The organism is Myroides sp. WP-1, from assembly GCF_014145635.1.
Classification (GTDB): Bacteria; Bacteroidota; Bacteroidia; order Flavobacteriales; family Flavobacteriaceae; genus Flavobacterium.
Genome location: NZ_JACHTC010000003.1, coordinates 172,040 through 338,925 on the forward strand (window position 1 = coordinate 172,040; position 166,886 = coordinate 338,925).

The window sequence follows — 166,886 nt, forward strand, 5'->3', positions numbered from 1 at the left end:
AACACAATTGGGAATAACCGCTAATTTGATTCATTGGGATAAAGAGAACAAAGTAAATCTGCGTCATTTCTTAGCAGATTTTCAGACGAAAAACGTACAAGTACAAGCGGGGAATCTCTTTCAGTCGGGTGAGTTTTCCATACAAGGACGAGGGGTACAAACACAAGTAAAACTCAACGATTCACTCGCTATTCAGGCGGGTTATATTGACAAGACTTATCTCATTAGTGATCCTAATGATCGCTCGATGGGATACAATACTTGGGTTGGTTTTCAATCGCAAAAACACCGCTGGAAACAAGCGCAATTTTACTATGACGTCAATCATCGTTATGAGGAAAAGAAAGTTCTACAATACAATTCCTTTTCACTGTGGAACAAACCTACATTACAACTGGATGTTAACCAAGGAGGGTCGATTCTTCAGGCAAACGCAGAAAATCAATTAGGAATCTTCGTGGGGCTTAATGCCTATGCAACTTTAAACAACTATCAAATACAACACAACAGTTTTTACAGCAGTCCGTATTACGCAGGAGTACGTCAAGGTGTTTCTCAAGTTGCTACCACAATTAGAAGAACTATGGGGAAGCACAGCTTGGGATTGATTCAGCATTTTATTGATTATGCGCCCAAATATAACTATACCAATTCGGCAAATGCCAAGCAACAATCCAATGCTTTAGGAGTAAGTTATTCTTATCGCATGGCTACGAGTACCTTGCTCTTTAGCCCTCAATATGTGCAGGAAAAACGATTCAACTATCAATCAGCGGCCATGGAAAAACTTCAGGCGGTTCGTTTTCATACTGCTTTTCACCAAAGTAATTTTGCTCAAGGTTTTGGCTATAATGCGTCAATCGATCTAGGGAATTATATCACCCAAACAGAAATTCAGGAACGATTACATTATCGCCTAAATGCAGGTGCCAACTATAAGAATTTTGACATCGGGATTAGCTATCAATACAACTACAGCAATTTAAGTGAACTAATCAATGCTACTTATTACGATTGGCAAGTGATTCACACCTATACCAACCTCATGGTTATGGGAAATTATAGACAGCGATTTTTTAATAATCAGCTAGGAGTCGTTCTCAGTGGTTATTACAACAACACGTCTACAAGTGGAGATTTTTGGCAGTTCAATACACGTGTAGAATACAAACTCAAGAAAGATTTTGATGTTTATATTAGCAATTACAATAATTATGGTGGATTTTCCTCTGCCAATAAAACCAATTATGTTCAAGTAGGTTTAGTCAAGCAATTAACGCCTTACAAGGTATACGAAAAGTTACACCACCTAAAGGTTATGGTCTACTATCAAGACGAAAATCAACAATTGCTACCTGCGGCTAATCGCATAGTTACGATTAACAACAAAGCTTTTATTACTACTGCTGAAGGAATAATCGACTATAAAAAACTACCTACCAATACTTATACTATACAGGTACAAAATGACAAAAACTGGTTTGCTAATCCGATCAAGCTCTCTTTAGATACGGATTTAACTCAAGTTATTTACTTAACGCAAACCACAACCATTACAGGATCGATTTCTTATCAATACACAGAACATGCTGTAGCGATCAATAAAAACTTAGCAGGTCAACGCGTTGTAGCGCAAAACAGTTCAGGTGAAAGTTATACTACATATACTTCAGATGAGGGAAAATATACTTTTTATTTACCGAAAGGTACCTATGCGATTACCCTTTATCCTGATCAGCCTAATCAAGTAGTGGTAGTAGAGAATTCTGTTCAAATTAATACGACAATTGATTCTTATGCTACAGCTAACTTTATTCTACAAGTTAAATCACAAGACATTCAGGTGAAAAAATTTAAATCAATTCAGTTTTAGTTCTAGAGGGCGAAGATCTTTTATTTTTTGCTCCTCACAACGTACAATCTTTCTTTGTTAGCATACCCATAACGATTATAGTCTATACAAACAGTTTTGCCCCTATTCACTAGTTTAACTCTTTGCAGTTATAGCGAACACTTTTTTTAACGTGATCGACCACAATCCACGCATCATCAGCAATCACTTTAATGGTATAGGTAATGCGGATGTTTCCTCTACAAGGTTCTTCTTTCATAGTAATCAACTCTACGCCTCTACTTTGGTCTGCCTTAAATTCGTAGGTATCAACATTTACTTTGTCATTACTCACTACATTTTCTCGTCTCAAATACATTAAATCTAGAACCTGGTTGGGTTCTACTAAAGTTGGGTATTTAAACACATGAATATCTCTAGAATAATTAACCCTATAATAAGGTTGAGACGTTCCATTGTATTTCAAGTGCTGTCCCATTCCATCTCCCCGATTTACAAAAAAAGGCAAATAGCAATCCCTCCAAAGATAAACTTGGTACAAATAGCCGAATTCCGTTTTTTGTTTGGGATCTGTATATTCGACAATCACAAATTCCCTTCCTGTTGTAGCTCCTTCCCAAGGAGTGTTGTTAAACTTTTCTTTGTTCACAACACTGCTCACCTTTTTTTCACTAAAAGTAACAGGTGTACTATCTTGGACTATATAAGGTTGAGTAAAGGTTAATTTGCGCAAAACTTCATCAGCAGTATACTTAGACTTCACAAGAGATGGACTTAGTTGAGAACAAGCAGATAAAGCAGTCATTACAGCAAGTAAAAAGGGGATTCTTGGATTCATCGTTCTTATTTTTCAATACTTAATTATAAACGCCAATTTACAGGAAACAAGAAGGTTAGGAAAAAAAATTACCGAACATAATCAAATAAAAAAACCATATTACTAAACATTTCGTATAATTATTTGCTTATTTAATGGAATCATTTAATTACTAATGAAAAACATAAGTTTTGAGCTATTTCTGTTCTACTGTTCTTGAAAGACGTTGAAATAGGATCAAAAAAAAACAGTAGCAAACTGTGGTTTGCTACTGTTTTATCGTATTATTTTAAGCGAATACTTTTTTTGGAATACGCTTATCGTTACAAAAAGTCTTTATAATGGATTAAGATCATATCCATCTTGGGTTTTTTCAATAATAACCCATGCATCGTCAGCCACTACTTTGATTTTGTACGTAATCAAAATATTTCCTCTCAAGGATTCTTCCGTTCTAGAGATTAATTCAACCCCTCTACTTTGGTTGGGTCTGAATTCATAAGAAGTAACTGTCACCCAATCGCTATGATCCACCCACTCACTTTCTAAATACTGAAGTGTTAATATTTGGTTTGGTTCAACTAGAGATGGATTTTTAAAAATCTGTAAATCTGTAGAATAATGTACCCTGTAATACGGTTGTGAAGTACCGTTGTATTTCAAATTCAATCCCATACCATCCCCTCGATTAACAAAGAAAGGTAGGGTATGATCCTTCCAAAAATATACTTGATACAAATAGCCCCATTCCGTTTGTTGCTCAGGATCTGCATATTCCACCACAATAAACTCTTTACCTTCTGTAGCACCATACCAAGGTGTTTTTACATACTCAATGCCAGTAAAATCTTTTGTTGAGCCCTTTTCAACAAATGTAACAGGTGTGCGATCAGTAACCGTATAGGGTTGAGTAAATTCTAATTTTCGTATGATTTCATCCGCTAGATATTTTGATTTCACATATATACTATTCGGCTGAGAAAAAGAAGTGAAATGCATCAATGCAAGTAGAACTAATAGATATATTTTTTTCATAACTAATTTTTTTGAGGGTAATAAATAATAAAATTCGAAGGATCGTCAATTGGATGTCCATTTTGTATATAAAAATTCCCATCAGTTCCTTCCATTCCAACATAATCTAACACAATCATAGGTATATTGTGCCTGTCTGCAAAGGCAATATCAGCAGGAGACAAACCAATTTTTCTAGAAGCTTCGTCAATTACATACGTTAAGGGCGTATGTGTATGGAAAGCCGCGATTGGTATTGCTGTTAATGGAATTACGTTATTTTCATCAGAATTAGAGGACACACTTCCACTTCCTAAACTAACAGAGCCATTCGTACCTGCTCCACCTTGAACGTATTCACCGTATTTGACATTTCCGACATAGAACTTATCCGTTACTTCATCATAAAAAATATAGGCTCCTGCTTCTCTTCTTCCGTTCACTTCAGAGGCTGACTGTGTCACTTCTATAAATATTTCTTGTAAGGTAGCCACTATTAAGGAATCATTTAAAATTTTTTGCACATTTAAATACTGAGGTGAGTTTTGATCCACTTGATCCCCATTACTTAAATCAGAACCATTAGAAGAACTTCCTTCATTCGCATTGAAAAGTGTACTCATTGAAGGTAACATTTCCAGCCATAAGTCGCCAATCCCCGTTCCTCCTCCCGCTCCTGGAACCCCAATTAAAATTTCAGGTAATATTATAGGCGGACCGCCATCATAACAATTACCAAGTTCATCTTCTAAATAACAGTAGGCTGTTGATTGCTTGTAAACACCAGGCTCTCCTTTTTTTTGCTCTACAGAAGTATCATCCTTCGAACAGGACAGAAACAGTAGAATAGGAATAAAATAATAAAGTTTTTTCATTTAAATTAAGATTAAATGAACTTAATAATCTCAAATAAAATGCCAAAAAATCATAAAAAACAAAAAATAAATGAATATATACAAACAAAAACGTACATAATATAAATATTAATCAAAAACAAAAACAACTAACAAGGAAAAGAACGAGTTATTTCGTTTTCTTTTTCTTCTATATTCAAAACTCCAACGTTGAAATAGGATCAAAAAAAAACAGTAGCAAACCGTGGTTTGCTACTGTTTTGTCGTATTATTTTAAGCGAATACTTTTTAAAAAGAGACTTTGTTAATCTACATTATCATGTAAGAAAGAATTATTTGATCTCAATTTTGGATCGTTGTTTCCATCTACTCCGAATGAGATTCTAGACTTATTACTTTCGTCATTTACTTCGTCCAAATCAACACCTAAACGCTTGTAAGCAGGTTCTTTTTCTAGATCTGAATAATGCGCAGTTGAATTATTGAATTTGTAGTTAAAATCTTTCATTTTTCTTCTTCTCTCGGCTGCTCTACTTCTCAAAGTAAATTCCTCAATACTCATCTCTGTAGGATTCATCTCGTCATAATCTTCTGTAGATGCTTCTACTTCCACCTTATTTACAATTGGAGCTTCTTCTGAACGCACTGAAAATTTGAATTCTTCAGCGATTTCTTCTTTATGAGAAGTAACTGGTTTTGCTAAAGACAATTCTTCTTCTTTGTCCATGTAATCTTCTAAAGAAAAGCGAATGATTTCTTCTTTCTTTGTTGAAGATTGCGCCATAGCTTCTTTAGCGTGACTTACTACTTCTGCTGATTCTACTTCAATTTCTGCCCATTCTTCATTAAAATGGTGTACGATTGGAGCTGTATTTTCTTGTTTCTTCGGTGTAACAATAACAAACTCAGGATCAACTACATGAATATCACGAATATCTTTCTGTTTTACAGCAGTTGGATCATTATTCTGTGTTTGCTCACTCGTTCTTTCTTCTGTTTTTGGTGTTACGATTTCGAAAAACACATCCAAATTTGAAGCTTCTACTGATTTGCGTTCAAAAACGACTTCTTCTACTTCACCTGTTGGTTGTACGGGTGTTGTTGAATCTCCAAAATCATCATCATTATCACCTTCTTCATAATCATCTTCTAACGTAAATACTTTACGTGTTTCCACTTCGTAATTCACTTCTTCTTTTTCCACGGCCAATTCGCTAGTTTCTGGAGTTGAAACGCGTAAAGGTTGGTCTGGAGTAGTAAATCCATAAGAAGATACTGTAGAAGCTTGCGTTAAATCGCGAACAACTTTTTGTTCCTCTTCTAAGGTGTGAATGATAACTTTTGGTTCTGCTGAATTTACAATACTTTTTTGTTGCTCGTAGTTAAATCCCGTAGCAATAATGGTAACTGAAATTGCTTCTCCTAATGACTCATCTTCACCTACCCCCATAATAATGTTTGCATTATGTCCGGCTTCAGTTTGGATGTGGTCGTTAATTTCACCGATTTCATCAATTGTAATTTCATTGGTTCCCGAAACGATTAGCAATAATACGTTTTTAGCACCTGTAATTTTATTATCGTTAAGCAATGGAGAATCTAACGCATCAATAATTGCATCTTTCGCTCGATTGTCACCTGATGCTGTACCAGATCCCATAATAGCTGTACCGCTATCAGATAAAACTGTTTTAGCATCTTTCAAGTCAATATTCTGCGTATAATGGTGCGTAATAACTTCAGCGATACCACGGGCAGCAGTTGACAATACTTCATCTGCTTTGGAGAAGCCAGCCTTAAAGCCTAAGTTTCCATATACTTCACGTAATTTATTGTTGTTGATTACGATAAGAGAATCCACTTGTTTTCTCAAACGATCAACTCCTTTTAACGCTTGTTCTTGGCGTACTTTTCCTTCAAATTGGAAGGGAATTGTAACAATACCAACCGTTAATATATCTCTTTCTTTGGATAGTTGTGCGATAACAGGAGCAGCACCCGTTCCTGTTCCACCTCCCATACCAGCGGTGATAAACACCATTTTGGTATTGGTATCCAACATTTTCTCAATTTCTTCAATACTCTCTAAAGCAGATTGTTGTCCAACCTCTGGGTTTGCACCTGCACCAAGTCCTTCCGTTAGGTTAACCCCTAGCTGAATTTTATTGGGCACTGAACTATTTTCTAAGGCTTGTGAATCTGTATTACAAACGATGAAATCAACGCCTTTAATTCCCTGCTTAAACATGTGGTTGATCGCGTTACTTCCTCCGCCACCAACGCCTATTACCTTGATAACGTTTGATTGGTTTTTAGGCATATCAAACTTTATTCCTCCGAAATCTGTATTCTCCATATACGTATCGTTTTATTATTCTTGCTTTTCAATAAATTCTTTAATTTTTCTAAAAAAGTTCCCGATGAAACTACTTTCGAAGCGATCTGCCGTACTAGGTTGCGCTTCTTTTGGCTCTTCAATGGGTTGTGAACGCTGCACTTCAACTCGAGGTTGACTTACAGGTTCAACTGGCTCTTTTGGAGTGTTTACTTCGACTTCTCCTACAGGAGATCCGTAAACAGCTCTTCTTTCTTCTGGTTTGAATTCAACTTTTGTTTCTGCTTTTGTTTCCGTTGCTTTGAGCTCTTCTACAGAAACCGCTCCTTTTTTGCGGTGTTTTTCGCTCTCCATTACCAAACCAACTCCCGTTGCATATAATGGACTTGAAACTTCTAAGCTTGAATCTCCAGCTAAATGCTCATTTGGATATCCAATACGCGTATCGATTCCTGTGATATATTCGACTAATTGTTTAATATGTTTGAGTTCTGACCCTCCTCCTGTTAAAACAATTCCTGCGATTAATTTCTTCTGCGGATTTTCATATCCATAACTTTTAATTTCAGAAAAAACCAATTGCACAATCTCTTCAACACGTGCATTTATAATTTTAGAAAGATTTTTTAAAGAAATTTCTTTGGGTTCCTTTCCTCTTAATCCAGGGATAGAGACGATTTCATTGTCTTTATTTTCACCTGGCCAAGCAGAACCAAATTTTACTTTTAGAATCTCTGCTTGACGTTCAATAATAGAACATCCTTCTTTGATATCTTCCGTGATAACATTTCCTCCAAAAGGAACTACAGCCGTATGGCGAATAATTCCATCTTTAAAAATGGCTAAATCTGTTGTTCCCCCTCCTATATCAATTAAAGCAACACCGGCTTCTTTTTCTTCTTGACTCAATACTGCTTCTGCAGAAGCAAGAGGTTCTAAGGTAATTCCCGCTAGTTCTAGTCCGGCATCTTTGATACAACGTCCAGCGTTTTTAATCAAAGCAGCTTGTCCTACTACAACGTGAAATGTAGCCTCCAAACGACTTCCATACATACCTACCGGTTCTTTGATTCCCGGTTCTCCGTCAATTTTAAACTCTTGTGGTAAAACATGAATAATCTCCTCTCCTGGTAACATACTTAATTTCTGTACCTGATTGATCAATTGTTCAATATCTTTATCGCCAATTACCTCATCTGGGTTAGGGCGACTAATATAATCACTATGCTGAATACTTCGGATGTGTTGTCCTGCAATCCCTACAACTACATTTTTAATCTTGTAACCTGCCTGAGCTTCTGCATCAGCAACTGCATGTTGAATCGATTGAATGGTTTGCGTAATATTATTTACCACTCCTCTTTTCACACCTAAGCTTTTTGCCTTACCCAAACCTAAGATCTCCAGCTTACCGTATTCATTCTTTTTACCTATCATTGCAACAATCTTTGTTGTCCCAATGTCTAAACCAACAGCTATATTTTCTTTTTCCATACTCAATTTTATTTTGAACACACCACTTGTTGGGTAAATTTCAGATTGATCTTTTTATAACTATCTATTTCAATTTTTTCATCTATTGCATATTGTATAAACGCCTTGTAATTCATGAGTTTTCGTTCCATTTCATTAAAACCTCCAAACAGAATTTGAAAGGTATTCACTCGACTTTTCAAATAAATCACTTCGCCAGGCTGAATGCTAATTCCCGTAATTTCTTGCTTGAGAAATTCATCTGCATTAATCAGTTCCAACATTTGTTTCAAAGCTTCTTGCGATTCACTCTTAATGCTTCCTTCAACCAAAATTACGCGTTCTGCATAATTGTCTGACAACGGCATTTTAGCTCCATTCTCATCCAAATAATACGAATCGTTTTCGCCAACTACTCTGCCTATCGCTTTTTTTTGGTTGACTTCTACTTTTAAGATTCCATCAATTGTTACATACACTTCGGCGTCTTTAATCAATCTATTTTCCAATACACTTTTTTCAAGTATATTCAGATCAATTGTCGTTCGATCTTGAGCAGTAACTGTTCCGCTTTGGTGTTTTACAATATCGCTAACATCACTAGAAGTTACAAAATGTCGTTCTTCTCCTTTAAAGAGGATTTCTACCCCTTTCAAATTTCGATGTGTGCTCCTATCATTGCTAAAAGAATATAAAAACAAGGCGACTCCTAGCACCATCAAGATGCGCAAATCAGACCATTTTATTTTCTTCAACAATTTTTTCATTTTTTATTTTCCTTCTAAAGCTAGTTTAATATCCTGTACCATTTCTCCAATATCGCCTGCTCCAATAGTCAGAATAATTTCTGCATCTGACTTTGTTAGATGCTCGATTAAATCTTCTTTCGCTACTAGTTGCTTTTCTTTTGAAGTCAATTGCTCCAATAGTTTAGCAGAAGTAACCCCTTCAATCGGCAATTCGCGTGCGGGATAAATATCCAACAAAATCACATTGTCAAAAGTAGATAGCGCCGCTGCAAATTCATCCATAAAATCTCTTGTTCTACTGTACAAATGTGGTTGAAAAACAGCTACTATTTTTTTATCTCCATGCATTTCGTGTACGCCCTGACTTGCTGCTTTAATTTCTGTTGGATGATGCGCATAATCATCGATATAAATCAAATCGTCTCTTCTTATTTTATAAGAAAATCTACGACGTACACCGCGAAAACTCTTCAATCCTTCCACCAAAACTTGCGTATCCACTCCGTAATCACTTGCCATCGCAAAAGCCATTAACGCATTTGAAAGGTTGTGTCTGCCTGGTAATCCAAAGGAAACCTTGTGAATCGTTTCTTTCGGAGTTACTATATCAAACACATACCATCCTTGGACTACTTTTATATTTTCTGCGCGATAAAGACAGTTTGGTCCAAATCCCACTTGAATTCCTGCTAAGCTTACCGCTTCTGTAACAAATAATTTATTTGCATCAGGCAAACGATGAGCAAAATCGGTAAAAGCAACCAACATTTCCTCTGCTGTTCCAAATATATCCAAGTGATCTGCCTCGGTAGAGGTGATGCAAGCTACATTGGGAAACAAACGCAAAAAAGAACGATCAAATTCATCCGCTTCTACAACGGTTATGGTTTTACCACTTCCGATTAGATTGGTTTGGTAGTTTTCCACTACTCCTCCAACAAAAGCAGTAACATCAAGTCCTGCTTGAAACAACAAATGTCCAAGGATACTTGTCGTTGTCGTTTTACCATGTGTTCCTGCTACAGCAAAGCAGTAGGTATCTTTGGTAATAATTCCCAATACTTCAGAACGTTTTTTAATTTCAAATTGGTTTGATTTGAAATAATTCCACTCTGAATGTTCTTGAGGAACAGCCGGAGTAACAACAACCAATGTTGACGTTACTTCCTTGTAATTTGCGCGAATTAAATCCACATTATCTTCATAGTGAATCTCAATTCCCGCTGCTTCTAATTCTTGTGTCAATTGCGTTGATACTTTATCATATCCTGCAACTTCTTTTCCAATGAATTTAAAATAACGAGCTAAGGCACTCATTCCAATACCTCCTATTCCAATAAAATATACGCTCTTAATGCTATTTATATCCATTTTTCTACTTCTTCATTAATTCTACGATCTGATCTACTATATCTTTTGTTGCTTGGGGCAAAGCTAATTTTCTAAAATTTTGTCCCAGCTCCACTTGTCTTTCTCTATTTTCAAACAAGTCTTTGAATGTTGGAACAAACCTTTCATTCAACTCGCTTTCTTTAATCAAAAGTGCCGCATTTTGTTCCGTTATGCTTCTGGCATTCTTGGTTTGATGATCCTCTGCTACATTAGGAGATGGGATGAATATTACCGCCTTCCCTACTAATGCTAATTCCGATACAGAAGAAGCACCTGCACGAGAAATAATACTATCCGCTGCTGCATAGGCTAAATCCATGCGATCCACAAAGGCGCGAACCTTTACATCTGCTGATTCGTATTTTTTATATTCTTCATAGTAGAATTTCCCACATTGCCAGATCAATTGAATCCCCATATCTTTAAACAGAGGCAACTGTTCTTCAATTAATTGGTTTATTCTACGTGCACCCAAACTTCCACCTAGAACTAACAGCGTATTCTTTGTTGTGTCCAACTCAAAATAAGCGATTGCTTCCTCGCGTTTTGCTGCCACTTCGAGTAATCCCTGACGAACAGGGTTACCTGTTTTTATTATTTTAAATGCGGGAAAATAACGTTCTAATCCGTCATAAGCCACACAAATTTTATCTACTTCCTTTCCCAAAAGTTTATTGGTAATACCAGGAAATGAATTTTGCTCTTGTATTAAGGTTGGTATTCCTTTTCCTGCTGCAACTTTTACAACAGCGCCACTTGCAAATCCTCCTGTACCAATAACCACATCGGGTTTAAATGTTTTGACAATTTTTCTCGATTTCTTTAGGCTGCTTAAAAGCTTAAAGGGAAACATCAAATTATCTAAGGTTAATTTTCGCTGAATACCCGAAATCCACAATCCTTCGATTGGGTAACCTGCTGCGGGTACTCTTTGCATCTCCATCTTTCCTTCTGCTCCAACGAATAAAATATCAGCATTGGGAAATCTCACTTTTAACTCATCAGCAATTGCCAATGCAGGAAAGATATGTCCTCCTGTTCCACCACCACTTAATATAAACTTCGGTTTATGTTCCATTTGCTTTTATTCTTCTGTACTATTTTTTTCTAATCGTTCAAGGTGCAAATCGTGCAACATTTCCTGTTCCATTTGCTCTTCTTCTTTTCTCTTTTGTTCTTCTGCTTGTACTTCTGCTTCTTTTTTGGTCACGCTGAGAATTACGGCAATGGCAAAACACGTCATCCAAATGGCGGTTCCACCGCTACTCACTAGAGGTAAAGCCTGTCCTGTTGTTGGCAGGAGGGAAACGGCTACTCCCATATTAATTAGTGCTTGAAAGATGAGATAAAATCCCAAACCTGCGACTAATAGTTTTCCAAAGAGCGTGGGTGCTTTATGCACGGCAATGAGGAAGCGATAAAACAGCAAGAGGTAAATCCCCAAGATCGTCAATCCGCCAAATAGTCCCCATTCTTCAACAATGATGGCGAAGATAAAATCCGAAGAAGACTGAGGTAAAAAGTTCTTCAATACACTTTTACCAGGTCCTACTCCAAACAATCCTCCATTGGCAATGGCCATTTTTGCATTTTCAACTTGGTACAAATCTCGGGTTCCATCATCCGGACCTGTGAATCGATCTATACGACTAATCCACGTATCCACACGATTGGGAAATGCCCCAGGAAAAGCTTTAGCAACCAAGATAAACAAAAGCATACAACTAGCGCCTATTCCGATAATGGTCATCAAGTATTTGAACGGATACTTCCCGATAAACACCAAAACACAGACCATACAAAAGATCAAAGCCGCCGTTGAGAAGTTAGCTGGCAAAATCAATCCGATAATGACTAATACGGGTACCCATAATTGCCAAAAGGATTTTTTAAATGTAACTACCTCATCTTTAATACCCGTCAAATATTGCGCGACATACATCAGCAAAATTATTGCTGCAGTAGATGACGGCTGAAACTGACCTAATAAAGGGATTTTCAACCATCTACTAGCATTCGCTCCTCCAATTGTATTTCCTTTTAACAATGTATACAACAAAAGCAAGGCTATGATAGGCATTCCTATAATGGCGATTTTCCGAAAGAGCGCATAGTCTCTTTTGTGAAAATACCACATGATGCAAATTCCAATAAATAAATGAACGAAATGTCGAAACAAATAATCGGTTGTAGCCTTTCCTGTTCCGATGGTGTAAACTAGATTCGTACTTGCACTATACACAGGTAAAAAAGAAAGCATGGCCAATAAAATTGCTAATGCCCATATAATTTTATCCCCGTATAATAATGAAAGTAGTTTTTTCATCATCTACTTTAATTTATTTTATATTATAATTTCAATACTTCCTCTTTGAACTGTCGTCCTCTATCTTCATAGCTTGTAAACAAATCAAAACTTGCACAAGCTGGTGAAAGTAAAACGGTATCTCCTCCTTCGGCTAAAGCTTTGGCTTGAACTACAGCATCATGCATGGATTGCACTTCTACTAAATCGTCTACAACCTTTTCATATGCTGCCTTTATTTTTTGGTTATCTACTCCCAAACAAACAATTGCTTTGACTTTTTCGCGTACTAAAGGCATTAGTTCATCATAATCGTTTCCTTTGTCTACCCCTCCAACAATCCAAACGGTTGGTGTTTTCATGCTCTCTAAAGCAAAAAAAGTGGCGTTTACATTGGTTGCTTTTGAATCGTTGATGTATTGAACATTTTCTACTTTCAGTACTTTCTCTAAACGATGCTCAACTCCTTGAAAATCTGACAAACTTTCACGTATTACATTCTTTCTAATTCGCTTTAACTGCGCTATTGTTGTTGCTGCCATAACATTTTTTACGTTGTGCATCCCTTCTAGAGCTACTTCCTTAATAGGTAATACAAATTTTTCATCACTCATATTCACTATAATTTTATCGTCTTCCACATAGGCTCCTTTTTCTAACTTATGTTTGATAGAGAAAGGCAACTTCTGTGCTTTTACCTCATGCTCGCTTAACCATTTCTGAATTTCAACGTCGTCATAGTCGTAAATCAAATAGTCTTCTGCTGTTTGATTCATTGTAATTCTAAACTTTGAAGCGATATAATTCTCATACTTATAGTCATATCGATCTAAATGATCTGGACTAATATTGGTAATTACTGCAATATGGGGTCTGTAGGTTTCTATACCATCTAATTGAAAACTACTCAACTCCAAAACATAACACTTTGCAGGATCTACCTTTACTTGCTCCGCATAACTCTGACCAATATTTCCACCTAAGCCGACATGTAGTCCACCTTGTTTCAATATATGATAGGTTAACATCGTAGTTGTCGTTTTTCCGTTACTTCCCGTAATAGCTACCGACAACGCATCATTAAAAGGATAAGCAAACTCTATTTCTGAGATTACTTTAATTCCCTTTGCTACAATTTTTTTTACGATTGGTGCCTTATCTGGTATTCCAGGGCTTTTTACAACGATATCTGCATCTAATATTTTAGCTTCGGTATGTTGTTGTTCTTCCCAATCGATTTCGTTATCTATAAGAACTTTTTTATATTTTTCTTGGATACTTCCATAATCTGAAACGAAAGCGTCATATCCTTTTTCAATGGCTAATAGAGCTGTTCCAACTCCACTTTCTCCTCCACCTAAAATAACCACTTTCATATCCTATCTCAATTTTAGTGAAATCACACAGAACACACCTAAAAGAATAGCTATAATCCAAAAGCGGGTAACTATTTTACTTTCGTGATATCCTTTCTTTTGAAAGTGATGGTGCAAAGGAGACATTAAAAATATTCGCCTTCCTTCACCGTATTTATTCTTCGTGTATTTGAAATAGCTCACTTGTAACACCACTGATAATGTTTCAGCAAAAAACACGGCGCACAATACAGGAATTAATAATTCCTTACGTACAGCTATGGCTAATACTGCAATAATTCCCCCTATGGTTAAACTACCTGTATCTCCCATAAACACTTGTGCAGGAAAGGTATTATACCACAAGAAACCAATCAATGCCCCAATAAATGCAGAGACAAAGACCGTCATTTCACCTGAATTTGGGATATACATGATATCTAAATAATTGGCAAAAATCACGTTTCCTGATATAAAGGCAAAAATTCCCAATACAAAGGTGGATATCGCAGAAGTACCTGCGGCTAATCCGTCAATACCATCTGTTAAATTTGCACCATTTGATACTGCTGTTACAATAAAAATCACAATTGGAATAAAGATCAACCACGCATAATCTGTTGCTCCTTCACCCATCCAGCTGATTAACATACTGTAATCAAATTCGTTATTTTTAAAGAACGGAATCGTTGTTGCTGTTGACTTTACATCATATTGACTAACAGCAACCTCACTTAACATGTGTTTTGCAGGAACTTCGCGAACTGTTACAGCAGGACTGAAGTACAAGACTGAACCTACAATAAGTCCTAATCCAACTTGTCCAATAACCTTGAATCGCCCTTTTAATCCTTCTTTATCTTTTTTAAATACTTTAATATAATCATCTAGAAAACCAATAGCACCCATCCACACTGTTGTAAGAATAAGCAGTAGTACATAGATATTATCTAATCTAGCAAACAGTAATACAGGAATTAACGTTGCTACAATAATGATGACTCCTCCCATTGTAGGAGTACCTGATTTTTCTTTTTGTCCTTCTAAACCTAGTTCTCTAACTGTTTCTCCAATTTGCATTTTTCTCAAACGAGCAATAATGCGTTTTCCATAAATAATTGAGATCAACAACGAGAAGATCATCGCCATACCAGAACGGAACGTAATATACTGGAACACACCTGCTCCTGGTATTTTGAATAAACTTTCTAAGTATTGAAATACGTAATACAACATAACTATTTTCCTTTACTATAGTTCTAAAAACTCCTTTACAATTTCCAAATCACTAAAGTGACTTCTTACTCCTTTAATCTCTTGGTACGTTTCGTGTCCTTTTCCTGCGATTAATATAATATCGCCTGGTGAAGCTTGTTGACAAGCTAGTTTTATCGCTTGTTTTCGATCCTCCACCACAATGGTTTTCATTTTATTTTGCGGTTCTACACCAGCTTCAATATCTTCTAATATCGCGGCAGGTTCTTCGAATCGCGGATTATCTGACGTAAATATTACTCTATTGCTTAGGTCAGACGCTATTTTTCCCATTTCTGGGCGTTTTGTTTTATCTCTATTTCCTCCACATCCTACAACAGTGATTAACTGTTCGTTGTTTGTGCGGATACTGTTAATCGTGTCAATTACATTTGCTAATGCATCAGGTGTGTGTGCATAATCCACAATAGCTGTTACATTTTTAGACGATACAATATATTGAAAGCGACCTTCTACACTAGTTAGCTTACTTAAATGGATCAATGCTTCTTCTAGTGGCACTCCCAATTCTACAGTTGCACCCAATACTGCTAATAAATTATAAGCGTTAAATGCTCCTATTAACTGCACCCATAATTCTTGTTGGTTGATTTTCATCAACATACCCGAGAACTGACTTTCCAAGATTTGACCCTTGTAATCCGCCATATTTTTCAAAGCATAACTGCATACCTTAGCTGCAGTATTTTGAACCATAATGGGGCCATTTTTCTCATCGATATTGGTCAAAGCAAAACTTGCTTTCTTCAATTGATCAAAGAACGTTTTCTTCGCATCGCGATAAGCAGCAAAAGTCTTGTGGTAATCCAAGTGATCATGCGTCAAATTGGTAAAAATTCCACCAGCAAATTGCAAACCGAAAGTGCGATGTTGAACAATACCGTGCGAACTCACTTCCATGAAACAGAATTCACATCCTTCTTCTGCCATCTGATTCAAATACGCATTAATGGTAATTGAGTCTGGTGTAGTATGTGATGTTTCGTAAATTGTTTGTCCGATTCGGATATTTACTGTTGACAGTAAACCTACTTTATACCCTAGACTAGTAAACATGGAGTATAACAACGTAGCAATGGTTGTTTTTCCATTGGTACCTGTTACCCCTACTAATTTGAGTTTATGTGATGGATTATCGAAGAAATTAGCTGCTATAACAGCTAAAGCTTTGTTGCTATCTTCTACAACAACATAAACTACTCCTTCTACCAAAACACTCGGCATTACCTGACATACAATAGCCGTTGCTCCTTTGTCAATAGCTTGTTGAATATACGCATGCCCATCCACTACTTCACCAACAATGGCAATAAACAGAGTTTTTGGCTCAACTTGACGCGAGTCAAAAGCCAAATGGTCTATTGTTGCATCTGTTGATCCAACAATAGACTGTATCTCTACTTTGTATAATATGTCTTTTATCTTTTTCACGATAGTTCTAAAACTACTTTTTGATTTTTATTTATTTTTTGTCCCGCTAGTATTGACTGCGTTTTGACTTTTCCTACTCCTTTTACTTGAACTTTTAATCCCAAGTTTTCCAACAAAGGCAAAGCATCCATTACTTGCATTCCTCTGACCTCTGGCATGGTTAGCTCTCCTGCTTGATTTTGGATGGTGAATGACTGATAACTTGTAGCAATATTCACAGGAACCTCATTGGATTCTTTAATTTCTTTCGTTGTTGGCACATCTGTATAAATCTTCTGTGCAATTCGCTTGAATACAGGACCTGCCACATCCGCACCGTAATAACTCTTAGATCGATCTGGTTTGTGAATCACCACAATACAAGAGTATTTCGGGTTATCTGCAGGAAAATATCCCGCAAATGAGGACGAATAGTACATATCCGAGTCATATCCTTTTCCTTTTCCGTAATTCACCTGTGCAGTTCCCGTTTTTCCCGCCATAGAAAAATTGGGTGAATACAGCTTTTTACCTGTACCTTTTTTCACTGTGTTCGCCAAAATAGCTTGTACTTGGGCAATTACATCAGGTGACGCAATTTGCGGATTCAGAACAACCTTATCAAATTTCTGTATGGTTTGATCAAATTCTTTGATTTCCGAAACGAAATAAGGTTTCACCATTTCTCCATTATTCGCCACTGCATTATATAAGGTCAGTGTTTGCAAAGGTGTTACCGATAATCCATAACCAAAAGCCATCCAAGGTAACGCCAATCCACTCCATCCTTTCTGCCCTGGCTTGGGAATATAAGGTGTTGCTTCTCCTTTTATTTTTACGCCCAGTGGTTTATCCATCCACAGCGAGCTTAAATAGTCTGTAAACAGCTTCGGATCATTTTTAAAAGCTTCATCCACCGCTTGAGTAATCACCGTATTAGATGACAATTCAATTCCTCTTGCTAGTGAAATTTTTCCGTATCCTCCGTGTTTTGAGTCGCGAACTCTTGCATTATAAAAGCGAACAATTCCGTTATTGGTATCGAATACTCGAGCGGTATCGACCTGTTTTTTTTCAAGCAAAGCCAAAAGCGAAGCTATTTTAAAAGTCGAACCAGGTTCGTGTTTTTCACCTACGGCATAATTCACTGTTTCATAGTAAGCTCCTGTTTGCGGATCTCTACCTAGATTGGAAATTGCGCGAATAGCACCTGTTTTTGTTTCCATAACAATTACACATCCGTGATCTGCACTGTACTTATCTAAAGACTGCAACAAAGCGTGATGGGCAATATCTTGAATATAAACATCGATGGTAGAGATTACGTCTTTTCCATCTATAGGTTCAATTTCATTCTCATCATTAATGGGTTTCCATTGATTCTTGGCTAAACTTTGCATTTTTCGCTTGCCGTCATAACCACTGAGGTAGTCCGTAAAAGCGCCTTCAATTCCAACCCTTCCAAAAGTTCCATCCTCATTTTTGCGTTCATACCCAATGGTTCTTTTTGCAATTCTTCCAATTGGATGTTGACGCACAGTTTTTTGAGAAGAGATAAAACCTCCACCATTTCCACCTCTTTTAAAAAGAGGAAAATTCTTAATTCGCACATATTCCACATAGCTCAAATTTCGAGCAATTAAAATATAACGGCTTTTAGATGCTCTACCCTTTCTCAACATACTTTCATAGTGAGCGCTAGGTTTTTTAAACATCACTGCCAGCGAATCTGCTAAAGGTTTCACTTCCTTTTCAAAAACTTCTTGTTTGGGAGCAACCCCGTCAAAACGTATTTCAAAGACCGGTACTGATGTTGCTAATAAGCTTCCATCAGCAGAATAAACATTTCCTCTATTGGCTTCTATTATTTCTTCCTTTACTCTATTTTCACTTCGCGCTTTTTGTCGAAGTTCGCTTCCTTCTACTCCTTGAATTAATAGCAACCGATAAACAACTCCACCTGCTAGTAACAAGACTATCGCAGTGACGACATAAATATTGATGTAAATATTTTTGTTACCTAAGGCCATAGTTTACTCCAAGCTGTTTTATTTTCTTCTTCCTTCAATACCTTTATCTTTTGTGGCGGTATTTCGGAAGGATAAATTCCTTCTTCTTCTAATTTTCGCGTGATAGTTGACTCCATTTTCAGTTCCATAAGTTCTGATCGCGTTGCAACAAACTCAGCACGTAGCATTTTCACTTCATGTGTTAATTTTCCGATTTTGAACACCTTTGATTCATATCGTTGGGTATTACCAATCAAAATCATACCTAACACAATCACATATACAATAAACCCCCATGTTTTCGCTGAATTCTCGTTAACGAGAATCTTCGCTTTAATTATATCTACAGGACTTGCTATTGTTTTTTTCATTTTTTCTCTGCAATTCTCAACTTCGCTGATCGCGCTCGGTTATTTACTGCTATTTCTTCGTCCGTCGGAATAATTAGCTTTCCTAATTGCTTCAACGGTACTTCGAATCGTCCAAACATATCGCGCTCTGGTTCACCTTCAAACATTCCATTTTTCATAAAGCGCTTTACTAATCGATCTTCCAAAGAATGGTAGGAAATGATACTTAGTCTTCCTTCCGACTTCAACACCTCCATACTTTGTTCTAATAGTTCTTTAAGGACTTCAATTTCTTGATTCACCTCTATTCGAATGGCTTGATATACTTGTGCTAAAATTTTAGCGCTCTTGTGAGCCGGTAAAAATCGAGCCAAAACTTGTTTGAGTTGATCGGTATTTTTGATCTCCCCTTCTTGTCTTGCCTTTACAATCGTATTAGCCATTGCACCTGCATTCTTCAATTCTCCATATACACTGAGTACATATCTCAAATCTCTTTCCTCGTAATCATTTACTACGTGATAAGCAGATAGTTCGCCATTTTGATTCATCCTCATATCAAGCTCTCCATCAAAACGAGTAGAGAATCCGCGTTCAGCCACATCAAATTGATGGGAAGAAACACCTAAATCACCTAATATTCCATCTACTTCACGTACACCATAAAACCTTAAATAACGTTTTATGTACCTAAAATTTTGATTAATCAAGACAAATCTAGGATCGTCAATTGCATTCTTTACTGCATCATCATCTTGATCGAATGCAAATAATTTTCCATTTTCACCAAGGCGACTCAATATTTCACGTGAGTGCCCTCCACCTCCAAATGTCACATCTACATAAACACCATCAGGACGGATATTTAATCCATCCACACTTTCTGTCAACAGAACAGGTCTATGATATGCGTATAAATCTTTAGTCATCAAAACTTATATTACTCATTACTTCTTGTGCCAAAGCTCCAAAATCAAAATCATCTGGTTCTAACGTAGCTTCATACAGGTCTTTATCCCATATTTCAACAATATTAACTTTAGACGCCATTACAATTTCTTTTGAAATGTTGCCAAACTGCAAAAGATCCTTTGCTATTAGCAAACGACCTGCATCATCAATATCTACTATTTTTACCCCTGCCATAAAAGCACGGATAAACGTATCAACTTTTTTATCAAATGGATTTAGCTTATTGATTTTCAACATCATCTTCTCCCACTCAGCCATTGGCCACAGCTCCAAACACGTTTCAAATACCGATCTCTTCAGCACAAAACCATCAGCCATAGCAGGCAACTGCTTCTTCAAAGAAGCAGGCACCAATACCCTACCTTTGGTATCTACCTTACATTCATATGTACCGATAATTGACGTCAAAATTTATTTTTATGTATACTTAGCAAATGTAATTATTTTTTTACCACTTTTACCCACTTTTACCCACTTTGTTGATAAGTTTTCTAAATATACCGTATTTACTGACCTCAATAAGCGATTTTATCGATAAAATGATCGCATTTAGGGATCAAACTAATTGATTTGAACTCACTTATCCCTTCCGAACCTGCTTCAGTTTATCCCAACTACCTTGATTCATTTATATTGATAGTTTTAACTTAAATGACATTTTTTAACCAATTAATATCAAATCTAAGTAAGAAAAAAACAGAAACTCATTTAGCTAAAAAAAGTGAATTTTTTCACTTTTTTACAGCATTAAAAAAGCAAGTATTCTCTTATGAAAACCTCGCTTTTTTCGTTATTTTCCGTTTCTTATTTTCAATATCTTACAATACTGAGAACTTCTCTTCTGTTCTTTTTCAACCAAAAGTCAACTACTTTAAGAAATAGAATAGGTTATTTGACTTCCCTATAACAGCTACCTACAGGACTGCAAAAAGTGCTTATTGTTTTCTGCACTCAACAACAACTCTAATATCAACACCGCTAAATCATATTTTTTTTTCATCCTGTATCAATCTACCTCAAAAACACTTTTTAAAACTCTAGAAAACACACCTATACACCTGTGTTTCGGGGGATGACCTTTTCTTTTTTGTATCTACCTATATTTTATCCTTTTATTACAATAGATGTCTCTATTAAAAATGTATATTTGTAAGAATTTAAAAATCGCAAGTAAGAGCTAATGGAGCGAACTTTAAAAGAAGACGGTAAATTCCGATATGTGGAAGTTGGTGAAGGAACACCAATTATCATCTTACATGGATTAATGGGAGGACTTAGTAATTTCGATGGAGTTGCAAACTTCTTTCCTCAAAAAGGCTACAAAGTTGTTATCCCTGAATTGCCTTTATATACCAATAGCATTTTAAAAACGAATGTAAAAGCCTTTGCTAAGTTTGTAAAGGACTTTATTGAGCGCATTGGTTATAAGGATGTTATTATACTAGGGAATTCACTTGGTGGTCATATTGCTTTGTACTTTGCTAAAATGTATCCACAACATCTAAAAGCTATGGTTTTGACAGGAAGTTCAGGACTATACGAAAGCGCTATGGGTGACAGTTATCCAAAGCGTGGAGACTATGAATACATTCGCAAAAAAGCTGAAGATGTATTTTATGATCCCGCAGTAGCCACAAAGGAAATCGTAGACGATGTATTTGCAACCGTAAATGATCGAATGAAATTAATTAAGACTTTGACAATTGCCAAAAGTGCAATTCGACACAATATGTCAAAGGACTTACCTAAAATTAATGTTCCTACTTGTTTAATCTGGGGAAAAAATGACAAGGTAACTCCACCAGAAGTTGCTGTAGAATTTCACGAATTACTTCCAGACTCAGATCTATATTGGATTGATAAATGTGGTCATGCTGCCATGATGGAGCATCCAGATGAATTCAATGAACTATTGAATAAGTGGTTCAACGAACGCAACATATAAAACAATGAAAATAAATACAGCAGCATTTGTAATGAGTAACTCTGATGTAAGTAAGTGCCCAAACGAGCCCTTACCAGAGTATGCATTCATCGGAAGATCCAACGTTGGAAAGTCTTCCTTAATCAACATGCTTACCAACTCTAAATCTTTAGCCAAAACTTCCTCAAGACCTGGAAAGACACAGCTAATCAACCATTTTAAGATTAATTCTAATTGGTTTTTAGTTGACTTACCTGGGTATGGGTACGCTAAAGTTTCTAAAAAGACTAAAAGTGTTTTCCAAAAATTCATTACAGAATACTTTGAAAAACGCAGACAATTGGTTTCTGCTTTTGTTTTGATTGACATCAGACACGAGGCACAAAAGATCGATTTGGAATTCATGGAATATTTAGGAGAAGCGGGCATTCCGTTCGGCATTATCTTTACTAAAGCAGATAAAGTAGGAAAAACCAAAATCCACCAATTAGTAGCAGATTACCAAAAGCAACTGCTAAATGGTATTTGGGAAGAAATGCCTCCTTATTTTATTACCTCATCAGAAGATAAAACAGGACGTGATGAAGTTTTAGAATACATTGATTCGATCAATCAGGATATTTTTAAAAATCCATTACCGATATAAAACAAAAAAACTGCCAAGGCAGTTTTTTTTGTTTTTAAATATAATAATCGTTAACTGTTATAATCCCCGCTCGAATAGCATAGCGCGTAGCATCGTGTACACTATTGACTTCTAATTTTTTAAAAATATTCTTGCGATGGGTAATCACGGTATGAATACTTATATTTCGATCTGCAGCTATTTCTTTAGTCATTTTACCTGTTGCGATCTCCTTCAAAATTTCTCTTTCGGCATTGGTTAGTACCTGATCTACTTTAAAAGCGGTTGATTTATAAGAATTAAGCACCTCTTGTACACAGGCAGCAATATAGTTCTCTTTTTGACAAATCATCGTCAGCGCTTTTACAAGCTCTTGTATAGAATTGCTTTGCTGCACCATATTAAAGCCATTTACTGACTTCATATGCAGAATCTTCTTCAACCAAACTTCGGGTAACTCTTCCAGCCACATCACCCAAGTACTTCGTTCATACGCTGTTTTTAACTCATAAATCGCATCTACCTGCTGCAGTAATTGATAACTAGAAGGATTAAAAAAAACGTAACCTCCATTATTTTTCTTTAAAAATAATCGGATATCTTGAACTGTAGTCAAGTCGTACCAACTAATTTCTTCTTGACAAACTTGTTTTGCTACCGTTTGTATTCCCAAGCGAACCAATTCTTTTTCTTCTAAAATAGCAATGTGCAACATATCTTACCTTTATCTAACAAAATTAAGGAAATAATTTTAGGTATAAACAGGAAAAGGCTGTCCAATAGACAGCCTCTCCCCTCATTTCTGATCGAATAAAATAAACAACTAATTGAATTTACCCCCGCTTACAAATTCGGGTTTTCTCTTTCTTCTACGTTTGGTATCTGATACAAATAGTAAGGACTATTAGCTACAAACGGGCTTTTATCAGGAAAATTCAGTACATAATGACCATTTGCTGTCATTGTTTTTGTTTTTGTAACTTCATTTCCTTCCTCGTCTTTAACCACATAAGAATATTCTATCTTTTCGTGTTCGTATTTTTTTCGAACTACTGTTTTTTGATTTCTAACGATGTCTACTAAAGCAAATCCTTCACCGAATAATTCTTTTCTCCTTTCTAACCAAATAGCTTCTAACAAATCATTCCCTGTTACGTTATCCGCTAGAGCTGCATTTCTTGCGCGTTTTACATCATTTAGCTTGTTGATTGCATCTCCATTATTTAGGCGTGCTTTTGCTTCTGCGTTAATCAAGTAGATCTCGGCTGTACGCATCAATACAATATCTGCAATTTGACCTGCTTTAAATTTGAATTTACCATAACGCATCCAAACAACAGAAGTCTTCTCAATATCCGCACTAGGATCGGGCGCCCAGTTAATCATCGATTTACGGTAATCGCCTTCATCAAAAAGCTCCTTAAAATAAGGGTCTGCATTAAAACTATAGTAATAACTATCTTTCGATGTCACATCTAAAAAGTGAAACTGATACGAAGCATTGCTTTGGTCTGGTGTTTGGGGATGTCCCCAAATCCACTCGCGATTATTGACATCATTAAAGCCGGCCTTATATTCTGATTCGTTCATCAAATAATTAGCCTTTAACAACAATCGATCTGAATACTCTTTCGCTTTTTCCCAATTTCTCGCATATAGATTTGCACGAGACAACAAACCTAAAACAACATTTTGATCGATTTGAAATTTTTGACTTCTCGCATACCCCTCTGGAATCAACGCTAATGCTTCTTCCAAATCTTTAATTGCTTGATTGTATACTTCTGTTACCGTTGCTCTTTTTCCTGGTTGAGATTTAGCTGTTGTTGGCTCTAAGTAAATAGGAACACTTGGTGCATCTGGATTATTATCAATTGCAAAGGTGTAAGAAGATGCTAAATGCAGATACATATATCCTCTCAAGGCATACGCTTGTCCTTTTACAATTCTTCTTTCTCCTGCATCACCTTGTGCATCGTCAACATTAAACAAGATATTGTTCATGTTATTGATGGTTTTATAGGCCAAATTCCAACTTTGCGAGTTTGTTCCACCTTTACCATATAAAGCACTAAACTGATAATGGGTTCCAAAGCCGTACTTATTGGTTTGCAGAACTACGTCATTTCCCATTGCATCATTTGCGCGTAAAATAGCTCCAAAACCTGGGTTGGCAAATGTATTGAAGGTTTCCATTAATTGCCCCCAACTTCCATTTAAAACCTTTGCATTTCCAGCTACCGTTTTAAAAACTTCTTTTTTCTCTATTGCATCTGTCGGCGAGGTTTCTAATTCACAAGAAGCCAATCCCAGTGCAAAAAGTAAAAACAAAACTTTGGTATATTTGATATAATTTTTCATTAGCTTATAATTTTAGATTTAATCCCACTGAAATCGTTTTCATAGCAGGATAGCGATAGTACGTTGTACCGTCAAAATTTTGTTCTGGATCTAATCCCTGTTGTTTCGCCCAAGTAAATAAGTTCTCTCCTTGCAAATAAAGTGACGCTTGTCCGATATTCACTTTGTTTAACCACTCTTGTGGAAAATTATATGCCACTGTAAGTGTTTTTAATTTCAAGAACGAGCGATCAACCAAGAAACGACTTGAAGATTCTGTCCAACCATTCCCTTTTGCCGTAGTCAATCGCGCTACATCTGTATTCGGATTTTCCGGTGTCCAGCGATCTAGCATATCCACGCTCCATGCCGTTCCTCCTGGATCTTGTCTCAGTAAGCTTGTTTTATCACTATTGTAAATCTTACCTCCAATGTTGTAAGAGAAATTAGCGCTTAACTGCCAGTTTTTATAACTTAAATCTGTATTAAAACCACCCGAGAATTTAGGAAGCGAATTTCCTTTCTTCACTCTGTCTTTATCTTTTAAATCGCTGTAATTTTCAGTAATATATCGATTTCCTTGCTCATCTGTTCCATACCATCTTGGCTTTCCAGTTTCAGGATTTACTCCTGCCCATTCTTGCAAATAGAAATCATATAAAGAACCTCCTTTTACCCATTTTTTTGTTCCACTATACATTTCGTTAGAGGGAAGAGAAACAATTTTGTTTTTATATGTCGTAATATTCATTCCTAACTTCCATTTCCAATCTGCAGTGCGAATCGGATAGCCTTCTAAGGAAAGTTCTATTCCGTAATTTTTAATTTTCCCTACGTTTTCTAAGATGGAGGTAAATCCTAATGACGGAGCAATCGATTTACTAAATAACAAATCTTTAGAAGAACGCTCAAAATACTCTACCGTACCACTTAATCGGTTATCCAATACAGCAAAGTCAAATCCGACATTCAGGTTCATATTTGACTCCCAACTCAATTCTGGTGTTTCTAAACGAGAAGCTACTAATCCAGGGTTACCTAGATTGTTATAGATGTTATATAGCTCTTGATACGCGTAATATCCTACTTTATCATTTCCTTGTGCACCATAACTAGCACGGAATACCAACTCATTCAACCAGGTATCGCGATAGTGTTGCATGAAATCCTCATCAATAATTCTCCATGAAGCCCCTACAGACCAAAAACCTCCCCAGCGTTTTGCTTTAGCGAAACGAGAAGACCCATCTGCACGGTAAGAAGCTGATAAATAATATTTTTTATCATATGAATACTGTGCATTTCCAAAGAAACTCAACATTTTATATTCGTCTGCTTTTCCATAGAAATCGATGAGTCGAGAAGCGGCATCGGGTTGTTCATAGCCCAACATAGCTAATTGCCCTCTTTCTCCACCAAAATAATTTGATTTATACTGATAGTATTCTTGCCCTCCCATAAGAGCTAAACTATTTTTATCATCTAAATCTAGATCGTAATTTAGCACATTGTTATATGTCATGCTCACTGTACGCGTGTTTCGCATGCTAACGCCACCTCCAGTTGAGCTAGATGGCCCAATTTCTGGATTGGTTACATTGTGATTATATTGGCTGTTGTAATCAATATTCAAGGATGTTTTTAACTTCAAATTATCTAGAAACTTAATTTGAGCATATGTACGTACCGTTGCGATATCGAATTTGTTTTCTGCTTTGTCTAGTGGCAATGTTGCAACTAAATTATGGCGGGCATACGAACTTGCTCTATATGTTCCAAAGTCATAGATTCGATTTCCTGTTTCAGGATCTAATAAATACGCACCTGTAGTTAAATCGCGTTCGTAAATTGGGTAAAATGAAGGCATATTACGACCAAATCCGATAACATTTTCAATCGCACTATCATCTTGCTTAGGATAGTCTTGAATCGAATGAGAAGCAGAAGCATTTAATCCTAACTCCAACCAATCTTTCGCATCTACGACTAAATTTGTACGGAAGTTAAAGCGTTTAAATCCCGATTCTTTTACATATCCTTGGTTATTTAAAAATCCTCCTGAAACAAAGTATCTTGATTTTGCACCTCCACCTGATACGCGAACATTCAAATCGGTATAATTAGCAGATTGAGATAAAGCATCAGTCCAATTGTCATTCCAAAGTGGTTGTAAACCAGCTTGTACTTTCCCATCTGTACCTACGGGTTGAGGATTATTTAATCCATACGGATTAATGCCGACGAAGTTGATTAGATTATCCGTTGCATATTGACCTGCTTTAGCCCAATCAGCACCTGTATTATCCATGTATCCATTGCGCATAGACTCCCAATACAATTCCATGTATTGATTGGTTCCCAAAGTTTTATAGTCACTACGTGCTCTACTTGAGGTTCCGTATTTGGCAGATATTTCAATTTGAGGCTCTTGATCTTTTACCCCTCTTTTCGTTGTGATCATAATCACCCCATTCGCTGCTCTAGAACCATATAACGTAGCAGCTGTTGCATCCTTTAATACCGAAATAGATTCAATATCTGCCGGAGCAATAGCAGATAGACCACCTTCATAAGGCACTCCATCTACTACGTATAAGGGTTTACTGTCTGCATTGATGGAACCAATACCACGAATGCGGATTTCCGCTTCCGATCCTGGCTGTCCACTTGCTGCAAAAGATTGAACCCCTGCTACCGAACCTTCTAAAACTCTTGATACATTACTCACTTGAGACTGCCCAATTGCTTTAGCGCTAACTAATCCAACTGATCCTGTATAAGTTTTTTTATTTGCCGTACCATATGGCACTTGAATAATAACTTCTTCTAGATTCTCGGTCTGAGCTTCTAGGTAAATATTAAGTTCCGTTTGATTGGAAATTTTTACTTTTTGGGTGGTATATCCAATAAACGAAAAAGCGATGGTTTGATTTGGCTCTACTTTTATACTGTAGTTACCATCGAAATCTGTTGCGATTCCCTTACCTGTTTCTACTATAGTTACACTTACCCCTGGTAAACTTCCGCCTATATCAGAAACGGTACCTTTGAGTGTATACTCCTGTGCTTGTAACTGATAAACTCCAATCAGCACAAAAACAATTTGTAAAATTTTTTGCATAAATTGTTCCTTTGATTGCCAGAATCTTCTCGCAATACATTACTAATAAATGATAGAATTAAATTGAAAAGGATGTGCGAATACAACATCCGAAATAGCTAAAAGACGTGCTAGCTACAACACAAATTCACGCAGCACTTCATCAACATAGAAGAAGAATTTTCCTGTTGATTCCAATGAAGAAAAGAAGTTATTTTCGATAAAAAAACTAGAAACTGCATAGTACTACTTTTTACATTATTTCCTTTGCTTCTTCTTTATACAATGAAAAACAAAGGGTTTTTTATTTGTTTTTGATAAGGCAAAGATAGGGGTTGAAATAACAGAAGTAAATACCACGTATATGGTAGATTTAAAACAAAAAAGGTTATCTCTTTGTATGAGATAACCTTTTAACATGCTATAATGTATTCAATTACTTTACATCTAAAATAAAGTAATTCTTTTTTCCTTTTTGTAGAAGAATGAATTGATTATTAATCAAATCTGCTGTGGTAATCACATAATCTTCAGCCACTTTGTCTCTATTTACGGCAATAGAATTTGCTTGTAAAGAGCGACGTGCTTCTCCATTTGAAGGCATAAATCCACTTTTACCAGCTAAAGCTTCAATGATAGGAAGACCTGCCTCAACATCTGCTTTTGCAATTTCTGCTTGTGGCACTCCGTCAAACACTTCTAAAAATGTTTTTGCATCTAATTGTTTCAAATCATCTGCAGATGAATTTCCAAATAAGATTCCAGAAGCTTTAATTGCATTTTCTAGATTTTCCACTCCGTGAACCATCGTTGTTACTTCTTCTGCTAATCGTTTTTGCAAAATGCGTAAATGTGGTGCTTCTTGGTGTTCTTTTACAAGCGCTTCAATTTCTTCACGCCCTATAAAAGTAAATATCTTAATGTATTTTTCTGCGTCTGCATCCGAAACGTTTACCCAGTATTGGTAGAATTTGTATGGTGATGTATATTCAGCAGAGAGCCAAATATTTCCTCCTTCAGACTTACCAAACTTTGTACCATCAGCTTTTGTGATTAATGGACAAGTTAACGCATAGGCTTTTTCGCTAATTGTACGGCGAATTAATTCTGTACCTGTAGTGATATTTCCCCACTGATCAGACCCCCCCATTTGCAACGTAACATTTTTTGCTTTAAATAGATGCAAAAAGTCATATCCTTGCATCAGCTGATAACAAAACTCTGTAAAAGACATTCCATCTTGGAATTCACCGTTTAGGCGTTTTTTTACAGAATCTTTAGCCATCATATAGTTTACAGTAATGTGTTTTCCTACTGTTCTAATGAATTCTAAGAAAGAAAAATCTTTCATCCAGTCGTAGTTGTTCACTAACTCGGCTGCATTTCCCGCACCTGAATTAAAATCTAAAAAGCGTTCTAACTGAGCTTTAATCGCATTTTGATTGTGACGTAAAGCTTCTTCTGACAATAGATTTCGTTCATTTGATTTCCCAGATGGATCTCCCACCATTCCTGTAGCACCTCCAATCAAAGCGATTGGTTTGTGTCCTGCCATCTGAAAATGCTTTAAAAGCATTACACCTACTAAATGTCCAATATGCAATGAATCCGCTGTTGGGTCAATTCCCACATACGCTACACGCATCTGCTCCAACAAATGTTCTTCAGTGCCTGGCATAACGTCGTGGAGCATTCCTCTCCAAGTCACTTCTTCAATAAAATTTTTCATTTAATTATATTTTATGCAAAGATAGTTCAATTCCTTACGCTAATAGAACTTTTTTTTGATACATCTGTATTTTTATTGCTTTCAGACTCTTCAAAACGATACGTTGAAAATACGGGCGTTACTTTAAAACTTTTACTCCTATTCTTTCACTATCTAAAACATAACCGTTACATTTGTTTATTATGATACTTGTCACAGGTGCTACAGGCTTAGTAGGAAGCCACCTTCTATTACATCTTCTTCAACAGGGGGAGCAACGAGTTTGTGCAATTTACCGAGATGAGAAGCGCCTTGAAAAGACAAAAGAAGTATTTGCATTGCATCAGGCAGAGCCATTATTTGATCAAATCACTTGGAGAAAAGCCGATATCTTGGATCTTCCTTCACTAGAAGAAGCCTTTCAGGGGGTTACACATGTTTATCATTGTGCTGCCTTTGTGTCTTTCGATCCTAAAGACGAGAAAAAACTCCGAAAAACGAATATTGAAGGAACAGCAAACATAGTCAATCTGTGTCTTGCTTTTTCTATTGAAAAACTATGTCATGTAAGTTCTATTGCCGCTTTAGGAGAAACACTACACTGCTCAATTCCCATTACTGAAAAGACAGAATGGAATCCAGAACTTTATCACAGCGATTATGCCTTGAGTAAATTTGGCGCTGAAATGGAAGTATGGCGTGGCACACAAGAAGGATTAAATGTTGTTATTGTCAACCCAGGTGTTATTTTTGGCCGTGGTTTTGACAGAGAAGGAAGCGGAGAGCTTCTTTATAAAGTAAGTCGTAATTTTCCTTTTTACACTGACGGTACTACCGCTGTTGTTGCAGTAGAAGACGTGGTATCTTGTATGTATCAATTAATGTGCAGTACGGTTGTAAATGAACGCTATACCCTTGTTGCAGCGAATTTAAGCAACAAAGACCTCTTACATCAAATCGCAGCTATACTACGCAAAAAACCGGCGCGTTTCCAATTAGGTCGTCTTGGATTATCCCTTGCATGGCGCTTAGATGCTTTAATGAGCGCACTAGGAAAAAAAAGAAGCTTTACACGTGCAATCGCGAAAGCTTCTCTAAGTTGTTTTTATTATGATGCTTCTAAAGCTGAGCAAACCCTCAATTTTAAATTTTCATCGCCTTCTGTGTTTTTAGAAAGAACAAGCAAGTCTTTGAAGTAATTCTTAAAGTAGTTCAAGTATTTTTTTCTTATTTGCTAATTGAAATTTCTCCTTTTTTTCTACAGAAGTTTTTTGTTTCGCCTGCTTATTTTTTTTTAGTAGCTCTAATTTATCGGCATTAGTATCAACAGTGCTTATCGGTTGAAGTTCAGCCTCCTCTATTGTTGGCTTTTCAACTAACGAATCGGATTTTTTTAACAGATCAATACGTTCATCTGTTTGAGGAAAATCCTTTTCCAATTTCTCTTGTTCTTTCTTCAGTCGATTCATCACGCGCATTTGCATATCAAAATACACTCCTTTTTTCAAGGCAATATAGTAACGGCTATTTTCAACAAAAGCCAAGCTATCAATATCGTATTTTTTAAAAATATCACTCATTTGAATCGATTTAACCGTATCAATAGCGAATGAGTTTGTATTCTGTGCTCCATACAAAAGAGTAACATCATACAAAATATCTTCCATTTTAGATTCTTCAATAAATGGATTTGGCTTTGCTTTATCTTGTTGGCAAGAACACAGTAAAGCGGCCATCAAAAAAGTAAATAGTATATGCTTCATTTTTATGTAATACTAACGTTCAAAAAGCAATCGTTGTCCGCAACGCACATCTTTCACTTCATCTCTTTCATACACTAAGCAACCATTAACAAAAGTATGGGTTACTTTAGCAGAGAACGTTTCTCCTTCAAATGGAGACCATCCACATTTATACAGGATATTAGACTGATTCACTTCCCAGGGTTGATTCGGGTCTATTAAAACGATATCTGCATGATATCCTTCTCTAAGAAAACCTCTCTTCTCCACTTGAAAGAGAACAGCTGGATTATGCGCTGTTTTCTCAACAATCATTTCCACAGAAATACGCCCTTGTTTACTTGCTTCAAACAATGAAACTAATGCATGTTGCACTAAAGGCCCTCCGGAAGGAGCTTGACTATACGGTTTGGCTTTTTCTTCTTTTGTGTGCGGAGCATGATCTGTTGCAATAACATCGATGCGCCCATCTAACAAAGCTTCCCAAAGCATTTCTCTGTCTTTTGCTGTTTTTACAGCAGGATTCCACTTGATAAAATTACCCTTTGTTTGATAATCTTCATCCGTAAACCACAAATGGTGTACACAAACCTCAGCTGTTATTTTTTTATCTTTCAAAGGAATATCATTGCGAAATAATTCCGTTTCCTTACCTGTAGATACGTGGAATACATGAAGTCTTGCTCCTGTTTTCTTTGCCAATTCAATCGCTTTAGAAGATGATAAGTAACAAGCTTCTTCACTGCGGATAATCGGGTGACAGCTTACGGGAATATCATCCCCATATTGTTCTTTATGTTGTTGCAGATTCGCTTGTATTGTTCCTTCATCTTCTGCGTGAACAGCGATCAACATGGAAGTACTTGAAAAAATTTTCTCTAAAACATCCTGGCGATCCACTAACATATTCCCTGTAGACGATCCTAAAAACAATTTAATTCCCGCTACATTTCTCGGATTGGTTTTCAACAATTCTTCCAAATTATCATTGGTACCTCCCATCATAAACGAATAATTCGCATACGATTTCGATGCAGCAATTTCATATTTTTGTTCTAACAATTCTTGAGTTACCGCATTAGGAACTGTATTCGGTTGTTCAATAAAAGAAGTAATTCCTCCTGCTACCGCCGCACGTGATTCTGATTCAATATCTCCCTTATGAGTCAATCCTGGCTCACGAAAATGCACTTGATCATCAATCATACCCGGAATAACGTATTTTCCCGTTGCATCAATGCACACCATTCCTTCAGCTTCTTCTATAGCATTTGCAATGCGAACAATTTTACCCCCTTGTACAAGGATATCACCTTTCTTTATGCCCCCTTCATTTACAAGGTTTCCGTTTTTAATTAAGTAGTTGCTCATTATAGTTTGTTTAGTAGTTTTCTGATTTTCAGATTTATTACACCAAAGATAGCTTCTTTAATAATTCCCTTAGACATTTTAGATTCACCTCTGGTTCGATCTGTAAAAATAATAGGGACCTCTGTTATTGGAAATTGCTTGACATAAACTCTATATTTCATTTCAATTTGGAAGGCATATCCCACAAATCGTATGCCATCTAAGTTAATGCTTTGCAACACTTCTTTTGTATAACACACAAAGCCAGCTGTAGTATCTTTAATAGGCATGCGCGTAATCCATCGCACATAAATTGATGCTCCATATGAAAGTAAAACACGGTTCAAAGGCCAATTAACAACATTTACTCCTGTGACATAACGGGAACCTATAACCATTCCGCCATGCTTTTTACAACTAGCTAATAATCGACTAAGATCCAATGGATTATGTGAAAAATCGGCGTCCATCTCAAAAACATACTCATAGTCATGAGCTAAAGCCCATTTAAAACCAGCAACATAAGCTGTTCCTAATCCGTTCTTACCTTCTCGTTTCAATAAATGTACTGCAGGATGTTTCTTTTGTAATTCTTCTACAACAGCAGCCGTTCCATCAGGAGAGTTATCATCTACAATAAGTATATGAAAACAATCGGGCAATTCGAGTACAGCCTCAATTATTTGCGCTATATTTTCGATTTCATTATAGGTAGGAATAATAACTAACCCTGCATTCATTGTCTTTACTTTGGCTACAAAAATAACCTTTTTATAGAAAGTTAACCCTTAAATAATTAACAAAGTCTGACAAATACATTTTTTTACTAATTTTGCAATTGATATGGACAATCTACTATTAACTGAAAGAATTGTAACCAACAAAGATTGGGCTACCCTACTATTTTTTGTGGGCTTCTCTATCATTGCTATCAATCGTACCGTTTTTAGCGTTCGATTTGCAGAGTTTACACGATTAGCAATATCCGATAAGTACCTAAAAATATACAAGGACAATACCAATTTACGCAATAGTTTTACGCTTTCATTCTTAACGATACAGTTCTTATCTATTACCTTCTTTTTGCAAATCGTCGCAAAATCTTTCGGTTTTATTGACCATTATAGCTTATTATCTTTTGTACAGATTTTAAATTTTTCCGGTTTTTTTGTCATTAGTAAATACCTTATTGACAAAATAATTGGCATTACATTTGGTATAGAAGACTTTGTTGATCATTTCAATTTACAAAAAGCAACTTATCGAAATTACATCGGCATGTATCTTTTGGGAATTGATTTAATCTTGTTTTATAACGATATAATCAATCAATTGATCGTTGGCATTATCGGAATTACGTTAATCTTAACAAATCTTAGTTTATACGTTATTTTTATAAAAAACAATCGAAAAACGATATTAAATAAGTTGTTCTATTTTATTTTGTATCTTTGCACCCTTGAAATAGCTCCTTATTTTATAATATACTTTGCATTTAAAAACTTTAGAGCCTAAATAAGAATTAAACTATGAAAGTGAAAACAATTTTGGTTTCTCAACCAGAACCTAAAGTAGAAAACTCTCCATACTTTGAGATCGAACAAAAATATAAAGTAAAAATTGACTTTAGGCCTTTTATACACGTTGAAGGTGTACCTGCTAAGGACGTGAGACAACAGAAAATCGATTTAAACAACTTTACAGCCGTAATTTTGACAAGTAGAAACTCTGTTGACCACTTCTTCCGCGTAGCAGAAGAAATGCGCTATAAAGTGCCTGAAACATTAAAATATTTTTGTCAATCAGAAGCAATCGCCTTCTATCTTCAAAAATATGTAGTTTACCGCAAAAGAAAAATTTATGTAGGTCAGAAAGATTTTGCTGATTTGGCTCCGTTGATTAAAAAATACAAAGACGAAAAATTCTTATTATCAGCTTCAGATCAATTAAACGCAGAAGTACCCACAATTTTAGGAGAATTAAAAGTAGACTGGACTGCAGGAACATTTTACAGAACGGTAATGAGTGATTTATCTGATTTAGCCGATGTAAAATATGACGTTCTAGCGTTCTTTAGTCCAACAGGAATCAAATCTTTGTTTATGAATTTCCCTGATTTCTCACAAGATAATACGCGAATTGCTGTATTTGGTACTACAACACAAAAAGAAGCACTAGATCACGATTTACGCGTAGACATCATGGCTCCTTCTCCAGAAGCTCCATCGATGACTATGGCTCTTGAAAAGTACATCCAAAAAGTAAATAAATAGTTATAAAAAAAGCCTTCCTAATGGAAGGCTTTTTTTAGTTAACTGTTATCTGATAACAAAAAAAAGAGAGCTAAAAGCTCTCTTTTTTTGTTATTACAACTGTGGTCCTGCTTCAACTAAAGCTTTTCCTGCGTCGTTATTTGTGTACAAATTAAAGTTCTTGATAAATAAAGCAGCTAAATCTTTTGCTTTATCTTCCCATTCTTTTGCTTCACCGTAAGTATTACGAGGATCTAAGATATTTGTATCTACTCCTTCTAACGCTGTTGGTACAGCAAAATTATAGATCGGAACGATTGCAGTTTCAGCATTTTCGATAGATCCATCTAAGATACGATCGATAATTGCACGCGTATCTTTAATAGAAATACGCTTCCCTGTTCCATTCCATCCTGTATTAACCATGTAAGCAGTAGCATTGTGCTCTTCCATTTTTTTCACTAACTCTTCTCCGTATTTTGTTGGATGTAAAGACAAGAATGCTTTACCAAAACAAGCTGAGAAAGTTGGTTCTGGTTGTGTTACACCTCTTTCTGTTCCTGCTAATTTAGCTGTAAATCCAGATAAGAAGTAGTATTTTGTTTGCTCTGGTGTCAATTTAGAAACTGGCGGCATAACCCCGAAAGCATCAGCTGTTAAGAAGATTACTTTGGTTGCGTGTCCAGCTTTAGATACCGGTTTAACAATATTTTCAATGTGATCAATCGGGTAAGAAACACGTGTATTTTGCGTTACAGAACCATCGTTAAAATCGATAACACCATTTGCATCAACAGTTACGTTTTCCAATAAAGCATCACGGCGAATCGCACTGAAGATATCCGGTTCATTTTCTTTGCTCAAGCTAATTGTTTTTGCGTAACAACCTCCTTCGAAGTTAAATACACCTTCATCATCCCATCCGTGCTCATCATCACCAATTAATTCGCGTTTTGGATCCGTTGACAACGTTGTTTTACCTGTTCCAGATAAACCAAAGAACACAGCTACATCGCCATCTTTTCCTTTATTTGCCGAACAGTGCATAGAAGCCATTCCTTTCAATGGTAAGTAATAGTTCATCATAGAGAACAATCCTTTTTTCATTTCTCCACCGTACCAAGTACCACCGATAATCTGTACTTTTTCAGTTAAGTTGAAAGCAATATATACTTCTGAGTTTAATCCGTATGCTTTATAATCTTTAAATGTCGCTTTAGAACCATTCATCACCACGAAATCAGGCTCACCAAAGTTTGCTAATTCCTCTTCAGTAGGGCGGATAAACATATTTTTTACAAAATGTGCTTGCCATGCTACCTCCATAATGAATCTTACTTTCAAACGCGTATTTTCGTTCGCACCACAGAAAGCGTCAACAACATAAAGTTTTTTTCCTGACAACTCATTTACTGTAGTTGCTTTTAAAGCTTCCCACGTTTTTTGGTCAATTGGCTTATTGTCATTTGGCGATTCTGGAGAGTTCCACCAAACCGTATTCTCAGTAACTGAGTCTTTTACGATATATTTATCTTTTGGAGAACGACCAGTGAACTCACCTGTCATAACATTTACAGCTCCTAATTCAGTTACTTGTCCTTTTTCAAACCCCTGTAGGTCAGACTTAATTTCTTCATTATATAAAAGATCGTAGGAAGGATTATATACAATCTCTACAACATCTTTAATACCATATTTTTCAAGTGAAATTGATTGCGTATTAGCCATTTTCATTATGTTATGTTGTCTTTTTAATTAATATGCAAACTTAGAAATAAATTTAATATAACGATACACAAAACTAGTTTTTCGTGTTTTTTCCTGTTTTAAGGGTCTGAATTGCAGCATAAACCCAAGCAGCTATCATAAAAACCCCACCAATTGGCGTTATTGGTCCTAAGAATTTTACATCAAACCCAGGTAATCCATTGAAGGTCAATAGATATATTGATCCAGAAAATAGCAATACTCCTACCAAAGTCAGGATAAAAATTCTCTTCTTTACTGCATCAGAGAAAAAAGAGGAAAGACCAACAAACAAAAGAAAAAACACGTGATACATCTGGTAACGCACACCTACTTCATAAGAAGCAACCGCAGTTTCACTGACAATTTTCTTTAATCCGTGTGCACCAAAAGCACCTAAAATAATACCTAATGCTCCTAATAATGTCGCCGTTATAATAATTTTTCGTCCCATTTATTTTTACTTCGAAGATACAAATTATCCCGCAAACACAAGAGACGAATAGACGAAAATAAATCTATACAATTTATCCCTCTACAGAAATAAAACATTCGCATTAAGGGAAATATTGGAGCATTTTTCCTTTTCCTTCGCTTCTTTCCAATTTAGTATCTCGCTTCCTATAGCTAACTCAAAAAACATTCACCTCAAAAAAGACTTAGCATCACCTCTTTCCATTTCTCTCTTTATCTCAACCAAATTTATTTTTTTCACACAAAACAGTTGCTTTCGGATAAATCTAGTATCTTCTTCTTTCTCCTTTTCAAGCAAAATATTTTTAGCAAATTTTATCCCCTCTCATTATATAATTCCTTACTTTCGTAACTCGTAAAACAACCAAAAACAGAATAATGAAAGAAATATTAATCGTAGGCGCTGGCCGTTCTGCCTCTTCAATGATCAAGTATTTACTTGAAAAATCTACGACAGAAAACCTTCATTTAACCATCTGCGATTTATCTTTAGCACTTGCGGAGAAAAAAGCAATGGGACATCCGAATGCTACGGCAAAGGAATTTGATTTATTTAATACAGAACAAAGACAAGAATTGGTTCAACAATCTGACATTGTGATTTCAATGCTACCTGCAGCATTACATATTGAATTGGCAAAAGATTGTGTTCGTTTCAAAAAACACTTAGCCACAGCATCTTATATTAGCCCAGCAATGGCTGCGCTAGACGAAGAAGTGAAGGCGAATAATTTGGTGTTCATGAATGAGATAGGACTAGATCCTGGAATTGATCACATGAGTGCGATGAAAATCATACACGAAGTAAAAGATAAAGGAGGAAAAGTAATCTCTTTTGAATCTTTTTGTGGAGGATTAATGGCTCCTGAATCGGACAATAACTTGTGGAACTACAAATTCACTTGGAATCCACGTAACGTAGTTTTAGCAGGTCAAGGTGGTGCTGCAAAATTCATTCAAGAAGGACAATACAAATACATTCCCTACAATAAAGTTTTCAGACGTACTGAATTCTTAAATGTAGAGGGATACGGTAAGTTCGAAGCGTATGCAAACCGCGATTCATTGAAATACCAAAGTGTTTACGGATTAGATGACGCCAAAACAATATTTAGAGGAACGATTCGTCGTGTAGGATATTCTAGAGCATGGAATTTATTTGTTGAACTAGGTATTACAGATGATTCTTATGTAATTGACAACTCAGAAACGATGTCTTACCGCGAATTCATCAACTTGTATTTACCGTACCATCCAACAGATACGGTTGAAACAAAATTGAGATTGGCGTTGAACATCGATCAAGATGATATTGTTTGGGAAAAATTATTAGAATTAGATCTTTTCAATCCGAATAAAATAATCGGTTTAAAGAATGCTACTCCTGCACAAATTCTAGAAAGAATCTTAGCAGATAGTTGGACTTTAGATCCGGAAGACAAAGACATGATTGTGATGTACCACAAAATTGGCTATGAATTAAATGGTGAAAACAAACAAATTGACTCAACGATGATTTGTATTGGAGACGACCAAACGTATACAGCCATGGCCAAAACAGTTGGTCTACCACTTGCCATTGCTGCTCTGAAAATTCTAAAAGGAATTATCAGTACACCAGGGGTACAAATGCCTATTGAAGAGGAAGTTTACGCTCCTATTCTAAAAGAACTAGAAGAAAACGGCATTGTTTTCGACGAAAAAGAAGTTGAATATCAAGGATTTTAATACACAAAAGGTCTAAAGCAATGCTTTAGACCTTTTTTATTTTATTGATTTATTTTTCTTCCTTATGGAAAACAAGAATATAAGCATCATTTTGCGTAAGCGTTAATTTATCATTTTCGATTTGCATCCTATACATTCCTAATTTATTGATTTTAAGCACTTCTCGTTTTTCCCTCTCAAAGTCATAGCGAAAAGAATACGTTAATGTTCTAGGTATTATCAGCTGATCAAACACTTCATTCGTTAAATTCGATGGATTAATTACTATAACCTCGTCTATCCAACTTGGAAAATAATAATATACTTCCTCATGCTGCTCAAAAATTCTCTTTTCTCCATTAAATGCCTGAATATATTCTAACTTCCACATCCCCTTAAGCCCCCATTTATCTTTATCTGAAATTTTAGGATACTCAGTACCACCACCACTAACTTTTCTAAAAGTATACATTTCTCCATCATGTTCGGTTAGAATCAATTCATCAGAACTGACCTTTAAATCAAATATCCCAACATGGTGTAAAAAAAATATTTTTTCTTTAGTGAATTTTCCTTTCTCCTCTTGTTCAACTTGAGTAAACAGATATTGTAATCCTACATTAGACGTAGTCATCATCTTTAAACTCCTCCAAAAAACATTAAGTTCCACCTTCAATTCCACCGAGTTCACATTTTTGATTTCAACGACATTTGTCGGAGTGTGATAATGATAAATCAAAATACCTTCTTTTATAAAATCTATAGCGTCACCATGAAGATTGGAATAATTTACTAATTGCCAATTGCCAAGCAACAACTCTTTCTCTTCTTTAGATATCTGTTGATATGAATTCGTTGAGGAATCATCACTGTTACATGCGTTACAAAAAATGAGGAAAAACAAACATAAATAAGATACAATCTTCTTCATAATAAAAATTTAATTATTCTTTTTTATTACTTTTTTCAATACTTCATTTAAAACGTACACTTTCTCTTTAAATTCAAAAAACAGAAAAGTTGCTTATATTTTTGCAAAATTAACAAAAACCATCTTATTAACCACTCCTTCATAGGATTATTTTCAACTAATCTAAAATAAATACACTAAATTTATTGACATCAAAGCATTTGAGGATCAACATACAAGGTATCAACCTCTTACATTTCTTCCAGTTGCCCTTTATTTATCACGGCTAATTAAGCTTAATTAGAACTATCAAAAGTAGAAACAAATTCCTCGCAAATAATTAACTTATGTCCTACTACAATGGTGCACACAACAATAAGTTTCAAAATCATTTAACTAACTGCTAAATTAAAAGTAAGCAACGAAAAAGAAGTTGAATATCAAGGATTTTAATACACAAAAGGTCTAAAGCATTGCTTTAGACCTTTTTGTTTCTCTTATTTTATTCTATGCGAACTAATTTAATTATATCGCCATCAAAATGATATAAAAAAAGTTCCTCATGCGTTACGTGCATAACGTATTGCCCTAAGTTCTCTACGGCTAAAATCTCCCTGTTGTTCCTCAAAAAATCAAACTGATAGTAGTAGTTCAAAATATCCGTTTGTATATATCGATCAAAATAATCTCCCTTCTTTTCAGCAGATCTATTGTTAATCACAAGCATATCGTACATCGAAAAATCATATATCACGACTTCCTTTGCCGTAAATTTTCTTGAGGTTCCGTCAAAAGCCTGTATATAGATCAATTCCCATTGTCCTATAATTGCCAACTTTTCCTCCTCTGAAATTGTTGGATATGCTGTTCCCCCAAACATTCTCTTATACACAAATTCTTCTCCCTCTTCACTGATTAGAATTAATTGTTCTTGTGTTACTTTGAGGTCAAAAGCCATGGAATTAAAAGAGGAATTAATATATAGTTTTTCTCTCTTATTCTCTTGATCATCCCATTGCTTGACATAGTCAAACAAATGAGTAAACTCGCCTGTTCTTGTAAATCCCGACGAATACCTCATCGTCTCAATAAATCTATTTGACTGATTGTCAACCTTTAATTTTCCCTCTGGCAAAAAGGAATATGTAATTAAGACACCCGAGTCAAACAAATTGAATGATTCACCCTCAGGGCCTGAATACTGCACCAATTGCCAATTACCTAATAAAAGTTTCTTTTGCTCCTCGGTAATTTTCTTGTAAGAAGGGACTGCAGTATCATCGCTATTACAACTTGTAAAAAGCGCAATGAATAATAAAAGTAAGTAAGGGAATAATTTTTTCATTATTAATAATTTATTTTTCCAAAATTAACAAAACAAACAATTTAGATTTCATTTTTTTATTTTAATATTATATCTAAAATATTCACCCCTCCTGTATATTGTACAAAATGAACTATTATAATTTAAAATATATTATATTTTCTTCACTATTTATTGTAATTAACCTCCTATACTTACTTAAATACGGAACGAAATACAACCTACCTCTTCTACCTATAATCATTGGCTTAACTGTTCTTCAAGTGTGTTTTTTAGGAGGAAAGACGATTATATACAAACTCCTGTCAAAATTAAATAGCATAATTTATATTCTCCTCGTTTGCATTATACTTGGTGGGATTCTGTTTCTTACCAAGTATGTAGATCGTTACGCCTTAAATGTAGATCGATGGTCTGCTATGGAAGTAGCCATTCGGGCGATATTTACAGGTGAGTATCCTTATACTGCTATTGATCACTTAGGTGGAAGAACCTCTAATTTTCCAGGTTTGCTATTATTGGGGATTCCCTTCTATCTGTTAGGAGATGTGGGATATTTTCAGGCTTTCTCTTTTCTCTTTCTCGCTTTTACTCTTTATAAAGTTTTTAAGCGTCAACGAGCGTTTTTTATTCTTTTACTTTTAGGTCTATCTATTCCTTTTTGGTACGAGATTGCAGTTATTAGTGACTTTATGTCTAACATGATTATTGTTCTCTGCTTTATTATGTTATGGAACCATTATTTTAAACAAGAAATCTATAAGAAAGAAATTGGTTTAGCTATTGGCATCAGTATTTTAGTCCTAACGAGAGGTTTTACTTATATTCCTCTTGCCTTATATTTCTTTGCTCCATTCTGTCAGTTGAACATTAAAAAGCAACTGCGATTCTCCGTTAGTTTTCTTGTCACATCAATTCTGCTCATCCTATTTGTATTTTATGCCGTTCCCGATTTAGAAACTTTAAAAGAATACAATCCTCTTGTATTACAAACGTCGTATACTTCAATTTACCATATACTGTTTGTCTTTTTAGCTCCCTTAATCTTGAGTTTTTATATCAAGAAATTTAATGATGATTTTTTCTTTTATACTTTACTTATTACAGGAACTTTGAGTATAACCTTGTTTATTCAATTTTGGAATCGTGTCGGCTTTAATGAACTTCTGCACAACAGTGTATTTGATCTCGCCTATCTCGCCTACATCTTTCCTATATTGTGGATTTTATTAAGTAACCCTACTCCAAAATAGAGGCTATCAACTTCTTGGTATAAGGCGTTTTAGGATTGGCATACAAAGCATCTGCTTCCTCCATTTCTTCAACTTGTCCTTTATTCATCACCATTACTTGATCTGACATATACTTCACTACAGCCAAATCATGAGAAATAAAGATATAGGTAAACTGATATTTTTCTTTTAGTTCATTGAGTAAGTTCAGCACTTGTGCCTGAACAGAAATATCCAAAGCAGAAACAGATTCGTCGCAAATAATTAATTTAGGATTTACGGCAATAGTACGTGCAATTCCAATTCGTTGTCGTTGACCTCCCGAAAATTCATGCGGATAGCGATCAAAAGCTTCTGCTGTTAATCCCACTTGCGTTAAAAGGTCGAGTACTTTTTGTTTTTTCTCTTTTTTATTGCCAAATAAACCGTGTACAATCATGGGTTCCATAATGGCTTGTCCGACTGTTAACTTGGGATTTAAGGAAGAAAAAGGATCTTGAAAAATAATTTGAATATCCTTTCTCAAAGCTCGAAGGGCTTTACCGCGTAATTGGGTGATATCCACTCCTTGATAAAAAATAGCCCCTGACGAAGCGGGATCTAGCTGTAGTATAGCATTTCCTAAAGTTGATTTTCCACAACCACTTTCGCCGACCAAACCCAATGTTTCTCCTTCGTACACCTCAAAATTAATCTGATTCAAGGCGCGAAATGATTTCTTACCCCATAATCCGACGCTAGAAATATAATCTTTTGCTACATCTTTAACTACTAAAAGCGGAGGATTTGCATAAAGTTTCGCGTGTATTTGCTGGCGTTCTTCTGTTGAGATTGCTTCCTGTGGTACAGTATTTTCCACGAAATCCCGAATCGTAGGCAAGCGTTTTAATCGTATTTCACTAGAGGGACGAGCAGCTATCAAAGCTTGTGTATACCGCTCTTTTGGCTGATTAAAGACTTCCGCTGTTGGTCCTTTTTCTACCGCATTTCCTTGGTACATTACCATGACTTCATCTGCAATACTAGAGACTAAACCCAGGTCATGCGAAATAAAAATCATAGCCATTTTTGTTTCAGCTTGTAGCGATTGGAGCAATAGGATAATGTCTTTTTGAACCGTTACGTCCAAGGCCGTTGTAGGTTCATCTGCGATGAGTATAGTAGGTTTACAAGCAATAGCCATCGCAATGACGATACGTTGTTTTTGTCCACCTGACAATTGATGAGGATACTTCACATAAGCCTCTTCTGGTGCAGGTAATTTCACTTGCTCAAAGAGTTCAAGTACTTTTTTCTTGAGCGCACTTCCCTTTAATTCGGTATGTAAACGCAACATCTCTTCTACCTGATAACCACAACGCATTGAAGGATTTAGAGCACTCATCGGTTCTTGAAAAATCATCGCGATTTTATTTCCGCGTATGTGACGGTATTCTTTTTCTGAATAGGTGGTTAAATCCTCTCCTTCAAAACAAATCTTTCCTTCAATTTTACTTTGATTTTCAGCAAGTAATCGCATAATCGCTAAAGAAGTGACCGATTTGCCAGAACCCGATTCTCCAACAATTCCCAAAATCTGATTGGGATAAAGTGTAAAAGAAGCCCCGTGAACAATTGTCTTCCACTCTTTGTTTTGTTTAAAACTAACGCGGAGATTTTCAACGGTAAGCAATGGTTTCTGTTCTGACATAGGTAAGGATATAAAGTGTCTTCAAACAAAAATAAGATAATTAATTGTGATTTAACGTGCCATTAGTACCAATAACAACAATCGCACATTAAACCACAATTAAAAAACAAATCTCTATCATACTACGCCACATTTACATGATCATATTCCTTTACCAAAGTAACAATAGTAGGTGTTTGTTGTTTGAAATTAGCAAATACAGGACAAGCTAATTTAACCGCGTCCATCCACTCTTTCAACACCACAATAGACGCTGTTGATGTTGGTTTAACAATCACATCAATTTGTCTAAATGCACCCGCATTTACTCCTTCTTGCTTCAGACTATCGCGCAATTCCCCACTTACTTCAATTTGGATTGATTTTAAATCTACATTCAATGTAGACCCCAATAAATTTCCTACAGCGTGGATACTCCCCGCCAATTTAGCCAACAACAATTCTTCTGAATCTACTTGTGCTTCTCTGACTAATTCCTTTCCATCTCGAACTGTGAATGAAAAATTCGCTGTTTTGATGGCTAACTGACTTTCTCTTACTGAAAACCCCAATACTTTTACTACTTTTTTGCTCATTTTACTTTTTTATTTTTTGTTTTCATCACGACACTTTACCTCAAAAAAAAAGTCCTTTTGGTCGTCGTACGTTACCAAAAGGACTTGAAATATTACATTGAATCTATTTTTTTAATTAAAAAAACACAAGGATTCTTGCTTCAGTTCTGGTAACGAGCGATTAGGCGAATGTTTAATAAACATCCACATATAACATAATGGGTTCGATATATACTGAATTTGTGTTTTCATTGTATTAAAAAAAAAGCCTCTGTCAATCAAACAGAGGCTTTTGTATATAGTTACTATTACTTTTCGTTTTTAAAATAACAATCCCAATTCACTCACCTCTTGCGCTGAACACCACATTGATTTATGAAAATAAGACTGAATTGTTAACATTGTGTATTTTTCTCTGATTTTTACTGCGTACAAAGCTAGAAATTATTTTTTTATAAAAAGCAAGTTTTCCAATATTTTTAACTCTTTTTTTTTAAACAGAAATCAGTTCGTCTTCGGTTAAACCTATCTCTCCTCTTAATCGCAATAAAATTTGAGCCACTGTAATGACATCTTTTTCACAATAACGCGCAATTCGGTCAATATCTTGTTCTTGGTAGTAAACCCGCGCTACATCAGCTCCATTAATATCATCTTTTGGAGAAGGTATCTGTAAAATATGAGCTAGTAATTTAAGGGAAGTATAATGTTTGTAATCTCCGAATTTCCACATTTCCATTGTGTCTAAGTGCGGTACTTCCCAAGGTTTCTTGCCCATTAAATTTAATTTAGCTGGAATTTTCAACCCGTGAATAATCATTCTACGTGCGATATAAGGAAAATCAAATTCTTTGGCATTATGCCCACACAACAAATGTTCATTTCGATTAAAATGCGTATTCAAAAGATTAGCAAAATCGTGTAGTATTTGTTTTTCTTCTCCTACAAACGAAGTTGTTCTAAACTGACGCTCCCCCATTTTATAAGTAAAATAGCCTACAGAAATACAAACAATCATGCCAAATTCAGCCCATATACCTGCATGTGAATAGAACTCCTCAACTGGAATTTCTCCTTTTCGTTGATACCGCGTTTTTTCTTCATACAACTGTTGTACTTCTTCATCCAATATATTGAATTCTCGTTCCTGGGGAACCGTTTCAATATCGAGAAACAAAATATGTGATACGTTCATTTGCTCTACCATCTTTATTGTTTTCGTTGGGCTAACATAGCATAAGCTTCATCAATATAGGTATACAAGTCATTGCTGTGCGGATCTTCTTCCGTTTGTAATCCCTTTATATGACCTAAGCGAACAATAATAACATTATCCTTAGGTGAAACAATAGTAAATTGCCCTAAATGCCCACGCATATAAAAGAAATCTTGATCTCTGTAGTTTTTCAACCACCATCCATACCCATACTCCGGACTAGATTCAAATCGAGGAACGATCGACTGAGCTACAAAGGTACTATCGAGAAGTTGTTCGCCTTTCCATTTTCCAAAGTCTTTATATAGTTTTCCAAAACGCGCAAAATCTCTCGCTCCACTTGTAAAACAACAGTAAGATTTCTCAATACCATCGCCTTTGTGATCAATTTGCCACAGCGCATCATTTTCTGCTCCCATAGGCTTCCAAAAATAATCCGAAACATAGGCTGACAATGTTTTACCTGTTGCCTTTTCTAAAACCATAGCCAATAGCTGTGTGTCTCCACTTTTATAAATAAAGTTTTGCCCTGGCTTGTCTTTGATTTCCAATCCGAGCATAACCTTTCTCAAATCTTTGTCAAAATACGCTTGAGTTACCACCGAAAATGGACTATAATATCCTTCATCCCAATCCAAACCAGAAGCCATTGAAGACAAATCGCCAACAGTTACTTCGTCTTTGTATTTCCCTTTTAATTCGGGAAGATAGGTAATCACTTTATCATCTAGGCTTTTAATTTCTCCTCGTTGTAACGCTTTTCCTAAAGCAGCGGATACCACGCTCTTCGCCATCGAAAAAGAATTGGTTTTACTATTTGCCGTATATCCATCATAATAACTTTCGTGCCAAATACTGTCATTTTTAATAATCAAAAAAGCGATGGTCTGCAATTCTTTATGAGTATCTGCCAATACTTGAGTAGGCTCAACCGAGTTATAATCCTTTGCAATAGGCCAAAGTTGTGTTTCTCCTACTGGAATTTCTCTCGTTGGAAAATAGTGGTAATCATCTAAAAAAGCCGTTTTATATCCATTAAAATAAATCGTACGCACTGCAGTAAACAAATAATCCACTTTAAACACATAGGCCAAAACAACAATTGCTGCACAAGCAATTATCAACCCTTTTAAAAATTTCCAAAGTATTTTCATAACTATTCTTTCTTGTTTGTAGTTAAATTTAGCATTTTTTTCTCTTAGTTTACAGTATCCTTCTTAATTAGGAGAAAATCGCTAAAATAGTACTGAATTCTCAAAAGCCTTTTATCTTTGCAAGATCAAACCCTAAATTAATTTGTTTCACCTATGCATTTTATATCTAAAGAATTAGAAGATTACGCGGCAAATCACAGCGAAAATGAACCAGCATTACTCGCTCAACTTGACAAAGAAACCCATCAAAAAGTCTTACAACCTAGAATGTTAAGCGGACATTTTCAAGGGCGTTTTTTGAGTATGATTTCCAAATTAGTATATCCAACCAACATTTTAGAAATAGGAACTTTTACAGGGTATGCAACCTTGAGCTTAGCAGAAGGTTTACGAGACAATGGCACATTGGACACCATTGATGTCAATGAAGAGTTATATGATTTTCAACGCAAGTATTTCGATCTATCTCCCTATGGACAACAAATTATTCAACACGTTGGAAGTGCTTTAGACATTATTCCTCAACTAGACAAAAAATACGATTTGGTTTTCATTGATGCAGATAAGAAAAATTACAGCAAGTATTTCGAATTGGTGATTGAAAAAATGAATCCTGGAGGAATTATTCTTTCAGACAATGTGTTATGGTCAGGTAAGGTAATTGAAGAAATCAAAGCGAATGACAAAAGCACTCTTGCATTAGATCAATACAATAAACTTTTAAAAGAAGATCCTCGAGTAGAAACTATTTTACTACCTATACGAGATGGGTTAACGGTATCGAGAGTACGATAAAAAAAGGGATTTGGCTAAACCAAATCCCTTTTTTCTATATTAATTTATCGTTGTACTTTCTCTCAATCCACAAAAAGATTTGGTAGAATAATGTTCCTGATAATAATCCAAAACAATAACCTACAAGAATATCAAATGGAAAATGCATGGTTAAATAAATTCTACTATAAGCGAATATTAGTGGAAATAGGAAGACTAAATAGGCATGTTTGTAATAGCGTCTCAACACCATAAACATGAATACCATATTAGCCATAGAATTTGAAGCATGTCCGGAAAAGAAACTCAAAGTTGGGCTACATTTCACCACGCGAATCAAGGCTTGAATATCTTCTGTATTACATGGTCTTGGACGAGCTACTGTATATTTTACCAAGTTAGTCATCTGATCCGTAAATGCAACTAAACCAGCTAACAACAAAATAATTACCCCTAGTTTTTTAATTGACACTTTTTTGTATGTCAAATAAACCAACAGCAAAAAGAAGGGAATCCAATTTAATTGTTTGGTAACAAACAACCAAAAGGGATCGTAAGCTTCGCTTCCTAGTCCATTAAAAAATATCAGTAGTTCCTTATCTAGTTGTACCAGTTTATCTAACATTAATTCCTCCTTTTAATTGGTCCCGTAATATTTTCGATATCCTCTTTTTGTTTCTCAATCTCCTGTTGAATATCTTTAATCGGGTTAATATCTGCATTCAAATCTAGCGCTTCTTCAAAATCTTTTTTAATACCTGATTCTTCTGCGCTTTTATTGATCTCGCTTTTAATATCGTTGGTTGCATTTTTTATCTGTGCCATAAACTTACCAAAAGCTCTGGCCATTTCTGGAACTTTATCAGAACCAAAAAGCATTAAAATGATTAATATGATAAAAAAAAATTCTCCTCCTCCTATTCCAAACATAACGCTGTTTTTAGTTAAGATACAAATCTACAAAGTTTATTATTTTTTACTCGACTTCTGTCGTTATAAATTTCTCTATTCGATTGTTAAAGTGTTCTTTTTACTATCTTCTCTTAATTTATCTCCAAGTAAATCAAGGAATTCAAGGGCTAACACACCTGTTCTAGAAGAAATTTTATCTCGCTCTGTAGCACTAGAAGTCAAATAACCCGACATAATATCGTCATCGGAAACGAAATAAGCAAAACCAACAACATATTCTTTAGGGATACTGTAATCTTTAATCAATACATACTCATCCATAATATTCAAAAACTTCTCTTTTCTCATCTCCTGCTTTTCATACTTCAATGCTTTTTTCAACATAGCGGTACGTCCACTGATCCAATTGACAATCGCGTCAACAGGAATAGCAATTCCCGCTCCACCCGGACTAGAAGTAGCGGTATACAAACGCCTTTCTGCCGGTGTATAACGTCTAGAATATTCTGGAACTAACCCCAAAGAAGCGGAAGATATATGTGTAATAACAATTTCATTCAACTGTCTATTTAAATCATTTGGTTCAAGCGGAATTAGTACGATATCACGTTTAAAGTCGATATCATCTAGAACATAGCGATATCCGATAAATAACGGACCCGAAAACATTAAAGTATCATTCTCTTGAGCTTTGATTTTAAAGTATCCACCCTGTTCTGTCATTAGCGCATCACCCGTATTAATATTAGATACGTAAATACCCTGTAGATCTTTGCTTCGAGATACAATTTTCCCGTGCAAAGCTACTCTATCTTGGGCAAAAACTCCCGCACCTATTATAAATAACAAAAAGGTTAAAGCTAATTTCATCTACTAATATATTAATAAGGTCTGTAAAAATATCTTATAATCACAGAAAGCAAAATTTTAATCGTGTAAAGTTATGTTAAATATAAAATATCAAGAAAAGAAACCATTTTTTTCATTTGACGAATAAACCCTACTTTTGTTATATCTAACAAAATAAGCATGAGAAACATAATCATAGCAAGTACCTCAACAATTTACAACCAAAGTTATTTGGAGTACTTACTACCTACCCTACAGACCCATTTTACGCCAGGGTCTACAATTGTATTTATCCCATATGCACGTCCTAGTGGGATCAGTCATGATGAATATACACAAAAAGTACGTGAGGCATTTGAATCAATCCAAGTACAAGTAAAAGGACTTCATGAATTTGACAATCCCAAAGAGGCAATTCAACAGGCAGCAGGGATTTTTACTGGAGGAGGGAATACCTTTTTATTAGTTAAGCAACTTTATGCTCATGATTTGATATCTACCATTACGGAAGTAGTACAGCAAGGAACACCTTATTTAGGATGTAGCGCAGGAAGTAATATTTGCGGTTTAACAATGGAAACAACCAACGATATGCCAATTACCTATCCACCTTCATTCAAGACATTTGGATTTGTACCTTTCAATATTAACCCGCATTATTTAGATCCAATAGAAGGTTCCACTCATATGGGAGAAACCCGAGAAACGCGAATCAACGAATTTCACACAATTAATTCACAACCTGTTGTCGGATTGAGAGAAGGAAGTTGGTTAAGGGTTTCTGGTGATAGAATTATTTTAGAAGGAACCTTAACGGCTCGTATTTTCGAACAAAACAAAGCGGCTTATGAAGTTGAGCCCTACACAGATTTAAGTACTTTAAAATAAAAAAGCCTGCTAATGCAGGCTTTTTTATTTGGAGCGGAAGACGAGGCTCGAACTCGCGACAACCAGCTTGGAAGGCTGGAGCTCTACCAACTGAGCTACTTCCGCAGGTGATGATCTTTAAAAACTTTCATCAAGTTTTGGAGCGGAAGACGAGGCTCGAACTCGCGACAACCAGCTTGGAAGGCTGGAGCTCTACCAACTGAGCTACTTCCGCAGGTGATGATCTTTGAAAACTTTCATCAAGTTTTGGAGCGGAAGACGAGGCTCGAACTCGCGACAACCAGCTTGGAAGGCTGGAGCTCTACCAACTGAGCTACTTCCGCAATTGTGGATGCAAATATAAGGCATTTTTCAAATTTTATGCAAGAAATAAAAAAAGATTTTTTCATCATTTTTTTTATTTCTTTTCTTCTTACAGAATATCAACAAGATATACACAAACACACTCCTTAAAAAAAAAGGCTATTTCCGACTTTCTTTCTGCAAGAAGATTCTATTTCTATTTCTCTATGCTATTTATTTTATGGCACAACTGAAGATTGAGGTCTTTTTCACTGCAAATTTATGACGAACGGTTTTTAAACGACTCTTTTGGGAAGATCTAATCAATTCTAAAACCCTTTTTTCTTTATCAAATACTCAGAATTACACAACAAAAGACATCTTTAAAAACAATTAAACGAAATATTTTTTACATTTTTAAAGCTAAAAAAGCTAAAATAAAAAACAGACAATCCTCCGCCATCTCTTTTTAACATTGACTTCCCACATTATTTGGACGACGTCTACATAATTTAAGAGAACTTTAAGTTTGTTTGGTTCGGTAAGAACAAAACTAACACTATCTTTGCCCAGTATAATTATTATTAAGAGTTATTTCCATAATGCAATACGATCAAAGATTAGTCGATTTGTTTCAAGACTTCTGTGCACATCATGAAGTGGTTTATCATTTCTCGCCTCTTACGGCGCAGATCTATACCTACATCATGTTCAACAACAACAGAGACGGTGTCACATTTGACGAACTTGTAGAACGGTTAAACGCCAGCAAAAGTTCAGTATCTACAAGTTTAAATTTACTAATCAGCAACAATCAAATCGAGCATTTCAATAAAATTGACGAACGGAAGCGATTTTTTCGCTTAAACGCCAATTTCATTACTACACGATTAGAGTTGATTAGAAATATGTTAGACAGAGAATCCGCTTTAACCTCCAAGCTAGTTGGCTTTGCAGAAGAAGGCTTAATTAACACAAACAACTGTCAAGCAAAGATGAAGCTCTACACAGAGCATTTAGAAAACAGTAAAATTCAGTTAGCAAACACAATAGAAAAATTAAAAAGTACAAACCAGTAATTTATATATGAAACGTTATTTGCATACTATCGTTCTTGGTTCTCTTTCGTCACTAGCCGTAATTTCTTGCGGTAAGAAAGAGCAAGCTCAAGGAGGGCAAGGTCCAATGCCATACAAAGTTGTTCAAGTTCCAACACAAGACGTTGTTGGTCATACTTCTTATCCAACTACCCTACAAGGTAAAGTTACTAGTAGCGTTCGCGCAAAAATAACAGGATATATTCAAGAGGTATATGTAGATGAAGGAGCTATTGTTAAAAAAGGACAACCTTTATTCCGTTTAGAAACGAATATTTTATCACAAAATGCAGATGCTAGTAAAGCAGCTATCCGCACTGCTGAAGCGCAAGTAAATGTTGCACAAGTAAATGTTGACAAATTAGTTCCTTTAGTTCAAAAAGGAATTGTAAGCAATATCCAACTAGAGACAGCTAAAGCCAATTTAGCGAGTGCACAAAGTCAATTAGCATCAGCAAAAGCAAATTACAACAGCGTAGTTGCTAATATTGATTTCTCGATTGTTAGAAGCCCAATAGACGGGATTGTAGGAGCGATTGCTTTCCGTGAAGGGGCGTTAATTTCACCTAGTGATCCAACTCCGTTAACTGTAGTTTCAGACGACAGTGAGGTATTTGCTTATTTTTCAATGAATGAAAAAGAGTACTTCAATTTCTTAGAAAAAATCGAAGGAAATTCACTAAAAGAAAAGTTAGGACATTTACCTGAAGTAAAATTACAGTTAGCTAATGGTTCTACTTACCAATATACAGGTAAAATTGAAACAATCAGCGGGCAAATCAACACAGCTACAGGTACAGTACAAGTACGTGCTGCGTTCCCGAACAAAGAGCGCATCTTGAGCACAGGAAACAGTGGTACCCTACTAGTTCCACAAACGTATAAAGATGTAATGGTTGTTCCTGAATCGTCTACGTTTGAGCAACAAGGTCAAGTATATGTGTACAAAGTAGAAAATGACACGGTAAAATCGACACCGATCGAAGTAATTGACCGCGTGAACAAATTAGCAGTTGTAAAATCAGGATTGGAAAAAGGACAAACTATTGTTGGTACAGGATTAGGTACGTTACGCAATGGTTCGGCTATTACGCCAACACCTACTTCAATTGAAGAGATCAACAACTACAAATCAACATTCTAAACTATGTTAAAGACATTTATTGAAAGACCTGTTCTATCGACAGTTATTTCTATCCTAATAGTAATCTTAGGGGTGCTGGGATTAACCGCACTTCCTGTGACGCAATATCCTGATATTGCGCCTGCTACAGTGCAGATTAACGCCAGTTATCCTGGTGCGAATGCTGAGACTGTGATGCAAAGTGTGATCATTCCGATTGAAGAGCAAGTAAACGGGGTGGAAAACATGGATTACATTACTTCTACTGCCAGTAATGATGGTAGTGCGAGTATTCAAGTAATCTTTAAACAAGGGGTTGACCCTGATATTGCTGCAGTAAACGTACAAAACCGTGTGGCACGTGCTACTCCACTTTTACCTGCAGAGGTTACACGTTCGGGGGTAACGACACAAAAGCAACAAACCAGTGCTTTGATGTTCCTTTCGTTCTATTCTGACAATCCGAACTACGATGCGATTTACATCCAAAACTACATGAATATTAACGTTATTCCGGAGTTGAAACGTGTAAGTGGTGTTGGAGATGCGCAAGCGTTTGGTTCACGTAACTACTCAATGCGTATTTGGATTGAACCATCAAAAATGAAAGCCTATGGCTTAGTGCCTTCTGATGTTGTTCGCGTATTAAACGAACAGAGTTTGGAGGCTGCTGCTGGACAATTGGGTGAAAACAATGCGGAAGCATTCCAATATGTTATCAAGTATAGCGGTAAATACAAAACACAAGAACAATATGAGAATATTGTTGTTAAGTCATTAGCAAACGGGCAGGTTTTATTGCTAAAAGATGTTGCTAAAATTGAATTAGGTGCCATGTCTTACGTAGGAAACTCGGAACTAGACGGACACCCAGCGGTTGCCATGGCGATTTACCAAACGCCAGGATCAAACGCACAGGAGATTAACAAAAACTTACACCACGAATTACAAGAACTATCAAAAAACTTCCCTCAAGGAATTCACTATAAAGTTTTGATGGATACCAACGAATTCTTGGATGCATCGATTAGTAAGGTAGTTAGCACGTTGATTGAAGCCTTTATCTTGGTATTCTTCGTTGTGTACATTTTCTTACAAGACTTTAGATCCACGTTAATTCCATTGATTGCCGTTCCGGTTTCGATTGTAGGTACGTTTTTCTTCTTGAATGTTTTTGGATTCTCTCTAAACTTACTAACGCTATTCGCACTAGTACTCGCCATTGGTATTGTGGTGGATGACGCCATCGTTGTGGTGGAAGCCGTCCACGCGAAGATGGAAGCAACAGGCGAAGATGCATTGGAAGCGAGTAAGAGTACGATGGATGAAATTTCTGGTGCGATTATCTCTATTACCTTAGTAATGGCGGCGGTATTTATTCCAGTAACGTTTATTAGTGGTCCTACAGGGGTATTCTATAAACAGTTTGGTATTACCTTAATTATTGCGATTTTAATTTCTGCAGTAAACGCCTTGACTTTGAGTCCGGCCTTATGTGCGGTATTCTTGAGACATCACGAAATTGACAACGGAAAGAGAAAAAACCTTCTTCAACGTTTCTTTAGAGCGTTCAACATTGCTTTCAACAGCCTTACTGAACGTTATGGTAACTCATTTAAGTTACTATTAAGACACAAATGGTTAACTTTTATTGTTTTAATTGCGTGTTTAGGAATTACCTACTACTCAGCTAAAACAATGCCAACTGGATTCGTACCAAACGAAGACCGTGGATTTATCATGGGTAACATCGAATTACCTGCAGGAGCTTCTCAAGACCGTGTGGTAGCAATTCAGAGAGAATTCTCTAAAATTGTAGAGCAAATTCCAGGTGTTGACGGGGTAACTGTTGTATCGGGATTCTCTTTCATCAACGGTCAGGGGTCAAACTACGGTATGGCGATGATTAAGTTGAAAGACTTCAAAGAAAGAAAAGCACCAGAATTGGCTACTGACGTGGTAATTGGAAAATTATTCGGATTAGCAGCAACACAATTCCAAGATGCAAGAATGATTTTCTTCCAGCCACCAAGTATTCCTGGTTTCGGTATGTCATCTGGTTTTGAGTTAAAATTATTGGATAAAACAGGAGGTTCTTTAACTGATTTTGATCAAAAATCAAAAGAGTATTTAGGAGCCTTGATGCAACGTCCTGAAATCATGTATGCACAATCGTCATTTAATACTAACTATGCACAATATGAGTTAGATTTAAATGTAGCAAGAGCAAAAGAATCAGGTGTATTAGTAAGTGATATCTTCTCTGCTTTACAAGGGTATATCGGAGGTATTTACGCCGCTGACTTTACGCGCTTTGGTAAGCAATTCCGTGTAATGGTTCAATCATTACCTGAATATCGTTCAGATGTAAATAGCTTAAATGAGATTTACGTAAGAACAGGTTCAGGAGAAATGGCTCCAATTACACAGTTTGTGAACTTAACGAAAGTATATGGACCACAGTCGATCAACCGTTACAACTTATTTACATCTTCGAACATTACTGGAGCTCCAAAACCAGGATTCAGTTCGGGAGATGCGATTAAAGCAGTTCAAGAAGTAGCGCAACAAAACCTATCATCAGGTTATGGTATCGACTTCACGGGATTATCGCGTGAGGAGATTAATGCAGGAAACCAAACAATCCTTATTTTCTTCTTGTGTGTGGTATTCGTTTATTTCTTATTATCTGCACAGTATGAAAGTTATATGTTGCCATTTGCGGTAATTTTATCTTTACCAACAGGTATTATGGGAGCTTTCCTTGCACAAAAAATTGCGGGATTAGAGAACAATATCTACTTCCAGATTGCCCTGGTCATGCTCGTTGGATTGCTTGCGAAGAATGCCATTTTAATTGTGGAATTCGCCGTTCAACGTAGAAGACATGGTGAATCGATTGTAGAATCAGCAATTAACGGTGCTAAAGCTCGTTTAAGACCGATTCTAATGACGTCATTTGCGTTTATCTTAGGGTTAATGCCATTGGTATTTGCAGGTGGAGTTGGTTATATCGGAAACCGCTCAATCGGTACAGGTGCTGCATTTGGACTATTGATTGGTACTGTAATTGGAGTTTTTGTAATTCCAGTATTGTATGCGATATTCCAATATCTTCAAGAGAAAATTAAACCAATTAAATTTGAAGAAATTAAGTCTGAATAAAATGAAAAGAACATATATATACAGAGCTATTCCTGTTGCTATATTAGGGCTTACCATGCAATCTTGTATAGTTGCAAAGAAATATGATAGACCCGATGTTATTCAAGAGGAACAATATAGAGGCAGCAATACCTCAGACTCTCTTTCCATGGCTACTATGTCATGGAAGGAGTTATTCTCTGACCAAACCTTAATTCAACATATTGAAACAGGTTTAGCAAATAACCTGGATATGCTTATTGCAATTGAGAACATCAACGCTGCTCAAGCTTATATGCAACAAGGTAAATGGGGTTATGCTCCTACCTTGAGCGTAGGTGGTAACTATACGCACAGTATACAATCCAAAAATGGTCCTCAGGGAATTTTAAGTGGCGACAAACGCGTAAAAACAGATCTATACGATATTACAGGACAGTTTTCTTGGGAGTTGGATGTATGGGGAAAATTAAGAAGTAATAAGAGAGCTTTTGTGGCGAGCTATTTACAGACTGTATCTGCTCAACAAGCAGTTAAAACACAATTGATTTCAACTATTGCTACGACGTATTTCCAATTAACTGCATTAGACAAGCAAAAAGAAATTACTGAACTTACTATCGCCAATAGAAAAAACAGTTTAGAAACTATTTTAGCGCTTAAAGAATCAGGACAGGTTGATGAAATCGCAGTGAAACAAACGCAAGCACAATTGTACAATGCACAAGCTTTACTCGTTGATTTGAACAACAACATCAAAATAACTGAAAACACATTTAGTATTTTACTAGGGCAAAATCCTGGTGAGATAAAACGAGAAAAACTAAGTGCACAAAAAGTGAATACTGATTTAACAGTAGGTGTTCCAATGCAGTTATTAGCGAACCGTCCAGATGTTAGAGCAGCTGAATATGGTTTAGTAAATGCTTTTGAAATGACAAATGTGGCAAGAGCTAATTTCTATCCTTCTTTGCGTTTAACAGCAAATGGTGGACTTCAAAGCCTTGATTTTGACGAATTGTTCAACACGAACTCTATTTTCGCCAACTTCATTGGTGGTTTAACTCAACCTTTATTAAACGGTAGACAAATCAGAACACAACACCAAGTTGCACAATCTAAAAAAGAACAAGCCTACTTAGGGTATAAAAAAGCAATCTTAACTGCTTCAAAAGAAGTTTCTGATGCTTTATACACCTATGAAAGTGCTTCGAACAAATTAGATTTAAAGAAGAAAGAATACGAAGCTTATCAATTAGCAACACAGTATTCAGAAGAATTGCTTGTTCAAGGTATGGCTACTTACTTAGATGTATTAACAGCTAGAGAAAGTGCCCTTGCTGCAGAATTAAGCTACATCAATACAGAACTAACACAATTGACTACTTTAGTACAATTGTATCGTTCACTAGGTGGAGGAATTGAATAATACTTTTAACACATCCATAGTTAGAATAGCAGTAAGCGAAAGTTTACTGCTATTTTTTTTAGCCATAATCAAGGAGACAAAAGACGAAGCTTTTAAAAAACAAATCGAGGCTCAGCAAAAATCCAACGAACATCGAAATAAAATAACAAGGGAGTATGCCTAAATAAAGTTGATCGTTTTTAAACAAAACAACAACTTGTACAGTACGAAGTAGGATTATTAACTATAGCTGTACAGTTATAGTAGGACGAGACATAGTTTGTTTGGGGTGAGTCCATAGTGTGTCCATGGACTCACTATGAAAGAAACACGTACATACCTCGAAGATAGACCAACTAAAGTCAGGTATGAGGTAAAACAATCCAATTTTCTTATCTTTGATTCATGCGTATATTGTCCTATTTATTTCCGCGATACACTTGGCAAAGGCTAACAAAAGACAAAGTTATTTACTTAACTTTTGACGATGGTCCTATTCCAGATGTTACTGAATGGGTCTTGGATCTTTTACAACAACATCAAATAAAAGCTACCTTTTTTTGTATTGGTGATAATATTCGAAAACACCCCATGATCTTTAAGCGAATACTCGCCGAAGATCATCAAATTGGCAATCATACTTTTAATCACGTAAAAGGGTGGCAAACCTCACTAGAAGAGTATATTTCTAACACAGAACAGTGTCAGCAAGAAATACAAAAGCATCGACAAGAGCCGACGTCATTATTTCGTCCTCCTTATGGAAAAATTAAAAAGAGTCAAGGAAAATATTTACTACAACAAGGATTTGAAGTAATTATGTGGACGATCATCACCAAAGACTACCAAGCAGCCTTAAGTCCACAAGCGTGTTTAAAACGAACACTTAAGCGCATTAAACCGGGAAGTATTATCGTTTTTCACGATAGCCAAAAAGCAGCCAAAAACATGAAGTACACCCTTCCTTTATTGATTGATTATGCAAAGAAAGAAGGCTACACTTTTGCTCGTTTATAAAGTTGTTGTCACACTTAGCAGGGCTTCAGTATCCATCACTCCACTTTGTCTCCAAATCATTGCACCTTTTTTATACAACAACATCGTTGGAACTTTCTTGATGCGCAACGCTTCTATTAATTCACTATTTTTCGCCACATCAATCTTAACAATGCGCAACTGCTCTCCCATTGCTGTTGCAACTTCATAGATTACAGCATCCATTGCTGTACAAGCATCATTCCATTGAGCATAAAAATAGATTAATACAGGTACTTCTGCTGTTACTAAATCTCCAAATTTTGACATAAACCTCTCAATTAATGGTTTTACTTCTTCTTTAATAACTGATTCTTACAAAAATATTACATTTTAGCAAAATAAACTATTTTTTCTTTCGCAATTCAAGAACTGTTATTTCTGGCCAAATTCCCGTACGTCCTTGATACGCATGATAGCCGAATCCGCGATTAACATGAATTATTTTTCCCATTTTTTCATACAAGCCCGCCCATTGTTTATACACATACTGAATCGGACTCCACTTGAGAAAACCAGGAATTTCAATACCAAATTGACTTCCATGTGTATGTCCTGCAAGCGTTAACTGAAAGTTCTTAGGATGTTCCAAAATCTTAGCCTCCCAATGTGAAGGATCATGAGACATTAAAACTTTAAAATCAGATGCCTCTACCCCTTGTGTTGATTGGTCTAAATCGCCATATTTCATAAAATGTGCACGTTCACCCCAATTCTCTACACCAACAATAACTAGGCTATCTTCTCCTTTGCGCAAGCGCACATGCTCATTGCGCAGCAGTTTAAACCCTAATGCCGGACTCAAGTCGCAGATGGCTTTAAAATTGCGTTCGCGATCTTCATCAGTATCCCATTGGATATACTCACCATAATCGTGATTTCCCAAGATTGAATAATTCCCAAAAGGATGTTGTTCTATTTTTTTAAATACATCCATCCACGGAATCATCTCACCTGCCAAACTATTGACTAAGTCACCCGTAAACAACAACAAATCTGATTGTTGTTGATTCACCAAATCAATAGCATATTCTAATTTCTCCCTATTGTCAAAACTACCGGAGTGGATATCTGAAAGTTGAGTGATCGTAAAACCATCAAAGGCATCTGGTAAGTCCTCAAAAGTTAGGACGTGTTTATACACCTGAAACTTATAGCGTCCGATGGTAATTCCATGCAACACTGAAATAAAGGGAATCGCTGCAATTCCAAAAGCAATTTGCGTGATAAATTTTCTTCTACTAGGTAAAAAAGGTCGTTTTTCAGTCGTCTTTGTTCGTCTAAAATACTGTACCAATCCGCGAATCACTCGAACAACATCTTCCAAAAGCAGTAAAAGCGTAATAATTACTTTGGGTAAGTAAAACAAAATGACCATTGCTGCCGCTAACATCGACTGATGATTTTGTCCGGATGAGCGGTCAAACCGAGAAAAGCCATACGCAATATAAGCTAGTATCAGTGCAGAGCAACCTATATAAAGAAGTCGAAAAAATCGATGATGTGTCAATTGCTTTACTGCTTGATAGGCATAAAACTCAACAATCAGCAAAACAGGCAATAAGAATCCTAAATTCAACATAGTAAAAGCGATAAGTAACAAAGTTAGTTTTTTGTCTCACGTATCAAAATATCTTTAACAAAGATTAATAGCTTTCCTATGCAAGTGCCAACTTCGTTCTTATTATCAAAAAAAGGCAAATACAACGTTAGAAGTTGTATTTGCCTTTTTTTATTTTGGGTCATTATCGTACAGCTTTGTACTATAACTTATTTTCTATTTAAGATCTAGGTTGCCCATAGACTGGTATACCTGTAAAAATAGCTTTGAAGCGCTTAGTTGCATCACTTCTTCTTACCATCTCTATTTCTACTTTATAAGTTGTAGCAGCTGTTTTTGCTATTCGTATTTCGCCATAATCAATATCCGTATCTAAGGTTCCTGTTTCTTTATTCAGAATTTTAAATGCCTTTGCAACTTGATCTGCCCCAGGTCTACCTGGACCTTGGCTCGCATTGCGGATATAGCGTCCCTCTTTTAAAACATCTTCACTAGCCTGTGCTGCCCCAACACTAAACTGCACATCCCATTTTTCATTAGATAAATACAAATAGTATACTACCGTATTATCAACTGCATCCCCTTCAAAATTCATCTGGGTCATTTGCAATAATTCTTCATCAATTGGCGCTTGCGAATCATCTTTTGTACGAACCTCAGCACTTACAAGAATGCGCGTGTCTGTTGCAGAAACCCCTGCTACGTAAATGATATAATCAGTATTGGGTTTCATTCCTTTTGGCTTCAACGCTGTTGGACCATCAACTTTAACAATCGTTGAACCTTCTTCCAGCACCTCTTCTGCTGTCATTTCCCTTCCCTCCATCATTACTTTTTCAACCACCATATAACGCATTCGCACAGCACCTGTCGGATTTACAGTAAAAATAACACGTTCATTCGTTGAATCAACATCGGTGATCGTGATGCGTATATCTGCAGCTTTTTTAGTTCTAAAAGCCGTCCCCGCTTTATCAAAAGTAGCAACACCTTCTTTATTCACCGCCACAGCATAGAGAACATAATCCTGATCAGCTTCCAACGCATCAACTAATTGGGTTGCCGTTGCATCTCCAACTAATTGTCCCAAATTCACAACCCTTTCTTCCGTAACTTCCTGTTCTTTTTTCTGAATCAAGTAGTAAATTTTTTCTGCTCCTATAGCTTGAAATTTAAAAGAAATTGATTCTTCCCCTACCTCTACAACCTCGACTTTCAACGTTGCTTTAGCAGCAGGTTCTCCTGGCTTAGGTTTTTCTTTACCCCCTAATTTGTAACCATTATGATCGTCATTCGAACAACCAACCGCTGCAAATAGACTCCATGATACTAGCGTTAAAATAGCTAATTTAAAGTAAAAATTTCTCATAAACTTATCTTTTTTATTTTTGAATATGTCACAAGTTTATCAACAATAATTCAATTAAACCAAGAAATTGCGCCCCAAAACAAAACAATTAACAACTATATACCTAAATTTAATAAACAATCGCAATATTAAACATCTCCGCTTTTTATAGATCCTATATGCGAATCTACTAGATCGCGTTATACATATTCCCACTTAGCAAAACAAAATCACTATCTTTGAAATTAATTCAATAGTAAATAAAACCATCATTCAATGGCTCAACAAAAACGTCTTTTTTTATTAGATGCCTATGCCTTAATTTTTAGAGGCTATTATGCGCTGATTAAAAACCCAAGAGTAAACTCAAAAGGATTAGATACCTCTGCTATTTTAGGATTTATGAATTCCCTTTTAGATGTTATCAAAAGAGAGAATCCCGATCATTTAGCAGTTGCTTTTGACAATGGAGGTAGTCAAGATCGTTTGGCTATATTTCCAGAGTACAAAGCCAATCGAGACGTAACACCTGAAGCAATTAAAGTTGCTGTTCCCTATATCAAAGAAATTTTAAAAGCCATGCATATCCCGATTATTGAAGTAAGCGGATTTGAGGCGGATGATTTAATTGGTACTATTTCTAAACAAGCCGAAAAGGAAAACTTCAGGGTATATATGGTTACACCTGACAAGGATTACGCCCAGCTTGTTTCTGACAATATTGTCATGTACAGACCGGCGAGAATGGGTAATGGTATTGAAATTTGGGGTGTTGAGAAAGTCAAAGAAAAATTTGAAGTAGACCACCCTGAACAGGTTATTGACTTTTTAGGGATGATGGGAGATGCCGTTGACAATATTCCAGGTTTACCAGGGGTAGGTGAAAAAACAGCAAAAAAATTCATCAAAGAATACGGTTCAATGGAAAACCTTTTAGCTCATACGCATGAATTAAAAGGAAAAATGAAAGAAAACATTGAAGCGAATAAAGAGAAAGGGTTACTTTCTAAAAAACTAGCAACGATAATACTTGATTGTCCTGTCACTTTCAATGCCGATGATTACATTTTAGAGCAACCCGATGTTGAGAAGACAGATGCTTTATTTATTGAATTGGAGTTTAGACGCATGAAGGAGCAGTTTGACAAGATTTTCGCTTCTGATCACCAAGTAGCAACTCCTGTTGGTTCGGCTGCTACACAGCAAGAAGATCAATTGGACTTATTTGGCTTGACTGAAGGCTCCTCTACTTCTTCGGCATTTCAATCATTAGAGACTACGCAACACGTATATCAATTGGTACAAACGCCGATGGCAATTCGCTTATTAGCCCAACAATTGATGCAACAGCAAAGTGTTTGTTTTGACACAGAAACAACAGGTTTAGATCCTTTAACGGCAGAACTTGTTGGTGTTGCTTTTTCTTTTGAAAAAGGCACAGCGTTTTATGTTCCCTTTCCTGAGGACAAAGCAGCTGCTCTAGATTTACTCTCTCATTTCAAACCTTTTTTCGAATCAGAAACGATCGAAAAAATTGGTCAAAATTTAAAATACGACATCAAGGTCTTAAAACAATATGACATTCAAGTAAACAGTCCTTTGTTTGACACGATGATTGCACACTACCTGATTAATCCAGACATGCGTCACAACATGGATGTATTGGCAGAGACCTACTTAAATTATACCCCTCAACCCATAGAAACATTAATTGGAAAAAAGGGAAAAAGTCAAAAGACGATGAGAGAAGTAGAAGTAGAATTGACAAAAGAATATGCAGGAGAAGATGCCGATATCACCTTTCAGTTGAAACAAAAATTCCTACCTCAATTGGAAGAAACCCGTACGGTAGACTTATTTAAAAACATTGAAATTCCGTTGGTTTCTGTATTAGCAGATATGGAAAATGAAGGTATTCGATTGGATGTAGAATTTCTTCAATCGCTCTCCGCAACTTTAGATAGTGACATCAAACAATTGGAACAATCTATTTACGAAACTGCAGGAGAGAACTTTAATCTTGCATCACCCAAACAATTAGGAGATATTTTATTTGAAAAATTACAGATAGGCGGATCTAAACCCAAGAAAACAAAAACAGGGCAATATGCTACTGGAGAAGAAATCTTAAGTGATTTAGCAGCGAAACACCCTATAGTACAAGATATATTAAACTGGCGTCAATTAATTAAGTTGCAAAACACTTATGTAGACGCATTGCCGAAACAAATTAATCCTGTTACCAATCGCGTACACACGGAGTATATGCAAGCCGTAGCAGCTACAGGGCGTTTGAGTTCAAACAATCCAAACTTACAAAACATCCCTATTCGAACAGAAAGAGGACGTTTAGTTCGAAAAGCGTTTATTGCACGTGATGAAAATTACGTTTTACTAGCGGCGGATTACTCTCAAATTGAGTTGCGCATCATTGCAGCTTTGAGTCAAGAACCCAATATGATCGAATCATTTAAAAATGGCGAAGATATTCACCGTTCAACAGCGGCTCGTGTATTCAATGTTCCTCTAGAAGAAGTAACCAAAGAACAACGTAGCCACGCCAAAACGGTAAACTTCGGAATTATTTATGGAGTTTCTGCCTTTGGATTGAGCAATCAAACAAATCTATCGCGTTCAGAAAGTAAGGAACTGATTGATACCTATTATGAAACGTATCCAAAACTGAAAGATTATATCGCTCAGCAAATTGAATTTGCTAGAGAAAACGGATATGTACAAACCATCTTAGGACGACGACGCTACTTAAAAGATATTCACTCCCAAAATGCAGTAGTGCGCAGTGCAGCAGAACGAAACGCTGTGAATGCACCTATTCAGGGAAGTGCAGCGGATATCATCAAAATTGCGATGATTAATATCCATAAGCGCTTAGTGAACGAGCAGTGGAAATCTAAAATGTTGTTACAAGTACACGATGAGTTGGTGTTTGATGCACACAAAGAAGAACTAGACGCTTTAAAAACAATGGTTAAAGAAGAAATGGAAAACGCCTTTACATTGGATGTTCCTTTAGTTGTAGACTTAGGAATTGGAGAAAATTGGTTAATTGCACACTAAATCATACAAATCAATATTAAATTACGTAAATTTGACGGAAATTTAATAAAAAATAACTATGAATTATTATGTATCGGTGTTGAAGAACTACTTCAACTTTAATGGTAGAGCAAGAAGAAGTGAATTTTGGTATTTCATGCTGTTCAACTGTATTATTGCTTTTGTCTTAGGTTTTATCGGCGGACTTCTCAACACCTCATTATTGTCGTCAATCTACAGTCTCGCTGTTCTATTACCTGGAATTGGTGTTGCTGTTCGAAGAATGCACGACATTGGAAAAAGCGGTTGGTTTATTTTAATTCCAATCTACAACATTGTTTTAGCTGCCACAGAAGGTACTAAAGGAGATAATGAATACGGAGCAGATCCAAAAGCAAATGCTTAAGGGTTTCACGCAATACAAATTAAAAGGGTTATTCGATTTGAATAGCCCTTTTTTTATTCCGAACAGATTCCTACTAACATTTATTTCGAATTAAAACTTACTTTTGTACTTCATTTTAAATCAAGACAATGAAAAGAATATTGGGTAAAATCATGTTGGGTGTTACGGGATGGAAACTTGTGGTACATGACGAATCATTTAAACAGGAAAAGAAGAGTATCTTAATCTGTGTTCCACATACGTCCAATTGGGATTTTTACTACAGTTTGGCTTGTTTTTGGATTTTGGGCATGCCTTTTAAAATGTTTATCAAGGACTATTACACCAAATCGTGGTTTGGTTTCTTCTTTAAAGCGTTGGGATGCATAGGCGTTGATCGTACAAAGAGTCAGAATCTAGTAGAATATGCCGTGCAGATCATCAACGAATCAGACACAATAGCCTTGATCAATACCCCCGAAGGGACGCGTTCCTATTCAGAAAAATGGAAACAAGGGTTTTACCACATCGCAAGACAAACAGATATTCCCATTGCTTTGTGTTATGCCGATTACAAAAAGAAACAATGTGGGATTATGAAATTAGTGAAAGTAGAAGACAAATCTTTTGAAGAACTACTTGATGAGATTGCGCCATACTACAACGCCGAGATGGCAAAATATCCGGAGAATTACAATCCTAAACTATATTAAGTTAAGAGAAAAGCATTAAGATAGAAAGCATTAGCGACAGTATACGCCAAAATAAAAGATTTATTTCTTGATTTTAGTTCTTAGACGCTAGGTATATTTTATTTTTTTTAGTGGAAGAAGAGGTGAAAAAGGCTTGACTTTTTTCTTCAAACAAATTACAACTCAGCTTGTTAAAAGCAAATAAAAGCAAAAAACAGCGGTATGAATTTGTATAATAAAAGAAATTATGTAATTTTGCACTCCCTTAATTGGGAATGGAATGTTTAATTAAATACAAAATTATTGTGGAAAGTTTAAGCTACAAGACTGTATCAGCAAACAAAGCAACTGTTCAAAAAGAATGGTTAGTTGTAGATGCTGAAGGCCAAAATTTGGGTCGTCTTGCTTCTAAAGTGGCAACACTTTTAAGAGGTAAACACAAGACAAATTACACGCCGCACGTAGACTGTGGAGACAACGTAATCGTGATCAACGCAGAAAAAATCAACCTAACTGGTAACAAATTAGATGACAAGACTTACATCCGTCATACAGGTTATCCAGGAGGACAAAGATCTTTAACTGCTAAAGTAATGCAACAAAAAAATCCTGCATTATTAGTAGAGAAAGCAATCAAAGGGATGTTGCCTAAAAACAAATTAGGAGCACAATTATTCCGTAATTTAAATGTTAATGTAGGCGCTGAGCACAAACATGGAGCTCAACAACCTAAAGCCGTTAATTTAAACGAAGTTAAGTAATGGGAGTTATTCACAAAATCGGTAGAAGAAAAACCGCTGTAGCTCGTGTTTATGTTTCAGAAGGAACAGGAAACATTACAGTAAACAAAAAAGATTTTAAAATTTATTTCCCTACAGGTACATTACAGTACAAAGTATTACAGCCTCTTACACTTACTGAGAACGCTGAGAACTTTGACATCAAAGTAAATGTATATGGTGGTGGAACTACAGGACAAGCTGAGGCAGTGCGTATGGCAATTGCTAGAGCGATGTGCGAAATTGATGTTGAGAACAGAGCAGTTCTTAAACCAGAAGGATTATTGACTCGTGACCCTCGTATGGTTGAGCGTAAGAAATTCGGTCAGAAGAAAGCTCGTAAGAGATTCCAATTCTCTAAACGTTAATATTTATTTATTATTAAAAAATCTAGGTTTTTGTTGCGCACTTGCATTTTTTGTAAGAAGTAGTTTAGCATCTAAATGGTTGAGACCGAGTAATCGCTACTGAATCATTGCTAAAGTAACAGAACGTAAACTATTAGAAAATGGCAAACAAAGTAGAAGTTAAAGAATTACTAGAAGCAGGTGTTCATTTCGGACACATGACTAGAAAATGGGATCCAAACATGGCTCCTTACATCTATATGGAGCGTAATGGTATTCACATTATCAATCTATATAAAACTGCAGCTAAAATTGAAGAAGCGAATGAAGCTTTGAAAAAAATCGCTGCATCAGGAAGAAAAATCCTTTTCGTTGCTACAAAAAAGCAAGCGAAAGACATCGTAGCTGAAAAAGCAGCTGCGGCAAACATGCCTTACATCACTGAAAGATGGCCAGGTGGTATGTTAACAAACTTCGTTACTATCCGTAAAGCTGTTAAGAAAATGGCTTCTATTGATAGAATGAAAAAAGACGGTACATTTATGACGCTTTCTAAGAAAGAGCGTTTACAAGTTGAGCGTCTTCGTGCAAAATTAGAGAAAAACTTAGGTTCTATTGCTGATATGACTCGTCTACCAGCTGCTCTATTTGTTGTAGATATCAAAGCTGAACACATTGCGATTAAAGAAGCACAAAAATTAAACATTCCGATCTTCGCTATGGTGGATACGAACTCTGACCCACGTCAAGTTGACTACGTTATTCCAGCAAACGATGATGCTTCTAAATCAATCGATAAAATTTTATCTTTAGTTACTGCTGCAATTATCGAAGGTAATGCAGAAAGAAAATCTGAAAAAGAAGAAGCACCAGCTGTAAAAGCAGATGCTGAAGCTAAAGCATAATTTTTTAACAATATCATAAAGTCGTTATGCTGATAGATGTTTACCTTTGTATTCAACTGTCAATAACGACTTTTTTAATTTATTAACTCTTTAAAAGATTACTAAAATGGCAAATATTACTGCTGCAGACGTAAACAAGCTAAGACAACAAACAGGTGCCGGAATGATGGACTGTAAAAAAGCTTTAGTTGAGGCTGAGGGAGATTTCGATAAAGCAATCGAAGTTTTACGTAAAAAAGGACAAAAAGTAGCTGCTAACCGTTCTGACCGTGAGTCATCTGAAGGTGCTGCTGTTGCTGTTGTTAACGCTGACAAAACTAGAGGTGTTGTTATTACATTAAACTGTGAAACTGATTTCGTTGGTAAAAACGAAGGTTTCCAAGCATTAGCAAAAGAATTAGCTGAAAAAGCAATCAACTTCAATACAAAAGAAGAATTCTTAGCTTCTCCTTACAACGATACAATGACTATTGCTGACAAATGTATCGAGCAAACAGGAGTTATCGGTGAGAAAATCGAAATCGGTTCTTTCGAAATCTTAGAAGGAGCTTTCATCGGTTCTTACGTTCACGGTAACAAAATTGCTGCTATTACAGCTTTATCTTCAGCTGTTGCTAAAGCAGAAGAAATCGCTAAAGACGTTTCTATGCAAGTAGCTTCAATGGGTGCTGAGACTTTATCTTACAAAGATTTTGATCCAGAATTCATCGCGAAAGAAACTGAAGCTCGTATCGCAGTTATCGTTAAAGAAAACGAAGAATTGGTGCGTTTAGGTAAAACACTTAAAAATGTACCTCAATATATTTCTTACGCTCAACTTACTGAAGAAGTATTGAAACAAGCGGAAGAAGATGCTAAAGCTGAATTAAAAGCTGAAGGTAAACCTGAAAACATCTGGGATAGAATTTTACCTGGAAAAGTTGCTCGTTTCATCAGTGACAATACAACTTTAGACCAAGAGAAAGCTTTATTAGACCAAAACTTTATTAAAGATGAGTCTAAAAAAGTTGCTGACTATGTTCAGTCTTTTGGTGTTGAAATCACAGGATTCAAAAGAGCTTCATTAGGATAATATTTATCCTTTAAAAATTAAAATATCAAACCTCAAGCATTTTGTTTGAGGTTTTTTTATTTATTTTCGTATTTTTAAAACAAAAAAATATGAAACTCATCAAGAATAGCTTATTATTACAAATTGTCATTGCTATTGCATTAGGGACCTACTTAGGCGATAAACTGCCGTTGGAAATAAGTAGAATCTTCAGCACCTTTAATAGCATCTTTGGTAATTTTTTAAGCTTCATCATTCCGCTAATTATTGTAGGGTTAATTATTCCAGCCATTGGAAATATTGGCAAAGAAGCCGGAAAATTGCTACTTTTAACAACCGGACTTGCGTATGGGTCTACACTCTTAGCGGGTTTTAGTTCTTATGCGGTTTCAATAAGTATTTTTCCTCAACTCTTGAGCTCGCAATCTACGGCACTTACGTTGGGAAATGAGCAAACACTCATTCCATTCTTTTCTATTGATATTCCGCCGCTTTTTGACGTCATGAGCGCCTTAATACTTGCTTTCATTGTAGGAATATGCATTTCAAAAGGCCCTTTTACGCATTTAAAAGGGGTTTTTAACGAGTTTCAATCTATTATCATGACTGTGATAGAGAAGGTGATTATTCCCTTCTTACCGCTCTTTATTTTTGGTGTATTTTTAAATATGACCTACAGCGGACAAGTTTTCGTGGTTTTAGAAACGTTTTTGAAAATTATTGGTGTTATTTTCGCTCTTCACATTGTATTTTTAATTTTCCAATACACCCTTGCAGGATTGGTCGTAAAGAGAAATCCATTTCTTTTAATGAAACGCATGCTACCGGCCTATTTTACAGCCTTAGGGACGCAGTCTTCTGCAGCAACGATTCCCGTTACCTTAGAATCAACCCTAAAAAACGACGTTAATCCCAAAATTGCAGGTTTTGTCATTCCGCTTTGTGCAACCATTCACTTGGCAGGAAGTACCTTAAAAATAGTTGCTTGTGCAATTGCCTTAATGCTCATTCAACATACCCCCATTGATCCTTTAGCGATGATTGGCTTTATCTTCATGCTCGGCGTAACGATGATTGCCGCTCCTGGAGTACCTGGTGGTGCAATTATGGCGGCTTTAGGCGTATTGCAATCTGTCTTAGGCTTTAGTACCGAACAGCAAACACTTATGATTGCCTTATATGTAGCCATGGATAGTTTTGGTACAGCTTGTAATGTCATGGGAGACGGAGCAATTGCACTGATTGTTGATAAAATGAGTCTAAATTCCACTGGTTTAGAAACGGAAAACGCATAAACTAACTAATAAACACACCTCAATCCATACAAAAAAAGTCAGAAGAAATCTTCTGACTTTTTTTGTATCTAACTATTTTTATTGACATCCCCCTTGCGTTACATCCCTTTCGTAATTCTCTTCTGCCATAATCATTTTATCCAACATATTGTCATAATAGCGGTAACGTTGGAAAATCTTGCGAAAAGTAGTTTTCTCCTCCCAAATCCCTTTCTTCTTCAACATATAAACAATACCATAACCGTAAGGTAGACGACCATCTTCATCTTTAACCTTAACTAAGAACAAAATCATTGTATTCTCATCAATTTTACGTACATAAAACTCCTGAAATATTTCTTTTTGAGACATTCCAGAAAACATACCTGTAAACTTATTACCTTGTTGAAAAGTACAACAATAAAGCAGGTCATGCAAAGGTTCTCCTACATAACCTTTTCTTGTATTTTCATCAATGAGATAAAACCCACCTTTTTTGTTCATTCCAATCACAATAGAACGATCTTTCCCTCTCATAGGTATTCTTCCTTCGTAATCTAAAATCCAATTAATATTTTCTTGCAACAAAGGTAACTCGAACATCAAATCGGTAAAGCTTGATGCCTCCCATTCATTATTTAACATGGTACGCAATTCTCTTTCTTCCGCAGTAAACTTACTAGAATCACTATCCGAGCTACAACTACTCAAAAATCCAATCACTCCAATAAATAATACGTTAAATACCGCTCTCATATTTTTCACATTTGAGAACAAAAGTAGTTGATTTTTTTTTAAATTTAACATAAAACAATCATCAAACATGCTCTTGTTATTTTCACTTCTCTTCTTGCCACTATACATCGTATTTCTTGATAAATCTTTTATAGTAATACATATTCACCTCCCACATAACAGTTAAATAACCTAGCACTCCTCCTAACACCCAAATAATCAAATCATAGAGCAATTGCATCCCAAAAACAACAGTATTATCATCAAATAGCCAGGATAACAATATGGTTATTATTCCAACAAAAAGGCCCAAAATACTACCCTCAATAAACCCATATTTTAATCGCCCCATTTCTATTTTCTTCTTCCAATTCTCAATGAATCTTACTTCTGATTTTTTCATATCGCTCAATTTGTAAAACAAGATACAACATTCAAACTAAAACAAACAAAACTTGTATCCCATGAAATAATCCCTATATTTGCTTTCAACTTTAGGGGTGTCTACATCGAGTAGGCTGAGATTTTACCCTTTGAACCTGATCTAGTTCATACTAGCGTAGGGAAAAGTAAGATGACTTCATTTGGTACATTCTGTACCTCTGTGTAGCCATTCCTAAAGTTATATCAGTAACACAACAAAGGAATGGAACTACAAATCAACAATCAAAAATTTCAATTTGAACAAGCGACTGTAAGTATTCAGATGATGCTTGATACGCATTGGCTCAAGCAACAAAAAGGTATTGCTGTTGCCATCAATTCACGTGTAATTGCGAAGTCTGATTGGGCAACTTATTACTTATCCGAATCGGATGATATTCTCCTGATCACGGCAACCCAAGGCGGTTGATTCCATTTTGTTTAATTCATTCGAACTCAAATTAAATTATTACTCATGGAACAACACGAAAAAATTTCCCAAACCCCTTTTCCCAATTCAAAAAAGATTCATGTAGAGGGCAAACTATTTCCTATCCGCATAGCGATGCGTGAAATCACCTTGCACGATACTAAATTAAGCGCAGGAAAAACAGAGGAAAACCCACCGGTAACCGTTTATGATACCTCTGGTGCTTACACGGATGAAAACGTAGATATTAACATCAAAAAAGGATTGCCTCGTCTGAGAGAATCTTGGATTTTAGATCGACAAGATGTAGAAGTGTTAGACAACCTTACGTCGGTTTACGGTCAAAAAAGAGCTGAAGATACAAGTTTGGATCACTTGCGATTTGAATTTACACACAAACCCAAAGTAGCCAAAGAAGGGCAAAATGTAACCCAACTACACTATGCAAAACAGGGCATTATTACTCCTGAAATGGAGTATGTGGCCATTCGCGAAAATCAACGTATTGAGCAATTAAATACCGTTTCTGCTTCGCTAAAACAGCAACATCAAGGCAATAGCTTTGGAGCAAACACACCTAAAAACTATATCACACCAGAATTTGTACGCGATGAAATTGCCGCTGGAAGAGCCATTATTCCCAACAACATCAATCACCCCGAGAGTGAACCGATGATTATTGGCCGCAATTTCCTAGTAAAGATTAACGCTAATATTGGCAACAGTGCCGTTACCTCAACTATAGAAGAAGAGGTTGAAAAAGCGGTATGGGCATGTCGATGGGGAGCGGATACCATTATGGACTTATCCACAGGAAAAAACATACACGAAACCCGTGAATGGATTATTCGCAATTCTCCTGTACCCATTGGAACTGTTCCTATCTATCAGGCCTTAGAAAAAGTAAAAGGAGTAGCTGAAAATTTGACGTGGGAAATCTTTAGAGATACCTTAATTGAGCAAGCAGAGCAAGGGGTTTCCTACTTTACCATCCACGCTGGTGTACTGTTGCGTTATATTCACCTCACCGCGCAACGTGTAACAGGTATTGTTTCTCGTGGAGGATCTATTATGGCTAAATGGTGTTTATTTCACCACCAAGAAAACTTCTTATACACTCATTTTGAGGAAATCTGCGAAATTATGAAACGCTATGATGTTGCGTTTTCACTAGGAGATGGTTTACGACCAGGATCAATTGCAGATGCTAATGACGCAGCACAATTTGCCGAATTGGAGACATTAGGCGAATTGACGAAAATTGCTTGGAAACACGATATACAAGTGATGATTGAAGGACCAGGTCACGTACCTATGCACCTGATTAAAGAAAATATGGAAAAGCAGTTGCGCGACTGTGGAGAAGCTCCTTTTTATACCTTAGGTCCTTTAACCACAGATATTGCCCCTGGTTATGACCACATCACTTCTGCTATTGGTGCAGCGATGATTGGATGGTATGGTACAGCGATGCTATGCTATGTTACACCGAAAGAACACTTGGGATTACCCAACAAGAAAGATGTAAAAGATGGCGTAATCACCTACAAACTCGCAGCACACGCAGCCGATCTAGCCAAAGGACATCCAGGAGCACAATACAGAGATAATGCCTTGAGTAAAGCGAGATTTGAATTTCGTTGGGAAGATCAATTTAACTTGTCTTTAGACCCTGATACGGCAAGGGAATTTCACGATGAAACGCTCCCTGCTGACGCAGCTAAAGTTGCTCACTTTTGCTCCATGTGTGGTCCGAAATTCTGCTCGATGAAAATCTCACAAGAAATTCGCGATTCAGCAGAACAAGGAATGAAAGACATGTCTTCAGCATTCATTAAAGCAGGTAAAGAAATCTATTTGTAAATGGTTGTGATAACGCCCGCTGACAAGTATCCAAAAGAAATAAGCCTCGTCAATGAAATGTTGAAAAGGGGCTTACCTCTTTTGCATGTTCGAAAGCCTAATTTGACTTTTGAACAACTGCAACTATGGGTGGAAAACATCAGTTATCAACATCGTCATCGGTTAGTTATTCACATTCCACCTTCAGTTATCAACAACAAGGAGGAAGTTTTCAAACAATATATTGAACTTATCAACAGTATAAAGGCTGATTTTGCCCACTTATCAACAACAGATTGTTCATTTGTTAATAACTATAGATCAAAACTCCCGTATTTATCAACAAGTGTTCATAACTCTACTGAATATGTCAAGTTATCAACAAGGCATAAACGCGCCTTCATCAGTCCTGTATTTACGAGTATTTCTAAACGCGGGTATCATCCAACAGTAGATTGGCAAAAGGAAATCCAGCATTGGTCTTTTCCGATGATCTGCCCTGTGGCCTTAGGCGGTATAACCCCGGCGCATATTCCTATAATTCACGACATGGGTTTTGGAGACTTTGCACTGTTAGGTACTATATGGCAAGCTGCTGAACCTTTAAAAATTTTTGATTTATGTTACAAACAAGACCTATTGCTTTTTCCATAGCTGGATTTGATCCTTGCGGTGGTGCGGGTTTGCTCGCAGATATCAAAACATTTGAAAATCACCAAGTATATGCCATGGGCATTCTTACCGCAAATACCACACAAACAGAAGATCGCTTTGTAGGCATTCGCTGGGAAAAACGCGATTATATTCTCGATCAATTGGAAGTCCTTTTACAGCAGTATTCTCCTAAAGTTATTAAAATTGGCATCGTCGAATCTGGAGAAGACCTCTTACTCTATTTAACGGTAATAAAACAGTATGCTCCGCATGCTTTTATAGTGTGGGATCCCGTTTTGCGTTCGAGTACACAGTTTGACTTCTTGCAGGGAATGAGCAGAGAAACCCTTGAGGCGATTTTACAGCAAATTGATCTACTTACACCAAACTATCCCGAAATTGAACAGTTAGTGCCATCGACGATTTCTCCAACAGACAAAGCAAAAGAGCTAAGTCGACATTGTGCTATACTCCTTAAAGGTGGTCATGCCCTCGATAAAAAAGCTACCGATCAGTTGTTTATAGAAGGTACCTTACATTCTTTTCCGCCTACCTGTGTTTACCAAACAACCAAACACGGTACAGGTTGTGTACTCTCTTCTGCTATCGGAAGTTATATTGCCTTGGGTTATTTGTTACCTGAAGCAATTATATCGGCCAAAAAATATATCGAAAAAATGTTAAACTCTAATTCCTCTTTACTCGCTTATCATGTTTAATACCGTACATTATATCAGTCAAGGTAACACTCCACAAGAGCAGTTATACCATATTGAATCTATCTTAGATGCGGGCCAGTTATGGATTCAATTCCGTTTCAAAGATGCACTTTCTTCTGTACGTTGGACCACAGCAGAACAAGTAAAAATACTATGCGACAGTTACAAAGCGACTTTACTTATCAATGATCATCCTGATTTAGCTCAGGCCATTGATGCAGATGGGGTACACTTAGGATTGTCTGATTCATCCATAGCAGAAGCGCGAAAAATGATCCCTAATAAGATTATTGGAGGCACAGCCAATACGTTAGAAGATGTGCGACAACGCTTAGCTGAAGGGTGTGATTACATAGGTTTAGGCCCATTGCGATACACCCCAACTAAAAAGAATCTAAGTCCGATTTTAGGTTTTGAGGGCTATCGCCATATTCTGACAAATCTTACAGAGGAAGAGAAAAAAACGCCAATTATCGCCATTGGAGGAATTGCCATAGAGGATCTTCCATTATTAGAACAATTGGAATTATCGGGTGTAGCTGTTTCTTCCTTACTCCATCAATCTCAACAGCCTCGACAAATTTTACAACAATTAAAAACCTATTTTTTATGAATCCTTTACAACTAGGAGATAAAACCTTTCACTCAAGATTATTCTTGGGAACAGGTAAATACGGTTCTCATACGCTTATGGAAGCCGCAACATTAGCAAGTGAAACCCAATTTATAACAGTAGCTTTAAAGCGCTTGGACTTCGCACATGAGAACGATCAATTACTTGCGCACCTCAACCATCCACACCTTAATTTACTACCTAATACTTCTGGTGCACGAACCGCAAAAGAAGCGATTTTAGCAGCTCAGTTAGCGCGCGAGGCTTTAGAAACAAATTGGGTGAAAGTTGAGATTCATCCTGATCCTAAATACTTGCTTCCCGATCCCATAGAAACACTACTTGCAACAGAAGAATTGGCAAAACAAGGATTTTTCGTTCTTCCTTATATTCATGCAGATCCAGTATTGTGTAAGCGCTTAGAAGAAGTAGGGACAACAGCTGTTATGCCTTTGGGTTCACCAATTGGCACAAATAAAGGATTAAAAACCTTAGATTTTTTGGAAATTATTATTGAAAACAGTCGAGTTCCTGTCATTGTTGATGCAGGTATAGGCGCTCCTTCCGATGCTGCTAAAGCGATGGAACTTGGCGCAGATGCTGTTTTAGTCAATACCGCTATTGCGGTTGCTGGCGACCCAATACAGATGGCCAAAGCTTTTCAACAAGCTGTTGTGGCAGGGCGTATGGCCTATGAAGCTCAACTTGGAGCAATCCAAAATCACGCCAATGCCTCTAGCCCATTAACTTCATTCTTGTATCAATAGTTATGACGTTTTACGATATTTATACGACCTATTCCTGGGCATCCATTCAACAACAATTAGACGAAACCACAGCGGCACAAGTCAGACAAAGTTTGTACAAACCGAAGCGAAATCTAACCGATTTCCTCCATCTCATTTCTCCGGCGGCTCGTCCTTTCTTAGAAGAAATGGCCCAAATCAGCCAGCAACTAACCCACAAGCGATTTGGCAAAACCATTCAGCTTTATACTCCCATGTATCTCAGCAATGAATGCCATAACATTTGCACCTACTGTGGTTTTAGCATCGACAATAAAATTCGAAGAAAAACACTAACCTCAATCGAAATTGAGCGAGAAATCAACTTGCTTAAACACCAGGGCTACGATCACATTTTATTGGTAACAGGCGAAGCCAATCACACGGTAAATCTCTCCTACTTTGAACAGGCTATTAAGCAGATTCGTCTTTCATTTTCAACAATATCAATTGAAGTACAACCTTTAGAACAAAATGAGTACGAGGTGTTGGCTCAATTGGGTGTATATGCTGTTTTGGTGTATCAAGAAACCTATCACGAAGCTGTATACAAACAATATCATCTCAAAGGGAAAAAATCCAATTTCCGCTATCGATTAGAAACACCTGATCGAATCGGTCAATCGGGAATTCACAAAATAGGGCTAGGTGTATTGTTAGGTTTGGAAGATTGGCGTGTGGATAGTTTTTTTACCGCTTTACACCTTGATTATTTACAAAAGCGATATTGGAAAACAAAATACTCCATCTCTTTTCCACGCCTACGACCAGCCGAAGGCAATCTACCACCCAATTTTATAATGGAAGATAAAGATTTACTACAGTTAATGTTTGCCTATCGCCTTTGGAATGAAGACGTTGAGCTTTCCATTTCTACCAGAGAAAGCGAGCATTTTCGCAATCACATTATCGGATTGGGCGTTACATCAATGAGTGCAGGTTCAAAAACAAATCCTGGAGGGTACAGTGTGGATCAGGATTCGCTCGCTCAATTTGAAATCTGCGACAACCGCTCTACAGAAGAAATTCATCGCTTAATCAAGTCCAAAGGATATGATCCAATTTGGACAGATTGGCACGCGAGTTATGCTAACTTTTTATTGTCGTAATATGTTAGAAGTACACGATTTTTTACGTTATAGTCGTCCTATGAATTTAAATGAAGTTGGCGTTGAGGGCCAGCTAAAGATTAAAAAGGCAAAGGTATTGGTTGTTGGTGCAGGAGGATTAGGTTCGCCCATTCTCACTTATTTAGCTGCTTCTGGTGTAGGACATTTAGGTATTGTCGATTTCGATCGGGTGGAAATACACAATTTACATCGTCAAATTCTATTTCAAGAAAGCGACATGGGTCAATACAAAGCGATCCTTGCAGCAAACCGTATTACACAGCTTAATCCTCATATAAAGGTAGAAACATACCAAGAGAAATTAACAGCGATTAATATCCAATCTATTTTTGAGTCTTATGATTATATCGTCGATGGAACAGACAACTTCGCGACGCGATACCTTGTCAATGATGCTTGTGTACAATTCAACAAAACATTAATTTATGGAACAATCCTAGGGTTTCAAGGACAATTAGCGGTATTCAATCATCGACAATCCAAAGATCTACGAGCTATATTTCCAGAGCCACCAGATCCGAGTGATGTACCAAATTGTAGTTTGAATGGTGTTTTGGGTACTTTTCCTGGTATTATTGGCACGATGATGGCACAAGAAACACTTAAAGTTATTTTAGATTTAAACCCTTTACACAATCAGTTAGTCATCATAGATACATTCAATTGGAAAATTCAAACGTTAGTCTTTTAGCGTTTGGATTTTCTTTTATTTTGCCTCATATAAATATTCCATATACTGTGCGCGAGGAATTTCAACAGCACCTAATAAATCGAGGTGTGGATTGTATACTTGACAATCTAATAGACGATAATTTTCTTCTTTTAATTTTTGAATCAACCGATGAAAAGCCACTTTACTCGCATTAGAGACCAAAGAGAACATACTTTCACCACAAAAGATTCGTTGACCAATATCCACTCCATATAACCCACCGACAAGTAGTCCGTCTTGCCATACTTCAACGGACTGAGCATATCCCAATTGATGTAGTTCGCAATAAGCTTCTAGCATTTCATCTGTAATCCACGTTCCATTTTGTCCTTGTCTCTTTACCTGTTGGCACTGTTTGATTACCTCTTCAAAACAAGTATTAAAAGTCACTTGAAATAAATTTCTATTCAGAATATTTCGCATACTTTTTGAGGGTTTAAACGATATGGGGTCAACGACCATTCTAGGATTAGGAGCCCACCAGGTGATAGGTTCACCATCTTCGAACCACGGAAAAACACCGTGTCGATAGGCTAAGAGTAACCACTCTGCAGTGAGTGCACCGCCGATGGCTAAAATTCCCGATTCATGTGCCGTTTCAACGGGTGGAAAACTTAAATATTGAGGGTTTAAAATGGCAATCATAGTGAAAAAAAATCCCCAATCAGTAGATTGGGGATATGTATTATTTAGAATGGTAAATCATCGTGATCCTCTTCCGTAAATGACGGTGCTGGAGGGAATTGTGACGTTTGAGGCGCCTGTGGAGCTTGTTGAGCAAACTGGTTTGGTGTTCCTTGATTACCTTGATAATTTTGGTTAAATCCGCCAGCTTGTTGCGCAGGTTGCCCCATAGTTGGTTGTTGCGTATATTGATTTTGCATCGGTTGTCCCATTGGTTGACCCATTCCTTGTGCAGGCATGTTTCTTTCAATTCTCCATCCTTGAATTGTATTGAAGTATCTAACTTCTCCTTGTGGAGATGTCCATTCTCTTCCTCTTAAGTTAATCGATACTTTTACAGGCTCTCCAACTTGAAAGCTATCCAATAAATTTACGCGATCCTGTGTAAACTCGATTAAAATATCTTGTGGATATTGTTCTTCAGTAGTAACCACAACTTCTCTTTTTCTGAAGCTTGAGCTAATATCTTGTGGTTGCCCAATCACCTTAATTCTTCCTATTACTTCCATTATATCTTTTTTTTCCTGATTGTTACTTTGCTACTATCATATTCCAAGCCAAAGGTACATTATTTTCCTCTAAATACTTTTTAGCTAATTGAAATTTCTTTTCCAAATCACCCGAAGCTACGATTTGCTTCGCTTCTGGATTTTGATCTAAAAAAGTCTGTACCTCTTCTGCCGTTGGCAAATGTTCTACATTCCCTAAAATTCCCAAATCATTACCTGAAAAAATGGCACTATCGATAACTTCTTGTGGAATAATATCTACCCCCAGCCCCAAGGTAGTCAATGGTTTTTCAACCTCAAACATCCCTTTATTAGAACGGCTATACCAATTCCCTCCCATACGAGAAACTAAATCAATTTTATGTTGATCAATCCCTCCTTTTTCATTAAGGATTGCCTCATCAATGTGCATTTTAACTACTTCACATATCACAAGATTTCCTGCTCCTCCTTCTGTTCCCAACCCAATAACCTCTTGAACGATACACTCAAATTGCACAGGGCTTTCTTTTACGCGGAATGGTCGAACTTCTTCTGATTCTATCATTGTAAATCCTGCTTTGACGAATTCATTCACTCCGTCTTTATACTCTGTACTTGATAATGAGGTTTGTTGAACCATATCGTAATTAACTACGTTAATCACCACTTGCATCGTTGCCTGAACGTTGAACAAGGTATGTTTACACGTATTATCACGCACACGTCTTGACGGGGAAAATACTAAAATCGGAGGATTAGCACTAAATAAATTAAAAAAGCTAAAGGGCGATAAATTCGGATTTCCATCAGCATCAACTGTACTCGCTAAAGCAATTGGTCTTGGTCCTACAGAACCTTGTAAAAAACCTTGTAACTCAACAGTTGAAATGTCTTTTGGGTTTATTGTTTTCATTTCTATTCTTTCTTTTTCGGTAGAAAAGTAAAGGTAGTAAAAGCAGATCGAACCACAAAAAAACACGATAGACAAACATCGCTTTTAATTGACAATATTTTCTGTTCTTTGGATGCTATGATTCCCCCTCTTTTAAACAAGGAAAAATCCTATTAAAAAAAACTTCACTTCATATGAAAAATTACATTTCACCGTTTATCATATAAAATATCCTTGACGTGAGAATTCAAAAAGCACGTGAGGTAGATTTACAACCCCATTTATTTTAATTATCTTTAATCCTTAAATCAACCATTACTTTGACTATTAAAAGAGAAATCATTCGTTGGACCTTAATTGCGACAGCATTTGTTGTGTTATTGCTTATCCTGTGGAATACCTATTCTTTTTTTCAAACGTATAAAGAAGAAGAGCGAATTAAAATGGAAATTTGGGCTACTGCATCCAACACGTTGAATGAAGCAAATCCGCTAGATACTAATTTAGAATTACCACTATTGATTCTTACCAATAATACCACTATTCCGATTATTCAGACTAACGAACAGGACAGTATTTTGGCTATGGTCAATGTTCCTTTAAAAGTACAACAGGATGAGCATGAAGCCACTTTATTTTTGCGTAAACTAAAAAATGAAAATGCTCCCATTGAAGTTGAAATAGGAAAGAAAAAACAATATTTGTATTATGGAAACTCCTCTTTACTTCTCAAACTAAAATATTATCCACTCGCTTTAATTTTGATTTTTATTTTCTTTACTGTCCTCATTATTATTTTTTACCGCAGTAATAAAATCGCTGTTCAAAATCGGTTATGGACAGGAATGGCAAAAGAAACCGCTCATCAAATCGGAACTCCTTTATCCTCTTTATTGGGGTGGATTGAAATCATGAAATTAGAAGAAGTCAATGCATCTATAGTAGAAGAAATAAGCAAAGATGTAAAACGCTTACAGACCATTGCAGATCGCTTTTCCAAAATTGGTTCTAAACCACAACTAATTCCTCTCGATTTAATTGGAGAGACACGCAAAACGTATACGTACTTTCAACAAAGAGCCTCGAAACAGATTGCGTTTGAATTCACTGCTCCAACGCATGAAATTCCCGTATTTCTCAATCCAGAATTACACAGCTGGACCATTGAAAATTTGATCAAAAATGCCATTGATGCAACTAAAGGAAAGGGGAAAATAGCGGTGACTATTACCGAAACAGATCAATTTGTTCAGTTATTTATTTCAGATACAGGTAGTGGAATCCCTAAAAATAAATTCAAGAAAATATTTGAACCGGGGTATACCTCCAAAAAGAGGGGGTGGGGTTTAGGTCTATCCCTTTCACGTCGTATAGTAGAGGAATATCAAAACGGCAAAATTAGAGTGCATCACTCTGAGATTGGCAAGGGTACCACTTTTGTACTTGTCTATAAGAAAGTGATGGGATAAAAGAGCTTTGTAAGATAATAAGGAACTGTTCTGATGAACAGCATCTCTTTTTAGAATTGAATATCCTATATCTCATTCAAAAAAACAAAAAAGCAGTACAAACGGTTGTTTATACTGCTTTTATTGTTATTTACTATATTCCTTTTAATGGCGGACTATAGATATTGTTGTACTTTTTTTACTACTTCTTCAAACGCTTCAGGACTCAAAGTTTCTTTTTTACTAAAACGAATATCATCCATAGTCTGTAAAGGAATTAAATGGACGTGTACATGTGGTACTTCTAATCCTACAACTGACATTCCTATTCTCTTACATGGAACGGCTTGTTCTAAAGCTTTAGCAATCTTTCTAGAAAATTTCATTAACTCTAGATAATGCTCTTCTTCCATATCGAAAATTTTATTAATCTCTTGCTTAGGGATACATAAAGTATGTCCTTTTGCATTTGGATTAATATCTAAAAAGGCTAAAAACTGATCGTTCTCCGCAATTTTATAGGCTGGAAGTTCTCCATTGATTATTTTAGTGAAAATTGAACTCATACTCACGTTGTTTTAAAGTTAATCTCTTGATATTTCAAGAATCTCAAAATTCATTTGTCCATTAGGTACTTTAATCTCTGCTACTTCACCAACAGATTTTCCTAATAATCCTTTTCCAATAGGAGAAGTTACAGAAATTTTTCCTGCTTTCAAATCAGCTTCACTTTCCGCTACTAACGTATAGGTTAAAATCATTCCATTGGATTGGTTTTTAATTTTAACTGTAGAAAGCACTAATGCTTTTGATTCGTCTAGTTGAGACTCATCAATAATTCTTGCACTAGCCACTACCTCTTCCATTTTAGCAATTTTAAGTTCCAGTAACCCCTGTGCTTCTTTTGCAGCATCATACTCCGCATTCTCCGATAAATCCCCTTTGTCTCTTGCATCAGCAATTGCTTGTGATGCTTTTGGACGCTCTACACTTTTTAACTGCTCTAATTCATCCTTTAGCTTTTTCAGCCCCTCAGCAGTGTAATACGAAATTTTACTCATAATTAACTGGTTTATATAAATAGAAAAAATCCCATGAAACGGGATTTTCTGGTGCGTAAAAATATTTTTATTATTTATTTAAAATAAATTATCTATTCTCGTAAGGTTTACATGTCAAAGTTAATTAATTAAATTTGTTTTACAAATAATTTATGTGATGAAAAATATTTTATTCTTAACCTTTGTGCTATTATTTGCCCTAGGTTGTTCTAACGATAGCAATAGATCCTCTAACCCGTATTTGCCCAACCAGAATGTAAATTTGAGAATTCCGCTAGTATTGGCGAATAATTTAACTCAACCAGGAGGCGTACACGTTGATCGATCTGCACAAGCGGGAATCTCTGGTGTAGCCATCTATTCTCGAGATGGCTTAAACGAATACTATGCATACGAATTAACATGTCCGAATCACAGAATACAAGCTGATGGTTCTTCAATCTTAATCCAAGACCCCAAAAGGCCTTCTTTCTTTTACTGCAATGCTACACAATTACACGAAGGAGAAAAAGTGTATTACAGCATAGACCTTGGTTTTTGGGGTCGACCTGTAGATAAAAAGCTAGAGTATACATTAAAATCTTATCCTGTAACACGAGAAGGTGAAACCATTGTTGTTCGTTACTAAGAGCTTACAATAGAAAAACGCCCAAACAAAAAAAAAGTTTGGGCGTTTTTTATACCTTAAAATTTCAACGTCAATCCGGCTAAAATATTAAACGTTGCTTGTGGATAATAACCAGCTCCATCAATCATAACCATTTTATTTTGTTCCCCTTCAACATAATCTGACCAATAATATCCGTTAGAAATGTAATTGACATCAAAGATATTGTTAGCTAAGACCGATACTGCGATACTCTTAAACCACTTCTTCACTGGAAACTCATAGCTTAGATTTACATCATTAACAAAGTACGAATCGAGTTTGGAGTTTTTCGTTTCGATGTTTGACATATACTGTTCGCCAACAAATTTTGTTAATAACGATATACTCATCCCCTCCATTGGCATATAAGTCAAGGCATTCGAAGCTATGAAATCAGGAGAAAAAGCAATTGATTTTGTTCCAAAATACTGCATTTCACCCTCCCATAAGTAATATAAATCTTTATTCTTATTCGAGCTTATGGTAACACTTGGATTCCAATATAATTTTTCCATCAATTTTACATTCGCGTCAATTTCAATTCCAAAACGGTAACTATCTTCGATATTTTCGCGCACCGATGCTCCAACATCATTTAGCTCCCCTGTCAATACCAATTGATCTTTGTACTTCATGTAAAATGCATTGACATTAATAGCTGCATTTGGTGTATTAAATCTCCATCCTAGTTCAAAATCATCTAATTTTTCAGCCTTAGGCATGTGTGTTTTACGCCCTTCATAATCATTTCGGTTGGGTTCTTTATTCGCTCTAGCATAAGAGAAATACAGTTGATTTTCATCATTTACTTGAAAAGTCACTCCTGCTTTTGGATTCAAAAAGTTGAATTTATCATTGACTAACCCCGTATCTAATCCATTGGCTTCATACGTTACTCTTCGGTATTGCATATCACCGTATAAACTCCATTGGTCTGCAAATTGCCAGGTCGCTTTAGCAAAGAAATTCACATCAGTTTTCACTGCATGATCGCGATAATACTCCTGTTTATAATCAAATTTCACAGGCTGTTTAGCCCACAGCAAGGTTCCGAAGTGATCTCCTTCATATTTATTCGCTCCACCTCCTAAGACAACTTGCAAGGTCTCCGTTTTATAGTTTGCATTAAACACCATCCCGTAGAAGTGGTTGTCTAACGCTTTACGGCGAATTAAATCAGTTTGATTCACTTCTTCACCATTAACAACAATAGGATCCAATCCATAGTCAATGAATGCTTGTTTTCTTTTGTAATTTTCGTAATAGCCATAACCTTTAGTATAGTGAAGAGAGACATTTGAGCTCCATAGTTCTGACCATTGTTCGCTCCAGTGGAGTTGATAGTGATCTTGCTTATAATTATCCGTTTCATTGTTGTAAAACAGGGTATTTCCTTGATCATCTTTATACTTCCCTGCTGGATTATAGCGTCTTCCGTATTCGTCCATTTCTTCTTGTGTCACTCCGTTCCACGCTTGATACGTTTTTTGCTTACCACCAAAAACCAATGCTTTGATCAATGAGGTATTACCAACATAAACTCCTTGTAAGAAATACGATTTTAGATCCGCTGATGCGCGATCAACATAACCATCTGAATGCACATCCGAGAGACGTCCAGCGATTTCAAATTTATCGTCAATCAGCCCTGTACTAAATTTTACTGTTGATTTTCGCGTGTTATAACTACCGAAAGAGTTTGCAATTTCACCTGTTGCCTCTTGGGAATAATCATCGGTTTTCAGGTTTAAACTCGCACCGAAAGCTCCTGCACCGTTAGTTGATGTTCCGACACCGCGTTGTAATTGCAAGTTTTGAACAGAAGAACCAAAATCGGGCATATTCACCCAAAAAGAGCCGTGAGATTCTCCGTCGTTATACGGAATTCCGTTTAAGGTTACATTGACGCGAGTAGCATCAGATCCGCGTACTCTAAAGCTTGTATACCCAATTCCATTTCCCGCATCAGTTGTAGTAACAACCGAGGTCATATTACCCATTAAAACAGGGATGTCCTGTCCTAAATTGCGTTTTGCTACTTGTTTTTTCGATAAATTTTCGTAGGCAATCGGCGATTTCTCATCCACGCGCACTGCTGATACAACAATTTCGTTTAACGCCGTTTTTTGGATGGAATCTTGTGCAGTTTTGTGTTGTGCCAAACTAGGTATTACAGCACCTAAACACAAGCTGAAGATAAATAATGAATTTACAGTTACTTTTTTCATTCGTAAAAATACTTTCACAAATAAAAGGGGCAATTATTGTTTGATTAATAATTACACTTTCCCATGCATAGTAGTGACTTGCATTGTTTCCCTTGGCAGCATTACCTGCCCAGGTTCTACGGGTATGATCTCAGCCTGTATAGGCACCCCTTTGAGATTTGAACTGCAAATATAGACAGTATTATTTAGAATAAAAACAACTGAATGGAGCAATACGATCAAATATTTACTTCCAATCAAAAAGAAAGAACAACAGCTTAAAAAGACATAACAATGTAGTTTTGTTCTACTTCAAATACATTCTTTCTGAATAAGCTACATAATTCGCTTTCTCAAGCTTTTCTTTAAGGATAATTTTTTATTGCTTTCTTGGTTTTTACGACGGACACTTTTAGGCACCTTTGTTTCTTTTCTAATCTTCTGTTGTACTAACGCAACTTTAATTAGCGCTAAAAGCTTCTGTATGACAATTTCTTTATTCTTTACTTGGCTTCTCGTGTCTTCGGCACTCAAAATAATCAAGCCTTCTTTAGACAAGTAGTTTGCCAATTTCTTTTCTACCCTACTTTTTTCTTCTGAATTCAATAGTGATGATTCGACTAAATTCCAAAACACCACTACTTTAGACGATACTTTATTGACGTTTTGGCCGCCAGCACCGCTACTACGCACAGCTTTAAATTCAAGCTCTTTGATCAATTCTTGTTTATCCATTACTTGTTTCTGTCTTTAAAATTTTATACCATGAAATATAGGCTTGAATCACCAATACCGTAAAGATAATAAACTGAATGGCTAAAATTCCCAATCCACGATATGCATATAGAGGAACAGAAATCACATTGCCAATCAACCACATGGTCCAATTCTCTATCTTTTTTAGGGCCATATAATACATCCCCAAAAAGAAAACACCTGAGGTAAAGATATCGATATAATTTTCTGGAGCGATTGGGGTATCTGTTACCCGGTAAACACCATATACGAGAGCAATTGTCACAACAAATACGACAAGGCCAACTCCCTTTTCTCTCTGATTCGTCCGGCTGATCTTTACAACCTGATCCCCTCCTTTCATTCTCGACCAATTGTACCACCCATACAGGCTCATACAAGAGTAATAGGCATTGAGGATCATATCGCCGAGATAACCCGCTAAATAGAGCAAATAAACAGTAATAACCGTTGCGATTAACCCCGTTGGGTAAACTAGAATATTTTCTCTTCCAGCATACCAAACACTCAAAATACCAAAAACAAAGACAATACTCTCTAATCCAATATTGAGCCAGCTCGTATCGCGATAAGCGCCAAAGAAAAATTCAATCATCTGCTATACGATAAAAAAAGCCATACGGTTGGTATGGCTTTTCGATATACATTATTTTACTTAGTTATTTCTACTCATTAAAATTCTAAGGATATACCAGAATAACAACATTAACGAAGCAAACAAACTCAGTGCAGCAGGTATATATTGATCTGCAGCATATTCGTTTTTAATTTGCCATGTTGAATACAAAATTGAACCTGACGCTAAAGCTACCATAGCTAAAGAGAACCAAAGTCCTAAATCAAATCCAAACAACATTCCTGCAACGATTGTACCTAAAGCTAGGAAAAAACCAATGGTTAGGATCGAACGCATAAAAGAGAAGTTTGCATTTGAACCAAATACTACTCCAGTAAGTCCTAAGAACAAAGCTAAAGTAAGTACACCTGCTTGAACAATAAGTGAAGAATCACCCGTCATACTCAATGCGATATACAAAATTGGAACAAACAAGAATGCTTCTGCTAATACGTATAGCATAAAACCAGCGTATTGTTGCGGTTTATTTGCTGTTTTATAGGTAAGGCTTTGTGCAAACCACGTAACTCCCATAAACGCTCCTAAAATAATTAGCCACGAGAATTTACTCGTTGATAACAGTTGAAGCATCCCGTTAACGATAAAAGGAGTATTCAATAAAATAGTTTCAAAAACAATAAACGCAAGTACTCCTAAAGCTAAGTTTCCATACGTTCGACGATAAAATTGTGCTTTCACTGCATCCGATTCGTGAGCAACAGCATAAATAGGTTGATTATCTTCCATACTACTAATTTTTGGTGCAATTTACAAAAAACTGCGCAATTATACTTTTCTTTTTCCGCTACTAACAATAAGTACATATCCTTCTAATTCGAACGATTGATAAGAGAACGAAGCAACGAAATCTCCTTTGCGGATTTGAGCTTCTTTTACAACTAGATCAACATTCATATCTTGCGCAAAACTCAAGCTTCTCGAATTACACATTTTATAGAGAGCCTCTTTCACAGACCATATTTCAGTAAAGTAATCCCTTTCCGCTGACACATCGGTTGGCGCTAATTTCAATTCGTTGTTGTTGCAAAATTTATTTTTAAGTCGAACAACTTTATCGCGTTTGTATTCGATATCGATCCCAATATTTTCTTCGCTGATCGCCACTAAAGCATAGTCAAACGAATGTGAGATTGAAATATAGTGTCCCGAACGCAAACTTGGCTTGCCCTTTTCGTCATAGATTAAGTCATCATCGTTCATTCCGATTTGCTTCAAAACCTGACGCACAGCAAAAAAAGCTTTTTGATGCTGTTCAATCTTTTTTTTCTCTAAACGCTTTTGGCTTTCCTCTGATAAAGTAAGACCTTGTTGGAGCTGTATCAACGATTCTGTGATATGCCAAACATATACAGTTCCCTTTTCTACAGCTATTTCTTTTACTACTCCCATAACTATAAAGTCAGCGTAAACGTCCTGACTACGAATGAGTACAAAAATACGATAATGTTGGAAACAAAAAAAAGAGCCGCTTTAGCGACTCTTTTTATTATTTCACACGTTGATAGTGTACTCTGACACGCATATTAACCGTGGTAGATCCATTTTCCCCAACTAAATTAGGCACTTGACGACTAACAGTTCCTTCAAGAATCATTCCTGCATCATCAATAGAGGCAATAATATACTCTTGTCTTACTTCGCCATTATCGATTACTAATCTGCGGTGATCCATCATTTTCCAACGATATGCATCTGGCATATAACGCGTATTACAATCATCTGTATCAAGATCAAGATAGTAAGCTAGATAATTAATAGAATTAGAAGGAAGAAAATCTAAAACGTCATATTCACAATGTTCAGCTGCTTTTAGACTAACAGTTTCTACAAGCTTATTTCCTTCAAAGCGTTCTTCTTTAATTAACAACCACTTTCCGTAAAGTTGATCATCAAAGCTTTTCCCTTTATTCGAATCATCGCTTTTTGAACAACCGAAAACGAATAGCAATGAAAATAACCAAAATATTTGTTTCATCATTCATTCAATTTTAAAAGATAAAAGAGGGAAATTTCCCTCTTTTACTATTTTGGATTTAAATTAATCTTAGAATTTATATGTATCCATTACTACTCCACCACAATATACAGTCACAACTTTATTTGTGTACTTAACATTATAGCTTTGTTCTTTTAACATTAAATCACCGTAACCGAATAATTCATCGTTTAATTCCTTAATGTTATTTGGCACATTTGACGTTGCCCAACTACCATTTGACATTTTTCCAGACTTACCAGTATCTGTCAATCTAGCAATATAAGTATAATTCCCATTTGGTGTTTGGTATTCAATTTCAACCTTATTGTTTCCAAATTCAAATTGGATACGATCAAGAGTAATTGGTGTAATTAATCTAAGGAATTTCTCAGAATTACTAGGAGTACTCATTAAGTGTTCTTTGATAAATCCTATAGTCGTAGTTCCATTAGCAAACATATAGTTTTTATATTCATTCGTCCACACCTCAGGATATTTTACATTTTTAATCTTAACTGCAGTACCTGAACCATTTGAAGAAACAAATTCTTTTGTACTTTCATTCCAATTAAACTCACTGAACTGTTCACCGTCTACATCAATTGCAGGCTGAACATATAGTCCTGTGTTTGTAAATCCAATTCCTACACCTTTTTTTCCAGGTATTAAATCTTGTGAATCACCATCGTTGAATTCTAAAAATCTCAATACTCCAGAATAAGTAGCATCATATTTAGTAACAACTCCTCCTTTATCAACTTCTAAGCTTCTAAAAATAGGATCATCTTCGTTCCCAATGTTTTTAATTGCTGTTTTTCTGTCTTCAAAGTTTTTCCAATCTTCGCTAGTAGCACGAACAAAACTCATATTTTTCTTAATGTCTCTTGTACCTTTAAAGAAAATAGAATTTTCATCATGTCCATAGTATCTGTACTGGAACTCACCTTCAAAACCTTTAGCGATTCTAAGGGCAGATTTAGTAGGATCAGATAATTCATGAATCCAACTTCTGTCAACAAAAACTAAACTTGTCGTTCCTCTCAATTGAATTTCATATTCTGTTCTCCAAGCCTTGAAACCTTCATCTGCGTGATCAGAAACCATAGTAACATGACCGTCTTCCTCAAAAGTCATTAAGAAGGTAAAACCACCTAATGCAGATTCTTGAGTAAAATATTGGAATTTCCAACCATCTTTAGCACCTACTAAAAGGTCTTTTAATTCTTTTGCTTGTTCTTGTTCGCGTTCAATAGGATTCTGTGAAAACACACTGTCATCACTTTTACAAGAAACAACAGCTCCTGAAATCAAAAGAGATAATACTCCTATATTCAATAATCTTTTCATCATAATTTCTAATTTATAACTCTATATTAAAAATTCCCATTTAGAACATCATTTGTATTCTGTTCAGCACGATCTCTTAATTCCCAGAAATCCGTTCCTACGTGTTCTTGATAGTAAGATACAACTAAATCAACTTTAGCAAGGATATCAGCTTTAGCACTTGGAGATTTAATTCCTGCTAAAAATTCTTCCCACTCCACTTTCGTTTTCATTAAGATAAATGAAGCTGTTTCAGCGAAATCCTCATCATAATTAGAACGAGCATAAGAAGTTACAAAACCTACTTCATTTGATTCCTCATCATCGTACAAGTACCAAGAACTTGTATATAACCCCCCTCTAGAAATTGCAGCCCATGCAACACGGTCAAAATCTTTAGTTTGGTTAAGAATGTGAACATACTCATGTTGTACTGTATGCACAAACTGACGAATACTTGCTAAATCATCATGTTTAACATAATCTGTATTAAACAATGTGATACGAGCACCACCACCTGCTTCTCCTAAAGTGATTGTATTATCATTATTTACGTTATAACTACCGATTAGGTGAAACTGTCTAGGAGCAATTCTCTTCACTAGCTTGTCACCTTCTTTCGCAGCCTGAGCATAACTATCTAACCAAATTTTCTTTACCATTTGAAGAGCTGGTTTAACATTTTCTTGCTTAGGAGGGAATAACACTTTATCGTAGTAACCGAACGCTTGGTTCCACTTGTAAGTGGCAGCAATATTATATGTCACAGTGTAGTTATCGTAAATCCATTGATCTAACTCATTTCTATTTTCAGCAGATAGATCAAACCCACTTGGGCCAAGGTCATTATCATTTTCACACCCTACTAAAGCAAGCCCTACAAGTGATAAAAAACCTATTTTCTTTAAATTTTTATATAAATTCATAAGAATCTCTTTTTAATTAATTATTATCGCGGATTAGCTTCTAAACCATTTGAAATAGCCATGTCAGGTAACTGAATTTGACGACGATAATCGTCTTTTTTCAAAATTTCCTCTCTTGCACTACCTGCAATATTATAGTGAGTAACCTCAATATTAAAACGTTTAACGTCAAACCAACGTTGTCCTTCTAAGTTAGAGTCTCTTCTTCTTAAATCTACTAGAAAATCTAAGTACGCTTTTTGTGAACTAGATAAATTAGCAGCGTAAAATGGTTCCGTATTTTCAGTTGGAACATAATCCAAAATCATCTTCTCTGTAACCTTTCTTGAAGCCGTATCTTCTAAAGTATGTTTCTTCACCCAAGTATTGATCATTGTTAAAGCATCACCTAACTGATTTGCACCAATTAAAGCTTCAATACGATCCAAATACAACATATCATTTGAGAACAATACAATATTTGTATATCTATATCCTGTTTGATTTGTTGGATCCGTAACCTCAAAAGTTCTATTGAATTTACCTAAACCAATAAACATTTTACTACCTGTATAACCATACTCACCGTAATTCCATTGTTTTTTATATGGATGTGAATCACCGCTAAATAAATATTCTGTAGCAGCTTTTGTAGTGAATGAATATCTATATCCTGTATTATATGCAATACCAGACATAACACTCGCAACTAATAAATTACTCACTGTTTCCGCTTTTGCATATTCTACTTGCGTAATATCAGGACCAATTGACTGATAATAATTGTAATCACGTAAAGACGAACCGTCTAATTTCAAATCTGCGCTATACTCTAGTGCTTTATTGAAATCTCCTTTAAATACATAAAACTTAGTAGCAAACGCTTTAGCAGATGCTGGAGTAAAGTGATATTTTGAAGTTGCATTAGAACGTTCTAAAAACTTAATCAAGCTCATTCCTTCTTCAATATCAGCCTCAATCATGTCATATACTTCTTGAACTGTATTTCTCTCGTATTTTGGTAGCAATTCTTTTTCAACTACCTTCATATAAGGAACACCTAAATCACTAGAAGCTGTTACAGGATCATAGGCTTTACCAAATAAATTAACTAGCATAAAATGTGCATAGGCTCTTGCGATTAAAGCTTCACCCATATAACCTTTTAACTTTTTTAATTCAGCTGTTTTGCCTTTAGCCTCTAAATCTTCAATAAGCTCTAAAGCCGCCTCATAAGCTGTATTAGCTTGTGATATAGCATTATAAGAAGAAAACCAATAATATGAAGGTGAATCTTGAGATTCTGAACGAATATTTTCCCAAAAAAACGCTTCCGTATTTGATAAGTTCTCTAAAGTAATATTTTCACTATCTACAGCATTGTCACTCATGATATTAGCAAACTCATAATGAGTTCCTTTTGCATAAGCCAAAGTCACAACCTCACCAACTTTATCAACAGAATCAATTTTTGTTCTATTATCTGGTGCTTCATCTAAGAAGCCACTACAGTTAACAAAAAACAATCCTATTAATAATCCTATTCCAATATTTATTTTTTTCATAATCTAAACAAATTTAAAATCCAACATTTAACGTTAATGTATATTGGCTAGTAACTGGCATTGCAACACCTCCACTTTGGAAGAATTCAGGATCTTGACCATTTAACTTTTTATCTGAATAGATTAACCATGGATTTGTAGCCATAGCTCTTAAAGAAAAGTTAGTAAATCCAATTTTCTTCTTAAAGTACTCAGGGAATTCATAAGAAACAGAAATGTTTTTCAATCTCACGAAATCTCCTTTTGCTATTCTAGCTGTAGAATAGTTATAAGCATTGTAAGCTACAGCTAAGCTAGAAGCACCGTAGTTTCCTAACTGAGTTATGTCTGTAATTACTGGAATGTCAGTTCTAAGTTCATCGCCTGCAATCATCCAACGATCGTTCATATCTTTAGAGAACACATCTAGATCTGAATAAGACGAAGAGAACATAGGGTTTAATCTAACTTTGTTTCCACCTGAAGCTACAAAGAATAAGTTAACGCTCCAGTTTTTGTATGTAAATGTATTAGAGAAACCTAATGTTTTATTTGGTTCTGAAGAACCTTCATATTTCAAATAATCAGTAATATTTTGAGAATCTTGGAAGTTAGCACCAGTAACGTTATCAGTTTCTCCATTAGCCATAATAAAAGTTGGTAAACCTTCATTATTTAATCCTGTAAATTGGTAAGAGTATAAACTGTTACGTGGTTTTCCAACAACGTTTCCTCCAACACCTTGAACTAAGTCAATAACTCTAGCTCTATTTTGCAAACTTGTAATTTCTTGTTTGAAAACTGAAGCATTGATTGTAGAAGTCCATCTAAAGTCTTCTGATTTGATATTTGTTGTAGTAATACCAAACTCAAGACCTTTTAATTTCATATCTGCGTTATTTCCTAATTTTTGTTGCTCACCACCAACACCACTTGTACGTACAATATCGATCAAGTCGAATGCATTTCTTTGGTATGCATCAAAAGCAAGTTGAACTCTGTTATTGAACAATCCTAAATCAAAACCTACGTTAAGTTCATATTGTTTTTCCCAAGTTAAATCAGCATTTTGTAAAGCTTCGATTTCTAATCCGTTCTCGCGATTTCCTTGTAAATTACGGTAAGGGATTCTACTTCTATAAATAGCAGCAGAGTTTGTAGCTGGTCCTGCATTAGCAGTTAAACCATAAGAAGCTCTTAATGATAAATTACTAATTGTCTCGTTATCAATTAAGAATTTCTCTTGTTTCACATTCCATTTCCCAGCAACAGTCCAAGTTGGCAACCATCTTGAAGATGAAGAATCACCTTGTCTGTTAGATCCGTCATAACGACCTGTTACAGCGATTGTATATCTGTTATCAAATGTATATCCGATACGTGAAAAGAAAGCTAATGTACGTTCTCTTTCTTCAGCAAATGTAAAATACTGACCTCCATTATCGATCAATTTTTCTAATGCAGTCATGTTAGGATAAGAAGTTAACCCTCTATCATACTGTACACCATGAGATAAAAAGTAGTCATTACTACGGTTTACAACTCTCATCTCAGTACCACCAAATACATCAAGTTCATGTTTATCATTAAACACGTCATTGTATGTAAAACTATTTCTCAAGTAGAATGACGTTAAGTCATTTGTAAAGTTTCTGCGCATACCTCCATTTGGCATAACAGCAACTCCAGGTTTATTTGGATCGTTTGGATCTTTATATAAATAAATATTTTGATCTCTTTCTACCGTATTAGTTGCCGCATTGTAAGCAGCAATTACGTTAGATGTTTCTGTCAAACTGTGTACACGTTTTGTTGCAGCATAACGAGCAGCTCCATTTACATTATACGTAACTTTAGGAGAAATCTTGTAATCTGCATCGATTTGGAAACGAATATCTTTTACATCAATATCCATATAGTTAGATTCTAACTCATTTAAGATATTGAAATCCGCCCAGTTACTTCTGTGAAATTCATAATCACCATTATCTGTATAAGGACGTAATGTTCTACTTGTATTTAACGCGTAGCTAAATGGGTTAATATCAAAATCACGAGATACTGCTCCATTTACAACGTCAACTTCTCCATCATATGTACCAGGCGCTTTTTGATCACGCACCGATCCATTTACTGAAAGAGCTAAAGTAAATCTATCATTGATAAAGAATGTATTCTTTAAGTTCATTGTCAAACGGTGAACTTTATCAGCAACTGTCCATCCTGGATCAGCAAAATATCCTACTGAAGCAAAGTATGCATTATTCTTACCTCCTCCAGAGAAACTCAATGAGTGACTTTGAGAAATTGCAGGTCTGAATAATGTTTTAAACCAATTTGTATTAGCTAATTCATGTTTTTGTAAGAATGTATTTTTTCCTACTCTATCATTGATATACTGAAATTTATCCTCTTCTGAGTCGTAGTTATTTACTCCTCTATAGTACATATTATAAACACCACCATATCTACCATTTAAAGAGTTTGGATATGTAATATGTCCTTTTTTCTCTAACTCTTGATAAACGTCCATTGTTTGTTGAGAATTCATAATATCGTAACGTCCATAGTTAGGAACTGTACGTACAGTATTCTCCATTGAGTATGAAATAGCTAAAGGGCTTTCTTTACGACCTGATTTTGTAGTAATAACTACAACCCCGTTCATCGCACGAGATCCGTAGATAGCAGTAGCAGAAGCATCTTTTAAGATATCGATACTTTGAACATCATCCGCGTTTAATCCTGCAATCGCAGAACTCAATAACGTTTCTGAGTTACCTGAAGCTAAATCTTCGAAAGATACGTTTACGATATCTTCTTGCACCACACCATCAATAACCCATAAAGGTTTTGTATCTCCCATAATAGAAGAAGCACCACGTACAGTAATTTTAGGAGCAGCTCCGAAAGTACCCGTAACGTTTTGTACTGTTACACCCGCAGCTTTCCCTTCAATCATTCTACTTACGTCTGTAACACCATCAACTTTTAACTCTTTAGCTTCGATACGGCTTACCGCACCAGCTTCTTTACGTTTTGATAAAGTTTGGTACCCGGTATTAATAACTACCTCTTGCATCACTGCGCTGTCGTCTTTTAAAACAACGTTTACAACACTAGCTTTACCAACTTTTTTCTCAACTGTAACTGTCCCTACAAACTGGAATACTAAAACAGCATTCTCATCTTTTACGTTAATAGAGTAGTTACCGTCAAAATCGGTACCAACACCCTCTTGGGTTCCTTTAATTAACACACTAGCTCCTGGCAGACCTAACCCGTCTTCACCAGTAACTTGTCCTGTAACCTTTCTACTTTGTGCAAACCCCTCATTTACCATTAGTAAGGCGGCTATAACAAAGAAGAAATGAAGTACAATTTTCCTCATGTTTTATTAATTTTAAATTGTTTAACAAACAAATAACAAAAAATCGACATATGCTAATTTTATGTTATTTTTTTACAATCTGAAAAAGTTAAAAAATGTACCGCCTTGTTTTGCAAGCAATTACACGACTACGTCTTAAAACCCAATCATAGCACGCAATATACAGCTTATCACAGCGAATAACAAAGTCTTAAAATATTGCACTATAAATAAAAAAAAGGAGTTAACAAAACTAAAAGAAATACAAGTATCAAATAAAAATAGAAATTAAGTTAACAATAACTATAAAAAATATTAGAGCTGACTATTTTTCTTAAAAAAACATTTAACACAATTCAATTTTAATAGTATAAAATTCAACGATTACACAAGGGCAAAAAAAAAGATCGGCAACTGCCGATCTTTTTTTTTTGTATGCAAATAGGTATCAAACCTTATTTTCCTTGATTTTTCAACAAATCTCTGATTTCCGCCAACAAATCTTCTTGCGTTGGTGCTGGTGGTCCTGCTGGTTCTGGTTCTGCCGCAGCTGCTTCTTTCTTTCTCAATTGGTTAATTCCTTTTACCATGATAAATACACACAGCGCTAACAATGTAAAGTTAATTACCTCCGTAATAAAACTACCGTAAGCAAAAATAACGTTTCCGTCAACACCTCTTGCCGCAGCTAATGGCGCACCGTCAGGAGCCTCTCCTTTTAATACTACATACATATTAGTAAAATCTGGCGTTCCAATAATTGCAGAAACTATAGGCATAATAACATCATTCACGATACTTGTAACGATTTTACCAAATGCCCCTCCAATGATAACCCCTACTGCTAGGTCCATTACATTGCCTTTTACAGCAAATTCTTTAAATTCTTTTAAAAATCCCATAGTTAAATTTTTATTGATTGGTTTTAACAAAAATACTTATTTTATTCTAAAAAAAAACTTTTTTTTACTCTTCAAAGAAAATTCTTTTAACTCTTTGAGATACACTTGTTATAATCTCATATGGTATTGTTTCTATAGCCCTTGCAATAATTGTCGTAGGAAGGTTTTCTCCAAAAATCACCACCTCATCTCCTTCTTTGCAATCAATTTGAGTAACATCGACCATTAGCATATCCATACAAATCGAACCAGTTATGGGAGCTTTCTGATTTTGGATTAAAACATATCCTCCTTTACTTCCCCATAAACGGTGAACTCCATCGGCGTATCCAATAGGAACTGTTGCTATTTTAGTTGATTGAACTGCTCTAAAACGTCGGCCATACCCTACACTCTCGCCTGCATCAATTTCTTTCACCTGCATGATACGCGTCTTTAATGTTCCCACATTTTGTAGACACGACATTTCCTCTTTGTCATTTCCTATTCCGTACAATCCTATTCCCAATCGAACCATATCCATTTGATAGGCTGAAAAATTATAAATCCCTGATGTATTCAAAATATGCAAAATCGGATCAATATGCAATTGCTCCTTAATATAGATACTGTTTTTTTGAAAGTGCATTATTTGGGCTAAAGTAAAATCGCGATACTCTTCCATATCACTAGATGACAAATGGGAGAAGATTGATTTTACTTCTAATGCATTGGTGTGTTTTAAAATTGCAATCAATTCATCTAGTTCTTCTGTCGTAAAACCGTGACGATGCATTCCTGTTTCTACCTTAATATGTATCGGATATTGATAGGCATTTTTTTCGCGTACAAGTTGAAGAAAGGCACGCAGCTCTCGAATCGAATAAATCTCCGGTTCTAAATCATACGCCAACATCGTAGAAAAAGCGCCAATCTCAGGATTCATCACAATGATATTCATTTTAATCCCTGCTTTTCGCAAAGCAATTCCTTCATCTGCAAAAGCAACTCCTAAATAGTTTACTTTTTCATGCTCTAGCAATTTGGCAATTTCAACACTACCGTGTCCATAGCCAAAAGCTTTAACCATTACCATAGTCTTTGTTTCGGCTTTGAGTTTAGAACGATAAAAGTTTAAATTATTTCGAATCGCAGTCAGGTTAACTTCTAATACGGTTTCATGCGTTTTTTCTTCTAACAAGCTGACAATTTTATCGAAGCGAAACCCTCTTGCTCCTTTGATTAAAATTGTCTCTTCTGTAAATTCATCCACAGCTACTTTCTGCAAGAATTCATCAGTAGACGAAAATGTTCGCACTGCAGCAGAGTCGCCCATGTACTGACTTATTTCTTCTCCAATACAAATTACTTTGCCAATGTGATAGCTTATCAACAATTGTTTGGCTTGTTGATACAATTCAGCTGGTGCTAAACCACTGTGAAAAATATCTGATAGGATTACCGTTTTATTAAGGTTACTTCGATGTTTTTCTAAGAAATCTAGAGCAATGCTCAGTGATTGAAAATCGGAACTATAGGCATCGTCAATAATAGAACAGTTGTTAATTCCAGTTTTCACTTGTAAACGCAATTCAACCGCATATAACTTTTTGATGCGCGCCTGTATTGTGTCAATACTGTATTGCATAGTGAGCATCGTCAGGATACAGGTCATACAATTTTGTACTGCAAATGAATCTGTAAAAGGGAGTTCTACTGTAAAAGTTTCTACCTTATTATATATAAGAATTAATTCACCCGCCTGCATCTTTCCGTATAAGTCTGCCCCTGAATCAGTTAAACTCCAACTTATATAGGTAGAGGATGAAGGTACAGCCGCAAGAATTCGCTCGTCTTTTTCGCCAATTATCGTTGGGGTATCAGCGAATAATTGCATCTTTTCTCGAATCTTCTGCTCTTCACTTTCAAATCCATCTTGATGTTCACTGGTAAGAGCCGTTATAATACCAATTGTAGGTTGCACAATTGGCTGTAAAAATTTCATTTCATCAACTGTAGAAATTCCGACTTCGAACAGACCAATCGTATGTTGTTCCGTCATGCCAAAAACCGACAGTGGAACTCCTGTTTGCGAATTGTAACTCTTGGGACTTTTGATGATGGAATACTCCTTACTCAACAGAAAATTCAACCATTCTTTAACTACGGTCTTCCCTCTGCTTCCGGTAATTCCTATAACGGGAATATCATATTTTGACCTATTCCACGCAGCAGCTTGCTGCAAGGCTTGTAACGTATTTTGAACTACAAAATACGTTACTCCCTCTTGCTCTATAATTTTTGTACGATCTGATACTACAAAATAGCGTATTCCTGACTGAATGAGTTCTTCAATATACGCATGACCGTTGTGATTTTGTCCAACTAATGCAAAGAATAAAGTTGTACGATCATTTAACAGGCTTCTACTGTCAACAGAAACGCGGTTAATTTCGAAATGCGTTTCTCCTTTATTTCCAACTACCTCAGCTTGCAAGTACGAAGTGAAGTTCGCAGTATCAATATTCATTAGTTTGTCTTTATTTATTTCGACACAAAGGTAAAAAGAGTCGATCTTCTGACCGCTATAAATTACATTTAATATAGGCCCACCCTTCTTCTTGTTTTTCTATAATTGCTATTAATCCCGAAGGAACGTAAGCAACGTGCTCAAAAATATCCGCTTTGTCTATTTGACGCACGCGAATTGTATTTTCGCAAGCAAAGAACTGAACTCCTTTTTGCATCGCTTGTTTGAGGGCATCGCCTACCATTGTTTTTGTTTTTCTCACCATACCGATTGCCGGTCCATGAACTACTACATGGATTTCAACATCTTCGCCCCAGTGATTGCGCACATTCGTTACATAGGTCATTAATGCGTTTTGCTCATTGATATTTTCTGTATTCATCTGAAAAACAACTCTATGTTTCTTTCCTGTATTCATAATTGTACTCGTTTAGTTTTTGTCTTTTTGTTGATTAATTATAAAGCTACTAAATCCTTTTTCATTATCCGATATTTTCCTTCGTTTTTTACAACATTTATACTCTATTTTCTAGAATTAAGGTTTAGTGTATCAAAAGTTACTTTACGGTTGCAAAATAATATAGACATTTGTTCCATACGAAAATTAATAAACTTGTTATGATGCATTGGATTTACGAGCCTTGGCCTTGGTATATTGGTGGTATTTTTATCGCTACAACTTTAGTATTACTCTTATTTATGGGGAAAACTTTTGGTTTTTCTTCCAATTTAAGAACAATGTGTTCCATGATGGGAGCTGGAAAAACATGCGATTTTTTCTGTTTCAATTGGAAAGCCCAAACGTGGAACTTGCTCTTCCTAGTCGGAACCATACTTGGTGGATTGATCGCCTATCACTTTCTAAGTGTAGATGGAGCTGCTATTCCGTTAGGGGAATCGACCGTTCAAAAACTGCATGATTTAGGCATAGAGAGCGCTGGTCAGGCTTACGTTCCTACGGAACTTTTTAGCAACGAATCTTTTTCTTCTTTCAAAACCATTCTTTTACTTCTACTTGCCGGTTTTTTTGTTGGTTTTGGATCGAGATATGCCGGTGGATGTACCTCTGGACACGCAATCTCAGGCTTGAGTAACTTTCAACTGCCATCTCTCATCGCGATTATTGGCTTTTTTATCGGTGGATTGATCATGGTACACCTAATTTTTCCACTTATCTTTTAATGCTTACAAAATGAAAAAAATAGCGTATTTATTGGTTGGTATCTTATTTGGTATTGGCATGTTTAAATCAGGTGCTGCCTCGTGGTTTAGAATTTATGAAATGTTTCAATTTGACAGCTTCCACATGTATGGAATCATGGGAACTGCGTTAACTCTTGCCGTCCTTGCTACACAGTACATCAAGAAAAAAAACAGCAAAGACTTTTCTGGTAATCCCATTGTATTCTCTCCAAAAGAAAAAAGCATTCCCCGTTACTTACTTGGCGGTACTTTTTTTGGTCTTGGATGGGCGTTAGGTGGGGCTTGCCCTGGTCCGATGTTTGCCCTACTTGGGGCCGGTTTTTATCCAATCATCATCGCTATTATCGGTGCACTATTGGGAACTTGGTTTTATGGACTAGTCAAAAAGTGGTTGCCACATTAAAAAAAAGCGCAGATCGGCTTCTATTTTTGATACATAAACGCATTTAGAGTATCTTTAAATCCAAACAACTAGATGAGTTATTATGGGACATATAATTAAAGAGAAATATCGAAATCTTTTTGAAGAAAAGTTGCTAGATGAAATCATTGAAGTCTCTACTATTAAAGATTTTACAGAAGGAGAACGCCTGATGGAAATCGGTGAATACATCAAAAAAATCCCTCTTTTATTGTCTGGAGCGATAAAAATTATACGCGAAGATCAAAAAGAGGGCGAAATTGTATTGTATTACATAGAAGAAGGCGACACTTGTGCAATGACCTTAACGTGTTGTTTAGGAGAGACAAAGAGCCAAGTGCGTTCTATTGCCGAGAAAGACGGCAGTGTAATCTTAGTTCCCGTTAGCAAAATGGACGATTGGCTAGTTCGCTATAAAAGTTGGCGCAATTTTGTATTGAATAGCTATAACAATAGAATGAATGAGATGCTATCTGCAATCGACAGTTTGGCTTTTATGAATATGGAAGAGCGCTTGTGCAAGCTGCTTCAAGATAAAGCTAAGCTATACAACAGTAAATTCATTCACAATACGCACCAAGAATTGGCAGAAGAACTCAATACATCAAGGGTAGTGATCTCGCGTATTTTAAAAACCTTAGAAAATCAAGGCATCATTCGCCTAAACAGAAAATACATTGAATTGCTCAAAAACTAATCACTTATGGAGGTAGAAATCATTGGATATGGTTTAGCGCTTTTAGTAGGAATTTCACTAGGTTTAATAGGCAGTGGAGGATCTATTTTAACTGTCCCAATATTGGTGTACATTTTAAAAGTTGAGCCTTTCTTAGCAACAGCTTATTCCTTGTTTATTGTCGGGTCGACAGCCCTTGTTGGCGGAATTCAAAACGCTGTAAGCCGCAAAGTGAACTACAAGCTAGTTCTGCTTTTTGGAATTCCATCTCTACTAGCCGTATACGCGATGCGCGCTTTTGTCTTGCCTTTAGTTCCAGACACCCTGAGCATCGGATCTATCTCCCTTTCGAAGAATGTACTCCTCATGGTGCTTTTTGCCCTTGTTATGTTTGCTTCTTCTATGAAAATGATTCGTCCTAAAACGATCACTTCCAATGAAAATCAGCCTCAACCAAGTAAGTTAATTCTTCAAGGCGTTTTCATCGGTATTGTTGCAGGAACAGTAGGTGCAGGTGGAGGATTTCTAATCATTCCCGCCTTGGTTTTATTTGCCAACAGCAACATGAAAGAAGCAGTAGGCACGTCTCTGTTCATCGTTGCTATTCAATCGCTTATTGGCTTTTTGGGAGATATAAACAACCCTTTAATTGACTGGAATCTACTGTTAACGTTTAGCGCCATTTCAATCGCTGGAATTTTTTTGGGGATATTTCTTACGCGTTACATCCCAGACAACAATTTAAAAAAAGGTTTTGGCTATTTTGTTTTGCTAATGGCCTTATACATCTTCAGTAAGGAAGTGTTTTTTTAGTTTGTAACCTAAGTTACAGCACAATTCAAAACATCTTCTTACTTTTACTACTCAATAAAATAAACAAGACTTATGAAGATAGAACAAATTTATACCGGATGTTTAGCACAAGGTGCTTACTATATAGAGAGCAACGGAGAGGTTGCTATTATTGATCCCTTACGTGAAGTACAGCAATACGTTGACAAAGCGGACAAGGACCAAGCGAAGATTAAGTACATTTTCGAAACGCATTTTCACGCTGATTTCGTAAGTGGGCACGTAACTTTAGCAGAAAAAACGGGAGCTCCTATTGTATATGGACCAAATGCTAATCCTACATTTAAAGCGCATATTGCGCAAGATGGAGAGGTATTTCAATTGGGAAATATCACCATTACAGCTTTGCATACTCCAGGTCACACAATGGAGAGCACAACTTACTTATTAAAAGATGAAAACGGTAAAGACCACGCTATTTTCACTGGTGACACCTTGTTTTTAGGAGATGTAGGACGTCCTGATTTAGCGCAAAAAGCAGCTAGTTTAACGCAAGAACAATTAGCCGCGACTTTATACCACAGTTTACGCGATAAAATCATGCCTTTGGCAGATGATGTTATTGTCTACCCAGCACACGGAGCGGGATCTGCTTGTGGCAAAAACTTGAGTAAAGAAACTGTTGGAACTTTAGGGGATCAAAAACAAACCAATTACGCACTACGTGCAGATATGACAGAAGCAGAATTTGTCAAAGAAGTGACAGACGGTTTATTGCCTCCTCCTGCGTATTTCCCTTTAAACGTAAAGCTCAACAAAGAAGGGTACGACAACGTAGAAAATATCATCCAGAACAACCAAGCCCTACAGCCCAATGATTTCGAAGTTTTAGCAGACGAATCTGGTGCTTTAGTACTCGATGTTCGCTCAGCCGCTGATTTTGCTCAAGGTCATATTCCAGGATCAATTTTTATTGGTTTAGACGGACAATTTGCTCCATGGGTAGGTGCTTTAATCACAGATATCAAACAACCCATCTTGATTATCGCTCCTGAAGGACGTGAACAAGAATGTATCATCCGCTTATCACGCGTTGGGTATGACAACTCACTCGGGTATTTAGCTGGTGGTTTTAACGCTTGGAAAAATGCAGGTAAAGAATATGACACCATCCAACAAGTAACGGCTAGTGAATTAGAAACAGCAATGAACACTGGAGATATCACCATTTTTGACGTGAGAAAACCAGGTGAATTCAACGCCTCTCACATTCAATACAAAAACTTAAACCACACACCACTCGATTTCTTGAATGATCATTTAGCAGCATTCCCAACAACAGGAAACTTCTATATACACTGTGCAGGTGGATATCGTTCACTCATTGCCGCTTCTATTTTGAAAGCAAGAGGTTATCACAATATGATTGATGTTATTGGTGGATTTGGTGCAATCAAAAACACGGGAATTGCATTAGAAGACAACAGTTGTACTTCTACTTGTTCTTCTAATTTAAAATAAAACACATGACAAAATTTGAAGCGTTAATTCAATCGGACCAATTTGTTTTGGTCGACTTTTTCGCTACATGGTGCGGACCTTGTCAAATGCAAGCCCCTGTTTTGGAAGAAGTAAAAGCAACTTTAAAGGATGAAATTACCATCATCAAAATTGACGTTGATAAAAATCAGGCCCTTACAGCACAATACAGTACCCAATACAACATGAGAGGTGTTCCTACCTTGATGTTATTTAGACAAGGGAAACTCTTGTGGAAACAATCCGGATATACAGATAAACAGACGTTGCTGTATCAATTCGACCAGTTTAAAAACAAGTATTGAAAACGCTATTTTTTATCTGCCTAGAAAATAAATGAAGCACTTCGCTTAAACGAAGTGCTTTTTTTTATGCGTTTTTTAACAAAAACACCCTAATAAATCGGTAACAATTAAAAAAAATCGCGACTTATCACGTATTAGATTAAATCTCCACAAAGAGACTTAAACCAAAAAAACATCATAATTAATTTACATGAAAAGAATTTTTTACACACTTGTATTAGCCAGTGCTATTGGTTTCACCAATTTCACTGTCGCACAACAAAAAAGCAAGGCAGCATTTGTCACGCAAGTCGAAGACATTAAGGAATACAAACTAAGCAATGGGCTTCAGGTTTTATTACTTCCAGATGCCTCTCAAAACAACTTGGTTGTAAACATTGTTTACAAAGTGGGGTCTAAACACGAAGGATATGGGGAAAAAGGGATGGCTCACTTATTAGAGCACATGCTTTTTAAGAGCACTAAAAACTTAGGAGATATCAAGAAAATGCTTTCGGACAAAGGAGGCTCAGCCAATGGAACAACGTATTACGATAGAACGAATTACTATGAAGTATTCCCTTCTACAGACGAGAACTTAGCATGGGCCTTAGAAATGGAAGCGGATCGTATGGTTAACGCGACTATTCTTCAGGAAGATTTAGATAAGGAGTTCTCTGTGGTACGCAATGAGTTTGAGATTGGAGAAAATGACCCAACAAGTGTATTAATGGAGCGCACAGCGAATACGGCCTACTTATGGCACAATTACGGATTGAGCACCATTGGTTCTAAAGAAGATATTGAACGTGTAAAAACACCTCAGCTAAGACGTTTTTACGAAAAATACTACCAACCTGACAACGCGGTATTAGTGGTTGCGGGAAAATTTGACGAACAAAAAGCAATCGAATACATCGAACAATACTTTTCGGTAATTCCGAGACCAACCCGTGTATTAGATGAAATCCTTACTGTAGAACCAGCACAAGATGGTGAGAAATACATTGAAGTAAAACGCAATGGAGACAGCAAACACATCCAAATGCTGTATCACACTGCCTCTTATGCTGACAAAGATTTTGCTGCGCTAGAGGCTTTAGAACATATTTTAAACAACGATCCATCTGGTTATTTACATCAAGCCTTAGTTGAAACACAAAAGGTATCCTCTTTATGGGCCTATAGTCCAACTGTAAGAGATGCGAGCTTTATGCTATTCAATTTTGACGTACCGAATGACAAAGACCAAATGAAAACCTTAGCTGATATTAAAGCTGAAGTAGCCAAAATTGGAGATCTTGCGTATACACAAGCTGATTTAGATCGCGCAAAAACAAGCTTACTTAAGGATATCGAATCCCTACAAAACAATACGATTGGAACGGCAATTAACTTAACGGAAATCATTGGTTCAGGTGATTATCGCTTGGCGTTCTTACACCGTGACAATATTGAAAACTTAACTTTAGAAGATATCCAACGCGTAGCAAAGAAATACTTCAAAAACAACAACCGTACAGTAGGTTTATTCATCCCAACAAAAGATGAAGTTCGCGTAAAACCAAGTGAATTCTTAAATACAGATATCGAGAATTTAGTAAAAGATTACAAAGGAAAAGAAACCTCTCACGATATTAGAGATTTTGCTCCAACGATTGCCAATTTAGAGCAGAACTATACTTCTGGTCAACTGAATAATGGCATGAAATACGGTATTATAGACAAAGATCTAAAAGGAGAAAAAGTAAATATTTTCGTACAAATTCCAGTTGGAGACCAAAAAGATTTACTCCACAAACAATACATCGGAAGCTTTACTGCTGATTTATTGACAACAGGAACAACAACAAGATCAAAACAAGAAATCCAAGACCAATTGGATCAGTTAAAATCAAGTGTTAGTATTCGTTTCTCAGGTCAACACATTTTAATTTCAGTTTCTTCTTATCGAAATACCATTAAAGAAACAATGGATATTTTAAACGATGTGTTGAAAAATCCTGTATTTCCTGAAAGTGAACTGGCTAAATTAAAATTAGAACACACTACGTATTTAGAGAGTACTTTAAATGATCCTCAAACGGTTGCTTTCAACAGAATATCACAGTTGACATCTAATGAAGAAAAGGGAAGTATTTACTATTCAGCGTCAACTCAAGAAGACATTGACGGATCTAAGGCTGTAACCATTGAACAAATCAAGGCCTTTTACGCGAAATTCTTTGGCGCAAATAACGGAGTTGCCACCGTGTTGGGTATGCAAAACCAAGAAGAAGTTAAGACATTGCTCGAGGGAGTTTTAGGAAACTGGAACAACCAAGCGGCATTTGAAAGAGCTTATCCAAAGGCGTTTGCAACGAAACAAGCAAAAGAAATTATTCAAACTCCAGATAAAGAAAACGCTGCTGCTGTTGGTCAATTAAACTTTGAGATGAATAAATCGAATCCAGACTTCCCTGCCTTAACGTTTGCCAATGAAGTAATGGGTGGCGGATTTATGACTGCTCGTATCCCACAGCGCTTACGTGAAAAAGAGGGAATTAGCTACGGTGCTGGTACAGCATTAACGGTTCCTAATAATCCTAATATCAACACTTCGAGCTGGATGATTTACGCTTTCTTAAATCCAACAAAACGAGGAGAAGTTGAAACTGCGATCAATGAAGAATTCACCAAGCTTGTTGCAGACGGAATTACAGAGGAAGAATTAAAAGCAAACAAATTAAGTTGGAAAAGCGCGAGACAAACAGCTCTTGGTAATGACAACTACTTGCTATCGTTGTCAAACTTATACTTGACCTTCGACATTCCATTCAGCGATTTTGATAAGTTAAATGCTGATATTGAAAAATTAACCGTAAAACAAGTGAATACTGCAATTAAAAAATACTTGCAACCATCAAAATTCACTACTATTTACGTTGGTGATTTTACTAAAAAATAACAACAAAAAACCTCTTGCACTGCAAGAGGTTTTTTTATTTTCAACTTTGTTTAACACGCAAAATCTACTGTTGTTGTTCCTGCTAAATACAAATAGTGTTTTGCTCCTTTAGACAAGTATAGTTCTACACTCTTTTGTTCGTATTCGGCGGATGTATCAAAAACAAAATCCAATAGACCATCATTATCTAAATCACCAACAAATAACAATTGTACAAAGGTATCATTGAAATGAGGGATATCTAAAACCAATTGTTCTTCACCCCCATCAATACTCAAGTACAATTTATAATCCTGAAACAATTTAAAGGTCTTTTCCTGCTCTGAATCATCCGTATAAAGATAAGAGTCCATCTGTTTGCCTTCTGCTCTTAAAACGTATGTTTTGCCCTTGAAAACGTATTCCTGTGGTGCTTCTGGCCAAAGGGGCACTTCTTTGATGGTTAAGGTCTCTTTTTTTCCTTTGAGAATATCCTTCGTATCACTAAAGAAGAGAATTGGTCCTTCTTCTTCTGTAGAAATAGCTCCGATCACTTCAGACTCGGTACATTCATTCATTTCTACTTGTAATTCATACTTGGCCTTGCGCACTTGAAACTGTCCATTTGATTCAAACAAAGCCAACCATTTCGAATTGATTTTAGCAACTTCTTCACCGTAGAAATCCTTGTCATAGAACATCGGTAAAAGAACATCCATGCCAATTTTCTCTTCTCTTGGTAAAATCTCTTTTTTGGTCGTACTAGGTGTTACCTCTTCCTCTAGAGCCACGTGTTCAATTTTTTCAGGTTGAGCAATAGGTTCTGCTTTAGGGGTATCTTTACATCCCCACAAAGCTACCATAGCTACCAATACTATTCCCTTTTTCATCTTGCTTAATTTTTGACAAAAAAAAGACTATCCCAAAATGAGATAGTCTATTATATTACGACTAATTCGTCTTAATCATTTAATTTCAATACAGCCATGAACGCTTCTTGAGGAATCTCTACGTTTCCTACTTGACGCATGCGTTTCTTTCCTGCTTTTTGTTTTTCTAATAATTTACGTTTACGAGAAATATCCCCTCCGTAACATTTTGCAGTAACGTCTTTACGCAATGCTTTCACTGTTTCACGAGCGATGACTTTCACTCCGATAGCTGCTTGAATAGGAATATCAAACTGTTGACGTGGGATTAATTCTTTCAATTTCTCACACATCTTTTTCCCAATATGATACGCGTTATCTGCGTGCATCAAAGCCGACAATGCATCTACTACGTTTGCATTCAACATCACGTCTACTTTTACTAAGTTTGACGTGCGCATTCCAATTGGCGAATAATCGAATGAAGCATATCCTTTAGAAACTGTTTTTAATCGGTCATAGAAATCGAATACAATTTCTGCCAAAGGCATATCAAACATCAACTCAACACGATCTTCAGTTAAATATGTTTGGTTGGTGATGATTCCGCGTTTTTCAATACACAAACTCATTACAGGTCCTACGAAATCCGATTTTGTAATGATCGTTGCTTTGATATAAGGTTCTTCTACGCGTTCTAATTTTGAAGGTTCTGGTAAGTCAGACGGGTTGTTTACCACGATTGGCGTCTCCGGATTTTTCTTGGTGTATGCCAAATAAGACACGTTGGGAACTGTTGTAATCACCGTCATGTTAAACTCGCGTTCTAAGCGCTCTTGAATGATCTCCATGTGTAACATTCCCAAGAATCCACAACGGAAACCAAAACCTAAAGCAGCAGAGCTCTCCGCAGCAAAAACCAAAGAAGCATCGTTCAATTGCAATTTCTCCATAGAGTTACGCAATTCTTCGTAATCTTCCGTATCTACAGGGTAAATCCCTGCGAATACCATTGGTTTTACGTTTTCGAATCCCTCAATCATATTTTGTGTAGGCACTTTAGCATCCGTAATTGTATCTCCTACTTTTACTTCTCTTGCTTCTTTAATACCCGAAATTAGATATCCTACGTCTCCACTTGAGATAACTTGTTTAGGTACTTGATTCAGTTTTAAAGTTCCAATTTCATCGGCAAAGTACTCTTTACCTGTAGCCATAAATTTGATCTTCTGACCTTTTGAAATCTTCCCGTTGATTACGCGGAAGATTACCTCAATTCCTCTAAAAGGGTTGTATACTGAGTCAAAAATCAAGGCTTGTAAAGGTTCTTCTACATCGCCTTTTGGTGCAGGAACTCTTTCAATAATTGCGGCTAATATATCTTCAACACCCAATCCTGTTTTACCAGAAGCAGGAATAATTTCTTCGTAATCACAACCTAATAGGTTTACGATATCATCACTTACTTCTTCTGGATTAGCACTTGGTAAGTCAATTTTATTCAATACAGGAATAATAGTTAAATCATTCTCTAAAGCTAAATAAAGGTTTGATATGGTTTGTGCTTGAATACTTTGAGCAGCATCAACAATCAACAACGCACCTTCACATGCAGCAATAGATCTAGAAACTTCGTAAGAGAAATCTACGTGTCCTGGTGTGTCAATTAAGTTTAATATATATTTTTCGCCTTTGTATTCATACTCCATTTGGATGGCATGAGATTTAATTGTAATCCCTCTTTCACGCTCCAAATCCATACTGTCCAAAAGCTGATTTTGTTGCTCACGTGCAGTTACCGTTTGTGTAGCATCTAACAAACGATCTGCTAACGTACTCTTACCATGGTCAATGTGAGCAATAATACAAAAGTTTCTAATGTTCTTCATCTTGGTTATATCCATTATTATAAGATCAATAAAGTAAAAAAGTCAGAAGAAATAGGACTTCTTATCCCCGTGATCTAAGTTGTAAGGCTTTCGTTTTATTTCAATTACAAACAATACGCCTATATTTTGCAAATATACTTTAAAGTTTGAATTTTTTGACGAGATATTCACTTTTAATCACGAGAAATTATCCCTTTTTTTTACAACTATTCTCCGTAATGTTGTGGCTACTCCCTTCTTCTGTTAAAATTCTCCTTTATCCTTCAACAATAATCCCCTTGCTTCCTTCGTTTCCTATAAAGTTTTTCCGTAATTTAGAGTTCAAAATTTTATGCGATTATGAAAAAGTATTTCTCCGTTTTATTGTTGGTTTTTTCTTCTTTAACAGGCTGTAGTCAAAAGAGCGACATTATCCAGGATTACGCTACACTTCCTCCCTATTTAAAAGAAGTTTCTGGTATGTCATTCGACGCCAAGACTCATTCTTTTTGGGTACTACAAGACAGTGGCAACAAGAGCGAGTTATATCAGCTTGATTCACTCGGTCAAGTGATTCACACCTTGAAAATAAAAAACCAAAACAACAATGATTGGGAAGAATTAGCTTCAGATCCTTCGGGCAATTTATACATTGGCGATTTTGGCAATAACAAAAACACGCGTAAAAACTTACAAATCATCAAAATCAATAAAGATCAGCTCAGTGCAAATGAAACGCAAGCGGATTATGTCATCACATTTGATTATCCGGAACAGCGTGAATTTCCTCCTAAATCAACTGAACTCTTCTACGATGCGGAAGCGTTTTTTTACTATGACGATCACTTTTATCTTTTTACAAAGAACCGAAGTAAAGCTTTTGACGGAACGTCATTAGTCTATAAAATCCCAAACAAAGCGGGCCATCATCAAGCGGAATATGTTCAGACGTTTAGAGGTTGTAATGTATACAAACACTGTGCAATTACAGGGGCTGCTATAAGCCCAGATCAAAAGACGTTTGTTTTGTTGTCTCACACTAAATTATGGGTGATTGACAACTTCAATCCCAATGCTATTTTAGATGGTAAAATTGAGGTGCACAAACTTCATCACGATACACAAAAAGAAGCTGTCACCTTTGGAGATGACAGCACCTTATATATTTCGGATGAAGTTAAAAAGAAATCGGGGGGAAAGATTTACAAATTAGATCTCAACCAATTAAAACCCAAATCCTAATCCAAAGACAAATCGACCTCCGTCTTTGCTATAAAAATACGAACAATGCAGGGTAGCTTGCTCAATGGCATTTACCCATAAACCGGCTCCATAAGCGTTATGCCATTTGGAAGAACTTTCTTGTGGAGTCCATACGCGTCCGTAGTCAAACCCTGCATATATCCCATAAGACATGGGAATGAATCCTGCGGTAAACTCTCCGGCATTAAAACGCAAATCAGTGGTTTGAACAAATGATGTTTTTCCCGTAAAACGTTCAGGTCTAAACCCTCTTAAATTGGTGTTTCCACCAATGGTCGATCCATGATAAAAATCGTAATTCGAATTAAATCGCGTTTGATAAGTAAAATTCGTTGCTAAAACTAAGCGTTCACTTCGTTCTAAATAATGAGCAAAACTCACTTTCGCATCCAGAAACGGAAAGTTTTGCTTGCTATCTTCTAGATTAGTTCTCCATCCCATCGAAGCGTGAAAAGCGAAACCTTTGGTTGGATTAGCCGCGTTATTGTATTGCTGAAAATCGTAGGTCGCTTGTAGCGTCGCGTATTGTTGAAAATCGAATACTTTTTGATCTACCAAATCAGGACTACTCGTGATAAAACGATTCGCTTTATCCTGAACTTTCATCGCTTTGTATTCTACGTTAACCTCAAATGAATCTCCATTTTTCCCTTCAAATTTATATCCTGGCGATACAGAGTAACTTTCAATTCTCACTCTTTTGTATTCATCTCCCATCTCCTCATCAAAATAATGAGTTTCATTTCCTATTCCGTAATAGTTTACTGCAAAGTTTGGGCTTGTTGCTCTCGCGTTCAATGTAAATCCCCAATTGTTTGTTGCATTGGGAAAATGACCAGCATACTCTGCCTCTACACCTTTCGTGTTAAAAGAATAAAACCCCTTTATTGTGTGCTTTGCTGCATAAGGATCTTGCACAAATTTTAGTCGTTTTGAAGAATATAAAAATCCCAACTTTACTCCGTCTTCCGGATTATACCCCACATTGGGCAACAACATATTTACCGTTAATGGCAACTTTTCATAATTAAAATTATTCAAATCGTAACGATTGGTAAAATAGTGCTTCGTCTTTTTGCCTACTTCTGTCAATTCATTTCGCTTATCTGCATAGTCGTAAACCACCACATTCTTGGGTTTATCTATCTGAAAGCTGTCTTTATTTTTTCCACCAATTAAACGCAGTTTAATCTTGGCTTTATCACTTCCTTGTACAATAAAAGTATCTTCATCATTCAATCCATAAATCCAAATTTCTTTCGTCTCGCGGGGGTCATACGTTTTTTCAAAAACAATTTCTTGCCCTGCTTTTTTATCTCGTAGTTGCACTAGTTGCACGGATCCATCGTCATTTCTAAGAAGTTTAAACGTATCTTTTTTATCCGTACCTGATAGAACTACGTATTTTCTCAGTTCGCGGTAATACTGAGGTACAAAATCAACTATCTTCTTTTTGCGTTCTTTTAGTACGTATTTGATGTGCTCTACATCTTCGCCTTGTACTTCTTTTGGAAGCTTGGCAAAGGTTTTTTCGATACTTTCATCATCTAAATCACTAACAATTGATATTGCTTGATTGATCCAGTCTTGTTCTGTTGTTGATTTCAGCAAATATTGATCCAGTGGAAATGCAGTATGGTTGATCCAACGTGGATCTGCAAAATCTGTGGTGTAATTTTGCATATGGCGCAACATCGGTAGCTTTTTTATTAAGGAAAGTAAAGCTCCATCAATTTTAGCAAAGGCCTGATCTCGGTCTCTTGGCACAGGACGATAAATCACTTGATCCCCTTCTTTAAATTCAGACCATCTCCATTGATCTCCATGTCTGTCCCAATCACCAATTAACATATCAAAAATACGCGCACGCAAGTACATTTGTTGATCTACTGCATATTTTTCATCTTTTCTCAAATTGGCAATTACATCTGTTGTACTGATAATTTTAGTCGCATTTCCAAAACTCTCTTCCTCATGTCCTTCACTAGGGCGCTCTTCAATCATATACAATTCATCTCCATATTTAGCATTAAAAACGCCAAGAGCCTGTTGTTTGGGAATGTAATACAATTCAGGATTGGTGTGATAAATCCCGACCTTCTTAGATAGATCTCCAATAATGAAAGGCGTGTAGGGATGAGCGGTAGTATAAAAGTCATATATAAACCCTTCTGCCCAAGTATTGTCAAACGATTCCATCACGTAGTTATCGCGAAAAACAGCGGTTTGCAGAAAACGAGAAACACTTTTTCGAACACCTCGCATTACATATTGTGTGCCATTTTTATCTTGTAAACGAAGCGATAAAGATTGATTACCCCCACCCGAAATCAACGGTATTAATCCACCTTTGACCGTATCGAGATTCGCAACGGCAACGGCAATAGGTTGAGCATAGGTTGAACGGTAATGTTCTCCCCAAAGAAAGCGGTAAAACCCACTTTTTTTAGTCCATTTTTCCGGATATACACTCGCAACTATTGAATCATTGGTTGGCGCTCCAAACTCGTTAGTTAATGCCAACTCAGGTTGAAAAATTTGCTGTTGCCAGACGCGTTGATATACTCCATTTTGAAAGGTATAAAACCCGAGTAAAGCGCTTTTGTCTTCTGCAATTTCAAGTGTCGCATAACCCAATTGTCCGGCAGAAAAACTACCTTTTTCAATGGCTCTTGCTGGAGATAAATCGCCTAAGGCACCACTGACAATTTGTTTAACTCCATCTTTCTCATGGTATTGTAAATTTCGTTCATGTCCTGATACAAATACCACATTGTCATACATTTGAGCCATCGTTTGAAGGCGCTTGTTCAATGCATTGTATTTCTTGCTCTGCAAATCTTGTGTATGGATTCCAGACACTGCACGTGTATAATTGATCACGGATCCCAACACAGGCAGAGGAATTTTAGACTCAAATGGATACAAATGGTCGCGTAGGGAGAAATATCCCCCGTGATTTCCTGTACTAAACACGGGATGATGCAGGGCTAAAACGACAATCTTATTCTGATTTTTATTAATTTCTCCTCTTAATTCATCAAAAAAATCATCTCTTGTCTTGATATCACAATCTTCGTTCATATTGGGTTGCAAATCCCAATTCTCGAGATACCATTGACTATCTACAACAATCAACACCGTTTGGTCGTTTATTTTTAATCGTTCAAAACCACAAACTTTTCGCGGCAAGAGTGCTTTTTTATCTTCTAAGTTTGCTGTTAGGTACTTTGAAATATCTTTAATACCCTCGTAACCTTTTTTCCATTCCGTTTCTCCATTGATAAATACTGCTTCTCCTGGAAATTGTTTGGCCCAATTCACAGCAGTTTGCAATTGAGTGTCTTCTTCCCTTTTGAGCTGTTTTTTTTGTATATTATCTCCTAACAAAACCAAAGTCGATGTTGGATTGGCTTTTTTAAACACTTGGGTTAATTGTGCTAAATGTTCTTGTTCTTCTGGCGACTTTGCAGCTAACAAACCTCCAGCAAAATAATAGGTATGCACAATTTTATCATTACTCTTGCGTTCTATTGCTGCAAGTGAAGTACTGTGTTCTCTTTGCTGAGGACTCAATGTTGCACAAGAATACGAGAACATCAAAAGCATAAAATAAGCCACGGGCTTAATTTTAACTCGATTATCAGGGTTTTGACTAAATAATTTCATATTTTTAGACATCAAAAGAGGGTTGCTATGACTATTTTACAAAAAGTTGAAGAGTATATCTTTCAACTATACAAAGATACATTATCACGCCAATATACCTATCATAATTTCCAACATACTACACGTGTAGTGAATGGTTTAGAGGAATTATTAAAGACAATAGACGTCAGTGAACAAGAGGCATTAAACTTAAAATTAGCGGCTTGGTTTCACGACATTGGCTATACGCAATCTTGTGAAGAACACGAAAAGCACGGTGCTGCAATTGCAGAGACTTACTTGATGGCAGAAGGATTTCCAACAGCAGATATCCAATGTATTCAAGCACTAATTTTAGCAACAAAGCTAGATCACGTACCAACTAACTTGTTGGAATGCATAATCAAAGACGCTGATTTCGCTCACATATCTGATGATAATTTCATGGATATCAGCAATTTGCTGTTAAAAGAATTGTCCGTCACTTGTAATCTGCCCTTTTCACCAGAAGAATGGAATCAACAGAATTTAGATTTTCTCCTGTACAAGCACCGCTACTATACCGATTATGCTCGTCAAAAATGGCAGCCTAAAAAAGAACAGAACATATTTGCTATTCGAGAACGCATTGAAAAGGAAAAAAAGAAAAAAGAAAAATCAACGAAAAGAGAACACTTCCGATCTATTGATACTCTTTTTCGCACTACTTTGCGCAATCATACACAACTAAGTGCCATTGCAGATCGAAAAGCCAATATTTTACTTTCTGTCAATGCAATTATCATTTCAATTTGTTTATCGACACTAATCCCAAAATTAGACAGTCCTTCTAATGCCCATTTAATTGTACCAACCTTTGTACTCGTTTTCTTTAGCGTTGCAACGATTATCTTTGCCATTATGTCAACAAGACCAAAAGTAACGGCCGGAACATTCTCACAAGAAGAAGTAGACAATCACACGGTTAACTTATTATTCTTTGGTTCATTTCACAAAATGCCTTTAGATGAATACTATAAAACGCTGAGAAATTTAATCCGTAAAGAAGACAACATTTACGAAGCCCTAACAACGGATCTATACTACTTGGGTAAAGTACTCAATAGAAAATACACCTTGTTACGCATTACTTACACCATTTTTACCATTGGTATTTTGGCTTCTGTTATTGCATTTGTACTTGCGTTTAGAGGTATTGGTTTCTAAGAAAATTAACCATCAATTGCGGGTAATCTAATCGTTCTAGGTTATAGTCTAATTGAACTAAAACACGAAGTCCTATTAACCCCGAAACCCCTTGTAAATCTTCTACATCAAACGCTTGAGTAGAAGCTTGCAACACCCCCAAATGCTGTAAATACTTGATGTACGCCATATATTCATCGCGGTCTGCATGCGAGGCAAAAACAATTGCTATACTCTTGGGTTGTACAATTCGCTCTTCTGAGTTTTTAATCATCGCTTTATCCAAGCGTTTTTTAATTATTTCATAACGCGTATTATAAGAACCGTCAATATCAAATCGCTTCTCATCCATTCTAAACTGAATACTCAAGGAAGCATCGTAAACGAAAATCAACGAAGTGGCATCCATCGGAATTTTATCCTGTATATTATTGCGATAGTGAACACACATTTGTTCCGCCATTACCTGTAATTGCCATAATCGCAAATTTTGTAAATACGTTATATCAAATGCTCGATCTGGACAAATAGAATCGCCAATATACATATTGTGTTCTACTCCATCGGTTTTGAATCGCTCGTAATAATGCGGATACACGACTTGTGCTTCTTTTTGTCTAAGGTCTAAAATATCGGAATAACTCTTGTTGATTCTTCCAATTTGCTTGTCAAACACTTTGCGATAACGGTAGTAAACATCTAGTTCATAATCGACATATCCGAAGTAAATATTCAACTTTTCTGTAACAAAAAGGTAGCTTTCTTTTCTCAACAACGGGTGAATTTCCTCTCGGATATAGTTCTGTATGCGTTGTTCTAATCCCGAATAAAAGTGCTTATTCACCTGTTTGTGATAGGCCTGAAGCTTTAGCTGATGCTTTTCAAAAAGAATATTCTTTCCTTCTGTGGGATAATCTTTCAACAGGTCTAAAAGTTGTTCCAGTTGGGCCTTTAAATCCTTCTGAATTGCTTCATTTCGCAATTGGCTTGATCCCTTAATATCAATCTCTCCATACAGCGGAAAAACATCGGGAAATGCAATTGGCGTTAGGATATAGTTTTTATCCGTCACACTATCGATGTAGTTTTTCTGTGCTTCTTCCAAAAACTTCCAGTAAACACTTGGATGAATCGTCGTATACTCTCGTTGAATAATTGCCTCGATGTGATTCAATGCATCGGATCTCACCCGTTCCATAGTCTCAGAAATAATCGGCATGAGTTCGTTTAATTTTTGTGCATTTACACTGTGTAAATCGCGGGGATTACTCGATACAATTTCCAAAATCCCTTCAATTCCCGTAGAAGTAATAATTGGACTAAACAAGCAGCTTCGAACCCCTTTTTTCGCTAAATTCTCACACATTTCACGGTGTTCGTCCTTGTGTATTTCTGCCTCTACATCGGAAATACTAAAATACTTTTGCTGAATCATCAATTGACGATAAGCTTGGGCGGAGATAACGATCTGACTTTGTTCTTCATTGAGTAAATAACTATTGACAATCATGACATTTTTGAGCTCTGACTGTGCAGTTTTATCTCCTTGTAAAACGGTTAACCCAATTTTTAAATTAGGCAGTTTAAAAATAGAACTGAACAATTGATTGACAAAGTCTCCCAATGGTTTGCGTTGCAGTTCTGTTTTCAGGAAACTTTCTTTTAAAAGGGAAAGTGCATTTTCAAATGTTACATCAACCAAACTCAACAACCCAAAGCCCTTGAGATTCCAGCTTTTTTGAGGGAAATAACGTTGCCACATTTCAAAATCATCGTAGTTGTCTTGTAACAATTCGATATCTTCTTTCGTCAACATCACTGCATTTTCACGAGGAGATAGCTCAACAAAATCAGCATTATACAACACGCGATAATAACGCGTAATTCCGCGCTTATCAGGCAAATCAATAAAAAGAGGTTGTGTGAGATCAAAATTGGTTTGGAAGTAAAAATTCATAATGATACAACAACAAGCAATGTAGTATTCATTTTGGTTAAAATTTCGAATCTCACCCGTATACGTCCCTCCCGCATCCACAATAATTTTTTTGAAGCGCTTGGTGTGATTAAACATGATATTTTGAAAAGGCATAGAAACCGCCTTTATCTCATTGTCAGATAAAGCAGCCGGAAAGATAACGTCAAACAATTCTTTAACCAAGCTCTCGTAAGTACTCCCTTCGGGTGTGTTCAAAGCCTGTTCATCGACGATAAGCTGTTGATCTGCTCTAGCCAGTAAATCTTCATAATAAGCTTTTTTATAGGGATTCCCATAAGCTGCAGTGCTAATTTTCTTCAATTCTTCTTTTAACTTATCAAAGGAGAATTCGATATGGAAAGGCGTCAATTCAAAAGCTTTTAATCTCATGCTATATCTAGGTATAAAGGCTTAAAGATACGGAATCCTCCAGTTTTAATCCGTTTTACGTGGAATTATCTTCTTTGAAAAAGTTCTAAAAAACGAAAAAATAAAATATTGTACTTTTGCAGGAAATATCGAAAACGATTATGATTAAAATTGGCAATATAGAACTACCTGATCATCCGCTTCTTTTGGCGCCCATGGAAGACGTGAGTGATCCTCCTTTCCGTCGCTTGTGTAAAAAACACGGTGCGGACTTGATGTATTCCGAATTTATTTCTTCTGAGGGATTAATTCGCGATGCAATAAAGAGCAAGATGAAGTTGGATATCTTTGATTATGAACGTCCCGTTGGTATTCAAATTTTTGGTGGTGATGAAGAAGCTATGGCCATGTCTGCGCGTATTGTAGAAACCGTTCGCCCCGATTTAGTAGATATTAACTTTGGATGCCCAGTAAAAAAAGTGGTTTGCAAAGGTGCTGGTGCAGGTGTATTGAAAGATATCGATTTGATGATTCGCCTAACTAAAGCCGTTGTTAACAGCACGTCGTTACCTGTAACCGTAAAAACGCGTTTGGGTTGGGATGAAGAATCTATCAATATTGACGAAGTAGCAGAGCGTCTACAAGATGTAGGTGTACAAGCATTGACCATTCACGCGAGAACACGTGCACAGATGTACAAAGGACATTCAGATTGGACACACATCGAGCGCATTAAAAACAACCCGCGTATCAAAATTCCAATTTTCGGAAATGGAGATATTGACAGTCCTCAAAAAGCCTTAGAATACAAAGAGAGATTTGGACTCGATGGGATGATGATCGGAAGAGCAGCAATTGGATATCCTTGGATTTTTGACGAAATAAAGCATTATTTCGAAACGGGAGAACTACTTGCACCACCTACAATTGAAGATCGCTTAGAAGCAGCTAAAAATCATTTGATCTGGTCAATGGAGTGGAAAGGTGAGCGCTTGGGTATTGTTGAAATGCGTCGCCACTATACCAATTACTTTAAAGGGATTCACGGTTTTAAACCGCATCGCCTGAAATTAGTCACTACAGATGATGTAACAGAGTTACTAAACCTGTTTGATCAAATCGCAGAAGAATACCGCGATTATGTGATAGAATAAGAAAGAAGAAAGAAGAAATCGGTAGTTTTTCTGAAATAAGATGATTTGTTCTTTAATCGAATAAATTTTGAAACGAAAAAAAGACCTCGAATGAGGTCTTTTTTATTTTGTACGGTGGTGAGATGATGAGTTCTAATTTTCTCTTTCTTCTCTATCTCACTAGATTAATATTGATTTTGGTATTCGATGAATCTTCCCTTCGTTTCGATTTCCAATAACCTATTTCGTTTTATCTGAAACGATATGCAAATCGCGTTGTGGGAAAGGAATTTCGATATTCGCTTCGTCCAAAGCCACTTTGACAATTTGCTGAATTTCGAATACTGTATTCCAATAATCGGATTTACCAATCCAAGTACGCACGTTTAAATCAACTGAGCTATCACCTAAACTACTAACAAATACAATTGGCGCAGGGTTCTGCAATACAGCTTCGTGTTTCGCTAATGCGCCCAAAATAATAGTTTGTGCTTCTTTGATATTCTCATTGTAACCGATGCCCACCACGAAGTCGTGTCTTCTTGAGGTGATTTCTGAATAATTGGTAATCACAGAGTTGGCTAAAGGTCCGTTGGGGCTAAATATTTTTAGTCCTGTTGGTCCTGTTAACGTGGTATACAACAAATCGATGCGTTCTACTGTACCTTCTGTACCACTTGGGTTGGAGATATAATCCCCTACTTTAAACGGTTTAAATAGCAACACTAAAACTCCACCAGCGAAATTCGACAAACTTCCTTGTAATGCTAAACCCACAGCTAAACCTGCAGAGGCAAAAATCGTTGCAATTCCCGCCACTTGGAATCCCATAGTTGCAGCTACTACAATAAGTAGAATAATGTATAACGTTGCTTTTACAACACTGAGTAAAAACCCGCGTAAAGACAATTCCACCTCGCGTTTTTCTAGGCGTCGGCGGATCATCTTTAATATGAGTTTAACCAAATAAGACCCTATCCCCAATATAACAAACCCCAATATAATTTTTGGTATTGCATGCCACATTGAGTCGAGCATTTGTTCTAATCCTTTTACTAACATTTCCATAGCTTTCTTTTTTTAATTCTCTTCTTAAATTTTCAATTTCTTTTTCATGTCTTTAGACAACGCGTCTTTGTGAACCATGAAATCTGTTGTTTTGTATTTCACATATTCTTTTGACATATACATATACCCTTGGTGATCATTAGAAATACCCCAAGAGTTTTTCACGATATAAAACTCACGCCCTGTTTGGTCTTTTGCAATCCCAACGATATGCATTCCGTGGTCATCCGTTGTAGAATAATTATCAAACGCTTCTTGACGCATTTCTGCTGTTACTTTGCGTTCCGCTTTTGGTCCATTAAAAATATCTTTGCGTTCCTCTTCTGTCATCTCTTCCCAATCTTTTTCTGGTACATAAGCAACTCCATTTTTCCAGCTAAAGTATTTTTCACTTACATCACCTCCCCATGCAACGGTAAATCCATTGTTAATAGCCTCATCGATAATAGCTGTCATCTCATCAACTTTTACGTTGTAAACTTGATCGAATGCCCAGTTATCTGGCACCAACAGTACAAATTTATCATAGTACGGATAGTTCATGTCTGAACCAATTTCAATGTAATCTTCCGGATTAATTCCGATTACCTCACTAGCAAACGTTTTTGGTGTATATTCTTTCCCTTCCCATTTAAATTTTTGAGGCACTTCACCTAAATAAGCATCAATTACAGCAGAATAAGCCTTTTCCCAGTTAGGTGTTAGCTTGCCATTTGGATTAGACACCACTGCTTTTAATACTCCTTCTTGAATAGCTGCCATTTCAGCAAACTGATTTTTCTTCGTTCCGTAGTTCAATCCTGTATACACTTCCTGCGGTACTGCACCATACATGCGATACATATTCATCACATCGTGAAAAGCTCCACCATCTCCTAAAGTTACAGCCCCTTGCATGCGCACATACATTTTTCCTTTTTCAACATAAGCATTACGCGCTGAGAAAATTTGAGAGATTTCTACTGGACGCTTTCCCATTCTCATCATTTCTGATTCGATGAAAGAGTTGGCAGAATAACTCCAACATGTTCCTGAAGATCCTTGATTTTTAATCGATGTATTTTCAATATCTACAACGGGCTTAAACTGATAAAGTTCTTTACTCTTATCGCTTGCGTTTAATTTTAATGCATTAACAAGATTGTCTTGTGCTACTGTCGTTGACGCCGTTATAACAGATAAAACCGCCGTCAATACCCATGATTGGATTGTTTTTTTATTCATTTTTATTGTTGTTATAATGGTAAAGATAAAAAAAACATGGTTAACGATCGTGAATCAAGGAGAAAAATGGTTTTTCGATTTTTAGCATTTGGGATACTCTACAACAACAAAAGGACAGCAATTCAGAATTGCTGTCCTTTTTTATTTAATTCTTTTGTAATCTATAGTGTTTCTTTTAACCAACGGAAGAATTCACCTTGCCATACTTGTGCATTTTGTGGTTGAACCACCCAGTGATTTTCTTCTGGTAAGTATAAAAATCTACTTTTAATTCCTCTCAACTGTGCAGCTTGGAACGCTTCTTGTCCTTGTCCAATCGGCACACGGTAATCTTTACCCCCTTGAATGATTAGAATTGGAGTATTCCATTTATCAACATTGTTAATTGGGTTAAAGTTTTTGATGGCATTTTGTGCATCTTTATTGTCTTTTTCCCAATATGCTCCTCCTGTATCAAAGTTAGGGAAGAATACCTCTTCTGTTGTTCCGTACATGCTCACTAAGTCAAATACTCCACAGTGAGAAATAAATGTTTTAAAGCGGTTTTCGTGAATTCCAGCAAGGTAAAACACAGAATAACCTCCATAACTAGCACCAATTGCACCTAAACGATCCTTATCTACATATTTCTCTTTTGCCACATCGTCAATAGCTGCTAAGTAATCTTGCATTGGTTTTCCACCCCAATCTTTACTAATTGCTTCGTTCCACTCAACACCATGTCCTGGCATACCTCTTCTGTTTGGTGCTACAATGATATAACCTTCTGCAGCCATCAATTGAAAATTCCAACGGAAAGAGTAAAACTGAGATAAAGCCGATTGTGGTCCCCCTTGTGCGTACAACAATGTTGGGTATTTTTTAGCAGGATCAAAATTTGGTGGATATACAACCCACGTTACCATGTCTTTGCCATCTACTGTTTTTACAATTCGTTTTTCACTTTTGCTCAAGGCAATATTCGCATAGATTTCATCGTTAACTTTAGTCAACTGATTCCATGTTTTTTTCTTTAGATCATAAGAGAAAATTTCTGTTGCATGGTTAAAATCCGTACGAGTTAGCACTACTTTATCCCCGTCAAATCCCACGATTCCAGTAACATCAAAGTCTCCCTCTGTCAATTGTACTACAACAGGTGCAATGCGTTTTAAACCAGGGAAGTTCACAGTAAATAACTGTACTGTTCCACCTACTGCAGCCACGAAGTATATTTTACTTCCATCTTTGCTCCATTTATAGCTATCTACAGTTCCATCCCAGTTAGCTGTTAAATTTTGCTCCACATCACCCATGCGAACGATAATATCGTTCTTGTCTGCTTCATAACCGTCGCGTTTCATTTGCAACCAAGTTAAATGACCTTGAGGAGAATAAGTAGGATGTGTATCATACCCAACATTTTTTTCTGTTAGGTTTTTCGTTTGCTTGGTATTTAGGTTGTACTCATACAAATCAGTATTAGTACTCAAAGCATAATCGGTTCCGAATTTCTTTTTTGAAACATACACGATAGACTTTCCATCAGGCGCCCATACGTAATCTTCTGAGCCACCGAATGGTTTTTGTGGAGCATCATACGGTTCGTTCTCCATGATGTCAACTTTGTTGTCTTTGTTGTCTTTTGCAGCATAGAAAACGTGGTTATGTGTTCCATCATTCCAAGTATCCCAATGTCTATAATCCAATCCATCAAACACATAAGCATCTGATTTTTCCATAGATGGATATAAATCTTTTCCTAAAACTTTGTTGATCTTAACAGCTTCATCGAATAAAATATGTTTTCCATCCGGTGAAATATTTTCGTTGCTTATTAAATCTTTGTAAGAGTCAATTTCAACAGGTTTTCCACCTGTCAATGGCATTTGATATGTTTTAGAATCAAAGCTATTCTCTTCCATTTTGGCGTGAGTCACCTTAAAAATAAGGTTTTTCCCGTCTTTAGAAATACCAACAGGACTTACTCGCCCTAGCTTCCACAAGAGTTCTTTTGTCATTACTTCTTGAGAAAACGCATTAAAACACGCTAGACTCAAGGCAAACAAAACTATTTTTTTCATATTGAGTAGGTTTATTAAGCCGTAAATTTAATCTTTTCTTTTGATTATAATAAAAGTATCCAGAAAGAGAACTGTTAAAGCGACAGTTAGATAAAATTAGCACTATTGCTGCGGAAAGTCATCTTCTAGAAAAAAAAGATCGCATATGCTGAAATGAAAAATAGTGAAATAAAAAAAAGTTTGCTATTAATGAAGATTGGAAAGGTATTTGAAGTGTTATTTTTATCTAAAACATCGAATTATTATAAAAATAATAACTATTTTCACGGACAAAATTTTCACTATGAAAAACAATAAACTTTTTATTGCTATCATTATCGCCTTAGTATTAGGTGTTATCTTTGGAAGCATTATTCACTATTCACTGCCTGAATATATTACTGGTTTTTCAAAAAACATTAAACTGCTAGGAACGATCTTTATTCGGTTAGTTCAAATGATCATAGCTCCTTTGGTATTCTGTACACTAGTTGTCGGGATCGCTAAAATGGGCGACATGAAAATGGTTGGTCGCGTTGGAGGAAAAGCAATGGGATGGTTTATTACAGCCTCTATGGTTTCACTGGGAATTGGTTTAATTTTGGTGAATTGGTTTAAGCCAGGAGCTAATGCAAATTTCAATTTAGAAAACACTTCATCCGCTAACGATTTATTGACCAACACAAATGCTTTAAGCTTACAAACTTTTATTGAGCATTTAATTCCAAAAAGTGTCTTCGAAGCTTTTGCTCACAATGAGATCCTTCAAATCGTGGTGTTTGCAGTCTTTTTTGGTGTTGCTTTAGCGAGCATCGGCAAGAAGGGAAAAGTCATCATCAAATTGTTTGATCGCATTTCAGAAGTAGTATTAAAAATGGTTACTTATATCATGTGGACAGCACCATTAGGTGTATTAGGCGCTATTGCTAGTGCTGTTGCTCTATATGGATTGAGTATTTTCTTTACCTATGCTAAATATTTAGTTGCCTTCCTTTGTGGTTTAATTGTCCTGTGGGCTGTTTTAATCTTTGTCGGGTACCTAATTCTTGGAAAAGACGTTTGGCGCTTATTAAAGGCGATTAAAGAGCCTTTGCTCATTGCATTCTCCACAACAAGTAGTGAAGCTGTATTTCCAAAACTAGTGGAACAATTGAACAAGTATGGTTGTTCGCCTAAAATTGTTTCATTCACTTTGCCTTTAGGTTACTCCTTTAACCTTGACGGTAGTATGATGTACCTAACTTTTGCCAGTATTTTTATTGCTCAGATTTACGATGTTCCAATGACTTTAGGAGATCAAATCCTCATGTTATTAGTTCTTATGGTAACGAGTAAAGGTGTAGCTGGTGTTCCTCGTGCTTCCTTAATTGTTATCGTTGCCACTTGTGCCATGTTTAATATTCCGCCTGAGGGAATTGCCTTTATCTTACCGATTGACCACTTCTGCGATATGGGTAGAAGTATGACAAATGTGTTGGGTAATGCGCTATCAACAGCCTCAATTGATAAATTTGAACACAACAACGAGAACGACAGTTCTCCAATTACAGAAAGTTAAAAACACAACAAACACAATAAGACACAATAAAAACAAACTATGGACGAATTTCATTTCTCACAACTAATCAATCCTGAGTTCTATATCAATTTAGAGATTGCAGGTCACTCTATTGGAATCTATGTTGTATTGTTCATTGTATTTGCCGAAACGGGGTTATTTGCTGGTTTCTTTTTACCAGGAGATAGTTTACTATTCTTAGCAGGTATATACAGTACAGCTTTAATGCAAGAAATTTTCCCAATAGAAAGCGACTTTTTAAATGTTGCCCTCTTATCCACCTTAGTCGCCTTAGCAGGGATTCTCGGTAATAGTTTCGGCTATTGGTTCGGAGCCAAGAGTGGAAATTACCTCTACAATGTAAAAGATAACTTTATATACAAGAAGAAATACTTATACGAATCGAAAGTCTTTTTTGAAAGACATGGAGGAAGAGCTATCATCTTCGCCCGATTCTTACCTGTAGTAAGAACATTTGCACCCATCATTGCCGGAATCGTTCGCATGGATATTAAGCGCTTCATGTTATACAACGTGATTAGTTCATTCTTATGGGCTACTACGTTGATCTTTGCAGGACACTACCTACAAGTTTGGCTATTAGAAAGCTACAACATCAACTTAAAAGATTATATCGAGTATATCGTCTTGTTCTTAGTTCTAGCTACAACACTGCCAATCATTATTAAATTGGCTAAAAGAAAGAAAACTGAAGTAAGTACGGAAGAAGAATAAAACAAAAAAGCGACGTTTATAAAACGTCGCTTTTTTTTATAGTATTCGTTAAACCAATGGTTTTAACACTAGTTTTACTCTGCAGGAGCTAATTCTACAACTAGTCCTTCTAGCTCAGGAGCGATTCCAATTTGACAACCTAAACGGCTATTTTCCTTGACGTTTAATGCTTCCCAAAGCATTGCTTCTTCATCGGGATTCATTTCTGGTAAATCGACTTCATCAGCGTTGTGTACATAACACTGACAAGAAGCGCACATAGCCATTCCACCACAAATACCAATAGTACCTTCAGGTGCTAACTCATAAGCACGTACCACTTCCATGATATTCATACTCATATCTGTTGGTGCATCTACTTCGTGTTTTACACCCTCTCTATCAATAATTGTAATTTTAATATCTGACATGATTATTCAATTGATTTAACAACAGCTTTCTCCGCTTCTTTGCGTGTACCATCAAATCCATTAATACCAGAAACCGTCGTATATTTCAACACGTATTTCTTTCCAGGATTCAACATATTGTAAACACTTTGACACATCAAAGTTGCTTCGTGGAACCCACATAAAATCAACTTCAATTTACCTGGATAGGTATTAATATCACCAATTGCATAAATCCCAGGGATATTCGTTTGATAATCTAACGCATTATTTACTTTAATGGCATTCTTTTCAATTTCTAATCCCCAATCTGCAATTGGACCCAATTTTGGAGTTAATCCAAACAAAGGAATAAAGTAATCACAAAGAACTTCTTCACGTGCTCCTTCGCGATCTACAACTACCGCTTCTAATCTTGTTGTACCTTTTAATTCAACAATTTCCGCTGGTGTAACTAGTTTAATTTTCCCTTTATCTTTGAGCGCTTGTACTTTCTCAACAGAATCTAAAGCCCCTCTAAACTCATTGCGTCTATGTACCAAATATACTTCTGCTGCAATATCGGCTAAGTAAATACTCCAATCTAATGCAGAATCACCTCCACCGGCAATAACAATTTTTTTACCAGCAAACATTTCTGGTTTTTTCACGAAATACTCAACGCCTTTATCTTCATAATACGCTAAGTTTTCTAATTCGGGTTTACGCGGTTCAAATGATCCTAACCCTCCTGCAATTGCCACCGCTTTTCCGTGGTGTTTTGTACCTTTATTGGTCGTAACGATAAATGTACCGTCTTCTTGTTTTTCGATTGTTTCAGCAACTTCATTTAGAGTGAACCCTGGTTGAAACTGCTTGATTTGCTCCATTAAATTATCGACTAATTCCGCTGCTCCTACGGAAGGGTATCCTGGGATATCGAAGATGGGTTTTTTAGGATAAAGTTCTGTCAATTGTCCTCCTGGTTGAGGCAATCCGTCAATTAAATGACATTTTAACTTTAGTAATCCCGCTTCAAAAACAGCAAATAGACCCGTTGGTCCAGCTCCAATAATAATTATATCGGTTTCAATCATGATGTAGTTCTTTAATACAAAGGTACCCTTTGTAACGTTTATTAAAAATGATAAAAGTCAACTATTCTAAAGACAACTTGTTCTTTAGCAAATAGTTGACTTGTTATTTTTATCCAACATTAACTACCGTCTCGATTTCGGGTGCATATTTTTTAATTGTAGTTTCAACCCCTGCACTCAATGTCATTTGATTCACACTGCAAGCTGTACATGCACCTTCTAAGCGAACTTTCACGTGCTTGCCATCAACTATATCAATTAATGTAATATCTCCTCCATCGGTTTGCAAAAACGGGCGAATCTCGTCTAACGCCTTCATAACGTTTTCTCTGATAGTTTCTGATGCCATATATTTATTCTATAAAATGGTTTTATTTTTTTCCTACTGCTGAACATCCAGCCATAGTGGTAATTTTGATTGCCTCTGTTGGGGGCAATGAATCGTTGCGCATAACAACTTGTTCTACTACGTTTCTACTAATTTCTTCGAACACTTTTGCAACAATTGTATCTTTCTGTAAAGCTGCGGGACGACCAAAATCTCCTGCTTCTCTAATACTTTGAACAATTGGAACTTCTCCTAGGAAAGGCACTTGCAAATCTTCTGCTAAGTTCTTCGCTCCATTCTCTCCAAAGATGTAGTATTTGTTGTTTGGTAATTCTTCTGGCGTGAAGTAAGCCATATTCTCTACAATTCCCAAAACAGGAACATTAATGCTTTCTGAAGTAAACATCGATACTCCTTTTTTCGCATCTGCAAGTGCAACTGCTTGTGGAGTAGATACAACAACAGCACCTGTTACGGGTAGGGATTGCATGATTGACAAGTGAATATCACCTGTACCTGGAGGTAAATCCAAAAGTAAGAAGTCTAATTCACCCCAATCTGCATCAAAAATCATTTGATTTAACGCTTTTGCAGCCATAGGTCCTCTCCAAATGATCGCTTGATCTGCTTTTGTGAAAAATCCAATCGATAAAAGCTCTACACCGTATGAAGAGATTGGTTTCATTTTTGAACGTCCATCCACTTCAACCGAGATAGGTTTTGCATTTTCTACGTCAAACATAATTGGCATTGATGGCCCATAAATATCAGCATCTAATACACCTACACTAAAGCCCATATTAGCTAAACTAGCTGCAATATTTGCTGTAACAGTAGACTTTCCAACTCCTCCTTTTCCAGAAGAAATAGCTACGATATTTTTAATACCTGGAATTGCTTTTCCTTTAATTTCTGGCTTTTCGGGTGCTTCAACTTTTATGTTTACTTTTACTTTTGCTTTCTCATAAACCTGTTCGTGGATTACTTTCATCACATCCACTTCGGCTCTTTTTTTAATGTGTAAAGCAGGAGTCGATAAAACTAAATCAACAACTACCTCATCTCCAAAGGTCATCACGTTGTTAACTGCTCCACTTTCAACCATATTTTTTCCTTCTCCAGCAATAGAAATCGTCTCTAAAGCCTTCAAAATGTCTTTTCTATCTAATTTCATTATATGCGATTAGTTTTCAATATTTTACTATAAATCTTGACTTACGCAAATATAGCAGTTATATTTGAAATTTTGATGTTAATATATTCTAAATGCAAACCACTAGCTCACTTGATATTAAAGGTGATTTGCATAATTAAGTGCTCTTTTTTTACCTAAAAAAACGCGTTTTATCTCGTTTTGAATGAGGGCAAATTCCGCATTGAGCAACTGATTCTTAGCTGCATTAAATGAGAATATATCGGCCTTTCCATTTTCGTATTTTACCTGTGTGGTATGGAAGGATTTTTGGGCTAAATCAATGCTGTTTCTCAATCCTTCACTCAAGTTTTCAACCTGAGTTAACTCCTGAACTAATTGTTCATTTTCCTTGTGAACATATCGCTCTTTATCCTTTATTTTCAAGGTGTTCAACTGTCTTTCCACTTTGTTTTTTCTCAACTGTCGCGTTATGTTTCCCCGTTGAAAAATAGGAATACTCAACCCCAATCCAATATAGTGACTTTTGTTGTCTCCGAACTGTCTAGAGAAAGAAGCGACATCCCAATCTAAACTTGTATTAAAGGGTTTCGAATAGAATGTTCCCCACTGATAATTGGCAGATAATCGAGGATATCTTTGAGCGTTTAATGCCTTTTTATCTGCTTCTAAAATCGATTGATAAACGCGTACTTTTTCCAAGATAGGATTGAACTCATAATCCGAATTAAATCCAACAAATTCCCTCTCAAAGACCAGCTCAAAAGAAGCTAATTCTCCCTTATCAACATCTAACATTTGCACAAGCTGCAATTTCTGATTTTGCAACTCATTTAGTGTTTCTTGTATTCTCAGCTGTTCATTGTTAAAAATGTATTCAATATCATATTGATCGCTGCTGGGCTTAGCTCCAGCATCTACCTCTTTAATGACTCTATCTAAATTTAATTGACTGTTTGTCAATTGTAAAGCTTGTAGTTTATGGTATTCTTGTGTACCGATAATTTTAAAAAACAAATCCAATATGCGCTGCTGATAATAGTATTTCACTTCTTCTTGTTGTAAACTCGCATAGGAAGTATTCAATTTTTTTCTTTGTTGATCGATATAGTCAGACCAATCAAACAGGCTAATAGAAGCGTCAATTGACGTTTGCAACGATTGAATATTGGAACTCACTCGGGCATTTGTCGATGGGTTAATTGCCGAACCATAATTAAAACTCTGTGACACGATTGCCCCCACTTGTGGCAAAAAATAAGATGCTACACTCTGTTCTTGCTCTTTTACGACTTGTTTCTCAAGTTGAGCGATCATCAATTCATAACTATTCTCTTCCGCTAAACGCATACAATCACTCAACGTCCATTTTTCTTGTGCAAAGAAAAACTGGGTACAAAAGAATCCAACAATCAGCCAAATATGTTTATTCATAGTTTATATATTTCAGTGTGTTTATGCGAGTTGCTTGTAGGGCCTTCCACAATACCAACAGGATAGAAAAAATCATTAAGCTAATAAATGCTAATAGAAAAGGCCAAACGGTAATAGATATACGATAAACAAAATCCTCCAACCAACGTTGCATTAAATAATAGACGGGAAAAATTGAAATTGCGAATCCCAAGGTACAATACAACAGAAAACGAGTAGATAATTTAACCACTAACTCTCTTGTATTTGCTCCTAAGACTTTTCGAATAGCAATTTCTTTGAGTCTGCTTTCAATGCTAAACGATACAATAGCCATTAATCCAAATAGTGCAATAAACATCGATACCCCCATCAAACACATGAATAGCGTACGCTGATATAGTGTTTTTTTGTAACTCTTCGCGAAATCTTCATTGGCGAATTGATATTCCATGGGATAGGTATTGTCCACGCGTTTAGTCCAAAAAGTCTCCAATTGAGCTAAAGTTTCTTGTACATTCTCACTACTTATCTTAACAGAAATGGTGGAAATTAAACCCGTAAACCAATTGACAGAGTTGGGCATAAAATAAGTTACAGGAGAAATTGTTTGCGAAAACCCTTCGATTTTCATGTCCTTAACCACTCCGATAATTTCAAATTCTCTATCATTCCACCTCATTTTTTCCCCAATAATTCCATCGGAGAAATTAAAGGCGCGTTTATACGTTTCATTCACCACTATTTTATTAATACTATCTGAAGCTTGTAAACGATCAAAAAATCTACCTTCAAGCAGTTCTGCATCAAAAACCTTTAAAAAATCATAACCAACAGGTACATTTTTACTCTGTCTAGACAACTCGCCAATGTTATTGCTAGATGAACTACCATAACCTACTCCCATAAGCATCGAATGATTTGTCACAGCTTTTACGCCAGGCAATAGTTGAAGATCTGCTTCTACCCGTTGATAAATACTATTTCTAGCTTGATTATCTTTAATTTGAAAGCGAATATTGACTACTTGATCTCCATTAAAGCCAAGGTCTTCTTTTAAGATATGATCGACTTGTTTTTGGATAAAAATAGCGGTTGACAAAAAGAAAAACGCAATAAAAAATTGAAAAACCAAAAAGACATTTCGCAAGCGCATACCCGTTTTACTTCGCGCGAAATTGCCTTTTAAAACTTTAATAGCATCAAAAGAAATAACAAATAAGCTGGGTAATATTCCCAATAACAAGTATACACCTAGGAACAAAACCACCATAACATTACCTAACACCCCTAAATCAAAAGAGAGATCTCGATCAACGAGGATATTAAAATAGGGCATCCCCATCTGCACCAATACTAAGGCAATTAGAAAAGACAACAACGTGGTTATTCCTGCCTCAAACATCATTTGCATAAATAATTGACTACGCGTACTTCCCACTGCTTTGCGGATTCCGATTTCTTTTGCGCGTTTAAAGCTGTGTACTAATGTTAAGTTAATCGCATTGACCAAGGCTAAAACTAAAAGTAACAAGGCAGAAAACAGCATAATGTTAATCACTTTATTTACTGTTGGTCCAGCTCCTAACCCAAAAGAATTTGGATTTAAGTACACTTCACGCAATACGTTGAAATTCAAAACCATATTGTCTTTATAAAGCGTCTTTATCTCGTCTATGGTCTTGCCTTCTTGTTGCGCATATGCATCAAACACATCTTCGTAAATCACATCACGCAATTGTTCTTGTACGTCTTGTATTTGGATCCCTTCACGCAATTTGATCAATAAAGTATAATTGTGATCTCCCCAGTTATCTGTGCGATTTCGAGCGATTTGATCTTCGGTTAAATAAGAGGTCATTCCTAGAAAAGCTAAGGAACTATTACCCGGAATTTCATACACAAATCGAACGGTTAACATGGTTCCATCATTGAGTTGCACGAGTTTTCCAATAGGATTAACTCCTTCACCAAACAAACGCGTGGCCTGTCCTTTTTCAAGCGCTAAAGCATCTTTGTAATTTTCTTTATAATCCATTGCGCTACCATAAATAGCAACAAACGGATAAAACTCAAAGAAATTAGCTTGTTTTTCCTCTACGTTGTACAAAAAATCTGCTTTACCCTCAACGACAATACTCGTCTTACTTGAAGAAGTATAACTAAAGTTATACGCCTCTACGATTGTGGGTATTTTTTCTAATTGATTAGCTACAGGAGCAGGAAACCACGCTTTAAAATAAGATTCTTCTGTTCCTTCAACTTCATACACGATGTCTTTATTAGGGTTCCATTGATCAAAACTGTGTTCATTCTTCCAATAAAACAGCACAATGATTAGGGCAGCCATCCCAATGGCCAGCCCTAAAATATTGAGTATTGAAAACCAAAAACTTTTTTTAAAATGCCTAAAATAAAGCTTAAACCAATTAGAAATCATACTTCAACTATTTGCTTACTTTTTCAATTTTTCCTCCAGATGATTTGGTCACCTCAACTAAATTGGCAGATCCATACACCATTATTTTTCCTGATGAACTCGCTTTTCCTCTCACCTCATCTGAAACTGTAAAACTCATCATACCTGACGAACTCACTTTACCTTCTAATGTTGTAATTGTCATATCTTTTCCATCAATTTTAGCCGAACTAGACGCTTTTGCCGTTACTGCTTTTGCCGTTCCTTCTACTTCAATTTTAGCCGAACTACTTGCGGTTATATCCATTTTATTCGCTTTTAACTCTACATCAACTTTCGCAGAAGAGCTAACTTCTATAGCTGTATTATTGGCTACTTGGAATTTTCCTTCAATCTTAGCTGACGAACTCGCTGATAAATCTAAATTATCCGCTTGAATTAATTGTGTATTCAAACGACCAGAACTACTCGCCGTTGCTGTAAAATCTTTAGTAACTACTTTGTTGGTCAGGTTTAATTTAGCCGAAGATGAAACATATGCTCCTGAAAGTGTCGGATTACTTACTTGCACATGAACCGTTCCTCTTTTATAATTAAACATTCCTTTAGGCGTTTCGAAATACACTTGTAAAACACCATTTTTAACTTCTGTTTTTACATACTCCATGTCTTTGGCATCTTCTACCTCTACATCTACACTTTTACTTCCTCCATAGGTAAAGTCCAGCTGTATGTTACTAGATACCTTTACGGCAGAAAAATCTGCTACTTGTCTTTTTTCTTGCTTTTGAGCAAATACTGTACTTCCAATTAAAAGGAAGATTATCGCTAATTTTTTCATTTGATATATATTTTAGGGTTATTCATATTTAATGTGTTGAACAACGTTCATTTGCAGAACTTGACGTACTTTAAGGATCAGGATTACCAACGTCAGTAGTATTAAAAATAAAAACGCTACAACAAAGTTAATCCAGCTGATTTCGATGCGAAAAACGTAATCACTTAACCAAGCATTGAGAAAATAGTAGCTTGGATAAAGTGCCAAACCAAATCCAGAGCATCCGATCAGCACGTATTGTTTAATTAGTTGCCTCATTTGTTCATGGTTGGATGCTCCTAAAACTTTTCGAATGGCTATTTCTTTGTATTGATTACTCAAATTAAAAGAAACCAAACTATATAAGCCAAAAAGAGCGATAAAAACAACCATTCCACTTAGAACCAGCAAGATATTCCGTTCCTGAATAGTCTTGCCAAATAAATTTTTAAAACGTTGATCTAAAAATTCATAGGCAAACGGATAGTCTGAGACATTCAATCTCTCATAGGTTGTTTCGATATTACTCAAAATTTGCTCTGTGTGTTTGGGATCAAAACGCACGTAGAGTTCTTGAATATTTTCATACAACCAAGGTACAGTTTGCATACAAAAGAACAACATAGGTTCATAATCCGTTTTAAGTCCAGCTGTGTGATAGTTGCTCACAATTCCCACAACAGTAAACACTTTGTTATTCCAATTCAGTTGTTTGCCAACAATATCAGGATCGCCAAATTTATCCTTCAACTTTTGGTTAATCATAATATTGCTAATCGTGTCAGAAGAAAAGCGGCTGTCGAGCATTCTCCCTTCAACAATTTTGATTCCCAACATCGATAAAAACGCATCATCCATTCCTACATTCATCACTTGTACAGCAGTTCCTTGATGCGAGATGGAACTAGAATTATATCCAAAACCACCCAAGGGTAAAGAAGTACTTCCGACGGCTTTTATACCTGGTATTTTAGTTAATTCATCCTTATATGTTTCATAAAAAGAACCTCTTTCCTTTCCATTTTTTGCTGTGGAGAACGGGACAATTAGAATTTGTTCTTTGCTAAACCCTAAATCTTTGTCTAACATATAGTTGACTTGTTGATATACGATAGTTGTGCCTATGATAAAGAAACTAGCTATCGTAAATTGAATCCCTAACATAACAGAACGCAAGCCAAACTGTTGTTTTGTCTTGAGTAATTGTCCTTTTAACAAGCTAAGTGTGGAAACCTTTCGCATAATCACAAGCAACAATATTGCTACTAAGCTAGCGAGTACGCTTACAAAAACAACACCTAATTGCAAGGCTTGAATGAAGTTAAAATTTAGAGCTGAACCTAGAAAAACGCGAAGAAAAGGAAGCGACATTTCAATAAAAACGAAGCTTACCCCCAATGCTAAACACAAGGTTATACTGTTTTCAACAAACAATTGTCCAAACAACGTTTTATTTGTACTTCCCACAACAAGGCGAATCCCCATTTCTCGATGGCGTTTCAGACTCTGTACAAGGGATAAATTGATGTAATTGACCACAGATAACAAGAGAATTGTTACAGATAATCCAATCAAGATATACAGTCGATTGGTATTAATCGCGTGTTCTAAAGTGCCATTAAAAACACTATTTTCGATCATATGCTGTCCTGACAACGGAAACAAGCGAAAGTGTTCCATACTTTCTCCTTCATCTGCTAAATACTCCTCTACTGTCTTTCCTTCTTCTTTAGCCAATCGGGTATACACGTGTTCATACATCAAATTCGACATGTAAGATGTCACTTGGTCAAGCTGTGCGTCATCGGCGATCTTCAAGTACAAGGTCGCGTTGTAATTGCCCCAATTGTTCTGATTGGCAGCAACGCTTTTCTCTAATCCCGAAAACAAGATATTTGGCGCAATTGAACTACGCGTATCGCCAAAGGAATAGATCCCCTCAATGGTGTACCACTCGTCTTGATAGCGAATTTTTTTACCCAGTACATCAGCGCCAAACAATTGTTCGGCATAGGTATCTAAAACCAATACGCTATTGGGTTTGTCTAGTGCATTACTCCCTTCTACCCAAGCAAAGGGAAAGAAATCAAAAAAGTTAGCTTGAACAACTAAGCCTTTATCAAAAAACACTTTTTCACCCTCCACCTCTAAACTACCTGACTGATAATTAGACAAATACATATACGATTCGATAAGCAGTTGTCCTTCTTTCAAAGCAGGCCCTACGGGATAGGGGGCTAACATCCAAATATCGCCATCACCTAAGTCCGCACTAACCAGATACACCTCATCTTTATAGGGGTTCCATTGGTCATAACGCACTTCTTCTTTGTAGTATAGATACGCTACTAACACACCCCAAAACCCAATGGCTAATCCGAGTATAGTTAAGACAAAATATACCTTGTTTTTAAGTTGGTGCGCCCAATATATTTTCAACCAATTCGTAAACATCTTCTATTCGTATTTGATGTATTTCAATACATTTATATGAACCGCTTTGCGTGCTTTAAACCAAACAATAAGCATAATAAAACACAACATCACAACCAAACTCATAAGATAGATAATCCACTCAATATCGATGCGATAAGCATAACCACTTAACCAACTTTCTAATAGGTAATAACTTGGAAATAGAGCAAGTACAAAACTAATTACTCCGTAATACACATATTGAAGCATCAACTTTTTTAAGAGATGAAAAGAGTTTGCTCCTAGTACTTTGTGAATGGCAATGGCTCTTAATTGACTTTGTATTACAAAAGAAGCAATGGCAAATAAACCAAACAAGGCCACAAAGACCACCCCGATACTTAAAGCATTAAACACTTTTCGCTCAAGTAAAACTTGTTCGAACGATTGTGCAAACTGTCGATCTACAAATTGATAGTTAAAGGTCAAATTTTGATCAATGGTAAATTTTTTCCATTTTTCTTCAATCGCTTTGATGGTTTGTTCGATGTTGTCCTCTTGTTTGATTTTGACATATACTTTTTCAATACTCCCCATCTTATTCGCTACCCCTTTCATATAAAAATATACCGTTGGGCTTACTTTCTCTTCTAGATTAATGGAATTATAGTCTTTTACAACCCCAATGATGTTGTATGAACTACTGGTTGTACGCAATGTCTTTCCTAAGGGATTTGCTATCCCTACCTCGCGAACGAAAGTTTCATTCACCACAATATGTTGAATGGAATCAGACGCATATAACGGATTGTAACTTCGTCCTTGGACTAGGGGAATTTGAAGAAGTTCAAAATAGCCGTAATCAACTTGTACCAAGGTATAAACGAAATCCTTGTCGTCAATCTTTCCAGAAGTTGTAGCAGAACCGCTACGTCCAAAAACTTGATCTGATGCAGATACTCCTTCCACCCCTTTGATTTGCTCTACTTCTTTTTTGAAAACCTCATATTTTTCTAAAAGCAAGTCATTGTTATACCACCTCAGCGCTTCATTCATATTAAAACTGATGATTTGATCACCTTTAAATCCTAAATCTTTATTGAGCATATAATGCACTTGCTGATTAAAAATAAAGATACTACTAACGAAAAAACAAGCAATTGCAAGTTGGAGAATTAAGAATATCGTTTTGAGCAAAGATCCCTTTTGGGTAGACAAAAAATTACCTTTCAATATTGTAGTTACTTGTTGTCTTGTTATATACAATGTAATAATCCCTCCTGTAAGTGCAGATATACTGATCAACAATAAAAGAAAATAAACGCTCACCTTGGCGATAGATAGTTCTACTTGTGTGTCGACCATCAGATTGAGATAAGGCAACATCATTCCCATAAAAAACACACTAATCCCCAGTGCTATACTCAACGTTAGGGCTGTTTCAAATGCAATCTGTCGCACGATATATTTTGTACTCCCACCAAATATTCGTCTTACACCCATTTCTTTTGTTCGCGATAAAAACTGAGTAATGGAAAAGTTGATAAAATTAACTACGGCTAAACTAAAAATAACAACGGCCAATCCCCAAAAAATATAAATCATCTTGAGGTTTCCACTTCCTTCTGGCGTTAGTTTTCCATAGGGACTTAATCGCACAGTAGCTAAATCTTTCAAGAATATGGGTGCATTGTTCATTTTATCTTGCTTCATCTCTTCAAGACTTACACCATAGGCTTCGGCCATTGGTGTAAAGAAGTGTTGATCTAGTAGTACATCAATAGCCTCCAACGTCTGATCGGGTTTGTCCGTTTTGATCAATACTCCAACAAAACGATCTCGCCAATTTGTTCGTGTTGCAATCATTTGGTCCATCACCGCTATAATCGCCTCCGGCATAAAACTACTTTTTTGATCTCCTAGGGTAAAAACCCCTGTTACAACCATCCACTCCTCATTCATATATATTTCCTTCCCCAAAGGGTTTACCCCTCTTCCAAAAATTTCAATGGCTTTTTGTTCCTCTAAAACGAGGCTTCGTTGATCTGGAAAAGCGGTTTTTGCAGATCCATAAACAAACGTATAAGGAAAAAAATCAAAGAAATTACTTTGAGCAGGTAATACCTTTGTGAGCGTGTAGGGAGTTTTTTCATTTTCAATTACTACCTCATCATATCCTGTGTAATAGGTAAAATCTTCGATAAAAGGATAGTTTTCTTTCAGTGCTTTTCCCAAGGGGAAAGGCTGGTTGATTGACGCATAATCGTCATGATTATTCAACACCATAAAAATTCTATCCTTATCGGGATTTGCTTGATCATAGGCGTGTTCATCTTGATAATTAATTACAGCCATGGTTAGGAGTGATAAGCCAAAGGCCAACCCCAAAACGGTAAGAATAAAATAAATTTTATTTTTTAACCAATGATAACGATAAACTTTTAACCAATTAATCAGCATACTTATTCATATTTTATATACTCTAATACATTTACTTTTGTTGCTTTGTATGCGCGGCTAACTACGATAGCCAAGGTTAATAGTCCCATAAGCACAAAACAAACAACATATACTTCATAACCTATCTCAATGCGATAGGCGTAATCCTTCAACCATTGTTGTAACAGGTAATAACTTGGAAAAATAGACAAGCCAAAACCGATCACACAAAAAACAAAATACTGATACGATATTTTTAGGATCAAATGACTCGTTTCTGCTCCTAAAACTTTTCGAATAGCAATTTCTTTTAATCGTGTCCCAATGGTAAACGAAGACACTGCAAACAAGCCAAAAAGAGCAATAAATAAAACAATATAGCTCAAATACAACATGATCTTTTGATGTGATTTCGTTTGTTCAAACGATTGCGCAAATTTTTGATCTATGAACGTATAGGTAAAAGGTTTTGTGGTCCCTTTGTTCAACGACAGCCACAATTTTTCTACTTCTGGTATGAGGGCCTCTAGCTGCTCAACCTTCACTTTCATACTGACATCTTCAAAGAAAAAGTTTCGTTCTTTGGGTAGCGCAAACATCTTTGGACTGATTGAATGCGTTAAACCTGTGGTATGAAAATCTTGTACTAAACCAACAACAGTCTGATTTGCTAACGTCAGTTCATCTATTGTTTCTCTGTTCAATTGACGAAGTAAACTCTCATTAATCAATACATTTTGTTGCATGTCATTTGAAAATTGCTTACTCAAATAACGACCTTCTTTCAACTTCACTTGCATCATTTCTAAATATCCCTCCTCCACGTGAAAGACCTCTGCTTTTACATTTTTCCCTTCAAAGGGAAAGAGCATTAGATGTCTACTTTTTTCTTGCTCACTATAATCTAAATCCGTCATACCTACTTGTTCGACTCCTTTGATTTTTAGTGCTTCTTGTTTAAAGGTTAAGTAAGTCGTATTACGCAACGCTGGATCAACTCCTTCCATAAAGGGAAAAGCAATAATCTGATCTCCTTTAAAGCCGAGATCTTTAGTAGTCATGAACTTGACCTGTTGATAGATCACATAGGTTCCCGATATAAACCAACACGCAATAGCAAACTGAATCACTAAAAAACCATTTTTCAATAAACTCCCTGCTCTACTGCGATGAAAATCACCTTTTAATACATTCAACACCTTGTAGTTTGCTCGATACAACGCGGGTATTAATCCGCCAAAAATTGAAAGCAGTACATAAATACCCAATAGTACGACTAGTACCTCAGTAACTCGAACTTCAATATCAGTTGCTAAAAACACATTAACTATAGGCACAAACCAAAGCACAACAGTAATGCTTAGTAGCATTGCGAACAGAACAACAACAGTATTTTCAAAAAGAGCTTGTTTCATAATTGTTCTTTTATATCCACCTAACACTTTTCGAATACCTACTTCTTTTGCTCTAGACAACGACTGTGAAAGCGATAAATTCACATAGTTAAAAAGCGATAACACAAATAGCATCCAAGACAGTCCAACAATACTGTATAACAAGTTTTTCTTCACGCCTGTTTCTGGTAAAACCACTGCACTAGAATTCGTAAAATGTAAATCCAACAAAGGATGTATCACCATTTTTCTGTTGTGAATGCCGTTGGTTTTTTCTTCAAAATCACCCCAAGCAAACCCTTCACTTTTTGCCAAAGGTTTTAAATAGTAATCCGTATAAATAGCTTCCGCAGCTTGACTAAGTGCGTCTCCTTGCTTTGTTTTTATCAAAACGGATGAGGCGCTATAGTTCCAAGTATCCAATAATTCTTCTACAATAAATTGATGATCGTTAACTACTGCATCGGGCATAAAGCTACTGCGCTTATCTTCTAAGTCATAAACAGCTATAACCGTATAAATCTCATCATCTACAACAAGTTGTTCTCCTACAGGATTTACACCCTGACCGAAAAGAAGCATCGATTTTTCTTTTTCTATAGCAATTTCACGAGGGTTTTTAAAGATACTTGACGAAACGCCATATACCAGCTTATAAGGAAAAAAGGAAAAAAAACTTGCATTGGTTTGCAAAGCCTTCTCAAAAGTGAACTCCTTTTTTTTGTACCCAACTTCAGCGGGGAAATACCCACTGTATAACAAGTAATCTTCTACAAAACTATTTTTGTCTTTGAGCAATCGAGATAAAACATAAGGCTGAAAACCTGAAGAGAATTCCTCCCCTTGACTTTCTAAAAAATAAATATGTTCTTTATTCTCATTCCATTGATCAAAAGATCGTTCCTCATGCCAATACAAGGTAGAAAATAAAACTGCTGTTATACCAATAGACAGGCACAGCATATTCAACAAGAAATAGGTCTTATTTTTCTTACTGTGATAGATCCATATTTTCAACCAGTTATTCAACATGTTTATTCATATTTTATATACTCTAATACATTTACTTTTGTTGCTTTATATGCGCGGCTAACTACGATAATTAAAGTTAAGAGCACGATCAGTACAAAACACACAACATAAACTTCATAGCCTATCTCAATGCGGTAGGCATAATCCTCTAACCATTTATTCAACAAATAATAGCTTGGAAAAATAGACAGACCAAAACCGATAAAACAGTAGATTAAATACTGATAGGATAATTTTCCAATCAGTCCCTCTCGACTTGCACCTAAAACCTTGCGAATTGCAATCTCTTTTAACTTGGTACCAATCGTAAAAGACGACACCGCAAAAAGACCAAATAAAGCAATAAAGATGACGATATAGTTCAAATAAAACAGCACTCGTTTTTGCTGCTGTATTTTCTCAAACGTTTCTGCAAATTGTTTATCGATAAACTGATAGCTAAAAGGCGCCTTAGTCTCTGGATTAAATGTAAGCCACAATTTTTCAAGCGCAGGAAGAAATGTGTCGAGTTGTTCTACATCTACCTTCATTGTAACCTCATAAAAGTAAGTATCTTCTCCATTGGGCAACATAAACATCATAGGAGAAATGGTATTTTCTAATCCATTGGTGTGAAAATCTTTGATCACTCCAACCACGATTTTGTCATTAAGTTTGAGTCCTTCCACACTCGTTTCCCCTAATTCTTGAAGTAGTTTTTCATTGATGAGGATATTTTGAATACTATCATTCGCCAAATTGGTATCTAACCAACGTCCCTCTTTCAACTCCATTTCCATCATACCAAAGTATGAAGCCTCTGCCTTAATATTCATCGCCATTATCTGAGGATTCTCCTTATAAGCGAAAATACTTATGCTAGACATGCTGTTGTTATTTCCAAATCCCAACCCTGAAACAGCCACCTGCTCAATTCCCTTTATTTTTAAAGCTTCCTTTTTAAACGTTTCATATTGCTGCACTTTTGTTTTGTCATAGACTTCGGGCAAAAAGTGAAAAGCAAGCACTTGGGATCCATTAAAGCCCAACTCCTTTTTGGTCATATAAGCGGCTTGTTGATAGACAACATAACTTCCCACACTAAACCAGCAAGCGATGGCAAATTGCACGATAAGAAAGCTATTTTTAATCCAGCTCCCGGAACGAGAACGAGAAAAATCTCCTTTTAATACACGTAAAACACGGTATTGGGCGATATAAAGTGCAGGTATTAATCCGGCCAACAGCAGTATTAAAACATACACCCCAACAAACAAGAAGACAAATGCTGTGAATTGCACGGAGATATCTACTTTTAAGTAAGCGTTAGCAAAAGGCCTCACCCCTAAAAAAAAGAAAACACTTAAGCCAAAAGCAAGACAAATCGTCCACGATGTTTCCATCAAACTTTGCTTGATAATCGTCCATTTAACACCTCCCAATACTTTTCGCACGCCAACCTCTTTGGCGCGATATAAAATCTGACAAAGCGCTAAATTGACATAGTTAAACAAGGACAATAAAAACATCAAGCTAGATAAACCAACAATGATGTAAACCATTTTTACATTCGCTTTGGGTTCTAGTATATTTCCTGTTATACTTGCCTCCCTTTGAAAGTGAATCTCAGGGAGGTGATGCAATTTTGTATCTAACGCAATAATCCCTTTCATTTGCGTAATAAAATCATCCACTTTCATATTCGACTCTGCAGCCCAAGGAGTAAAGTAATACGTTTTGTACAGCTCTTCTATTGCTTGTATGGTTTCTGAAGGATGCTTCGTCTTCACTAGAATGCCCACTTTCGGTTGCCTCCAAGCGGCTTGTTGTTCTGCGGACAAAAACTGATACGTATTGACAACAGCTTCTGGCATAAAGCTACTTTTCTTGTTTTCTAAGGAGTATACCCCAACCACCGTGAAAAAATCCTCGTCAATTTTAACCTGTTTGCCTATCGGATTCACTCCTTGCCCAAACAACAAATCCGATTGCTTCTTTTCCAATACTAATTCATTCGGATGTTGAAACAACCCTTCTTTGGTTCCATAGACTAGGGTGTACGGAAAGAAATCAAAAAAGCTTTGATTGGTAGCTAATATCTTATCCAAACGATATTCTTTTGTTTGGTGTTCTACAACTAGCGATTGATACTGTCCATAAAGCAAATAATCGTCAATCCACTGGTACTCTTCTTTTAATTTTCCAGCTAGAGGAATAGGATGCCCACTTAGGATGACTTTCCCTCCACCACTTTCGACAAAATAAATCGTTTCTTTATTTTCATTCCATTGATCGAACGAATATTCTTCTTTAAAATAAAGTGTCGACAGCAATACAGCCGTTATACCGATGGCTAAACACAAAAGAGTCAATAAGAAATATACCTTGTTTTTCTTACTGTTATAAACATATATTTTAAACCAATTTTTCAGCATACATTATTCGTATTTAATGCGTTTTATAAAATCAACTCTTGTGGCAATCTGTACTTTGGTCCAAATGATCAGATAAACCAGACCGACGATTAATAGAAAGGAAAACACAAAAGGATATCCTTCTATTTCTTGTCTGTATTTAAATTTGTTTAACCAGGTATCCATAATCCAATAAACTGGATATACGGCGGCTAAACAGGCCAAAACCACGGCTTTAAAAAATGGTTTTCCAAAGAGGAAAAAAAGTTCACGCGTACTAGCCCCTACTATTTTTCGGATGATAATCTCTTTTTGTCTTTGCTCTAAATAGAGCGATAGACTTGCGTAAAGGCCGAATAAGGCCATAAAAACAACTGCAACATTCCAAATGAAAAACATGCGTTTTTGAGATTTAATATGTTGATAGTTTCCTTCAAATTGTTTAGAAATGGTTTGTTGTTGAAAAGGATATTCATAATCGACATTGACGATCCAAAACGATTGCAAACGCTCTAAAGTTTCTGCTTGATTAACTGTTGGATCCAATTCGATAGACAAATAATTAATTCCGTAGGGTAGAAATTCGATATCTTTCCATTGAAATAACAGAATAGGTTGAATTGCATCTTCAAACCCAGCACTAAAATAATTTTTCACAACCCCTTCAATAAGGTAAGTACTTCGATCATACGAAATAACATTACCCAAAGCCTCTTGGGGTGTAACACCCATTTTTGCTGCAAATTTTTCGTTGATCCACACCTTTGGTAGGCTGTCTACTGCAATAGGTTGATAGGCTATTTTCTCAAATCCTACCATATCGATATAGTAATCATCTATTCCCTCCATGACAAAATCAGGAATCTTTTGCATGCCATAATACGCCGTATACTTATTGTTAATCGACTTATCTTCGTAGGCTATAGTGGCTAGTGCAACTGTTTTAATCCCTTTGATCTTCTCGATTTCACGCACGAGCTTATCGTTTCGATAGAGTTTACGGCGAATTTGTTGGGTAAAAAGTTTGACTTGCACCACTTGATCTCCTTGAAAACCACGAGGTTTTTCTTCCATAAAATGCACTTGTCGCGCAATAATCCATCCACCTACAACAAAGAAAAAAGCAATAGCAATTTGAACAAACAAGCTGCCCTCTCGTAATCGAAGTCCTTTATTTCGCTTTTTACACGCTTTCACTTGATATAACTGACCAACGAGTCGAGTAACATAAAGGGAAAGAATACTTCCAGCTAAAAGAACAACAACACTGATGACAAGCACAATTCCACTCCATAGTACTTGATGCTTAATGTGAATCGACTTGTGTAAAAACGCATTGTAAATAGGCATACTAAACTCCACAAGCATTAGAGCTATTCCCATAGCCATCAATACGTTTAGCAGCGTTTCAAATCCAATTTGAAGTCTCAATTGTCCTTTCGAACTACCGAGCATGGCTCGAACTTGAAATTCTTTCAAACGCGCTAAAATTCCCGCTTGATTAAGATTGATGTAGTTTAATACCGCCAATAAAAAAATTAAAATAGAACAACCAACCAGTAGATTGAGCGTTTCTTTATTTGTTTTCCCTTCCAACAAAGCCGTTTGTTTCGAAACAAAGCGTCCCTCTTTCAACGGAGATAGAAAAACATTGTATTTTTCCATCTTTTCATTTGTTTCGATCAATTGATCTTGATTGCTCTCAATCCATGTGATCAACCTTGATGCCATCGATGAAAGATCATTTACCTGTTTCACTTGAACAACTAAACCTCCTCCATTTTCTTGCCACAGGGAAGGTTCTACCTCATCATTCCACTCCATATTCATCAACACAACATCGGGCATAATCGTAGCCTTGTGATCGAGCTTATATACACCCGCCACTTGATAAGGACTATGGGCCAAAGAGAGTGTTTGACCTATTGGATCTTGATAAGGAAAGAATTGTTGTGCTACTTTTTCAGAAATAGCAATACGCATAGGGTGTTTGATTACCTCATCTGCACTGCCGTACACAAACTCAAAATTAAAAAAGTCAAAAAACGTGGGTTGTGTATTTAATATTTTATTGACAACCGCTTGATGAAAATTGCTTTCTGCATAGAAATCAATATAATCTAAAGCGTAGTAGCAATAATTGTCAATTTCTCCTTGTTGTAACAATTGAGGACCGACTGCTGCTGGAACAACAATAGCATTGGCTTCTTCACCAACGGTAACATTAACTTCGTAATATTGTTCTACATGGGCAATCCATTTATTATAACTCCATTCATCTTGTAAGAAAAACAAAGACAGTAACAAACACGCAATACCGATGGCCAAACCTAAAATTGTCCAACAAAAGAACAAAATTGATTTTTGAATGTTTTTACTAAATGTATTGAACCAGCTGAACAACATAGTATTGGCTTAATTTGACTTCACAGATCCCATCGAATCTGTGTATTTTTTTAATTCTTTTGGTGTATTATAGTAGACAACTCTCCCCATCGAATCTGCATAAGCATTTAAACTTTCGATCGGATAAACTTCTGCTTTCCCCATTGAATCTGCCTCTACCTTGACAAACTTAGCTTTCAGACTCTTTCCATCGAATTTGGCTGCACTATCCACATTAATGGTTAAGTTTTCCACATCTCCTGTTACGGTAGCACCTGCAGCACTATCAAGGCTAACTTTAATATTCTTGGCGGTGATATCCCCTTTGTACTTCGAAGCGGAATCTAAATTAATGGTCACATTCGTTGCTGAAAAATCAGCGGTTATGGAAGCAGCAGCTTCTGCTTTTAGCGCTACAGTTCCTCCTTGAACGCGTCCATTTACTTGTACATGCGCAGTGGTACTTACATTGTAATCCACAATTTTCGACTGAGCAATAAATACTTTTGCTTTGTTGTTGTACAAGTTCTTTTTGGATTTTTTTGTATTCATATCCACGTAGAGCGTTGAACCTGTTTGTCTTATTGAGACATGGTCTAAATCTTCTTGCGTTCCTTCAACGCGAACCGTGTTAGAATCTGACGTTGCGTCCACTTGAATTTCCAATGGCATAGACGCAACTAATTTGGTAACTTGACCTGCAATAACATGATTTTGTTTTACTTGACCACTTACCAATAGGCTAAAGAAAAACAACAATAACCCTAAGAAAAAACGTATCATATGTTTTGTTTTTTATACCGTAAATACATCTACGATTTTTGTATTGATTTTTTCAGATAAAATCATTCCGTCTTTCATCAAAATGGTGCGTTCAGAATAAGAAGCATCATGATGCGAGTGAGTAACCATAATGATGGTGGCTCCTTGTTGGTGTAATTCGGTCAAAAGCTCCATCACTTCCGCCCCGTTTTTACTGTCCAAATTTCCTGTAGGCTCATCGGCAAGAATAATCTTCGGATTGTTGATCAATGCACGTCCTACTGCAACACGTTGTTGTTGTCCTCCCGAGAGTTGTTGAGGATAGTGCTTCAAACGGTGTACAATATTTAATCGCTCTGCAATTTCCATCACTCTTTTCTTGCGTTCACTACTTGGAACTTTGTTGTATATCAACGGCAATTCGATGTTGTCATACACCGACAACTCATCAATTAAATTGAAATTTTGAAAAATAAAACCAATGTTTTCTTTTCGAATTAAGGCACGTTGATTTTCTGTTAACCCTACCATTTCCTTCTCTAATAGACGGTAACTTCCCGAAGTAGCGTCATCTAACAAACCTATAATATTCAACAAGGTTGATTTCCCACACCCCGATGGCCCCATTACGGAAATAAACTCTCCTTTTTTAACTTCTAATGACACTTCATTTAAAGCGGTTGTCTCTACTTCTTCCGTTTGAAAAACACGAGACAATTGTTTAATTGCTATAACCATAACTATTCTTTTAACTGTAAATAATTCACTCTTAAATAATCTTTATAACTTGAAATAATAACTTTTTCCCCAGCAGACAATCCGGAAACAACTTCGTAATAAGCAGGGTTTTCTCTACCGATTTCGATGTTTCGGCGTTCTGCTTTTCCGTCCTTTACAACATAAATCCATTCGCCTTTAGTCTCGGTAAAAAAACTTCCTTTTGCCAAGAGCAATCGCTGTTCTTTACCTGATAGAAACAACTTGATTCCCATACTATTTCCCTCTTGTAATTTCAATTGCTCAACTGTCGTAAAATTGAGTTGTACTTCAAATCGGCCGTTGATAATTTCAGGTAATACTTTACTCACTTCTACCTGAACAAGTTGCCCTTTGATATCTACCTGTCCTTTCTGTCCAACCACAATGCGATCCAAATAAAACTCATCGACATTCGCCACCAATTTATATCCTTCTAATACATCTATTTTACCAATACTTTCACCTGCATTGTACGTTTTCCCCAACATGGGTTCAAACGATGATAATCGGCCAGATATAGGAGCTTTAAGCAAGAAATTTTGTTTGTTTTCTCTCAGTTTCTCTAAGCTGCGTTGAATAACCGCCAAAGATTGGTTGATTTGTTGAACTTGAACTTGATTCGATTGCTTTTCTTTTTCCACACTTTGTTCCATCAGCGCTTTGCGCTTTTTTTGATAAGAAAAGCTCTCTGCCGTTTGATTCCATTCATTCAAAGATAAAATCTCTTGGTCAAATAATTTCTTATTTAGTGTATATTGTAATTCAGCATTTTTGTAGTCGTATTCAATGCTGATTAGATCTTTCATCAAACCTATTTCTTGGTTGCGTATATTCATCAGATTGACATTTAAATTGTTCATCTGTTCAATCAAAGAGGATTCTTGTGACATGTAGGCCAATTCAGAACTCGGATTGTGCAACAAAACCAAAGGGTCACCTTTTTGAATAACGCTTCCGTTCTCGACGAATATTTCGCTAACGGCACCTCCTTCTGCAATATTGATTAAAAGCGATTGTAAAGGTTCTACCTTTCCTTGAAAGGATATATATTCTTCAAAAACACCTTCTTTCACCTCTGTCATTCGAATTTCTTTTTTAGATACATTGAGAACAATATCTTGGAAAAAAGTAAAATAAGAAGTCAACCCTAAAAGAAGGACTCCACCAATAATTAGTAAAATCTTTTGTTTTTTTCTATTTTTACGAGGTAAAACTCTATCCATAGTACGCTGATTTACAAGAATAATAACAAAAGTATGCCAAGAAAGAATAGAGACATAAACACCTATAATTCAACAAGATAAACATACAATCATTTTTAGAGTGTTCGATAGTGAACAGTCTAATGTTCGGTTTTAAACTACACAGCCCTTCGACATGAGAAAGACAAATGCCACGATCCTCGTTTTAGATGACAATACTGAAGTTTTAATCGCTGCTAAACTGCTTTTAAAACGTCATTTCGAATCGGTTTTAACGAATAACAATCCTAAAAAAATCTTTGAAATTTTACAAGAAACACCTGTGGATGTCATTATTCTTGACATGAATTACCGCGTAGGTTTTGAAGATGGAAAAGAGGGGATTTTTTGGTTTAAAGAGATTAAAGCAAACTATCCACAGGCGCAAATTATCCTCATGACTTCCTATGGGCATGTAGAAACAGCCGTTGAAGGGATTAAACTAGGAGCGATTGACTATATTTTAAAACCGTGGGACAACGATCACTTAGTCGATATTGTCAAAAAAGCAGTACAACAACGACGCAAAAAAGAACAAGATCCAGTAGTAAAATTCGAAGCTTCTACTTATTTTGAAGGAACCTCTCCTGCTATTCAGAAAACCTACCGCATGGCGCAACGCGTTGCTCAAACGGAAGTTAACACTTTAATTCTAGGTGAAAATGGAACAGGAAAATACGTATTAGCCGAGTATATACACAACCATTCGACACGCAAAGCACAACCTTTTGTTCATGTAGATTTGGGATCTCTCAATGCTAATCTATTTGAGAGTGAATTGTTTGGTTATGCCAAGGGAGCATTTACAGATGCCAAACAAGATACAGCAGGCCGTTTTGAAGCCGCACATGGAGGAACGATTTTTCTGGATGAAATTGGCAATGTTCCGCTACATTTACAGGCAAAACTGCTACAAGTAATACAGTCAAAATCTGTTATTCGCCTTGGCGAATCACAGCCACGACCTGTAGATGTTCGTATCATCACTGCTACTAACGCAGATATTGAAACAGAAGTTGCACAAAAAGAGTTTAGAGAAGATTTGTACTACAGAATCAATACGGTGGTTCTGCCTTTACCCGCACTAAGAGAACGCAAAGAGGACATTCCTGCTTTGCTCGATTTCTTCATGGCACAATACGCAACAAAATATCAAATTGCTATTCCAGTAATTCAGTCTCATACCTTAGATTCTCTTTGTAATTATGAGTGGAGGGGTAATATACGCGAAATGCAAAATCGCGTTGAACGCGCGCTAATTCTAACTGATGCAGAAGAACTAAACCTTCAAGATTTTGGGATCTCTGCCGCTGTAATAAAAGAAACATCCCTTGATGATTCAACACTCCAAGACATCGAACGAACCACAATCATTCGAACACTAGAAAAATGCAGTGGCAACATCAGTCAAGCTGCGGATGAACTCGGTTTATCGCGTGCAGCGTTGTACCGAAGACTCGAAAAATATAATATTAAAAACTAACAACCACCCCATATGTCATTCCACTTCAAAGTTTTTATGCGTATCCTGGTCATCATCGGCTTATCGTTGGTTGCCGTTTGGTTGTTTTTACAAGCGTATACTTACACCTTCTTCATCGCAATACTAGTTATTATTGGTTTCTTAATCGAATTATATTCCTTTCAACGAAAGTATTATAGCATCATTGACCGCTTAGTTTTAGCCATGATCTACAATGATTTTTCATTGAAATCCAACAAAAAACAAGTCAATGAGACCTTTCACAATTTGCAACAACTCTATCAAAAATTACAACACGAGCAAGAACAAAATGAAGTAAAGGAATTAGTATACCTCAACATTCTCAACAACCTAGAGACGGGCATTGTTATTTTTGAACGCAATAAAGACACATGGGACATTTTTTTAATTAACGATTACTTCGCCAAACTATTCGATATTCCCAAAGTAAAATCTTGGCAAAATCTTTCGCGTTTATTGCCCAACTTGACGCATCACCTTGAACAATTGGAATTTAAAGAGTCAAAAAACTCTCTTGATATGAAATTTGAAGGAGAAGAAAAACAAACCTTCATCCTACAAACATCGATTACCATGAGTCAAAACCAAGAATTTTATATTGTTTTGCTTGATTCTATCCAAAAAGTATTAGACAAGAAAGAGAAAGACACTTGGGAAAATTTGATGAAAGTAATCTCACATGAAATCATGAATTCCTTAACGCCTATACATTCTTTGGCGCATAATACCTTAGGTATTCTTGAAGAAGAGTTTCCATTGACCGCTGATGATATGGATGATTTAAAATTGAGTATTCAGACCATTGCAAATAGAACAGATCACTTGCGTCATTTTATCGATAATTACCGCAAGCTAACGATGCTTCCGAGTCCTCAAAAAACTTGGGTAAACAGCGCTGAAATTATTGCAAATAGTTTGGCTATTCTCAAGCCAATCTGTCAACAGTATAAGGTGGATTTACACACGACTATTGAAACACAAGTATCTCAATATTGGGATGCCAAACAAATGGAACAAGTGTTCATCAATGTATTGACAAATGCTATTTATGCGGTAAAAAATCAGGAAGAAAAAACAATTCACGTTCATGTATTTGAACGCAACAATCGCCTGTGGATTGATATCATAGACAACGGAAAGGGAATTCCAGAAGAAATAAAACCTAAAATATTTATTCCGTTTTATACTACACGAGAAGATGGTGCAGGTATTGGATTGCCGTTATCCAAAAACATTGTGGAAATGCACAACGGATACTTGACTTTTAATCGAAAAGAGGAACTCACCTATTTTAGTCTTAACTTTCCGCTGAACTAATTAAAATTGGACAGCTGGGATCCAAAGAATTGATTTAAAGTTTTGTACTTGATTATCTTTGACCTCAACACCTTCGCTTTCTAGTAGTTGTTGCATGAGATTAGTTCCATCAAAATGGTGTTTTCCACTTAACATCCCCAATCGATTGACCACGCGGTGTGCAGGAACAGAATCGTCAAAATGAGAAGCATTCATTGCATAGCCCACCATTCGAGCAGAACGAGGCGCTCCAATCGCTTTAGCAATTGCGCCATAGGTCGTTACTTTTCCATACGGAATCTCGCGAACCACATCGTATACACGTTCAAAAAAGTTAGCTGAATCCTTCACTAGCGCAATAGTTTATAGATCGTTACCAAACAGATAATTCCTGTTATTGTTCCAATCACGTAGTTAATATTGCGCAATAGAAAGGCATTTTCATTAGCAACTTTCTTAAACACAGAAATATAAGCGTAAAACATGAGTGCCGAACCAAAAACTACACCAATGGAAAAGATAACGGTATAAGCCCATTCAAAAATAGGGTACTGATACGAAGCTAAAGTAACACTGAGAAAAACGTAATACGGAATAGAAAAGACATTGATCAACGCCAACAAAGCACCGTAGACATATGGATTCTTTAATCGCTTGACCGTATCGTTTTCTTTTTTCTCCTTCCGTTTGGCAAAAACCAAAAAGTAAAGCGTCAATGATCCAAAAATAAGTAAACCTATTTCGTGTAAGATTTCCGTTATAAATGGACTAGAATCGATGAGTTTGGCAAAGAAAATAGCCACATAGGTTTGAACAAAAATAATAGATAATGCTCCAGCAATGTACAAGATAGAAGCCTGTTTTCCTCTTTCTTGTGCTACTTTAACAGCAGTCATGTTGAGTAACCCAGGAAGAGATACTCCAATCACTGCTGCTAAAAAGCCAAAGAATAATAAGATAAAATAGTGATCCATCCGCTATTTAATTCTGAATTGAATATAAGTAATGGCTTTATTCTGTTCTAAATACTGTGATTCGTAAAAGGTTTGAATTTCAGTTACCACTGAAGGTGCCCCTTCGTTTTTATATACGTGGTGATTTGCATAAATTACTTCATGTCCTTCACCGTGTAGCAATCCTAGTGTATATCCGTGCATAAACTCACTGTCGGTTTTCAAATTCACAACACCATCAGGAGTTAGGATATTCTTGTAACGTTGTAAAAACTCTGTGTTAGTTAAGCGGTGTTTTGTGCGCTTGTATTTAATTTGTGGATCTGGAAAAGTAATCCAAATTTCACTTACTTCACCTTTCTCAAAAGCAAACTCGATCAATTCGATCTGCGTACGTAGAAAAGCGACATTGGTTAATCCTTCGTCAACAGCAGTCTTAGCCCCTCTCCAAAAACGAGCACCTTTGATATCGATTCCTATAAAATTAGTATTGGGAAAACGACGAGCCAACTCTACCGTATATTCTCCTTTTCCACAGCCTAATTCCAAAACAATAGGGTTATTGTTTTTAAACACTTCCGACGCCCATTTGCCTTTTTGTGGCAATCTAGCAATCATTTCTTCTCTTGATGGTTGGAAAACATTACCAAAAGTTTCGTTTTCTCTAAATCGCTTTAACTTGTTTTTACTTCCCACAGGGTTATTCGTTTAAATTCAATGCAAAATTAAATAATTATAACGAAAGTAAAACCTTTTTATAGGGAACACAAATTAACTTCCGCTTTCTGCAGGCACATCAACCGCTTTTTCCAAAGTAAAAGAAAACTCTGAACCATAACCATAGCTGCTCTCTACATAGATATGTTCATCATGTGCCTCAACGATGTGCTTAACAATCGACAATCCTAATCCAGACCCTCCAACACTTCGGGCACCACTTTTATCAATGCGATAAAAACGCTCAAAGAGACGTGGAATATGTTCTTTGCGAATTCCCAATCCGTTATCTGTAATACGAACAATCAATTTATTTTTTACTAAATTCTCAATGCTAACTTCGGTTGTTCCTTTTTCTTTTCCATATTTAATTGAATTCTCAATTAAATTGGTGATCACTTGTCCGATGCGCTCTTTATCGCCTAACACATAAATTGGCTTCTTATAGCCCATATCAAACATCAGAGAAATATTTTTCTTCTTGGCTTTATACTCTAGGAAATCAAAGGCATTCTGAATCATCTCAATCAGGTCGAACTCTACAATATTCAGGTGTAAGTCGCCCGACTCTAGCTTGGCAATCATATCCAAGTCTTGTACAATATAGATTAAACGATCTACCCCTTGTGCTGCTCGTTCTAAGTAGCGATCGCGCACTTCTAAATCATCTATCGCTCCATCTGTCAGTGTTTCCAAATAGCTCTGAATCATAAACAGAGGTGTCTTTAATTCATGGGATATGTTTCCTAAAAACTCTCTTCTATATTCCTCACGAACTTGCAGCGATTCGATTTCTATTTTCTTGTTGGTTGCAAACTTTTCAATCTCTTCCGTCAGCGTTTTCATATCGGTAGTAACTGCATTAGCACGAAGATCTGTGTGCTCTAGAAGCGAAACTTTATCGTAAATCTTTTTAATTCGACGATAGATAAAATGCTCTACTCGATATTGAATAACAAAAAAAGAAGCAAAATAAACCAATATCGTGTGGATGATAAGGAGTTTACCCAATCCTTCTTTAACTAAAAAAATAAAGGGAAGTGTAATAACAAGAGAGCAAATTGTTATCAATAAAGCTGATTTAACAGCAAATTTATAAGATTTTTTAAAGCGTGTTGACATTCAATTACATATCTAATTTATAGCCTACTCCTTTAATTGTTTTAAAGCAATCATCTCCCACTTTTTCTCTTAACTTTCGAATGTGAACATCAATGGTTCTTCCTCCTACAACTACTTCATTACCCCATACGCGATCTAAAATCTCTTCTCTGGTAAACACTTTACCTGGTTTTGAAGCCAATAAGTACAATAATTCAAATTCTTTTCTTGGTAAAGACAACTCCACTCCATCAATCATGATTTTGTATTCATCTCGATTGATCTCGATATTCCCGATTTGAATTACGTCACCTTGTTCCACTTCTTCAACTGTTTTTAAGCGACGCAACAAAGCTTTAATTTTACTCATTAAAACTTTTGGCTTTACAGGTTTTGTGATATAATCATCCGCTCCAGCATCAAACCCTGCTACTTGAGAATAATCTTCCCCTCTAGCAGTTAGAAAAGCAATAATTACGTTTTGCAAGCTGTCTATCTTACGAATATTCTCACAAGCTTCCATTCCGTCCATTTCAGGCATCATTACATCCAAGATAATAAGGTGCGGAAGCTCTTTTTTTGCTTTCTCTATTGCCTCTTTTCCATTTCTTGCTGTACTTACTTGATACCCTTCTTTCTCTAAATTATAACTGATGATCTCAATTATATCTTGTTCATCATCAACCAATAAGACTTTAATGTCTGCGTTTTTCATGCTTTATATGTGTGTGTTATAAATCAGTCCAAAGATAAAGATAATACATTATGTTAAGTAAAGTTTACAATTATTTAATGTGGTAACCATTTAATAACGTTTACTATAAAATGTGTTAAAGAAGCGATAACACACAAGACATATTTACGCTTGTTCTTTGCACTAGCTTAAATAAAATAAGAATTATGAAATCAATGTTACTATTCGCTCTATTATTTATTAGCCAAATAGTTGGAGCATCTAATGGAACTATTAAAGGACTTTTACAAGACTCCACAACTAAAGAACCACTAGCTTTCGCTTCTGTTAGCATCAAAGGGACAACACAAGGAGTAAATACAGATTTAGACGGTTTCTTTACAATAGAAGTACCGGAAGGAACGCAAACTTTGACTTTTAACTACGTTGGTTATACTACAACAGACAAAACCGTAGAAGTAAAACCCAATCAAACGGTAGAAGTAACGGTTGATTTAATTTCAGAAAGTGTACAACTCGAAGGAGTTGTTGTACAAGCTACACGTTCAAAATCAAGAGAAGCAACATTGTTAATTGAGCAACAACGCTCTGTTGAAATGAAACAACATATCGGATCACAAGAGTTATCTCGAAAAGGAGTAAGTGACGTTGCTAGTGCAGTTGCCAAAACAACAGGGGTTGCCAAACAAGAAGGTTCGGGAACTATTTTTGTTCGCGGATTAGGAGATCGATACAATAGCACCTCGCTAAACGGATTGCCGTTAGCTTCAAATGATCCAGAAAAGAAAAACATCGATTTGAATATTTTCTCGACTGATATTGTAGAATATATTGCCATTGACAAAACGTATTTTGCAAGAAACTACGGAGATTTTGCAGGAGGAAATATCGACATTATCTCCAAAAATCACACAGGAGAAGGATTTGTAGAAGTAGGATTAAGTTCGAGTATCAACACCAATGCGGTAAAACAAGACAACTTCAAAACTTTATCTAATCGCAGTTACTTTGGTTTTTCTAACACGAAAATTCCAGCTAATGCACTTAAAGGGTACAATTTTAAGAACTCTACTCAAAACGACACACGCAGTCCTTGGGGAGCTGGTTTGAGCATTAATACAGGAAAATCGTTCTTTTTTGGTGAATCTGCTCTACATTTATTTGCAACCGCATCTTTTGGCAATAACTTCAAACAAAAAGAAGGAATCACTAGAACAGCACAAGCACAAAACTCATTTACAAAAGATCTAAACCTAGAAGCTTTTGAATATAGCACGAATACAACGGGAATGGTAAATGCTAAGTTTGATATCAATGCAAACAACTCCCTAAAATACAATTTCTTATTTGTAAACGACTCAAAAGAAAAGAATGAAGATTATCGCGGATATGTAAGAGATATTACGTTAGATAACTCGGATTATACACAAATCAACAGACAAACCTACCGTCAGGATCGCTTAATGGTTAATCAATTATTGGGTAATCACAAATTAACAGATCAAGTTGACTTAAACTGGGGAACTGCTTTCAATACAATTTCAGCTCAAACACCAGATAGACAACAATATACTTTAAACAAAGTCAAAGATATTGATAGCTATCAATTTTCTATCAACTCTAGATCAGACAACAACCGTTACTTCGAAGATCTAAAAGAAAATGAATTAGCAGCAAATATTTCGGCAGATTACAAATTTGGTAAAAACGAAGAAAATTTATTCGATGGAAAATTAACCGTTGGATACAATTTTAGAAAAAAAGACAGAGAATTTAAAGCCACTCAATTCGTCTTCCAAATCAATAGAGAGTATAACAACAATATCAATCCAAATGCTTTGGATCAGTTCTTTAACCAGTCAAATTTTGACAAGGGCTACTTCGACATCTATACCTTTAGAGGAGGAGCGGGAACACCAAATGCATTATTACCTCAAACGTACGATGGGGAATTATTTATCCACGCAGGTTTTGTAAATGTAGAATATCGCTTAACCGATAAATTATCTGGATCACTTGGAGCGCGTTTCGAAACGATTTCACAAGATGTTACTTGGCAAACGCAATTAGATGCTGACCAAACAAGTAATAAGTTTACAAAAAATGCTTTTTTACCTAGCTTATCTTTAAAATACGAAGCAAATGACAACAATAACTTGCGTTTCGCTTTATCTAAAACATATACCTTACCCCAATTTAAAGAAAGAGCGCGTTTCATCTATGAAGACGTAACAGAAATTAAAGTAGGTAACCCTGATTTATACGCTTCTGATGATTACAACGTAGATTTGAAATGGGAATACTTCCCAAAAACAGATGAAGTAATTTCAGCAACGGTATTTGGAAAATACATCAAGAACCCAATTAATGAAATTGTTTCAGCCTCTTCGTCTAATGATATTACATACGCTAATACAGGAGACTATGGATATGCAGCAGGAATAGAAATTGAAGTTCGCAAAAACTTATTCAATTTTGACGATGCTATGACCAATAAAATTACAGGAGGATTAAACGCTTCCTTGATGAAAACTTACCAAAAACTGGATAATGAAAAAGTAAATAGAGAAAACAAATATTTAAGTACTTCTTTTACACATGATAATGCTAGTTTTACAGGAGCCTCTGATTTATTACTTAATGCAGACCTTTCTTATATCAAAGAATGGGCAAATGATCAAAAATTAATGGCTACACTTTCGTATGCACAATTCTCAGATAAACTTTATTCATTAGGGACAGAGCAAAGCGGAAACTTAGTTGACAAAGCTTTTGGATTTTTAGATTTTGCTTTCAAGTATGATTTCTCTAAAAAATTCGGTATGAGTTTTAATGCGAGAAACTTATTAGATCCAGCCATCGAAAGAAAACAAGAAAACTTAACTCAAGACGTTTTAGTACAATCGTATAAACTTGGACAAAACTTTAGTTTAGGTTTTAAATATACCTTCTAAATACAATACCCTGTTCACAGAAAAGCCTGCATAAAATGCGGGCTTTTTTTTATTAAATACATTCTATTTCATACGATTTGGTCGTATGATTGAGCGTCACATCCAATTGGTAAAGTCCTGCATCTTCAAATTTAAAATCAAATTGAGCCCTATTGGAACGCAAAACGATACGACCTGTTTGCGTGTAAATAGGATATGTAGACTTCGGTTCTAAAACTTCATCTACTACAATTTCCTTTTGGTTTTGTAGCATTACTTGTTTTACATCGCGTAACGTTTTTAGTTGTGGTTGTGGTTTTGAGTTTGTATAATAAATAGACAAACCGAATCCTATCTTTTTCTTAGGCCCTTTGATATAGCTCAATGTCCAAACAATTTCTGTATCAGTACAAATATGTTTAGAGCGTATGATCCTTTTTTCCAAAGGCGAGGAAGCGCATTGAATGATTCTTGTAAAAAGAGTTGACCCATCTCTTGTTTGCACTTCAACATAAGCAGGTTCAGTTGTAGGAGGCTGATAACCTATGGTTGTTCCTAAAATAACCTTAACGCGATTGTTACAGTAAATTTTGTATTTGTTGTCTTTTAAACTACTTACGAAACTACTGGGCAATAAAACAACTTTCTCCAAAGCATTCGCGACTACTCTTATTGTATGTTGAAGATTTTTTTTCTTCTCTCCTGCAGGGGCATACACACATTTAATCACATAGTACCCCTTTTTTGAAAAAGTAAGAGGCACAGTAACATCTTTGATAAAGTGTTCTTGAAAAAACTCGCCATCAGGCACTTTAACAAACCATCTAATCAACTGAGGTTTAATGATTCCTTTGCTTTTAAGCATCGCAGAAAACACAATACGACTACCTATTCGAACACTTTCTAATGGAGGAAAAATTGCTAACAAACTAGTACTTCCAACATTAAAATACTGTGTGGGAATCGCTGTATGCCGCATTAAATTTTTATACACCTCTACCTGATAGGTATTGACATTCACACAATCAAAAGTCGCTTGTAATGTTGTTCCTTTTTGTTTAAATGATTGTGCTCCTTTGGAGGTGAAAACAAAAGCAGTATGATTTCCAGGATGAACATCTTTGGCACTAACTTTAATGCACAACTGGTTGATTTGCTGTGATGATAACTTAACATCACTGTGAAGGACAAGGCTAACACGATCTCCAACAACGAGTGTATCTTCTTTCTTTACACTTAATTGTAGAGACGTTATTGTAGCATCATCCACTACCTCAAAATAGTAGTAAAAAGCCTCCTTATAAGTCTTTTGTACTTTCAGTTGAGGAGTAGTATTTACCGCAATTATATATACTCCCGCCTTTTGTGGCTGCCAACTAAAAGCTCTGTGTTTGGTACTAAATGTTTCATACTGATCACCAGCTGTATGGAGCACTATCGTTTTTCCTGTTTTTCCGTCTTCTAATATGCTAGATCCTCCCTTAGCATAAAGAACACTCCAACTGATATTTTTTGACTCTTCATTCGCATTAGTCGAAGCAGTAAAAATTAATTCATCCCCTTTCTGAATACGCAAAGCACGAGTATTATCACGAACAAGATGACCACAGTGAAGTTGTTCCAGATTAGTCAGTGTTAAATCATATACTTTAGAAGCATAGGCCGAGGGTTGAATTGAGTGTTCAACTAAATCAACTTTCTTGGTTGGGGTAGATTCTTCTCTATAATCACAAGGAAGTCCTTTGATACATTTTTCATTTTGCTCCACACCTTCTACTTGACCAGAAGTCCGTATCGACAACACCCCACCTTTTGCACAACGCAAATTTCCATTTTTCGTTAAAATACCACGTCCATCAATAGAGCGTGTTGATTCATTACCCACTATGTTCCAAATTCCAAAAGGTTGGTAGGTACAAGTTTTATTCTTCCCTTTTTTATGCTTGCATTGTTGGAAGGGAGAAAGTCCAGATACAAATTGATTATCTTCAACAGTCGCGATAAGTTTATCTACCGCACTGATATAATACTTTTGATTTGTGGTAATTGAAAGTGTTGCAAAAGCAGAAGGGTTTCCTGTACAAACGCAAGTTGCTCCAGAACAAACCACTACTTCAGAAAAAGCTTGTACATCTGTGCCTACCAGAATTGACTTTGGTTTTACTCCTTCCTTCATGTATTCAAAATCTTTTCCTTATCATGGATCACTTCTACTCCCTTAGCACATAATGTTTGCTCAGCAAATAAATGTATCTCTCCCTTACTATTAGTCTCTCTGATTTGACTTATCCCTAAAGTCCTAAAAAAATATTTCATAAAGCTCTTGTTTAAATTATACCTGATTATAAGAAATGGATTCGTTAAGAGGCCTTTCACTTGTCTTAGGTCGATTCATAGCGCGTCAAAAATTTTCATTAAAAGTGAGCTATTCAACCTGGTGCATAACGAATATACAAGCAATCCATATTATAAATAAATCAACATAGTGCGAATAGGTGTTTTCATTATGTAATTCAATTCTTTTAGTTGTTTACTATACGTAATTATACACAGTAGAGGTGATCCAAAACCGTAAAAGACAAGGGATAAATCGCTTCTTGTTTGAAAAATGCGTGAAACTATTGCAAAAATCACTTCATAACAATTCATTAATATACTTCTTTCATATCATAACAATTCAATGATAAAGAGCTAACTGTCAGTTCATACAAGTAGACAATCTTTGTATCAGTTAAAATAAAATAACACAATTACTTTATGAAAAGATTATTCAAATCAGCTTTATCAATCGCTTTAGTATCAGCTTTAATCGTTAGCTGTTCATCAGACGACAATTCAAACGACAACGGAGGAGGTCCAAATCCAGTAGAAAACATCGGACAAACTGTAAAAAAAGGACAAACACTTACATTAGAGAAAAATAAAAAATACAACTTATCAACTAAGCTAGTAGTAGAAGAAGGTGGAGTTTTAAACATTGAAGAAGGAGTAGAAATCGTTGGAACAGGTGGAACCTCTTCTTATATCGCGGTTGCACAAGGAGGACAAATCTTTGTAAAAGGAACGAATACCAATCCAGTTGTAATGACTGCTTTAGAGAAAAAGAGAGGAAGTTGGGGAGGTTTAGTGGTTTGTGGAAAAGCACCAATCAACAAAGCAAAAACAGCTACTGCAGAGGTATCTGATTTAACATACGGAGGGGATGTAGCAAATGACAATTCAGGATCTATCCGTTTCTTGAGAATCGAATATGCTGGAGCAAACTTTAACAGCGAAAAAGAATTCAACGGATTATCTTTATTTGGAGTTGGAAGTGGAACAAAAATCGAATACGTACAAGCTCACGAAGGATCTGATGACGGATTTGAGTGGTTTGGAGGTACAGTTAGTGCACAATACTTAGTTTCTACGCACAATGACGACGATCAATTTGACTGGACAGAAGGATGGAACGGACAAGAGAATAAGTTTTGGTTCTCTAAACAAAGTGGAACAGCAGACAAAGGATTTGAAGCAGATAACAATTCAAAAACAAGAACAGCAGAACCTTATTCTAATCCAACAATTGACGGTATTACTTTAATCGCCGCAGTAAAAGGAGAAGGAACAGCGATGAAATTACGCGAAGGAACAAAAGGAAAACTGAAAAACGTAGTGTTAAGTGGATGGAAAACAGCATTTGATGTAGAACATGACGAAACAATCGCAAACGTTGCAAATGGATCATTATTAGTGAGCAATGTAAAACTAATTGATGTGACAGAAAAAGCAAAAGGTAAAAATACAGCAGGAGAATCAGTAAACGTAAATGGTGTATTTGTAGAAGGTGAAAACCAAGGAGCTGGTAACAGCGCAAATGCTCCTGAATGGACAAAAGGTTGGACTGTAGGGTTATAACACTTGATTTTTTTAAATCAAAAACGATAATAAGTCACTAATTTATGTTAAGAAAAAATATTTGCCCTAAAAAGCAAATATTTTTTTTATCATATAAGAAATATTTCTTACTTTTATGAGACTAATTTCGTTTGAATGATTAAAAATTACTTTCATAAACATTTCTTTATTATAGCATTTGTATTGTTTACTGGTCTGAGCATTGCTCAGGTGAGTACGGTTGGTACATCTCAAAATAAAGCAACAGTTGTGAAAACAATTGAAAATCTCTCTATTTATCCTAATCCCGTAACAACAAACGGCAAGATAACAATAGAAACAAAAACGAATGAGGCTAAAGAAATTGAAATCTACAACGTAGTAGGTAAGAAAATTTTCTCTACAAGCCTAAACACCAAAGAATTAGTTTTGCCCAACACAGTAACTGCGGGGATTTACATTATTAAGATTAAAGAGAATAATGCCTCTGCAACGCGAAAACTAATTGTCAAGTAACAAATCTCATTTCAGATAATTCTAAAGCATCCTTTCAACAAGGATGCTTTTTTTATTGTACTTTTGTATCAAATTATTGCATTGTGTTTACACCAGAAGATATCATTAGCATACAAACCCGAAAAGAGTTTCATAAAGTAGCGATGAAAGTATATCGCTTTCAGTATGAAAACAATGCGGTGTATCGTGAATTTTGTAATCTCATTCGAAAAACACCTACAGAAGTTCGCAGTTTAGATCAAGTACCCTTTCTTCCTATTGAATTCTTTAAGAGTAAAGACGTAGTAAGTAGTACACAACCCATTCAAACTACTTTTACTAGTAGCGGTACAACGGGCATGATCACAAGCAAACACCATGTAACAGACTTAGCTTTCTATGAAGAGAGTTTTAGAAAGGGATTTGCTTATTTCTACGGACCTATAGAAGATTACGTTGTTTTAGCGCTACTGCCTTCATATTTAGAAAGAGAAGGGTCTTCGCTTATCTATATGGCAGAAGACTTCATCAGAGAATCTAAGCATCCTGAGAGTGGATTTTACCTCCATAATTATGAAGAGTTGATCACTACCTTACAATTGTTAGATCAACAAGGAAAAAATGTACTTTTATTAGGTGTAACCTATGCCCTACTTGACATCATTGAACAGCATAAATTTAGCCTAAACAACACCATTATCATGGAAACTGGAGGAATGAAAGGCAAGCGAAAAGAAATGATTCGAGCGGAACTGCATTCCATCTTATGTCAAGGATTTGGGGTAGCTAAAATCCACTCAGAGTATGGAATGACAGAATTACTCTCTCAAGCCTATTCTTTAGGTGATGGCCTTTTCCAATGCCCTAGTTGGATGGATATTGTCATTCGAGATCCTGAGGATCCTTTAACTCGAATAGAAGACTTTGGAAAAACAGGAGGAGTAAACGTTATTGATTTGGCCAATATCAACTCGTGTTCTTTTATTGCCACACAAGATTTAGGAAAAAAATACGAAGATGGCACTTTTGAAATATTAGGTCGATTTGACCATTCTGATATAAGAGGTTGCAACCTCATGGTAGTATAATAAAGAAGGGAAGTTTTTGTTAAAACCTCCCTTTTTTTTATTTGTCCAATAAATCGTTCTTCTCCGCAAAATAGTCACAAAAGTCGCGCATGGTAGCGGACATTTTCTCATCTTCTGTAGCACGTTCATAGGTATCTGCCATAGCGACTAAAGTCTGATGAAAAAACTTCTTCATTTCATCTACAGGCATATCTTTTGTCCACAGATCAATACGCAGTGTTTCTTGTACTTTATCATCCCATATTGACAATAACATAGCCTTTGATTTTGCTCTATCTACTCCACCATCCTTAGCGGTCCAAGTTAATTTTTCAGGAACGCGATTCTCATCTAATTCTACTCTAATATTGATATCAGAAACGTGATTTTTACTCATTACTTCTTGGGTTTATACTTTGATTTTTCAAAAATATCTTTTGCATTCATTGCAAAAAGTTCCTGCAAAGTTACATTATTATTTTCCATAAATGAACGAACAATTTGCCACCCCATCCAAACACCAACTCTACCAGGTGATTCACTGTCTATATCCAAATAAAACTTACTGAAAGGAGCAGGATCAATAAAGCGAGCAGCTAATTTTCCATCGGTATCAAACATTAATTGATTGTCGATAAAGTAACGCCAAACTTGTGATTCATTTGCTACACACCAATCATACTGTTCTTTTGTATATGTTAGGAGTGTTTCTTTAGCCACCGAAGGCAATAATGTCTCTTTTGCATAAATCAATTTGCCCTTTTGAATCATCGCTCCTAAAAAAGTGCGATCCATACTCTTTGGCAATTTTTGCACAACGAAGCTCTCCGCCATATCAGGCAAGATCTGAGCACGATCAAACGTGGTATGGGTATAAGTCGGGAAACTCTTATAAAAATGATGATCGGCTCCTAAATAGGTGTCTAAACTTACTAAAGCTATTGTATCAGCATAAATCGCCTTAACCGAAACATCAACTTCAGAAATAACGGTTATCAACTTCTTGTGTGCCGATTCTTCAGGATAATAATACTTGATATACTGAAATAAACGCTTCAACTCTTCTGGTAAAGAACCTAGATCTTTATATTGTTTGGTTACTTCTTCATGGAGTTCTTGAAAAATAGTATCTTTTTTCTTCTCTAACCAAGCAGCATCGGATACACCTGCTGGAAACATATAAGGAAATTTCGCTTTTAGCGATTGAAAATCCTCGTCTTTACCGTTGTAAAACTCTTGATCAAAGCGCTCTACAGCAACTTCCATTGGTATTTGTTCTACTTCTTTGTCTAACTTGGATTGAGGGTTGCCGCAACCCACAACAAAAAAACTAGAAACCAACAAGAAGGATAAAGATATTTTGCTAATTTTGAACATAGTATTCTTGAATTATTATTCGCATCACTACAAATATAAAAAGAAGAACCACAAATCAATCACAAAATTACCATGATGAATCAAAACTTTCAAACCGAAGAAGTAACCCATTACATTGTAGAATGGCTTAAAAATTACGCCTTAGAAAGTGGTATCAAAGGATTCACTATTGGAATATCAGGTGGGATTGATTCTGCCGTTACCTCTACCTTATGTGCCAAGACAGGATTACCATTACTCTGTGTGGAAATGCCGATTCACCAAGCAAGTTCACAATTGGATAGAGCAAAAGAACATTTGGATTTTCTAAAAACCAACTTTCCCAATGTAAGCACCGCTACAACAGATTTAACGGCAACATTTGAACTTTTTAAACAACAAGTTCCAACAACTACAGAAGAACAACTCCTAGCACTAACACTAGCTAATACAAGAGCGAGATTACGTATGACTACACTGTATTACTATGCGGGAATTCACCGTTATCTAGTTGTTGGTACAGGAAACAAAATCGAAGATTTTGGTGTGGGATTCTTCACAAAATACGGTGATGGTGGTGTAGATATAAGTCCAATTGCCGACTTATTAAAATCACAGGTACGCTTGATTGGAGAGTACTTACGCATTCCTCAAAGTATTATACACGCCAAACCAACAGATGGATTATTTGGAGATGAGCGCACGGACGAAGATCAATTAGGAGCAACGTACGATGAACTTGAAGCAGCAATGCTTGCAGTAGAAGAAGGTAAAACATTAGCAGACTTTGATCAGGGCAGAGCAAAAGAAGTCTATATTATTTATACACGCTTGAATCGAATTAATCAACATAAAATCAATCCGATTCCTGTCTGTACCATTCCACAACATTTAAAGTAATTTCTATGATAAAAAAATATTGCATTATACTCGGATCTCTAGCACTATTTACAGGCTGTGAAATAAACGACGATTACTACGACCGAGACCAATTCATCCGAACAGAAAACTTAGAGCAATACGGATGCTATAACACCAAAGAAAACTTGTTTGTACCAAGTCTTCGAGGAAATGAGTTTATTATCATTAACAATTCATATGACTATAGAAAATTAGTTCAAGGTTGTAATGCCGCTATAGACTTTAGATACTTTGACCTAATCATCGGACAATATTGGGTTGAATCCAATACAGAAGATATTAAGTATGTCTACAGAAAAAACCGATTCAATGAATTCATCTTATCTGTTGACTTTCTTCAGAATTGGGGTGGTCGACCACGATACGTTACGTATCATGCAATTGTTCCGAAACTACACCCGAATGATCCAGTATACGTAGAGACCGCAGAACTCTTACCCTAGTCAATTACTTGACGTTTAAAGCAACAAAAAGCACGTAAATACATTTGTGTATAAGAAATAATTAAAGCCCTTAGAAGGGCTTTTTTTGTGCGTTGTTTGTCGTTTGTCGTTTGTTGTGCGACTCACCATCTCACCATCTATCTCACCTAGTTTATATTTGTTTTGGTGTTCGATGAATCTACACTGCGTTTCGATTTTCACTGCGTTGCGATTTCACCACGTTCCGATTTCACCACCTCACCATCTCACCACCTCACCATCTCACCACCTTACCATCTCACCAACTCATCACCTCACCAACTCATCACCTCACCAACTCATCACCTCACCAACTCATCACCTCACCAACTCATCACCTCACCAATCTACACCAAACAAAAAAGCGAACTCTCGTTCGCCACTGATCATAGTTAACAGTTCACTGATAACCAAAAACAAAAAAGCCTGACTACTTACGTAATCAGGCTTTTCAAAAGAAGGGCGACGACATACTCTCCCACCTTACGGCAGTACCATCTGCGCTAGCGGGCTTAACTTCTCTGTTCGAAATGGGAAGAGGTGAGCCCCGCCGCAATAACCACCCTAAAGCGGTTGTTATAAGTTTATCAATAATCCTATAACTAATATTGTATATTATAACTAACAAATACCTTTAGAAAGTTGCCCTCCCTCTCAGTTAAGAGAGGGAGATTCACATAAGCTTACGGGCTATTAGTACTACTCGACTTTGACATTACTGCCTTTACATCTATAGCCTATCAACGTTGTCATCTTCAACGGCCCTTTAAAGAAATCTCATCTTGTGGTG

At 36.2% G+C, this 166,886-nt stretch carries 140 protein-coding genes, 3 tRNA genes, 2 rRNA genes and 2 riboswitches (1 of these 147 cut by a window edge); of the genes, 53 read left to right on the plus strand and 92 right to left on the minus strand.

Annotated features, from left to right (window positions below; genetic code table 11):
- Positions 1–1,873 carry the 3' portion of a hypothetical protein gene (locus H4K33_RS04270; protein WP_182647240.1) on the plus strand. The gene continues 857 nt to the left of window position 1, outside the view, so 1,873 of the gene's 2,730 nt are visible here — the last part of the coding sequence; the start codon falls outside the window, past its left edge; the stop codon is at positions 1,871–1,873.
- Positions 1,874–1,982: 109 nt separating this feature from the next.
- Here H4K33_RS04270 and H4K33_RS04275 read toward each other — a convergent pair whose 3' ends face one another.
- From H4K33_RS04275 to mraZ, 16 genes are all read right to left on the minus strand, one after another.
- Positions 1,983–2,690 carry a hypothetical protein gene (locus H4K33_RS04275; RefSeq protein WP_182647241.1) on the minus strand — a complete coding sequence of 236 codons (708 nt, stop codon included), beginning with the start codon at positions 2,688–2,690 and terminating at the stop codon, positions 1,983–1,985.
- A 315-nt stretch (positions 2,691–3,005) separates the two neighbouring features.
- Positions 3,006–3,704, minus strand: a complete 699-nt coding sequence (locus H4K33_RS04280) for a hypothetical protein (RefSeq protein WP_182647242.1) — start codon at positions 3,702–3,704, stop codon at positions 3,006–3,008.
- Between the two features lie 2 nt (positions 3,705–3,706).
- Positions 3,707–4,558: a hypothetical protein gene (locus H4K33_RS04285; protein ID WP_182647243.1), complete on the minus strand. Its 852-nt coding sequence runs from the start codon at positions 4,556–4,558 to the stop codon at positions 3,707–3,709.
- 283 nt (positions 4,559–4,841) lie between these two features.
- Positions 4,842–6,893 carry a cell division protein FtsZ gene (gene ftsZ, locus H4K33_RS04290; protein ID WP_182647244.1) on the minus strand — a complete coding sequence of 684 codons (2,052 nt, stop codon included), beginning with the start codon at positions 6,891–6,893 and terminating at the stop codon, positions 4,842–4,844.
- Between the two features lie 15 nt (positions 6,894–6,908).
- Complete coding sequence (gene ftsA / locus H4K33_RS04295; RefSeq protein WP_182647245.1) at positions 6,909–8,366, minus strand: cell division protein FtsA; 1,458 nt, start codon at positions 8,364–8,366, stop codon at positions 6,909–6,911.
- A gap of 8 nt (positions 8,367–8,374) precedes the next feature.
- On the minus strand, positions 8,375–9,112 hold the full coding sequence (locus tag H4K33_RS04300; RefSeq protein WP_182647246.1) for a cell division protein FtsQ/DivIB: 738 nt from the start codon (positions 9,110–9,112) through the stop codon (positions 8,375–8,377).
- 3 nt (positions 9,113–9,115) lie between these two features.
- Positions 9,116–10,465 carry a UDP-N-acetylmuramate--L-alanine ligase gene (murC, locus tag H4K33_RS04305; protein ID WP_182647247.1) on the minus strand — a complete coding sequence of 450 codons (1,350 nt, stop codon included), beginning with the start codon at positions 10,463–10,465 and terminating at the stop codon, positions 9,116–9,118.
- 4 nt (positions 10,466–10,469) lie between these two features.
- Positions 10,470–11,564, minus strand: coding sequence for an undecaprenyldiphospho-muramoylpentapeptide beta-N-acetylglucosaminyltransferase (murG, locus tag H4K33_RS04310; protein ID WP_182647248.1), 1,095 nt, complete (start codon positions 11,562–11,564; stop codon positions 10,470–10,472).
- A 6-nt stretch (positions 11,565–11,570) separates the two neighbouring features.
- Positions 11,571–12,812 (minus strand): FtsW/RodA/SpoVE family cell cycle protein, encoded by a 1,242-nt coding sequence (locus tag H4K33_RS04315; protein ID WP_182647377.1) that lies wholly within the window; start codon positions 12,810–12,812, stop codon positions 11,571–11,573.
- Positions 12,813–12,835: 23 nt separating this feature from the next.
- On the minus strand, positions 12,836–14,167 hold the full coding sequence (gene murD, locus H4K33_RS04320) for a UDP-N-acetylmuramoyl-L-alanine--D-glutamate ligase (protein ID WP_182647249.1): 1,332 nt from the start codon (positions 14,165–14,167) through the stop codon (positions 12,836–12,838).
- Between the two features lie 3 nt (positions 14,168–14,170).
- A complete protein-coding gene (mraY, locus tag H4K33_RS04325; RefSeq protein WP_182647250.1) occupies positions 14,171–15,382 on the minus strand; it encodes a phospho-N-acetylmuramoyl-pentapeptide-transferase in 1,212 nt (403 codons plus the stop codon).
- Positions 15,383–15,397: 15 nt separating this feature from the next.
- Positions 15,398–16,852, minus strand: coding sequence for a UDP-N-acetylmuramoyl-L-alanyl-D-glutamate--2,6-diaminopimelate ligase (locus H4K33_RS04330; protein WP_182647251.1), 1,455 nt, complete (start codon positions 16,850–16,852; stop codon positions 15,398–15,400).
- On the minus strand, positions 16,849–18,861 hold the full coding sequence (locus H4K33_RS04335) for a penicillin-binding protein (RefSeq protein ID WP_182647252.1): 2,013 nt from the start codon (positions 18,859–18,861) through the stop codon (positions 16,849–16,851). The genes H4K33_RS04330 and H4K33_RS04335 overlap by 4 nt, the downstream gene beginning before the upstream one ends.
- On the minus strand, positions 18,852–19,211 hold the full coding sequence (locus H4K33_RS04340; protein WP_182647253.1) for an FtsL-like putative cell division protein: 360 nt from the start codon (positions 19,209–19,211) through the stop codon (positions 18,852–18,854). The genes H4K33_RS04335 and H4K33_RS04340 overlap by 10 nt, the downstream gene beginning before the upstream one ends.
- A complete protein-coding gene (gene rsmH / locus H4K33_RS04345; RefSeq protein ID WP_182647254.1) occupies positions 19,208–20,119 on the minus strand; it encodes a 16S rRNA (cytosine(1402)-N(4))-methyltransferase RsmH in 912 nt (303 codons plus the stop codon). The genes H4K33_RS04340 and rsmH overlap by 4 nt, the downstream gene beginning before the upstream one ends.
- Positions 20,112–20,570, minus strand: a complete 459-nt coding sequence (mraZ, locus tag H4K33_RS04350) for a division/cell wall cluster transcriptional repressor MraZ (protein WP_182647255.1) — start codon at positions 20,568–20,570, stop codon at positions 20,112–20,114. Before mraZ ends, rsmH begins: the two co-directional genes overlap by 8 nt.
- Positions 20,571–21,342: 772 nt before the next feature.
- Between mraZ and H4K33_RS04355 the strand changes: the two genes are divergently transcribed.
- Positions 21,343–22,107, plus strand: a complete 765-nt coding sequence (locus H4K33_RS04355; RefSeq protein WP_182647256.1) for an alpha/beta fold hydrolase — start codon at positions 21,343–21,345, stop codon at positions 22,105–22,107.
- A gap of 4 nt (positions 22,108–22,111) precedes the next feature.
- Complete coding sequence (yihA, locus tag H4K33_RS04360) at positions 22,112–22,732, plus strand: ribosome biogenesis GTP-binding protein YihA/YsxC (RefSeq protein WP_182647257.1); 621 nt, start codon at positions 22,112–22,114, stop codon at positions 22,730–22,732.
- Between the two features lie 34 nt (positions 22,733–22,766).
- On the opposite strand, the gene H4K33_RS04365 is transcribed toward yihA, so the two are convergent.
- The 4 genes from H4K33_RS04365 to tyrS form a co-directional block, all read right to left on the minus strand.
- The gene (locus H4K33_RS04365; protein WP_182647258.1) at positions 22,767–23,426 is read right to left on the minus strand and encodes a response regulator transcription factor; all 660 of its coding nucleotides are present in this window, start codon (positions 23,424–23,426) and stop codon (positions 22,767–22,769) included.
- A gap of 128 nt (positions 23,427–23,554) precedes the next feature.
- Complete coding sequence (locus H4K33_RS04370) at positions 23,555–25,072, minus strand: RagB/SusD family nutrient uptake outer membrane protein (protein ID WP_182647259.1); 1,518 nt, start codon at positions 25,070–25,072, stop codon at positions 23,555–23,557.
- Between the two features lie 4 nt (positions 25,073–25,076).
- Positions 25,077–28,172, minus strand: coding sequence for a TonB-dependent receptor (locus tag H4K33_RS04375; RefSeq protein WP_182647260.1), 3,096 nt, complete (start codon positions 28,170–28,172; stop codon positions 25,077–25,079).
- 415 nt (positions 28,173–28,587) lie between these two features.
- Complete coding sequence (gene tyrS, locus H4K33_RS04380) at positions 28,588–29,880, minus strand: tyrosine--tRNA ligase (RefSeq protein ID WP_182647261.1); 1,293 nt, start codon at positions 29,878–29,880, stop codon at positions 28,588–28,590.
- A 182-nt stretch (positions 29,881–30,062) separates the two neighbouring features.
- On the opposite strand from tyrS, the gene H4K33_RS04385 reads away from it, so the two are divergent.
- Positions 30,063–31,058 carry an NAD-dependent epimerase/dehydratase family protein gene (locus tag H4K33_RS04385; RefSeq protein ID WP_182647262.1) on the plus strand — a complete coding sequence of 332 codons (996 nt, stop codon included), beginning with the start codon at positions 30,063–30,065 and terminating at the stop codon, positions 31,056–31,058.
- Positions 31,059–31,061: 3 nt separating this feature from the next.
- Here the strand turns inward: H4K33_RS04385 and H4K33_RS04390 are convergent, their stop codons facing one another.
- The 3 genes from H4K33_RS04390 to H4K33_RS04400 are packed head-to-tail and all read right to left on the minus strand — an operon-like array spanning position 31,062 to position 33,691.
- On the minus strand, positions 31,062–31,622 hold the full coding sequence (locus H4K33_RS04390; protein ID WP_182647263.1) for a DUF4296 domain-containing protein: 561 nt from the start codon (positions 31,620–31,622) through the stop codon (positions 31,062–31,064).
- A 12-nt stretch (positions 31,623–31,634) separates the two neighbouring features.
- Entirely contained in the window at positions 31,635–32,972 is a 1,338-nt protein-coding gene (locus H4K33_RS04395; RefSeq protein ID WP_182647264.1) for a dihydroorotase, read from the minus strand.
- The gene (locus H4K33_RS04400) at positions 32,972–33,691 is read right to left on the minus strand and encodes a polyprenol monophosphomannose synthase (RefSeq protein ID WP_182647265.1); all 720 of its coding nucleotides are present in this window, start codon (positions 33,689–33,691) and stop codon (positions 32,972–32,974) included. Before H4K33_RS04400 ends, H4K33_RS04395 begins: the two co-directional genes overlap by 1 nt.
- A 103-nt stretch (positions 33,692–33,794) precedes the next feature.
- Between H4K33_RS04400 and H4K33_RS04405 the strand changes: the two genes are divergently transcribed.
- Together H4K33_RS04405 and H4K33_RS04410 are read left to right on the plus strand one after the other, a co-directional pair.
- Positions 33,795–34,466: a DUF4271 domain-containing protein gene (locus H4K33_RS04405; protein WP_182647266.1), complete on the plus strand. Its 672-nt coding sequence runs from the start codon at positions 33,795–33,797 to the stop codon at positions 34,464–34,466.
- 14 nt (positions 34,467–34,480) lie between these two features.
- Entirely contained in the window at positions 34,481–35,224 is a 744-nt protein-coding gene (locus H4K33_RS04410; RefSeq protein WP_182647267.1) for a uroporphyrinogen-III synthase, read from the plus strand.
- A gap of 93 nt (positions 35,225–35,317) precedes the next feature.
- Here H4K33_RS04410 and pckA read toward each other — a convergent pair whose 3' ends face one another.
- Both pckA and H4K33_RS04420 read right to left on the minus strand, forming a co-directional pair.
- Positions 35,318–36,937 carry a phosphoenolpyruvate carboxykinase (ATP) gene (pckA, locus tag H4K33_RS04415; RefSeq protein WP_370576658.1) on the minus strand — a complete coding sequence of 540 codons (1,620 nt, stop codon included), beginning with the start codon at positions 36,935–36,937 and terminating at the stop codon, positions 35,318–35,320.
- 67 nt (positions 36,938–37,004) lie between these two features.
- Complete coding sequence (locus H4K33_RS04420; RefSeq protein WP_182647268.1) at positions 37,005–37,403, minus strand: DUF423 domain-containing protein; 399 nt, start codon at positions 37,401–37,403, stop codon at positions 37,005–37,007.
- A 398-nt stretch (positions 37,404–37,801) separates the two neighbouring features.
- On the opposite strand from H4K33_RS04420, the gene H4K33_RS04425 reads away from it, so the two are divergent.
- Positions 37,802–39,151 carry a saccharopine dehydrogenase family protein gene (locus tag H4K33_RS04425; protein ID WP_182647269.1) on the plus strand — a complete coding sequence of 450 codons (1,350 nt, stop codon included), beginning with the start codon at positions 37,802–37,804 and terminating at the stop codon, positions 39,149–39,151.
- A 49-nt stretch (positions 39,152–39,200) separates the two neighbouring features.
- On the opposite strand, the gene H4K33_RS04430 is transcribed toward H4K33_RS04425, so the two are convergent.
- Positions 39,201–40,061: a hypothetical protein gene (locus H4K33_RS04430; RefSeq protein WP_182647270.1), complete on the minus strand. Its 861-nt coding sequence runs from the start codon at positions 40,059–40,061 to the stop codon at positions 39,201–39,203.
- Positions 40,062–40,542: 481 nt separating this feature from the next.
- Positions 40,543–41,385, minus strand: a complete 843-nt coding sequence (locus H4K33_RS04435) for a hypothetical protein (RefSeq protein ID WP_182647271.1) — start codon at positions 41,383–41,385, stop codon at positions 40,543–40,545.
- 107 nt (positions 41,386–41,492) lie between these two features.
- Between H4K33_RS04435 and H4K33_RS04440 the strand changes: the two genes are divergently transcribed.
- The gene (locus H4K33_RS04440; RefSeq protein ID WP_182647272.1) at positions 41,493–42,617 is read left to right on the plus strand and encodes a hypothetical protein; all 1,125 of its coding nucleotides are present in this window, start codon (positions 41,493–41,495) and stop codon (positions 42,615–42,617) included.
- Here the strand turns inward: H4K33_RS04440 and H4K33_RS04445 are convergent.
- The 4 genes from H4K33_RS04445 to H4K33_RS04460 form a co-directional block, all read right to left on the minus strand.
- Complete coding sequence (locus H4K33_RS04445) at positions 42,604–44,286, minus strand: ABC transporter ATP-binding protein (protein WP_182647273.1); 1,683 nt, start codon at positions 44,284–44,286, stop codon at positions 42,604–42,606. The two genes, H4K33_RS04440 and H4K33_RS04445, sit on opposite strands and share 14 nt — an antisense overlap.
- A 122-nt stretch (positions 44,287–44,408) precedes the next feature.
- Positions 44,409–44,861 (minus strand): OsmC family protein, encoded by a 453-nt coding sequence (locus H4K33_RS04450; RefSeq protein ID WP_182647274.1) that lies wholly within the window; start codon positions 44,859–44,861, stop codon positions 44,409–44,411.
- Positions 44,862–45,333: 472 nt separating this feature from the next.
- Positions 45,334–46,047 (minus strand): 3'-5' exonuclease, encoded by a 714-nt coding sequence (locus H4K33_RS04455; protein WP_182647275.1) that lies wholly within the window; start codon positions 46,045–46,047, stop codon positions 45,334–45,336.
- Positions 46,048–46,049: 2 nt separating this feature from the next.
- Complete coding sequence (locus tag H4K33_RS04460) at positions 46,050–47,210, minus strand: serine hydrolase (protein WP_182647276.1); 1,161 nt, start codon at positions 47,208–47,210, stop codon at positions 46,050–46,052.
- A 153-nt stretch (positions 47,211–47,363) separates the two neighbouring features.
- Here H4K33_RS04460 and H4K33_RS04465 point away from each other — a divergent pair, with 153 nt between their 5' ends.
- On the plus strand, positions 47,364–48,005 hold the full coding sequence (locus H4K33_RS04465; RefSeq protein WP_182647277.1) for an O-methyltransferase: 642 nt from the start codon (positions 47,364–47,366) through the stop codon (positions 48,003–48,005).
- 34 nt (positions 48,006–48,039) lie between these two features.
- Here the strand turns inward: H4K33_RS04465 and H4K33_RS04470 are convergent, their stop codons facing one another.
- The 3 genes from H4K33_RS04470 to H4K33_RS04480 all read right to left on the minus strand — a co-directional run bounded on the left by H4K33_RS04470 (position 48,040) and on the right by H4K33_RS04480 (position 49,766).
- Complete coding sequence (locus H4K33_RS04470) at positions 48,040–48,609, minus strand: phosphatase PAP2 family protein (RefSeq protein WP_182647278.1); 570 nt, start codon at positions 48,607–48,609, stop codon at positions 48,040–48,042.
- Entirely contained in the window at positions 48,609–48,914 is a 306-nt protein-coding gene (locus H4K33_RS04475; protein ID WP_182647279.1) for a twin-arginine translocase TatA/TatE family subunit, read from the minus strand. Before H4K33_RS04475 ends, H4K33_RS04470 begins: the two co-directional genes overlap by 1 nt.
- Positions 48,915–48,989: 75 nt before the next feature.
- Positions 48,990–49,766 (minus strand): hypothetical protein, encoded by a 777-nt coding sequence (locus H4K33_RS04480; protein WP_182647280.1) that lies wholly within the window; start codon positions 49,764–49,766, stop codon positions 48,990–48,992.
- A 159-nt stretch (positions 49,767–49,925) separates the two neighbouring features.
- Between H4K33_RS04480 and pepE the strand changes: the two genes are divergently transcribed.
- A complete protein-coding gene (pepE, locus tag H4K33_RS04485; protein ID WP_182647281.1) occupies positions 49,926–50,633 on the plus strand; it encodes a dipeptidase PepE in 708 nt (235 codons plus the stop codon).
- 29 nt (positions 50,634–50,662) lie between these two features.
- On the opposite strand, the gene H4K33_RS04490 is transcribed toward pepE, so the two are convergent.
- The 3 genes from H4K33_RS04490 to H4K33_RS04500 form a co-directional block, all read right to left on the minus strand.
- Positions 50,663–50,738, minus strand: a tRNA-Gly gene (locus H4K33_RS04490).
- 33 nt (positions 50,739–50,771) lie between these two features.
- Positions 50,772–50,847 (minus strand) — tRNA-Gly (locus tag H4K33_RS04495).
- 33 nt (positions 50,848–50,880) lie between these two features.
- Positions 50,881–50,956 (minus strand) — tRNA-Gly (locus tag H4K33_RS04500).
- Between the two features lie 561 nt (positions 50,957–51,517).
- On the opposite strand from H4K33_RS04500, the gene H4K33_RS04505 reads away from it, so the two are divergent.
- From H4K33_RS04505 to H4K33_RS04525, 5 genes are all read left to right on the plus strand, one after another.
- Positions 51,518–51,994: a GbsR/MarR family transcriptional regulator gene (locus H4K33_RS04505; protein WP_182647282.1), complete on the plus strand. Its 477-nt coding sequence runs from the start codon at positions 51,518–51,520 to the stop codon at positions 51,992–51,994.
- A gap of 7 nt (positions 51,995–52,001) precedes the next feature.
- On the plus strand, positions 52,002–53,156 hold the full coding sequence (locus H4K33_RS04510) for an efflux RND transporter periplasmic adaptor subunit (protein WP_182647283.1): 1,155 nt from the start codon (positions 52,002–52,004) through the stop codon (positions 53,154–53,156).
- A gap of 3 nt (positions 53,157–53,159) precedes the next feature.
- On the plus strand, positions 53,160–56,300 hold the full coding sequence (locus H4K33_RS04515) for an efflux RND transporter permease subunit (RefSeq protein ID WP_182647284.1): 3,141 nt from the start codon (positions 53,160–53,162) through the stop codon (positions 56,298–56,300).
- 1 nt (position 56,301) lies between these two features.
- Positions 56,302–57,708 (plus strand): efflux transporter outer membrane subunit, encoded by a 1,407-nt coding sequence (locus H4K33_RS04520; RefSeq protein ID WP_182647285.1) that lies wholly within the window; start codon positions 56,302–56,304, stop codon positions 57,706–57,708.
- Positions 57,709–58,092: 384 nt separating this feature from the next.
- Positions 58,093–58,704, plus strand: coding sequence for a polysaccharide deacetylase family protein (locus H4K33_RS04525; protein ID WP_182647286.1), 612 nt, complete (start codon positions 58,093–58,095; stop codon positions 58,702–58,704).
- On the opposite strand, the gene H4K33_RS04530 is transcribed toward H4K33_RS04525, so the two are convergent.
- The 3 genes from H4K33_RS04530 to H4K33_RS04540 all read right to left on the minus strand — a co-directional run bounded on the left by H4K33_RS04530 (position 58,699) and on the right by H4K33_RS04540 (position 61,652).
- Positions 58,699–58,992: a co-chaperone YbbN gene (locus tag H4K33_RS04530; protein ID WP_182647287.1), complete on the minus strand. Its 294-nt coding sequence runs from the start codon at positions 58,990–58,992 to the stop codon at positions 58,699–58,701. The two genes, H4K33_RS04525 and H4K33_RS04530, sit on opposite strands and share 6 nt — an antisense overlap.
- A 76-nt stretch (positions 58,993–59,068) precedes the next feature.
- A complete protein-coding gene (locus H4K33_RS04535; RefSeq protein WP_182647288.1) occupies positions 59,069–60,304 on the minus strand; it encodes a metallophosphoesterase in 1,236 nt (411 codons plus the stop codon).
- 199 nt (positions 60,305–60,503) lie between these two features.
- The gene (locus H4K33_RS04540; RefSeq protein WP_182647289.1) at positions 60,504–61,652 is read right to left on the minus strand and encodes a hypothetical protein; all 1,149 of its coding nucleotides are present in this window, start codon (positions 61,650–61,652) and stop codon (positions 60,504–60,506) included.
- 255 nt (positions 61,653–61,907) lie between these two features.
- Between H4K33_RS04540 and polA the strand changes: the two genes are divergently transcribed.
- The 8 genes from polA to H4K33_RS04580 all read left to right on the plus strand — a co-directional run bounded on the left by polA (position 61,908) and on the right by H4K33_RS04580 (position 70,142).
- Positions 61,908–64,709 carry a DNA polymerase I gene (polA, locus tag H4K33_RS04545; protein ID WP_182647290.1) on the plus strand — a complete coding sequence of 934 codons (2,802 nt, stop codon included), beginning with the start codon at positions 61,908–61,910 and terminating at the stop codon, positions 64,707–64,709.
- A 58-nt stretch (positions 64,710–64,767) separates the two neighbouring features.
- Entirely contained in the window at positions 64,768–65,094 is a 327-nt protein-coding gene (locus H4K33_RS04550) for a DUF805 domain-containing protein (protein ID WP_182647291.1), read from the plus strand.
- A gap of 128 nt (positions 65,095–65,222) precedes the next feature.
- Positions 65,223–65,786 carry a 1-acyl-sn-glycerol-3-phosphate acyltransferase gene (locus tag H4K33_RS04555; protein ID WP_182647292.1) on the plus strand — a complete coding sequence of 188 codons (564 nt, stop codon included), beginning with the start codon at positions 65,223–65,225 and terminating at the stop codon, positions 65,784–65,786.
- Positions 65,787–66,070: 284 nt separating this feature from the next.
- Positions 66,071–66,526, plus strand: a complete 456-nt coding sequence (gene rplM, locus H4K33_RS04560; protein WP_036462661.1) for a 50S ribosomal protein L13 — start codon at positions 66,071–66,073, stop codon at positions 66,524–66,526.
- A complete protein-coding gene (gene rpsI, locus H4K33_RS04565; protein ID WP_002987796.1) occupies positions 66,526–66,912 on the plus strand; it encodes a 30S ribosomal protein S9 in 387 nt (128 codons plus the stop codon). Before rplM ends, rpsI begins: the two co-directional genes overlap by 1 nt.
- Before the next feature lie 140 nt (positions 66,913–67,052).
- Complete coding sequence (gene rpsB, locus H4K33_RS04570) at positions 67,053–67,796, plus strand: 30S ribosomal protein S2 (protein WP_002987799.1); 744 nt, start codon at positions 67,053–67,055, stop codon at positions 67,794–67,796.
- 106 nt (positions 67,797–67,902) lie between these two features.
- Positions 67,903–68,868 (plus strand): translation elongation factor Ts, encoded by a 966-nt coding sequence (gene tsf / locus H4K33_RS04575; RefSeq protein ID WP_182647293.1) that lies wholly within the window; start codon positions 67,903–67,905, stop codon positions 68,866–68,868.
- An 89-nt stretch (positions 68,869–68,957) separates the two neighbouring features.
- Positions 68,958–70,142, plus strand: a complete 1,185-nt coding sequence (locus tag H4K33_RS04580; RefSeq protein WP_182647294.1) for a dicarboxylate/amino acid:cation symporter — start codon at positions 68,958–68,960, stop codon at positions 70,140–70,142.
- Positions 70,143–70,220: 78 nt separating this feature from the next.
- On the opposite strand, the gene H4K33_RS04585 is transcribed toward H4K33_RS04580, so the two are convergent.
- On the minus strand, positions 70,221–70,877 hold the full coding sequence (locus tag H4K33_RS04585) for a hypothetical protein (RefSeq protein WP_182647295.1): 657 nt from the start codon (positions 70,875–70,877) through the stop codon (positions 70,221–70,223).
- Between the two features lie 100 nt (positions 70,878–70,977).
- Entirely contained in the window at positions 70,978–71,259 is a 282-nt protein-coding gene (locus H4K33_RS04590) for a hypothetical protein (protein WP_182647296.1), read from the minus strand.
- Between the two features lie 83 nt (positions 71,260–71,342).
- Positions 71,343–71,439: riboswitch (TPP riboswitch) on the plus strand.
- 63 nt (positions 71,440–71,502) lie between these two features.
- Between H4K33_RS04590 and thiS the strand changes: the two genes are divergently transcribed.
- Genes thiS through H4K33_RS04630 form a run of 8 tightly spaced genes read left to right on the plus strand, consistent with a single transcriptional unit; the run spans position 71,503 to position 78,143 of the window.
- Positions 71,503–71,709 carry a sulfur carrier protein ThiS gene (gene thiS / locus H4K33_RS04595; protein ID WP_182647297.1) on the plus strand — a complete coding sequence of 69 codons (207 nt, stop codon included), beginning with the start codon at positions 71,503–71,505 and terminating at the stop codon, positions 71,707–71,709.
- Positions 71,710–71,754: 45 nt separating this feature from the next.
- Complete coding sequence (thiC, locus tag H4K33_RS04600; protein ID WP_182647298.1) at positions 71,755–73,572, plus strand: phosphomethylpyrimidine synthase ThiC; 1,818 nt, start codon at positions 71,755–71,757, stop codon at positions 73,570–73,572.
- Positions 73,573–74,205: a thiamine phosphate synthase gene (locus H4K33_RS04605; protein ID WP_182647299.1), complete on the plus strand. Its 633-nt coding sequence runs from the start codon at positions 73,573–73,575 to the stop codon at positions 74,203–74,205. It abuts the gene before it with no gap.
- On the plus strand, positions 74,172–74,924 hold the full coding sequence (locus H4K33_RS04610; protein WP_182647300.1) for a hydroxymethylpyrimidine/phosphomethylpyrimidine kinase: 753 nt from the start codon (positions 74,172–74,174) through the stop codon (positions 74,922–74,924). The genes H4K33_RS04605 and H4K33_RS04610 overlap by 34 nt, the downstream gene beginning before the upstream one ends.
- Positions 74,917–75,537: a thiamine phosphate synthase gene (thiE, locus tag H4K33_RS04615; protein ID WP_182647301.1), complete on the plus strand. Its 621-nt coding sequence runs from the start codon at positions 74,917–74,919 to the stop codon at positions 75,535–75,537. Before H4K33_RS04610 ends, thiE begins: the two co-directional genes overlap by 8 nt.
- Entirely contained in the window at positions 75,534–76,304 is a 771-nt protein-coding gene (locus tag H4K33_RS04620) for a thiazole synthase (protein ID WP_182647302.1), read from the plus strand. Before thiE ends, H4K33_RS04620 begins: the two co-directional genes overlap by 4 nt.
- Before the next feature lie 2 nt (positions 76,305–76,306).
- The gene (thiH, locus tag H4K33_RS04625) at positions 76,307–77,431 is read left to right on the plus strand and encodes a 2-iminoacetate synthase ThiH (RefSeq protein WP_182647303.1); all 1,125 of its coding nucleotides are present in this window, start codon (positions 76,307–76,309) and stop codon (positions 77,429–77,431) included.
- Between the two features lies 1 nt (position 77,432).
- Positions 77,433–78,143 (plus strand): HesA/MoeB/ThiF family protein, encoded by a 711-nt coding sequence (locus H4K33_RS04630; protein WP_182647304.1) that lies wholly within the window; start codon positions 77,433–77,435, stop codon positions 78,141–78,143.
- A 15-nt stretch (positions 78,144–78,158) separates the two neighbouring features.
- On the opposite strand, the gene aat is transcribed toward H4K33_RS04630, so the two are convergent.
- The 3 genes from aat to H4K33_RS04645 are packed head-to-tail and all read right to left on the minus strand — an operon-like array spanning position 78,159 to position 80,252.
- On the minus strand, positions 78,159–78,809 hold the full coding sequence (aat, locus tag H4K33_RS04635; RefSeq protein WP_182647305.1) for a leucyl/phenylalanyl-tRNA--protein transferase: 651 nt from the start codon (positions 78,807–78,809) through the stop codon (positions 78,159–78,161).
- A 44-nt stretch (positions 78,810–78,853) separates the two neighbouring features.
- Positions 78,854–79,357: a DUF3127 domain-containing protein gene (locus H4K33_RS04640; RefSeq protein WP_182647306.1), complete on the minus strand. Its 504-nt coding sequence runs from the start codon at positions 79,355–79,357 to the stop codon at positions 78,854–78,856.
- A gap of 22 nt (positions 79,358–79,379) precedes the next feature.
- Positions 79,380–80,252, minus strand: a complete 873-nt coding sequence (locus H4K33_RS04645) for a flavin reductase family protein (RefSeq protein ID WP_182647307.1) — start codon at positions 80,250–80,252, stop codon at positions 79,380–79,382.
- Between the two features lie 299 nt (positions 80,253–80,551).
- Here H4K33_RS04645 and H4K33_RS04650 point away from each other — a divergent pair, with 299 nt between their 5' ends.
- Positions 80,552–81,700, plus strand: a complete 1,149-nt coding sequence (locus H4K33_RS04650) for a HAMP domain-containing sensor histidine kinase (RefSeq protein ID WP_182647308.1) — start codon at positions 80,552–80,554, stop codon at positions 81,698–81,700.
- A gap of 155 nt (positions 81,701–81,855) precedes the next feature.
- Here H4K33_RS04650 and H4K33_RS04655 read toward each other — a convergent pair whose 3' ends face one another.
- Positions 81,856–82,245, minus strand: a complete 390-nt coding sequence (locus H4K33_RS04655; RefSeq protein WP_182647309.1) for an HIT family protein — start codon at positions 82,243–82,245, stop codon at positions 81,856–81,858.
- 18 nt (positions 82,246–82,263) lie between these two features.
- A complete protein-coding gene (gene greA, locus H4K33_RS04660; RefSeq protein WP_182647310.1) occupies positions 82,264–82,740 on the minus strand; it encodes a transcription elongation factor GreA in 477 nt (158 codons plus the stop codon).
- 157 nt (positions 82,741–82,897) lie between these two features.
- Here greA and H4K33_RS04665 point away from each other — a divergent pair, with 157 nt between their 5' ends.
- Complete coding sequence (locus H4K33_RS04665; protein WP_182647311.1) at positions 82,898–83,368, plus strand: hypothetical protein; 471 nt, start codon at positions 82,898–82,900, stop codon at positions 83,366–83,368.
- Between the two features lie 56 nt (positions 83,369–83,424).
- Here H4K33_RS04665 and H4K33_RS04670 read toward each other — a convergent pair whose 3' ends face one another.
- The 13 genes from H4K33_RS04670 to H4K33_RS04730 all read right to left on the minus strand — a co-directional run bounded on the left by H4K33_RS04670 (position 83,425) and on the right by H4K33_RS04730 (position 99,941).
- On the minus strand, positions 83,425–85,617 hold the full coding sequence (locus H4K33_RS04670; protein WP_182647312.1) for a TonB-dependent receptor: 2,193 nt from the start codon (positions 85,615–85,617) through the stop codon (positions 83,425–83,427).
- Positions 85,618–85,688: 71 nt separating this feature from the next.
- Positions 85,689–85,778: riboswitch (TPP riboswitch) on the minus strand.
- Positions 85,779–85,932: 154 nt separating this feature from the next.
- Positions 85,933–86,331: an alternative ribosome rescue aminoacyl-tRNA hydrolase ArfB gene (gene arfB / locus H4K33_RS04675; RefSeq protein WP_182647313.1), complete on the minus strand. Its 399-nt coding sequence runs from the start codon at positions 86,329–86,331 to the stop codon at positions 85,933–85,935.
- Positions 86,324–86,947, minus strand: a complete 624-nt coding sequence (gene pnuC / locus H4K33_RS04680) for a nicotinamide riboside transporter PnuC (protein ID WP_182647314.1) — start codon at positions 86,945–86,947, stop codon at positions 86,324–86,326. Before pnuC ends, arfB begins: the two co-directional genes overlap by 8 nt.
- Before the next feature lie 60 nt (positions 86,948–87,007).
- On the minus strand, positions 87,008–87,715 hold the full coding sequence (locus tag H4K33_RS04685; RefSeq protein ID WP_182647315.1) for a Bax inhibitor-1 family protein: 708 nt from the start codon (positions 87,713–87,715) through the stop codon (positions 87,008–87,010).
- A 39-nt stretch (positions 87,716–87,754) separates the two neighbouring features.
- Positions 87,755–88,378: a 4'-phosphopantetheinyl transferase superfamily protein gene (locus H4K33_RS04690; RefSeq protein ID WP_182647316.1), complete on the minus strand. Its 624-nt coding sequence runs from the start codon at positions 88,376–88,378 to the stop codon at positions 87,755–87,757.
- A 97-nt stretch (positions 88,379–88,475) separates the two neighbouring features.
- Positions 88,476–88,967, minus strand: coding sequence for a hypothetical protein (locus tag H4K33_RS04695; protein WP_182647317.1), 492 nt, complete (start codon positions 88,965–88,967; stop codon positions 88,476–88,478).
- A 66-nt stretch (positions 88,968–89,033) separates the two neighbouring features.
- Positions 89,034–90,317, minus strand: coding sequence for a DUF4302 domain-containing protein (locus H4K33_RS04700; RefSeq protein WP_182647318.1), 1,284 nt, complete (start codon positions 90,315–90,317; stop codon positions 89,034–89,036).
- A gap of 23 nt (positions 90,318–90,340) precedes the next feature.
- Complete coding sequence (locus H4K33_RS04705) at positions 90,341–91,219, minus strand: substrate import-associated zinc metallohydrolase lipoprotein (protein ID WP_182647319.1); 879 nt, start codon at positions 91,217–91,219, stop codon at positions 90,341–90,343.
- A gap of 23 nt (positions 91,220–91,242) precedes the next feature.
- Positions 91,243–92,763, minus strand: coding sequence for a RagB/SusD family nutrient uptake outer membrane protein (locus H4K33_RS04710; RefSeq protein WP_182647320.1), 1,521 nt, complete (start codon positions 92,761–92,763; stop codon positions 91,243–91,245).
- 13 nt (positions 92,764–92,776) lie between these two features.
- Positions 92,777–96,133 carry a SusC/RagA family TonB-linked outer membrane protein gene (locus tag H4K33_RS04715; protein WP_182647321.1) on the minus strand — a complete coding sequence of 1,119 codons (3,357 nt, stop codon included), beginning with the start codon at positions 96,131–96,133 and terminating at the stop codon, positions 92,777–92,779.
- Between the two features lie 434 nt (positions 96,134–96,567).
- Positions 96,568–97,014 (minus strand): large conductance mechanosensitive channel protein MscL, encoded by a 447-nt coding sequence (gene mscL, locus H4K33_RS04720; RefSeq protein ID WP_182647322.1) that lies wholly within the window; start codon positions 97,012–97,014, stop codon positions 96,568–96,570.
- Positions 97,015–97,078: 64 nt separating this feature from the next.
- Positions 97,079–99,523, minus strand: a complete 2,445-nt coding sequence (locus tag H4K33_RS04725) for a bifunctional UDP-N-acetylmuramoyl-tripeptide:D-alanyl-D-alanine ligase/alanine racemase (protein ID WP_182647323.1) — start codon at positions 99,521–99,523, stop codon at positions 97,079–97,081.
- A 55-nt stretch (positions 99,524–99,578) separates the two neighbouring features.
- Positions 99,579–99,941 (minus strand): DsrE family protein, encoded by a 363-nt coding sequence (locus H4K33_RS04730; protein WP_182647324.1) that lies wholly within the window; start codon positions 99,939–99,941, stop codon positions 99,579–99,581.
- A gap of 203 nt (positions 99,942–100,144) precedes the next feature.
- Here H4K33_RS04730 and H4K33_RS04735 point away from each other — a divergent pair, with 203 nt between their 5' ends.
- From H4K33_RS04735 to H4K33_RS04765, 7 genes are all read left to right on the plus strand, one after another.
- Positions 100,145–100,705 carry a YeeE/YedE family protein gene (locus H4K33_RS04735; protein WP_182647379.1) on the plus strand — a complete coding sequence of 187 codons (561 nt, stop codon included), beginning with the start codon at positions 100,145–100,147 and terminating at the stop codon, positions 100,703–100,705.
- Positions 100,706–100,715: 10 nt separating this feature from the next.
- Complete coding sequence (locus H4K33_RS04740; RefSeq protein WP_182647325.1) at positions 100,716–101,129, plus strand: DUF6691 family protein; 414 nt, start codon at positions 100,716–100,718, stop codon at positions 101,127–101,129.
- Between the two features lie 82 nt (positions 101,130–101,211).
- Positions 101,212–101,844 carry a Crp/Fnr family transcriptional regulator gene (locus tag H4K33_RS04745; protein ID WP_182647326.1) on the plus strand — a complete coding sequence of 211 codons (633 nt, stop codon included), beginning with the start codon at positions 101,212–101,214 and terminating at the stop codon, positions 101,842–101,844.
- Between the two features lie 6 nt (positions 101,845–101,850).
- Entirely contained in the window at positions 101,851–102,636 is a 786-nt protein-coding gene (locus H4K33_RS04750) for a sulfite exporter TauE/SafE family protein (protein WP_182647327.1), read from the plus strand.
- Positions 102,637–102,708: 72 nt separating this feature from the next.
- Positions 102,709–104,136, plus strand: coding sequence for a rhodanese-like domain-containing protein (locus tag H4K33_RS04755; protein ID WP_182647328.1), 1,428 nt, complete (start codon positions 102,709–102,711; stop codon positions 104,134–104,136).
- A gap of 5 nt (positions 104,137–104,141) precedes the next feature.
- Positions 104,142–104,459 (plus strand): thioredoxin, encoded by a 318-nt coding sequence (gene trxA, locus H4K33_RS04760; protein ID WP_182647329.1) that lies wholly within the window; start codon positions 104,142–104,144, stop codon positions 104,457–104,459.
- 190 nt (positions 104,460–104,649) lie between these two features.
- On the plus strand, positions 104,650–107,385 hold the full coding sequence (locus H4K33_RS04765) for a pitrilysin family protein (RefSeq protein WP_182647330.1): 2,736 nt from the start codon (positions 104,650–104,652) through the stop codon (positions 107,383–107,385).
- Between the two features lie 50 nt (positions 107,386–107,435).
- Here H4K33_RS04765 and H4K33_RS04770 read toward each other — a convergent pair whose 3' ends face one another.
- Entirely contained in the window at positions 107,436–108,254 is an 819-nt protein-coding gene (locus H4K33_RS04770; RefSeq protein WP_182647331.1) for a hypothetical protein, read from the minus strand.
- A gap of 71 nt (positions 108,255–108,325) precedes the next feature.
- Complete coding sequence (gene lepA / locus H4K33_RS04775) at positions 108,326–110,122, minus strand: translation elongation factor 4 (protein ID WP_182647332.1); 1,797 nt, start codon at positions 110,120–110,122, stop codon at positions 108,326–108,328.
- A gap of 339 nt (positions 110,123–110,461) precedes the next feature.
- On the opposite strand from lepA, the gene H4K33_RS04780 reads away from it, so the two are divergent.
- Positions 110,462–111,343 carry a hypothetical protein gene (locus H4K33_RS04780; RefSeq protein ID WP_182647333.1) on the plus strand — a complete coding sequence of 294 codons (882 nt, stop codon included), beginning with the start codon at positions 110,462–110,464 and terminating at the stop codon, positions 111,341–111,343.
- On the opposite strand, the gene H4K33_RS04785 is transcribed toward H4K33_RS04780, so the two are convergent.
- Positions 111,326–115,033 (minus strand): ShlB/FhaC/HecB family hemolysin secretion/activation protein, encoded by a 3,708-nt coding sequence (locus H4K33_RS04785; RefSeq protein ID WP_182647334.1) that lies wholly within the window; start codon positions 115,031–115,033, stop codon positions 111,326–111,328. The two genes, H4K33_RS04780 and H4K33_RS04785, sit on opposite strands and share 18 nt — an antisense overlap.
- Before the next feature lie 27 nt (positions 115,034–115,060).
- On the opposite strand from H4K33_RS04785, the gene H4K33_RS04790 reads away from it, so the two are divergent.
- Positions 115,061–116,218: a Pycsar system effector family protein gene (locus H4K33_RS04790; RefSeq protein ID WP_182647335.1), complete on the plus strand. Its 1,158-nt coding sequence runs from the start codon at positions 115,061–115,063 to the stop codon at positions 116,216–116,218.
- Here the strand turns inward: H4K33_RS04790 and H4K33_RS04795 are convergent.
- Positions 116,199–118,565: a hypothetical protein gene (locus tag H4K33_RS04795; protein WP_182647336.1), complete on the minus strand. Its 2,367-nt coding sequence runs from the start codon at positions 118,563–118,565 to the stop codon at positions 116,199–116,201. The genes H4K33_RS04790 and H4K33_RS04795 overlap by 20 nt on opposite strands.
- A gap of 140 nt (positions 118,566–118,705) precedes the next feature.
- Between H4K33_RS04795 and dusB the strand changes: the two genes are divergently transcribed.
- Positions 118,706–119,698: a tRNA dihydrouridine synthase DusB gene (gene dusB, locus H4K33_RS04800; protein WP_182647380.1), complete on the plus strand. Its 993-nt coding sequence runs from the start codon at positions 118,706–118,708 to the stop codon at positions 119,696–119,698.
- Positions 119,699–119,917: 219 nt separating this feature from the next.
- On the opposite strand, the gene H4K33_RS04805 is transcribed toward dusB, so the two are convergent.
- The 3 genes from H4K33_RS04805 to H4K33_RS04815 form a co-directional block, all read right to left on the minus strand.
- The gene (locus H4K33_RS04805) at positions 119,918–120,745 is read right to left on the minus strand and encodes a mechanosensitive ion channel family protein (RefSeq protein ID WP_182647337.1); all 828 of its coding nucleotides are present in this window, start codon (positions 120,743–120,745) and stop codon (positions 119,918–119,920) included.
- Between the two features lie 24 nt (positions 120,746–120,769).
- Positions 120,770–121,969, minus strand: coding sequence for an aminopeptidase C (locus tag H4K33_RS04810; RefSeq protein WP_182647338.1), 1,200 nt, complete (start codon positions 121,967–121,969; stop codon positions 120,770–120,772).
- A gap of 161 nt (positions 121,970–122,130) precedes the next feature.
- On the minus strand, positions 122,131–124,032 hold the full coding sequence (locus H4K33_RS04815) for a S9 family peptidase (RefSeq protein WP_182647339.1): 1,902 nt from the start codon (positions 124,030–124,032) through the stop codon (positions 122,131–122,133).
- Positions 124,033–124,315: 283 nt separating this feature from the next.
- Here H4K33_RS04815 and H4K33_RS04820 point away from each other — a divergent pair, with 283 nt between their 5' ends.
- On the plus strand, positions 124,316–125,569 hold the full coding sequence (locus H4K33_RS04820; protein ID WP_182647340.1) for a dicarboxylate/amino acid:cation symporter: 1,254 nt from the start codon (positions 124,316–124,318) through the stop codon (positions 125,567–125,569).
- 39 nt (positions 125,570–125,608) lie between these two features.
- Positions 125,609–126,304 carry a DedA family protein gene (locus H4K33_RS04825; protein ID WP_182647341.1) on the plus strand — a complete coding sequence of 232 codons (696 nt, stop codon included), beginning with the start codon at positions 125,609–125,611 and terminating at the stop codon, positions 126,302–126,304.
- Positions 126,305–126,378: 74 nt separating this feature from the next.
- Here the strand turns inward: H4K33_RS04825 and H4K33_RS04830 are convergent, their stop codons facing one another.
- The 15 genes from H4K33_RS04830 to H4K33_RS04900 form a co-directional block, all read right to left on the minus strand.
- Positions 126,379–126,714 carry a ferredoxin gene (locus H4K33_RS04830; protein WP_182647342.1) on the minus strand — a complete coding sequence of 112 codons (336 nt, stop codon included), beginning with the start codon at positions 126,712–126,714 and terminating at the stop codon, positions 126,379–126,381.
- Positions 126,715–126,716: 2 nt separating this feature from the next.
- Positions 126,717–127,769 (minus strand): NAD(P)/FAD-dependent oxidoreductase, encoded by a 1,053-nt coding sequence (locus H4K33_RS04835; RefSeq protein WP_182647343.1) that lies wholly within the window; start codon positions 127,767–127,769, stop codon positions 126,717–126,719.
- Between the two features lie 109 nt (positions 127,770–127,878).
- On the minus strand, positions 127,879–128,118 hold the full coding sequence (locus H4K33_RS04840; RefSeq protein ID WP_182647344.1) for a NifU family protein: 240 nt from the start codon (positions 128,116–128,118) through the stop codon (positions 127,879–127,881).
- Positions 128,119–128,140: 22 nt separating this feature from the next.
- Positions 128,141–129,271: an Mrp/NBP35 family ATP-binding protein gene (locus tag H4K33_RS04845; protein WP_182647345.1), complete on the minus strand. Its 1,131-nt coding sequence runs from the start codon at positions 129,269–129,271 to the stop codon at positions 128,141–128,143.
- 117 nt (positions 129,272–129,388) lie between these two features.
- Positions 129,389–130,684: a TolC family protein gene (locus tag H4K33_RS04850; RefSeq protein WP_182647346.1), complete on the minus strand. Its 1,296-nt coding sequence runs from the start codon at positions 130,682–130,684 to the stop codon at positions 129,389–129,391.
- Positions 130,677–133,103 carry an ABC transporter permease gene (locus tag H4K33_RS04855; protein WP_182647347.1) on the minus strand — a complete coding sequence of 809 codons (2,427 nt, stop codon included), beginning with the start codon at positions 133,101–133,103 and terminating at the stop codon, positions 130,677–130,679. Before H4K33_RS04855 ends, H4K33_RS04850 begins: the two co-directional genes overlap by 8 nt.
- Before the next feature lie 7 nt (positions 133,104–133,110).
- The gene (locus H4K33_RS04860; protein ID WP_182647348.1) at positions 133,111–133,923 is read right to left on the minus strand and encodes a GIN domain-containing protein; all 813 of its coding nucleotides are present in this window, start codon (positions 133,921–133,923) and stop codon (positions 133,111–133,113) included.
- An 18-nt stretch (positions 133,924–133,941) separates the two neighbouring features.
- Positions 133,942–136,356 (minus strand): ABC transporter permease, encoded by a 2,415-nt coding sequence (locus H4K33_RS04865; RefSeq protein ID WP_182647349.1) that lies wholly within the window; start codon positions 136,354–136,356, stop codon positions 133,942–133,944.
- 3 nt (positions 136,357–136,359) lie between these two features.
- A complete protein-coding gene (locus tag H4K33_RS04870; RefSeq protein WP_182647350.1) occupies positions 136,360–138,777 on the minus strand; it encodes an ABC transporter permease in 2,418 nt (805 codons plus the stop codon).
- 2 nt (positions 138,778–138,779) lie between these two features.
- Positions 138,780–141,182 (minus strand): ABC transporter permease, encoded by a 2,403-nt coding sequence (locus tag H4K33_RS04875; RefSeq protein ID WP_182647351.1) that lies wholly within the window; start codon positions 141,180–141,182, stop codon positions 138,780–138,782.
- 2 nt (positions 141,183–141,184) lie between these two features.
- Positions 141,185–143,596, minus strand: coding sequence for an ABC transporter permease (locus tag H4K33_RS04880; RefSeq protein WP_182647352.1), 2,412 nt, complete (start codon positions 143,594–143,596; stop codon positions 141,185–141,187).
- A gap of 3 nt (positions 143,597–143,599) precedes the next feature.
- Positions 143,600–145,981 carry an ABC transporter permease gene (locus H4K33_RS04885; protein WP_182647353.1) on the minus strand — a complete coding sequence of 794 codons (2,382 nt, stop codon included), beginning with the start codon at positions 145,979–145,981 and terminating at the stop codon, positions 143,600–143,602.
- A 9-nt stretch (positions 145,982–145,990) separates the two neighbouring features.
- Positions 145,991–146,743, minus strand: a complete 753-nt coding sequence (locus H4K33_RS04890) for a GIN domain-containing protein (RefSeq protein WP_182647354.1) — start codon at positions 146,741–146,743, stop codon at positions 145,991–145,993.
- Between the two features lie 12 nt (positions 146,744–146,755).
- Positions 146,756–147,460: an ABC transporter ATP-binding protein gene (locus H4K33_RS04895; protein ID WP_182647355.1), complete on the minus strand. Its 705-nt coding sequence runs from the start codon at positions 147,458–147,460 to the stop codon at positions 146,756–146,758.
- Between the two features lie 2 nt (positions 147,461–147,462).
- Positions 147,463–148,704, minus strand: a complete 1,242-nt coding sequence (locus H4K33_RS04900; RefSeq protein WP_182647356.1) for an efflux RND transporter periplasmic adaptor subunit — start codon at positions 148,702–148,704, stop codon at positions 147,463–147,465.
- Positions 148,705–148,858: 154 nt separating this feature from the next.
- On the opposite strand from H4K33_RS04900, the gene H4K33_RS04905 reads away from it, so the two are divergent.
- Positions 148,859–150,205: a sigma-54 dependent transcriptional regulator gene (locus tag H4K33_RS04905; protein ID WP_182647357.1), complete on the plus strand. Its 1,347-nt coding sequence runs from the start codon at positions 148,859–148,861 to the stop codon at positions 150,203–150,205.
- A 12-nt stretch (positions 150,206–150,217) separates the two neighbouring features.
- Entirely contained in the window at positions 150,218–151,543 is a 1,326-nt protein-coding gene (locus H4K33_RS04910) for a PAS domain-containing sensor histidine kinase (RefSeq protein ID WP_182647358.1), read from the plus strand.
- Here the strand turns inward: H4K33_RS04910 and H4K33_RS04915 are convergent, their stop codons facing one another.
- The 5 genes from H4K33_RS04915 to H4K33_RS04935 form a co-directional block, all read right to left on the minus strand.
- Positions 151,544–151,873 carry an MGMT family protein gene (locus H4K33_RS04915; protein WP_182647359.1) on the minus strand — a complete coding sequence of 110 codons (330 nt, stop codon included), beginning with the start codon at positions 151,871–151,873 and terminating at the stop codon, positions 151,544–151,546. It abuts the gene before it with no gap.
- Positions 151,873–152,496 carry an amino acid permease gene (locus tag H4K33_RS04920; protein ID WP_182647360.1) on the minus strand — a complete coding sequence of 208 codons (624 nt, stop codon included), beginning with the start codon at positions 152,494–152,496 and terminating at the stop codon, positions 151,873–151,875. The genes H4K33_RS04915 and H4K33_RS04920 overlap by 1 nt, the downstream gene beginning before the upstream one ends.
- Before the next feature lie 3 nt (positions 152,497–152,499).
- The gene (gene trmB / locus H4K33_RS04925; protein ID WP_182647361.1) at positions 152,500–153,171 is read right to left on the minus strand and encodes a tRNA (guanosine(46)-N7)-methyltransferase TrmB; all 672 of its coding nucleotides are present in this window, start codon (positions 153,169–153,171) and stop codon (positions 152,500–152,502) included.
- 75 nt (positions 153,172–153,246) lie between these two features.
- Positions 153,247–154,314: a cell wall metabolism sensor histidine kinase WalK gene (locus tag H4K33_RS04930; protein WP_182647362.1), complete on the minus strand. Its 1,068-nt coding sequence runs from the start codon at positions 154,312–154,314 to the stop codon at positions 153,247–153,249.
- A gap of 4 nt (positions 154,315–154,318) precedes the next feature.
- Entirely contained in the window at positions 154,319–155,008 is a 690-nt protein-coding gene (locus tag H4K33_RS04935; RefSeq protein ID WP_182647363.1) for a response regulator transcription factor, read from the minus strand.
- Between the two features lie 185 nt (positions 155,009–155,193).
- Here H4K33_RS04935 and H4K33_RS04940 point away from each other — a divergent pair, with 185 nt between their 5' ends.
- Positions 155,194–157,941 carry a TonB-dependent receptor gene (locus H4K33_RS04940; protein ID WP_182647364.1) on the plus strand — a complete coding sequence of 916 codons (2,748 nt, stop codon included), beginning with the start codon at positions 155,194–155,196 and terminating at the stop codon, positions 157,939–157,941.
- A gap of 52 nt (positions 157,942–157,993) precedes the next feature.
- On the opposite strand, the gene H4K33_RS04945 is transcribed toward H4K33_RS04940, so the two are convergent.
- Positions 157,994–160,096 carry a DUF4280 domain-containing protein gene (locus H4K33_RS04945; RefSeq protein WP_182647365.1) on the minus strand — a complete coding sequence of 701 codons (2,103 nt, stop codon included), beginning with the start codon at positions 160,094–160,096 and terminating at the stop codon, positions 157,994–157,996.
- Between the two features lie 581 nt (positions 160,097–160,677).
- Here H4K33_RS04945 and H4K33_RS04950 point away from each other — a divergent pair.
- The 3 genes from H4K33_RS04950 (at position 160,678) to H4K33_RS04960 (ending at position 163,379) form a co-directional block, all read left to right on the plus strand.
- Positions 160,678–161,817 (plus strand): hypothetical protein, encoded by a 1,140-nt coding sequence (locus tag H4K33_RS04950; RefSeq protein ID WP_182647366.1) that lies wholly within the window; start codon positions 160,678–160,680, stop codon positions 161,815–161,817.
- Between the two features lie 135 nt (positions 161,818–161,952).
- Complete coding sequence (locus H4K33_RS04955) at positions 161,953–162,312, plus strand: T9SS type A sorting domain-containing protein (protein WP_182647367.1); 360 nt, start codon at positions 161,953–161,955, stop codon at positions 162,310–162,312.
- Between the two features lie 83 nt (positions 162,313–162,395).
- The gene (locus H4K33_RS04960) at positions 162,396–163,379 is read left to right on the plus strand and encodes an acyl transferase (RefSeq protein WP_182647368.1); all 984 of its coding nucleotides are present in this window, start codon (positions 162,396–162,398) and stop codon (positions 163,377–163,379) included.
- Between the two features lie 37 nt (positions 163,380–163,416).
- Here the strand turns inward: H4K33_RS04960 and gldC are convergent, their stop codons facing one another.
- Together gldC and gldB are read right to left on the minus strand one after the other, a co-directional pair.
- Entirely contained in the window at positions 163,417–163,755 is a 339-nt protein-coding gene (gene gldC, locus H4K33_RS04965) for a gliding motility protein GldC (RefSeq protein WP_182647369.1), read from the minus strand.
- Positions 163,755–164,735 (minus strand): gliding motility lipoprotein GldB, encoded by a 981-nt coding sequence (gene gldB, locus H4K33_RS04970; protein WP_182647370.1) that lies wholly within the window; start codon positions 164,733–164,735, stop codon positions 163,755–163,757. Before gldB ends, gldC begins: the two co-directional genes overlap by 1 nt.
- A 72-nt stretch (positions 164,736–164,807) precedes the next feature.
- Here gldB and nadE point away from each other — a divergent pair, with 72 nt between their 5' ends.
- Together nadE and H4K33_RS04980 are read left to right on the plus strand one after the other, a co-directional pair.
- Positions 164,808–165,614 (plus strand): NAD(+) synthase, encoded by an 807-nt coding sequence (nadE, locus tag H4K33_RS04975; protein ID WP_182647371.1) that lies wholly within the window; start codon positions 164,808–164,810, stop codon positions 165,612–165,614.
- 5 nt (positions 165,615–165,619) lie between these two features.
- Positions 165,620–166,078, plus strand: coding sequence for a hypothetical protein (locus tag H4K33_RS04980; RefSeq protein ID WP_182647372.1), 459 nt, complete (start codon positions 165,620–165,622; stop codon positions 166,076–166,078).
- 475 nt (positions 166,079–166,553) lie between these two features.
- On the opposite strand, the gene rrf is transcribed toward H4K33_RS04980, so the two are convergent.
- Positions 166,554–166,663: ribosomal RNA gene (rrf, locus tag H4K33_RS04985) — 5S ribosomal RNA — on the minus strand.
- A gap of 105 nt (positions 166,664–166,768) precedes the next feature.
- Positions 166,769–166,886, minus strand: a 23S ribosomal RNA gene (locus H4K33_RS04990); the annotation flags it as partial.

Bases quoted from the DNA above. Each gene is read 5' to 3' on its own strand.
- H4K33_RS04275 (WP_182647241.1), bottom strand. From the start codon at position 2,690: ATGAATCCAAGAATCCCCTTTTTACTTGCTGTAATGACTGCTTTATCT.
- H4K33_RS04280 (WP_182647242.1), bottom strand. From the start codon at position 3,704: ATGAAAAAAATATATCTATTAGTTCTACTTGCATTGATGCATTTCACT.
- H4K33_RS04285 (WP_182647243.1), bottom strand. From the start codon at position 4,558: ATGAAAAAACTTTATTATTTTATTCCTATTCTACTGTTTCTGTCCTGT.
- ftsZ (WP_182647244.1), bottom strand. From the start codon at position 6,893: ATGGAGAATACAGATTTCGGAGGAATAAAGTTTGATATGCCTAAAAAC.
- ftsA (WP_182647245.1), bottom strand. From the start codon at position 8,366: ATGGAAAAAGAAAATATAGCTGTTGGTTTAGACATTGGGACAACAAAG.
- H4K33_RS04300 (WP_182647246.1), bottom strand. From the start codon at position 9,112: ATGAAAAAATTGTTGAAGAAAATAAAATGGTCTGATTTGCGCATCTTG.
- murC (WP_182647247.1), bottom strand. From the start codon at position 10,465: ATGGATATAAATAGCATTAAGAGCGTATATTTTATTGGAATAGGAGGT.
- murG (WP_182647248.1), bottom strand. From the start codon at position 11,564: ATGGAACATAAACCGAAGTTTATATTAAGTGGTGGTGGAACAGGAGGA.
- H4K33_RS04315 (WP_182647377.1), bottom strand. From the start codon at position 12,812: ATGAAAAAACTACTTTCATTATTATACGGGGATAAAATTATATGGGCA.
- murD (WP_182647249.1), bottom strand. From the start codon at position 14,167: ATGAAAGTGGTTATTTTAGGTGGAGGAGAAAGTGGAGTTGGAACAGCT.
- mraY (WP_182647250.1), bottom strand. From the start codon at position 15,382: ATGTTGTATTACGTATTTCAATACTTAGAAAGTTTATTCAAAATACCA.
- H4K33_RS04335 (WP_182647252.1), bottom strand. From the start codon at position 18,861: ATGGCCTTAGGTAACAAAAATATTTACATCAATATTTATGTCGTCACT.
- H4K33_RS04340 (WP_182647253.1), bottom strand. From the start codon at position 19,211: ATGAAAAAAACAATAGCAAGTCCTGTAGATATAATTAAAGCGAAGATT.
- rsmH (WP_182647254.1), bottom strand. From the start codon at position 20,119: ATGACTAAAGATTTATACGCATATCATAGACCTGTTCTGTTGACAGAA.
- H4K33_RS04355 (WP_182647256.1), top strand. From the start codon at position 21,343: ATGGAGCGAACTTTAAAAGAAGACGGTAAATTCCGATATGTGGAAGTT.
- yihA (WP_182647257.1), top strand. From the start codon at position 22,112: ATGAAAATAAATACAGCAGCATTTGTAATGAGTAACTCTGATGTAAGT.
- H4K33_RS04365 (WP_182647258.1), bottom strand. From the start codon at position 23,426: ATGTTGCACATTGCTATTTTAGAAGAAAAAGAATTGGTTCGCTTGGGA.
- H4K33_RS04370 (WP_182647259.1), bottom strand. From the start codon at position 25,072: ATGAAAAATTATATCAAATATACCAAAGTTTTGTTTTTACTTTTTGCA.
- H4K33_RS04375 (WP_182647260.1), bottom strand. From the start codon at position 28,172: ATGCAAAAAATTTTACAAATTGTTTTTGTGCTGATTGGAGTTTATCAG.
- tyrS (WP_182647261.1), bottom strand. From the start codon at position 29,880: ATGAAAAATTTTATTGAAGAAGTGACTTGGAGAGGAATGCTCCACGAC.
- H4K33_RS04385 (WP_182647262.1), top strand. From the start codon at position 30,063: ATGATACTTGTCACAGGTGCTACAGGCTTAGTAGGAAGCCACCTTCTA.
- H4K33_RS04390 (WP_182647263.1), bottom strand. From the start codon at position 31,622: ATGAAGCATATACTATTTACTTTTTTGATGGCCGCTTTACTGTGTTCT.
- H4K33_RS04395 (WP_182647264.1), bottom strand. From the start codon at position 32,972: ATGAGCAACTACTTAATTAAAAACGGAAACCTTGTAAATGAAGGGGGC.
- H4K33_RS04400 (WP_182647265.1), bottom strand. From the start codon at position 33,691: ATGAATGCAGGGTTAGTTATTATTCCTACCTATAATGAAATCGAAAAT.
- H4K33_RS04405 (WP_182647266.1), top strand. From the start codon at position 33,795: ATGGACAATCTACTATTAACTGAAAGAATTGTAACCAACAAAGATTGG.
- H4K33_RS04410 (WP_182647267.1), top strand. From the start codon at position 34,481: ATGAAAGTGAAAACAATTTTGGTTTCTCAACCAGAACCTAAAGTAGAA.
- pckA (WP_370576658.1), bottom strand. From the start codon at position 36,937: ATGAAAATGGCTAATACGCAATCAATTTCACTTGAAAAATATGGTATT.
- H4K33_RS04420 (WP_182647268.1), bottom strand. From the start codon at position 37,403: ATGGGACGAAAAATTATTATAACGGCGACATTATTAGGAGCATTAGGT.
- H4K33_RS04425 (WP_182647269.1), top strand. From the start codon at position 37,802: ATGAAAGAAATATTAATCGTAGGCGCTGGCCGTTCTGCCTCTTCAATG.
- H4K33_RS04430 (WP_182647270.1), bottom strand. From the start codon at position 40,061: ATGAAGAAGATTGTATCTTATTTATGTTTGTTTTTCCTCATTTTTTGT.
- H4K33_RS04435 (WP_182647271.1), bottom strand. From the start codon at position 41,385: ATGAAAAAATTATTCCCTTACTTACTTTTATTATTCATTGCGCTTTTT.
- H4K33_RS04440 (WP_182647272.1), top strand. From the start codon at position 41,493: ATGAACTATTATAATTTAAAATATATTATATTTTCTTCACTATTTATT.
- H4K33_RS04445 (WP_182647273.1), bottom strand. From the start codon at position 44,286: ATGTCAGAACAGAAACCATTGCTTACCGTTGAAAATCTCCGCGTTAGT.
- H4K33_RS04450 (WP_182647274.1), bottom strand. From the start codon at position 44,861: ATGAGCAAAAAAGTAGTAAAAGTATTGGGGTTTTCAGTAAGAGAAAGT.
- H4K33_RS04455 (WP_182647275.1), bottom strand. From the start codon at position 46,047: ATGGTAGAGCAAATGAACGTATCACATATTTTGTTTCTCGATATTGAA.
- H4K33_RS04460 (WP_182647276.1), bottom strand. From the start codon at position 47,210: ATGAAAATACTTTGGAAATTTTTAAAAGGGTTGATAATTGCTTGTGCA.
- H4K33_RS04465 (WP_182647277.1), top strand. From the start codon at position 47,364: ATGCATTTTATATCTAAAGAATTAGAAGATTACGCGGCAAATCACAGC.
- H4K33_RS04470 (WP_182647278.1), bottom strand. From the start codon at position 48,609: ATGTTAGATAAACTGGTACAACTAGATAAGGAACTACTGATATTTTTT.
- H4K33_RS04475 (WP_182647279.1), bottom strand. From the start codon at position 48,914: ATGTTTGGAATAGGAGGAGGAGAATTTTTTTTTATCATATTAATCATT.
- H4K33_RS04480 (WP_182647280.1), bottom strand. From the start codon at position 49,766: ATGAAATTAGCTTTAACCTTTTTGTTATTTATAATAGGTGCGGGAGTT.
- pepE (WP_182647281.1), top strand. From the start codon at position 49,926: ATGAGAAACATAATCATAGCAAGTACCTCAACAATTTACAACCAAAGT.
- H4K33_RS04505 (WP_182647282.1), top strand. From the start codon at position 51,518: ATGCAATACGATCAAAGATTAGTCGATTTGTTTCAAGACTTCTGTGCA.
- H4K33_RS04510 (WP_182647283.1), top strand. From the start codon at position 52,002: ATGAAACGTTATTTGCATACTATCGTTCTTGGTTCTCTTTCGTCACTA.
- H4K33_RS04515 (WP_182647284.1), top strand. From the start codon at position 53,160: ATGTTAAAGACATTTATTGAAAGACCTGTTCTATCGACAGTTATTTCT.
- H4K33_RS04520 (WP_182647285.1), top strand. From the start codon at position 56,302: ATGAAAAGAACATATATATACAGAGCTATTCCTGTTGCTATATTAGGG.
- H4K33_RS04525 (WP_182647286.1), top strand. From the start codon at position 58,093: ATGCGTATATTGTCCTATTTATTTCCGCGATACACTTGGCAAAGGCTA.
- H4K33_RS04530 (WP_182647287.1), bottom strand. From the start codon at position 58,992: ATGTCAAAATTTGGAGATTTAGTAACAGCAGAAGTACCTGTATTAATC.
- H4K33_RS04535 (WP_182647288.1), bottom strand. From the start codon at position 60,304: ATGTTGAATTTAGGATTCTTATTGCCTGTTTTGCTGATTGTTGAGTTT.
- H4K33_RS04540 (WP_182647289.1), bottom strand. From the start codon at position 61,652: ATGAGAAATTTTTACTTTAAATTAGCTATTTTAACGCTAGTATCATGG.
- polA (WP_182647290.1), top strand. From the start codon at position 61,908: ATGGCTCAACAAAAACGTCTTTTTTTATTAGATGCCTATGCCTTAATT.
- H4K33_RS04550 (WP_182647291.1), top strand. From the start codon at position 64,768: ATGAATTATTATGTATCGGTGTTGAAGAACTACTTCAACTTTAATGGT.
- H4K33_RS04555 (WP_182647292.1), top strand. From the start codon at position 65,223: ATGAAAAGAATATTGGGTAAAATCATGTTGGGTGTTACGGGATGGAAA.
- rpsI (WP_002987796.1), top strand. From the start codon at position 66,526: ATGGGAGTTATTCACAAAATCGGTAGAAGAAAAACCGCTGTAGCTCGT.
- rpsB (WP_002987799.1), top strand. From the start codon at position 67,053: ATGGCAAACAAAGTAGAAGTTAAAGAATTACTAGAAGCAGGTGTTCAT.
- tsf (WP_182647293.1), top strand. From the start codon at position 67,903: ATGGCAAATATTACTGCTGCAGACGTAAACAAGCTAAGACAACAAACA.
- H4K33_RS04580 (WP_182647294.1), top strand. From the start codon at position 68,958: ATGAAACTCATCAAGAATAGCTTATTATTACAAATTGTCATTGCTATT.
- H4K33_RS04585 (WP_182647295.1), bottom strand. From the start codon at position 70,877: ATGAGAGCGGTATTTAACGTATTATTTATTGGAGTGATTGGATTTTTG.
- H4K33_RS04590 (WP_182647296.1), bottom strand. From the start codon at position 71,259: ATGAAAAAATCAGAAGTAAGATTCATTGAGAATTGGAAGAAGAAAATA.
- thiS (WP_182647297.1), top strand. From the start codon at position 71,503: ATGGAACTACAAATCAACAATCAAAAATTTCAATTTGAACAAGCGACT.
- thiC (WP_182647298.1), top strand. From the start codon at position 71,755: ATGGAACAACACGAAAAAATTTCCCAAACCCCTTTTCCCAATTCAAAA.
- H4K33_RS04605 (WP_182647299.1), top strand. From the start codon at position 73,573: ATGGTTGTGATAACGCCCGCTGACAAGTATCCAAAAGAAATAAGCCTC.
- H4K33_RS04610 (WP_182647300.1), top strand. From the start codon at position 74,172: ATGTTACAAACAAGACCTATTGCTTTTTCCATAGCTGGATTTGATCCT.
- thiE (WP_182647301.1), top strand. From the start codon at position 74,917: ATGTTTAATACCGTACATTATATCAGTCAAGGTAACACTCCACAAGAG.
- H4K33_RS04620 (WP_182647302.1), top strand. From the start codon at position 75,534: ATGAATCCTTTACAACTAGGAGATAAAACCTTTCACTCAAGATTATTC.
- thiH (WP_182647303.1), top strand. From the start codon at position 76,307: ATGACGTTTTACGATATTTATACGACCTATTCCTGGGCATCCATTCAA.
- H4K33_RS04630 (WP_182647304.1), top strand. From the start codon at position 77,433: ATGTTAGAAGTACACGATTTTTTACGTTATAGTCGTCCTATGAATTTA.
- aat (WP_182647305.1), bottom strand. From the start codon at position 78,809: ATGATTGCCATTTTAAACCCTCAATATTTAAGTTTTCCACCCGTTGAA.
- H4K33_RS04640 (WP_182647306.1), bottom strand. From the start codon at position 79,357: ATGGAAGTAATAGGAAGAATTAAGGTGATTGGGCAACCACAAGATATT.
- H4K33_RS04645 (WP_182647307.1), bottom strand. From the start codon at position 80,252: ATGAAAACAATAAACCCAAAAGACATTTCAACTGTTGAGTTACAAGGT.
- H4K33_RS04655 (WP_182647309.1), bottom strand. From the start codon at position 82,245: ATGAGTTCAATTTTCACTAAAATAATCAATGGAGAACTTCCAGCCTAT.
- greA (WP_182647310.1), bottom strand. From the start codon at position 82,740: ATGAGTAAAATTTCGTATTACACTGCTGAGGGGCTGAAAAAGCTAAAG.
- H4K33_RS04665 (WP_182647311.1), top strand. From the start codon at position 82,898: ATGAAAAATATTTTATTCTTAACCTTTGTGCTATTATTTGCCCTAGGT.
- H4K33_RS04670 (WP_182647312.1), bottom strand. From the start codon at position 85,617: ATGAAAAAAGTAACTGTAAATTCATTATTTATCTTCAGCTTGTGTTTA.
- arfB (WP_182647313.1), bottom strand. From the start codon at position 86,331: ATGGATAAACAAGAATTGATCAAAGAGCTTGAATTTAAAGCTGTGCGT.
- pnuC (WP_182647314.1), bottom strand. From the start codon at position 86,947: ATGATTGAATTTTTCTTTGGCGCTTATCGCGATACGAGCTGGCTCAAT.
- H4K33_RS04685 (WP_182647315.1), bottom strand. From the start codon at position 87,715: ATGGAAGATAATCAACCTATTTATGCTGTTGCTCACGAATCGGATGCA.
- H4K33_RS04690 (WP_182647316.1), bottom strand. From the start codon at position 88,378: ATGGGAGTAGTAAAAGAAATAGCTGTAGAAAAGGGAACTGTATATGTT.
- H4K33_RS04695 (WP_182647317.1), bottom strand. From the start codon at position 88,967: ATGATGAAACAAATATTTTGGTTATTTTCATTGCTATTCGTTTTCGGT.
- H4K33_RS04700 (WP_182647318.1), bottom strand. From the start codon at position 90,317: ATGATGAAAAGATTATTGAATATAGGAGTATTATCTCTTTTGATTTCA.
- H4K33_RS04705 (WP_182647319.1), bottom strand. From the start codon at position 91,219: ATGAATTTATATAAAAATTTAAAGAAAATAGGTTTTTTATCACTTGTA.
- H4K33_RS04710 (WP_182647320.1), bottom strand. From the start codon at position 92,763: ATGAAAAAAATAAATATTGGAATAGGATTATTAATAGGATTGTTTTTT.
- H4K33_RS04715 (WP_182647321.1), bottom strand. From the start codon at position 96,133: ATGAGGAAAATTGTACTTCATTTCTTCTTTGTTATAGCCGCCTTACTA.
- mscL (WP_182647322.1), bottom strand. From the start codon at position 97,014: ATGGGATTTTTAAAAGAATTTAAAGAATTTGCTGTAAAAGGCAATGTA.
- H4K33_RS04725 (WP_182647323.1), bottom strand. From the start codon at position 99,523: ATGAATATTGATACTGCGAACTTCACTTCGTACTTGCAAGCTGAGGTA.
- H4K33_RS04730 (WP_182647324.1), bottom strand. From the start codon at position 99,941: ATGAATACAGGAAAGAAACATAGAGTTGTTTTTCAGATGAATACAGAA.
- H4K33_RS04735 (WP_182647379.1), top strand. From the start codon at position 100,145: ATGCATTGGATTTACGAGCCTTGGCCTTGGTATATTGGTGGTATTTTT.
- H4K33_RS04740 (WP_182647325.1), top strand. From the start codon at position 100,716: ATGAAAAAAATAGCGTATTTATTGGTTGGTATCTTATTTGGTATTGGC.
- H4K33_RS04745 (WP_182647326.1), top strand. From the start codon at position 101,212: ATGGGACATATAATTAAAGAGAAATATCGAAATCTTTTTGAAGAAAAG.
- H4K33_RS04750 (WP_182647327.1), top strand. From the start codon at position 101,851: ATGGAGGTAGAAATCATTGGATATGGTTTAGCGCTTTTAGTAGGAATT.
- H4K33_RS04755 (WP_182647328.1), top strand. From the start codon at position 102,709: ATGAAGATAGAACAAATTTATACCGGATGTTTAGCACAAGGTGCTTAC.
- trxA (WP_182647329.1), top strand. From the start codon at position 104,142: ATGACAAAATTTGAAGCGTTAATTCAATCGGACCAATTTGTTTTGGTC.
- H4K33_RS04765 (WP_182647330.1), top strand. From the start codon at position 104,650: ATGAAAAGAATTTTTTACACACTTGTATTAGCCAGTGCTATTGGTTTC.
- H4K33_RS04770 (WP_182647331.1), bottom strand. From the start codon at position 108,254: ATGAAAAAGGGAATAGTATTGGTAGCTATGGTAGCTTTGTGGGGATGT.
- lepA (WP_182647332.1), bottom strand. From the start codon at position 110,122: ATGAAGAACATTAGAAACTTTTGTATTATTGCTCACATTGACCATGGT.
- H4K33_RS04780 (WP_182647333.1), top strand. From the start codon at position 110,462: ATGAAAAAGTATTTCTCCGTTTTATTGTTGGTTTTTTCTTCTTTAACA.
- H4K33_RS04785 (WP_182647334.1), bottom strand. From the start codon at position 115,033: ATGAAATTATTTAGTCAAAACCCTGATAATCGAGTTAAAATTAAGCCC.
- H4K33_RS04790 (WP_182647335.1), top strand. From the start codon at position 115,061: ATGACTATTTTACAAAAAGTTGAAGAGTATATCTTTCAACTATACAAA.
- H4K33_RS04795 (WP_182647336.1), bottom strand. From the start codon at position 118,565: ATGAGATTAAAAGCTTTTGAATTGACGCCTTTCCATATCGAATTCTCC.
- dusB (WP_182647380.1), top strand. From the start codon at position 118,706: ATGATTAAAATTGGCAATATAGAACTACCTGATCATCCGCTTCTTTTG.
- H4K33_RS04805 (WP_182647337.1), bottom strand. From the start codon at position 120,745: ATGGAAATGTTAGTAAAAGGATTAGAACAAATGCTCGACTCAATGTGG.
- H4K33_RS04810 (WP_182647338.1), bottom strand. From the start codon at position 121,969: ATGAATAAAAAAACAATCCAATCATGGGTATTGACGGCGGTTTTATCT.
- H4K33_RS04815 (WP_182647339.1), bottom strand. From the start codon at position 124,032: ATGAAAAAAATAGTTTTGTTTGCCTTGAGTCTAGCGTGTTTTAATGCG.
- H4K33_RS04820 (WP_182647340.1), top strand. From the start codon at position 124,316: ATGAAAAACAATAAACTTTTTATTGCTATCATTATCGCCTTAGTATTA.
- H4K33_RS04825 (WP_182647341.1), top strand. From the start codon at position 125,609: ATGGACGAATTTCATTTCTCACAACTAATCAATCCTGAGTTCTATATC.
- H4K33_RS04830 (WP_182647342.1), bottom strand. From the start codon at position 126,714: ATGTCAGATATTAAAATTACAATTATTGATAGAGAGGGTGTAAAACAC.
- H4K33_RS04835 (WP_182647343.1), bottom strand. From the start codon at position 127,769: ATGATTGAAACCGATATAATTATTATTGGAGCTGGACCAACGGGTCTA.
- H4K33_RS04840 (WP_182647344.1), bottom strand. From the start codon at position 128,118: ATGGCATCAGAAACTATCAGAGAAAACGTTATGAAGGCGTTAGACGAG.
- H4K33_RS04845 (WP_182647345.1), bottom strand. From the start codon at position 129,271: ATGAAATTAGATAGAAAAGACATTTTGAAGGCTTTAGAGACGATTTCT.
- H4K33_RS04850 (WP_182647346.1), bottom strand. From the start codon at position 130,684: ATGAATAAACATATTTGGCTGATTGTTGGATTCTTTTGTACCCAGTTT.
- H4K33_RS04855 (WP_182647347.1), bottom strand. From the start codon at position 133,103: ATGATTTCTAATTGGTTTAAGCTTTATTTTAGGCATTTTAAAAAAAGT.
- H4K33_RS04860 (WP_182647348.1), bottom strand. From the start codon at position 133,923: ATGAAAAAATTAGCGATAATCTTCCTTTTAATTGGAAGTACAGTATTT.
- H4K33_RS04865 (WP_182647349.1), bottom strand. From the start codon at position 136,356: ATGTTTACGAATTGGTTGAAAATATATTGGGCGCACCAACTTAAAAAC.
- H4K33_RS04870 (WP_182647350.1), bottom strand. From the start codon at position 138,777: ATGCTGATTAATTGGTTAAAAGTTTATCGTTATCATTGGTTAAAAAAT.
- H4K33_RS04875 (WP_182647351.1), bottom strand. From the start codon at position 141,182: ATGTTGAATAACTGGTTGAAAATATGGATCTATCACAGTAAGAAAAAT.
- H4K33_RS04880 (WP_182647352.1), bottom strand. From the start codon at position 143,596: ATGCTGAAAAATTGGTTTAAAATATATGTTTATAACAGTAAGAAAAAC.
- H4K33_RS04885 (WP_182647353.1), bottom strand. From the start codon at position 145,981: ATGTTGTTCAGCTGGTTCAATACATTTAGTAAAAACATTCAAAAATCA.
- H4K33_RS04890 (WP_182647354.1), bottom strand. From the start codon at position 146,743: ATGATACGTTTTTTCTTAGGGTTATTGTTGTTTTTCTTTAGCCTATTG.
- H4K33_RS04895 (WP_182647355.1), bottom strand. From the start codon at position 147,460: ATGGTTATAGCAATTAAACAATTGTCTCGTGTTTTTCAAACGGAAGAA.
- H4K33_RS04900 (WP_182647356.1), bottom strand. From the start codon at position 148,704: ATGGATAGAGTTTTACCTCGTAAAAATAGAAAAAAACAAAAGATTTTA.
- H4K33_RS04905 (WP_182647357.1), top strand. From the start codon at position 148,859: ATGAGAAAGACAAATGCCACGATCCTCGTTTTAGATGACAATACTGAA.
- H4K33_RS04910 (WP_182647358.1), top strand. From the start codon at position 150,218: ATGTCATTCCACTTCAAAGTTTTTATGCGTATCCTGGTCATCATCGGC.
- H4K33_RS04920 (WP_182647360.1), bottom strand. From the start codon at position 152,496: ATGGATCACTATTTTATCTTATTATTCTTTGGCTTTTTAGCAGCAGTG.
- H4K33_RS04930 (WP_182647362.1), bottom strand. From the start codon at position 154,314: ATGTCAACACGCTTTAAAAAATCTTATAAATTTGCTGTTAAATCAGCT.
- H4K33_RS04935 (WP_182647363.1), bottom strand. From the start codon at position 155,008: ATGAAAAACGCAGACATTAAAGTCTTATTGGTTGATGATGAACAAGAT.
- H4K33_RS04940 (WP_182647364.1), top strand. From the start codon at position 155,194: ATGAAATCAATGTTACTATTCGCTCTATTATTTATTAGCCAAATAGTT.
- H4K33_RS04945 (WP_182647365.1), bottom strand. From the start codon at position 160,096: ATGAAGGAAGGAGTAAAACCAAAGTCAATTCTGGTAGGCACAGATGTA.
- H4K33_RS04950 (WP_182647366.1), top strand. From the start codon at position 160,678: ATGAAAAGATTATTCAAATCAGCTTTATCAATCGCTTTAGTATCAGCT.
- H4K33_RS04955 (WP_182647367.1), top strand. From the start codon at position 161,953: ATGATTAAAAATTACTTTCATAAACATTTCTTTATTATAGCATTTGTA.
- gldC (WP_182647369.1), bottom strand. From the start codon at position 163,755: ATGAGTAAAAATCACGTTTCTGATATCAATATTAGAGTAGAATTAGAT.
- gldB (WP_182647370.1), bottom strand. From the start codon at position 164,735: ATGTTCAAAATTAGCAAAATATCTTTATCCTTCTTGTTGGTTTCTAGT.
- nadE (WP_182647371.1), top strand. From the start codon at position 164,808: ATGATGAATCAAAACTTTCAAACCGAAGAAGTAACCCATTACATTGTA.
- H4K33_RS04980 (WP_182647372.1), top strand. From the start codon at position 165,620: ATGATAAAAAAATATTGCATTATACTCGGATCTCTAGCACTATTTACA.